Source organism: Advenella faeciporci, from assembly GCF_014652395.1.
Classification (GTDB): Bacteria; Pseudomonadota; Gammaproteobacteria; order Burkholderiales; family Burkholderiaceae_B; genus Advenella; species Advenella faeciporci.
In genome coordinates, this window is sequence record NZ_BMYS01000002.1 from 115,175 (window position 1) to 288,636 (window position 173,462).

Sequence of the window (173,462 nt, forward strand, 5' to 3'; positions counted from 1 at the left end):
CCCACCGTTTTTTCACCTTCAAACAAATGGCAGATCATTAGCAAACGGTCTTCATTAACCATGACTTTAAGCAGTTTTATGGCCTCAGTAGCTCCTTGCCGCATGGCGATGGATAAATCCGTAGTAAGTATCGTGTTCATGATTTCAATCTAAGATGGCTTATATTATATACATAAATATAATATAAATAAATATAATATAAAAGGATGATTTGATTTTTCGCAAATAGTTGAGGTCCCTGCGCATATTCGGTTCAGATTTGCTGCCGCGACATCTAAAATTATTCTGCAGGATTTTCAAGCAGTTTTGAAACTTTGCTTTCCAGAACATTCCCCTCGCGATAATACCTCATTAAGGTATTGATATTTTGATGGCCGGTCATTAACATGGTTTCCGCGATCGGGATATTTTGCTTTGCCGCCTCGGTAACAAAGCCCGAACGTAATGAGTGAGCGGAAAATTGCTCACTGAGTCCGGCCAATTTGCAACGGGATTTAATAATATTATTAACTGAAACCGGACTAAGTTTCCCGCCGATTGCACCGCCTTTATTAATTTGCCTGAAGACATAACCATCATTTAATTGGCTGGCGGAGATCCAATCGGCCAGTGCCTGGGCGGCCATGCCTGAAACCGGTTTGTAGGCATTGGCAGATGCTTGTCCTGTCTGGTTGGTTTTTGAATGTAAAAGCAAATACAGATACTCACCCGTCTCTGGTTTATGGATGAGCCTGTCAAAGTGAGCGTCCGAGACCTCGGAGCGTCGCCTTCCGCCGCTGGACCAGGCGAATAATATCAGAGCCTTGTCCCGCAGGCCTTTCAGGGATTGATCGCAGGTTTCCAGTAATTGGGTAAGCGGTTCTTTGGTAAGCGCAGGACGTTGGAAGGAATGCATGCCTTTTTTTGCATAGGCCTTTTGGGTTTTGCCAATCAGTTCCTGCACGCGAGGGTCTTTGCAAGGGTTGGGGCTGGCAAAGGCAACCTTATGCGCCTTGGATAATACGGCAAGGCGATGCAAAAGGGTGGCCATTGAAAAGTGCCCCCTTTGTGCCTTGAATTTGTTCTCAACCAGAAAATCATCAAGCTCGTCAGGCAGGCCAATGGTTTCACCTGTAGGGGTATTCCGGACGGCATGATCAACAATGAATTGCAGCACTACAGGCACTTGCAAGGGCAGGGTGAACGCCTGGTTATAGCGCATTCTGTACCAGACTGCCCAGTATTTCATAGCGCTTTTATAGCTGTTGCGTGTGTTTTGAGACTCTCCCTCAGACACGATTTCGGCAATCGCTTTTTGGGTGGCCTCGTGCAATGAAGCGGGATCCAGCAGCGGCAATTGATTCAGTAGTTTAAGGGTTTGTGTGGGCATAAACACCATTTTTACTTAAAAACATTAGGTTAATTCAATTTTTGTAATATATAATATGTATTATGTATTGTATATTACAAATAAATTAAATAGCTTATGATAATTTTTACTTATCGAAAGCTATATTCTAAAGTGTATTTAAAATGATGCAATTAAAAAGTTCAGGGCGTGGCATTCAGCAGGAAGATGTCTGGAAAGCGGCAGATGAATTGTTGCTTGAGGGGCAACGGCCAACCATAGAGCGTATCAGGTTAAGGATAGGGCGAGGCTCGCCCAATACCATTAGCCCCATGCTGGAAAACTGGTTTGCCATACTGGGTAAACGCATTAACGGAACGGCATTTACCCAGGAAAACACACCCGCTCCACCAGAGCCGGTTGAGCAGGCCATACGGCACACCTGGACGCTGGCCCTTGAGCAGGCAACAAAAGTTGTCAATCAGACGGTTAAAAGCCAACAGGAAGAAAACGAACATGCCAGAAAGATGTTGGATGACGATAAAAAAGCTTTTGAGCACAGTAAACAGTTGCATGAGGCTGCCTTACAGGAACAGGAAAAGCTCTTGGCCACAGTGACCGCCCAACTGCACGACACAAAGATTATCCTTGCACAAAGAAACCGCGAATATGAAAGCCTGAATAATGAAGCAGGGCGGTTAAAAATCCAGATTGCCGACTTGTTGGCTGAAAACAAAGCTCAGCAAGAGGCGGCAGAACAGGCACTGGAAAATGTAAATCGGCTGCACACCAAAGAAAGGGAAGGGCTTGAAGTCCGATTCAGGTCCTTGGAACTGCGTTCGGTAAGCGAAATTGATCGTGCCCGGCAGGAAACGAAACTGGTTCAACAAAAGCTTGAACAAAGCCTTAAGGCACACACGCAAAGCGAGCAAGCGCTAAAAAACCAGCTGGAAGAGGCTTATGAAAAACAGCGCCAATTAACACAAGTTAATGAAATTGGTCGCCTGAACCTGAAGGCAGCACAAGATGAAAACCACTTGCTTGCCATTCAATTTGAACAGTATAAATCCCAAAACGAGCAACGGTTTCAGCATTTGGAACAGGAAAACGAAACGCTGAAAGGTGCACTCGCTCGACAGCAGCAAAACCTGGCATTACAACAGGAAATGGCACAATTACTTGAAAAAATAAATGCGATTACCTTAACCAGCATAGACAAAACAGATAAAAGCAGCTTGAATAAGTAAACCCTCAAGACTATGATTATTATCGTTGCAGATCAACAAGAGTAGGCAAAATATGAAAATCAAATTTTTGGGTGCAGCCGGAGAAGTAACCGGCTCCTGTTTCCTGGTGCAAACCGGTAATATTCAGTTCTTGGTTGATTGCGGGATGTTGCAAGGGGGCCGTGAAGCTCCCATCCGTAATCGGCAACCCTTTGGTTTTGATCCTTCGGAATTGGATTTTGTGCTGCTTACTCACGCCCACATTGATCACAGTGGGATGCTGCCCAAATTGATCAAAGCCGGTTATTCGGGATATATTTATGCCACTGGCGCAACCGCTGATTTGCTGGACGTTCTGTTACCTGACAGCGCACATATACAAGAAGTAGATGCGGAGCGCGCCAGCCGCAAACCACGTTCACAACAAGGCAGGCATTACGGGCTCACAACACCCATCTACTACATGGCTGATGCACTGCAAACGCTTAATCATATAAAAGAAATTGAATACGAAAACATCATAGATCTTGCGCCTGGCATTAAATGCCGTTTTCAGGATGCAGGCCATATCCTTGGGTCTGCCATTATTGAAATCTGGATTACCGAAGGTGACAACACTCGTAAAATCGTGTTTAGTGGGGACCTTGGCCAGCCAGGCAGGCCAATTTTGCGTGACCCGGTATTCATCGAAGAGGCTGATATTCTGGTGATGGAGTCCACCTACGGTGACCGGCCGCACCGTACCACAAATTCGACTGAAGAAGAAATTGTTGATATTTTCAATCGCACTTTACCCAAAGGAAACATCATTATTCCCGCCTTTGCAGTGGGGCGCACCCAGGAAGTTATTTATCAGTTATTGCAATTGGCCCGTCATGACAAAGTAAATAATCTTAAGGTTTTTGTTGATTCTCCGATGGCAAGCAAGGCAACCGCCATTACCATGAAGCATATGGAGCTTTTCGACGAAGAGGCGAAAAAAATGATGACCTGGAAGAAAATCGGCACCGAATTGCCCAATCTTTATTTCACTGAAAGCGTTGAGGAATCGCAAATGCTGAATAAAATCCGTTCAGGCGCCATTATTATTTCCGCCAGCGGTATGTGTGATGCAGGCCGCATTAAACATCATCTGCGCCATAATCTTGGAAGACCTGAGTGTGCCATCATGATAACCGGGTTTCAGGCCATGGGATCCTTAGGCCGCCGTTTGGTTGATGGCGTTAAAAGAGTGCGTATTTTTGGTGAAGAAATCAATGTCAGGGCATCCATTCATACTATTGGTGGCTTGTCTGCGCACGCTGACCAACCCGCCCTGATTAACTGGGCCAAAGGTTTTAAAAAAGCCCCCATACATACTTACCTGGTCCATGGTGAGGCCAATCCTGCCGAGGTTCTTGCCGGCAGGCTTAAAGATGAGTTGAATTGGAATGTGCATATCCCCAAAAGGGAGGAAACCATTTCATTCAATTAAGACTATAATTCTGGATTAACCAAACTGTAATTACACATGATAGATTATGAACAGCGCAAGGCGCTCCAAAAAAGCATAAAAGAAGGAGCCACTTACCGACTTGCCCAGGAAGATATTGATTTTCTGGCAAGCGACGAATTGCGTGGCCAACGCCTGGAGCTTGAATACCTCAAAACAGATAAAATTCTGGAAGAAAGCTGTATACGTTCAACAGTTGTGGTATTTGGAAGTGCTCGTATAAGCTCACCTGAAGAAGCCAAAAGCAAAATGGAGCAAATCGAGAAAATGCTTAATGGCTCTCCGCAAGACGAGGTCATGCTTAAGGCTTACAAAAGGGCAGAGCGCAACCTGAAAAACTCTCATTATTATGAACAGGCCATCAGTTTTGCGAAGATGATTTCAGAACACTTCCAAAAACAGGGACGATGTGATTATGTCATCATGACCGGCGGAGGGCCCGGCATTATGGAAGCGGCCAATCGTGGCGCCTATGAAAGCGACGCACGTTCAATAGGCCTGAATATTACCTTGCCCTATGAACAAACACCCAACCCATTCATTAGTCCTGAACTGGCTTTCCGTTTTCATTATTTTGCAATCAGGAAAATGCATTTTCTTGTCAGGGCGAAGGCATTGGTTATTTTCCCTGGTGGCTACGGAACCATGGATGAGCTGTTTGAGGTATTGACTTTGGTGCAGACCAAAAAAATGGATCCCATCCCCATCATACTGTTTGGCTCTGAATTCTGGAAACGCGCCATTGATTTTGAATTTCTGGTTGAAGAAGGCATGATCAACGAACATGATCTGGAACTATTCAAGATGGTTGATTCTATTGAAGAAGCGTTCACTATGCTGCAGCGGTTTCACGCTGAGCATATGTAAGGTCTGTTCAGACTTATGCGGACCAATAAGTCAAAGATTAAAATTCAGGAACTTAAAACATGGGCATGTCATATGTAATAATAGACGCATGACATGTCCATGAGATTTGAAGAGGTAATGGTACATAAACCACCATATTATTTACTTTACATAATATACATTATGCGAATAATATAACTGGAGCCAGGAATACTTAATTACCCCTGTTTGATACAACCAGCATTGGCATGAATGCTGGTTGTATCAAACAGGCTTTGCAGAAATAAATGCCCTGGTGTAAAGCGCTTATGCGTCAATCTCTTGAGAATGGCTGACCGTTAAAATCAACGGTGATCAGGTTACCATCCATGGGCCCCATGCCCGGAGAATTTGCAGGCATACCGGGCGCAGCAACACCTTTAACTGATGCCTTGGCCAGCATTTTATGTACTGCCGCAGAAGGTACATGTCCTTCAATGATCTGGCCAGTACTTTCAACAACCGCAGTATGACAGGAAGCCAGATTCAAGGGAACGCCCAGTTTCTCTTTTATGGCAGTCATATTGCCGGTTTTAATGGATTTAACCTTAAAACCGGCGTCACGCATATGCTGGCTCCAGCCATCGCAGCATCCACAATTGGGGTCCTGGAAAACGGTGATCTCGTTATTGCCTGCATAAGCAAAAGAGGACATAGTCAGAACAGCAGCCGCGGATAATAACCATTTTTTCATCATTAAAACCTTATTGTATTGTTTGAATAAGTTCAAATTCTTATTCTAGCATTTACTACTACAGCAACAAGTTAAATTCCTTCTTTATTTCAAGACCTTGGCTAAAAATGTAACGAATAGCCGCTATCTCTGTCATGGTATTTACCCATTTGACTGCCAGGCTTTTTTATCTACACTATGGCCTGATTTAGGAGGATTTAATGAAATTAAAACAAGCATTCGTATTGGCTACAGCCTTTGGTACCTTGACATTAAGCGGACTTGCTTACGCAAGCACCAATTATCCCAGCCAGCCCATCAGGGTAATCGTACCTTTTGCGCCAGGCGGATCTACCGATATTGTCGCCCGTATTGTGGTGCAGGAAATGTCCAGGATATTGGGACAATCAATGGTAATTGAAAATAAAGGTGGTGCCGGCGGTGCCATTGGCGCCGCAGAAGCGGCACGGGCAAAACCCGATGGTTACACCCTTTCCATTGCTACTGTATCCACCATGGCCGTTAACCCTGCCTGCCGCCCCAATGATTTACCATACGATGCACAAAAAGATTTCGCTCCTGTCAGTAACTTTGTGAATACACCAAACGTTATTGTCGTTAACCCAGGTGTGCCAGCCAACAACTTCAAAGAATTCGTACAGATACTCAAAGACAATCCCGGCAAATACACCTATGCGTCACCAGGCATTTGCAGTATTGGAAACCTTAATGGTGAGGCCTTCAAGCAGGCAATTGGTGTGGATTTGGTACACGTGCCTTATAAGGGTTCTGGTCCAGCCGTGGCCGATACCCTGGGCGGTCAGGTAAATAGCCTGTTCGATAACCTGCCTTCTTCCATGCCTCATATCCAGACTGGCAAGCTTAAAGCCATGGCGGTCGCCTGGCCCGAACGCATGAAAGACATCCCGGATGTTCCAACCTATGCCGAAATGGGTTATCCACAATTGAATAATGGCGTGTTCTATGGTTTGCTGGCTCCTGCAGGAACCCCGACAGATATTATTGAAAAACTGAATAAGGCTACACGGGAAGCACTGAGAGAGCCTAAAATTATTGCTGCCCTTGAAAAACAAGGTGCCTTCCCGGCTGGTAATACACCCGAAGAATTTGCCCAACAAATCAAAGACAATTACGACCTTGCAAAATCGGTGGTTGAAAAAAGTCAGCTTGAAATGAAATAGAACTACATTTTTTATATTCATATCAATCTCACAAATACCTTCCAGTGCCTTTGCAGTCATGCTGTAAAGGCACTGTTTTATGGAGAAAAGCAACAGTTAAGCTGCAAGAGCCGGCAATAGCCTATAACCGTCAACAATTAAATATTCAATCCGATAGAATGGATCATTTACCTTCTGATACTCGTAATAACACATCTCCATGTCAACACCCTCTTCTCCCACCTATTCCCATACAATAGGAATTGTTGCATTAATCGGTTCCATGGCTTCATTGTGTATTGGAACTTCATTTGCCAAATCACTGTTTTCGGAAGTGGGTGCGCAAGGAACAACGACTTATCGATTGGTGTTTTCGGCCTTGCTCTTGTGTTGCATATGGCGCCCCTGGCGTTTTAAACTCAATCGTAAAGATGCCTTAAGCATTGTTTTATATGGCTTGTCCCTGGCATCTATCAATTTTCTGTTTTACATGTCACTTCGTACCATCCCCTTGGGCATTGCGATAGCGATAGAGTTCATAGGCCCGCTAAGTCTGGCCATTTACTCTTCACGCAAAAAAATTGATTTCCTTTGGATTGTCATGGTTGCGACCGGTTTATACATGCTTATCCCACAACAAGATTCAATGGCAGCACTAGACCCTGTAGGCGTCGCTTATGCCGGGATTGCCGGCGTAGGTTGGGCTTTGTATATCATTTTTGGTCAAAGAACACGTAATATCCATCCGGGACAGGCCTCCTCTTTGGGCATTGCGGTTTCAGCCTTGGTGGTTTTACCATTTGGCATTGGACACGCAGGGACCGAGCTGTTGAATCCCTCCCTCATGCTATTTGGCTTGGGTGTCGCCATTATGTCCAGTGCAATCCCCTATTCCCTTGAAATGATTTCCCTGCGTTCCCTACCCCGTAAAACAATGAGCGTTTTACTTAGCCTTGAACCGGCCATGGGTGCAATAGCTGGCGTTATTCTTTTGCATGAGCTGCTTACCCTTGCTCAATGGTTGGCCATTACTTTTATTGTAAGTGCATCCATAGGGTGTGCAGTCACTTCCCGCAATCCGATTCGAGTCGATATGGAGAAAAATACAACATGAAAACCCTGTTTTCTTTTTCCGCTGACAAGGCAGATGGAAGCATTCTTGATTTCTCTTGCCTGAAAGACAAAGTGGTTCTTATTGTAAATGTGGCCTCTAACTGTGGATTTACACCCCAATACAATGGCCTTGAAAAACTTTATCGGACTTATAAAAGCCAGGGGTTTGAAATTATCGCCTTTCCCTGTAACCAGTTTGGCCAGCAAGAACCGGGTACTAACGAAGAAATTGTATCTTTTTGCCAATTGAATCATGGCGTAAGCTTTTCCATCATGAGCAAGATAGATGTAAATGGCAGTCAAGAGCACGAATTGTACACATGGTTGAAACAAGAAAAGCCTGGCATTTTAGGGAGCCAAAATATTAAATGGAACTTTACCAAGTTTTTGATTAACCGCCAGGGCGAAGTTATCGGGCGCTATGCACCCGTTACTAAACCCGAACAACTGGAAACCGATATAAAGGAAGCCTTATCATGATTGATTTATATTACTGGACAACACCAAACGGTCATAAAATTACGATGTTCCTGGAGGAGACAGGCCTTGAATATAAAATTATTCCTGTCAATATCTCTAAAGGAGAACAATTTTCTCCTGATTTTCTGAAAATTGCGCCTAACAACCGTATTCCTGCAATTGTTGATCATGATCCGATTGATAAAGGTGAACCTATTTCCATTTTTGAATCTGGCGCAATATTACATTACCTGGCTAATAAAACCGGGCAATTCCTGTCTTCCGATTTAAGAATAAGAACAGAAACACTGCAATGGCTATATTGGCAAATGGCGGGTCTGGGGCCTATGGCAGGCCAAAACCATCATTTTTCCCAGTATGCTACTGAAAAAATACCTTATGCCATTGAGCGCTACCGCAATGAAACCAATCGCTTGTATGGGGTACTTAACAAGCACCTGGAAGACCGGGTTTATATTGCCGGGCATTATTCCATTGCCGACATGGCTTGTTATCCATGGATTGTTTCGCATGAAAAACAGGGACAAAACCTAGAGGACTTTCCTAACCTGTATCGCTGGTATGAATTGATAAAAGCACGACCTGCAACGATACGTGCTTATGAAATTGCCCGTGAAATTAATCCTTCACCAACCGTTCATGATGAAGAAGCAAGGAAAATACTGTTTGGTCAAACAGCAAAATCCTTGAATAAACACTAACGTTTGCAGCAAAAAAAGAAACCCCGGTTTTAACGGATTCTTCTGGCGGATCTGTTAAAACCAGGGTTTAACACCGCAAACCTTTACAAAAATCAATTAAGGGTAAAGGCCCCGTACTTCACGTGCTTCCAGGATGCGCGTGCAAGCCACAATAAACGCTGCCGTACGTAAGCTGACCCCATGATGTTTGGCAACATCAGAGACAGAACGATAAGCATCACGCATCAAACGTTCCAGGCGCTGGTTGATTTCCTCTTCACTCCAGAAAAAACTGGAGAAATCCTGTACCCATTCAAAATAGCTTACGGTTACCCCACCCGCGTTTGAAATTACATCGGGCACAATATGCACCCCTTTTTGGGTAAGAATGTCATCGGCCTCGGGGGTGGTTGGGCCGTTGGCTCCCTCTACCAGGATTTTTGTCTTGATCTGATCAGCATTTTTTATGGTGATTTGATTCTCAAGTGCAGCCGGAATCAGGAACTCGGTTGCGACCGCCCAGAAATCTTCATTTGAAATGGCGGTTGCCTCTGGGAATCCCATGATACCGGGATGATCTTCAACGTAATTCAATAAATCATGGATATTAATTCCATTTTCATTGAAAATAGTGCCGGTATGATCTTGAATCACAACAACTTTGGCACCGGTTTCATGGAATAATCGGGCTGCCGTACCACCCACATTACCAAAACCCTGTACGGCCACCCTTGATCCGGAAACGCCAAGACCCAAATCTTTGGCTGCTTCGCACGCTGCAACAAAAACACCACGACCAGTTGCCTCTATGCGGCCAAGGCTGCCACCAAGTGCAATAGGCTTGCCGGTAACCACGCCTGTTGATGTGGCACCCTCGTTCATCGAGTAGGTATCCATCATCCAGGCCATGGTTTGAGAGTTGGTGTTAACGTCGGGTGCCGGAATATCTTTGGTTGGGCCAATAATAAGGCCAATCTCACTGGTGTATCGACGCGTGACCCGTTCAAGTTCTTTTTTTGAGTACTTGCGTGCATCAATGCGAATACCACCTTTGGCACCGCCAAAAGGCAAATTGACAGCTGCATTTTTAATTGACATCCAGGCCGCCAATGCCATGACTTCTGACAGGCATACATCCTGGTGAAAACGTACGCCACCCTTACCGGGACCGCGTGAGGTGTTGTGTTGCACGCGGTAGCCCTCAAAGTGGGCAATAGTACCGTTATCCAGCTCAACAGGGACATCTACAATCAATGAGCGTTTTGGTCGCTTCAGCGTTTCTACCCAACGGCCCAGGGAGCCCAAATATGGTGTTACCCGATCAATTTGCTGAAGATAAATACCCCATGCGCCCAAGTCATTTGGATTCAGATATGAAGGAAGCGAGTGCGAAGTGGTAATTTCTGAAGTCATTTAAGCTCTCCGGTGAAATGAGCTGTCTTGCTAACTTCTTGAATTGTACTTGTTCTGTTTTGAATTATTAATCTGTCCCCATTTAATTAATATTAAATTTTAATGGGGACAGATGAAATGTTGTTTAATTGACATGTGTCACAGCAACGGTATATACCGAATTTCCGCTTTTAATATCCATTTTCATGGTCAGACCTTTTTCAGGGCAATACCATTCGGTTACGGTTATAGGCTTACTGCGGGGAGACTTGCCAGACGAAATAAGCGTGGATTGAATCTGGCCACTGGAAATAGTGCCCGTGTAGGTAACCGGCTTGCAGCTCATTGAACCCATTTGGGTATGAATCTGCTGTTCTTTTCCGATTTTTCTTTGCGCTGACTGCAAAAACGCATTTTCCACGTTGACTTGGCTAATGGGGAGCGCAGAAGGCAAGGACATGGACGCCTGGGCGTCAGCCCTGTAGGTCTGGGCGGGCAAGGAGCCGGACTGCTCAGTCATCACATTGGCTGGCTTAAGAAAATACCCATTAACGCGGCTGGTTACGACAGAGCGCATGACGGTCCCCAATAAGCCTGCAGAATCAAAGGAGCCACTCAGGGTTGATCCTCCACTATTGACCATAAGACGAAAATTGCCTGAACCGTTAATTTGCTGTCCGGCTATGGGGGCATTTGCCTGGATATGCAAGTCGGCATGACAATCATTGCCAGCCGCTTTCGTTACCTGCTTGATCCTGATCGTGAAATGCCCTTTCCCACCATTGATGTTCCCCTCAATTTTCCCGTTGGGTTTTAGCCAGGGGCTTTGACAGTAAACCTGCTCTGCATGTGCATTTGTCCAGCTTCCCAACAATGCCAAAGAAAAAAAGAGATGAAGAGGAGCGATACGGGAGTGAGCTTTCATGGTGAAATCCAGTTATCTGAGCATAATTTCAACAAGTCCGGGCTGTTTCAATTCCCGGGCCAGATCTATGGCACTTTTACCCAACTGGTTAACAGCCTTGGGATCTGCGCCAGCTGCCATCAATACTTTTACCGCTTCGGGATTTTTAGAGGTTACCGCCATATAAACAGGTGAACTGCCCTCGGCAGCCGGCGCATTGGGAAATGCACCGTTGGCCAACAACATTTTGATCATGTCAACATGTCCGATTGAGGCCGCATAATGCAAAGGCGCCCAGCCCAACCGGTTAACATCGGCACCACGAAAGATAAGTCCTTCTGCGCGACGTACATCACCAATAATGGCCAAATACATTAATGGTGTTTCATGATTAATATTTTCAATATTAAGGTTGATATTGGGATCCCTGACCAGAACATCAAAAACAGCCATCGACTTGTCTCGAATAGCCTGCATGATGGGTGGTTGGCCAGCCTGGTTCAGCGCATTGACATCCTGGCCTTTATTAATGGCTTCTTTAACAGAAGACGCACGATTATTCTTGATGTCATTCCACCAGGCACCCGATGTATTGGCAAACGCCGTAAGGGTTACAAGCATTGCACCAAGCAGCAAGGAAGATTTCAATTTACTATTGAGCATTGTCTACCTTTTTAATTAATTGGATCATATCAAACATAACAAATAAGCAGTATACAAAACGTAAGTATGTTCAAGGAAACCCAAACGGGTAAATTTACCTTGATTTACGGTTGTGCTTTCCGGAACAGCCTGAAAAAATTATCTGTGCTGGCCTCTTCAATGTCTTTCAATGTCAGTCCCCTGAGATCGGCAATTTTTTCGGCCACATGAATCACCTTCGACGGGTCATTCAGTTTGCCCCTGAAAGGCACCGGTGCCAAATAAGGCGAATCGGTTTCAATCAGCAAACGTTCCAATGGTACTTTTTGTGCTACTTCATGCAATTGATGGGCATTCTTGAAGGTGACAATACCCGAGAGCGAAATGTAAAAATTCTGCTCAATGGCTGCCTGGGCCACTTCCCAGGTTTCAGTAAAGCAGTGCATAACACCGCCACACTGATGCGCACCCTCTTCTTTCATGATACGGATCGTGTCTGCGGCGGACGAGCGGGTATGAATGATTAACGGCAAACCAGACTGAACGCCAGCCTTGATATGTACCCGGAAACGATCTCTTTGCCAATCCAGCGGCTCGCTGAGCCGGTAATAGTCAAGGCCGGTTTCGCCAATTGCTACAATTTTCGGATGTCGTGCATGTTCACACAGCATGTCAACCGTTGGTTCCGGTGTGTCTTCATAGTCAGGGTGAACACCAACCGAACCGACCAGATGCGGATATTTTTCTATCAGTGCAATGATTCTTGGCCAGTCAGGTAAATTTACGCTGACGCACAAAGCGCGTCCAACATTATTCAGTTTCATTTTATCCAGAATATTATCCAGATCCTGGCTTAATTCAGGAAAATCCAAATGACAGTGAGAATCGACAAACATGATTGATGACTTATGAAAAATTAATTACGACTTTGAAATGCAGCTTAACGCAACCCGCTGCAGGGTAGACATAATAAACAAGCGGGCATTAAGCGGATGATCGGCTATACGCTGCTGTTCTGTCAGCCATTTAAGTAGCTGCGTAATTTTATCTGCAGCCATATTGCCTGCAATGATAGAGGCATTTTTACCTAAAGTGGGAAAATAACGGGATACCTGCCCATAGCGGTTAAGATTGATATCAAAAACAAATCGCTGAAGACTGTCCAGCCATTGTTTGGCTTGCAGTTTTTCAAGCAGTTCGGCCAGTTTATCAAGATTGGGCATTTCCCTGTGTGCCAGTTTGTCTGCAAACGCCGATAGCCAGTACTTGACCGGCTCATAATCAGACTGACTGAAAGCCAGGGCACTTAACGGTGCGCCACCTGTAGCGGCCAACCAAACCTGACCATCCGCCACCCCATTTTTCTGGAGCCAGTCCAGAGCAACCTGACTTTCCGGTACCGGTAAGGCCAGACGGCGGCAACGTGACAGCAAAGTTGGCAGCAATCGCTGGATGGCATGCGTGACCAAAAGGAAAATGGTATTTTCTGGCGGCTCTTCAAGGACTTTAAGCAAGGCATTGGAAGACGCCGCATTCAGGCTTTCGGCCGGATACAGCACAATAACACGGTAACCGCCCCGATGCGTGGAAACATTAAACAGTTTTTCAAGTTGGCGAACCTGCTCTATCCTGATGTCCTGGGACAGGGTTTTCTTTGCACCACTAGCTTCATCATTTTCCGGGGTGGTAACAAAGCCTTCCTTAACGGCTGTGGCGTCGGGCAATACTATTCGTAAATCGGGATGATTGCCTGACTTGACCCAACCACAGGACTCACAGTGCCCGCATGCCATGCCGTTAAGGGAAGATTCGCACAATAAGCCGGTTGCTGCCGCATGAGCAAATTTCAGCTTGCCAATACCCGGAATGCCATAAATAATCCAGGCATGTGAAAACCGTTCCTTATTGCCCAACCATTGGCTGGCAATATCCTTCTGCCACGGTAGAAACTCAGGTAGATGCATTGTTTTTCAGCCCGATAAACTGCAGCAAGCGAGTTTCAACAAATTTCCTGACCTCTTCAAAAGGCCTCGTGGAATCAATAAGCAAAAAACGCTGCGGCTCATTGGCCGCACGCTGCAAGTAGGCACTGCGCACTGCCTCGAAAAAAACATCATTCTCCTGTTCAAACCGGTCAAGGCTGGCACCGTGCCTGCCCAATCGTTCGCGCGACACTTCCAGTGGCACATCAAAAAGCAGCGTCAAGTCCGGGTTAAGTCCTTCCTGTACCCAGTTTTCCAGCGCAGCTATCTTGTTGAGATCAAAATGACGTCCACCACCCTGATAGGCATATGTACTGTCAGTAAATCGATCGCAAAGCAGCAACTTGCCTGCCGCCAAAGCGGGCTTGATGAGCTGGTTAATGTTTTCCTGGCGCGAAGCAAACATCAGCAAGGCCTCTGTTTCCTGGCTCATGGCATCATGCAGCAAAATTTCACGCAACTTTTCACCCACAGGTGTGCCACCCGGCTCACGTGTCATAACGACCTCAAGCCCCTGATTTGCAAAAAAGTCGGGCAGCCACTTCATATGGGTACTTTTGCCAGCGCCATCAACGCCTTCCAGTGTAATAAAAAGCCCTGTCATTACTGACCCCTTTTCAATATATATTTTTGTACGTTTTGATTGTGTTTTCTTAAGTTTTCGGCAAATTCACTGGTTCCGTCACCACGGGCCACAAAATAATAATAACCGTGTTTTTCGGGATGCAATGCCGCCTGTATGGATAAGGCTCCGGGTACCGCGATAGGTGTAGGAGGCAAGCCCTGGCGGGTATAGGTATTCCATGGTGTATCGGTTTGCAGGTCTTTTTTGCTAATGTTGCCTTTGTAATTATCGCCCATTCCATAAATAACAGTAGGATCGGTTTGTAAAAGCATATTTGCCTTAAGGCGGTTAATAAAAACGCCGGCCACCCGATCACGATCCTGACTGTGACCGGTTTCCTTTTCTACGATCGAGGCCAGAATAAGGGCTTCATAGGGTGTTTTAAGCGGAGTATCAGGATCACGGTTCTCCCAGGCTTGCATCAGTCGCTTCTGCCCTTCGTCATAAGCGCGTTTTAAAATCTGGAAATCGGTATCGCCTGGCACAAACACGTAGGTTTCAGGGAAAAACAAACCTTCGGGGTGCGTCTGGTCAGAACCCAGTTTCTTCAACAGCTCTTCATCAGTGATATCAGCCAACGTTTGCTGTATATCCTTATTGGACTTCAAGGCCTGACGAATTTGCTTATAAGTCCAGCCTTCGATCAGGGCAATCTGGCGCCTGATCATGTCACCTTTGGCCAGTTTATCAAGAATGTCCAATGGCGTCATTCCTTGGGTTACCTCATAGGCACCGGCCTTTAATAGAACATCCTGTCCGGTATAACGGGCATATAAAATAAACAGCTGCGGCTCAATGTCCAACCCTGCTTTGGTCAGGGTTTCGGCAACCGTGCGTATGGTGCTGCCCTTGGGAACCGTGAATTCCACTGCCTGGGTTGACATGGGAATGGGGCTGGTGGACCAGTGCCAGACTTTACCGCCCAAGCCAATTACCAGCAACAGGGCGCAAATAACAAAAGCCAGGACAAGGGACTTGAATAATTTCATGCGTACAAAGCGTATGGGAGTAATTTAACAAGGCTCAATTGTATCAGGCAACAAGACAATAGCCATCTATTCAAAGACGTGAGCCAAAAGGCTTTATGCAACAGGGCCGGATATGGCATGCCGTCACTCATTAACCTTTATCAGAATCAGGAAATACACCTGTCCTGGGCAATATGGCATACTATTTATACATTCAAGTTTGTATCAGTAATGCAGGATAATAGCCATGATTTCAGAACCTCAAGAACATATTGACGATACTTTATTTCAAAGCGATCTCACCCATTTTACTGTTTTCTCTGTCAGCGGTGCCGATGCGGCCGATTTTCTGCAGGGGCAGCTCACCCAGGATATGACCCTGGCCACTGAAAACCATGCCGTACTGTCGGCTTACTGCTCTCCAAAAGGACGTGTGCTGGCCAGCTTTCTGATCTGGAAAGACAGGCTGGATGATCATGAACCGGTATTCAGGTTTCTGGTTCGCAGCGATATTGCCGAGCCCTTGCTTAAGCGCCTGCGCATGTATGTCATGCGCTCAAAAGTGGTTTTCACCCCGGAAACACTAGCCATCAAGGGTATTTGGTCCTATTCAATCGAAGAATTGGGCAAGCGACTTGAATTGGACTTGCAACAAATGCCAGCGTGGCAAGTCACCTCAAAAGACGGATGCACCTGGATCGCCTTGCCTGATGTGGCCGGCAATAAACGTTTCATCTGCATTTATGATCCTCAGGCACGCAGCCAGGAATGTTTCTGTTCGCTGTTAAGCCATAAAGACACGGCACAATGGGATGCACTGGAAATCTTAAGCGGCACTCCATGGATTGAAAAAAACAACCAGGAACTGTTCATTGCGCAAAGCATTAATTTTGATGTGATTAATGGCATTAGTTTCACTAAAGGGTGCTATCCTGGCCAGGAAGTGGTTGCGCGTAGCCACTACCGCGGCACTTTAAAACGCCGGATGGCAATTGGTATTGTTGCCAATACCACAGACCCCGAAATCTGGCAGCCAGGCAAAGACGTTTTTGATGCACAGGACACTAATGAGCCATGCGGACAAATCGTGAATGGCACCGTTTATGATGGGAAAGTATACCTGTTGTTTGAAACCAAACTGTCTGCCCTTGAGCACAATCAGATAAGCATCGGCAGTCTTGAAGGCCCTAAAGTGGAACTGGTTGACATTCCATACTCACTTGAAAAGCCTGAAATCCGGAAGTAACTCAAGATAAAGACTTCCGGATGATCTTTAAACCAAGTCAGACAAAGGATGCCTGTCTGACTTGGGCCAGGGACTGTCAAGATATGATGCCAGAATGGCTTCAGTAACATCATTAATATCAGAAGGCGTCCATTTGGGTTTTTTGTCTTTGTCCACCAACAGGGCACGAATGCCTTCCTGCAGCTGGCCGTCGGCACAGCAATGCAATGCCACAATATATTCCATGCGAAAAACATCGGCCAAAGACAGGTGCAAGGTTTTTTGTTGCAAGACAATACCCAGCGCCATGGATAGCGGCGCGCCTTTTAGCATGGTACTGGCAGCACGGGATAACCAAGGGTCATCACTGTCTTTCAACAAGGCGATATTTTGGTAAATGGTCTGGATATTGACTGGCGCACAAATTTCATTGATTAAGGCATAATGCTGTTGCAACGGTCCAACCCCGGCAGCTTTACCTTTATGGGCAGCCAAGACTGCATGAACAAGATCATCATTAAACCGTCGATACTTGGGTTCCAGCCAGGCTGCTTCCAGCAAACCATTCACTACCGCTTCCCAGTTGGCATGATCAACCTGATAGTTGGCAAGACCCGAAAAAAGCGCATCAGACGTATTCAGGATGGCTCCGGTGCTCGCCAGGAACACGCCGGTTTTACCTGGCAAATGATTTAAGACCCAACTTCCGCCCACATCGGGAAAAAGGCCAATACTGACTTCCGGCATGGCAAGCCGGGAGCTTTCACTAACCACCCGATGGCTGGCACCAATCATCAGGCCTATACCACCACCCATTACAATTCCGTGCCCCCAGCAAATAACGGGTTTATTATAGGTATGGATTTGATAATCCAGTTTATACTCAATTTCAAAGAATTCGCGTGAATACGTATTCGCCCATGCTCCCTGCCCTTGCCAGGTTTGCATGCTTTGGTACAAACCATGCAAATCACCACCTGCACAAAATGCCTTGTCACCGGCTCCTTGCATGATAACCAGCACCACATCCGGGTCTGCCTCCCATTGGGCAAGCTGCTTGCCCAGCAAGCGGCACATTTCAAGCGAAAGTCCATTCAGGATCTTGGGCTGGTTAAGGGTGGCAACACCAATTTTGTATCCATTATTGGTGTTGAGTTCAGTGAATAAAACAGGTGACGACATTGTTCCTCCTTGAGTCGTGTGATTTTACGTATTGTCCCGATGTTCGGTATAGTTGTTGATACGTGATTTTTTTTGTCTGAGATGTTTTTTGGTCAGTATTCCTGCCTTGCGGTGTTCTGCCCTGCGTCTTCGGGACTCTTTGGGATCAAACACCAGCTTGCGATAAAGCTCAACCCGGTCGCCCTCTTCCACAAGTTGCCGTGGCGAACATTTGACCCCATAAACGCCCTTTCCAAGGCTGCCAAGATCCAGATCGGGAAATGCATGGGCAATACCACTTAAGGCAATGGCGTCAGCAACGGTACTTCCGGCAGGTACGTAAAAACTTTTTCGCCAGATATGGCTTGTGGTAACCGGAAAGCTAAGGGAAACCTGAAGATCAGCGATCGCCATAAATAACCTGGGCTCGTTTGGTAAAGGAATCAATAAAGCTGTTGGCAATACGGTTGAATACTGGCCCCACCAGCATCTCAAGCGTTTTGCTGTTAAAGGCATAATCAAGGGTAAAGATCACTTTGCAGGCATCTTCATCCAGCTCGATGAACTCCCAAGTACCATTAAGTGCTGAAAACGGGCCATCAACCAGTTCCAATTCCATTTTTCCGGGGTAGGCATGTTTATTACGGGTGGTAAATGTTTGCTTTATTTTTGCAAGACTGATGGTAACCGATGCAATCACACCATCTTCGAGCCTCTCTTTAATGGCAGAACCGCCACACCAGGGCATGAATTCGGGATATTTTTCGACATCGGAAACCAGGTCAAACATCTGGCTAGCCTTGTAAGGAAGAAGGACGGATCTTTGGACAGTATGCATTAAGAAATTTTACAGATTAAATCAATGGGCCAATGGCGAATATAAACGAATATGGACGTTTAAGGGCAATATTGCCATAAATTTCATTTTCATGTGATGTATTCATTTACAATATGGCCTTAAGCCGAAAACCAATAAATACACATTCATAAAAAAGTCCTATTTTAACGGCTGTAGCATTTTTATAATATAAATCATGAGCATTGTAGAAAATAGAAAAGCCCGCCACGATTATTTCATTGAAGAAAACTTTGAAGCAGGTATCGTTCTTGAAGGCTGGGAAGTTAAAGCCATACGCGCAGGCAGAGTGCAATTGGGAGAAAGTTACGTGATTGTACGTGATGGTGAACTCTGGCTGCTTAATATGCATATCAGTCCACTGGCCACCGCTTCAACCCATATTCATCCCAATGCAACGCGCACACGCAAATTGCTAATGCATAAAAAAGAAATCAGCAAATTAATTGGTAAGGTTGAAATCAGAGGCTACACCCTGGTGCCACTTAATCTGCACTTCAAGAATGGACGCATCAAACTTGAATTTGGCTTGGGCAAAGGCAAGAAGCTTCATGATAAACGTGACAGTGCCCGTGATAAAGACTGGCAACGTGAAAAAGAAAGAATCATGAAGCATGATACCCGTCGGCAGTAAAGGCACAGAAAGGGGTTTGCAAGACACTTAAGAACCTGGTCCAGGCTTAAACCGGGCCAGGTCCTTTTTTATCAGGGGATTTTAACCCTGTCAGCTTATGACTTTTCGTTGGTATTTTTAATGATTGCCATGGCTGAAGCGATCATGCTTCCCATATCAGACAAATTACCCGGCAGGATAAGTGTGTTGCCTTCTTTTGCAAGTTTGCCAAACGCTTCAACGTAATTTTCCGCCACCTGCAAGTTTACCGCCGCAAGACCACCAGGCTGTTCTATGGCATTGGCCACTTTGGTAATCGCTTCAGCGGTTGCGGTTGCAATTGTGGTAACTGCCTTGGCTTCACCTTCAGCGTTATTGATTTGTGCCTGCTTTTCACCTTCAGATCGTGCAATGGCTGCCTCTCGCTCACCAGTTGCGATATTAATCTGCTCCTGTCGACGGCCTTCAGAAGCAGCGATCAGGGCCCTTTTTTCACGCTCGGCTGTAATTTGTGCCTGCATGGCGCGTAGAATTTCGCTAGGGGGTGTGAGGTCCTTGATTTCATAACGCAATACTTTCACTCCCCAGTTTGTAGCCGCCTCATCAAGTGAAGAAACAATCGTGCTATTGATGGCATCCCGCTCTTCAAAAGTACGGTCAAGCTCCATGCGGCCAATGACCGAACGCAAGGTGGTTTGTGCCAGCTGCGTAATGGCTACAATGTAATTAGATGAGCCGTATGAAGCCCGCATGGGATCAGTAACCTGGAAGAAAATAACACCATCTACCTGCAGTTGCGTGTTGTCCCGTGTAATACAAACCTGGCTGGGAACATCAAGAGGGATTTCTTTTAATGAATGCTTGTAAGCGATTTTTTCAATGAAGGGGATAACAAACTTTGCCCCCGGAGACAGGGTCCTGTCGAATTTACCAAGCCGTTCCACCACCCATGCATGTTGCTGGGGAACAATGGCAATGGTTTTAATAAAGATAATCAGGGCAAGTATAAAGACAATTAGCCAGAAAACAATTGATGTATCAAATTCCACGTTAATGCTCCTATGGTTTGGCGGGGTCTCAGGACGACTTATGCACCGGTTTTAAAACAAGGGTAACGCTTTGAATATCGACAATCACATATAGTCCGGGTAAAGGCGTTTCAGTGATGGAGGGGTCGAGTTTTACCTGCCACTGTGCGCCCCTGTAATAAACAGTAGCCGTACGGTTATCTGTCCATGATTTCACTTCTACGTGCTGGCCTATGTCAAGGTTGACATTACTGTCACTGGTAGCCTTGAGGTGCCCTTTTTTTAACAGAACACCTGTTTTTTTAAGTATAACCAGCCCGGCAATGCCGATAATACTGCAGGTAGCCAATTGGGCGGCCAGGCTGAAACCCAAATAGGCAACAATACCCGAAGCGGCCAGTCCCAATGCAACAAGCAACATGTAGAATGTACCTGAAAGCAGTTCGGCAATCAGCGCCATAACCGCAAGACCAAACCAGACCCAGATCATATTATCACCTTTTGGAAAGATCAGAATTTACCAAACTTATGCCAAGTCCAGTAATTCAACCTCAAACACAAGGGTTGCATTGGGTGGAATAACGCCACCGGCACCTCGGGCACCATAACCTAACGATGCAGGAATAGCTAATTTGCGTTTGCCGCCAATTTTCATACCTGCCACACCCTGGTCCCATCCTTTAATGACATGGCCTGCGCCCAGTGGGAAAGAAAATGGTTGATTACGATCTTTGCTTGAGTCAAATTTGGCACCATTATCAAGTAACCAGCCGGTGTAGTGTACCGTTACGTGTTGGCCGCTTTGGGCTTCCTCGCCTGTACCCACTTCAATATCTTCAATAATTAATTCACTCATTTCAATATCCTTAAAATCAACAGTTAGTCTAGCAAGTGTAACTTAATTCAAACCCCATTTTATTAAAAAATGAAATATTCTTTGTGATGAAAGAATAAGTGTGTGTAAACCATATTTTTCGTTTCTTATGGCAAAAAAAACAGGCCCTTGAAAGAGCCTGTTTTTTTTCACTGGGTTAGCAATTATTTAGCCGCAGCCAGTTTTTGCCAGGTATCAACCACCGTGTCGGGGTTAAGAGACATTGACAAAATACCCTGCTCTTTCAGCCATACTGCCAGGTCTGGATGGTCGCTAGGGCCCTGACCGCAAATGCCAACATATTTTCCGGCCTTCAGACACGCCTGAATGGCCCGAGACAACATGAATTGAACTGCTTCATCACGCTCATCGAAATCAGCAGCCAACAATTCCATGCCGGAATCACGGTCAAGACCAAGCGTTAGCTGGGTCATGTCGTTTGAACCGATAGAGAAGCCATCAAAGTGCTCAAGGAACTTATCGGCAAGAATCGCATTGGAAGGCACTTCACACATCATGACAACACGCAGGCCATTCTCGCCACGCTTCAGGCCGTTCTCTGCCAGCAGGCCAATCACGCGCTCGGCCTGATTAAGGGTACGCACAAATGGGATCATGATTTCAACGTTAGTCAGACCCATTTCCTCGCGGACAAAGCGCAGAGCTTCACATTCCATGCGGAAGCATTCAGCGAAGTCGTCGGAAATATAGCGTGCCGCACCGCGGAAGCCCAGCATTGGGTTTTCTTCCTCTGGCTCGTAGCGGGAACCGCCAACCAGCTTACGATATTCGTTGGATTTGAAATCGGACATACGAACAATAACCGGTTTGGGATAAAAGGCAGCTGCAATGGTTGCAACACCTTCGGCCAGCTTTTCAACAAAGAAAGCACGCGGACTTGCATAACCACGGGCAGCCGATTCCACCGCTTTTTTCAGGTCGCCATCAACATTGGGGTAATCAAGGACCGCTTTGGGGTGAATATTGATATTGTTGTTGATAATGAACTCGAGTCGAGCAAGGCCAACACCTGAGTTGGGGATTTGAGAGAAATCAAATGCCAACTGGGGGTTACCGACGTTCATCATGATTTTCACATCGACTTCAGGCATTTCACCACGGCGGATTTCTTCAACCTCGGTTTCCAGCAGGCCTTCATAAATACGGCCTTCATCGCCTTCAGCACAAGAAACGGTTACTTCAGAACCATTGCCAAGCACTTCTGTGGCTTCACCACAGCCAACAACAGCGGGAATGCCCAGTTCACGCGCAATAATCGCAGCGTGGCAGGTACGGCCACCACGGTTGGTCACAATGGCTGAAGCGCGCTTCATGACGGGCTCCCAGTTAGGGTCAGTCATGTCGGTAACCAATACATCTCCGGCTTCAACCTGGTCCATTTGGGCAATATCGTTAATAATACGGACTTTACCAGAACCGATTTTTTGACCGATGGCACGACCGGTAATAAGCACCTGGCCAGTAGCCTTCAGTTTGTAGCGTTGCTGTACGTCATGGGCGCCTTGCTGAGACTTGACGGTTTCAGGGCGTGCCTGAAGGATATACAATTTGCCATCAATGCCGTCACGACCCCATTCAATATCCATGGGACGCTGGTAATGTTTTTCGATAATGACCGCATAGCGGGCCAATTCAATCACTTCATCATCAGTCAGGGAATAACGGTTTCTTTCTGAAACAGGCACATCCATGGTCAATACGGCATTTTCACCAGGACGACGCTCGGCGTTGAATTCCATTTTGATCAATTTGGAACCAATACGACGGCTAACGATAGGATATTTGCCTGATTCCAGGGTAGGTTTGAATACGTAGAATTCATCAGGGTTAACAGCACCCTGCACAACGGTTTCACCCAGGCCATAAGAGGAAGTAATGAACACGACATCATCAAAACCGGACTCGGTATCCAGGGTGAACATCACACCGGCACTACCCTTGTCGGAACGAACCATGCGCTGGATACCGGCGGACAGGGCCACTTCAGCGTGAGCATAACCTTTGTGAACGCGGTAGGAAATCGCGCGGTCATTATAAAGTGAAGCAAAAACATGACGGATTTTGTCCAGAACATCTTCAATGCCTGCAACGTTCAGGAAAGTTTCCTGCTGACCTGCGAACGAAGCATCAGGCAAGTCTTCTGCTGTAGCAGAAGAGCGGACTGCAAAAGAGCCATTACCGTCTGCATCCAGTTGAGCATAGGCTTCGCGGATTTGGTTTTCAAATTCAGCGGAAAATGGCTCGTCAATAATCCACTGACGAATTTCGGCACCGGCCTCTGCCAATGCCCGAACATCTTCCGGATTTAATGTACTAAGGCGATTGGCAATACGTGTGTCCAGCCCGGAAAACTTAAGGAAATCCCTAAAAGCTTCTGCTGTAGTGGCAAAACCACCAGGAACACGAACACCCGCTGACGACAGTTGACTAATCATTTCACCCAGTGAGGCATTTTTACCACCTACCGAGTCCACATCCGTCATGCGGAGATTTTCAAATGGAACAACATACGACATTAAAGTCACCCTTAAGATAAAAAAAATGAAAGCTTATTTGTTTGAAAAACAACTAAATTCTTCAAACAAATAGGCCTTTACACGACAAGTTAATGATGTGGATTACAATCATGGACTGAATTGTACCGTTTTACGGTTTTTTTTGGGCGTTTTTTAGGCAATCACAATGCAACTTAATCAAAGAACTGTATTTATTGTATCGGACAGCACCGGTATTACAGCAGAAACCTTCAGTCATTCTGTACTTTCTCAGTTCAGTAAGTCTTTTGAGTTCAGGCAAATACGTGAACCTTTCATCACGACTGATGAAAAGGCCAAGGATGTGGCAAAAAAAATCAATGAAATTGCCGAACGTGAACAAAACCCACCCATCGTCTTCAGTACATTGGTTAAACAGGATATTCTTGCTTATGTCAAAGAATCCAATTGCGTTTTTCTGGATATTTTTGGCACTTGCGTCAGCCAGCTTGAGTCTGCCCTGGGCACCAAGTCTGAACCAACCATTGGCATGTCACATTTAAGCGCCAGTTCAGAAGCCTATCGCAATCGCATAGAGGCCATCAACTTTAGCCTTGCCCATGATGATGGTCAGTTTATTCATGGACTTAAGGAAGCAGATGTGATTCTGGTGGGTGTTTCCCGTTGTGGTAAAACACCAACGAGCCTTTACCTTGCCATGCAATACGCCATCAAGGCAGCCAATTTTCCGTTAATTCCCGAAGACTTTGAGCGCGGAAGCCTACCTAAAACATTGCAGCCTTTCCGCAACAAGCTGTTCGGTTTGTCCATCCAGCCCGATCGCCTGAGTGAAGTCCGCAATGAACGTCGCCCAAACAGCCGTTATGCTACGCTGGAGCAATGTTTGTATGAAGTGGCTGAAGCAGAAAGATTAATGCGCCGCGAAGGCATTGAATGGCTGTCAACCACGACCAAGTCGATTGAAGAAATTTCCACGACTGTTTTGCAAATACTTGGGCTGAATAAATCCAGCTACTAAAAAAACAACCCTATCATCTATAAATACCTGTCCGTGTGTACATTTCACTGACAGGTATTTTTTTGACAGGCGGCCACTACACAGCTTCAAACGCAATAAAGACGCTGGCGCCGATGCTCAAACAAAACGATACCGGCTGCAACACCGACATTCAGTGATTCAACCAGATCTGTTTGAGGAATAAATACCTGGTGTGTTGCCTTGCTTAACAAGGCAGGGTGGACACCCTGCCCTTCATGACCCATCAGCCACACACATTGCTCAGGCAAACGTGTTTCGTACAGGCTCTGTGCCTTGTCCGACAAAGCGGTTGCCATGACTGGAATAGAAGTCCGGTTGATTAGCCCGGAGAGGTCTTGCTGTTCGTAAATATTCAGGGAGAAATGCGCACCTTGGGCACTGCGCAAAACCTTGGATGACCAGGCAGAAACACAGCCTTTTGACAGATATACATGACGGACACCTGCAGCGGCGGCTGAACGCAGGATGGTTCCTGCATTACCCGGGTCTTGCAACCGGTCCAGAAAAACCGCGTTCTCATGAATCATTGCAGGCACCTTGCAAGATGGCGTATTCACAAGAAAAAGCACCCCTTGCGGTGAATCCACATGCGTCAAGTTTCTGAACAGTTTATCGGGAACAACAATGCATTGATCCGTATCCAACAAGTTGAACAATTGCCAAACTTCATCACCGGATGACTGCATTGCCAATGCGCTTTCTGTTGTCTTTTCTTTTGCCTGTTTATATTCAGAATGCTCAGCCGTACCTGAGCACACACCCGACTTGGCATGCTCAAGTACAGCCGCATTGAAAATAGCGAGCAAGGGATCCGCATGGTGCTCTAGCCATGAATGGCAAAGATGGACGCCTTCAATAAGGACCTGACCCTTGATTTTGCCAAGATGAGCCTTCAGCAATTGCTTGTACAAGGAATTTTCTTTGGAGGAAATGGATTTCATACAAAAAATTATCCCGCATAAGCGGGATAATATCAAAGCCTAATATTTATTTTTCCAGATAGATTACAGAACCTGGGGCGTTGGCTTGCCATTGAAGTCAAGCCATTGCTTGTTTTCGTAATCATATAGCTTTGTAGCCTTGGCTGTTTTGAAATACCATCTCCAGCTGAATTTCTGTACCACAATTCGCTCTGGCAGCATTTCTTCAAGACGGGACTGGGCAGCCTTCAACTTGTAAAGGGGTATGCTCATATCAACATGATGGGCAGTGTGCTCCAGGATATGATGCATAAGGGCGCCAAAATGGAAGTTGAAAGTAAGATGCACGGTTGTGGAAACAAATGGTTGTGCCTTGGCCCATTCAACCTTGTTGTCATGCCAAACCACCTTGGTATGCGTATGCTGTACATACACTACCCATCCAATCATGTAAAACCAGAACATCAATGGTACAAACCAGGCAAAAAACAGCAATGAAAGTATTGATTGATTTGTTTGAATGGCTGCAATGATGACAATAATTGCCCAGGAAATGCCAAATACACTGGATAGCAAACCGTCCCAAAAGAAGACCTTACGTTGTGTTCCCATGTACGCCTTGGTGGGAAACATCATGCGGTTCCACCAGATTTCAACCAGATAATAGATACCGGCGCCCCAGCCGCTGCGATAGAATCGCTCCATCAACTGGCGCCCTTTGGACATGGCGGCAAACTCTTCCTGAGTATGGGGGCACCAGACAAAATCCATCCCTTTCAGATTGGTATATCCATGGTGCACAACATTATGGCCAACATCCCAAAGGCTGTAGGGTGAAACTGATGGCAAAAAGGCAATACGACCCAACCATTTATTCAATTTCCGGTGTGGCGTCAGGCTTTGGTGGCAGGCGTCATGACCAATAATAAACAGGCGGCCAATGACAAAACCGCAAACCAGGGCGCAAATTAACTTTGCCCACCATGGTTCAAAAATAATTGCCCCTGCAATGAGTGCAAAAAACAAGGCAATATCAATAGTCATCAGAACAAGAGCACGAAGCGTGTTTTTTTCTGATAAGGGTGTTAACCAGCTCCGAATAATTTTACGATGAGGCAGTTCATTACTCGGTGGAATTGGCGTTAAAGGTGTGGTCATAAATAATATCTATCTAATAACAAAAGGCTGTAATTCTTTACAATGAAAGCAAATAATTGTACTTCCTTTTTAATGCAAATCAATTTCAAAACTTAAAATTAGCTTAATTAATAGAAAAAAGTAATAAAAACATGCACTTTTAAGCCAACAGTTTTTTTACAGGGGCAAAACTCCGCCTATGTTCGGGGCATGCCCCATGCAAAAGCAAGCGTTCCATATGGAGGGCTGTACCGTACCCTTTGTGTTGATCAAAACCATATTCAGGATACTGTTCATGCAGCCCTTTCAATGAGGCATCACGCGCTGTTTTTGCCAGGATGGAAGCCGCTGAAATACAAGCCTCAAGTGCATCCCCTTTGATAATGGCCCTGCTGGCAACAGGCATCTCAGCAGGCACACGGTTACCATCAATAAGCACCAGGCCAGGCGCAATGGATAGACCCAAAAGAGCCCTTTTCATCGCTAGCATGGTTGCCTGCAATATATTAATCTTATCAATTTCTTCTACGGTGGCACAGGCAATAGACCAGGACAGCGCGTTTTCCCTGATATCCAGCGCCAGTTGCTCACGCTTTTTTTCAGAGAGTTTTTTTGAATCCATCAAACCATTAATGGGTTTTAATGGATCCAGGATGACCGCAGCCGCATAAACAGAACCCGCCAATGGCCCCCTTCCTGCTTCATCTATCCCTGCAACCAATAAACCGCCTTCATCATTGGCAAATAAATCAAGATTCTGAGTCATGGAGTTACGCCGGTGAATTTGCTGCGCGTAAAATGGCTTGTGCCGCAAGACGGGCAGTATCCTGACGCAACGTTTCATGAAGCAACAGGAATTTTTGTTTTACTTCCTGAATATAAACGGTGTTTTCCATTGCATTAATGCAGGCTGCAGCCAGATTTTCAGGGATCGCATCATCCTGAAGGATTTCAGGAACGGCAAATTCTTTTAAGAGTATATTGGGTAATCCCACCCAAGGCACATAAGGCTTGAGTTGCCCTGACTTCCATTCCATCAGCTTTTTCATCAAGGGAGAAATCACATAGGAAATAACCATGGGTTTTTTGAATAATGCCGTTTCAAGAGAAGCAGTACCACTCGCTACCAATGCCGCGTCGCAAGCCTCCATCACATCCCATGCAATAGGACGCCCTGTATCGGTGGCAGAAAAGGTTTTCAGGTTTTTAACCGGAATGCTGGAATAAATCCCATCAAAATCCTGCTGCCTTTTTTCATTGACGACAGGAACAATAAACTGCAACATTGGGTCGTGCTTTAATAGTAGCTGGGCGGTTTGCAAAAACCGCGGGGCCAGCAGTTTAATTTCCGAAGCCCGGCTTCCAGGCAAAATCGCCAGTATTCGAGAGTCTGGGCTTAGCCCCAAGCGAAGCCTTGCTGCCTGCATATCGGGCTTAACCGGTATCTGACTGGCCAAAGGATGGCCCACAAAGGTAACCGGTATACCTTCCTTGCGATAGATATCCACTTCAAAAGGAAACAGGACCAGCATGTGGGAGACTGCCTTTTTGATGGCATGAATACGTTCATACCGCCATGCCCAAATAGATGGCCCTACAAAATGAACGGTAGGCACCCCCTTTTCGCGCAATTTTTGCTCCAGGCGCAAATTGAAGTCAGGCGCATCCACTCCCACAAACACATCAGGTTTATGGGCGATTAAATTGTTTTTAAGACTGGTATAGGTTCTGATTAAAGAAGGCAGTTGCTTGAGTGCATCAGCGTAGCCAAAAACACTTAATTTATCCATAGGGTGCTGGATTTGCATCCCGCGTGAGCGCATGTTAGGCCCGCCAATACCCGTAAAATGAACCTCTGGCTGGATTTTCTGGATACCATCAATAATACGAGAGGCTAAAAGGTCGCCGGAAGGTTCACCGGCAACCATTGCAACTTTCAGACCCATTAACGGCCTATTCCACGAGAATGAGTTTGGAAAAAATCCAAAAATGGCTGAAGTACCGTACGGGTATCGGGATGTTGTTCCTGATACTGTTTGATTTCATCAAGCGCTTGCTCGGTAGACAACTTACGCATATAAATTATTTTGTAAGCTTCTTTAATGGCTGAAATCTGTTCAGCTGAAAAACCACGGCGTTTAAGGCCTTCAGAGTTGATGCCAGCGGGGCGATAAGGCTGACCTGCACCCAGCACATAAGGAGGAATGTCCTGACGAATCGCGCTCATGCCACCCGTCATGGAATGCTCACCAATCCTTATAAACTGATGCGCGGCAGTACCGCCACCCACAATAGCCCAGTCACCAATATGAATATGCCCGGCCAGTTGTACAGAGTTGGCAATAATGGTGTGGCTGCCAATTTGGCAATCGTGCGCAATATGCACATAAGCCATAATCCAATTGTCATTGCCTATGCGGGTAGTGCCTACATCCTGAACAGTGCCCGTATTGATGGTGACATATTCACGGATGGTATTGTTATCGCCAATTTCAAGCCTGGTAGGTTCTCCGCCATATTTTTTGTCCTGGGGCATACCACCAATGGAAGAGAATCGGTAGAAATTATTGTTTTTACCAATCGTGGTACATCCATCAATAATACAATGAGCACCAACCGTGGTTCCTTCATCGATGCAAACATCTTTATGAATCACTGCATAAGGACCAACAATAACGCTGGGATGGAGCCGTGCCCCATCATAAATAATTGCTGTTGGATGAACGTTGTTTGACATTATCAGCCTAAATCCCTTATTGCACACATGATTTTTGCTTCAGCAACCACTTCGCCATCAACAGTGGCCTTGGCCTTGTATTTGCATATGACTTTGCTGATGCGTTCGGCTTCTGCATGCAACATTAACTGGTCACCAGGGACAACCGGTTTACGAAAACGGGCACCATCAACCCCTACCAGGTAATAAGCCGTTTTTGAGCTGTCCAGCATAGTCCCGTCTTCATTTGAGAATGAAAAAATGGCCGCAGCCTGGGCTAGCGCTTCAATAATAAGCACCCCGGGCATAACTGGCAAGTGTGGGAAATGACCTTGAAAAAAGGGTTCATTGATAGTTACGTTTTTGACAGCAACAATACTTTTTCCTGGAACCATTTCAAGGACACGATCCACCAGCAGCATAGGATAACGATGAGGGATGCGATCCATAATGCCTTGAATATCGATTACCATAAATTTTCCTGTTATTAATATTTAAAAACTTACAAACCAAGCTGTACTGGTGAAGAGCCAGCCAGCCTGATTCGATTGAATTATTTTTTTTCCAATTGCTGAATTCGTCTTCTGAGCTGAGCCAACTGCTGCAGAACGGCAGCATTTTTTTGCCAGACTCCATGTGGGGCAATAGGGAAAACTCCCGTGTAGCGACCCGGCTCAAGAATGTCCGATGTGACGGCAGAACCGCCAGAAACATGTACGTCATCACCGATAGTAATATGACCGGAAACCATGCCTGCACCAGCGACAGTGCAACGGGCACCTATTTGGGTAGAGCCTGCAATGCCAACACAGGCGGCCATGGCAGTATGGTCACCAATCCTGACGTTATGACCGATCATGATCTGGTTATCCAGTTTGACACCATTACCAATAACCGTATCCTCAAGCGCCCCTCTGTCCACTGTGGTGCAAGCACCAATTTCAACATCATTGCCAAGAATAACCCGTCCAAGCTGGGATATTTTGCACCAGGCGCCTTTTTCATGAGTGTTGTCGGGTGCGAAACCGAAGCCGTCTGCGCCAATTACCGAGCCACTGTGCAATATACAGCGTTGACCAATAATCACATCATGATAAAGGGTGACATGGGCATATAAGATACTATTATTGCCAATAACCGAGTTCTTGCCAATAACACAGGAGGCGCCAATGATACTGCCTGCTGCAATTTTAACGCCAGACTCAATAACCGCAAGGGGGCCAATAGACACACCCTCTTCAATAATGGCATCAGGAGCTACAATTGCAGAGGAGTGTATCTGTTTGGGTATGGAATTTAGCCTGAAGTTGTCAAACCATTGTGCTATCCGGGCATACATCAAATAGGGATTTTCACATACCACCATCGCGAATGAAACGGTATCGGGCAAATGGTCAACCGCTTTTTGGGGAAGAATAACAGCTGCCGCTTCAGTTTTTAGCAAATGTGGAAAAAATTTTGCATTTGAAAGAAAACTGATTTCAGTCTTTCCTGCATTACTCAGGGAGCCCAAGCCATAAATTGATGGCAAGGGTTGATTTGAACTGTTTTTGATTTTCCAATCCAAACCTTGCGTATCAATCTGTTCAAGCAGTTTATCCAGCGTAACTGCCTGACTCGGATTTAATACGATTGCCATGCTTATTTTTTATCCAATGCTTTAATAACAATATCGGTAATATCGATACGTGCGCTAACGGTTACCGCATCCTGAACAATAAGATCGTAATTTTCTTTTTCAGCAATATCACGAATAGCCGCATTGGCTTTATCTACAATACCTGAAAAAGCTTCGTTGCGACGACGATTGAAATCTTCCTGAAATTCACGGCGCTTACGCTGAAGATCGGTATCAATGTCCGCCAGTTCGCGCTGAGCCTTGGTGCGATCAGCATCAGTCATGACGGGCGCATTTTTATCAAATTCCTCGGCTTTGCTACGCAAAGTGTTAGCCAGTTTTTGCAGCTCTTCATCCCTTTTTTTGAATTCAGTTTCAATTTTTTCCTGTGCTTCTTTTGCAGGTGCTGAATCGCGAAGGATCTTTTCAGTATTAACAAACCCGATTTTCAATGGACTATTGCTTGAAGTTTCTGCTGCAGCTTCAGTCTTCTTTTCTGTCCCTTCGGTTGTTTTTTTTGCTTGTGCGAATACAGTCGGTGCAGTTAATGAGAGACCGATTACTGATGTTGCAAGCAACATACTAACTTTACGTTTACCGAAAGTATTTTTTGCCAAACTTGAACTCATGAAAATAACCTTATAATAAAAAAGGAATTATATAAAAATCTGTTCGTCAGGACAGTTTTAAAACAGGCCCGACGATTAAATACCTGTTAAAGTTTGTATACATCCTTAGAATGCAGTACCAATCTGGAACTGGAAGGATTCTTTATTATCCCCCGGTTTTGCACTGATTGGGCGAGCATATGAAATTTGCAATGGACCCAAGGGGGACTGCCAAGACAGGCCCACACCGGCAGAATAACGCCAGCCACACGGTTTATCAACCAGGCCACCATTGTTTATATTACCGTTGGTACAAACGCTTTTACCGGAAACACTGACTTTGCCGGCATCGGCAAACAGGAACCATCGCAACGTGCGGTCATTTTGTGTGCCCGGGAAAGGCAGGTAAAGCTGCAAATTGGCAATCACACGGGTAGAACCACCTAGATAGTCGCCCGATTCCAAATCACGAGGACCTAAGGAAGCGCCTTCATAACCGCGAACGGAGCCAATACCACCGGCATACAGATTTTTAATAACCGGGAAAGGCTTTTTGCTATCAAAGCTTCTGCCATAATCGGCACCAAGATTGAAGGCTAGCGTGTAGTCTTTACCCAAAGGCAAATAGTATTGTTGCTGGGCACTTAGCATATAGTACTTCAGATCACCCACCCCGGCAGTTGCCGTTAACGAGGTATAGTAACCCTTGGTTGGCGCAAGCGCGCTGTCACGGGTATCTTTGGCCCAGCCAAGATTGAACATGAATACATTAGTGGATTCACCATAAATGTCCACAAAATCACGATAGGCCTTGGGAACAATATATCCTGAATCCGTATCTGGCAATTCAATCTTGTTGTTTTCAAAGGTCAGGCCCATGAAAATACGGTCATTTTCAGAAATGGGCACCCCAAAGTTCATTCCAAAACCAATTGAACGTGTTCGGTAGTTATCTTCGTCCTGGTCTACGTTTGAGTTATAGGGGCGATCAATACGGTAATACAAAGAAGTGCTACGGCTAATGCCGCTTGAGGTCCAGTATGGGTCTGTGTGCGTGATAACAGCTGCACGGTTTCGTTTACTGGTATTAACCTGTAAGCCCAAGTCGGTACCACTGCCAAAAATATTTTCCTGGCTGATACCACCGGTAAATGAAAGTTTATCAGTAGAACCATAACCTACACCAAGGTTAATCATACCGGTTGGCTTTTCCTTGACATCAACAACGATATCCACCTGGTCATCGGTTCCCTCAACAGGAGCCTGGCTAACCTGCACCTCGTTGAAATAGCCAAGGCGATCTATGCGTTCTTCTGATGTGGCCAATTGACCGGCATCATACCAGGCTGCCTCTTGCTGGCGCATTTCACGACGAATAACCTGGTCACGTGTGCGCACGTTACCGCCAATATCGATGCGGCGCACGTAAACACGTTTGCCCGGATCAACAAAAAATGTAAGGTCGGCTTCGTTCGTACCGGGAACCGTTACCGGGTTTGGCGTTACAGTGGCAAAGGCATACCCCAGCTCACCCAGCCGGGTTTTGATGGCAGCGACGGTATCGCGTGCTTTTGATGCATTAAACACCTCACCGGGTTTAGATACCACCAAAGACTCGAGTTCTGTATTCAAATCAAGCAAATCACCGGCAAGTTGAACTTTACGTAATGTATAAGGCTCACCTTCACTGACCGTCATGTTAATGGAGATATCTTCCCGATTGGGAGAGATGGTGACCTGAGGGGGCTCCATGGTGAAGTCCAGATAGCCGCGATCAAGATAGAAACCCTTGATGGTTTCTGTATCCTGTTCAAGTTTTTCACGGGAATATTTATGTGTGCCTGTATACCAAGTCATGAAACCGGGAGTGGTAAGGCTTAATTCATCAAGCAGTTCGCCCTCTGAGAAGGCCTTGTTACCGACGATATTGATATCTTTGATACGGGAAGAAACGCCTTCATCAACCGTAAAACTGATGCCTACCCTATTATTTGGCAAAGGGGTAAGTGTTGAGCTGACGTCGACACCATAATGGCCCTTGACGACATACTGCTGGCGAATCTCTGTAGTGGCGCGATCCAGAAGCGCGGGATCGAGCGCCCGTCCAGTGCCAAAACCAACTTGTGACAATGCGGTGGTAATGGCTTTATTGTCGAAAGCACGCATTCCTTCAAAGGTAATGGAAGTAATAAGCGGCCGCTCTACGACATTGATTTGGACAATATTGTTTGCCGTATTGATTTTGACATCATTGAAAAGACCGGTTGCATAAAGGCGACGGATGACGTCTGAGGCCTGCTCTTCAGTAAATGTATTACCAACCTGCACGGGCATGTAACTGAATACCATTGAAGGCTCTGTACTTTCCAGGCCTGTAACCTGAATATCCTTGATGACAAAGGGAGAGAAAGCAAATACTGCCTGCGGTATCAATAGTGTAGCGATAAGTGATGGAATCGCTTTTTTTCTTATATATGTCATCGGACGAAAAGACATTAGGACTATCCTTGATTAATATTCAGTTAGAACATAACATGCGATTGTAAGGCAGAAATTCCTTATTTGCCAGTAAAAACCCGCTCTTTATCACATCAAAATCTCATAAAACACGGGCAATGTCATTTACAAATGCAAATATCATTAAAAACAGCAATAATGAATATCCAACCATCAGGCTTTTTTCCTGAACCTGTTCCGACAGGGCTTTTTTTCTAACCATTTCTATCAGGCAGAAAACCATTTGACCACCATCCAGCCCGGGAATTGGAATAAGATTCAAGACGCCAATACTGACAGTGATAAGCGCAATAAACTCAATGAATTTATCGAGACCAACCTGAGCGGACTGACCGGCATAATCGGCTATTGCGATGGGGCCACTGATATTCTTCCATGAAAGCTGTCCCATTACCATTTTGCCCAGCATTTTCAAAGAGAACCAGGCGGTATCAAAGGTTTGCACCGTTGCCAGGTATACACTTTCAAAAATACCGTAGCGCACGGTTAGCGTCGGGTATTGACCTGAAAAAGCGACCCCGATTTTGCCTATGGCCTGACCATTTTCATTAAATTCTGCGCGCGGGGTAATATTAAGCGACAACTCGGTGCTATCCCTTGAAATTAGCAAGGTCAGGGTTTTATCAGGACTTTCCTGTATTAGCTTAATCAAACCGGTAATACTTATATCTTCATGGGAACCTGCACGTAAAACCAGGTCCCCATCCTTAAGTCCGGCCTGCTGCCCTGCCCCGTCATCAAGGACATTGGCCACACGGGGCTTTGGCGCCATTAAGGCAAGGCCCGCCTGCCCCATCAAATCAACACCTTCCAGCGTACCTGTTACCTTGGGAAATTGTATGGACACATCACGTACAGCACCATTTTGGGCCTGAAGTGCAAGCGTGGTTTCAGCACCCGAGGCAAGCGGCTCAAGTAGGGCCAAACGGGCCTCAGCCCACCCCTGCACGTCAACCCCATTTACTGCCAACACCCTGTCTCCGCCATCAATTCCAGCCATATAGGCAGCGGTTTCAGGCGCTGGCTGTGCAAGATACGGAACGGGTTCTGTTGTCCCGCTTATTTTCATACCGGAATAAATAATAATGGCCAGCAAAAAACTGAAGAAAGGGCCCGCAGCAAATATGACAAACCGTTGCCAAGGTGTTTTTTGACTAATCGCCCGTGCGGCTTCCCGTGGACTGGCGCCCACAGGCGGCTCTGCAAGCGGTTTTACATAACCCCCCAGAGGCAAGGCCGAAACTGCCCATTCGGTACCATGTTTATCGGTTTTTTTGAAGAGGATTTTCCCAAAACCAAGAGAAAAACGCTCTACTCTCACGTTGTAATACCGAGCGGCAAGATAATGCCCCAGCTCGTGGAACACAACCACAACGCTGATAGTAATAATAAAAAAAAGCAGATTAAAAAGCATCAAGATCCCCAGGCTGGTCAATGAGTAGTGTTTAACAATTCACTGGTATGGCTTCTAGCCAAGGCATCAAGCTCGAAGACATCATCTATGTGACACAAAGAGCCTTTGACAGTTCCGGCAAATCCATCAAGCATTTTTTCAATAGTAACTGCGATATCGGTAAATTTTATTTTGTTTTTCAGGAAATAATCAACCGCCACCTCGTTGGAAGCATTAAGCACCACACAGTCTGACTGGCTTGATTTTAATGCATCAAAGGCAAGTCGAAGACAGGGAAACCTCTGGTAATCGGGCAACTCAAAATTAAGCTGCAGCAAACGTGAAAAATCAAAGCTTTCGGTATTGCTTTCAATCCTGTCCGGGTAACCTAAAGCATAAGAAATGGGAATGCGCATATCAGGATTACCCAATTGGGCCAACAATGATCCGTCGATATATTCAACCATGGAATGAATCGTACTTTCCGGATGGACCAGAACATCTATTCTGGAAGCATCAACATCAAACATCCATTTGGCTTCTATCACCTCAAGACCTTTATTTAGCATGGTTGCCGAGTCAATGGATATTTTTCGCCCCATTGACCAATTAGGATGCTTGCATGCCTGCTCGGGGGTTACCGCAGAAAGGCCGGCAGGATCAATATTGCGAAACGGTCCGCCTGAAGCGGTCAGAATAAGGCGCTTGACCTGTGAATTGTATTTGCCATTGGGAAGACATTGAAAAATGGCATTGTGTTCACTATCAAGCGGTAACAAAGTGGCATTGTTTTTTTTCACTGTTTCCATGAACAGGGAACCCGCAGCAACCAGTGCTTCTTTGTTGGCTAACAAGATCCGCTTGCCAGCCTGTGCTGCTGCAAAAGCAGAGGGTAAACCGGCCGTTCCCACAATAGCGGCAACCACCGTATCCGCTTCAGGATCACGGGCCGTCTCGCACAGTCCTTCTGAGCCAATACGGATTTCAGGCATGCTTACACCTGAAGGCCAAAGCTGCCTGAATGTTTTATCAGCGACATCATCAGGAACGATGACAACCTTCGGATGATGAACCAGAGAAAGTTCAAGCAATTTGCGAATACGACTATGAGCGCTGAGTGCATATACGGAAAAACGGTCTGCATGTTTTCGAATAACATCCAGCGTACTATCGCCAATGGAGCCGGTGGCACCAAATATCGCTATGTTTTGCATAATAAATCAATGAATAAGTAAATACCAGATCAACATTGCAATCGGACTGACTGACAATACTGAGTCCAGTCGATCCCAGACACCGCCATGACCAGGCAACAAATTACTGGAATCCTTGAAACCCGCCCGTCGCTTCAGGAGCGACTCATACAGGTCTCCAAAAATGGAATAAACTGCCAGCAGCAAACCCACTGCGGGTATTAGCAAAATGGAAGACTGCTGTAGCATAAAATAAGAAAAACTGTTCTCGATGAAAGCACTGGCCAGCATCCAGATCATGGATGCCAAAATTCCGCACACAGCGCCCGAACGGGTTTTTCCCGGACTGATTTTGGGCGCAAGTTTTGCACCGCCAAAATATTTACCACCAAAGTAAGCAAAAATATCGGCACACCAAATTAGAATCAGGTAAGAGAAAACAAACCAGGCCCCATGAATAAGATACATGGTAATAATGGCATACCAGGTTGCCACAATGGTGACAAAACCAAATAAGGCATGTAAGAAATTTTTTCCCGGGGGATCAAGTCGGGCCCGATAAAGCACAATGGGAATGAGCAACAGCCATACAAATGCACTAAGCACAACGAAAAACAGGCCAGCTTCGTTGAATAGGGATAAATAAGGCGTGTCATCAGCTATTATTTCAGGCGGGAAAATGGAACCGCCCAAAAACAGCATGAAAAGAATTATGCCCCCGGCATACTCAATTCCTTTACCTTTACATGCTTTAGGCAAAGTAAGCCGCAACCATTCCCAAAAAGCCGCCGAAGCGGCCAGGCTGACAAAACAGTTAAAATATACCGGATTTGGTATTGAAACAACAGCGACCAGAACCGCCAAAAGAATAATGGCCGTTATGACTCTTTGGCCGAGCATGAATGCCCCCTTGTTATTTTATTTTAAGCTGGGCGCTGGTGCGCCCAAACCGGCGCTCACGTCCCCGGTACCACTCAAAAGCCAACTCCAGATCTTTTTCTTTGAAGTCTGGCCAATAAGTATTGGTAAAGTAAAGCTCGGTGTAAGCCAGCTGCCAAATCATAAAATTTGAAATGCGGCTTTCACCGCCCGTTCTGATAAACAGGTCGGGTTCTGGTGCCCAGGACATGGCAAGATAGCTGTTAAGCAGCTGCTCATTGATTAATTCTGGCACCTGAACCGCCTGCGGATTTTCCACAATAAGACGCTTTATTGCCTGCAGGATATCCCAGCGACCACCGTAATTGGCCGCAATCGTCAGGGTCATTTTAGTGTTGCCACTGGTTTTTTCCTGCGACTGAAGAATCAGTTGCTGCAATTTTGGCTCAAACTGGGACAAATCACCCACGATCTTCAGGCAGATGCCATTTTCATTCAGGCGCTTGACTTCCCGCTCTAGCGTGCGAATAAAAAGGCGCATGAGCAACGAGACTTCATCTTTGGGACGGCGCCAGTTTTCTGAACTGAATGCAAACAAGGTCAGGTAACTGACGCCGCTTTTAGCGCAGTGCTCGACAACTTTGCGTACTGCCTGCACGCCACGGACATGCCCTGCCGTACGAGGCATTTTTCGGTCGGTTGCCCAACGGCCATTACCATCCATGATAATGGCGATGTGCTTTGGCACATCATGGGTATCCGGAATATCAAGTGTCGAACTTTGAATCATTGGCAAATTTCAATTAATGTAAAAATATAAGCCAACGCTTAAACTTTCATGATTTCGGCTTCTTTTTGAGAAACCAGGGTATCAATTTCAGCAACGAATTTATCTGTCATTTTCTGGATATCATCCTGACCACGACGTTCATCGTCCTCTGAGATTTCTTTATCTTTCACCATTTTCTTGAAGGTGTCGTTAGCATCACGACGCAGGTTACGTATTGCAATTTTAGCATCCTCACCTTCGTTTTTGACCACTTTAGTCAGATCACGGCGACGTTCTTCTGTTAAGGCGGGCATTGGTACACGCAAAAGCTCACCCAACGCAACAGGATTCAGGCCAAGATCAGATTCACGAATCGCCTTTTCCAAAGGTGCCGCCATGTGCTTTTCCCATGGTTGAACACTAAGAGTGCGCGCATCAATCACGTTAACGGCAGCAACCTGGCTGACGGGAACCATTGAACCATAGTAGTCAACCTGAACGTGATCGAGCAGCGCGGCAGTAGCGCGACCGGTACGAATTTTTGACAAATTGTTTTTCAGCGTTTCAATGGATTTATTCATCCTGGTTTCAGCTGATTTTTTAACTTCTGAAATACTCATTGCATATCCTTTATACGTGAACTAACGTGCCTTCATCTTCACCGCAAACAGCTCTTTTCAGGGCACCTGGCTTATTAATTGAAAAAACCATGATAGGAAGTTTCTGGTCACGACACAAAGCAAATGCCGTTGCATCCATCACTTCAAGTCGACGTGTAATTACCTCATCAAAACTGATGCGTGAATATTTTGTGGCAGTAGGGTCTTTATTTGGGTCAGCAGAATAAATGCCATCAACTTTTGTAGCTTTCATGACAATTTCAACACCCATTTCAGCACCGCGTAATGCGGCGGCGGTATCAGTGGTGAAAAAAGGATTTCCTGTGCCTGCAGCAAAAATAACCACTTTTTTCTCTTCCAGATAGCGCAATGCCTTGGGTCGAATGTAAGGCTCTACTACCTGATCAATATTCAGGGCGGATTGCACCCGTGCAACAACACCGTGGTTTTTAAGTGCATCTTGCAGTGCCAGGGCGTTCATGACCGTTGCCATCATGCCCATATAGTCTGCAGTTGCCCTGTCCATGCCTTGGGCTCCGGGCGCCACACCACGAAAAATATTACCTCCGCCAATGACAATGGAAAGCTCTATTCCCAATTTTGCAACTTCAGCAATTTCTTCCGTCATGCGAATAATCGTTGCGCGATTAATGCCATACGCATCTTCACCCATCAAGGCTTCGCCAGAAAGCTTTAAAAGAACGCGTTTAAATTTATTGCCACTCATGCCAAGGCATCCTTAAAAAAATTAACATGCTATTGTAACAAGTCCGGAACAGGACTTTTGCAGTTTTCAAAAATAATCCCCTTAAAAGGGGATTATTTTTATCAGGCGAAAATGCTTGATTTAGTTACCGGTAGCGGCAGCAACCTCGGCAGCAAAATCGGTAACCTGCTTCTCGATACCTTCACCAACCACAAACATGGCAAAGCTGGAGATGGAAGCTTTTTTCTCTTTCAGCATTTGCTCAACCGTTTGCTTGTCGTTTTTAACGAATGGCTGGGTCAGCAAGGTAACTTCCTTAAGGAACTTGGCAATAGAACCTTCAACCATTTTGGTGACGATATCAGCAGGTTTGCCAGACTCTGAGGCTTTTTGCTCTGCCACAGAGCGCTCTTTTTCGATTTCCTCGGCAGGCACGCCGCTGGCATCGATAGCTTTAGGCTTGGTGGCGGCAATATGCATGGCCAAGTCTTTACCCACTTCCTGGTCACCGGAGAACTCAACCAACACACCAATACGACCACCGTGAACGTAGCTGGCCAACAGGTTTTCGGTTTCAATCCGCTGGAAACGGCGAATAGACATATTTTCACCGATTTTGCCGATCAGGGCTGAACGTGTGGATTCTACGGTACCCTCAGCAAATGGCAAGGCAGACAGCGCATCAACATCAGCGGGATTTTGTTTGGCAATCAGCTCAGCCATTTGGTTGACGAAGTTAATGAAGTCGTCATTTTTTGCCACAAAATCGGTTTCGCAGTTAATTTCAACAACAGCACCCGTCTTGCCATCTTCAGCAATAAAAAGACCAACCAGACCTTCAGCGGTAACACGTGAAGCAGCCTTGCTGGCTTTGCTACCCAATTTGATCCGCAGGATTTCCTCGGCACGTGCCAGATCTCCATCAGCTTCTGTCAGTGCTTTTTTGCACTCCATCATGGGCGCATCTGTTTTCTCGCGCAGTTCCTTTACCATCGCAGCAGTAATCGCAGCCATTTTTACTCCAGTATTTTTAAAGTCGCCCCGACTGGGCGGGGCGAATTGAATTTACAAATATAATTGATCAGCCTCGCGGGATCAATTGACAACATACCCGATTTTCATGACAAATGAATATTAGGCAAGATGCTGTCATATTAGTTGTTGTCGTCTTCCTGAACTTCTTCAACAAACTCTTCCTCGGCCTCAACAATGGTCTCAACAAGACCATTCAGGCTTTGCTCACGACCTTCAAGGGCAGCGTCAGCCACGCCTTTTGCATAAAGGGCGATTGCTTTGGCAGAGTCATCGTTACCGGGAATAACGTAATCGATGCCATCCGGTGAGTGATTGGTATCAACAATGGCAACAACCGGAATACCCAGCGTACGGGCTTCCTGGATGGCAATTTTGTGGTAGCCAACGTCAATAACGAACAAAACATCAGGAAGGGTATTCATGTCTTTGATACCACCGATGGATTTGTTCAGTTTTTCCAGTTCGCGTTCGAACATCAGGGCTTCTTTCTTGCTCATGCGCTCGGTGCTGCCATCAGCAACGGCAGCTTCCATTTCTTTCAGGCGCTTGATAGAGCTTTTGACAGTTTTAAAGTTGGTCATCATGCCGCCCAACCAGCGACTGTCAACATAAGGCATGCCTGCGCGTGCGGCTTCTGCTGCAATTGTTTCACGTGCAGCACGTTTTGTACCAACAAACAGGACTTTACCGCCGCGAGCGGTTGTCTGGCGAACAAATTTCATTGCTTCCAGGTAGTTGCCTACGGTTTTTTCCAGGTTGATAATGTGAATTTTGTTACGGCTACCAAAAATGTACTGAGACATTTTAGGATTCCAGTAACGGGTTTGGTGACCAAAGTGCACACCTGCTTCCAGCATTTCACGCATTAATGACATGATATAAAAACTCCAAAGGGTTAGTTCCTGTGTATTTTCAGCATTGACTTATCTTTTAAAATCAACACCCTAGGAAAAAATACACGCGATTTACTGCTTAATTGAAAATAAAAATAAGTGGTACAATCTATGTTTTTCACCACACACTTACCCGGCAATTTCAGGTAAGCCCACCATTCTACTATCTTTTTTATTATTTACTCAAGCGGTTATGCCAATTTTAACAAATCAAACTGATATCGACCAAATGCGGGACGCCTGCCAAACAGCCGCCTCTGTTTTGGATTATATTGCTCCTTTCGTCAAGGCAGGTGTAACAACCGGTGAAATCGACCGACTGTGTCTGGCTTACATGACCGATGTCCTGAAGGTTAAATCGGCCACTATTGGCTACGCACCGCCAGGGCACCCCCCCTACCCCGGCAGTGTCTGCATTTCTGTGAATCATGTGATTTGCCATGGCATCCCGGGAGAAAAAAAGCTCAAAAACGGAGACATACTTAATATTGATGTCACGGTGATCAAAAACGGTTGGTATGGCGACACGAGCCGCATGTTTTATGTCGGCCCTCCTTCAATTTTGGCAAAACGCCTTATTGAAAACACCTATGAGTGCATGTGGCTTGGCATCCAGCAAGTCAAACCCGGTGCCACCATTGGCGATATTGGCCATGCCATTCAAAAACACGCTGAAGCCAACGGATTTTCAGTGGTGCGTGAATATTGCGGGCATGGTGTAGGACGCAATTTCCATGAAGAACCACAGATATTGCACTTTGGCAAACCCGGTGAAGGACAAAAACTTGAAAAAGGCATGGTTTTTACCATAGAACCCATGATTAACGCAGGCCGCAAAGAATCACGAATTCTGGCAGACCAATGGACTGTCGTAACACGTGATCATAGCCTTTCAGCGCAATGGGAACATACGCTCATTGTTACTGAAACCGGCTACGAAGTGCTTACCACCTCTCCTGGCATGCCAGCGCCACCCTCTTTTATCAAGCAATAAAAAATGAATATCCCCAGCAAAGCACTCCTTGTTAAACAACAGCTTAACGAACAGCAAGGGCATCTGTTTGACTTATACAGGCAACAAAAGATAAGACCGGATACTTTGCTGGTATCGCTGCGTAAAATCGTAGACCAGGCATTTAAAAACCTGGTCATACTCCATCCGCTTCCCCAAAATGCCGTCCTTTGCGCTGTAGGTGGATATGGGCGCGGAGAACTCTACCCGTTTTCCGATATTGATATTCTTATCTTGCTTAGACAAGAGCCTGAACCAAAAGAAAAAATCGAGCTTGAATCTTTTATCGCAATGTTGTGGGATCTTGGCCTGGAAATTGGGCATAGCGTGCGAACCATAGAACAATGTCTTGAAATATCGAAAACCGACATAACAATAGAGACCTCATTGCTTGAATTGCGCTTTGTCCTGGGCAACCGTAAACTGGCTCTTGAACTGGATAGAAAATTTCATGCCCAACTTAACCCGCGTGAATTTTATCTGGCAAAAAGGCTTGAATTACAACAGCGCCATGCCCGCTTCAATGACACACCCTATTCTCTTGAGCCCAACTGCAAGGAATCACCGGGCGGCCACAGGGATCTGCAGCAAATACATTGGCTTGCCAAAGCTGCCGGAATGGGCCCAAGCTGGCGAAATCTGGTCACTGCCGGACTCATGACCGATGATGAATCCAGTAAATTGAAAAAAGCGGAGCAGGAATTCAAGCGGCTTCGGATTGAACTTCATTTACTGGCCAACAAGCGCGATGATCGACTGCTGTTTCATACCCAACCGGTACTGGCTGAAATTTATAAAATAAAATCCCAAGGCAGCAAACGCCCCAGCGAAGTACTCATGCAGCGATATTACAATTCTGCGCGTATTGTTTACCAGCTCACCCAATTCATGATGCAAAACTTTCAGGACTATTTTTTTCCTGTTACCAATGCCATGCGCGTGGATATTGATGAGGATTTTTGCAGCATCCAGCAAAGGCTAGACATCAAGGCGGATGATGCCTTCGAGCGCAAACCCCAATTATTGTTAAAATCATTTCTGGTCATGCAGCAACACCCTGAACTGACCGACATGACCGTGCGTACACAACGGGCCATCTGGAGCTCACGCTTCAGGATAGATGCCCAGTTCAGGCGCAACCCGGTAAACCGGCGTTTTTTTTTACAAATCCTGCAATCTCCCACAGGCATTGTACATAACCTGCGACGCATGACAATGCTGAATGTACTGCCCATGTACATCCCTGCCTTCAAAAACGTAGTGGGCCAGATGCAACATGATTTATTTCACGTATACACCGTAGACCAGCACACTTTGATGGTCATTCGCAATCTGCGACGCTTCACCATGCCTGAGCATGCCCGTGAATATCCGCTGGCCAGCCACCTGATTGCTTATTTTGAAAAACACTGGCTACTGTATGTGGCCGCACTTTTTCACGATATCGCCAAAGGACGAGGTGGTGATCATTCCGAACTGGGTGCGGTTGAAGTCCGAAAATTTGCAAAAGATCACAAACTTGAGCCGGAAGACGCCCGCCTGGTTGAGTTTCTGGTCGAGAACCATCTTGTCATGTCCCGGGTCGCCCAAAAGCAGGACTTATCTGACCCGCAGGTTATACGGGATTTTGTTGATTTGGTAAAAACAGAACGCTACCTGAGCGCGCTTTATCTGCTTACCGTGGCTGATATCCGTGGGACCAGCCCGAAAGTCTGGAGCGCCTGGAAAGGCAAGCTGCTTGAGGATCTGTATAACCATGCATTGGCAGCGCTGGGTGGTGCGCAACTGGACCGTAGCAGCATTTTGGCACAACGTAAAAATGAAGCCATGGCATTAATCAGTCTTGCAGGGCTGGATGATGAAGACAGGGATGCATTTTGGTTAAAAATGGATGTCGCTTACTTCCTGCGTCACGAACCCCTGGAAATTGCCTGGCATACGCGGCAGTTATATAAGTCGGTATCTACCGAACAGACCGTTGTGAAAGCCCGACCCACCGACAAAAACGAAGGAATTCAGCTGCTTGTTTATACCAAAGACAAGGAAAACCTGTTTGAATTGATCTGTTCCTATTTCTACGAAAACCAGATTAATATTCTTGATGCCCGCATCCACACCAGCAATGAAGGCTATGCACTTGACAGTTTTATCATTGAAAGCCTTGCATTTGGAGAGGATACCCGTTCTTATGTGCCGATTATTGAACATGGTCTTGCTGATAAAATCACAAAAAAACAGCTTGAAGACTTTCAGTGCGTGCTTAAGCGAAGAACCCGGTTCAGCATGACGGCAGGCGTTCGTCGATCACGAACCTTTCCTATTGTACCCAGCATAGAGTTACAGCCAGACGAACACAGCAAGTCCTGGCGACTTTCAATTACAGCCACGGATACTCCGGGTATACTATACAGCCTTGCCTCCACTTTCAGCAGGCACAACATCAATCTTCAAATGGCCAAAGTCATGACCTTGGGCGAGCGAGTGGAAGACGTTTTCATCCTTGATGGCGTTACACTTGAAAACCCCCGCACACAACTGCTGTTTGAACGCGACCTGCTTGAAACCCTGAAAACCCTTACCTATCCGGATGCCCGCATCAAATGATGATTAACGAGTATGTTTATTTTATAGGCCGCAGTTTCCTGTTTGTTGTGGGTACCTTGCTGCCACTCGTAAACCCTCCCGCAGTCACACCCATCTTCTGGACAATGACCAGTGGCGCCAGTAGTGCAACACGTGCCATCCTGGCGAAAAGAATTGCCATTAACGTACTTATCATGCTTGTTTGCGCAACTGTGGGTGGAAATATTGTCCTGAGCTTCTTTGGCATTTCCTTGCCTATTGTAAGGGTGGCCGGTGGGATTCTGGTGGTAGCCAGTGCATGGCAGTTACTTAATGCCAAAGACAACGACACGGTTCATGCAGAAAAACTGGCCGAGCAATTCACCATGGAAAAAGTCAAGGCACATGCTTTTTTTCCGTTAACCTTTCCCATCACCTGCGGACCGGGAAGCATTTCCGCCGCCATCACAATTGGCGCCACCATTCAAAGTTCCAGTCCAGCCTATAGCCTGCTTAACTTAACAGGAACCCTCACAGGCATTTTGTTTGTTGCAATTATTGTGTATCTTTGCTTGCGCTATGCCGCACAATTTCTCTATAAACTCGGTTCTACCGGAACGGCGGTTTTCATGCGGCTGTCCGCCTTTATACTGCTTTGCATTGGCGTTCAAATTGTCTGGAATGGCGCATACGAGCTTATAATGTCTCTTTCAGGCGATATTGCCAAACTTCATTCCTGAAAAAGGTTTACCCGTGACACAAAAAATACTAAATACAGTTGCATTAGCCTGCCTGGCTGCTGTTGGCATTGCCTTGTTCTGTCAGCATTTTCTTGATATGCCTCCGTGTGCCTGGTGTGTTTTGCAACGTCTGATATTTCTGACGATTGCCGCCGTTTGTCTGCTGGCCAATTTTTTCAGTTCAACCATTGCCAAAAAGATGCTTGCCTTTACTGTATGGGGGCTGGGCGTTTGCGGCGTTCTTGCTGCGTGGTACCAATATAGCGTAGCCTCTGAGATGTTTTCCTGCGACATGACGTTTGCCGACCGGTTTATGGCCAAAACAACCGGCCTGGATGCTGCCATACCATGGCTGTTTGGCATTTACGCCACCTGCATGGACGCCCGGGCAGAGTTATTGGGCGTTGAATACGCCATCTGGAGCCTGCTGTTATTTGCTGTCATTGTTATTGCCTCATTGGCAGTGTTATTCAGAAAAAACAACACTGCCCAATGAAGCAATATGGCCTAATAGTTTGAGCCGTTATTGGCTGCGTAACCCATATTGAACTGCAAACCACCCTGCGGCTCTGTATTGCTGTTCTCTTGGTGACGGGTGTCGTGAAGACGCTTTAAGTAAGCCTCATCGATATCGCCTGTCACATATTTTCCATCAAAGCAAGAAGCCTCATACTGGTTAATATTAGGGTTTAAATCATGAATAGCCTGTTTAAGATCTGCAAGATCCTGATATACCAGGCCGTCAGCTCCAATTTCCTTGGCCACTTCCTCGGGTGTTCTTCCAGTTGCGATCAGGTCATCCTGTGAAGGCATATCAATACCATACACATTTGGATAGCGCACAGCTGGCGCGGCCGATGCAAAATACACTTTATTGGCACCCGCTGCCCTGGCCATATCCACAATCTCACGACTTGTGGTACCACGCACAATAGAATCATCAACAAGCAAAATATTTTTACCCTTGAACTCCATGCTCATGGCGTTCAATTTTTGGCGCACGGATTTTTTACGCACTGCCTGACCGGGCATAATAAACGTCCGCCCCACATAACGGTTCTTGATGAACCCTTCGCGGTATTCCAGCTTAAGATGAGATGCCAGCTCCATGGCGGCAGGCCGTGAGGAATCAGGGATAGGCATAACCACGTCAATATCACTTAAACGCAATTGTTTGGCAACTTTGATCGCCAGATATTCCCCCATTTTTAGTCGGGCGTTATAAACGTTTATCCCATCAATGGTTGAATCAGGCCTGGCAAAGTATACATACTCGAACAGGCAGGGTGTCAAGACAGGGTTTTCAGCACACTGCTGAGAGGTAACGTTCCCGTCAAGATCGATAAAGACCGCCTCACCAGGCTGCACATCACGAACGAAATCAAACCCGATTCCTTCAATGGCAACAGACTCTGAGGCAACGATCCACTCGGTTCCCTGTTCGGACTCTGAACGGCCCAGACATAATGGACGAATGCCAAACGGATCACGAAAAGCCAGCATACCGTAACCGGCAATATGGGCGATAACGGTATAGGCGCCTTTCACACGTTTATGGAGCGCGGACACCGCCTTGAAAATCGTATCAGTATCCAGGGAAATGCCATGCGATGCATTTTGCAATTCATTGGCAAGTACGTTCAGCAGTACTTCGGAATCGGAATTGGTATTGATGTGACGGCGATCCACCTTGAACAGGGATTCGCGCAACTCACGCCAGTTGGTCAGATTGCCGTTATGGGCAAAAGTGATGCCAAACGGTGCATTCACATAGAAAGGCTGCGCCTCTTCAAGGCTGTCACTTGATCCTGCCGTGGGGTAACGCACCTGCCCAATGCCCGAATTGCCGGGCAATGACCGCATGTTACGTGTTCTGAACACGTCCCTGACCAGACCATGCGCTTTGAACATATTAAAGTTATTGCCGTTTGCCGTTGCAATACCTGCAGCATCCTGGCCACGATGCTGCAATAAAAGCAGGCTGTCATATATCAATTGATTAACAGGAGAACGACCGACGATCCCGACTATTCCACACATATTGTGTATACCTATTTTTAACGATGAAAACTACTGATAAGGCAGGTAAGACCCCACATTCTCGGGCAATAACTGCGCAATCTGTTTGATCAGATTGACTGCCGCCCCTGAAAAACGTGCATGTACCCACCATTGCTCCTGGGGAAATGGAGTGTATCCCGCAATAACGACAAGCACAAGGACAATAAGAATGCCCCGCGCCAATCCAAATATAATACCAAGCCCCTGATCTGCCGGACCAAGACCGGTTTTTTCTATTAGTGTTCCAAGAGTCAGGTTAAGCAAACCCACCACCAGCAAAACACCAATGAAGGTCAGACCATAACCAATACCCATGCTTAAAAGGGAATTATCAATAAATGCCTGAAACCAAGGGTACACATGAGGCCCCCACCATGCAGCACCAATAAATGCAACAACATAGGCAATCAATGAGAAAAACTCCTTCAGGAACCCTCTCATTAACCCCAACAGGCCGGACACGGCAACAATGCCCAGCGCGACATAATCAAATTCGGTCACAATGGTTTAATTGGCTGAAATAAACCCGTTATCGTAACCCAGCGTACGCAAACGGGTTTGTGCCGCCTGAGCCGCTTCCCGTGAGTTGAATGGGCCTACGCGAAGACGATATTGCTGTTTGCCATTAACCATGGCACTTTGCACATAAGCATTGGAAACGCCAGAGGCCATTAACTTTTCACGTCTATCCTGTGCATCCTTGGATGAAGAGTAAGAGGCGATTTGAAGGGAGTAATTCCCACTGGTCACCTTGGGAGAGCTTTTGGGCTTGACTGAAGGACTGCGCCCCTCCAGCAAAGCCAGCGCACGGGATCCGTCATCGGTGCGTTCAGCCTCTTTAATGGTAATGCGATTATCGGGTCTTTTTACCTCAGCCGGCCTGGTTCGCTCTGGCTCTTGTTTTTTAACGACTTCTTTAGACTCTGGGGTACGTGCCGGCGTTTGGGTTTCTTGCCCTGTCAGGTTTTGGGTTTCTGTACCGGCTACAATGGCGGTACCCGAAGCAACTGACTCAACAGGCGTGCCTGGTGTTTGTTCGGGAATAATAGCTGTATCAGAGGCAACCGAACCGGTTACCTGAAGATCGCCTGAGACTGTCCCGTCTGTATTGACAAGCTGGGAAGTTGAGGTGCTGCCATTGGACTCGACACCCGGAGCGGTTGTTACCGAAAGGGTTCCAGCTACATTAGCGTCATTGTTACCGCCCGCCACCAAGGGAGCCATAGGCGGCAATTGCTGGATATTAGGAGTATCATTCGTATTAAGAACGGCAGGAACCACGATAATTGCCAAAATAATCAATACAATGGCACCAATCAGCCGGTTGCGAGCCTTGGCTTTAAGCGCCTGCTGCTCTGACTCGCTCATGCGCGTACGAGACCGATGGTGTTGATTCTGGTTATTTTGTGAATTGAACAATCCCATATAAATCCTTGTTGAGCGTTAACTTTACAGCCAACTTACCCTTTATTTAGCTTCTGCATAACGGCAGCCACCGTTACAAATGAACCAAAAACCACAATTCTATCATCGTTGGCCATTTTTTCCCTTGCCGCTTCATACGCGCTTACAGGTGTATCATGGACCGTAACGGTTGGCAAACCGTCTTTATCGGGAGGGAAAAGTGCGGTTACTTTAGTGGCAATATCCTGGCCTGAACGTGCCCGATCGCCAGGCAGACTTGCGCAATACCAATGATCAATGCGCCGCCCCATTTTTTTAATGACCTCCTCACAATCCTTGTCATTCAGCATTCCAATTACACCATGGGTGTATGGAAAATAAGCCATGCCATCAAGATTGTGTGCCAATACTGCAGCGGCGTGCGGATTATGGGCAACATCAAGAATGACGGTAGGCTGGCCTGGCAGGATCTGGAAACGGCCTGGCAAAGATGCCTGCAGCAGACCCTCACGGATAGCCTGAATAGGCACGGCAAGACGGCTACGAAGTGATTCGATCGCCGCCAGCGCTGCAGATGCATTTAACAGCTGGTTTGCCCCCCGCAAAGCAGGATAGGCCAAGGCATTACGGCGTTGGGTACGCCCGGCAAAAGCCCATTGCTGCTTGTCACCTGAATAATTGAAATCTTTGCCGAACAGCCATAAATCCGCGCCTATGCGATTGGCATAATCAAGAAGGGATTGAGGGGGCTCGGGGTCACTGCAAATAGCAGGTTTGCCTGCCCTGAAAATATGCGCCTTTTCGAATCCGATTTCTTCCCGGGTATTACCCAGCCACTGGGTGTGATCAATATTTACGCTGGTAACAATAGAGCAATCGGCATCCACAATATTGACTGCATCAAGCCGACCACCCAGACCCACCTCAAGCACGGCAATATCTACATTATGCTGCTTGAACAACAGCAGTGCCGCCAGCGTTGTGTATTCAAAATAAGTCAGCGTAATCTCTGCGCGCACTTTCTCTATATGGGCCAGTTGTGCAATGATAGACGCATCATCTGCAATGATGCCATTCAAACGGATACGCTCATTGAAATGAAGCAAATGTGGCGATGTGTACATACCCACAGAATAGCCAGCCGCAAGGTAGATGGACTCTAGCATGGCACAGGTTGAGCCCTTGCCGTTAGTGCCACCCACGATAATTTTCACGCCCGACCAATCGATATCCAGGCGTTTGGCCACCTCATTGACACGATCCAGGCCCATATCGATGGAGGTTGAATGAATGGATTCAAGATAAGCCAGCCATTCATCAAGAGAATGCTGTTCAGTAGGTACGGCAGTCATTTCAATATACATAAAAACATAACGGTCAATCCGCCATTTTAAGCGACACCAAGAAAAAACTCTCTTGATTTTCCGTAAAACCGGAAAATAAGAGAGTTTTAATCCTGAAACAAAAAAGAATTATTTGCGTCTGGATGGTGGTAAGTCGGTGCAACTGCCATGAGCCGCTTCCGCTGCCATGCCAATAGACTCACCTAAAGTCGGGTGTGGGTGAATGGTCTTGCCAATATCCACCATATCAGCCCCCATTTCAATCGCCAGTGCCACTTCGCTTATCAGGTCACCCGCATGAGTCCCCACAATGCCACCACCAAGGATACGATGGGTTTGCGCATCAAATATAAGCTTGGTAAACCCTTCATCACGGCCATTGGCAATGGCCCTGCCTGAAGCTGCCCAGGGGAAAAGACCTTTTTCAATCTTGATCCCCTCTTTTTTAGCCTGTTCTTCAGTCAGTCCAACCCAGGCCACTTCAGGGTCTGTGTAGGCAACAGAAGGAATCACCCTGGCATCAAAGAAGCTTTTCTGCCCGGCAATCACTTCGGCAGCCACATGGGCTTCATGAACAGCCTTGTGAGCCAGCATGGGTTGTCCCACCAAATCCCCAATCGCATAAATATGAGGCACATTGGTGCGCATTTGCTGGTCTACCGCAATAAAACCACGGTCGCTAACCTGCACGCCCGCCTTTTCAGCCCCGATTTTGTTACCGTTTGGAGAACGTCCCACTGCCTGCAACACCAAATCGTAGCGTTGCGGCTCTTTGGGCGCGCTTTCACCCTCAAACGTTACCCAAATACCATCCTCTTTTGCTTCGGCGGCCACCGTTTTCGTTTTCAACATAATGTTGTCAAAACGAGGGGCATTCATTTTTTGCCAGACCTTTACCAGATCACGGTCTGCGCCCTGCATTAGGCCATCCTGCATTTCAACCACATCAAGACGGGCACCCAGTGCCGAATACACCGTTCCCATTTCAAGCCCGATGATACCCCCCCCAACAATAAGCATTTTCTTGGGAATAGACTTGAGCTCAAGGGCTCCGGTTGAATCAACAATACGGTGATCATTGGGCAGGAAAGGCAGCTTTACCGACTGGCTTCCGGCAGCAATAATGGCATTTTTAAAAGCCAGCACCTGGGTTGTGCCATCCGGTTTGGTTACGGAAAGGTGGTGACTGTCTGCAAACTCGCCAACACCCGTTATCACAGTCACCTTACGGGCCTTTGCCATACCCGCCAAACCACCGGTCAGCTTGCCGATGACGCTGTCTTTATAACCACGCAGTTTGTCCAGGTCAATAACCGGCTCACCAAAAACAATACCATTGGCGGCCAGGTTCCTGGCTTCTTCCAGCACGGCCACATTATGCAGCAAGGCCTTGGACGGAATGCATCCCACATTCAGGCATACACCACCCAAGGTGGCGTAACGTTCTACAAGCACGACTTTCAGGCCAAGATCTGCGGCACGGAAAGCGGCTGAATAGCCGCCAGGGCCAGCACCCAGCACCAGAACATCGCAGGCATCTTCTGTCATGCCTGCAGAAACGGCTGCCACATTAACGGCAGGTGCCGCTGCGGCAGGTGTTGCCACAGCAAGCGGCGCACTGACCGCAGCCGGCTCGGCTTTTGGCTCAGCAGCGCTGCTTTCAAGGGTTAAAATCACGCTGCCTTGCGCAATCTTGTCACCCAGCTTGATATTAAGCGCCACCACCTTTCCGGCGGCCGGAGAAGGGATTTCCATGGAGGCCTTGTCTGATTCCACGGTGATCAGGCCTTGTTCTTCGGTAATCACATCACCGGGCGCCACCAGGATCTCAATGACTTCCACGCTCTCAAAATCACCAATATCGGGTACTTTGACTTCAATTTGACTCATTTCAAACCCCCTGCCCTTAAATTAATACCCGACGGAAATCCGCCAGCAATGAGGCCAGATAGGCATTGAAACGAGCAGCCAGGGCGCCATCGATAACCCTGTGATCGTAGGATAATGACAGGGGAATCGTCAGACGCGGCTCAAAGGCCTGGCCATTCCAGACAGGTTTGTACGAAGAACGGCATACACCCAGAATGGCCACTTCAGGCGCATTAATGATAGGCGTAAATGAAGTTCCCCCAATGCCACCCAATGAAGAAATGGTAAAACACCCGCCCTGCATCTGTGAGGGAGACAATTTGCCGTCACGGGCCAGTTTGGCCAGTTCTGCCGTTTCCCTGGCGATTTCGGAAATGCTTTTCTTGTCTGCATCTTTAAGAACGGGCACAACCAATCCATTTGGCGTATCAGCAGCAAAACCGATGTGGTAATACTTCTTCATCACCAGCTGGTCGCCATCAAGCGAAGCATTGAATTCCGGGAATTTTTTCAGGGAGGCAACGACCGCCTTGATAATGAATGCCAGCATGGTGAACTTGATACCGGCTTTTTCATTCTCTTTGTTCAGCTTCACCCGAAGCGCTTCCAGTTCGGTAATATCCGCCTCTTCATTATTAGTCACATGAGGAATCATGACCCAGTTGCGATGCAGGTTTGCACCTGATATCTTCTTGATCCGAGACAAGGGTTTGGATTCAACCGGACCAAATTTGGCAAAGTCAATTTTCGGCCAATCCAGAACAGACAAGCCACCGCCAACACTTGAGCTGGTCGTGGTGGAGTGCGTGCTCATGGCAGCCGTCAAGGTTGCCTTCACATACTTGCGAACATCATCCTGTGTAATCCTGCTCTTCTCACCCGTTCCCTTCACCTGCGCAAGATCCACGCCAAGTTCACGTGCAAACTTGCGCACGGAAGGAGAAGCATGGGGCAAGTTGCGGCTTGGCATGGCGGTTGGCGCAAAGGAAGCCGTGGGTGAAACCCTGAATTCGGAAGGAACTGCCGCGGTCTCGTCAATGCGGTCTGAACTGGGCAATTTTGTCATGGTTTCTACGGCTTGGGTCACCTGCACCGGCTGTGCCGGCACAGGTGCGGCAGCGGCTTGTGTCCCGCTGGTGCCAAGCGACAGAATGAGTGAACCCTTGGCAACCTTATCACCCACTTTCACCGCAACAGAAGTTACCGTTCCTGCATGCGAAGACGGGATTTCCATGGAAGCCTTGTCAGATTCCACGGTGATCAGGCTTGACTCAACCTCTACCTTATCACCCACAGACACCAGAACCTCAATGACCTCTACCTCGCTGAAGTCACCGATATCGGGCACGACAACATTTACCATGGACCCTTCCATTGCAGGTGCTGACGGTACCGTTGCCGTGGTTTGGACCGGATCCTGACTGACAGCGACCGAGGGTCCGGGAGCGGCTGCCGGTGCAGCCTGTACAGCGGCATCATCTGCAGCTTCAAGCTCCAGAATGACACTGCCTTCTTTGACTTTATCACCAATTTTGACTTTGAGGCTTTTAACAATACCTGAATCAGAGGACGGAATTTCCATTGAAGCCTTGTCTGATTCAACTGTTACAAGGCTTTGTTCAGCCTCTACCCGATCTCCAACGGCAACCAGCAATTCAATGACTTCAACTTCACTGAAATCTCCGATATCCGGCACTTTAATTTCTAACAATTTACTCATGTCGAAAAACCTTATGCGTGATGTGGGTTGGATTTAGCGGGATTGACATCATACTTTTTAATGGCTTCGGCAAGTTTTGAAGCAGGAATCTTACCTTCGTCAGCAAGTGCTTTCAATGCCGCCAAAACCACGAAATGGCGATCAACCTCAAAGTGCTCTCTTAGCTTGAAGCGGAAGTCTGAGCGACCAAAACCGTCGGTACCCAGCACTTTATAATCACGACCAGCAGGAATAAACTCACGGATCTGATCAGCAAACAGCTTCATGTAATCAGTAGAAGCGATAATCGGACCTACTGATTCTTGCAGTTTGGCAGTAACATAAGGAACTTTTTGTTTTTTGGCGGTTGGATTAAGCAAGTTATAACGATTGCAATCCAGGCCGTCACGACGCAGTTCTGTAAAGCTGGTAACGCTCCATACGTCAGAGCCAATGTCCCAATCCTGCGCAAGCAGTTTCTGCGCTTCAAGCACTTCAAGCAAGATTGTCCCTGAACCCAGCAACTGTACGCGAAGCTCACCCTTATCAGCAGAACGGAACTTGTAAATACCCTTGATAATGCCTTCTTCATCACCAACATGCAGACCTGGTTGGGCATAATTCTCGTTCATTACCGTCAGGTAATAGAAAACGTTTTCCTGATTCTCAACCATGCGTTTCAGGCCGTCTTGCATTATGACAACCAGCTCATGTGCAAAAGCAGGATCATAAGAAACACAATTGGGGATCGTGGAAGACAGGATATGACTATGTCCGTCTTCGTGCTGCAAACCTTCACCATTCAATGTGGTGCGGCCAGCCGTTCCGCCTAACAGGAAACCACGAGCCTGCATGTCGCCGGCAGCCCAGGCAAGATCGCCAATCCGCTGGAATCCAAACATCGAGTAATAAATGAAGAATGGAATCATGATGCGGTTATTGGTGGAATATGAAGTTGCCGCTGCAATCCATGATGCAAAAGCACCCGCTTCGTTAATCCCTTCCTGCAATAACTGACCGTTGGCAGTTTCCTTGTAATACATCACCTGGTTTTTGTCGACAGGAGTATATTTTTGTCCTTCAGGCGCATAAATACCAATCTGGCGGAATAAGCCTTCCATACCAAAAGTGCGTGACTCATCAGCCAGGATAGGCACAATACGGTCACTAATATTCTTGTCCCGGAGTAGCTGGTTTAAGAAACGTACAAATGCCTGTGTGGTTGAAATTTCACGTCCCTCTGCCGTTGGCTCAAGGATTGTGTTGAATTTATCCAGATCGGGCACTTTCAGTTTTTCTTCTGCCACCGCTCTTCGGGCTGGTAAATAACCACCCAGTTTCTGGCGCTGCTCCCTAAGATATTTCATTTCTGCCGAATCTTCAGAAGGTTTGAAATATGGCAAATCGGCCAATTTTTCATCTGGGATGGGAATATTGAAACGATCACGGAATTCGCGAATGGAATCGAGATCCAGTTTTTTCTGCTGGTGAGCAGGGTTTTTACCTTGCGCAACGTGACCCAGGCCGTATCCTTTAATGGTTTTGGCCAGAATAACGGTTGGTTGACCTTTGGTTTTAACCGCAGCATCAAAGGCGGCATACACCTTGTTGGGATCATGGCCACCACGATTAAGGCGCCAGATCTCCTGATCGCTCATACGGCTGACCATATCCAGCAATTTGGGATGCTTGCCAAAGAAATGTTCACGCACATAGGCACCGTCATTGGCTTTATACGCCTGGTATTCTCCATCAACGGTTTCTTCCATGACACGACGCAAAATACCTTCTTTATCACGGGCCAGCAACGGGTCCCAATAACCGCCCCAAATCAGCTTGATGACATTCCAGCCACTGCCGCGGAAATCTCCTTCCAGTTCCTGGATGATTTTGCCATTACCGCGCACAGGGCCGTCAAGACGCTGCAGGTTGCAGTTGATCACAAAAATAAGGTTATCCAGTTTTTCACGGGCAGCCAGACTGATGGCACCCAGGGATTCCGGTTCATCCATTTCGCCATCACCACAAAACACCCATACCTTGCGATTGCTGGTATCTGCAATACCGCGCGCATGTAAATATTTAAGGAAACGTGCCTGATAGATGGCCATTAACGGACCAAGACCCATTGATACCGTTGGGAACTGCCAGAAATTGGGCATTAATTTGGGGTGGGGATATGAAGACAAACCCTTGCCACCCACTTCCTGACGAAAATTATCCAGTTGCTCTTCAGTGAGGCGACCTTCAAGATAAGCCCTACCGTAAACGCCCGGTGAGGAATGTCCCTGGAAGTACACCAGGTCACCACCACGATCGGCAGTTTCACCATGCCAGAAATGGTTCTGGCCACACCCAATCATCGTGGCAAGGGAAGCAAACGAGGCAATGTGGCCACCCAGATCACCACCATCAACGGGCTCATGGCTGTTGGCCTTTACCACCATGGCCATCGCGTTCCAGCGTACGTACGAACGGATTCGTTCTTCAAGGGCCAGGTTGCCCGGATTTGGCGGTTCCAGTCCGGGAGGAATGGTATTTACATAAGCGGTATGTGGGGAAAACGGGATGTTCGATCCTGAACGACGGGCCAAATCAATCAGTTTTTCCAGTATAAAGTGCGCTCTTTCCGGACCTTCGCGGTCCAGAACGGCTTCAAGCGCCTCAAGCCATTCTTGCGTTTCAACTGCATCAACATCAGCGATTTGTGCAATTTGTTGTTTGAGATCAGGCGATGACATCGTTTTCTCCTGTTAAGATTTGCTGTCTGCAAATCACTTATTTTCTAATGTTGTTCTGCTCCAATTAAAGCACACTGTACCTTAAAAGCAGAATACGGCAATGCATACCACCAACATATTCTGTGGCCAAATATTAATAATGCGATCTCTATTCTATGAGACAGCCAGCATTCACACAAGCTAAATTTTATATAATGATATATGTTTTCACATTATGAAAAATAAAAAGGTTTTTTACGACAACATTAAAATTTTACCTGGTGAAGCAAAACCAGTATCATAGGTAAATGTCTCAATTACAATACCCATTTACCTTAAAGAGTTTTTTGTAACACCAATGTCTGACTTGCCCAATAAATCCCTACTTGCTTCGTCGTTTTACGACAATGCGAAAATAACTAAAAAAGGCCTTTATTGGATTACACCCGTATTTGTGCTTGTCTTGTATTTGCTAGTCATGACCGGCTTTTTCTGGCTACAGCAAATACACAAAGAAAGTGTCATGTTTGTCACCGTAGATGAAGAAACCAAGCAGGAACGCCTGATGTTCTTTGTCATGGCGCTTTCTTTCATTATCATCATCAGCTTGTTGGCTTTATGGCGTTACACACGGTTTCGTTCCAATGCAGAAGCCGCCCTGCTGGCAGAAACCAGCTTTCGGCGGGCCATGGAAAACTCCATGTCAACGGGTATGCGTGTTCTGGATATGCAAGGTCGGATTGCCTATGTGAATCCCGCTTTCTGCCGAATGATGGGATGGAATGAAGCCGATCTGTTGGGAAAAAGCATTCCTTATCCCTATTGGGTGCCCGGAAAGTATGACGAACACCAGCGAATTCTGGATATTCTCATGTCAGGCAAAACCCCCAGCACCGGACTGGAAGTTGAAGCACAGCGACGCGATGGTTCACGGTTTACCTCGCGCATGTATGTATCTCCCTTGCGGGACCCCAACGGAGAGCAAATCGGCTGGATGACCTCAATGACTGACATTACAGAGCCAAAGCGGGTTAGGGAAGCCCTGACTGCCGCCCATGAACGCTTCATGACCGTACTTGAAGGGCTTGATGACGCCATTTCGGTTGTGGCAGATACACCAGCTGGGCTTGAGCTTTTATTTGCAAACCGTACCTACCGCCGTCTTTTTGGTTCCCAACCCAACGGTCACAGCGAACTTATGGGCGGACGTCGCGGTCGATTCAGCGGCGTAACCATAGAGCAGTATGCTCCCTCGGCAGACTGCTGGTTTGAAGTGCATCACCGCATGCTCATCTGGACTGATGGCAGAAAAGTACGCATGCAGGTTGCCCGGGATATTACCGAAAGGCGCAAGCACGAAGAAGACTCACGTATCCAGCAGGAAAAAATCCAGCTTACCAGCCGGTTAACCACCATGGGCGAAATGGCCTCTTCCCTTGCGCATGAGCTCAATCAGCCCCTGACTGCCATAGCCAACTACAACATGGCTATTGTAGCCATGATTAAATCGGGCAACATCTCGCAGGAAAAACTCCTGTCCGCCCTTGAAAAGTCAGCCAGTCAGGCTGAACGCGCCGGAAAAATCATCAGTCGCATCCGTGAGTTTGTCAAACGAAGCGAACCACGCCGTCAAAGCACGCCTGTTGCCAAAATCATCGATAACACGCTGGACCTTGCCGACATTGATGCCCGCAAGCGCAGAATCAAAATCGAGGCCAATGTCCCTGAAGACCTGCCGAATGTTCTGGCGGATCCGATTCTTATTGAGCAAGTATTGCTTAATCTGGTGAAAAACGGCCTCGAGGCCATGGCTAATAGCGAAGCCGACACCCTTTACGTAAACGCCTACCTGCATGACAAACAAATTGAGGTCCGGGTGGTTGACCGTGGTCACGGCCTGAAAGAACCCGAGCGTTTATTTGAACCATTCTTCAGCACAAAATCAGAGGGGCTAGGTATGGGACTTAATATTTGCAGAACAATTATTGAATCTCACCATGGAAGGCTCTGGGCTGAAGCAAACCCCGAAGGCGGAACCATATTCCGCTTTTTACTACCCTGTGCTCCAAAAGAGCAACACCAAGAACAATGATTAAAGGACAAAACTATGACAACAGATAATTGCACAATTTTTATCGTCGATGATGACGAGGCAGTCAGAGATTCGTTACGCTGGTTACTCGAGGCCAATGGCTATCAGGTTCAGGCTTTTGAAAGCGGGGAACAATTCCTTGAAAGCTATGACTCATCGATAGTAAGCGTTCTGATTGCAGACGTGCGCATGCCTGGCATGACGGGACTGGAGCTGCAGGAAGAACTGATCAAGCGCAATGCCCCACTTCCAATTGTCTTCATCACCGGCCACGGTGATGTTCCAATGGCTGTTTCAACCATGAAGAAAGGTGCTGTCGATTTTCTTGAAAAACCGTTCAATGAAGCCGATTTGCGTGAAGTCATTGCCCACATGGTGTTGCAGGCACAAGACAAGGCTTCCATTGCGGAACAGCAAAAAAATCATCAGGCACTGCTTGCCCGTCTTACCTCACGGGAACAGCAAGTACTGGGTCGTATTGTCGCCGGCAGGCTTAACAAACAAATTGCCGATGACCTGAATATCAGCATTAAAACCGTAGAAGCCCACCGGGCAAATATTATGGAAAAACTCGAAGTAACCACTGTCGCTGACTTAATGAAAGTGGCATTGGCAAAGTAATTAAATCGCAAGGACATTTGAATGACTGCTCGCATTATTGACGGAAAAAAACTCGCCGAAACAATCAAACTGAATCTGGCTGATCGCATCAACGCACTTAAGGAAAAGGATATTATTCCAGGCCTTACCGTGATTCTGGTTGGTGATGACCCGGCTTCCCAGGTTTATGTCAGGAACAAGGCCAATACATTCACCAAGCTTGGCCTTAACTCTTCGGTAGAGCAATACCCGGCAAGCCTAAGCGAAGAAGCGCTCTGCAACCGGATTCGCGAACTTAATAACGATCCATCCGTTCACGGCATTCTGGTTCAACTGCCCTTGCCTGCCAACCTTGATGCCAACAAGGTGATTGAAACCATAAGCCCTGAAAAAGACGTTGATGGATTCCACATCAGCAATGCCGGTGCCCTAATGACTGGGCGTCCCCTGTTCATTCCGTGCACTCCTTATGGTGTCATGAAAATGCTTGAATCGGAAAAGGTTGAACTTCGTGGCGCTGAAGCAGTCGTAATAGGTGCCAGTAACATTGTTGGCAAACCCATGGCGCTGTTATTGCAAAAAGCAGGCGCCACCGTAACTATCTGCAACTCAAAAACCAAAGACCTGGCAGCACATACCCGACGAGCCGATGTCCTGGTGGTGGCAACCGGTCGCGCAGAAATGATTACCGGTGACATGATCAAACCGGGTGCCATTGTCATTGATGTCGGCATTAACCGTGGTTCAGATGGTAAACTCAAGGGCGATGTAGAATTTTCTTCTGCCAAAGAGGTTGCCGGTGCAATTACCCCTGTACCCGGCGGCGTTGGCCCCATGACCATTGTCATGCTGCTGGTGAACACCATCGAAGCAGCAGAACGTAAACTTTAATTTAGAAGAGTCCATGAATAGCAATCCCTTATTAGCCCCCTTATCCGAACTCATTGATTACAGCGCCATTCAGCCCTCACACCTGGCGCCGGCATTGAACAGCCTGCTGGACGACACCCGTCTTGCCATTAATGAAATTGTTGAAAGGGTAAAAGAGCCAACCTGGGATTCATTCATAGAGCCTTTGGAATCTGACACTGCCCGCTTGTGGCGGGCATGGTCGGTGGCCGGTCATTTGAATTCGGTTGTTAACACACCTGAATTACGTGATGCATATAATGAAATGCTACCCAAAATGACCGAGTTTTCAACCTGGATCGGCCTTAACAAAGACCTGTACCAGCAATACCTGAAAATTTCAAAAAGCGACGCATTCAATAGCTTCACCCCTACCCGCAAACGCATCATTGAACTGGCGCTGCGCAATTTCCGGCTTAGTGGCGTAGAGCTTGAGGGTGAAAACAAAGAACGATATGCCCAAATCAGTGAACAAATCGCATTAACCTCACAAAAATTCTCAGAAAACTCCCTGGATGCCGTTGATTCATGGGAATTTATCGTAACCGATGAAAAAGAACTGGATGGTTTGCCACAAGACGCCATTAATGCGGCCAGACAAACCGCTCAGGCAGAAAACAAAGACGGCTGGAAATTCACGCTTAAAATGCCGTCATACCTGCCTGTCATGCAATATGCCAAAAGCCAGGGCTTGCGTGAAAAACTCTATCGTGGTTACGCCACTATTGCCTCAGAGCAAGGTGCCCCCCAATACGACAACTCTTCAAATATAGAAAAACTGCTGGCACTTAGAACTGAAGAAGCCCACTTGCTGGGCTATGGGGATTTTGCCCAAATGCGACTTGAAACCCGCATGGCTGACAATTCCGCCCAGGTTGTGGACTTCCTGCGTAATCTGGCCTCAAAAGCCAAACCCTTCGCGGAAAAAGACGTGGAAGCACTTAAGCAATTTGCCAGCCAGTCATTGGGCCTGAATGAACTGCAACCCTGGGATTATGCCTATGTCTCAGAACAACTGCGCAAGTCCCGTTATGCTTACTCTGATGAAGAAGTTAAACAGTATCTGCCAGAGCCCAGAGTGTTGGATGGACTATTTTATGTTATTGGCACCCTGTTCAATGTTGAGCTTGTTCCATTCAAGGCGCCTGTCTGGCACGAAAGCGTAGCCACCTATGCCGTCAAGGAAAACAACGAACTTATTGGTTATTTGTATACCGATCTTTATGCCCGTGCAGGCAAACAAAGTGGAGCATGGGTAGATAGCGAGCGAACCCGCCACTTGCATGGCGAGAATCTGCAGACCCCGGTGGTTTATTTGACCTGCAATTTCCCTCCACCACAAGACAATAAACCCGCCTTGCTTACTCATGATGACGTCATCACCCTGTTTCATGAGTCGGGTCATGCCCTGCATGCGCTGCTTTCCAAAGTTGATGAGCCAGCAGCCTCTCCATTCGCAAGCGTTGAATGGGATGCCATAGAATTGCCATCCCAATTCATGGAAAACTTCTGCTGGGAATGGTCTGTCCTGCAAAAGCTGTCAGGTCACTGGGAAACCCAGGAACCTTTGCCCGAATCTTTATACCAGAAAATGCTGGCAGCAAAAAACTATCAAAGTGGCATGCAAACCGTACGCCAGATAGAATTTGCCCTGTTTGACATGCTTTTGCATCAACGTACCCGTCAAACCTCTATTGCCGATGTGCTTTCGCTGCTTAATGAAGTGCGTAAAGAAGTGGCCGTTATCATACCTCCCGCATGGCACCGTTTCCCGCATAATTTTTCCCACTTGTTTGCAGGCGGCTATGGGGCCGGTTATTACAGCTATAAATGGGCAGAGGTGCTTTCATCTGACGCCTATGGACTGTTTGAAGAAAACGCCCTTGACAATAATGGTACGCTTAATCCCGTCATCGGCAATAAATTCAGGCAGGAAATCCTGGCTGTTGGCGGTTCCCGTCCTGCGGCAGAATCCTTCAAAGCGTTCCGTGGTCGCGAGCCTAGCCCCGAAGCGCTGTTACGGCATTGCGGCATGACTGAAGCAGCCTGATATAATTTTGGTATCCAGCATAATGATCAAGAAAACCCTGCTTTCATCAGTCTTGGCGCTTGCCTTGCTGCATTCTGTTCCTGCCTTGGCGCAGGAACAGTCACAAGCCAAGCCAAGCGTGATTTATAAAATCACAGGCCGCCTGCCTGATTTGAAATTCAGTTTAAACGGTGCACAAGACAAGACTATTACAGAGAATGACGTCAAGGGTAAAGTTGTGCTTTTGTTTTTTGGGTATGCCAGCTGCCCAGACATCTGCCCCACCACTATGGCGCAGTTATCGGCAGTCAAAAGCATGCTTGGCGAACATGCCAACAATATCCAGATTATCTTTCTTAGCGTAGACCCGCATCGGGATACGCCTGAAGTTTTACAGGCTTACGTTGACGCCTTTGATAATGGCGCCATTGGCCTGACCGGCACCGAAAAACAAATTGCTGATATTGCACGTCGCTATCGTGTCGCTTACCAAATAGAAAAACCCCAACCAGGCAGCGATCCCAATAATTACGAAGTCATGCATGCACGCGGAATATACATCTTTGATGCCAATGGAAAAGTCCAGTTTCTGGCTTCAGACAGTGAAGAGCCAGAAATGATAATTGATAAAATCCGCGATATCCTGCCATCGTCCTCTTAACTTTCTAAACCGGAGTCTATTATGATCACTATTCATCTCCTGGAGTCTTCAAGATCTTTTCGTATCGTCTGGCTTTTGGAAGAGTTGGGGCTTTCATACCAAATAAAGCATCACCGCAGAAACACGGAAACATCAGAAGCGGAAACGTCACTGCAGGACATCCATCAACTGGGCGTTGCGCCCGTACTTGATGATAATGGCTTAACCCTGATTGAATCTGGCGCAATTATCGAATACCTGCTTAACCACTATGATCGCAGTGGGTTACGCCCACCCGTCGCCTCTGCCGATTACAACCAATACTCCCTGTGGATGCATTTTGCCGAAGGCTCACTCATGCCTGCATTGTCCAAGCATCAGGCCTTGCTGAAATTGGGTACTACACGCGTGCCATTTTTTGCCCGTTCCATTCTCAAGAAGGCCGTTAATGGCAGCATCCATGCAAATGTCCTTCCGGAAATTGAAAAAAAACTTAATTTCATTGATAGTGAATTAGGCCAACATGGCTGGTTCTGTGGCAGCCAGTTTACTGCCGCAGACATTCAGATGTGCTACCCATTAGAGCTGGCCGAAGCCCGTGGCTGCATTACCGCAGAGATGCAAAACATTCAATCCTTTCTGAGTGCGGTGCAAGAAAGACCTGCCTATAGAATTGCCAAAGAAAAATCAGGCAATGTCACCTTGTCTCTGGGTCATTCCCTGGATGGACATGAGGAAAGCGATGAAAATATCGAAAACAGCAGAATGTCTACCGATAGCAACCGGACAAACTACAATGGTGATCAGGCTAACGATGATGAGGGACTTGTCTTGAACAAACCCCAACCCAAAGAATAGTGTAGCCAGTTGATTTTCCTGATAAAAACCTGCTTACCTTATCGGGCAAGCAGGTTTTTTTTCAGTCGTGCATTTAAATTAATGCCCCAAATAAGCCTTACGTACATCATCGTTAACCAACAGGTTGGCACCTGTATCGGAAAGGACCACCTTGCCAGTTTCCAGTACATACCCCCGGTCAGCAAGCTGCAAAGCCTTGTTGGCATTTTGCTCCACCAGGAAAACGGTCACACCTTCATCACGGATAGTTCTGATAATTTCAAAAATCTGGGCAATAATCAAGGGTGCCAAACCCAGCGTAGGCTCATCAAGGAGCAATAATCGTGGTTTACTCATTAATGCCCGACCAATAGCGAGCATTTGCTGCTCTCCTCCCGACATAGTCCCGGAACGCTGATTGGCACGCTCCTTAAGCCGGGGAAACAACTTAAAGACATGATCCAACCCCTCTTCAATTTCCTGGGGTTTAAGATAAAAACCACCCATTTTCAGGTTCTCAACAACTGTCATGTCAGGAAAAACACGCCTGCCTTCAGGTGAGATGGCAATGCCCTTTTGCATGATTTTATGTGTGGATTCGTTGGTAATATCCTCATCAAGAAAGGTAATAGAACCACTTCTGGCTCGTGGATTACCGCAGACCGTCATAAGCAAAGTTGTTTTACCGGCGCCATTTGCCCCAATCAAGGTGACGATTTCGCCCTGATTGACCTCAACACTTACTTCATCCAAGGCCTGGATTGCACCGTAAAAAGTACTCACCCTTTCCAGTTTTAACACTTATTCTTCTCCCAGATAGGCTTTAATAACACGCGGATCGGCTCTAACGATCTCGGGTTTATCGGTCACAATAGGTTTACCATGCTCCATGACCAGAATGCGGTCGGAAATACCCATGATCAAACTCATATCATGTTCAATTAAAAGAACAGACATATCAAAATCATTGCGTAACTGATTAATTAAATCTGCCAGATCTTTTTTCTCTTGCGGATTCAATCCAGCGGCAGGTTCATCAAGTAAAAGCAAACGAGGGTTGGTAATCATGCAGCGCGCAATTTCAAGGCGACGCTGGTGCCCATAGGCTAAATTACCGGCCTCACGGTTGGCAAATTGACGCAAACCCATGAAATCCAGCCACTTGACCGCATTATTTAATGCTTGCCTTTCGGAACGGCGATAAGAAGGCAAATTGAGCAAACCCGGTAACAGGCTGGATTTGATTTGTGTATGTTGTGCCACCAGCAGGTTTTCCAGAACCGTAAGATGCTTGAACAGACGCACATTCTGGAAAGTGCGGACCAGACCATGCCGGGCAACCTTATGGCTTGGATAACCGGCAATTGCCTTGCCATTAAGCGTGATGCTACCAGCCGTAGGTTTATAAAAACCGCTGACACAATTAAAAACGGTGGTTTTACCGGCTCCGTTAGGGCCAATAATGGCAAAAATCTCATTTTTGCTTACATCAAAACTTACTGAATCAACTGCCAGCAACCCGCCAAACTGCATCATCAAGCCATTAACGCTTAATATTTTTTCACTCATTGGGAATCTCCACTTGCGGACGTTTTACCGGCAGCAAGCCTTGCGGGCGCCATACCATCATTAACACCATGACCAAACCAAAAATCAACATCCTGTACTCGGCAAATTGACGCGCCAATTCTGGCAATACGGTTAATATAATGGCCGCCAGAATGACACCTATTTGCGAACCCATTCCGCCCAACACCACAATTGCCAAAATAAGCGCAGACTCAATAAAGGTGAATGACTCGGGGTTGACAAGACCCTGACGGGCCGCAAAAAACGCACCACCCAGACCGGCAAAAGTCGCACCCAGGGTAAAAGCTGACAGCTTGATTCGGGTAGGATTCAAGCCCAATGAGCGACAGGCAATTTCATCTTCCCGCAAGGCTTCCCAGGCCCGACCTATTGGCATGCGAACCAGCCTATTGGACACAATAAGCGTAACAAAGGCCAATACCAGTGCCATCAGGTACAGGTAAATAATCACATCCATCGTACTGAACTTCCAGCCCATTAACTGATGAAAGGTTTGCGCGCCTTCCACAGAGGCCTTGCGTGTCATTTCATACCCAAATACGGTTGGCTTTGGTATACCCGAAATACCATCGGGACCACCGGTAAATCCGTACAGATTAATTAATAACAGGCGGATAATTTCACCAAACCCCAGCGTAACAATTGCCAGGTAATCACCCCGCAGACGCAAGACCGGAAAGCCCAGCAGGAAACCGAAAAAAGCCGACATGATCCCGGCGACAGGTAAAGCCTCCCAGAAGCCCCAGCCTGCCCAATGATACAGCAAGGCATAAGTGTAAGCGCCAACAGCATAAAACCCTACGAAACCCAAATCCAGCAAGCCGGCAAAACCAACAACAATGTTAAGGCCAAGCGCAAGCATGACGTAAATAAGCACCAGCGTGGCAATATCCACTTGACTGCGGCCACTGAAAAATGGCCATATAACGGCCACAACAAAAACCAGACCCATCAACAGGGTACTGGATTTTGGGTTAAGTGAGGGGACTCTGGGCAGGTTAAAACGAACGCCTGGTCTTTTTTTGAATATGTAAGGTTTTAATAATTGAACCACGAACACCATGACCACCCCCCACAGCACAATGCTCCAGTGCGGAATGATCTCGGTGTTGATGCCCTTTCGTTCAAGCTGAAGCCCGAAAATGGGGACAATCATGATACCTGTTAAAAGGGCTGCAAAAAATGCACTTTTTATATTTTTCATTACACTTTTTCCACTTCGGGTTTACCCAACAAACCACTGGGCCTGAACAGCAAAATGAAAATCAGCAGGCCAAAGGCAACAATATCTTTGTATTGGGAAGACAAATAAGCCGCGGCCATGGTTTCGGCCACACCTAATAAAAATCCACCCAGGATGGCGCCGGGTATGCTGCCAATTCCACCCAGCACAGCTGCCGTAAATGCTTTGATGCCAGCAATAAATCCGATAAAAGGATTAAGCTTGCCAATGGTAAGGGCAATAAGAACCCCCCCAACAGCTGCCAGCATGGCCCCCAGAATAAAAGTAAAGGAAATGACTTTGTTGGTATCAATACCCAACAGATTCGCCATGTGCATATCCTGGGAACAGGCACGCGAAGCCCTACCCATTTTTGAGTTCTTGATGTAAAAAGTCAGGCCAACCATGAGAAAGAAAACCACGGTGATAATAAGCAATCTGGCGTAAGTGACCGTTACCGTAAAGTCCGAGGCGCCAACGGTAAACTGCAAGGCACCCGGAATGAGACTGGGAACGGCCATATCACGAGAACCCTGACCAATGGCCACCCAGTTCTGCAAAAATATGGACATGCCAATTGCCGTAATAAGCGCGACCAGCCTTGGCCCACCCCGTACTGGCCGATAGGCGATTCTTTCTACCGAGTAACCATAAACCGCCGTTACCGCCACCGCAATCAGGACCATGCAAAGAATGGTAATGGGAACAGGAACACCACTATTGACGCCAATGGCAGATAACGTCACCAGGCCAACATACCCACCAATCATGTAAATTTCACCATGGGCAAAGTTGATCATGCCTATGATGCCGTACACCATGGTGTAGCCAATTGCAATTAATGCATAAATGGCACCCAGCGACAAGCCGTTAAACAGCTGCTGGATAAACTGAGGTAAGAACTCTTGCATTTTTTTCTCGTTATACCAATAAAAGGGATTCCCAGAAGGATAGACAAAATCCGTTTCCGGGTAAAGTCCTGAAAACCATTAGAAAAACATTAAATCGTACAGTTTTTAGGCTTGCCAATATTCCACATGAGCATTCTGAATGGCAGCAGTAAACATATGCTAACCAGCAGTTTCACCACCATATCACCCAGTGCCAGTGAAACCCAGGGTACAGCAGTACCGGCAAACGCAAGGCCGAAGAAGAGAAAAGTGTCAATGACCGATGCCAAGGCACCCGCTATGAAGGGAGCCTTCCACCAGCTTAACAAACGCATTTTGTCAAAAATGAAAATGTCTCCAAGCTGCGCAAACAAAAAGGCAGTGCCAGAAGCAATCGCAATGCGGGCATCAGCCAGTAGATATGAAGCAATAATGGCAGCCACAAAACCCACCAGCACTATTTTTCTGGCCACCTGCGGACCAAAACGCCGGTTAAGCAAATCAGTAACCAGAAAAGAAACCGGATACGTTAATGCTCCCCAGGTAAGCCATTCATTAATATGAAATTGTGGTTGGACCAGTACATTGGAAGCAACCACGATAAGACACATGAGCGCAATGGAAAGCAAAGCCTGCAAAGACGATATTTGATCAAAATAACCGTTTTTATTCATTAGGATTTACCCAATTCCCTGGACATTTCAACAGCCCTGTCAGAGGCGGCTTGCATGGCCTGTTTAACCGTCTCCCTGAATTTGTGCTGTTCAAACACCGCCAGTGCCGCAGCAGTGGTGCCTCCTTTTGAGGTCACGTTTTCACGCAAGGTAGCGGGTTCCTGGTCTGAAACTGCGGCAAGCGCGGCAGAACCCAGGATAGTTTCAATCGCCAGCTTCTTGGCCTGATTGTTATCAAGCCCCAAAGCCCTGGCGCCATCCACCAGGGCCTCTATTAACAGGAACACATAGGCCGGACCACTTCCTGAAAGAGCCGTGACGCCATCCAACAGGTTTTCCTCCTGAACCCGGACAACCGAACCAATTGAGGACATAATTTGTTCTGCAAGCAACACGTCTTTTTCATCCAGTGATGGCATTGCATACATACCCGTAACCCCTTTGCCAATTAAAGCAGGTGTATTGGGCATAACCCGAACAAGGCCGGGCCAGGGCTTGGCCGGAGAACCCAGCCACCCACAAAGGGATTGCGTATTCAGTCCCGCGGCAATGCTGATAACCAGGGTACCTTGACGCAAATGGATTTTGCTGCTTTCAATGGCTTCATGCATGTTTTGTGGCTTAACCGCGTAAATCCATATGTTGCACTGCGCAAGTTCCTTGGTTACCTGACTGCTTGCCTTAACACCTTTACCAAGCCAGCGCTCATGGCCTGCCGTGTTGATATCAATTACCAGAATGTCTTTCGCCTGGCAAACAGTGCCAATCATGCCACTGGCCATGGCCATGGCCATATTGCCTCCGCCTATAAAGGCGATTTTGGTATTTTGTTTCATGGAGAAAATTTACTTTATGAGAAAAGACCGGTTTAAAAAGGTATCAAATCTGAACCAAACGCTAACCGGACATAAGAAAGATGCTGTGATTTTATTACCAATTCAGGAAGGATTTAACAATCCTGCCATTTTAGTGTGATTTTATAAGGCTTGCAAAACTTCTGTATTGGTTATAAATTCACCATATTGTAATAAACGAGTCATATTATCTTTGCTTTACTTCTGAAGTAACTATTCCAAAAGAATGCAGTTATTAAATAACCGGAGAAAGTAACATGCAAATCAAGAAATCTGCAATGATCCTGGGCAGTATTTTTGCCCTGACCAGCTTCAGCACCCACGCCGCGACAGAAATCACTTTCTGGCACTCTATGGAAGGTCCTCTTGGCGAACGGGTTAATGAAATCGTCGATAATTTCAATCAAAAGCAATCCGACTACAAAATCAAGCCCACCTACAAAGGTGCCTACGGCGAATCCATGAATGCAGGCATTGCGGCATACCGTGCCGGCCAGGCACCGGACATTATACAAGTCTTCGAGGTAGGTACGGCCACCATGATGTTTTCCAAAGGCGCTATCAAACCCATCCAGGAAATGTCTGAAGAGGTGGGCAACCCGATTGACCCGAAAAACTTCGTGCCCGGCATTGCAGGTTATTACTCCGAACCAAACGGCAAATTGGCTTCCATGCCTTTTAACAGCTCCACACCGGTATTCTATTACAACAAGGACATGTTTGAAAAAGCAGGTCTTGATCCCAACTCTCCCCCAAAAACTTATGCCCAAATAAATGAAGCGGCCAAAAAACTCAAGGAAGCGGGTATTGAATGTGGTTATACAACCGCCTGGCCGTCATGGGTATTAATTGAAAATTTCTCTGCCCTGCATAACTTGCCCTATGCAAGCAAAAACAACGGTTTCGATGGCCTTGATGCCCGTATAGAACTCACTAAAAACGGCTTTGTCAAACATTTCACTTTCCTGAACCAAATGGCCAAAGACGGTACATTTACTTATGGTGGACGTGGTGATGCCGCCAACGCCCTGTTTTCTTCAGGTAAATGCGCCATGTTTACAGGTTCAAGTGGTTCACGCGCCAACTTCAGTAAAAATGCGCCATTCAAATTTGGCATTTCCACCTTGCCTTACTATGATGACGTTCCTGGTGCGCCACAAAACAGCGTCATTGGTGGTGCTTCATTGTGGGTTTTCAACAATAAATCTCCCGAAGTCAATAAAGGCATTACCGAATTCTTCCAATATATCGCATCTCCTGAAGTGGCTGCCAAGTGGCACCAGGACACCGGATATGTTCCTGTGGTCAAAGCCGCCTATGAGCTTACCAAGGCTTCGGGTTTCTATGACAAGAATCCGGGTACCGATGTTCCTTTCATTCAGTTGAACGTAGAAACCACCAATGAATCCCGCGGTGTTCGCCTGGGCTTCCTGCCGCAAATCCGCGATATCCAGGACGCCGAGATGGAAAACATCTTTGCCCAGAAAGTCTCTGTTGAAGAAGGCCTGGAAAACATGCAGAAACGCGCCAATGAACTGTTGCAGCGTTTCGAAAACAGCAATAAGTAATCTGCGCTTACCTGCGTAAACAGCGAGCAAGTAAAATATGTATGCTCGCTGTTTTTCACTCCTTTAAATACCAAGATCAAGAGGCATAATGGAAAAACGTGTCGTTTTCAATCATAAGTTATTGCCCTATCTCCTGCTTGCGCCCCAACTTCTGATTACGGTGATATTCTTTTTCCTGCCTGCCGGACAGGCGATTTGGCAATCATTTTTCATAGAATCCGCTTTTGGCGGAGACCAGCAATTTGTAGGTCTCGACAACTACACGGCTCTTTTCAACAACCCTTATTACTTTGACTCATTTAAAGTCACCTTTGTTTTTTCAATAGCGGTTGCCGTTACCGGTTTATCTGTTTCACTGCTGCTGGCCGTTATGGCCGATCGGGTTATTAAAGGGGCCATGCTGTACAAAACCATGCTGATCTGGCCCTATGCCGTAGCACCTGCAGTAGTGGGTGTACTTTGGGCATTCCTGTTTTCGCCTGCCGTAGGCACATTGGCTGTTTACCTGACTCATATGGGCCTGGACTGGAACCCACGACTGGACTCTACTGATGCAATGGCCCTGGTCGTCATGGCTGCTGTTTGGAAGCAGATTTCCTACAATTTCCTGTTCTTCCTGGCTGGCCTGCAATCCATTCCCAGATCCCTCATTGAGGCAGCCGCCATTGATGGCGCCTCACCTGCCCGCCGCTTCTGGACAATTGTTTTCCCACTATTATCACCAACGACCTTTTTTCTACTGGTCATTAACATGGTTTACGCTTTTTTTGAAACCTTCGCCATTATTGACACTACCACACAAGGCGGCCCTGGCAGCTCAACCAACATTTTAGTCTACAACGTCTATAAAACGGCTTTCAAATCATTTGATTATGGCTCTTCCGGCGCACAATCCGTCATTCTTATGTTTATTGTCATTTTGCTGACGATCGTTCAATTTCGATACGTTGACCGCAAGGTGCAATACTAATCAAGCCCAATAAAGGAATTCATCATGATTGAACGTCGCCCCTGGCTTGATCTTCTGGCTCACCTGATCCTGGTTTTGGGTTTGCTCATTGTTGCCTTCCCGCTTTACGTCGCATTTGTTGCTTCTACCCAAACAGCCCGTGAAGTGGCCAATGCGCCTATTTCCCTGCTTCCTGGCACACACTTTATCGAGAACTACACCCAGGTACTCTTTACGGGCAGCTCTGTGCAAACCACCCCGGTTGGCAATATGCTCTGGGTGTCTTTTGCTATTGCCATGATCATCTCTATTGGCAAAATCAGCATTTCCATGTTATCGGCGTTTGCCGTGGTGTATTTTCGTTTCCCTTTTAGAATGCTTTGTTTCTGGATGATTTTCATCACCCTGATGCTCCCAGTAGAAGTGCGTATTTCCCCCACCTTCGAAGTAGTTGCCGGCTTAGGACTGACCAACTCATACGCAGGACTTACCTTGCCACTTATTGCCTCCGCAACCGCCACATTTCTATTCAGGCAATTTTTTCTTACAGTCCCTGATGAGCTGGTAGAGGCCGCCCGTATTGATGGAGCAGGCCCCATCCGCTTTTTCAAGGACATTCTGTTTCCCTTATCCAAAACCAGTATTGCCGCCCTTTTCGTGATTCAGTTCACCTATGGCTGGAACCAATACTTATGGCCACTGGTGATGAAAACATCTGAAGATATGACACCAATTGTGGTGGGTATTAAAACCATGATTGGGGGTGGTGACAGCGTAACCGAATGGAACCTGGTCATGGCAACCGCCCTGCTCGCCATGGTCCCTCCGGGACTGGTGGTTGTACTCATGCAAAAATGGTTTGTCAAAGGCTTGGTAGACTCGGAAAAATAAATAAGGATTATTCACCATGGCAACACTTAGCTTTAAAAATGTCAAAAAAACCTATCCGGGCAATGTCGCAGTTATTCACGGTATCAGCATGGATATCAAAGATGGAGAGTTTATTGTTATCGTAGGCCCTTCAGGCTGCGGAAAATCAACCCTGATGCGCATGGTGGCAGGCCTGGAGACCGTTACCGAAGGCGATATCCAGATAGATGCACAAAGCATCAACCATCTTGAACCTGCACAGCGGGATATTGCCATGGTGTTCCAGAACTATGCGCTTTACCCGCATATGTCGGTATTTGACAATATGGCCTATGGCCTGAAAATACGTAAAATGACGAAAGAACAAATCAGGGAACGGGTCCGGCAAACAGCAGAAACGCTTGAACTTTCCCATTTGCTTGACCGTCGTCCGAAGCAGTTATCAGGAGGCCAGCGTCAGCGGGTTGCCATGGGCAGGGCTATTGTGCGCGAGCCAAAGGTTTTCCTGTTTGATGAACCGCTTTCCAACCTGGATGCCAAGTTACGTGTACAGATGCGGCTTGAAATACAAAAGCTGCACCGCCGCCTTGAAACCACCAGCTTATATGTCACTCACGACCAGGTGGAAGCCATGACCTTGGCGCAGCGCATGATTGTCATGAACAAAGGCATTGCAGAACAAATCGGTACCCCCATGGAAGTATTCGAACGTCCTGCCTCGACCTTTGTTGCCAGTTTCATTGGCTCTCCCCCCATGAATCTGCTTAACGTCACGATGAGTCATGACGGAAAAATAACAACGGCAGATGGTGTTGTCTTACCCATCAATCGCAACCAGATCCCGGACTCACTAGAAGAAAAAACACAGGCCATCATGGGCTTCAGACCTGAAAATTGCCAACTTCAGGATACCGGCATACCGGTTAGCATTGAAATGGTTGAAATACTGGGATCCGAACAACTGATTCATGGCTTGATAGGACAGACAAATATTGTTATCCGGCAAAACATTCATGGAAATGCGCAAGAACAGGCACATTTAAAGCCAGGCCAAGTTATTCATATAGCCCCTGATGGAAATCATGCGCTCCATTGGTTTGACACTGAAACCACACGTCGCCTGAATTGAACAAACCGGCAGCTTTATAAAAACCAACGCAGAAATAGTATTAATTTCAAAAAACGCTTTAAATCCATAGCCTGTCATTAAAAAACGCTACCTTTTCGGGTAGCGTTTTTTATGATTAAAGTGAAAAATCCGGATTATTGAACCGCGGTTTTGCTGCCGTCTTTATGCCAGGTATAAATATCAAATTTAAAATCTTTAAGGTCACCCTGCTCATTCCAGCTCAGGTCACCAATAACGGTTGGCACCGAATTGGCATGCAAATATTCAGCCACTTTTTCAGGATCGGTACTTTTGGTTTCAAGCATGGCTTTGATAATAGCCTGCGTAGCCGCATAAGAGGTTAACTGGAACGCACCGGCAGCATTGCGACCTTTTTCTGTAAAGGCTTTCACGATTTCCTGGTTTTCAGGCAGGCTTGAGTAATCGGCGGGCAATGTTAACAGCATGCCTTCAACGGCATCACCGGCAATCGCGTTAATTTCGGGGTTACCAGAACCTTCCGGGCCCATGAATTTAACCTTCAGCCCCTGTTCTGCTGCCTGCCGCATTAAAAGGCCCATCTCGGGATGGTAGCCACCATAATAAACAAAATCAACCCCTTGGGATTTCATTTTGGTAATAATTGAAGAGTAATCGGACTCACCCGCGTTAATGCCCTCAAACAGGACAACGTCTATATTCGCCTTTTTCAGGTTATCCTGAACCGCGCTGGCAATACCCTGGCCATATGATTGCTTGTCATGCAAAACAGCCACTTTTTTGGGTTTGACCGAGTCAATAATGTATTTGGCTGCTGCAGGACCTTGCTGATCGTCGCGTCCGATAGTACGGAAAACAAATGTGAAATTTTTACCGTCAGTCACGTTGGGGGCAGTGGCTGAAGGCGTAACCATCACCACGCCCTGTTCATCATAAACTGCAGCTCCGCCTACTGTTGCACCCGAGCAAACCGGACCAACCACAAAACCGATTTTCTGGTTAACAACACTGTTTGCAGCAATAGGGCCCTGCTTGGGCTCGCAGGCATCATCAACCTCAACCAGTTCAATTTGTTTGCCATCAACACCACCTGCGGCATTGGTCATTTCAACTGCAGTTCTGACACCCTCACGCACCATATCACCGTATTGTGTAACAGGACCGGTTAGTGGCCCCACCACGGCAATCTTGATGTTTTCTGCCTGAGCAACACCCATACCCATTGCAATACCCATGGCGCTTGCCAACAAAGTAAAACGGAATGATTTATTCATTTCTTTAATCTCCAATTAACAGAATAATCGCCTGTAAAGCATACACTGAACCAGGTGGTTTTGTATATGGCATAAACCCGCAAAATCCAGACCAAAAAACGGCAGATAAAAAATCACCCCCTTAACAAACAGGGGGTGATTCCAAAGCGGCTGTCAGAAACGGAAACTTGAAACGTCAAGCACCTACAACGCCACCATCTTCACGCCAGATCACAACAGTTGCGGCACGAGGACGGCCACCGCCACCTTCTTTGTCCTCATTGTCATCCATAGGCCACTTGGAAAATGCCAGTGGATCCTCCTGAGGCGTCACCTTTGGTGCCCGTGGATGTTTGCCGTACTCACCAGGGTGCTGTATGTTAACAAAAACAGTTTTGTAATCAGGTGTCCAGGTAATACCGGTCACTTCGCTGCCTGAAGGTCCCACCAGGAAACGACGGATTTCACCTTTACCCGTTTCTGTTTCAGGGATGGCAACCAGCATCTGGTTGTTTCCATTACCGGCAAAGTTGCCCGCATCGGAAAAGTTGCCGTCTGTCTGGATCCACAAACGGCCATCCTTGTCAAAAGCCAGTCCATCGGGGCTATTAAACAGGTTCTTGGCTGACACGTTTTGCGTACCGGCCATTAAGTTACCCGGCTCTTTGTGCACCTCGGGGTTGCCAGCCAATACAAACACGTCCCAGTCAAATTCACTGGCAGCTGCATCCTTGCCTGACTCATTCCAGCGAACAATCTGGCCATACGGATTTTTTGCACGCGGATTGGCATCGTCAATACCTGGATGTTTCAGGCCATTGGTTCCTTTGCGCTCTTTGTCACTGCCGCGATCCGAGTTATTGGTTAAGGTAACGTACACTGCCTGGGTATGAGGATTAACGGCAATCCATTCGGGGCGATCCATTGGGGTTGCCCCAACGGCATCTGCGGCAAGGCGGGTTTTAACCAGCAACTCGCCCTGATCCTTGAACAGCTCTCCCAATTTTTTGCCATCCAGGCCTACCGTATCAAGGGTTAAGGGAATCCATTTGCCTTTTCCTTTCAGGTTACCCACCTGTTCGCCATCAGTAAACCGGGCAACATACAAAGTGCCATTATCCAGCAAAGAACGGTTGGCGGCTTTGTTGGCCGGGTCAAACTTGCCGTCAGAGACAAATTTATAAATATATTCACTGCGCTGGTCATCGCCCATATAAACTACAACACGCTTGTCGGCAGCCAAGGTCATGGCGGCGTTTTCATGTTTGAAGTGACCCAGGGCAGTCAGTTTGCGCGGCTTTGATTGCGGATCAAAAGGATCAATTTCAACGATCCAGCCGTGACGCATCCATTCGTTGGGCTCTTCAGCCACATCAAAGCGTTTGTCATGAGTCTCCCAGCGATAGCTCTCGTCTGACGCTTTGGTTGTAACGCCATAACGCTGCATCAGGGTATTGCTTTCAACACCTTCCTTCAGGCTGCCAAAGTAATCGGTGACGTTTTCCTCACAGGTAAGATAGGTATCCCACAAGGTATAACCGTTACCACAGTTGCCAAAAGTACCAAACACCACTGTACCGCTTGGGTCCGCGTTGGTTTTCAACAAATCATGGCCGGCAGCGGGCCCTGTAAGAACCATTTCCGTATCAAGGGCATTAATGCTGCGGTTAAAGTTGGAGTCAAGGACTGTTTTCCAGTTCTGCCCATCATAACGGATATGTTTTACGCTAACACCTTGTGCCCGCTGTGATTTTTTAACCCAGTCCTCATTCCAGTTTTCACCGGCAACGCGAACATTGGCAGGAAAAAAATAGTCTGGGTTGATGTATTCGTGATTGGTAACTAAAAGACCTTCGGTGTTGCTGCCATCAATGGGAAAATAATGCATGCCATCATGATTGTCACCCGTTTGCATGGCTTGTGCAGCAGAATCATCAGTGGCATCGCCCTTCCATTTTGGGGAATTGGCAAATAAAGGGTCACCCCAGCGGTTAATAACCGCATAACGGTAACCTTCCGGAACCACGATTTTATCACCTGTGCTTGCAGCAACGGCCTTGAAACTCATGGAGGGAACTGCAGCGGCTGAACCCGGGACCGAAGGCTGCGCGCTGGCAGCAGTCGTCTTAAGGGAAAGTCCAAAAAACGCCATGGTACTGGCACCCGCACTGGCTTTTAAAAAACCACGGCGGCCCTGCTGCTTTCCTAATATCTCATTAAATGATTCAACTTTGCTGTTGTTACTTGGAATATCGTCACGATCCAGATCGCTCATCGGGTAAATCCTTTATTGACAAGTTACATAAAAATATGTCACTAGCGTAATAAAGAACTATGTCAGGCATTTGACAAACCCGGCAATCGTTGAAAAACTGTATTAATTATGCTGAAAATGCAGATAACATTTGGTGTTTTTCATCGGGTAACATTGTTACACCTGGCAAATCACAAGAAAAAACAGCCTGCGCCAAGGCGTCAATAGCTGCGGTTCTGGTAAAACTGCGACGCCATGCCAACACAATACGGCGATTTGGAACCGGTTTTTTAATGGGGATGTACTTGACCAGATCTGTTTGCTGGGCCCGTTGATCCATGACGGCGCTAATAGGCAATAAGGTAATGCCAAGGCCAGCGGCTACCATATGCCTGATGGTTTCAAGTGATGAGCCTTCAAAAGAACGCTGTATGCCATCGTCTGCCGCTGAAAAACGGGACATTTCCGGACAGACCTCCAGGACCTGGTCACGGAAACAATGGCCAGAACCCAGTAAAAGCATGGTTTCCTGCTTAAGCTCATCGGTACTGAGCAGTTTTTCGTGGGCCCATCTATGATTGGCAGGAACGGCAACCACGAAATCCTCATCATACAGGGGTTTCATTTCAAGCCCGGCATCTGGTAAAGGTAACGCCATGATGGCACAATCCAACTCTCCCTGACGTAACAGCTCTAGCAGGCGAACCGTGAAATTTTCCTGCAGTATGAGCGGCATTTGCGGTGTTTGCTGGATTTGCACCGGGATAAGTTTGGGCAAAAGATAAGGGCCAATGGTATGTATAATGCCCACTTTAAGCGGACCAGCCAAAGGATCATGACCCTGTCTGGCAATTTCCTTTAAGTTGGCACTTTCCTCGAGCACTTTTTGTGCCTGTGAAATAATACGCATACCAATAGGCGTAACGCCCACCTCACTGCCACCACGCTCGAAAATGGTTACACCCAACTCCTCTTCCAGCTTTTTAATGGCCACCGAAAGCGTAGGCTGACTCACAAAGCATGCTTCTGCGGCCCTGCCAAAGTGCCGCTCTCGTGCAACCGCAATGATGTATTTAAGTTCAGTAAGTGTCACGCGCAAATTCCTGATTATTCCGAATAATAGATTTTATCTATCATTTTATCAAAAAAAAACTATCAAAAGATACATAAAACTGAAACCTTGCCAAACCAAATGCCAAATTGCACCAATTCAATACAATAAGTGCTTATCTATCAGGTTCTAATATAATCTTCTTTTCCACGCATCCAGCGGTGCAAATGCCTGGTCACCGCTTCAGGGTAATTTTCACGCAATTCCTTTGCCGCCTCTCTGGCTTTTTCCACAATCAGGTAATCGGTCTCTATGTTAGCAAATCGCATCAGTGCCAGGCCCGATTGCCGCACCCCCAGAAACTCTCCCGGACCTCTTTGTTCAAGATCCCGCCGGGCAATTTCAAACCCGTCGGTCGTTTCATACATGGCCTTAAGACGTTGCGAGGCAACCTTGGATAGTGGCTGTTGATATAACAAGACACAAACGGAATTGGCCTGCCCCCTTCCCACCCTGCCCCGCAGCTGATGCAACTGGGCAAGACCAAAACGCTCTGCATGTTCAATAATCATTAAGGATGCATTCGGTACGTCTACTCCAACTTCAATAACCGTGGTAGCCACCAACAGATCAAGTTCGTGCCGGACAAAATCCCCCATGACCTGGGCTTTTTCCTGAGTATTAAGCCTTCCATGCAGCAGGCCACTTCGCACATCATCCAGCTCTTCCTGCAAGCGCGCATGCGTGTCTACCGCTGTTTGCAGCTGCAACGCCTCGCTCTCTTCAACCAAGGGACAAACCCAATATACCTGGCGACCTTTTTTAACTTCATGCCTGACATGCTCAAGCAATTCATCCCGTCGATTGTCGGAAAACAGCTTGGTAATAACCGGAGTACGACCAGGGGGAAGTTCGTCAATAACCGACACCTCAAGGTCAGCCAGAAAAGTCATTGCCAGTGAGCGTGGAATGGGTGTTGCACTCATATTAAGTTGATGGGGCACCATATATTGGTTTTGCAGCAAGTGCTCGCCTTTGCGGCTTAAACTTAAGCGCTGGCCAACCCCAAATCGGTGTTGCTCATCTACAATCATTAAGCCCAAAAGATGAAAATCAACGTTTTTCTGGATTAAGGCCTGGGTACCAATAATGAGTTGCGCTTTGCCACTGGCAATGCTGTCTGCAGCTTCCTGCTTGGCTTTGGCTCGCAAGCTGCCACTTAACCAGGCCACCTCAATACCAAGCGGGCCGAACCATTTTTTCATCTTGATAAAATGCTGCTCAGCCAGGATCTCGGTAGGTGCCATAATTGCCACCTGAAAGCCGTTTTCCAGTACGGTGGCCGCCGCCATGGCCGCCACGATCGTTTTTCCACTACCCACATCCCCCTGTAGCAAGCGGTGCATGGGATATTCCTGCTGCAAATCATGATTAATTTCATCAATGACTTTTTTTTGAGCTGTCGTTAATGAAAACTCAAGCCCTGCCAGCAGGCTGGCCGCCAGTTTTCCCGGTTTAAGCGTCATGGGAAAGGATTTTTTCTGTTGCCTGGCCGCCCTTGCCGCTGCCAGGGCAAGTTGTTGGGCCAGCAGTTCATCAAACTTGATTCTTAGCCAGGCCGGATGCAATTTTTGTGTTAATGCATCAGGGTCGGTTCCGATAGCCGGATGATGCAGCTCATGAATGGATTGTGCAAAATCAGGAAGTTGATATTTTTGCTGGATAACTCTGGGCAAGGTATCATCAAGAACGGTGCGTGACAACGCTGACAAAACCGCCTTCCTGATGCTGGGTTGTGCCAACCCTTCGGTAGTGGGATAAACCGGGGTAAGGGTTTTGGGCAAGGCTTCGCCGGCCTTGCTTATTTTAGGGTGAATTAATTCAAACCCCCACATGCTGCTGCCGCGTACTTCGCCACGAATACGAACGAACCCGCCTTTCTCCAGCATTTTTTGCTGGCTCGGATAAAAATGAATCCAGCGCAGTGAAATTTGCCCGGTATCATCCTTAAACGTGGCCAGCAGCTGCTTCCTGGGCTTGAACACCACTTCAGAATGTGTAACCACCCCTTCAAGCTGTGCACTCATGCCTGGATAAATCTGGTTTATTTTATGGATAGCGGTTTCATCTTCATAGCGCAATGGCAAATGAAGGACAAAATCAAAATCGTACTCCAGGCCCAATGACTTGAATTTCTTGTCCAAGAGTCCTGGCCTGGAGGATTGGGGAACTACGTTTGCAGGCACCTTGACCACTTACCCAATAAGAAAGGCTGTATTACACAACAATAATGGCTTCAACTTCAAATTGGGCATTTTTAGGCAAAGCACTGACCTCTACCGTTGAGCGGGCAGGAAAAGGTTGTGGAATAAGCTCAGACATGACTGAATTGACAATACCGAAATTACGGATATCAGTCACAAAAAGGGTTAGCTTGACAATACTGTTCAAAGATCCGCCTGCCGCATGAATTATCGCAGTCATGTTGGCAAATGCCTGCCTGACCTGTTCTTCGCAATTTTCAGAAACCAAATCACCCGTTGCCGGATCAAGGCCAATTTGGCCTGATAAATAAACCGTGCTGCCAACTGGAACAACAACTGCCTGGGAATATGGGCCAATCGCGGCAGGCGCTTTATCTGTTTGAATAATTTGCTTACTCATATAAACCCCTTTTTATTAAACCAATGATTTATTTGTTACTGAACAGGTACCAATAAATAATACTGTAAATGTATCAGCAAGGATAGAAATTATTTACTTTTAAAAAAATTGATTGTATGCTTTAATTCCTAGCTAATCTATTTAATAATCATTCTCATTAATATTCAGGTATTATCACTTATGATTTCCAGAAAAAACCTATTGAAAAAAAGTTTATTCACAATGAGCGCACTGACAATCAGCCTGTCAGCGTTTGCCTCTGGTGAAGTTAATCTCTATACCACCCGTGAACCCCGGCTGATTCAACCTATTCTGGAAGCCTTTGAAAAAGAGACGGGCATTAAAACCAACACGGTTTTCATCAAGGATGGATTACCCGAACGCATCAAGTCCGAAGGCGAGCGATCACCTGCTGACGTTTTAATGACCGTAGACATTGGAAAGCTGCTGGATGTTGTAGACCAGGATCTGGTGCAACCTGTTGACTCCAAGGTATTAAAAGAAATCATCCCGGAAAACCTGCGTGCTGCTGATGACAAATGGTTTGCCTTTTCATTGCGTGACCGGGTTCTGTATGCTGCCAAAGAACTGGACCTGAAAACCTTCACCTATGAAGATTTGGCGGACCCCAAATGGAAAAACAGGGTTTGCATTCGCTCTGGGCAGCACCCTTACAACACCAGCCTGATTGCCGCCATGATTGCCCATAACGGCCCTGAAAAAACGGAAGAATGGCTTAAAGGTGTCAAAAACAACCTAGCCCGCAAGGCAGCGGGTGGCGACCGTGAAGTCGCCCGTGACATCCTGGGTGGAATTTGTGACATTGGTATTGGTAACGCCTACTATGTCGGACGCATGAAAAACGCCGAACCCGGCAGTGAACAATACCAATGGGGTGAAGCCATCAAAGTTATTCGCCCTACCTTTGCCAATCCTGAAGGCAGCGGCACCCACGTCAACATTACCGGTGCGGCCATTGCCAAACACTCACCCAACCATGAAAACGCGGTCAAATTGCTGGAATACCTGGTTTCCGACCAGGCCCAGCAGCTTTACTCAAAAACCAATTACGAATACCCCATTCGCAAAGGGGTAGAAATGGATCCGGTCATGACTGCGATTGGCGAACTCAGGGTAGACAGCCTTCCTGTTACTGAAATTGCAAAATTCCGTAAACAGGCCAGTGAATTGGTCGATAAAGTAGGTTTTGACAACTAAGGCCATAACTGTTTTACAATAAGGGCGATACGTTACATACGTATCGCCTTTTACTATTATTTAAAGCATGTCAGAAAACACACTGCAACAACCACCCTTAAAAAAAACACAATCGTTCAATGCTTCGACCTATCTTGTTCTTGGTGTTGCCTTCTGTGTGCTTGCTCCCGTACTAACCCTGTTATGGCATGCCTTTTCCGGTGACTTCCAGCACTGGAGCGGACTGCTGAAAAACGTTATTCCCAATTCACTGGGCAATACTTTAGTGCTGCTGGCTGGCGTTGCCTTCGTGGTAGCGTGCCTGGGCACCGGCAGTGCCTGGCTGACCACCGCATACCAGTTCCCAACCCGCAACATACTTATGTGGGCCCTGCTGCTGCCTTTGGCGGTTCCAACCTACATCATGGCCTTTGCCTACCTGGATGTCATGCACCCGCTTGGGCCCATACAGTCTGTTATTCGCGACTTGCTTGGCTATACCTCGCCACGCCAGTTCCGCCTGCCAGACATCCGCTCTATGAGCGGGGCCATTGTTTTGCTAGGTTTTGTCCTGTATCCCTATGTCTATTTAAGTACGCGTGTCATGTTTATGACCCAGGCGGCCAACCTGATAGAAGCCGCCAGAACGCTGGGTTGCACCCGTCGCGAGGCATTTTTCCGCGTGGTTATTCCAATGGCTCGCCCTGCCATTGCCGTGGGCATTAGCCTGGCGCTGCTTGAAACCCTGAATGATATTGGCGCTTCCGAGTTCCTGGGAATACAAACCCTGACCGTTTCCGTTTACACAACGTGGATATCGCGCTCCAATCTTGCCGGAGCAGCGCAAATTGCCATTTTCATGCTGATTGTAGTGACCACATTAATCTGGCTGGAGCGTCATGGACGACGCCACCAGCGCTACGCAAACACACAACGCATGCACCCAATCCAGCCACAAAAACTGCGTGGCATACAGGCCCTCATCGCTATGGCTTTAGGCTGGTTTCCGGTAATTTGCGGCTTCATTATTCCAGCCGTTTATCTGGTTGCTGAAAGCATAAAACGCCTGGAAGCGGTGGGGACAGTTTCCGATGACCTGGTCAGGGGCACATTCAACACTATTACAGTTGCAGCCGTAGCTACCCTTATTACCGTTATTTGCGGCCTGTTAATTGCCTGGGTAGTGCGAAATCCCCGCTTTACCCTGGGTAAATTCATTGTGCGCACCAGCAGCCTGGGTTATGCCATCCCCGGCACGGTACTGGCGATTGGCCTGCTTACCCCCTACGCATTAATAGATACCTTCATTTCAGACAGCCTGTCATTTTTGTTTCAGCTGCCGCCCCAGCTCTATATCATGGGCAGCATGAGTGGCATTATCATTGCCTATGTCATCCGCTTTCTGGCTATTTCCGTTGGCGGCATAGAAGCAGGCCTGTCACGCATTCCCCCTTCCCTTGAAAATGCCTCCCGCATTTTGGGGAAAACCTCACGGCAAACCTTTTTCAACATTCACCTTCCCCTGCTCAAGCCAGCCATTGGTGCCGCATCCCTGCTTATCTTTGTAGATGCCATGAAAGAGCTTTCTGCCACTTTATTGCTGCGCCCCCTGAATTTTGAAACCCTGTCTACATGGCTTTATGCCGAGGCTGCCCGAGGCACTTATGAAGAAGGCGCCATTGCCGCGCTCATCATCGTTCTGGCAGGGCTGTTACCGGTTATCATACTGGCCAAATCACAAACAAAATCCAACTATTAAACCTATGAATCAGCTTCTCGTACTGGATAAGATCAAACTGGCCTACCCACATCAAAAACAGCTAAAGGTCGTTGTTGAAAATTTTTCCCTTTCCCTGCAAGAGGGTGAGATTGGTTGTTTGCTAGGACCCTCAGGTTGTGGAAAAACAACAGTTTTAAGGTCTATTGCCGGCTTTGAGCCGGTTTATGCGGGCGAAATAAAACTGGCCAATATAGTGCTATCCGCCCCTGACAAAATGGTAGAGCCGGAAAACCGTCATATTGGCATGATGTTTCAGGACTATGCTTTATTTCCGCATCTAACCATTGAACAAAACATTGCTTTTGGCCTGAAGAACAAAGACAAGGCTTACATTAAAAGCCGCACCGCAGAAATGCTTAGCCTGATTAATCTGGCAGATACCCGCAAACGTTACCCACACGAGCTCTCTGGCGGGCAGCAGCAGCGGGTTGCGCTGGCCCGTGCAATTGCCCCCTCCCCCAAAATCCTCTTGCTTGATGAACCATTCTCAAACCTGGACACCGACAGCCGTGAAAGACTGGCCTTTGAAGTACGGGAAATTCTTAAAGAAAACAAGCTGAGTGCCATACTGGTTACCCATAACCAGGCCGAAGCCTTTGCGATTGCCGATAAAATCGGCATCATGAGCCATGGAAAACTGCTTCAATGGTCTACTCCCAATGAGATCATGCATAACCCGAACAGCAAAGAAGTCAGTGACTTCATTCGCCGTGACAGCCTTTCCACCTTGCGTGAACAGGCTTTCATGCGTTAAGGCATCAAGCAATACGTTTATTCGTCATCAAAACCCAATAATTTCAATTTTCGGGTAACCGTATTACGGCCTATTCCCAAGCGATTGGCTGCTTCGGTACGATGCCCTTTACAGTAGCCAAGTGTGGTGGTCAAAACAGCCTTTTCAAACTCGGCAGTCAAGTTGTCCATAATGCCCGATGTACCTAACGCCAGTTGTCTCAGCACTTCTTTTTCCAAAAGTGGCAACCAGCCTTCACTGGTCGGCTTGGACATTGATGAAACCATTGAGCTGGTATTATCGGCCAACCGCATAGATTCAGCGTTACCATCATTACTGAATGTCTTATTCAACGGCTGTGCCGTTTCTCCAGAAGAAAGGAAATTTGCAGGACTTTTGCTATCCACGAGCAGCAAGTGTCCAGGTAAATGATCAGATTTCAGGCTGCCTAACAACTCAGGGGGCAAATCCGGTTTTCCAATAACATTGGCAGGCGACATGACAGTCAGCCAATGACAGAAATTTTCCAGTTGCCTGACATTGCCTGGAAAATCAAAATCCTGCAACACCTGCATGGCTTCCGGGCTCAGACGTTTGGCTGGAACCCCCAACCCATCGGCAGAAAGCTGAAGAAAATGCCTGACCAGTCGGGGAATATCTTCTTTTCGTTCCCGTAAAGGCGGCACCCGCAATCGAATAACATTAAGACGATGAAACAGGTCTTCGCGGAAACTGCCTTGCGCCACCCTGGTTTCCAATGGTTGATGGGTCGCGGCAATGATACGTACATCCACATTAACAGGCTGGGTACCACCAATCCGGTAAAAACTGCCCTCGGCCAATACCCGTAGCAAACGGGTTTGCAAATCCAAAGGCATATCTCCAATTTCATCTAAAAACAGGGTGCCCCCATTGGCCTCTTCAAAACGCCCCCTGCGCAAATGACTGGCACCGGTAAAAGCGCCCCGCTCATGACCAAACAACTCCGCTTCCAGCAAATCCTTGGGTATTGCGGCGGCATTCAGCGCCACAAAAGGTTTGTGTGCACGAACCCCATGTTTATGCAGGGCCCGCGCAATCAGCTCTTTGCCGGTCCCGGATTCACCGGTAATCAGTACCGTCACTTTGGATGGTGCCAGCCTGCCAATGGCACGAAAAATATCCTGCATCGCACGTGAAGACGACTTGCTCATCATCTTCTCGACAGAGTCATTATCAACCATTGAAGCAGACGCATCGGTACTGGCCGTGTTCTGGCCTGCCTGTTCAACAGCCCTTGCAATAAGTGCCAAGGCCTCATTAATATCAAAAGGCTTAACCAAATAATCAAAAGCCCCTTCCTGAAAAGCACTTACTGTGCTGTCAAGATCGGTATACGCGGTCATGACAATCACGTTAAGATCAGGGTATTGCTGCTTGACCTGCCGCAGCAACTCAAGGCCCGAGATATCAGGCATCCGGATATCAGTCACCAGCACATCGGGCCGTTCGGCTTGCAAAGCCTGCCACAAATCGCCAACCCGCTCAAAACAACGGGGCTGCATGCCCGCTTTTTGCAAAGCCTTGTCCAACACCCAACGAATGGCCTGGTCATCATCAATGACCCAAATTTTTTTCATGTGGCGTCCAATGGTAGCAATATCCTGAATTCTGTCCTGCCCGGCACCGAATCAAACTCAATGAGTCCGCCATGCTGACGAACGTACTCTTGTGCCAGGCTAAGTCCCAGTCCTGTTCCATCTGGCCGGCCGGTTACCAGGGGATGAAAAACGCGATCATGCAATGCTTCTGGCACGCCAGGTCCATTGTCTATCACAGACACCACCACAACCAGACGATGCATCCTGTTCAGCAACAAATGCCTGTTAAGAACGCGGGTTCTTAGCGTAATGCAGGGCTTGTTTTTAAGGTTTCCTGACAACAGTGATTGTGCGGCATTTCTGCCAATATTAAGATAGGCCTGAAGCAACTTGGCCATATCCGCCTTCATATCGGGTACTGACGCATCGTAATCACGCACAATGGTTATCTGCTCGCGATACTCTGCTTTAAGCAAGGCGTGCACACGTTCACAAACCTCATGAATATTAATAAGGGATAAGCTAAGGTTGCTTTGCCCCGGCCTGATGAGCCTGTCAACCAGTTCCTGCAAACGATCCGCCTCGGCAATAATGACCCGCGTGTATTCCTGTAAGGCAGGGTCAGACAACTCCATCTCAAGCAATTGTGCGGCCCCTCTTAATCCACCCAGCGGGTTTTTAACTTCGTGGCCCAAATTGCGAAAGGTTTCCTGATGAATTTCAAGCTCTTTAATCAAGCGCTCATTGCGCTCGGCCAGCGTGTGCTGTTCAATTTCCCGCACTTCAAGAATCACGCTCCAGGCCTGCTGCTCAAGTCGCTGCAAAGTAGCACTCACCAGCAACTTTTCCTGCCCCTGGTTTTGGATAAGACTTCCCATCAACCCGAATGAACTGAATTCCCCATGCAAAATAGCCTCAAAGGCATGTTCAAACGCCTGATCATCCTCAAACAGGTTTTTGGCAGCCATGCCTTCCAAAGACCGGCTGGAGCGCTTGAGCAGACTTTGACCTGCATTATTCACCCACCGAATCATGCCATCCTGGTCTAGCATGCAAACAGTTGTGGCCAGCAGGTCAAGTGCCTTGCAATCCTGAAGTGTGACAGGAAAAGAGCCGTTTACGCGCATTGGTTTCTCCTGTCATGGTATGTTCGCTATCGTTGACTTACAGTGAATAATACAAATCATACTCAACCGGGTGCGTGGTCATACGCAAACGGGTCACTTCCTGCATTTTCAATTCCAGATAGGCATCCAGCATTTCATTGCTGAACACACCACCCCGTGTCAGGAACTCACGATCTGCATCCAGGGCTGCCAGGGCCTCTTCCAGTGAAGCAGCCACGGTCGGGATTTTTTTATCCTCTTCAGGGGGCAAATCGTACAGGTTTTTATCGGCCGGATCGCCAGGGTGGATCTTGTTCTGCACACCGTCCAGACCTGCCATCATCAAGGCAGAAAACGCCAGGTACGGGTTAGCCAGCGGATCGGGGAAACGGGCCTCTACACGGCGTGCCTTGGGATTGCCCACATAAGGAATACGTATGGACGCAGAACGGTTACGTGCGGAATAAGCCAGTTTTACCGGTGCCTCGTAATGGGGAACCAGGCGTTTGTACGAGTTGGTGCCTGGGTTGGTAATCGCATTCAGGGCACGTGCATGCTTGATGATGCCGCCAATATAGTACAGGGCAAACTCAGACAGGCCTGCGTAACCGTTACCGGCAAACAGGTTTTGACCATCTTTCCAGATAGACTGGTGAACATGCATGCCGGAACCGTTATCGCCCACCACCGGTTTGGGCATGAACGTTGCCGTTTTACCGTAGACATGAGCCACGTTATGAATGGTGTATTTCATGATCTGGTTCCAGTCGGCACGCTCTACCAGCGTGCTGAATCGGGTACCAATTTCAAGCTGTCCGGCACCGGCTACTTCATGGTGATGAATTTCCACCGGTACGCCTTGCTGTTCCAGCAAAACACACATTTCAGAACGCATGTCGGCAAAAGAATCCACCGGTGAAACAGGCACATAACCGCCTTTGACGCGAGGACGATGGCCATGGTTACCCTGCTCGGACTCTTCACTGCGAGACCAGTAGGCCTCATCAGACTTGATCTTGTATGAGCAACCGGACATATCATCCGACCAGGTAACACCGTCAAACACGAAGAACTCGGGCTCTGGGCCAAAATAAGCGGTATCCCCAAGACCACTGGCTTTCAGGTAAGCCTCGGCACGTTTGGCCAAAGAGCGAGGATCGCGGTCATATCCCTTAAGATCGGAAGGCTCAACCACATCACAAGTCAGAATCAGGGTGGGCTCTTCACGGAACGGATCAAGACGGGCCGTATTGGCATCGGGAATCAGCAGCATATCCGATGCTTCAATTCCTTTCCAGCCGGCAATGGAAGAACCATCAAAAGCCTGACCAGACTCAAACTTGTCTTCATCAACCATTTTGGAAGGAACAGTCATGTGATGTTCTTTACCAAGCGTATCGGTAAAACGGAAATCAACAAAAGTGACTTCACGTTCACTCATCAACTTCAGGATATCTTGTGGGGTTGTCATGTTTTCTCCAGGGAAAGCGTAATAGCAAGCCATTCAGGCCATTCAATATAAATTTAGCAATTATCGTGCCAATTATTTTTGCACGATCATCGGTCATTGTCGTCATTATCGCAGCATATTGATGCAGCAAAACAGAATTATTTTGCACCTTTTTGGCGCAAATAAAACAAAATGCACTATAAAGGTGCATTAAAGAAACAGGCCCTGCAAATCATTCAGGAACCGCCAACCAAGCGGCGAAGCCTTGATGCGCATGGGATCGGCATCTAACAGGCCCTTTTTAAGCGCCGCCTCCAGTTGCCGGCTAATGCCTGCCAAAGACAGGCTGGTGCGCTCTTCAAAACAGGATACGGGTACACCCTCTTTCAGGCGAAGCGCATTAAGCATGAACTCAAATGGCAATTCACTGCTCTCCAGTTCGCGTTCTTCGGCCAGATGAGAGCCATTCCGTAACACGGCCTTTTCCATCCAGGACTCGGGGTTACGTACTTTTGCGGTTCGTACGATACGATCATGAAAACTGAGCTTGCCATGCGCACCGGGGCCAATGCCAATGTAATCACCAAATTCCCAGTAATTCACATTATGCCTTGCCCTTGCGCCGGGCCGCGCATAAGCCGACACCTCGTACTGCTCCAACCCTCGCGAAGCAGTAAGCTCTATAAGCATGTCCTGCAAGGCGGCACTGGTATCGTCATCAGGCAAGCCTGAAGGCGGATACTTGGCAAAAACGGTATTGGGCTCCATGGTCAGGTGATATAAAGACAGGTGCTCGGTATCAAAAGACAAGGCGGTTTCAATGTCATTTTTGCAGGATTCCAGCGTTTGGCCCGGCAAGGCATACATCAAGTCAAGATTGATGCGGCCAACCGCCTTTTGGGCCATTTCAATCGCTTCAATGGCCTGTCGGCTGTCATGAATACGCCCCAATATGCCCAAGGCCCTGTCATCAAAACTTTGGATACCCAGTGAAATACGGTTAATACCGGATTCGGCATATTGCTTGAAACGCAAAGCCTCTGCCGTGCCCGGATTGGCTTCCAGGGTGACTTCGGTATCGGGCCAGATATTTAAATAATTGCGCAACATGGCCATCATGCGCTCTACCGCCTGAGCGGAAAGCAGGCTGGGCGTGCCCCCACCAATAAATACCGTATGAATTTGCCGACCCCAGATAAGGGGCAGGGTCTGTTCAAGATCGGCCGCCAGGGCATTTAGATAGTGCTCTTCGGGTAACTCGCCCTTTTGCGCATGGGAATTGAAATCACAATACGGACACTTCTTCACACACCAGGGGACATGAATGTACAAAGACAGTGGCGGCAACCCCTGGGTAAATGAAATAGCCCGATTGACCATCCCACCCACCTGTTTTTTGCTACGGGAAAGCTCTGGAAAAACAGGAATAATTTCTTTCATGATGGTTTAATTGGCCTGCAACTCGGCAAGCAGTTTTTTCAGGGCAATTGCCCGGTGGCTTTGACGGTTCTTTACCTCGGGTGCAAGCTCGGCGGCAGTACACCCCAATTCTGGCAGATAAAAATACGGATCATAGCCAAAACCATGATTGCCGGCTGCCTGCGTGGCAATTTGGCCTTTCCAGACCCCTTGGGCAATAATGGGGCAAGGATCACTCTCTGAACGCACAAAAACCAGCAAGGCAATATAAGCGGCAGAACGATCGTTTTTATTGGCCAGCTCTTTCAACAAACGCAGATTATTGTTTTGATCTGATTTTTCCTCACCAAACAAGGTGGCATAGCGGGCGGACAACACACCCGGTGCACCCCCCAAAGCCTTTACCGTTAAACCGGAATCATCGGCAATGGCAGGCAAACCGGTATACTTGCTGGCATGCCGTGCCTTGGCCAGGGCATTTTCAACAAACGTGTCAAAAGGCTCTTCGGCCTCGGGTACACCCAGCTCTCCTTGGGGAACCAGCTCTATTCCCAATGGCGCAAACAAGGCCTTGAACTCTTTCAGCTTGCCCTGATTATTGGAGGCCAGCACCACTTTTCCCTTGAAACTCACCACATTACGTCCTGATTGTTGTTAACTTGATAATGATTAAACCGGCCATGCATCTTGCTGAACACGCAACAAACCGGCAATTCCCTTCTCGGCCAGCATCAGCAGGCTATCCAGCTCCTGGCGGCTGAAAGCATGCCCTTCTGCTGTACCCTGAACCTCGACAAACTGGCCGCTGCCCGTCATGACCACATTCATGTCAGCATCACAGCTGGAGTCTTCTTCGTAATCAAGATCCAGGACCGGATAGCCCTTGTACATACCTACGGAAATAGCCGCTACCCTGTCTTTAAGTGGGTTCTCGGGGATTTGTCCGGTTTTAAGCAGGTGTGAAACCGCATCTGCCAGGGCAATCCAGGCACCGGTAATACTGGCACAACGAGTGCCGCCATCTGCCTGAATCACATCACAATCAAGGTGAATGGTGCGCTCACCCAGTTTTTCAAGATCAATAATGGCACGCAGGCTGCGGCCTATAAGACGCTGGATTTCCTGGGTGCGGCCACTTTGCTTGCCACGTGCGGCCTCGCGGTCAGTGCGGGTATGGGTAGACCTGGGCAACATGCCGTATTCGGCCGTTACCCAACCTTTTCCCTGCCCTTTCAAAAAAGGTGGAACCTTGTCCAGAACGCTGGCATTACACAATACATGCGTATTACCCATTTTGATTAATACAGATCCTTCTGCATAGGGCGTATAAGAACGCTCAACCTGCACGTTTCGCAAGCCATTGGGTTCCCTGTCTGAAGGTCGTTTGAAGTCTATTGTCAGATCATTGCCTGGCATGCTTTCACCTATGTAATTTACGTTGGTAACATTGTAGTATGAGGACATTGAAAAATGGGCGTTTCCTTATTGTCCGATGTGGATTAACATACCACAGCAACAGCATTTACCAACATATACTTTGGAAATATTTATGATTCAAAGCATGACTGCTTTTGGCAGCGCCCAAACCGAATCGGAACTGGGTACCATTACCGTAGAACTTAAAAGTGTTAACAGCCGTTATCTGGATTTGAATTTTCGCATTCCCGATGAGTTGCGGCAGACCGAAAACGGCCTGCGTGAACTGCTAACCGGCAACATCAACCGTGGAAAACTGGAAGCCCGGGTTTCGTTCATAAAAAACCAGGATGCAGCTACGCTTTCAGTAGACCCCGCCCTGCTTCAGGCTATTGCCACCCTGCTGGCAGACGTGCGTGCCGTTATTCCCGACACCGAGGCCCCCAAACTATCTGATCTGGTAAGCTGGCCCAGCCAGAAAGCCAAACCCGATTCCAACACCGAATGGCACAAACAGTGCCTGGAAACCGCCCGGCTGGCCATTGAAGAATTTATTACTGCACGTAATCGCGAAGGCGAACGCCTTGCCAGCGCCATGCGATCCTACGCCACAGCCATGACCGGGATTGTTGACAAGGTTGAAACCCTTCTGCCCGAGGTACATGCCGAGTACCGCACAAAACTGGCCACAAAACTGCAGGAAACCCTGGAGGCGGCCTGCCCCAATGGCTTGCAGCACCTGAGTGGAGAAGAACTGTCTGCCCGCATTGCCAGCGAATCAGCCCTGTTTTCATTACGTATTGATGTGGAAGAAGAAATCACCCGCCTGCGTTCCCATATCAAAGAACTGCAATTGTTGCTGGATGGCAAAACCAACAGTAAACAAAGCACCGGCAAGCGGCTGGATTTTTTGTTCCAGGAAATGAACCGTGAAGTGAATACCCTGGGCTCCAAGTCCAGCTCTTTGGAAATTACCCAGGCCGTGATTAACCTGAAACTGTATATAGAGCAGCTTCGCGAGCAATCGCAGAATATTGAATAGATCATTAAGGGCCGCTACCTGCCGGCGACTGGCTTGTTTGATTGGGCCAGTCGCCGGATTGAGGCAAACAAACCTGCAAATACTGGCAAAGCAATTCTTTTCAGCCATATACTTTTTGTTATGGCAGACAATTAAATTTCATTTCAAATTGTATCGCCATTCATCCATAATAGTGTTTTATAAAAATCCGCTTAAAACAGCAGGCAGACATATTCCCTATCAAGATAACCGCCCAAGCAATCCCATATTGTTATAAAGCGGCCCATAAAAAAAGAAACATGTCGCCACATTACAAAAATCCACTTTAATGACAAGTATTTATAAATTTTGGCCTCAGGAGACCCCATGTTATTTTTCAAGAAAACCACGCTAATTGCCGCTGCTTTATCTTTTGCCTGCTTTGGCAATGCCGCCCAGGCCAACACCAACTTTCCACAAAAAACAGTTACCTTGTACAGCGCATTTTCAGTAGGGAGTGGACCGGATGTCGTCTTGCGCATACTAAGCCAGGAGCTGGGCAAAATCTGGGGCCAACCGGTAATTGTAGAAAACCGTCCCGGTGGTGGTGGCTTCATTGCGCTGGAAGCCGTTAGCAAGCGCCCTGCCGATGGTTATTCTTTACTGCAACTGGACAGTGAACACGTTTCTGCCCTGCCACACCTGTACAAATCGCGCAACTACTACCCGCGCGAAAAGTTTGAACTCGTTGCCCCTTTGTTTTATACGCCTTTCATGATTGCCGTTAGCGATAAATCCCCCTGGAAGAACATGACAGATCTTATTGACGCTGCCAAAACCAAACCTGATAGCGTCACCTATGGGTCATGGTTTGTAGGCAGCCCCGGCCATCTGGGTGGCGAGTGGATAGATTCACTTACCGGCACAAAAATGCTGCATATTCCCTACAAGGAAGTCAGCCAGCTGTATACGGCCGTTGCCAACAGCGAAGTAGACTGGGCCTATGGCACCATCCCTTCCACCCGTCCGGTCTATGACAGCGGCAAACTGCGTTACCTTGCCATTGCCGCCCCCAAGCGACACCCACTGTTCCCTGATGTACCAACCGTTGCTGAAGCCGGAGGCCCCGCCGAACTGGATGTCAATTCAATCGTTTCGCTGCTGGCACCCAAAGGCATCCCGGAAGCCGTACGTGACAAAATCCAGGCCGATGTGGCCAAAGTACTGTCTGACCCTGAAGTAGTCAAACGCTTCGACTCTTTCGCTTTTGACCCGCTGACCTGGCCATTAAGCGAATTGGGACAACGCCTGGATCAGAAAGAAGAGACTTATAAGGGATTGATTCAGAAAGCGAATATCAGTCTGGATTGATGAAAAAACCACTTCCTCACGAAAGGAAAGGTTTGCTTTAAAAAAGGCTGTTTGCTTACCTTTCCTGATAAACGTTCATTGCCCACATGCCACCTAACCCACTGCCAGCTTAGCAGCCTGGTGCCACATAAATGGTGGCATTGGTGTTTTTAAACGCCAGGTGATATTCATGGGTTGTGAACCTGTGTGTGAAATATACTCAACCTCACCAAAATTCACAAACCCCATCGTTCGATTGTATTCGTCTTTGGTTTGTTCTCGAACGAATAAAAACAACCGTTTATTTAATTGCCTGTGCTGAATATAGGAAGCGCCTTTCCCACGATCTGGGCGCGCGCTATTTTGTGATTGCCAATGGAAAAGATGCTCATTGATTGCATAATCATGATACATCGTTGTTGGTGAAAATTGCTTTTCATTTTTATTCAGCGTCACGAATAATAGTTCTATATTCTGATCTTTTAACTCAAGCACCCCTTCTCTTGCTGGCGCCCGTCGCTCGAAGGTAGACGCACCAAAAGCGACTAGAATTTGCTCACGCGCGTATCGTGCGTGGAGCTTTAAAGGAATGCCTGGTAAATTTAGCTGCTCATTTTGCTCATGTTGAATTCGATCCAGCAATAAACTCAAAAGATCTGACAACTCAGATTTTAAAGCAGGAATATCAAAAGTACTTAAACCATCTTGCAAGTTTGAAAGCCCAATTTCTGCGCCTGATTTTTGCCAAAAATCATAATGGCACATCAATGCCATACGTAGGTTCATTTTCTCTTTCAGCTTAAAATCATGTCGACATAAATCCCTAACAAAATACAAATAGTCATGAGCATCAGTAGATAAAAACCGTGTTTTAATTGCCCTTTCAAAATTACTTAGCACGGAGTGATTGATATTTTCATTGAAATCAACTTGCTTAGCTTTAATAAGCAAACCTGTAAAACTGCCCGATTTATATAAATCGTTCAAGTCAATAAATGGGTAAATCTTTAAAAAATTGCCTAGGCTAAGTGGTAAGCTTGTTTGATGAGGATATTGCCGTATCAACCCCATTAACCTATTTGCATTTAAACTGGCTTGCCGAATATTTTTTAATACAATTTCCTGAGCACGCTTAGTCAGTTCAATGCGACACCCCAAAGGCACATGTGGAAAGCCTTGTTTAATTTCCTCAACAATCGCCTTATTGGTTTTACCCACCAAAGCACGAAACTTATTCGAAAAATCATACTCAGGTCTTGAATTCCCAATAAAATCCAATACAGTACAACACTCTTTGCCATCAGCTAATCGCAGCCCTCGACCCAGCTGCTGTAGAAAAATAGTCAAGCTTTCAGTCGGTCGTAAAAACAGCAAGGTATCAATTTCAGGTATATCTACCCCTTCATTAAAAATATCTACTACACAAAGCACATTGATTTTCCCAGATCGAATGGCTTGTTGTTTCTGCTGACGCTCATGGCGATTATCACTTGTAAGCACATCACTGGGAATGCCTTTTAGCAAGAATTGTTGACACATATAATTAGCATGCTCTTTACTAACACAAAAAGCCAAGGCTTTCATTTTGCTCGTATCGGTAACAATTTCCCGCAGATTCCTGATAATCATATTCACGCGTTGTTGATTATGAGTATAAACATTGCTTAATTGTGCAATATCATACCGACCGCGGCTCCAACTGATATTTCTTAAATCAGTATCATCATCAACCGCAAAATATTGAAAGGGACTAAGATGACGTTGATTAATTGCTTCGGGCAATCGAATTTCCGCGGCAATCACGCCACAAAAATCAGATAATATATCTACGCCATCATGTCGTTCTGGGGTCGCCGTTAACCCTAGAAAAATTTCCGGCTTGAAGTAGTCAATTATCGAACGATAACTACTAGCGGCAATATGATGGACTTCATCAATCACTATATAGTCATAGTAATCAGGACTTAAGTTTAAAGTAGTTAATTGATTGTTTAATGTCTGAATAGAGGCAAACAGCTGGTGATAATGATCAGGCTGATAAACACCCACCCATATTTCTCCAAAATGACTGTTTTTAAGCACCCCTCTGTAAGCCTCTCTGGCTTGCTTCAAAATTTCCTCACGATGCGCAATAAACAAAAATTTCGCCTGAGGTTTTTGTTTTACAAATCGCGCAAAATCAAAGGCCGAAATAAGTGTTTTTCCGGTACCTGTTGCCGCTACAACCAAGTTTCTGAATCGTTGATGCAGCTTACGTTCCACCGACAATTGTTCTAAGATTTCTTGCTGGTGCGCAAAAGGTTTTATATCAAAAAAATGACGCTCATCATCACTCTGCCTTCCTCGAGCTTGTGTTAAAGCCTGCCTTAATTTGCCAACACTTTCTACTTTTCCATCAAACACTTCAAAGTCATTAGACGCCCAATACGTTTCAAACGTGCTGATTGACTTATTAATAATATGCGGAATTTCCTGAGAGGTAATCTTTAAATTCCATTCAAGGCCACTGGTTAACGCTGAGTGTGATAAATTTGAAGAGCCAATATATCCAGTATTAAATCCCGTATTCCTTAAAAATAGATAACTTTTAGCATGCAAACGCTCACGCTGTGTGTTGTAACTAAGCCTAACCTCGGTATTGGGTAAACTGGCCAAAAATTCAACGGCTTTGGCATCGGTAGCACCCATATAAGAAGTCGTGATTACTTTCAATTCTCGACCACTTCTCGTGAACGCCTCCAACTCCTTACTAAAAATACGAATACCCGTCCATTTTATAAATGAAACAAGCCAATAAATCTTATCTGAAGATAGGATTTCTCTTTTGATTTCAGACTCTAACGACAAGCCTGCATTACTACCACTAAACAATTCACTTTGACTTAAACCCGTCAAAGGGAATATATCATCGACATATTTTTTATAATCTGCGGCAATCGGGTTCTCTTTCTCAAATAGAGCAGTAAGAATTTTTCCCTGGCAATCGAGCAAATTATCCTCAATGAAGTCATTATCATTAAGCTTTTTTTTCAACCAAAACAATAATTCATTAGACAACAAAACCTGCCGCTGCACTTGATTTTCACCAGTAGGGATTGACGAAATAGCATATTCAAAAACATGACATAAAAACCGAGAAAGCCACATTGACGCTTCAGAAGGCTCAAGCTCTCGCTCTCCAACATAAAATCTGTCTCGATTTAAACGTTTTGTAATGAGTTGAGTAATAAGCTGCTCATAAATCCCGATCTGTTGCATGTTGTGTTTTACTCTTTTCTAATTTTCTAAAATACATCCATTGCAATAAATCAAACAGTTTTTTCACGGCAAACAATAATGTTTCTCTGCTTCATTGGCTTACCCATGTCAAAAACTCTTTGATTCATCAAGGGGTAAAAGTCACCCCCGCCCAACAAACGGCATCTTCGTTGCCATGATCGTCACAAACTGCACATTGGTTTCCAGCGGGAAATCAGCCATGGTACGAACAGTTTGAGCCACATGGGCCACATCCATAATCGGCTCGGCCATGATTTCACCATTGGCCTGCAAAATGCCTTTCTTCATTCTTTCCGTCATATCGGTGCCGGCATTGCCAATATCTATCTGGCCGCAGGCAATATTATAGGCACGGCCGTCCAGCGAAATGCTTTTGGTCAGGCCGGTAACGGCATGTTTGGTGGCTGTATAAGCAATAGACATGGGGCGTGGTGCCGTGGCCGAGATAGAACCGTTATTAATAATCCGCCCTCCCTGGGGACTTTGGTGGCGCATCACATGAAAAGCGGCTTGGGCACACAGGAACATGCCTGTCAGGTTCACATCCACAATATCACGCCATTCCCTGGTGGAAAACTCGTCAATGGGCACCGCCGTACCGCTTTTGCCAGCGTTATTGAACAGCACATCCACCCGGCCATATTCGCGCTGGGTTTGTTCAAACAAGGCTTTTACTTCGTTTTCTTTGGTCACATCGGTGGGTATCACCAGAGCCCTTACCGCATCCAGTCCGGCTGCGGTACGTGTTTGCTCCAGAACCTCCTGCCGTCTTCCTGCCAGCACCACCCGGTAACCCGCGCTTAACAATTCCAGCGCTACCGCCCTGCCAATACCCGAGCCCGCACCTGTTACCACCGCCACTTTATGGTTTGAAATGTTCATTGTTATATTCTCCATTACGTTTTACTTAGCAATGCTACCAAGAATGGAGATGGCTGGCACCACTTGCCGGTGTTTTGAATGGACTTTTTTGCTGTTTATTGTAAATTGTGCTTAATTTTTTGTTATCCTTGCTACTTGTAAAAAAATGGACGCATCACCATGAAGAAATATCCCGGTAATGTATTTATGATTATCGCTCCCAGCGGTGCCGGAAAATCCAGTCTGGTCAATGCCCTGCTGAAAAATGACACGGATATTGAGTTATCTGTTTCCTGCACCACCCGTCCACCCCGGCCGGGCGAGGAAAACGGGCGTGAATACCATTTCATAAGCGTAGAAGAATTCCAGGCCCTGAAAGACAACAATGATTTGCTGGAATGGGCCGAAGTACATGGCAATTATTATGGCACACCTAAAACATTCATTAAGCAGGCTATTGCCGCTGGCAAGGATGTTTTACTGGAAATTGACTGGCAGGGTGCCCGCCAGGTAAGACAGCAGTTTTCCGATGTGACTGATATCTTTATTTTGCCACCATCAATTGAAGAGCTGGAAGTCAGGCTTACCCGTCGCGGGCAAGATGAGCCCAGTGTGATTGCCCGTCGCTTATTAGCGGCCGGAGGCGAAATTGCACACGCCCCTGAGTGCGAATATGTTATCATTAACAATGATTTCGACGTCGCACTACATGAGCTGCAGCAAATTATTGCTACAGCTCGTTTACGCTATACAGCACAGGCTGCACGACACGAAAAGCTATTCGCCGAGTTGGGCATTTTAGATGCCGCTTCCAACTAAGCCTCCTATTATTTCTCCCCTATTTTTCAGGTTATCAAATGGCACGAATTACCGTTGAAGACTGTTTAAAACAAATTCCAAACCGCTTTAGCCTGACGCTGGCGGCCACTTACCGTGCACGCGAACTGGCCCAGGGTCATGAACCTCGCCTTGAAAGCAACAAAGACAAACCCACCGTGCTTGCTTTGCGTGAAATCGCAAGCGGTGTAACCGGCCTTGAAATGTTGCGTAAAGTACCTACCTGAATCAATAATCGGCAAGGATTAACACATTATGACTTTTAAAGGGATCAAAGGCGCATCATCCACGATTTTGCATGCGTTGCGTGCCGGGTCTCCCTTTAAAAGAAAACAGAAAGATTCCTCTAAGCCGGTTGAATCAGCGCAGGCCGCCACAGGCAAGGCCATACCGGCCAATGATCCCACAATTGCTTCATTGGCCACGCTTACCGACATGCTGTCCAGCTACATGGACAGCAAAGATATTGAAAAAGTCCGCGAAGCTTACCGTTTTGCTGACCAGGCCCATTTGGGTCAATTTCGCTCCAGTGGTGCCCCCTACATTACCCACCCCATTGCGGTTACCGAAATATGTGCCGGATGGAAGCTTGACGTCAACGCCCTGATGGCTGCCCTGTTGCACGATGTCATCGAAGACCAGGGTGTTCTCAAGTCCGAGCTGGCTGAAAAATTCAACCCCGATGTGGCCAATCTGGTTGATGGCCTTACCAAGCTTGAAAAGCTTAATTTTGCCACCAAGGCAGAGCAGCAGGCGGAAAGCTTCCGTAAAATGCTGTTGGCCATGGCAAAAGACGTGCGCGTTATTTTAATCAAGCTGGCCGATCGCCTGCACAATATGCGCACACTGGACGCGGTAGACCCAGCCAAGCGCCGGCGGGTCGCCAACGAAACCCTGGAAATTTATACCCCTATCGCGCATCGGCTGGGTCTTAATTCTTTAGTCCGGGAACTGCAAGACCTGTGTTTTGAAGCCAGTTCACCCAACCGTTATTCCGTCCTGCACAAGGCGGTCATGGCAGCCCGTGGCAATCGTCGCGAAGTGCTTACCAAAATTACCGACAACATCATCACCGCCATGCCGGCTCAAGGTATTGAAGCCGAAATTTCCGGTCGTGAGAAATCACTGTTCAGCATTTATAATAAAATGCGTGAACAAAAAAAATCCTTTTCCGATGTACTGGATATCTACGGTTTCCGGATTATTGTTCACACCCTGCCCGAATGTTATTTGGCCCTGGGTGTGATTCATCAGCTGTATCGGCCTGTCCCCGGCAAATTCAAAGACTATATTGCCATTCCAAAGCTTAACGGCTATCAGTCTTTGCACACTACCCTGGTGGGCCCTTACGGCACCCCCATCGAGTTCCAGATTCGCACCCGTGACATGGACCACATTGCTGAAAAAGGCGTGGCCTCTCACTGGATGTACAAAAATGATGATATCTCTCTAAACGACTTGCAAAAACAAACCCATCGCTGGCTGCAATCTTTACTGGATATCCAAAGCCAAACCGGTGATTCGGGCGAGTTCCTTGAGCACGTCAAGGTAGACTTGTTCCCTGATGCGGTGTATGTGCTTACCCCCAAAGGTAAAATCATTTCTTTGCCACGTGGTGCAACGCCCATTGATTTTGCCTACCTTATTCATACCGATATCGGCAACCATGCCGTTTCCGCCAAAATCAATGGTGAGTTTGTGCCGCTCAAAACAGAATTAAGCAGCGGCGACAGAATCGAAATCATCACATCCCCGGCCTCCGTACCCAGTGCCCAGTGGCTTAACTATGTACGTACCGGTAAAGCCCGTTCTGAAATCCGTCATTTCCTTAAAACGGTTAAATACAGCGAATCCATTCAGTTTGGTGAAAAGCAGCTTTTGCACGCCTTGCAAGAGCTGAATATCCCAATGCCGCCTAAAGATGATCCGCAATGGGAAAAGCTGGCCAAAAGCACCGGGGCCAACTCGGTTGATGAAATTCTGGCCGATATCGGCCTGGGTCGTCGCCTGGCCGCCGTTGTTGCACGCCGGTTCATCATAGACAATGAGATTTTGGCAACCAGTGCCGCGGTTATTGATGAAATGTCCGTAGCCAAAACAGGCACTATTTTCATTCAGGGCAACGAAGGACAGGCTGCGCAGCTTTCCAATTGCTGCTACCCGATTCCTGGTGACTCTTTAATTGCCTGCATCCGCCCAGGCCATGGCCTGGTGGTTCACACAGAAGACTGTCCAGCCGCCCTTCGCCAGCGCACCCGCGAACCTGAGCGCTGGGTCTCTTCGGTTAGCTGGGATCAGGAAACCGCCAAGCACTTGCCAACGCGCCTTGAAATTACCATCAAGAGTGAAAAAGGGGTCTTGGGCCGCATCGCCGCCCAAATTGCCACCGCCGACTCCAATATTATTCAAATGTCCATGAACGAAGAGGCGCTTGAAACCGCCACGATACAACTCACCATCCAGGTAGATGACCGTAAACATTTGGCCAAAGTGATCAGGTTAATGCGGCATGTACCCCAGGTAACCAGGATTGTAAGGGTTAAGGGCTAAGGGTTAAGTTCTGAACCTTGCCCGCCTGCAACACCAGCTGCTGCTGGCAGCGGCTGGCAAGAAGCGTGTCGTGGGTAACCAGAACCAGGGTGGTTCTTTTTTCATGATGCAGTGCAAACATCAAGTCCATAATATTCGTCCCCGTTGTTGCATCAAGGCTTCCGGTGGGTTCATCGGCAAACAAGATGGCCGGCTCAACCACAAATGCCCGCGCCAGGGCCACACGCTGACGCTCTCCGCCAGACAATGTTTTTGGGTAATGATGAGAGCGCCCGGCAAGACCCACACGCTCCAGCATGGCCCATGCGGCCTCTTTGGCACGTTTGCCCTGCAACTCCAAAGGCAGCATCACGTTTTCAAGCGCTGTTAAGTTAGGCAACAGCTGAAACGACTGGAAAACGAATCCCACATGATACGCCCGCAACTGGGCCCGCTGGTCTTCATTAAGTGAAAACAGGTCCTGACCCATTAAGTGCACACTACCCTGGCTGGGCACATCAAGGCCAGCCAAAATACCCAGCAGGGTTGATTTTCCAGAACCAGAACTTCCGGTAATGGCCAATGTCTTACCTTTTTCAAGTGAAAAGGAAATATCCTCTAAAATACGAAGCTGGCCATTGGCATCTTCCACTACTTTATTCAGACCATTAACTTCCAGGGCAAATATGTTTTTCATAAATCAACTACTCAAATTATGTCTGGCACTATTCATGTGCACCGCTGCTTTTCAAATGGCAAATGCACAAAACAGCAGTAACAAGACGATACTGGTTATAGGAGACAGTTTATCAGCAGAATATGGCATTGAAAGGGGCAAAGGTTGGGTGGAAATAATTAAATCCGATTTTCTGGGTGATGATGACAATTATGAAGTCATCAATGCCAGTATAAGCGGCGATACGACCAGTGGCGGTCTTGGCCGCCTTCCTGCCTTGCTGGCACAGCACACGCCGTCTGTAGTGATTGTGGAACTGGGCTCCAATGACGCATTGCGCGGCCTGTCACTGGAAGTTTCCAAAAAAAACCTGGAAAACATGAGCGAATTAAGCAAGCAGGCGCAGGCAAAAGTGATCATTGTTGGCATGCAAATTCCGCCCAACTTTGGGCCTGTTTATACACAACAGTTCAAGGAAATGTTTGCCCAGGTGGCACAGGAACAGGACGCCCTGCTGGTGCCTTTCCTGTTTGAGCATTTTGCGCTGGATAAAAACATGTTTCAGGACGATGGTATCCATCCGAATGAAGCCGCACAAAAAACCATGGCGGAAAATGTCTGGACTGTCTTGCAGCAAGCCATTAACTGAACCTGACTGCTTAAGCTGTCATCCAGCATTCAGATATACAACATACTCTTTGCAGGCTTGATTGCCACCATAAAAAACCCCATAAAACCGGAACTGCATCCGGCTTTATGGGGTTTGTTTATTACAGTCCAGGTATAAGGTTTACGCTTTTATAAAAGCGCCTCCCGGTTTATTCGCCCAAAATCACCTTTTCGGCTTCGGGAAATACCTGAACCTTATGGTTTGCACGCAGGATATTGGTTACACCCTGGGCGATCTCAATGGCAACACCCGATTCCAGACCTGGTTGCAAGAACTGGGTAAAAAGCATTTTCATTTCAGGATTACCTTCCGAAACCTTGTCAACCTGGGCAATCACATAGCCATTTGGCGTAGCGGTGCCCACAAAGGAAGGCAATTTATCAGTCGGTGCACTCATAATGGTATTAAGCATTGCTTCAGGCAATTGATTGGTCATTAAACGACTGATCATTGTTTCAGGACCAAAACCGGCAGACGTGGACTGGCCATTTTCCTGCAACATTTTCAGCTCTTGCGCACCCGCCAGTTTAGCCTGTTCAAGGGCTTTTTCATTCCTCACCCTGGCTTCAACCTCGGTTTTGACCGACTCTAGTGCAGGGATTGTCGCAGGCACTTCCTGTACCACACGAACCACCAGCAGCTCAGAGGGAGAAATCTCTATCACGCCAGAATTGAGTTTCTGTTTTAACACCTCATCCGAAAACAGGACTTCACGCACTCTTGGCGCCTCGAAGTATTTGGCATCAGGACTGGCAGAAGCGGCATTCTCACCCACTTGCCCGGCAGTCAGAAGCAGGTCTCGCGCAATACCATTCACTGTTTTCAGTTCAAGCTGAAGATTGTCGGCAACACCTTGCAACGATGAGCGATCATCATTAACCTGCTGGGTCAGGCCAGTAGCCAGATCAGCAAATTTTTCCGAGGCCAGCTGCAAACGGATTTCTTCCAATACCTGACTCTTGATGGCAGACAGCGGTTGAACAGAGCCTTCATCGATACTGGCAACCTGAATAATATGATAGGAGTTGCCTACTTTAACAGGATCGGTCACACCGGACTCAGTTAAAGAGAAAATGGCCTCATCAAGCACAGGGATATCACCCCTGGCCAGCAGACCCAGGCTGCCGTCCAGGTTTTTAGTACCTGCATCATCTGAATACTGTTTTGCCAAAGCAGAAAATTTCGCAGGGTCTGCCTTGGCCTGTGCAGCCACATCCCGGGCTTTTTTCAGGACTTCTTCCTGGGCTGCAGCATCGGCACCGGCGGGCACCATGATTTGAATATGATTAACAACACGGCGTTCTTGTTTGGTGTACTTGCCAATGTTGGATTTGTAATAGGATTCGATATCGGCGTCTGAAACTTCGGGCACTGATTTTAACGCCGCATCCTGGTTAAGAATAATGTACTGGGCATCCACATAACGGGGAACCTCAAGTGTTTTGCTGTTTTTATCGTACCACTGCCTGATATCGTCATCTGAAACCGTGACATCTTGCAAGTACGTGGAAACCTCAAATTCCTTCAGGCGAACGGCACGCTCCTGAACCATGGCCGATTGCAATAATTCAAGCGTTTTTGCAGGCAGCGAAACAGATTGCGCAATAGGCTCAAGTACATGGGAATACGCCAGATTCTGACGGACATAAGCTTCATAATCAATGTCCCTGATGCCATTATTACCAAGGAACTCGCTGTATTTCAGGGGAGAATACACCCCGTTTTCATGAAACTGGGGGTTGGAGCCAATGGCACTGCGAACCATGTTGTCGGTGGCATTGAAGTGACCGTCAATCACTTCCTGCTGCAGCACCTGAGTATTGATAAGCTGGTTCAGCCAGGCTTGCCGGTTGGCCGGGGTATCTACCTTGGAAACATCAAAATTCGCGCCGGCGTCCATTCTCATTTGGTCCAAACGGGCGCGCCAGGACTGGTTAAACTGCTCTTGGGTAATATTGGTTTCTTTGACAGCCGCCAATTTTACATCGTTGGAAACGAAGCTTTGGTAATCGGCCACGCCAAAAAAAACAAATGACGGAACCACCAAAATAATTAACGCTGCCAATACAATACGTTGGTGTGTACGGATAAATTCAAACATTAAGCTCTCAACTCAGACTGCGAAAATCAGAATATACATTATAAATGTCGCGGTTGGAAAAAGGGGTTTCCCATTTTAGTCTTTTTCACTTTTAAAATAGACAATTCAGCCCCATTTTATAAAAAGTCACTTTCAAAGCGGCCTATATCTTCCTACAATACAACAATAAACTTACTCTTGAAACCCACCCATACATTCCAATGTCAGCAAAAAACACCTTTGAATGGCGCTATCCGCGCCTGATTGCCCATCGCGGCGGCGGCTACCTGGCCCCTGAAAACACCCTTGCAGCCATGCGTTGCGGTCATGAATACGGCTTTTCCATGGTTGAGTTCGATGTCAAGCTGAGCCAGGACAATATGCTTGTCTTAATGCATGATGATACGGTAGACCGCACCTCAAACGGAATCGGACTGGCCGCCAGTAAAACGTTCAGGGAACTGTCCGAACTGGACTTCGGCGGATGGCATTCAGCCTTTTATACCGGCGAGCCAATCCCCACGTTTGTTTCAGTTGCACGTTTTACCCAGGAAAACAATATTTTCTGTAATATAGAAATCAAACCCTGTCCAAACCGTGAAACCGAAACCGGGACTCTGGTGGCCAAAGCGGCAAAACAATGGTGGCTTCATTCCCATCTGCCTCCCCTGCTCTCTTCTTTCTCCCTTGAGGCGCTGGCCGCTGCGAAACAGGCCGCCCCCGAATTGCCACGTGCCTTTTTAACCGAAGATCTGCCCGATAATTTCACCGTGATTCTGGAAGAGATGGATTGTGTCGCCATTAACCTGAAACAAAGCCTGCTGGACCAGGAAAAAATAGAACGCATTCACCAGGCCGGCTACAAGGTTTGCGCCTGGACCGTGAATGACTATCAACGCGCCAAACAACTATTGCATTGGGGTTGCGATGCCCTGTTTACCGACGAACTGCTTCGGGTAACCCCCGACTTGGCTTAATAGCCAGTACTCACCACAAGGATATATTTTGTTCAGTTACCGCCACGCCTTTCATGCAGGCAATCATGCTGATGTTTTAAAGCATTCCGTTTTATTGCATATTTTGCATTACTTTAACAAAAAAGAAACGCCTTACTGGATCATCGACACCCACGCCGGTGCTGGCATTTACGATCTGGAAGATGCCTGGGCAGAGAAAACCGCGGAATTCAAAGAAGGCATTGCCCGGCTGTGGGACAACACCGACTTGCCCCAAGACCTGCAGGTATATATTGACCATATCCGTAACCTGAACGATGGCCAGGATCTGGTTTACTACCCCGGATCCCCCTGGATCTCGCTGGAATTAATGCGGCACAAAGATCGTCTGCATTTATTTGAGTTGCATCCCACCGAAATTGAAGTGCTCAGCGACAACATCGAACAGCAAGGCAGGGAAATCGCACGCCAGGTAACGATTTTTGAAAAGGACGGTTTTTCAGGCCTGAAATCACAACTGCCTCCCGTACCCAGACGGGGCGTTATCCTGATTGACCCTTCCTATGAAGACAAAGCCGATTACCGCCACACCTTAATGGCCATTAAAGATGGTCTTAAACGCTTTGCCACCGGCTGTTATGCAGTTTGGTACCCGTTGGTCAATCGCAAGGAAGTGCATGACATGATCAGGCAGCTTGAGAAACTGCCCGACACCCAATGGCTGAATGCATCACTGGCCGTCAGAAAACCGGCTGCGGATGGTTATGGCTTGCACGGAAGTGGCATGTTTATTATCAACCCGCCGTATACCCTGCATGCCGCCCTGGAAAAAAGTCTGCCCTATCTGGCCAAACATCTGGCCCAGGACAGCTCTGCAACCTTCAGCCTTACTCGTCAGGGTAATTAACTTCAAGAATTTCCAGCTCGTCCATACCCGAAGGCGTACGCAAGCTAACCGTGTCGCCTTCCCTGGCCTTGATCAGGGCCCTTGCAACCGGGGAAATCCAGCTGATTTTCCCCTGCAATGGCTCTGCCTCATCAACCCCAACAATGGTTACCGTGTGTTCTTCACCGGCCTTGTCGGCATACACAACGGTAGCGCCTAAAAACACCTGGTCTTTGTTGGGCTGGGTGGAAGGATCCACGACCTCGGCAATTTCCAGCCTTTTGGTCAAAAAACGAATTCGGCGATCTATCTCGCGCAGTCTTTTTTTACCGTACAGGTAATCACCATTTTCAGAACGGTCACCATTAGCCGCCGCCCACGAAACGATTTGTACAACATCAGGTCTTTCGGTATTAACCAAGTGAGCCAATTCTTCACGTAAAGCGGCATAACCATATTTGGTTATATAGTTTTTGGTACCCGCTGGCAAGGCAACTGCCTGGCCATCAACGCCATCTTCGTCATCTTCCTGATCGGATTCTTTAACAAAAGCCTTGTTCATGATTTAATTAATTCCTCCCAGACAGGTGTAAGACCACTTGGCAAAGGGGGAAGTTTACCAAGATCCATACTGCTTTCCGAGGGACTGTGAAAGTCGGAACCACAAGAGGCCAGAAAACCGTACTGACGGGCAATATGTGCGTACTGGTGAAACTGGTCAACGGTGTGGGAACCGGTCACCACTTCAATCCCCCTGCCCCCCATTAACTTGAAGGTTTTATATAGGGTGGCAAATTCGCTGCGGGAGTATTTATACCGCCCGGGATGGGCAATCACGGCAATGCCACCTGCATGATTGATCCAGTTGATGGCCTCTTCAAGACTTGCCCAATCACCCGCTATATATGCTGGTTTGCCATCGGCCAGGTATTTGTCGAAAACCTCTTGCATGTTCTTGCAATGCCCGGTCTCCACGATATAACGGGCAAAGTGCGTCCGGCTTAGCAAGTTGGGGTTATCGGCATATTTCAGGGCTCCCTCATAGGCATTCATAATACCAAATTCCGCCAGCTTGTCTGACATGACCCGCGCCCGCTGCTCACGGTCGTCACGGATACGTTTCAACCCGGCATTCATGGCTGCGTTTTCAGGGTCGATGCCCAGGCCAACAATATGCAGGGTGTGTTCTGCCCAGGTCACGGATATTTCAATACCCGGGATATAAGTCATACCCAGTTCACGGGCGACCCGCGCAGCCTCTTGTTGCCCGCCCACCTCATCGTGATCGGTAAGGCTCCAGACTTGCACGCCATTGCCGGCCGCACGTGTGGCCACCTCGGTGGGGCTTAACACACCATCCGAAACGGTTGAATGACAATGCAGGTCTACGTTCAATCTGACCAAGCTATCCATGGTACTTTCCTACTGGCAAAAAATGTTTCAAGAGAGCAAAAAATTGCGGACTGTCTGGATTTGTTCGTTCGGCATGAGGGTAGGTGCATGCCCCACTTCGGGTATTTCCGCCATCTGGCTGTTTTTATTCTGTTCCAGCATTTGGGCAACCGATTCACGACTTAACAAATCGGAGTTCTCACCCCGCAATATTAAAATGGGGCAATCAATGGCTTTGTATGAGCGCCACAGGTAAGCTTCTGCCGCGGCAAGCGCTTCTTCACTTTCCTGCTCTTTAAATGTTTGGGCTATACGTACATCGTAATGACTTTTCCAGGCATTGTCCTTAAATTTAATCACACTTTTTGTAAATTCAAGCCATTGGCTATCATTAAGCGGACCAAAAGAGGCCGCGTTTATCTTCATATACGCCACCGCGCTTTCAAGACTTTCAAATTCCAGTCCATTACCCACATAGGCACCAATGCGGCGAATGGCCGCGAGCTCTATTTTTGGCCCTACATCGTTCAGCACCAGCCGGTTCAGGGCCAGCCCGGTTTTACCCGGCATACTTTCATCACGAGGCTCCTGATTGGCGATATACAGATCCGCCTTGCGCACCAGCCCGGCAAACACCATACCAATCAGCCCGCCCATTGAAGTCCCGATCCAATCCAGGGTTTTGGCATTGACGCGTGCCAACAGGGTGAAAATATCTGACACATACTGCGGTACGGCATAAAGGGATGGGTTAAGCAAAAAGTCAGAGGCTCCCCTGCCCACAATATCAGGACAAATCACACGATATTCAGCCGACATGGCCAGTGCCATATCATCAAAATCTCGTCCAGTCCGGGTTAGGCCATGCACACATACCAACACCCTGTCATTGTCCGGGTCACCCCATTCCCAATAAGCCATGCGATGCACGCCTGCCGTACTGACGCAATTGACATAATTCAAACGTGGTGATTGCATGACTTTCCTCCAGGAGACACAGATAATGATTATCACTAGTATATGCCGAGGCTAGCGGGCATGCCAATAGCGTTTTGTTGTGCTGCGCGCGGCAAGCAGGCCAAGCCCCTGTATTGAAGATCGTACGGTTATGGCACCATCCCTGTCAGTACGCCAGAAAACACTGCCTGCGTCTTCCCAGTGCCGTTGCACCTGCCTGTGTGGATGACCGTAACGATTCAGATAACCGTTCTGGACAATGGCATGATCGGCTTTCAGGGCTTGAACAAACGGCAGCGAAGAGGAAGTGTTGGCCCCATGATGCGGCACCACCACGACATTGACCTTTTCCAGCCCCAGTTGAACCAGACCGGCCTCCTGTTCAACATGAATATCACCGGTTAACAAGGCACTATGCTGACTGCCCTGTACCTTCAATACACAACTTTGCGCATTGCCACTTTCATTTGGCAAGGGCAGTTGCCCGCTATTCAGGAAAGTAAAACTGACCCCGTCAAAGCTAAAAGCCTGCCCCTGCCCGCAAGGCAGGTAGGCCAGATCCCGATTTGGCAAGACATAATCTTGGTCAAGTCGTTTTTCCTCCTCTGCCAGGAACCGCTCAAGCCCAAAAGACGCATACGCCATGCCTGTATGGACACCAGCAATCACGCTGGCAAAACCACCCGCATGATCCACATCGGAATGGGAGACCACCACGGCATCAAGCCGCTTGACGCCCGCCGATCTTAAGTACGGCAGGATTGTCCGGCTACCCGCCTCATTGGCATGGCTGGTTCTGGGCCCGGCATCAAACAGCACGGCATGCCTTTGCGTTAACACCACAACCGCTGTTCCCTGCCCCACATCCAAGGCAATCAGGTTCCAGTAACCGGGCAAGGGCCGGTCTGCTTTACCCAGAAAAACCGGCACCATGAAACACCAGGCCAGGTTCTTATAAGGCAAGCCCTTGGCCTGACACACGATAAAAACACCTGCCATGGCAAGCAGCAGTCCCCATAAAGCGGGGGTTGCAATATAGATGCTGGCCCACGGTAACTGGGCAAACCATTGGGTAAGATCAAGCACCCCCTGCAAAATATCATGCGCAAGATTGCCCAGCCACTGAGTGGCGGGTGTGTGCAGGTTTAACAAGGCCAGCAAGGCAAACAACAATGAAAGCGGGGTAATAACCCAGCCAATCAAGGGAATGGCATAGGCATTTACCAACGGTGAGACCAGCGAAAACTGGCTGAAAAGCAGAATTAAAAACGGTGCCAGCGCCAGCGTAATCATTAATTGAAACCTGGCCGCCAGCGCAAAGGCAGACAACATTTTTTTGCCCCTGTTTTGCCTATTTACACTGCCCTGCTGCGCATGATGGCGTCCCAGCCAGATTAAAACGGCCACGGCAGAAAAAGACAGCCAAAACCCGCTGGACAGCATGGCCCACGGATCCAGCAACAAAACACCCAGACAAGTTAACAAAAGGATAAAGAAAATGGACATGCGCCAACGAAACAAGATCAAGCCATAGCCAATAGCCAGCATCAGCAACGTTCTTTGCGCGGGCACCCCCCAGCCCGCCAGCAAACAATAAGCCCATGCAACCAGTAAGCCAACGAAAGCGGCCAAGACATGAATCGAGCGATAGTCTGACAACAACTTGCCTTTAAGCTTGATTCTTTTACAGCCCCATAAAACCAGAAAATGGCCTAACACAGCCAGCATCGTGATATGAGACCCGCTGATGGAAACCAGATGCGTCACCCCCGACAGGTTGAACAGCTTCCAGTCATCCTGGGCAATACCATTCTGGTCTCCCATAACCAGCGCCACCATTACGGAACCATAACGTTTATCTTTCAGGTAAGGCAGCATGGCCGAACGCACCTGGTCACGCAATCTTTCAACCGCAATGGCAAAACTGCTGAACGGCTCATCGGCCAACAGTTTGGGCTGGCCTTTTACCGCCCCCATGGCCCTGATGTTATTGGCAAAGGCATGGGTTTCATAATCAAATCCATTGGGATTCATGGCACCATGCACACGTTTAAGTTTCAAGGACATTTCCCAAACCTGGCCAGGCCTGATAAGCGGAAGTTTATCGTTGATATCCTTGGGCTTGCCGTAAATGCCCGGCCAGGTGCCTGCCTGCCAGCGAACCTGTATATGTACTGGAATTCCCTGTATGGAAAAGCGGTCCAGCACCTTGGCCTTGAACTGTACATAGTCTGGCCCATATAAGGCAATTTCAGCTACACGCAAGACAACCCGGCTTGTTTTGTTTTCATGAATGGAAGCAAGGCTGTCAGCCAGCCGCAGCTGGCCTTTATGGGTGGCATAAGCCATGCCCAGCAAGAAGCACAACACGCCAAGAAGAAGGGCTTTCAGGCCCGGAAATGGACTTGGCCACACACATAGCCAGGCAAGCAGGGATAAGCCTGCCAGCAAGCTGATGATGGCTAGAGAAGGCAAGTCTGGCAATAATTGAACACCTGCTATGCCCAGGCAAGCTCCCGCCAGGCAAATCCAGTAAACCCGCATGACATTCTTTGTGCGCTGAAAAGCAGATTCTACTCAAGGGGCTCAACAAAAAACCGCTATCAGGACAATATCATCCGTGGCAAAACCCGTCGGGCATTATTGGCCGTGGTTTGGCTGATGTGCGCAAGGCTTTCCTGCCTTAAAGTGGCCAACTCCCCGGCAATACGGGCAATTTGACCGGGCGTGTTGCGCCGGTTGGGCTCATGCAGCCAGGCCGGAGGGATATCCGGCGAGTCGGTTTCCAGCACCAGACTGGAAAGATCCAGTTCACTGGCCAGGCGACGTATTTGCAAAGAACGGGTATAGGTCATGGCGCCCCCTAGCCCCAGGGCAAAGCCCAACTCAATAAAGGCCCGGGCCTGCTGGCAACTGCCATTAAAGGCGTGGGCAATACCGCCAGATAAGGAAAACCGGCGTAAATACTTCAGCAGTGTGTCCTGTGATTTGCGTACATGCAAAATAACCGGCAAATTGAATTGTTTGGCCAGACTTAACTGGGCCGAGTAAAAATATTCCTGCCGCTCCCGCTGTACGCCACTGGCAATGTCGGTCACAAAAAAATCCAGACCGATTTCGCCCACCCCGACAAAGCGGGGGTCATCCATGGAACGGGCAATTTCCTGTTCCAGCAAGTCCAGGTCTTTATCTTGCGCTTTATGCACATACATGGGATGAATACCCAAGGCATAAAAGCCCCCATCAATGCGGTGCGCCAGGTTTCTTACCGTGGCAAAATTGCTTTGCTCCACGGCTGGAATCACCATGATCTTGACTCCTTGCGCATGGGCATCCGCAATAACTTCATCGCGGTCATGATCAAATTCGGCCGCATCCAAGTGGCAATGTGTATCAATAAGCATGGCTGCACCTGTTTACACAGCGGTAACAATGAATCCCTGTCTGCACGCCCCGCATCAGGCGTTAAACAAATGAATGTTTAAACGGGCACATCGGTTTTGCTATCCAGCAGGCCTTTTTCCATGACCAGTTGGCGGTCTGCGAGCTCGGCCAGCTTGGGATCGTGAGTCACAATCACAAAAGCCGTATTGAATTCCTTATTGACCGATTTTAACAGGGCAAACATATTCTGGGCTGTTTCCCTGTCAAGGTTGCCGGTGGGTTCATCGGCCAGCACACAGACCGGGTTGGCCACAAGGGCACGGGCCAGGGCCACCCGCTGACGCTCGCCCCCGGAAAGCTGGCTGGGTTTATGAGTTACCCGTTCAGCCAGCCCCACTTTAGCCAACACCTGTTCGGCCATTTTGCGTGCCATGCCACGATCCATCCTTCTTACAATCAAGGGCATGGCCACGTTATCAAGCGCGCTGAATTCGGGCAGCAAATGGTGAAACTGGTACACAAAACCCAGGCTCTGGTTGCGAATCTGGCTGCGTTGTTTCTCAGACAACCCGGCTGTGCGGGTTCCGTTCACCAGCACTTCACCGGAAGTGGGCTCATCGAGCAGGCCCAGGGTATGCAACAAGGTGCTTTTACCAGAACCCGAAGCTCCAATAATGGCCACCATTTCACCCTGTGCCACATCCAGGTCTATGCCTTTGAGGATATCCAGCCGTGTATTGCCGTCTTCGTAATATTTGACAATAGACTTTGCCTGCAAGGCATATTTTTTTTCATCAATCATGGCGCAATACCTCGGCAGGTTGCAAACGGGAAGCTCTCCAGCTCGGGTAAAGGGTGGCCAGTATGGAAAGCACCAAGGATGTCAGGCCCACTGCGGTAATATCGCTGATTTCAGGATGGGATGGCAACTGGCTGACAAAATAAATGCTGGGATCAAGAAAATGAATGCCGAACAGGTTTTCAATAAATGGAATGATGACATCAATATTGTAAGCCACGAGGCAACCCAGGAAAACGCCCATAAAAGTGCCCACAATACCAATCAAAGAACCCTGAACCAGAAATATCCGGGCTACTTCTGCCGGACTGGCTCCCAGTGTTCTTAAAATCGCGATATCCGATTGCTTGTCCTTGACTGCCATCACCAGCGAAGACAGCAGGTTAAAGGCAGCCACGGCAATAATCAGAGCCAGAATCAGGAACATCATTCTTTTTTCTGTCTTGACGGCGGCAAACCAGGTTCGGTTATCTTGCGTCCAGTCACGGGCCACAATACCCTGGGGCAGGCTGAACATTAATTGATTGGCCACTTCCGGGGCTTCCAGCATGTCCTTGACTTTAAGCCTTACCCCTGCCAGCCCCATGTTGCGAAACAGCACGGCACCATCGCGGGCGGCAATAAAAGCCAGGCTGGAATCGTATTCATAATGGCCTGAAGAAAAAATGCCGGAAATGGTGAATTGACGCATGCGCGGTGTAAAGCCTGCCGGGTTGATGGAGCCCTGGGGAGACATCACCAGCAGGGTATCGCCAACATTAACCCCCATCTGATTGGCCAGCGTTTGACCAATCACCATATTAAATGTGCCTGGCTGCAGCGAATCCAGGGAACCACGAATGATTTGATCGGGCAATTCAGACACCTTGCCTTCATTGGCCGGGTCCAATCCGCGAATTTCAACCCCTTTCAGGACATTGCCACGTGCCAGCATGCCTGAAGAGGCGACAAAAGCGGAAGCGCCCACGACTTCAGGGTTTTTTTCGGCTTCGCTGGCCAGGTTTTGCCAGTCTTCCAGGGCACTTACCGCATCAACTTGCGGGTTAAACAGTTGAATGTGTGGCAACACCGACAACATGCGATCGCGCACATCCACCTGGAATCCGTTCATCACGGACATGACAATAATAAGTGCGGCCACACCCAGCGCAATGCCTGCCATTGAGCTGCCAGCAATGAAAGAAACAAAGCGGTCGCGCTTTTTTCCGCGCCCTTTTGCCCTTGTCAATCCCGCATATCGGGAACCAATCCATAATTCGTAAGGTATTTTCACAAGCGTAAATGATTCACAAAGATTACAATTCCAACATGGATATTGTTATTTCAGGGATACTTCCCCACTCATCGATTGCTTCTGAACTGGCCAGGCAGGCGGCCAAAGCCGCGCCGACCCTGTTTCAAAAACTGGAAAACAGCAAGGGAACCGTGCATTTGCTCGACCCCAACGAAACCGGCTGTACGCCTTTTGAATACTGGCAACTGGAGCACCACCAATTCACGCCTGCCGGGCAGCAAAATCATGCTGCCGGACTTGGACCGCTTTATTCCCCCCATTCACACAACCGGGATCAACCCGTTTGGCTTCTGGAACTGGCACACATTGCGCTGGGCGCATCCAATGCCACTTTACTTACTGCCGATGATCTGGTCATATCGGAATCAGAAAGCTTAGCATTATTTGAAAGTGCGCAGGTTGTTTTTTCCGAGAGCCCTTTCAAATTACTGCAACATGGTACGTGCCGCTGGCACATTGAAGTACCACCGGACATGGTTTTACCCTCTTTAAGCCCTAATGTTATTGCCAGCGGTTATCTTAATAACTGGTGGCCACAAGATGCGCAAAGCCGCCTGTTACGCAAACTGCTCAATGCGCTCCAGGTAGAATGGCATGAACATCCCGTCAACCAGGAACGGCAACAAAAAAACCGGCCACTTATTAACGGTGCCTGGGTCTTTGGCGGTGCCACGCCTTCACAACTGCAGGCGGCCACCGCCGTAACCCCGCCACGCCTCCTGCAGCAACTTGAAACTTCACACCGCAAGCAGGATTGGGGCCAATGGCTGGCCATCCTGGCTAAACTGGAGCAAGATGTTTTCAGCCCTTTGCTTGCCAATAAGGACGACAGACTCGTTCTGACCGGCTATGATCGGCTGGTTGTCGTCACTCCAGGCCGCATGCCTGTCTGGCTGGGTAAACTTTTAAATCGCAATCAACAATGGAAGGACTGGTGGTGTCAGTAAAAATAAGTGACCGGGCGCAAAATCCCGGCTATCAGCAACAATTGGAAAACGCGGGCATTCATACCCTGCTGGCCCGGCTTTGGGCCGCCCGTGGCGTTAATGATCCCGCCCAAACGCAACCGCATTGGCAAAACATGCTGGCGCCTTCCCTGCTTTCCGAAGTAAACCGGGCAGCCAGCCTGCTGGCCGATGCCATCGAGCAAAGAAAAAAACTCCTGATTATTGCCGACTATGACTGTGACGGCGCGACAGCCTGCGCAACAGGCGTACGTGCCCTGCGCCAGATGGGCGCCGATATTGATTTTCTGGTACCCAACCGCTTTGAAACCGGCTATGGTTTATCGCCGGCCGTGGTTAGCCTGGCCTGCCAGCATCCCAATGGCAAACCCGACATCCTGATTACGGTTGATAACGGCATTGCCAGTGTTGAAGGCGTGCAGGCGGCGCGCGAAGAAAGCATGGAAGTAATTGTAACCGACCATCACTTGCCCGGTGACACCCTGCCCGATGCCCTGTGTATCGTCAATCCAAACAAGCCCGGCTGCACTTTTCCGTCCAAGAGCCTGGCGGGCGTGGGGGTTATTTTCTATGTCATGCTGGCCCTGCGTGCGGAAATGCGTCAACGCGGGCACTTTGACCCCAAAGGCGGGCCCAGGCTGGATAACCTTGCCGATCTGTTGGCCTTGGGCACCGTCGCTGATGTTGTCCGCTTAGACAGCAATAACCGCCTGCTGGTTACCCAGGGGCTTAACAAAATCCGCAAGGGCCACCTGCAGCCAGGCATCAAAGCCCTGTTCATGGTTGCCGGCGGCAACTTCCAAGAAGCCAGTGCAACCGACCTGGGCTTTAAAATTGGTCCTCGCATCAATGCCGCTGGCCGTCTGGCTGACATGAGCCTGGGCATTCGCTGCTTAATCACCGATGACGAAACCGAGGCCCTGCATTTGGCCCGGCAACTGGATGAAATCAATCATCAACGCCGCTCTATTGAACATGAAATGAGCGAACAGGCCCTGGCCACGCTGGCTTCCCCTGAAAGCGCCCAATCGGCCAGCATTTGCGTCTTTAATGAAAGCTGGCACCAGGGAGTGGTTGGTATTGTGGCTTCCCGCCTGAAAGAAAAATTCTGGAAACCCACCCTGGCCTTTGCCCCGGCCGACAATGATGAATTGCGCGGATCAGGACGCTCGATACCCGAACTGCACCTGCGTGATGCACTTGATTTGGTATCCAAACGTCATCCTGGCATGATCCTGAAATTTGGCGGACACGCCATGGCGGCCGGGCTCTCGCTTAAAACCGCGTACTTCAAGGCGTTTGCAAGCGCCTTTAACGAAGCGGTACAGGAAATGACGGGCACCAGCAGCTTTGAACCCCTGCTTGAAACAGACGGCTCACTGGATCCCGTTTATGCCAATGCTGAAACCGCTTTACTGTTGCAAAACCAGGTTTGGGGAGCCGGCTTTCCCGCCCCGCTTTTCAGGGATGTATACCGCATCCGCAACCAAAGGCTGCTCAAAGACAAACACCTTAAATTAAAAGTTGAACGTAACCAGGTTCTGTATGATGCCATCTGGTTCAACCAGCAGGAATCTTTGCCCGAATACGCCGAACTGGTTTATGAACTGGTACCTAATCAATGGAATGGCGTGGTATCGGCACAACTGCTTGTAAAACATGCCCGGGATGCCTGAAATGATGAAGAAACTTTCCTGCCTGACAGGCTTGCTTGCATTTGCCTTTTTGACGGCAGGCTGTACAAATATGCAAAGCCCCAGCGCCCCCATTGACAATGTCATCAATACCGTTGGTGATGCCTTTGGCAATGTATCCGGTCATAAATCAACCAGACCATAAAATCTTTTCAATACCCAAAGCCCTTTTCAGGGCTTTTTTGTTGTCATGCGTTAAAATGTAGGGTTAGCAAAAATAAAATTTGATCTTAGGAAATATAATGGAAGCCGAGCGCCAGAATCAAATCTTAGCAAACCTGGAAGATTACGCCGAACGCGAATCCGACCTTCGGGGGTATCTTTGACTACGAGGCAAAATCAGAACGCCTGCAAGTCGTCAATCTGGAACTTGAAAATCCAGACATCTGGAACAATCCCGAACACGCCCAGGAATTGGGCAAAGAAAAGAAAAGTCTTGAAAAAATCGTACTGGTGTTAAGCGAGTTACAGCAAAACATCAAGGATTCCATGGATCTGTACGAACTTGCCGCCATGGACGATGATGATGCCACCCTGATGGCCATTGAAGAAGACGCCAAAAAATACGCCGAAGTACTGCAAGGCCTGGAGTTCCGCCGCATGTTCTCCAACCCGGCCGACCCCATGAACTGCTTCCTGGACATTCAGGCCGGTGCGGGTGGTACCGAAGCCCAGGATTGGGCATCCATGCTGCTGCGCCAATACCTGCGTTATTGTGAGAACAAAGACTTCAAAACCGAAGTACTTGAAATCTCCGATGGCGATGTCGCTGGCATCAAGTCCGCCACCATCAAAATCGAAGGCGATTACGCTTTTGGCTTTTTGCGCACCGAAAGCGGCGTCCACCGCCTGGTCCGCAAAAGCCCGTTCGACTCCTCCAATGGCCGTCACACGTCTTTTGCCAGTGTCTACGTTTACCCTGAAATCGACGATTCCATTGAAATTGAGATTAATCCGGCTGATTTGCGCATAGATACTTACCGCGCCAGCGGTGCCGGTGGTCAGCACATCAACAAAACCGACTCGGCCGTGCGTATTACCCACGCCCCCACCGGTATTGTCGTACAGTGCCAGAATGACCGCTCACAGCACCGTAACCGTGCCGAGGCCATGTCCATGCTGCGCTCAAAGCTGTATGAACTTGAAATGCGCAATCGCATGGCAGAACAGCAAAAACTGGAAGACTCCAAAACCGAAGTGGGTTGGGGTCATCAAATCCGCTCTTACGTACTGGACCAAAGCCGCATTAAAGACCTGCGTACCAATGTCGAAATTTCCAATACCCAAAAAGTACTTGATGGCGATCTGGACATGTTTATTGAAGCCAGTCTGAAACAGGGTGTTTAAATGAGCAAAACCATTGCCATCGTTACCGGTTCTTCCAGGGGTCTGGGGGCCGCACTGGCTGGCCAGCTTGCCACGCAGGTCAACCAGCTGGTCACTGTATCACGAACCGATAACCGGCAATTGCATGAACTTGCCCGGCAACATGGATGTCATCATATCCACCATGAGGCCGACCTTGCCGATCCGGCACAAATCGACCAGGCCTCCCTGGATATTTTTTCGCAGCTTGATCTCTCGGCCAACCAATATATCCTGATCAACAATGCTGGCACTCTGGGGCCTGTTGGCCAATACAACAGTCTTGGCCACAACAAGGCCCAGGACATAGCCCATGCCTTCAATTTAAACGTCAATAGTGTTATTGTGCTAACGTCGGCTTTTTTAAGGGCCACCCGACCTACCGGGGCCGATATCCGGATCCTTAATATTTCCTCTGGTGCCGGCCGCTCTCCTACCGCGGGCTGGGGTGTTTATTGCGCCACCAAGGCAGCCCTTGACATGTACACCCGCGTGGCAAAACAGGAAGCACCGCATGCCAAATTGGTATCATTGGCGCCCGGTGTCATAGACACCGCCATGCAAAAACAAATTCGCGAACTGGATCTTAACGATTTTCCCAATCGGTCCCGTTTTACCCAGTTACATGACAAAGGCGAGCTGTCAAATCCCGAACAGCTCGCCCATAAAATCCTGAATTATTTACATCGTGATGATTTCGGCCAGACCGAAATTGATGATATTCGTCACTATTCATAAACCACAACCATGACAGAACAACATAACCCTATCGCTCCCGAACAAGATGAAAACCGCCTGATTGCCGAACGTCGTGTCAAGCTGGATAAAATCCGTGAAGAAGGGATTGCCTTTCCCAACGATTTTGAACCCGAACACAAGGCATTGAAACTGCATGAACAGTTTAATGCCCTGGACAAAGAAACCCTGGATCCGCAAAAAGTACCCGCCAAGGTTGCCGGCCGCATGATGCTTAAGCGTGTCATGGGCAAGGCCAGCTTTGCCACCATTCAGGACAGCAGCGGCCGCATCCAGATTTATCTGGACAAAAACTCGATAGGCGAAGATACCTACAACCAGTTCAAGCAATGGGATATTGGTGACATTATTGCCGTAGAAGGCCGTGTATTCAAAACCAACAAGGGTGAACTGTCCATTCACGCAGAAAGTATTCGCCTGCTTGCCAAATCACTGCGTCCTTTACCCGATAAATTCCACGGCATTGCCGATCAGGAACTGCGTTACCGCCAACGTTATGTAGACCTGATCATGACCGAAGAAACGCGCAACACGTTCAAAACACGCAGCAAGGCCATTAACGCCATTCGCTCCTATATGCTAAACGCCGACTTCCTGGAAGTTGAAACCCCCATGCTGCACCCCATTCCAGGGGGCGCTGCGGCCAAACCATTTGTAACGCATCACAATGCCCTGGACATGGAAATGTACTTGCGTATTGCCCCTGAACTGTACCTGAAACGTTTGGTCGTGGGCGGCTTTGAGCGCGTCTTTGAAATTAACCGCAATTTCCGCAATGAAGGAGTGAGCCCACGCCACAACCCTGAATTCACCATGATGGAGTTCTACGCCGCTTACACCAATTACCAATGGCTGATGAACTTTACCGAAAATCTGCTGCGTGATGTTGCCATTCAGGCAACCGGCAGTGCCGTACTTTCCCACCAGGGCCGCGAACTTGATTTAAGCAAACCCTTTGACCGCCTTACGATTGTTGAAGCCATTACCAAATATGCGCCCGGATACACCGAAGCACAATTGGCCGATGAAGCGTTTTTGCGTAACGAACTGAAGAAATTCGGTGTGGATGCGTATGATGCGGTCATGTCCCGGGCGGGTATTGGGGCCCTGCAACTGGCCCTGTTTGAAGAAACCGCCGAAGCCAAACTGTGGAACCCGACCTTTATCATTGATTATCCGGTTGAGGTCTCACCTTTGGCACGCGCGTCTGACACTGTTCCTGGCATTACCGAACGCTTTGAACTGTTCATTACCGGCCGTGAAATTGCCAATGGCTTCTCTGAATTGAATGACCCTGAAGACCAGGCAGCCCGCTTCCTGGCCCAGGTAGAGGCCAAAGACGCCGGTGATGAGGAAGCCATGTTCTATGATGCCGACTATATCCGTGCGCTGGAATACGGCATGCCACCGGCAGGCGGTTGCGGTATTGGCATAGACCGCCTGGTTATGCTGCTTACAGATAGCCCCAGCATTCGCGACGTATTGCTCTTCCCGCATTTGCGCAAAGAAGGCTGATTAGCATTAAAAAACACCGCTTAAGCGGTGTTGATATTTGAAAACCGGCATCGGCAACCATACAATGCCGGTTTTTTTATGCTAACCATTTATTTTCTTTGTGCCACATGACGGGCCAGCAGTTTATCCAGCTGATTGGCAAAAGCTTTCTGGTCTGCGTGATTAAAGGCCTTAGGACCACCAGTTTCAATGCCGCTGCTACGCAATTCTTCCATCATGTCCCGAATCGCCAGCCTTTCCCGAATATTTTCCGGTGAATACAGCTCACCACGTGGATTCAAGGCGATTGCTTTTTTGTCAATGACCTCGGCGGCCAGCGGAATATCGGCCGTGACCACCAAGTCACCGGCCTGTGCCTGTGCAACAATATAGGCATCTGCCACATCAAACCCTCTGGGTACCTGACGGGACTGAATAAAAACAGAAGGCGGTACCATTAACATTTGATTGGCCACCAGGGTTGTATGAATTTCCCAGCGCTTGGCTGCCCGAAACAGAATCTGTTTGATAACAACGGGACAGGCATCAGCATCCACCCAGATTTTCATCATTTATTTTTTCCTATCATTATTTCAACTAATCTCACAGCTCATGCCGAAATGATACTTATGGCTGGAAAGCACCAATAAAAATGGCCGGATCCACCCGGGTATCGTTAAGACTCACGTTCCAGTGCAAATGTGGACCGGTAGAGCGGCCTGTCGTGCCCACCTTTCCAAGCAGCTCGCCTCTTTTAATGGTTTGCCCTTTTTTAACATCAATAGCGGATAAATGACAGTACATGGTGACCATGCCCTGCCCGTGGTCAATGAAAACCGTTTTACCATTGAAATAATAATCATCCACGATGGTCACCACACCATCAGCCGGGGCTTTGACCGGCGTACCGGTTGGGACGGCAATGTCCAGCCCCGAATGTGGATTACGCTCTTGTCCGTTAAAAAAACGGCGCAGTCCAAACGGACTGGAATAACGACCGCCTTCTACCGGACGGTCCAGAATGACATTGCCGGGACCGGTCGGCCTGAAATTGGCGTAGGCAGTAGTTTGAGCGGCCAATTCACGTTTGATGCGGGCCAGATGTTCCTCGGAAGGCGTGACATATTTATTGGACTTCAGCTTGATATGCTGCTCTTTATATTTTTTTGGCTGGACCTGAAACGACACCTGTTGTGAACGGGTTGACGTTTTAAGCTGAAGCTGGTGCTGGCCCGATTTGCTTTTAAGTGGAATGCCGACAATTGCCAGATACTCGGCCGTATTGCCATTGGCCACCACCATTACCGGTTTGTTACGATACTGAACGCTGGGTGGCTGCCTATGCTCGCCAAGACTGACGACGGCAATTCCTCCCGGAACCGGCTGGTGCAGTTTATCCTTGATATAACTGTTGGCCAAAGAAAGGCCAGACATGAAAAAAAGCATGACCCCTCCAATTATTCCAATCGTTGATTTCATGCTTTTCACACTGCTTCCTTGCTGGTATCTAGTGATTTTCTTTGGCGTGATTGATTGTATACTTTGGAATCTCGATCACAAGATCCTTGTCGGCAATTTTAGCCTGGCAAGACAAACGGGAGGTGGATTTCAATCCCCATGCACGGTCCAGCAAATCTTCTTCATCATCGGTCGCATCTTCAAGAGAAGAAAAACCTTCCTTGATCACAACGTGACAAGTCGTACAGGCACATGACAATTCACAGGCATGTTCAATTTCAACATGGTTGTCCAGCAAGACACGGCAAATGGACTCTCCCACGGGAGCATTTTCAATCACGGCGCCTTCCGGACACAGTGTCTCATGTGGCAATATGGTTATTTTGGGCATTTATATTCCAATTATGCTATTTGATCTAGGGTTTTACCTGACAGCGCCTGGCGGATACTACGATCCATGCGGCGGGCCGCAAAATCATCAGTGGCCTGGGACAAAGCCTGCACGGCATAACGAATATCATCGGTTGAACCGTTCTGCGAGTGCTTTACGGTTTCGGCCAACAAACGCTGGATGTGTGCAAGCTCATCGGCCTGCAGCAAATCTCCATCTTTCTTGATCGCTGCCTCAATGGATTCCACCAATTGGCGGGCTTCAACCTGCTGTTCACGATGCATGCGCATTTTGGCATCTTCATCGGATTTATCGACACTGTCCTGCAGCATTGAGGAGATCTCATCGTCAGACAAACCATACGAAGGCTTAACGGTCACTGCCGCTTCTATGCCTGTACTTTGTTCACGGGCAGTCACGCTAAGCAGGCCATCGGCATCAACCTGGAAGGTTACGCGAATGCGCGCGGCACCGGCCACCATGGATGGAATGCCCCGCAATTCAAAACGTGCCAATGAACGGCAATGGTCAACCAGCTCACGTTCACCCTGAACCACATGCACACTCATGGCGGTTTGACCGTCTTTGAATGTGGTGAACTCCTGGGCGCGGGCAACAGGAATGGTACTGTTTCGTGGAATCACTTTTTCCACCAGACCACCCATGGTTTCAAGTCCCAATGACAAGGGCGTGACATCAAGCAGCAGCCAGTCATCATCGGCGCTGCGATTGCCTGCCAGCAAATTGGCCTGCAAAGCGGCACCCAGGGCCACCACTTCATCAGGGTTCAGGTTAATCAAAGGTTCCTGCTTGAAGAAATCGGCGACCATAGTGCGAATCACTGGCATGCGGGTAGCACCGCCAACCATGACCACCCCCTTGATGTCCTTCACGTCCAGTGAGGCATCTTTCAGGGTTTGACTGACCCGCTCAAGTGAACGGTTTACCAGATCTTTGGCAATATTTTCAAAATGATTACGGGGGAAATTCTGGTCGATGTGCAAGCCATCAGACAGGGCGATCTGAAATACGGCTCGTGAGTGATCGGTTAGTTTTTCACGTACCTGCTTGGCCAGCGTACGCAAGGCCCGCTTATCACCCGGGCTTAACTTGCTTTTGTCATGATGCTTCATGACATCGTTGATGATCAACTCATCAAAGTCATCGCCACCCAGTTGCGTATCACCACTGGTAGCGATAACCTCGAACACGCCCTTGCTAAGCTTAAGGATGGAAATATCAAAGGTGCCGCCACCCAGATCATACACTGCGTAAATACCCTCAGCAGCATTATCCAGGCCATAGGCAATGGCAGCGGCTGTGGGCTCATTGATAAGCCGCAGCACGTTAAGACCGGCCAGGCGCGCGGCATCACGGGTAGCCTGACGCTGGGCGTCATCAAAATAAGCGGGTACGGTAATGACCGCGCCCACCAATTCGTCACCCAACACATCTTCTGCCTGCTGTCGCAATTTGGCCAGAATTTGCGCTGAAACCTCGACAGGACTTACAGGCCCCTGAACAGTACCAAGACGAACCATCCCCGGCTCATCAATAAGCTCATAAGGCAGTGCATAAGCCGAGGCCTCATTAAATGAACGGCCCATCAGACGCTTGACAGAAACAATGGTATTCAGGGGATCTGAATCCTGCTTTCTAACCGCCGGGTATCCAATTTCAACATCACCGTTTTGCAGATAACGCACTACAGAGGGCAATAGTTTTTTGCCGTTTTTATCGGTCAGGATCTCGGCAATACTGTTACGTACCGAGGCGACAAGAGAATGAGTCGTACCCAAGTCTATACCAACTGCCAGACGACGTTGATGGGGGGCTGGAGATGCGCCAGGTTCTGAAATTTGTAAGAGGGCCATATTGTACTTCGTAAATAATAAGTTAAAGTTTACAGTGCCTTAACTTCCTGATGCATTTTATTGACAAACATCCACTCGCGAACCCTTTTGGCCGCGCTGGCATAATCTTGCCGTGCATCAATTAAATTTTTCATTTCATCAAACAGTTCGAGCTGTTTTGCCTGAATCTCCTGCAAGAGATCAGTCAGCCCATTATGCTGCGGATCAGTACGGACGTCATCCAGCTGCTCGCGCCACTGCATCTGGGTCATCAGGAATTCTGCCCCCATTGCGGTATTGCTTTCTGCCTGAATGGGAAAATCTTCAAGCTCGCACATGTAGGCAGCTCGACTTAAAGGATTTTTCAGGGTTTGGTAGGCATCGTTGACACGGGAAGCCCACTGCACAGCAACCCGTTTTTCAGCCGCCGAGGCCGTGGCAAAACGATCCGGGTGAACCCTGGAGGAGGCCTGTTTCCAGGCCTGCTCCAAAGCTTCTGGAGAAAGATCAAACTGCTTGGGCAAATTCAATAAACTGAAATGATTATCCAAAGAAGTTCTACCTATACCGAGAATGATTCACCGCAACCGCAGCTGGCTTTCTCGTTGGGGTTTGAAAACTTGAAGCCTTCATTCAACCCCTCACGCGCGTAGTCCAGTTCAGTGCCGTCAATATAAGCCAGGCTTTTCGGATCGACAAAAATTTTCACACCAAAACTCTCGAACAGAACATCTGCATCATCAGGTGTATCAACATATTCAAGCTTGTATGCCATGCCTGAACAACCCGTCGTTCTTACACCCAGGCGCAGGCCAACGCCCTTGCCTCTTCTATTCAGGTAATCCTGAATGTGATTTGCCGCTTTTTGAGTTAATGTAATTGCCATAATCAGCTCGAATGTTTTTCCTTGTAATCCTGAACTGCTGCCTTAATAGCATCTTCAGCCAGAATTGAACAGTGAATTTTTACCGGTGGCAAGGCAAGCTCTTCGGCAATTTGCGTATTGCGGATGTCCAATGCCTGGTCTAGCGTTTTGCCTTTGACCCATTCGGTCACCAGGGAACTGGAAGCAATGGCAGAGCCACAACCATAGGTTTTAAATTTGGCATCCTCAATAACACCTTCTTTATTAACCCTGATTTGCAGTTTCATTACGTCACCACAGGCAGGCGCACCTACCATACCGGTACCCACCGCTTCATCGTCTTTATCAAAAGAACCGACGTTCCGCGGATTTTCATAGTGGTCTAAAACTTTATTACTGTAAGCCATGATAATACTCCTGCTTTAAATTAGTGAGCGGCCCATTGAACCGTATCAAGATCAATCCCTTCTTTGGCCATTTCCCACAAGGGCGACATGTCACGCAATTTGCCAACACGTGATTTGATCAATTCAACAGCGTAGTCAATTTCTTCTTCGGTGGTAAAACGGCCAATGGTGAAACGGATTGAACTGTGTGCCAGTTCATCGTTCCTGCCCAGAGCGCGTAATACGTAAGAAGGCTCCAGACTGGCAGAGGTACAGGCAGACCCACTGGAAACTGCCAATTCTTTAATGGCCATGATCAGGGACTCACCTTCCACATAGTTGAAGCTGACGTTCAGGTTGTGGGGAACCCGCTGATCCATATCACCATTCAGGTAAACCTCTTCAATCTGGGACAGGCCACTCCATAAACGGTCACGCAATGCACGGATACGTTCATTTTCTGCCTGCATATGCAATTTTGCCAAACGGAAAGCTTCGCCCATACCCACAATCTGGTGTGTAGCCAGGGTACCTGAACGGAAACCGCGTTCATGGCCGCCACCATGCATTTGCGCTTCGATGCGGATACGTGGTTTACGACGGATATACAAGGCACCAATGCCTTTGGGGCCATAGGTCTTGTGGGCCGAGAACGACATCAGGTCAACCTTGAGTGTTTGCAGATCGATATTTACTTTACCGGTTGCCTGTGCAGCGTCAACGTGAAACACAATACCTTTTTCACGGCACAATTCACCGATTGAGGCGATATCCTGCACAACACCGATTTCATTATTAACAAACATGACAGAAACCAGGATAGTATCGGGACGAATGGCCGCCTTCAGTACTTCAAGATCGATCAGGCCATTTTCCTGCACGTCCAGATAGGTCACTTCAAAACCCTGACGCTCAAGTTCACGGGTGGTATCCAGTACTGCCTTATGTTCGGTTTTGATCGTGATGATGTGCTTGCCACGCTCTGCATAGAAATGGGCGGCACCTTTAATGGCGAGGTTGTTTGATTCAGTAGCACCCGATGTCCAGACGATTTCCCTTGAGTCGGCATTAACCAATTCCGCCACCTGTTTACGGGCGTTCTCAACGGCCTCTTCCGCTTCCCAGCCAAAAGCATGACTGCGTGAAGCCGGATTGCCAAAATGCTCATACAACCAGGGCACCATTTTTTCCACAACTTCCGGGTCTACCGGGGTCGTGGCGGAATAATCTAAATATATCGGGCGCTTTGCCATAACATCAAACTCCAAAATTTATACAATGACGGAAGACAGGGAATCGGTTTTTTTTTGCATCATGACACTGCTTGTTTGCGGCACCTGATTCAACTGACGCATGCGTTGCTGATCAACTAAATCCTGAAGTGTTACTGAATCCAGGTAATCCACCATTTTTCGGTTCAGGTTGGTCCAGAGATCGTGTGTCATGCATTTCCCTGATAAATTTCCATCTTTACCAGAGGAACACTCGGATTTGCTCCCACAACTGGTGGCATCCAAGGGTTCATCCACAGCAAAAATAATATCGGCGATTGTAATTTCTCTTGCGAAGCGGGCCAGTATATAGCCACCGCCCGGTCCACGAATACTTTCCACCAACTCGTGACGACGCAACTTCCCGAACAGCTGTTCAAGATAAGAAAGAGAAATATTTTGTCTTTCGCTGACTGTTGATAAAGTTATGGGGCCGCTGTTCTGGCGCAAGGCCAGATCAATCATTGCCGTGACGGCAAATCGACCTTTCGTAGTTAATCGCATAATAAATTCCTTGCCGCAATAGCCGAGTAATTTACTCAAGTATAACAAATAGTCGACTAATTTACTAGGATTTATTATTGATATAATGAAATTTGCACAAATATTGTCATATTTGTGCAATAGTCAGATTTTAAAGGGTTTATGCAGCTTGATATTGTTTAACGCGCTTGCTGACTATCTCAAATACACCCTGACAGGCATCCTCGAGATAATCAAGCATTTTGAAAAAGCCATCCAAACCACCGTAATAAGGGTCGGGTACGGTTGCTTCTTCGTAATCATTGGCAAACCGCATTAACAGCATGAGTTTATGCCGCAAGGGCTTGGGGCAGATTTGCTGCATGTAAGAAAGGTTATCCCAATCCATTGCCAGAATAAGATCATATTCCGTGAAATCCTCAGCCGTTACCTGACGGGCACGGTGCTGTGAGATATCATAGCCACGCTTGCGGGCTGCCAGTTGTGCTCGACCATCGGGCGCATCACCAATATGGTAGTTTTGAGTACCTGCCGAATCAACCTGAATTGAGTTTTGCAGGCCTGCCTCCTGGACGAGACGACGCAATACCCCCTCGGCACTCGGCGAGCGACAGATATTGCCCATACAGACGAAAAGTACTTTAGTAACCATAGCCCTATAGTTTGAGGGAAAACCCCAGTTATGGCAAGCTATTTTTAATTATGCTTCACATACGAGCATTTTTAAAAAAATTTTTTGCCTTAAAAAACAACAAGTTAAAAGAACGCCAATTTTCACAACCAATTCACTTAGATCATACACACTTTAAAATCAAGTGAAAACAGATATTTGACAAAATTAAACAACATTTAACGATAGTAAAAACAATACCGGATCAAAAGGCGGAACTGACCAATTCCACCGACTTGAGTCTTGCCTCAACATCGTAAACACGTGCTGTTATCATCAGCTCATCAACGCCCGTCATTTCCACAAATCTTGAGATCCCATGGGCTACCGTTTTAGGGCTGCCCACCATTGAATAAACAAGCTTATGCTCAATGCTGGCGCGCTCGGCGGGTGAAACATGATCATCCAGATTATCTACCGGGGGCTGGAGTTTTCCGGGCGCATTCCTGAGAAGCTGGACCGATGCCATTTGGTGAGAGGTAAAATGATACTTGGCGAGCTCATCAGTTTGCGCCGCCACAACATTCACACAGGCACTGGCATAAGGCTTGTCCAGATAGACAGAAGGCCTGAAAGAAGAACGGTAAACCGATAGGGCATTCATTAAGTCGGCCGGCGCAAAATGTGAGGCAAAAGAAAAAGGCAGACCAAGATAAGCCGCCAATTGCGCACTGTACAAACTGGACCCCAACAACCAAACCGGAACCTGAACACCCGCGGCAGGTACCGCAACTATTTGCTGCCCCTCTTCGGGCTGGCGAAAATAATACTGCAGCTCCTGGACATCTTGAGGGAAATTTTCAGCACTGGCACGCAAATCCCGCCGTAACGCTCTTGCCGTATTCATGTCTGTGCCAGGCGCCCTGCCCAAGCCCAGATCAATCCGGTTCGGATACAAAGAGGCCAAGGTACCAAACTGCTCGGCAATAATAAGTGGCGAATGATTGGGCAACATAACCCCACCAGACCCGACACGAATGCGGCTTGTTCCTGCGGCTATATACCCAATAGCCACCGAAGTGGCAGAACTGGCGATACCCGGTATATTATGGTGCTCGGCAAGCCAAAACCGCGTAAAACCGCACTCTTCCGCTTTTTTTGCCAGCTGCAAGGAATTTCCAAGCGCATCACCCACCGTTTCATTTTCATTGATCGGTGATAAATCCAGGATAGAAAAGGGAACCAAAGCAATACCTAATTTTCAAAATAAACAAAGCAATAACTTACACTATTTATCTGAAAGCGTCTTTAAAAACTTTTCATCAGCAGGGCTTAATAAGCCTTGACTTCTTGCCTGAAAAATAAGCTCGGGACGACGCTCATGAGTCAACCTGAGGGACATTTGACGACGCCAGGTGGATATGTTTTTATGATGCCCCGATAACAAGACCTCGGGAACCGGTTCATCCTCGAACACCTCGGGGCGAGTATAATGCGGACTGTCAAGCAAGCCAGACAAAGATTCATGAAAAGAATCCTGCAAAGCTGATGCCGCATCATTGAGCACCGACGGCAATAACCGAACAGCCGCATCAATCATGGCCAGTGCCGCAATTTCCCCACCCGACAAAACAAAATCACCCAGCGAAATTTCCTCATCGACATAGTGATCGATAAAACGCTGATCTATACCCTCGTAACGTCCGCAAACCAAGGTAACACCCCCTGAATTTGCCAGCTCTTGCGCCTTTTGCTGATTAAAGGGTTTGCCCGTGGGACTTAGCAGAACAACTTTTGCCGGTAATGCGTTTTCACGTTGACGGTCCTGATGGATATCCCGCACAGCCCTCCTCAAGGGCTCGGCCAGCATGACCATGCCAGGACCGCCGCCGTAGGGACGATCATCAACCGTTTGATGAATATCCGAGGTATAAGCGCGGGGATTCCATGTTTTGAGTTGCCAGATAGACTGGCGGTGCGCCCTTCCTGTCACCCCCAGGTCCCGGACCACGGAGAAAATTTCGGGAAACAGGGTAATAACATCCACTCGCATCAGAGGTCTGCCGGCCAGTCTGTTTCAATTCGCTTTTGTTTGATATCAACAAACGGCACATGCGCCTGAACAAACGGGACCAGAACTTCTTTTACCCTGCCTTTGTCATCTTTCAGGAAAACAAGATTACCCTGCTCATCAACGCCCTGCCTGCCGATATGAAGCACGGCATGCGCTCCGTTATCGGAAACCTCGTGCACCACGCCCAACAAAACCGGCCCAGACGAATCGGCCGCACTGTAAACAGAGCAACCGATCAAATCAATCCAATAAAACTCATCATCTGGCGCACTTGGAAAACAGTCACGCGACACAAAGATGGAAGTTCCCTTAAGGGCTTCTGCCTGATCCCTGTCATCACACCCCTCTAGCTGAGCCACAATAGAACCGGCATGATCCCGGGCACGCAAGACCCTGACCAGACGATGCGGCTCTTGCTGCACACCCGCGCGCGAAAGACGGGCAAGCCACCATTCTTTTACATTAAGCAAAATGCTTTCCTGGGCGGAATGCGGTTGAATCTTAATCATGCCACGCACACCATAGGCCGATACAATACGGCCCAGCTCTACAAGATCATCTGGAATTGCCATTAACCCACCACACCCATTTATGCAAAAACAAAAGCCAGCTCACAAAAAATAAAACGACCGCCAGCCATTGCAAACGGTCGAATCATTTTGTCTGACAGAAAAACTATCAGGCAGCTGCTTTGGCAGAAAACTCTTTTACCAAACGCTGTACAACAGGTGACAGCTGCGCACCATTACCAACCCAGTGGTTCAAACGATCAAGTTCGATACGCAGGGCCTCTGTGCCTTCTTTGGCAACAGGATTATAAAAACCAACGCGCTCGATGAAGCGACCATCACGACGATTGCGTGAATCAGCGGCAACAATGTTGTAAAATGGGCGTTTTTTTGAGCCACCACGGGCTAGACGAATCACCACCATAGGTAGTCCTTTCTTGTAAAATTAAATAAATATGAAACGAGTGATTATATCAAGAGATGCACACAGAATGCAATCTTAATTTGTAAAGCACGTCAAAAGCAAGGCAACAACACCTGCTTTTGACATATAGGCAACATGCACTATCTTCGTTTAAGGTAATGCACGGTACTGGCCCCAAGAACTTCCTGGGCCACCAGCTCATTTTTGGTTTGGGCCGAAAAAGCCTGAAAATCCTTGATGGCATTTTTATCGGTCGTAATGACTTTCAGGACCTGCCCGCTTTCTATGGTGGAAAGCGCCTTTTTAGCCTTAAGGATAGGAAGCGGACAAACCAAACCACTGGCATCCACCTCCAAAACATAAGAATGTTTTTCAGACATGCTTATACCTTAGACTCAACCCAGGCACGAACCCCGGCAATCGCTGCATCCAGCGCCTGAAGATCGGTACCGCCACCCATGGCCATGTCGGGTCGACCACCGCCCTTTCCACCAATTTGCGTGGAAACATGCGACACCAGATCACCTGCCTTGATCTTGCTGGTGGTATCGGCGGTTACACCGGCAGCGACACTGATTTTGCCATCAGCCTCTGCCGCCAGCACAACCACTGCAGTCTTTAACTTGTCTTTAAGCTGATCGATCATGCCACGCAGTGATTTGGGATCCGCCCCTTTAATGACTGCCGCCAACACCTTGATGCCATTGACATCAACCGCCTGTGATGACAGGTCGGCACTGGCAGCGGAAGCGACTTTGGCCTTGAGCTGATCAACCTCTTTTTCAAGAGAACGGATATGCTCTTGTGCCTGACGTGCCTTTTCAACCAACTCGGCCGGATTCGCCTTTAAGGAAGCCGCCGCCTGCTGAACCGACTTGTTAAGGTTACGCACCCAAGCCAGCGCATTGCTGCCGGTAATGGCCTCAATTCGACGGATACCCGCTGCCACACCGCCTTCGGACACAATCTTGAACAAGCCAATATCGCCGGTACGGTGCACATGGGTTCCCCCGCATAACTCACGGGAAAAGCCAATATCCAGTACACGAACTTCATCGTCATACTTCTCGCCAAACAGGGCCACCGCACCACCTGCCACTGCATCATCATAGGACATCAGCTGCGCGGTAACATCAGTATTGTTAAGGATTTCAGCATTGACGATATCTTCAACCCGACTGATTTCCTCGGTCGTAACGGGTGCATCATGCGCAAAGTCAAAACGGGTTTTATCAGGATCCACCAATGAGCCACGCTGCTGCACATGCTCACCCAGCACCTGGCGCAAGGCCTTGTGCATGATATGAGTCACCGAGTGGTTGCGCATGGTGCGCTGGCGACGCTCTACATCGACATGCGCATCAAGCAAATCACCGACCTTGATGGTACCCAAGGTAACCGTTCCGTGATGGCCAAAAACACTGGACTGGATTTTTTGGGTGTCATGAACACTGAAGTTGCTGCCAAAACCAGCCAGGATACCGGTATCACCCACCTGACCACCCGATTCCGCATAGAACGGGGTATTGTCCAGAACAATAACGGCATCCTGCCCTTCGGTGGCAGACTCAACCAACGCGCCATCCACGTACACAGCCAGCACTTTGGCATTGGTTTGCAAATGCTCATACCCCTCAAAACGGGTTTGTTCGCCTGAATAGCTTAAAGCCTGTGCCATTTTGAACTTGCCGCTGGCTCTTGCCATTTCACGCTGACGATTCATTGCCTCTTCATAGCCCGCCTCGTCCACCTCATAGCCACGCTCACGACAAATATCCGCCGTGAGATCAAAAGGAAAACCAAATGTATCGTAAAGCGTAAAGGCTGTTTCACCACTAAGGGCACCGCCTTTGGCAGTGGATTCCAGTTCGGCATCCAGGATTTTCATGCCTTTTTCAAGTGTTTCCTGGAAGCGTTCCTCTTCCTGTTTTAGCACCTGGGTTACACGATCCTGATGCTGCACCAGCTCTGGATAGGCTTCGCCCATTTCCATGACCAGGTCAGCCACCAGCTTATGAAAGAACGGCTTGACTTGACCCAGCTGATAACCATGGCGCAATGCACGGCGGATAATGCGGCGCAGCACATAACCACGACCTTCATTGCCGGGAATGACACCGTCAACAATCATGAAGCTGCAGGCACGAATGTGATCGGCGATAACTTTAAGGGAGTTGTTCTCGAGATCGGCAACGCCGGTTTCGCGGGCCGCTGCCTTGATCAGATTCTGGAACAGATCAATCTGATAATTGGAATGCACATGCTGCAAAACAGCAGAAACGCGCTCCAGGCCCATTCCTGTATCAACACAGGGACGGGGCAGTGGATGCATGACACCAGCGGCATCGCGATCGAACTGCATGAACACCAGATTCCAGATTTCGATATAACGGTCCCCGTCTTCTTCTGGAGAACCCGGCGGGCCACCCCAGACATCGGGACCATGATCATAGAAAATTTCAGAACAAGGCCCGCAAGGACCGGTATCGGCCATTTGCCAGAAGTTGTCGGACGCATAACGCGCGCCCTTATTATCACCAATACGAATGATTCGCTCAACCGGAACCCCTACCTCTTTGTTCCAGATTTCATATGCCTCGTCATCTTCCTGATATACCGTCACCCAAAGCTTTTCAGCCGGCAGATGGTAAACCTGCGTAAGCAGTTCCCATGCGTTCCTGATGGCTTCCTGTTTGAAGTAGTCACCAAAACTGAAATTCCCGAGCATTTCAAAGAAAGTGTGATGGCGAGCCGTATAACCCACGTTTTCAAGGTCATTATGCTTCCCACCGGCACGCAGGCATCGCTGCGAAGAGGTTGCCCGTTTATACGGACGGGTTTCTTTACCGGTAAAGACATCCTTGAATTGAACCATGCCTGAGTTGGTAAACAACAGGGTTGGGTCATTTCCAGGCACCAATGACGAAGATGGAACAATGGTGTGGCCTTTAGACTCAAAGAACTGTAGAAACTTTTGTCTTATTTCTGCTGATTTCATCGTGTAAAAGTGGCTGAATAAATTTATTTAACCGCCAATTATAAGGGGTGTTTAACAAATAAGTGCATTTTTGACACTTTACTACGTTAAATGCACCATTAAAGCCCCCATGAAAACCCAGGCAAACATTCTAAAGACACGATCACCGGATGTTGTTTTCTTGCCAGTGACGTGCCCGTACCAGCCGGTTTCCGGCCCTTAAGAATAATTCGGACCAGTTTCCCTTGATAATGACATAAGGATCATTGCGATAATAGGGCAAGGGTTTCTCACCTTTGGCCTGAACGGCAAAAATTGCCGGTATGGCGGCATCAGGCTCAAACTGCAACCATATTTCACTACCTGTGCTAAAAACCTGCAAAGGCGCAATATCCGGATCACCGCTTAAAGACCAATCAAAAGAATATTGGTTAACACTGCGATTGGATATTTCCCATTGGGGGTAAAGACGCTTGCGCACCAGCCATTCGGGCTGCGTTGCACAGCCCGTGAGCATGCCTGCCACCAGTACACAGGCAAAAGAACGAATTATTCCTGTCATGATTAACCTGATTCAAATTACAAAACCAAGTCATCATGCAACGGGAAAAACCAGCCGACAAGCTGCGAAATTTACGGACGGACAAAAACGCAGCGTGACGGGCAGACTGTTTCAGGCTTAGCATCAAGCCTTGGCAGCATCCAACTTGACCACATCTGCTTCGGAAGTGAAGGAGTCGGCATAAAATTCGTTTTCGGGAAGACTGCAGTTGGCCACAAACTCCTTGCGTGCACTGCTGACCATGATGGGCGCACCGCAGGCATAAACCTGGTGCGATGACAAATCCGGAAAGTCCTCAATAATGGCCTTGTGCACAAACCCTGTCCGACCGGCCCAGTTGTCTTCGGGCAGGGCATCTGAAATAACCGGAACAAAGGTAAAGAATGGCAGCTGCGCTTCCCACTGACTGACCAGATCACTCATATAGAGGTCTTTAGGCCTGCGCCCCCCCCAATACAGGGTCACAGGTCGGGTAATGCCCTTTTCGATAATGACTTCCATCATTGCTTTTACCGGCGCAAAACCGGTTCCACTTACCACAAACACAATGGGTTTATCAGAGTCTTCTCGCAAAAAGAACGAACCCAGGGGGCCTTCCGCACGCAATATTTCACGCACCTTCATTTGTGTTTCACTGCCACCGAAAACATGATCGGTAAACACACCACCCGGCATATGACGAATATGTAACTCTACCGGTTCGTTGCCGTTAGGTGCGGAAGCCATGGAATAACTGCGACGACGGCCATCCTTAAGAATGAACTCCACATATTGGCCGGCATAGTAACGGAACGGTTCTGCCGCTGGCATTTGCAATTTCAGGACCATGACATCATCAGCCACCTTTTCCATATCCACCACCCGAACAGGCATTTTCCTTACCTGGATATCGCTGGCCATGCGAATTTCGCGACTTTCAATCTCAAGGTGACTGGTTGCCGTTGCCTGGCAGAACAAGGTAAGGCCCTGCTCCCTTTCCTCTTCACTAACCACCTGGGAAACGGCAGGAGACTGTTCTATGGTACCTGAAAGAACCTTGCCTTTACATGAACCACAAGAACCGCTTTTGCAACTGTACGGAAGAATAATGCCAGCCTCAAGAGCCGCATCAAGAATGGTTTGCCCTTCTTTGGCAATAAATTGATGGTTACTTGGGTGAACCGTGATATTAAAGCTCATAATATATTCAAAATTCGTTTAAATCTTTTAAATAAAAGTAATCGTGTCATAACTGCCTGTAATTATGACACGATCAGACACTGGCAAAATTGCTTCCCGTTAAATTACCGGAAAAAGAACCGCCTGCTTCATACGCACATCAAGCTGTTTTCCCTTGCGTGCACGTTTGCCTATATATTCCTGCAGATCACCCAGAGCCAGGATTTCATCCACCTGCCTGTTCCGGTAAATGCCTGAAATCGTCAGCCCTTGCTCACTGATGGGAATCAATTGATCAAGCTTGTCATTGTTATCCAGAGACATCAGGATTGTACCCCGTCCACCCCCCGACAAAGACTTGACTTCGCTTAACTCAATAACCAGAAAACGTCCACCCACTGATAGCATGGCCAGGTATTTGGCATCCTCAAAGAGGGGAACCGGTCGCATCAGGACATCACCTTTTTCAAGCGTAATGAACTGTTTGCCCGCTTTTTGCCGGCTGCTCATATCTGAAATCCGGGCACTGAAACCAAGACCACCGATTTGCGCCAACAGCCAGCGGCTGTCAGACGGCCCTGCCATGATATGAATAATATGCGTACCGCTTTCAAGATCCACCATAGAGGTAATCGGCTGACCATCGCCTCGCGCAGAAGGCAAACCACCCACTGCCACCGAGTACACACGACCGTTATCTCCAATTCCAATAAGCGTGTCAGTACTTCGGCATTCATAAGTGGCATACAGCTTGTCGCCCGATTTGAAGTTGAATTGATTGGTATCATGACCATGCCCCTGACGGGAACGCAGCCAGCCCTTTTCAGAAACAATGACCGTTACCGGCTCATCAACCACCTTCGTTTCAATAATGGCCCGTTCAGCCTCTTCAATCACTGTTCGACGGTCGTCACCATATTTCTTGGCATCCGCTTCAATTTCCTTGATAATCAATCGTTTCAGGGCACTGGGATTATCAAGCAAATCCTGCAATTTAAGCTGTTCCTGGCGCTTGTCCTCAAGCTCTTGCTCTATTTTAATGCCCTCAAGCCGTGCCAGCTGGCGCAACCGCATTTCAAGAATATCTTCCGCCTGGCGCTCGGTCAGGTTAAAGCGCGTCATTAAAGCCGCTCTTGGCTCATCGGAATCACGAATGGTTTGAACAACCTCATCAATATTCAGGTACACCAGCATCCGGCCTTCAAGCACATGAATCCGGTCCAGCACCCTGTCAAGACGATGGCGGCTGCGACGCGTGACGGTTTGTGTCCTGAATACCAGCCATTCCTCCAGAATGGTTCGCAAATCACGTTGCCGCGGACGACCATCAATACCAATACAGACCAGGTTAACGGGAACACTGCTCTCCATACTGGTATTGGCCAGCAGCAAATTAACAAATTCATCACGGTCTATGCGAGAGGATTTGGGCTCGAACACCAGTCTTACCGCCGCATCCTTGCCCGATTCATCACGTACGGCATCCAGCATGGCCAGCATGCTGGCCTTATTATTCTGCTGATCGGCTGTTAAAGACTTTTTGCCTGATTTGACTTTTGGATTGGTCAGTTCCTCTATTTCTTCCAGGACTTTTTGCCCGGACGCATTGGGCGGCAATTCTGTCACCACCAATTGCCACTGGCCACGCGCCATTTCCTCAAAAATCCAGCGGGCACGCGCTTTCAGGGAACCCTTGCCACCGGCATATATCGCTGCGATTTCATCACGAGAAGAAATGATCTGCGCCCCGCCCGAAAAGTCTGGTCCGGGAATAATCGCATGCAGTTCTTCATTGCTGATTTTAGGTTGCTTGAGCAACGTAACGCAGGCCTGGGCCACCTCACGCAAATTATGCGATGGAATTTCAGTGGCCATACCCACGGCAATTCCCGAGGCACCGTTAAGCAGCATGACAGGCAAACGTGCAGGCAACATTTGCGGTTCCTGCTGGCTGCCATCATAGTTGGGCGTAAAGTCCACCGTGCCTTCGTCAAGCTCGTCTAGCAACAATGCCGCAATGGGCGTAAGCCTTGCCTCGGTATAACGCATGGCGGCCGCACCATCGCCATCGCGCGAACCAAAGTTACCCTGCCCATCCACCAACGGATAACGCAGGGAAAAACTTTGTGCCATACGCACCAGTGCATCATAGGCTGCCTGGTCTCCATGGGGATGGTATTTGCCCAGCACATCACCCACAACACGGGCCGACTTAACCGGCTTGGCACCGGCACGCAAACCCATCTCGTTCATTGCATACAAAATACGGCGCTGAACGGGCTTTTGCCCATCGCCCACATCGGGCAAAGCCCTGCCTTTTACCACTGAAACCGCATAATCAAGATAGGCCTGTTCAGCATAGTGTCCCAGCGTGATGGTTTCATCATCACCGGGCTCGTTATTCAATATCGTATCCAATTCACTCATTACAAATCCAATTCGGCCAGATTGCCTTTTTCTTCGATCCAGGCACGTCGCTGCGACGACTCACCTTTACCCATTAGCATTTCAAACATTTTGTTGGTATCCTCAGGCGTTAACTCACCATAGCCCACCGGCAGCAAACGACGGGTATCCGGGTTCATGGTGGTTTCCCACAACTGCTCGGGGCTCATTTCACCCAAACCTTTAAAGCGGCTGATTGACAAGGCTGAGGACTTGACGCCTTCGGCATTCACCAGCTTGTCCTGAACCGCATCCAGCTCGGCCTGATCAAGACAGTAAATTTTTCTTGCGGGGCGCTTGCCTTGGGCGGGCACATCCACCCTGAACAGCGGCGGTTTGGCAATAAACACAAAGCCGTTTTCCACCAAACGGGGAAAATGTCTGTAAAACAGTGTCAGCAGTAAAACCTGAATATGAGAACCGTCAACGTCCGCATCGGAAAGAATACAGATACGCCGGTAACGCAAACCGGATAAATCGGGACTATCCTTGGGGCCATGGGGGTCTACACCAATCGCCACCGAAATGTCATGAATTTCATTATTGGCAAACAGGCGGTCACGATCAACTTCCCAGGCATTCAGCACTTTGCCGCGCAATGGCAAGATCGCCTGGAACTCTTTATCCCTGCCCATCTTGGCAGATCCACCAGCCGAGTCACCTTCAACCAGAAATACCTCGGTACGGGTATTGTCGTGCGATTCACAATCAGTCAGTTTGCCTGGCAAAACCGCAACGCCCGAGCTTTTGCGTTTTTCTATCTTCTGGTTTGAACGGGTACGGGCCTGCGCCTGGCGAATAGCCAGTTCAGCCAGTTTCTTTCCATATTCAACATTACTGTTTAACCACAGTTCCAGGGCGCTTTTGGAAAAACCGCCCACCAGCCTGACGGCATCCCGGCTATTGAGCCGCTCTTTGATTTGCCCCTGAAACTGGGGATCGAGAACTTTGGCTGACAACACAAAACTGGCCCGTGAAAAAACGTCTTCAGGCAACAGTTTGACCCCCTTGGGCAACAAGCTGTGTAAATCGGCAAAATTCTTTAACGCGTTGAAAAGCCCCTCACGCAGGCCTGATTCATGGGTGCCGCCTGCAGAAGTGGGAATCAGGTTAACATAAGACTCGCGAATCACCGGGCCTTCGGTTGTCCAGCAAACCACCCATTCGGCCCCTTCCCCCAGCGCAAAGGTTTCATGACTTTTTCCGGCATATTCTTTACCCGCAAACATGGGGATCAATAATTCCGTATCAGCCAGGGCTTCTTTCAAATAACCCTGCAGGCCATCTTCATAATACCATTCACGTGATTCACCCGTTTTCTCAAGGGTTAAAGACACCTTGATGCCGGGCATCAGTACAGCCTTGCTGCGCAGCAAATGCGCCAGTTCAGCCACTGGAATGGCAGGAGAGTCGAAATACTTATTGTCTGGCCAGACACGAACTCGCGTACCGGTTTTTTTACGTGGTACCGAACCGGCTGCCACATGCAAGGGCGTAAGCACATTGCCACCATCGGCAAAAACCAGTTCATTTATTTTGCCATCGCGCCATACTTGCACCTCAAGCCGATGAGACAGCGCATTGGTGACTGACACCCCCACACCGTGCAAACCACCTGAAAACGCATAGGCGCCACCGGCTTTTTTATCAAATTTACCCCCTGCATGAAGGCGGGTAAATACAATTTCAACCACGGGCACTTTTTCTTCGGGATGCAGACCAATTGGAATACCACGCCCGTCGTCCTCTACCGTCACACTATGATCGGCATGTAAAATTACCTGAATATGTTTTCCGTAACCGGCCAGCGCCTCATCGGCCGCATTATCAATGACTTCCTGAATGATATGAAGCGGGTTTTCAGTCCGCGTATACATGCCAGGCCGCTCACGAACAGGTTCCAGACCTTTCAGAACCCGGATGGAAGCCTCGTCATAACTTGTTTTGATCGCCACGTTAGTCTCTATACTGTGCAAAAAAACAGACATTTTAAAGTCTGATTAGTGATTTTGTCGTGCCATTCGGGCATTTTTATACAATCTTTAGATATAAATGTTATTCTTACATCAATGACAGTACACATTGTGTTCCTGAAACAAGCGAACCATCTTCCGAGCCAGTGTACTTGGCTATTCCAATTTCACCAATATAAAATTTAATTCGTATGAGCGATACTATCAAACACGCGACTGAATCCAGCTTTAACGCTGATGTTCTCAAGTCTGACAAACCCGTACTGGTTGATTACTGGGCACCTTGGTGTGGCCCCTGTAAAGCCATTGCCCCTGTACTTGAAGAAATTGCCAAAGAATACGAAGGTCGCCTGCAAGTGGTCAAGGTAGACGTGCAGGATCACCCTGAAGTGGCGGCACAGTTTGGCATTCGTGGCATTCCCACGCTAATGGTTTTCAAGCACGGTGAAGCCGTTGCCACCAAAGTGGGTGCCGTCAACAAGGCACAACTTACCAGCTTTATAGATAGCGCCCTCTAAAATCACCCAACGTATTTTATTCGTCGCGCGGGCTCATCCGTAGTCCGCCAATTTTCTCATTCTCTAATTTATTCTTATTAAAAATAATGCATCTTAACGAACTCAAGGCACTGCATGTGTCGCAGCTGCTTGAAATGGCAGCTACCCTGGAAATAGACAACGCAAACCGTTTTCGCAAGCAGGAACTCATGTTTGCCATCATGAAAAGACGGGCAAAACAAGGCGAGCAAATTTTCGGTGACGGTGTCCTGGAAGTTCTTCCCGACGGTTTTGGCTTCCTGCGTTCCCCAGAAACTTCCTATCTGGCCAGTACCGACGACATTTACATTTCCCCCTCGCAAATTCGCCGCTTCAACCTGCACACTGGTGATTCCATCGAAGGTGAAGTTCGCGTTCCCAAAGACGGAGAGCGTTATTTTGCATTAGTCAAGGTTGAAAAAGTTAACGGTGTGGCGCCTGAGCTGATGAAACACCGCATCATGTTTGAAAACCTCACGCCCCTGCATCCAAACAAACCGATGATTTTCGAGCGTGACATCAAAAGCGAAGAGAACTACACCGGCCGTATTCTGGATATTTTCGCTCCCATGGGCAAAGGCCAGCGCGCTTTAATTGTCGCCAGTCCCAAATCCGGTAAAACCGTGATGATGCAACACATTGCGCACTCCATATCGGCCAACTACCCGGATGCCGTTTTAATTGTTTTACTGGTTGATGAGCGCCCCGAAGAAGTAACCGAAATGCAACGCACCGTTCGCGGTGAAGTGGTTGCCTCTACGTTTGACGAGCCCGCAACCCGCCACGTACAGGTTGCCGAGATGGTTATCGAAAAAGCCAAGCGCCTGGTTGAGTTGAAAAAAGACGTCGTCATTTTACTTGACTCCATTACCCGCCTGGCTCGCGCCTACAACACGGTTGTACCAGCCTCAGGCAAAGTATTAACCGGTGGTGTAGATGCCAACGCACTGCAACGCCCCAAACGCTTCTTTGGCGCTGCGCGCAACCTTGAAGAAGGCGGTTCGCTTACCATTATTGGTACTGCACTCATTGAAACCGGCAGCCGCATGGATGAAGTGATTTACGAAGAATTCAAAGGCACTGGTAACTCCGAGGTTCACCTGGAGCGCCGTCTGGCTGAAAAACGCCTGTACCCTGCCATTAACCTGAACAAAACAGGCACTCGTCGCGAAGAATTGCTCATGAAACCCGAAACTCTGCAAAAAGTATGGGTTCTGCGCAAATTTATTCATGAAATGGATGAAGTTGAATCCATGGAGTTCATTATGGATAAAATCCGCTCAACAAAAAACAATGACCAGTTTTTCGACATGATGAAAAAGTAACCCGTTTCTACAAGCAAATAAAAAAGCCTGTTTTTTAACAGGTTTTTTTATAGCCGATGCCTATCTTGACCCTGTTGCAGCAACAGGCATAAATCAGATATTTGTATTGTGATAAACAATACGTTATGCTTAATGTAAGAATTAGCAATAATAACAATAATTTATCCTGGCTCAGATAACTTTTCGGTAATTTTCGTATCGAACCACTCAAGGAGATAAAGATGGAAAAGGAAAAAGAGCAAAAACTAATGTTGATGGATCCGGATACTGGTGAAGTTCATTCACTTCAACACTGGATTGCAACCAAGCCCATGTGGGAGGGCTCGCTTACCAACCCCATGGAAGGGCTGATTGAAGTCGTGAAAGACGCCAACGGCAAATGGGTTCCCAAACACGAAAAGGGAATTGGCTAGTCGTGATAGCCAATTGGCCTGATTTACCGTCAGGCCAATTCAATTGAATTGAACCGCATAAAACCACACGAATTTTTAAGCGGTCTTCTTTGCACAAACCAGTGGTTTCCAAGCTTTAATGCCTGCCTGGCCTTACAATATCAGATTGTTCACATCCCCCATCAAGACATGTCTGTTCTCGGAATTATTGCCGCCTTGCACCAGGAAATTGCCAGCCTTTTACAGGCCATGGGACCAAATGTAAAAGTCTATCGAATTGGCCAGCGTGACTACCACGAGGGCACACTCATGGGACGCTCCTGTGTAGTTGTACTCTCCCGTATTGGCAAAGTTGCCGCTGCAGCGACCACGGTAACGCTTATACGGGAATTCAAGGTAAGCGCAATACTTTTTACCGGAGTTGCCGGCAGCATCAATAAACAGGTCAAGGTGGGGGATGTAGTGGTGGCCACTCAACTACTGCAATATGACATTAATGCAAGCCCGCTTTTTCCCCGCTTTGAGGTTCCTTTACTGGGCCTCAGCCATTTTGATACGGACACCATCCTTTCAGCACAGCTGCAACAATGTGCACAGGATTACATTTCTCAAGACCTGGCCATAGATGTTAATGCCGCTTCACGGGAAGCGTTCAGACTTCGTCAGCCACAATGCCATACCGGAATTATCATTAGCGGCGATTGTTTTGTTAGTGATGCCACCCATTCCATGCAATTGCAACAGGACTTACCCGCTGCCTTATGCGTGGAAATGGAAGGGGCATCGGTTGCCCAGGTATGTTATGAATATGAAATACCCTTTGCCATCGCACGCATTATATCCGACCAGGCCGATGGCTCAGCACACATTGATTTCAATGCTTTCCTGGAACAGGTTGCCAGGTTTTATTCAGCGGGCATTTTGAAGCGCTTCTTAAACAATACCGCCCCCCTGGGACTCTCGTCTTTGTAGCGTCATTCAAATATTTCCATAGGCTGTACAAAAGTCTACAACTCTGACTTCAGTTGCTTAAGCGCCTCCTGAAACTGCCTGCTTCTGTCTTGTTTCATGGAACGGCAACTATCCTGTTTAGCCGCATTGTTAATCGCATTGAACTGCTCAACCCGATAGGAAATTGCCTGGCCATATTCATCATTATCTGAAACAAACTCATTATAACTGCTAATGAAATCGTCCACGAAAATGTCAGCTTTTTGTTTATTCAGCTGTAAAACCTGCCGGACATCTTCCTGCATTTTTTGTTCAAGACTGTCTGCTGAAAGCATTGGGTCAGAGGTAGCGCAAAATTCATGCAAAAAATAATAATCAAATGCGGCAACAAAAACCATCTCTTTGGTTTTTTCCGACACCTGTTGCGCGCTACCCATACATGGCCATAGCAAGAGTATGGCAAGCCATTTCTTTGCATTCATTTCCAGTATTTCCTTTTTATGTAAAAAAATTCTGTACAGCCTGTTCCGGTCCATATAAAATCACTTCCCGGATTTATCTTTATTCATTTTTCCCCAGTGTTAAATACTGGAAAACAACTGTAATATTACTTAAGCAAAAACACCTTTGGAGATTGCGATTCGAGTCGATCTTATTATTAGTATAGAAGCTTCATCATGAATGCAATAAATGACATTTTATCAGCACTGGAAACCCGGGGCTGGGCTATTTGTGACGGACTAATCCCGGTTACCCTGACACACCGTCTATTTGAAGAGGGGCAGCAACGTTGGGAACAAGGCCAGTTCCATGATGCCCGTATCGGACGCGAACAGCAACTGGCACGGGTAACTTCCATTCGTGGCGATTCTATCCTTTGGCTTGAACCAGAAAGCCAATATCCAGCCAGCCAGGAAATATTTCAATTAACCGGTTTAATGCTACAGGCATTAAACCGGTATTTTTTTCTGGGTCTTAAACAAATGGAATTGCACTATGCCCGCTATGCCTCGGGCACTGGCTATGCCCGCCATCTGGACCAACACAAAAATACCGCATTCCGAAAAATTACATTGGTCAGCTACCTGAACCCGGACTGGAGCGAAGCGGACGGTGGAGAGCTGGTCCTGTATGATCCTGAAAGTCCCCTGCAAGAAATTCAACGTATACTGCCTATTGCCGGCAGAACGGTCATTTTCAGAAGTGATCTGATTGAGCACGAAGTCCTGCCCTGCCAAAAACCCCGCTGGAGCATAACCGGCTGGTTCAGGGATGATGAAAGACTGTATGACATGGCAGCATAACAATGATTACCTATATTTCGCACTATTTATTCATTAAAATTTGAAAATCTTCCTGCAAATTCTTATTCATGCAAAAAATAAAAAATATAATCAGACCCTACAAAAAACACATAAAAACACTTTTAAAAAAACCTTAACATGTATGATTTGATTGGTGACATTCACGGCCATGCACTACCCCTGAAACAGCTGCTTGCAAAGCTGGACTACACTGAAAAAAACGGGTTTTGGCAACATCCCGAACGTAAAGTTATTTTTTTGGGTGATTTTATCGACCGGGGCCCCGAACAAGTGGAAGCTGTCCTGATAGCCAAAGCCATGGTGGAAAACAATGCTGCGCTGGCGGTCATGGGCAACCATGAGTTTAACGCCGTTGCCTGGACAATGCCCAACCACGATAAACCAGGTGAGTTTCTTCGCCCCCATACCGAAAGATATTTACGACAACATCAGATTTTTTTAGAACAGGTTATTGAAGGCTCCACCCTGCACCAGGAAATCACCGACTGGTTTGCGACGCTGCCCCTATTCCTGGAATTTCCGGGCTTCAGGGTTATTCATGCCTGCTGGCACTTACCCTCATTGAAAATACTGGCACCCTTTCTGGATACCCAAAACCGCATACAGCCACAGGCTTGGCCAATCCTTAGTGCAAAGGGAACAGAAACTTTCGAAGCACTGGAAACGGTTCTGAAAGGACTGAACATTGAACTGCCTTCAGGATACGGTTTTGATGACAAAGACGGCAATTTTCGCAATGAAATCCGTGCCCAATGGTGGGAGCTTAATGGATTGACCTATCGTGACCTGGCCATGGTCCCTCCCGGCGCCATCGAGCAAATTCCTCACATTCCCGTCCCTGATGACATTGTGCCGGGTTACCAAAGTGATAAGCCCCTGTTTGTCGGTCATTACTGGATGACCGGAGAACCTGAACCGCTCACGCCTTATATTGCCTGTCTTGACTATAGTATTGCCGCCAGAAACACAAAATCGGTGACCAAGGGAAAACTTTGCGCCTATCAGTGGCAGGGAGAAACCGAATTACTGCGAGACCGATTTGTTTGGGTCAGCTGAGCATTTACCCCAAAACCCAACCCAACAACCCACTGCCAGCCACCACCAGCCAGGGTGGCAGCTTCCAGAATACCAGTGCAATAAAACCAAGCAGGGCCAGACAAAAATCCTGGGGTGCAAGAATGGCACTGGTCCAGATAGGCTGATATAACGCCGCCAGCAATAACCCCACAACGGCGGCATTAATCCCCATCAGGGCGGACTTCATACCCGCATTGCGTCGCAATTGCTCCCAAAATGGCAAAGCACCGGCTAGCAGCAGAAAAGAAGGCAGAAAAATGGCGATTAAACAAAGCATTCCGCCCAGCCAACCAGTAGGCGCCTGATTCATGGCGGCTCCTAAAAAGGCCGCAAAGGTAAACAAGGGACCAGGCACTGCCTGTGTGACCCCATAACCGGCCAGAAAGGCCTCATTACCAACCCAACCGGAAGGCACCACTTCTGTCTGCAACAGTGGCAAGACTACATGCCCGCCACCAAAAACCAACGACCCGGCACGATAAAAGGCATCAAACATCGCCATGGCCTGTCCAGGAAATACATTCACCAAAAATGGTAACACAAGCAACAGACCCGCAAAAAGCGCCAGCCACACTGTGCCAGCCCTTTTAGTTACCGCCATGACAGGAAACGCTTCATGCGCTTCGACCTTTTCAGGCTTGAATAAAAATAACCCAGCCACCCCAGCAGCCGCCATTACGGCCACCTGGATCCACACCGACGGCACCAGCAATACAAAGCAAGCCGCTATCATCATGAGCGTAACGCGCAGGGCGTCAGGGCAAAGATTGCGCGCCATGCCCCAGACAGCCTGGGCCACTACAGCTACCGCAACCACCTTCAACCCTTGTAGCAGTCCATGGTCAATAGCTTCTCCATAACTGGCAATACCCAGCGCAAACAGAATCAGGGCAATCGCCGATGGCAATGTAAAACCGGCCCAGGCCGCGAATGCACCGGCATACCCGGCCCGGGACAAACCCAATGCCATTCCAACCTGGCTACTGGCTGGCCCAGGCAAAAACTGGCACAAAGAAACCAGGTCTGCGTATGTCCGATCACTTAACCAACGACGCTTTACGACAAACTCTTCACGAAAATACCCCAAATGAGCGACCGGACCACCAAATGAAGTGAGGCCCAGTTTCAAAAAAACAAGAAATACCGCCCATGGGCTACGGTCGGGTACAGACACTTGCGACATGTGATCCTTTTTACAATATTTTCTATAGCCCAACATACTAATGGAAATATATGACAAGTGATGCTGATGCTACCAATGTAAACGGGCTTTATGTCCCAAAAATCCACCTGACGGGAAACACCACTGGTGCAAAACGCAAAGAAACCTGTTCTTGCCTGGCCCTCTGGAACAATTAATTCTGCCTTAAATTATTTTCTTCAATCACCGCAGACCAAATAGCAGAATCCCTGGCAATGGTTTCCTGCATGGTTGCCGAATCAGTGTAATAAGGATAAGCTCCCACCGCTTTGAGCCGAGTCTGAGTGTCCGGGTCATTAACAACGCTTGCCAGGGCATCGGACAGGATTTTTACCGTAGTGTCTGGTGTATCTTTGGGAACTACCAAACCAGACCATGACACCGCTTTGCTTGCCTGAATATCCTGCTCTTTCAGTGTTGGTACATCTGGCAATTCTTCAAGTCGCACATCGGTATTGACTGCAATCGGACGTAAATTACCCGCCTTGATCTGGGTAAGCACTGCGACCAAATCAGAGTACATCACAGATACATCGCCTGCCAGTACAGCGGTTACCGCTGGTGCACTACCCCGATAAGGGATGTGCGTCATTTTGATGCCCAAATCTTTTTTAATCAGTTCCATGGCAAGATTGGCGGTGCTGCCAATTGCCGCTGAAGTATAGTTGATGCCATCTTTATTGCTTTTGGCGACCTGCGCCAATGATTTCATATCGGTAATTTCCGGATGTTTCTTGGCGTTGACCACAATGACCAATGGTGTAATATACGCTGTGCCCACCGACTTGATATCTTTTTCCAGATCATAAGGTGCTTGTGACAATATGAAAGGTGCCGTCAGGCTGGGCGCTGCCAAACCGGCCACCGTATAGCCGTCTGGTTTACTTCTGATTAATTGGTTAATACCAATCGAGCCCGATGCCCCTGATTTATTCTCGACGACGACTGTCTGATTCAGTTTTTTCCCCAAGGCATCAGCCAATACACGTCCGGCAACATCAGTGGGTCCACCCGGTGGGAACGGCACAATAAAGTTTATTGATTTATTTGGAAAATCATTTTTTTGCGCACGGGCAGCCTGCAAAACCAGACCCTGACTTAGGATCAATGCAGAAACAACCGTCAATTTACTCAATAACTTCAAGGCAATCTCCTACCATCAAATAATAATGTAATCGCCGAAGCGTACCCTGTAACCCAACTTAAAAATATTGGTGAATGTCCTCGTTCAGCAATTTGGAAAGGAGGGTTCCATAAAATAAAAGTATATTGGAAAAAAGCATTTTATTTCAACGCTTAATCGTTTCTTTTCAGCAAACCTTCAAGTACTAATCGATAGAATTGATCAAACGCATCCCCTATGCGCATGCCGGTTTCCTCAAGAAAAACCGGATTCCTCAGGCGATGGGCGGCGCCCAGAATCGCTTCCGATACCAGTCTTGGATGTTGTGAGGCAAACACCTGTTGTTTGATCCCTTCTTCAATAATGCCTTCCAACCCTCTGACCCGCGCCAATTGGTAGTCATCAAACAATTTTCTGCCCTGCTCCGTTGCCTCCAGATCAATCAGGCACGCTTTGCTGATACCCGAGGTATTCAACGTTGCCGTCAAATATGCCTTGATGATCTTGGTGGGTTCACTTTCTTTATTGGCCTTGGCAAAACCATGCTCAAGCTGTGAATTAAAAACTTCACGACAAATATGAATAAACAATTCTTCTTTAGCAGGGGCTATTTGATAAATTCGCCTTCTTGAGCACTTCAAACGGCCAGCGATATCGGCAATGGTTAATTTGGAAATACCTTCCGTGACGAGCAGCTCTGTCAATTGCTGCATGAATGCTGCTTCAGTCCGTCGTGCCATTGTTTGCCTCCCCTTTAAAGATTCCCATTATAACTGCCTGAATATTTTGGGTACTTTCCCTATTGACTTGGCACCAAAGTATCAATATTATCGTTCAAACGGTACCATAATTAACAATTTAGTACCATGACAATCAGAGACAATTCATGAAACATAAAGACCCAACCCTTTACAGCACCACCACAGTTCCCGCGCTTTTCCTTTCCGCCTTCAAGGCTTTCCCAGACCGTACTGCCCTGGTAGACACCCATCAACAACTCACTTACCGGGAAGTGGCAGCCAAATCCTTTCAAGTTGCCCGTCTGCTAAAGCTTAAAGGCATGAAACGCCAGGATACGGTTGCCTTGCTCTTAAGCAACAACATTGATTCCCTGGTGACACTCATAGCCGTGCAATTACTGGGTTTACGGTATATTTCCCTGCACCCCATGGCATCGGAAAGCGATCATTGTTTTGTTTTACAAGACGCCCAAGCGCGCATGCTGATTGCCGACGGAATTAAATTTCCTGAACGCGTGCAAGCCCTGTATCAACAAAACACGGTTGAACAAGTACTGACCCTGGCACCATCTTCAATAGATGCCGGTTTATTGCAACAGGCTTTAACCATGAGCACCGAACCAATCAGTATTGAATCCCAGCCTGATGACTTCACAAAAATTTCATATTCAGGTGGGACAACCGGTCGTTCAAAAGGCATTTTGCAAACTCACCGCACGGCGATCACCATGGTCACTTACCAGCTCGCTTACTATGAATGGCCACAAAACATACGCTTTTTGGCAACCACGCCCATTTCGCATGCCGCCGGCTCTTTCGTACTGCCTATTTTCCTGCGTGGTGGCACCATGCACTTGCAGGATAAATACGCTGCGGACAGCTTCATTCAGTATGTGGAGCAGCACCAGATCAATACAAGCTTTATGGTACCAACCCAAATTTATACATTACTTGATTCCCCACTACTGGATCAGGCCAAGTTGTCCAGCCTTGAATACATCTTATATGGTGCTTCTCCCATGGCACCCTCCCGTCTGCTTGAGGCTTTACAGAAAATTGGCCCTGTTTTTGGGCAACTTTATGGCCAGGCTGAAGCACCCATGATGATCAGCTACTTGTGCAAAGAAGATCATGACCCAGCACGCCCCCATTTGCTTCGTTCCTGTGGCCGTATTATTCCTGGCAATACGGTCAAATTGCTGGATACGGAATTGAATGAGGTCCCAACAGGTGAAATTGGTGAAATTTGTGTCCGCGGTCCGCTTGTCATGGAAGGCTATCTGAATCGCCCAGAAGAAAATGAAAAGGTCTTTTCCGGTCAATGGTTGCATACCGGAGACATGGCCAGGCAAGACGAACAAGGCTTCCTGTACATCGTTGACCGGGCCAAAGACATGATTATTTCAGGTGGTTTTAATGTTTACCCCAGTGAAATTGAAAATTGCCTTGCTACACACCCTGCCATTGCCATGTCAGCCGTCATTGGCGTGCCACACGAAAAATGGGGAGAGGAAGTCACTGCCATTGTTGTTCTAAAACCAGGCATAAAGCCAAGTAAAAAAGAACTGATTGATTTTGTACTTAAAGAAAAAGGACCGGTAAACACCCCTAAAAAAATTTTCTTTGAAGAAGAGCTTCCCTTAACCTCACTAGGGAAAATCGATAAAAAAACCATTCGCAGCAAATTCTGGCAGCAACAGGACAGACAGGTCAGCTAGGCCTATCAAGAAAAAAACGCAGACAGTCACCCGACCTGCATAACACAAGGAGACATCAATGATATTGAAAAAAATCTTATTAACAGCTTGCCTATCCATGGGCGTATTAAGTACCACAGCATTTGCGGCATCCGAATACCCCAGCAAATCGATCCACTTAACGGTTCCATTTGCAGCGGGTGGTGTTACTGACCTGACCGCCCGCACGTTTGCCAAACAACTGTCTGACGCGCTAAAACAACCTGTTATTGTCGAAAACCGCCCGGGTGCCGGCGCTACCATTGGCGCCAACCATGTTGCCAAATCCACACCCGATGGCTATTCCTTATTGCTTGGCACCAATGTTACCCATGCCATTACACCCCAAATGATGCAAAAGGCACCTTATAATCCGCTTGAGGATTTTCAGCCGATTGCCATGTTTGGCCTGAACGGGAATGTATTGCTTGTGAAGCAGGATTTCCCGGCAAATACCTTTGAGGAGTTTCTTGACTACATCAGAAACAGCAAAAACGAACTTAATTATGCATCGGGCAGCATTGGCAGTTCTGCGCATCTTGCCGCTGAATTACTCAAAATTGAGGTCAAGGACATTCAATACACGCATATCCCGTTCGGTGGTCCTTCTGAAGCCATGTCGGCCTTAATCGGCGGCCACGTTGATTTCATGTTTAGCAATATCGGCGCTGCGGTCAGCCAGACAAAATCGGGCAAGGTAAAAGCCCTGGCCGTGACAACATCCAAACGCACCACTGAATTACCCAATGTTCCCACCATCGCAGAATCTGGTGTGCCCGGATTCGAGGTAGTGGGCTGGATGGCAGCCTTTGCACCTAAAAACACACCCCCTGCCACCACACAAAAACTTAACGCACTTATTAATACTTCCCAGGAAAACCCTGAATTGCGTAAAACAATGGATACCGCATCGGTCATTCCTGTTATTTATACACCGGAAGAAACGGCAACTTTCGTGAAAAATGAATATGAAAAATGGGGAAATGTCATTCACGCAGCCAACATTCCAAAAATGTAAACAACCACTTACCCGGAGTTTGTAATGACTATTAAAAATAAGGCCTATATTGTTGGCGCTTATGAGCACCCTACCCGGTTTGCTCCCGACAAATCGGTTGCCCAGCTTCACGCAGAAAGCGCGCTGGGTGCCTTGCAGGATGCAGGGTTGGAATTAAAGGATGTAGACGGCTACTTTTGTGCCGGTGACGTTCCCGGTGGAAGCCCGATTTCCATGGCAGAATACCTTAACCTTAACCTGAGCTGGCTGGACGGCACGGAAATTGGAGGGTGCTCTTATATTGCCCATGTGGAACGCGCGGCACAGGCCATTGCCGCAGGCAAATGCCGTGTTGCCCTGATTACACTGGCGGGCAAACCCAAAAGCACGGGTGTAGCCACTGGCACCGCTACCCGTATACTAGGACCGGAACGCCCGGAAACACCATGGGATTTACCTTACAAACCCACCATTACCGGCATTTATGGCATGATTACCCAACGGCATATGCATGAGTACGGCACCACCGCTGAACAACTGGCCGCCATCAAGGTCGCTGCCTCACACCATGCCCAATATAATGAAAATGCCCTGCTTAAAAAAGTGGTCACGGTTGAAGATGTCATTAACTCACCCATTATTGCGCCCCCCTTGCACCGGCTTGACTGCTGCGTCATTACAGACGGCGGTGGTGCACTTATTGTTACCACGCCTGAAATTGCCAAATCACTTAAGCGCCCACTGGTAAAAGTCATGGGGGCCAGCCAGACCATTAAAACCAGCCATGGTGGCTATATTGCACCAACAGAAACAGGCGCCCTCAAGACCGGCCCTGAAGCTTTTTCCGAGGCAGGCGTTACCCCCAATGATATTAAATACGCCTCTATTTACGACAACTTTACGATCATGGTTCTTATGCAGCTTGAAGACCTGGGTTTCTGCAAAAAAGGCCAGGCAGGCCAATTTGTAGCCGAAGGAAATTTAATTTCCGGCACTGGCAAACTGCCGTGGAATACCGATGGCGGTGGCTTGTGCAACAATCACCCCTCCAATCGCGGCGGCATTACCAAAGTCATTGAAGCGGTTCGCCAGCTACGCCAAGAAGCCCACCCGGCCGTACAAGTGAAAAACTGTGATATTGCACTGGCTGCCGGCCCAGGCCTTGTGGTTGGCGAAGGCCATGCCCATGCCACCCTGATTTTAGGAAGAGAATAAACATGGATAACCTGGATAATAAAACCACAGACTTTCATTCCGATGCCTATGCCAATGCTTATCCCGAAACCAGACCGTTTTGGGAAGCAGCGGAAAAAGATGAGCTCTTGCTGAAAATATGCCACGATTGCGACAAAACCCATTGGTATCCGCGCATGATTTGTCCCTTGTGCGGCAGTGCCAATACAGGTTGGCTAAATGCAAGCGGTCAGGGCACGCTCTATGCCTTCAGCCATATTGAAAAAGCGGACCCACCTTACACGCTGGCTTATGTTCAGCTGGATGAAGGCCCCATCATCATGAGCAATATTATTGATGCCGAGGTTGACCAGTTAAAAATTGGCGCACCCGTAACGGTGGCCTTCCAACGCATGAAAGAAGGCAGGAAAATGCCTGTTTTCAGGTTGATTGAATAAGGGGCAGTTTTCACAACCCATAAAGACGTCTTTTCTCTAGACATCTTTAAATATTAATGAACCGCGGATTTTCAGGGCCAGCGCTTCTGTAATCCGCCTCAAAGCCCCCACCATTTTGTCATGATTCTGTTCTACGCGAACAGTCAATGTTGATACACTCAAGGCACAAATGCCATTACCATAAGCATCCCTGACCGGCATTGATAATGAGCGAACCGGTAAATCGGGAGCATCCTTGGTGGCATACCCCTGCGTTCTTGCCTGGCCAACAATTTGCATGAATTCATTAATGGGCGGCTCTGCGCGTGCGGTCAGCAAAGCTTTGTTTTTCAAAAGGATTTTTTCCACTTGCTCATCGCTCATGGCGCTGAGCAACGCAATACTGCCGGCACCGCAGCCCAACGGACGGCGCTGTCCTACACCGAGGTTCAAGACACGAATGGGAAAGTGCCCTTCAGCGCGGTCAAGACAAACCACATCATGACCACTCCTAACCGTTAAGAAAGCACTATCACCGGTAATACCCGACAATTCCTGCAGCGCTTCTTTACACAGTTGCTGGGCAGGCACCGATGAACTGGCGGCAAGGCCAAGTTCATACAAAAGCGGGCCAAGATGGTAATTGCGGGTCAATGGATTCTGGACCAGCATGGACTCTGCCGTTAAACGGCGCAATATACGATGAACGGTAGGTCTTTCAATACCAGACCTTTCTGCTATTTCACCCAGTCCAAACCCCATCCCGTCCGAGGCGGCAATGACGCGCAGGATTTCGGTTGCACGGCCAATACTTTGCGTGCCCCCCACCTCTTTTTTATTATCACTATAGTCCATATTGTGGATTCCTTATATTTACTAGTTCATTTTTTAGCATAATAATACATTCAAACAATACAAAACAAGACCTTGCACTTACAAAACCGACACTGAGGAGACCCACATGAATTTTCCCAAACAGATAAAAAACTATTTTGTTATCGCTGGAATGATTTCCCTTACAGGCACGGCAATGGCCGCCTACCCTGAAAAACCGGTCAGCACGATTGTGACCTTCCCGCCCGGCAACTCTGCCGATTTGGTGGGCCGCACCATGGCGCAGCAACTTGAGCAGGCTTTTGGCCAAACATTCATTATTGAAAACAAAGGTGGTGCCGGCGGCACGATTGGGGTTGAACAACTCATCCGAAGCAAACCCGACGGTTACACCATTACCATTACGTCACTGTCTCCCATCAGCATTATTCCAGTCACCAAAAAACTGCCTTATGATCCACTGAAGGATCTGGTGCCAATCTCCCTGCTTGCCCAAGGCCCCATGGTCGTCCTTGTCAACAAGGATGCCCCTTTCAATACCATGCAAGAGCTTATTGATTATGCAAAAGCCAATCCGGGAAAACTGAACTATGGCTCACTGGGTGCCGGTACGATCAGCCAATTGACCACAGAACTTTTCAAGGAAGCCGCAGAGATTGACATCAAGGAAATTCCATATAAAGGCAGCACCCAGGCTATTCAGGATCTGATTGGTGGCCGGATACAAATTCTTTTTGATGGCAACGCTTCGGCTATCCGGCAAATTGAAGCCGGCGCAGCAAAAGGACTGGCCGTTACCATCCCGCAACGCTCACCCTTAATGCCCAATACCCCCTCCATCGCCGAAACCAATGTAGAGGGATTGAAGAACTTTACCTCCCAGGGTTGGATGGGTGCTTTTGCACCGGCAAACACACCACCGGAAGTCATCAAAGCCTTACACGAAAAAATGCAAGTTGCGCTTAAATCCCAACCCGTCATTGAACGTTTCAATGCATCTGGATTACAGGCGATTGGTTCGGAAACACCTGAAAAATTTGAAAAATTTGTAAAAGAGGATCTCAATCGCTGGAAATCAGCCGCAAAAATGCTGGGTATCAGCCCCGATCAATAAGGATCAATCATGAACAAAACCTACGAAACCATAAAAGTCGAAGAACCGTTTCCCGGGACTTTGCTGGTCACCCTGAACCGCCCAGAAGTCTCCAATGCCTTCAACACCCAAGCCGGACATGAGCTATATGATGTATTTCACCCCCTGGAGCTTGAACACCGCAAATATCGCTGCATTGTTATCACTGGTGCCGGTGACAAGGCGTTCTGTGCAGGCGGAGACTTAAAAGAACGTAAAACCCTGACTGAAGAACAATGGGTATTGCAGCACGAGCTTTTTGAGCGTACCTTCCGCTCAATTCTCAACTGTCCACTGCCCATTCTGGCAGCCGTCAATGGTCATGCTTTTGGTGGCGGTTTTGAATTGATGCTGCAGTGTGATTTTGCCTATGCATCGCGCAACGCCCGCTTTGCCCTGACAGAAGTATCACTGGGCATCATGCCCGGCGGAGGCGGTACACAAACCTTGCCAAGGGCCGTTGGCGAACGTCGTGCAAAGGAAATCATTCTAACCGCAAGCCCTTTCAGTGCCGATGAGGCTTACGAATGGGGAGTCGTCAACCGTGTTTTCGAACCGGGCGAGGTCCTTGATAAAACACTTGAAGCCGCACAAAAAATTGCCGCCAATGCCCCGCTTTCAATCAGGCAGGCAAAACACTCCATCCACTACGGCTTACAAATGGATCTGAACTCCGGCATGATGTTTGAACTTGAAGCGTATCAACGCATGGTTCACAGCCAGGATCGCAAGGAAGGCATTCTGGCCTTCAATGAAAAGCGCAAACCCAATTTCAAGGGCTGGTAAGAATGAAAACAAACACCATTAAACCATTACCACTGCAAGGCTATACAATTTTTGAAATTGGGCAGAATGTTGCTGCCCCATTTGCCGCCCAAATCCTGGCTGATTTGGGGGCCACGGTGATTAAGATTGAAAAACCGGCGGGAGACGATGCCCGTCACTGGGGCCCACCAGACTGGGAAGGTGCTTCGGCCATGTTCCAGACCTTAAACCGGAACAAACAATCCCAAGTGTGCAATTTCAGGGATCCACAACAGGTTGAACAACTCAGAAAACAATTCATCGCCCAAGCGGATGTCATTATTCAGAACTTCAGACCGGGGGTTCTGGAAGGCCTGGGCCTTGATGAAAAAACACTGCGTGCCACTAAACCCGAACTGATTTACTGCGATATGGGTGCCTTTGGCAGTGGTGGTCCGTTATCAGACCTGCCTGGTTACGACCCGCTAATGCAAGCCTACGGTGGTTTAATGAGCGTGACCGGTGAACCGGGTCAGCCTCCGGTAAGGACGGGCTATTCAGTCATTGACTGTGGTACTGGCATGTGGGCCGCCATTGGCATTCTGTCTGCCCTGTTACAACGCGAAAAAATGCAGGACGGCGCTCATGTTGAGGTTTCCCTTTTCGAAACCTCCTTAAGCTGGATGCAGGTTGCCAGCGCCCAGCATATGTCCAGCGGACAGGTTCCAGGTCGCCATGGATCAGGGGCGGCAACCATTGTGCCTTACCGCGCCTACCAGACGGCTGACGGACATCTGGTGGTTGCCGCAGGCAATAACGGCCTGTTTGCCAGGCTGTGCAAAGTGCTGGCTCACAGCGAATGGGCTGAAGATGAACGTTTTGCCAATAACCCGCAACGCGTCATCCACCGGAACATCCTTGATGAATTGATTCAAAATGAATTACGCCAGCAAACACGCGAATATTGGACTGCCAAATTGCGTGAAGCCAACGTGCCTTGTACTCCGGTACAGGACACGGCTGAAGCCTTTGGCTGCGAACAGGCGCAAGCCTTGGGTGTTATGCAGGAAGTTCCCGATTCAGCCATGAAATTCATGGGTCTGCCCATTCGCCTTGACGGGCAAAGGCCTGCCATCCGGCTTGCGCCCCCTGCCCTGCAACCCTTGACTGAAGAGAGTTTGTCATGACTGATAACAATCAGGTCTTCGTTCGGGAAGTCGGTTTGCGTGATGGCATTCAGAGCCTGGATACCATTGCCACCCAAGACAAAATTCAATGGCTCAAGGTTGAGTCTGAAGCGGGTGTTCAAGCCTTTGAAATCACCTCGTTTGTTCCCGCACATGTGATTCCACAATTTTTTGATGCACAGACAATGGTCGAGCAGGGACAACTGAACCCCAGGTTGCTGCTTTCAGCACTGGTGCTGAATGAAAAAGGGGCCATGCGCGCCTTGGAGGCCGGAGTTAAAAATATTGTATTTGTCCTTTCAGCCAGTGCCACGCATTCACAAAAAAATGCCCGTACCACGCTTGAAAACGCGCTTGCTGCAGTGGCACGGTTAATTGAAATGGTCAAGCAACAGCCCGAACCACCGCATATAACCGGTGCCATTGCCACTTCTTTTGGCTGCACCTATGAGGGCCATATTGAAAGCAAGACGGTTCTGAACATTGCAGACAGAATGGCGCAGGCCGGTGTTGATCATATCGCCCTGGGAGACACGGTTGGTTTTGCCGGTCCCAGACAGGTCAAAAACCTGTTTACCCAACTGCATCAACTGCTGGGCAAGCTGCCGGTTGGCGCGCATTTTCATGATACGCGCGGCATGGGCATGGCTAACGTGCTGGCAGCACTGGAAGCCGGTGTCAGACACTTTGACGCCTCTTTGGGTGGCTTGGGCGGTTGCCCGTTTGCCCCCGGTGCCACGGGCAATATCGCCACCGAAGATCTTTGCTTTTTGCTGGAAGAGTACGGTCTACAAACCGGCATTGACCTTGAAAAACTGCTTGAGGCCCGCCGCTGGCTGGCCCACCTGCTTCCTGACGAGCCATTACAGGGTGCTTTGTCACGTGCAGGACTGCCCAACATCATTACACATTAATTCTTAAGATCAGGAAAAAGAACCATGGATACATTAAGCACACCAAACACCCCCGTTTCCATTGAGTTGGGTAACGACTATCAAGACATCAGAGAAAGCGTTCGCCGCATCTGCGAAGATTTTCCCGGTTCATACTGGAGAAACCTGGACGAACAGCAAGGCTACCCTTCCGAGTTTGTCAATGCACTGACCGAAGCCGGTTATCTGGGTGCACTGATTCCTGAAGAATATGGTGGCAGTGGTCTGCCCCTGCGTGCAGCATCGGTTATTCTGGAAGAAATTCATGCGGCCGGCTGCAATGCAGGTGCCTGCCACGCACAAATGTATATCATGGGTACGCTTTTGCGTCACGGCAGCGAAGAGCAAAAAAGAAAATACCTGCCCGATATCGCCAGTGGCAAACTGCGCCTGCAGGCCTTTGGCATTACTGAACCCACCACCGGCTCAGACACCACCCAAATCAAGACCCGGGCCGTGCGCGATGGCGACAACTATATTATCAACGGCCAGAAAGTGTGGACCTCACGTGCCCGTTATTCCGACCTTATGCTGTTGCTGGCCCGCACCACGCCTGCCGACCAAGTCAAGAAAAAAACCGATGGCATTTCTGTGTTCCTGGTGGATTTGCGTGAAGCCCGTGGCAATGGCGTTGAAATCCAGCCGATTCGTGCCATGATCAACCATAATACAACCGAGGTGTTTATTGAAAACCTGGTGGTACCCGCCTCCAGTCTGGTGGGTGAAGAAGGAAAAGGATTCCGTTATATTCTTGATGGCATGAACGCAGAGCGTATTCTGTGTGCCTCGGAAGCGATAGGTGATGCAAAATGGTTTACCAGGACAGCCGCCACCTATGGTAATGAGCGTGTTGTATTCGGTCGTCCGATTGGCCAGAACCAGGGCATTCAGTTCCCTATCGCCCGTGCTTATGCCGAGACTGAAGCTGCCGAGATGATGGTACGCAAAGCGACCGCCATTTTTGCGGCGGGCCTCGATTGTGGTGAAGCCGCCAACATTGCCAAACTGCTGGCGTCCGAAGCGGCCTGGCATGCAGCCGAGGCCTGCATGCAAACACACGGTGGATTTGGTTATGCCGCTGAATATGATGTTGAACGCAAGTGGCGTGAATGCCGCGTCATGCAAATTGCCCCCATTTCTTCCAACCTCATTCTTTCCTTCATTGGACAACACGTCCTGGGCATGCCACGTTCATTCTAGGAGACGTAATGAAAACACTGTCACGGCAAATGGCCGACTTCATCACCAGTGATATTGCAGGGCAAATCATCCCCGAGGTTTGCCAAACTGTGCAGCTGGCATTTCTTGACACTGCCGGCTGCATTCTTTCCGGGCGTGATGAGGAAGTAACCCGCCTGTTTGCATCCTGGGTAAACAGGCGCTACCAGAATGAGCAGGAAGCCAGCGTATTTTTTTCACCGCAAAAACATACAGCAATGGTTGCTGCCATGCTAAACGCCGTTTCAGGCCATGCACTGGACTTTGATGATGTTGCCCTGGCCGGACACCCCAGTGTTGTCCTGGTTCCGGTTCTGCTTGCCGAGTCAGACCGTAGCGGTCTGTCCGGGCAGGACCTGATCAGTGCCTACTTGAAAGGTTATGAGATTTGGGCGGATTTGCTTAACCGGATACCCGATCCTTTACATGAAAAAGGATGGCATCCCACCGCAGTACTGGGTACGATAGGTGCCACCGCCGCACTTTGCGCGGCGCGTCAACTTGATATTGAAAAAACCACCCATGCACTGGGTATAGCTGCCAGCCGTGCCTCTGGGCTGGTCGCCAATTTTGGTTCGATGTGCAAACCCCTACATGCAGGCTGGGCGATCGAATATGCTTACGGGGCTGTTGAAATGGCAGCCATGGGCGCAACGGCTTCAGCCGATGCCCTGGAGGGATCAACAGGCTTCCTGACAGCTTTTTCAGACGGGCATGCGCCAGATCGCGAACGACCTTTCAAAAGGATGCAGGCATTAAGCATCAACACGGTTAAACCAAGTATCAAAAAATATCCGGTCTGCTATGCTTCACACCGAGTGATTGACGGTGTACTGCAATTAAGGCAACAGAATGATATTCCCATTGAGCACATACAAACCATTACAGCAACCGTCAGTGAAACCAATGCCAGGGTGCTTAAATACCAGCACCCAACCACTCCTCTTCAAGCCAAATTCAGCATGCCTTTTGCCTGTGCCTCGGCGCTGGTTTATGGTGAAGTAAGCCTGCAGAAAATGACTGAGGATGACATTACAAATCCGGCCATCCGGACACTGATGGAAAAAGTTAAGGTTTCAATCAATCATGAACCCTGCCCACTTGAACCCAGCTTTGCCTTTCACGACTACGTTACCATTACTCTCAAGGATAACACCCACCTTGAAAGCGGCCCGATCCGTTTTGCATTGGGTCATGCCCATTTTCCGCTTGCACCGACACAATTGGAAAACAAAATTCTTTCTTGTACCAAACCGGCAGAACGGGAAAGCACAATGGCATTAATTGCAAAGTTAAACACCCATTTCATTGCAATGGCAATATGATGCAACTAAAACCATGTCATTGACCACCACAACACAGATAAAAGAGACGACAATGAAAACACTGGCTGATTCCATTACACTTGAAGAAAACATCACTGAAACCGAACAGGCCCTGCGGGCCGAGTTGGCTGCCTGCTACCGGATTTTTGCCATGCTGGGCTGGACAGAACTGATCTACAATCATATTACCGTTCGCATTCCAGGCCCGGAAAAGCATTTCCTGATCAACCCGTTTGGCCTGCACTACACGGAAGTGACCGCAAGCAATCTGGTCAAGATAGATCTTGACGGCAATGTTATTGGCGACTCCAAATGGAAAGCCAATCCAGCCGGTTTCATCCTGCACTCTGCTATCCATAGCGGCATTGAGAACGCCCACTGTGTCATGCATACCCACACCACAGCAGGCTGCGCGGTTGCCTGCTCGGCGGCAGGGTTGTCACGAGATAATTTTTATGCGGCCCAATTGCATAATCGCGTTGCCTATCATGATTTTGAAGGCATTACCGTCCATGCTGATGAACAACCACGTGTACAGCGTTCCATTGGCAATCGTCAGGCAGTCATCCTGAAAAACCATGGTTTGCTTTCATGGGGAAGCAGCATTCCCGAGGCCTTTGCCTACTTATGGACCTTGCAACGTGCCTGCGAAATACAGGTGGCTGGCGCGGCACTTGGCCCAACCACCCCCATTCCCGAAGACGTACAAATCAAATCCAGTATCGATGCCTTGCAATTTGATCCTCGCTATGGTGCTGGTCGCGATGTTTTTGAAGCGTTAAGGCGCCAAGTCGATACCATTGACACCAACTATAAAAACTAACGGCCTTAAAGGAATCTATCTATGAAAATCTGTATTTATGGAATCGGCGCAATAGGTGGTTTAATGGCGGCACGGCTAGTACAGGCCGGTTATGACGTCAGTGCTGTAGCACGTGGCGCAACACTTGAATCATTACAAAAAAACGGGCTTCAGTTCTATCCAGCGGGCAGCGATACGGTGCAAAGCTACCCGATTAAGGCAAGCCAGTCTCCAGCGGAGCTGGGTGTACAGGACATTGTCATTATCGCAGTAAAAACCACCGGATTGCAGGACATCGCCACAAATATTGCGCCCCTAATAGGACCTGATACCACCATTCTGTCTGCCATGAACGGGATTCCATGGTGGTTCTTTCATGGGCTTGAACATGAAAACGGCACCCTGAAACTGGATTCGGTTGACCCAGAAGAAGTTATTTCCAAACACATTCCAGCCAGTCAGGTCATCGGTTGTGTCACCCACCTGTCGGCCACCACACCCTCTTCAGGTTCAGTTAAGCATATAGCGGGCAACCACTTAATCATCGGAGAGCCCAACGGCACACAAACTCCAAGACTGAAGCAGCTGTGCAAAATACTGGAAAAAGCCGGATTTGAAGTGGAAAACACGTCATGCATCCAGAAAGATATCTGGTTCAAGCTATGGGGAAACATGACCATGAATCCTGTTTCAGCGATCACGGGTGCAAAAAGCGATCATATCCTGGAAGACCGTTATGTCCGCGATTTCATGTCACGAATCATGCAGGAAGCTGCCACGGTGGGCGCTCGCATTGGCTTGCCAATAGAGGCTGATCCTGAACAAAGGCACCAGGTTACCTATAAGCTTGGATCCTTCAAGACATCCATGCTACAGGATGCGGAAGCGGGCAAACCGCTTGAACTGGATGCACTGGTGACATCAGTAGCCGAAATTGCCCACCAGCTGGAAGTCTCTATTCCCTGGACTGAGTCATTGCTGGGAATCAGCCGATTACAGGCAAAAACACGCGGACTCTATCAGTACTGATCACTCAAGCCAGATTTGATCAACACCAAAATCTCGCTTAAATTACACATACCCATTTGCCTGTGGCATTCATCCAGGCAAATGGGCAATTATTTTATATGTATACCAATCGTTCACAGCGCAACCAAACGGGACATATTCCGCACCAGAATCTTATACATTTCATGGGAAAAATCCTGCTTTTCCCGTGATAGTGTTTGGTTGAGTTCTTCTTTGTCATGGGCCGTACCCAGATACTGCCAATGCCAAAATACATGTTTCAGATTACTTTCAGGCAAAACTGCATAGTCCCTGAACGGCCATTGCTCAAGCTCACCTATTCTTCTGCACTTTGGCGGTTTATTTTTTTCCGGCTTATATTGCTCAATCAGTTTTTCTTCAGTCAGCAAAGCATCCAGTTCACCGGCACACTCAATATAATCCACCCGCATCACGCGATCAGAAAATGATTTTTCGGCCGGCAAGGCCCGGTCTTTGGCAAAAAAAGACAGTACCCGCTGACGAAGCTTGTTGCCTTTGCCAACAAAAAGAAGCCGATCATTATCGCCATAAAGCAAGTACACACCAAGCCGATTGGGGATAGACTCAATCTCTTCCGGATCAATATGCTCCGGAAGATGGGGAATGCTCATCAGTTCTTGAACAGCTTGTTGCAAATGCGCGCCATCAAACTGCCGGTTAAGCAATTGCCAGAATTGCAATAACACATGGGCATCGCCATAGGCCCTGTGCCGATGGGTGATTTGAAGCCGGTGCCGCTGAACCAGGTAATCAAGCCCATGCCTTTCGTAAGCAGGATATAGTCTGCGGGAAAGCTTGACCGTGCACAACTTGGGCGCTTTGAAATCAATGCCGATCCGTTTGAATTCACTTTTAATGAAGCTGTAGTCAAACCGCACATTGTGCGCAACAAAAATATGGCCATCAAGCAAGGTTCGAATTTCTTCAGCCACTTCAGAAAAAAGGGGGGCTTTGGCCACCATTTCATTGCTGATACCCGTCAGGTTTTCAATGAAACCGGAGATATGACAGGTTGGATTGATCAGGGTCTGGTAGGTGGAAACTTCTTTGCCATCATAACGGATAACCGCGATTTCAGTCAGTCGATCTTGCCCGATCACACCCCCCGTTGTTTCAACGTCCACAAAGGCAAAGGGTTTTTCATAAGTAAAAATCATTGGAAATGTTTTTGGTTATTTCAGGCAACAGAATAAGGCACCCTGCCTATAACGGGATGTCCAGGATCATTATACCCGGGTGTAGAGCAATGCCCCGTTACCACCAACTCATCCACCAACGCTTCGTCATCGGTGGTCAGTTGATAGTCAAGGGCTCGCTGATAGGCCTGCCACTGCTCAAAAGTACGGGGTCCCACAATAACGGAACTGACCAATTGATTATTCAGTACCCATGCCAGGGAAAAATCAGCGGCTGAAAGGCCTTTTGATTCGGCATGCTGCCTGATACGCTGCGCAACCAGCAATGATTCGCGGCGCCATTCTGTTTGCATGATACGACGGTCATTGCGACCGGCACGGGAGTCGGCCGGCGGAGCGGTGTCCGGATCATATTTGCCGGTTAAAACACCACGCGCCAAGGGACTGTATGACACGACTCCAATACCGTAATGGGCAGCAGCAGGCAATTGCTCAACTTCGGCGACACGGGAGACCAGATTGTACAAAGGCTGGCTGGCCACTGGTCGATCAATACCTGCCTGATCGGCCAGTCTGACAGTTTCGGCAATACGCCATCCCCTGAAGTTGGACACCCCAAAATACCGGATCTTCCCTTGCCTGATCAGATCAGCAAGAGCACGGATGGCTTCTTCCAATGGCGCATCGGGTATTTCCCGGTGCAAATACAGAATGTCCAGATAATCGGTTCCCAAGCGTTTCAGGCTGGCCTCAACCGCCTGAAAAATCCATTTACGGGAAATGCCGCGCTGGTTAACCCCTTCACCAAACACATTCCCCAGTTTCGTTGCAAGAATCCAGTCATCACGGTTACTGGCAATGGCGCGCCCAACCACCGCCTCAGATTCCCCATTGTTGTAAATATCAGCCGTATCAATGAAGTTAATGCCCCGGTCTTTGGCATCGGCAATAATCCGGTGTGATTCCGCTTCGTTGGTTTGTCCGCCAAACATCATGGTTCCCAATACCAGTGGGGATACTTTTAAACCACTTTTGCCAAGATTCCGGTATTTCATGACTGCTCCACATTGAATTCTTAATTGAGATAAATTTGAATTTATCTACATCAAGCACATACGTCAAGCTGAAATTTTTTTCTTGTATGAAGGTTGTAAATAAGGGTGGACCTGGCAAGGCACACTAAACAAAAAAATCGCAACGCAAGAATCAGTTTTAAATATCTGATCCATCCGTTGCGATTCATTGTTCATTAAAACCTTGTTTTTTTTAATTCAACTTACCAAAGCCTCAATCAGCCCGGTCAGGAACAGGCAGACCCAACCAGTTTTTATAAAACGACTCAATATCCGGCTCAAAGTCATGAATAACCGGATACCATGGTGTGGGCGCTTCCACGTCATGCAACACTCCACATTCCGGACAGTAATACTCCCGATACACCTGCCAGTCTGTATCAGGAGCCATCAACTCAGGGTAAATTTCCTGCATGGCTTCGGGTGTATCCCGCACATAAATGGCCGCATCCATTTTCCAGTTATGGCGGTAATCACCAAACTCATGACCACAGCTGCACTTGTTCACCCATTGTCCGGTAGACTGGGATTGCGCAATATATAGATGAGGCCCCAATGGCAGGATGATCCTGTCTTTCCATGAAACCTTGTCTTGCAGTACGCTCAGGTACAGTTCAAAACGTTCTTTGTCCTTGGGGGTTTGCAGCATACGAAGGGTGGTGTCCCAATCAAGCTTGCCGTCCACCAGATTATTAACCTGCTCTCTTGTAAATACTGACATAACTTATCTCCTTGATCTTTTTTATTTCATGGCCTTACGATTCGCAAGGCCATGATCCTGCTTTATTCGTCAACCAGAACAACGGTACTGACGCCCGGCATTTCTGAAATATCATTGCGATAGGTTGATCCAAATGAAGGAACTCCCAACTCGGATTCAGGCAATGACCACGCTTCGGGCAAATCCCAGAATTGCTTGAATTCATTGGTGAATTTTTCACTTAAGGCAAAACTGGTGGAATACATATGCCTTACCTGAACCGAAGCGCTCTTGGTCAGGATCCGTTCTCGTTCTTCCTTCATCCATTCTCGGACAGGCACCGCACGCTGCAATCGCTCCTTGCGAATTTCAGCACGTCTTACCGTTGTTTTTTGAGAATTAACCACCCAATTGCCTTCATCGTCCTGTTCAATGACCGCACCATAAACTTTTCGGGCGAACTCTGGCAACACAAAGCGATTATTAAGATCGCGGGCAATAGCCGCCGGCTCACGATCCAGCGGATCCCCAAAACCCGGACCGCCACGGATATAGTTCAGGTACAGGTCATGATCCTCAAAAATGGTTTCCGTTGTCATGCATTGCTTATCACGTTTAACCTGGGCAGTCGCACTGATATGACGCTCATAATCCGGTTCACTCGGGTTACTGTCTGCTCCCAGTGGGATAGAAAGTTTCTGTTCAATCCGGGCTTTAAGATCGGTATTATGTGCTTCAAAACGGTAACCGGTGGCTGCCGGATAGCCTCCCATCAGTCCCCAGTCACTGTTCATATAACCGTTACCCGAAAAAAACATGGTCCAGTCCTGGGCATGCCAGACCATACGCAGGGTTTCCAGGCCACATCCACCCCGGTATTTGCCATAACCACCCGAGTTGGCTTTTACGTTACGTCCCATAAACAACAAGGGTTCGGCCATTTCCCAGATTTCAATATCACCCATATCTCCTTCAGGATTCCAGACCGCTGCGGCATGATTCAGGCCATCCTTGACCGCGCAGGCACCGGTACCGGTTGCAGCCGTTTCAAAACTGTTAACCGCATGAATTTCGCCATCCTGGTTGATACCCCCACCCTGTAGCCAGTTACTGGTATTACCATTACCGGCATTTACCTCTTCCAGATAACCGCGGCTGAAGTAAGATTGACTCATTGCACGCCACATGCCTGTCCAGGCGGAAACAAGATAGTGCCAGGCATCCGAGTGGGCCGTCCGGCGATCATCCGGGTTCATCCAGGTGCCTTTGGGAATATTGAACTCTGTCGCGTAATAGGCGCCATCGTTAATCCGTTGGGTGGGTACCAGCGTTTGCGTTAGCATGACCCAGATACCGCTGGTGAAAGCCACCTGATTGGCGTTGAAACTGTGCCAGCACCAACGACTGCCCCCTTCAAAATTCATGCGCCAGGTGGCATCAGGCCGAATGGTCAGCTCGGTGGGCGCATGCATAATGGTATTCATTTTGGCGTAAGAGGCCGTTAGCTGAACATCTTCATGGTTATAAGGCACATCAACAAAAGCCACCTTGCGGTAAACGCCTGGAATCGTCATGTCCTTCAGGCGGGATTGCAAACCGCGACGGCCTTCCTCAATAATTTCATAGGCAAATTTCTCAAATGCCTCCACGCCATCCGACTCAACCACCTCTTCTACCAATTTGCGAATCATGTGACAGCCGGCAATCCGGGTACGTTCATCCAGAATCAGATATTTGGGTGTACGGGTCGAGCGCTGGCTTTCATGCAGCCAGTCACGCAGTGGCTCATCATTCACCCCCGTTTTGCGGCAGGTCGTCATATAGCCATCCCCAAAGCGGGAGGTTTGCCCGGTAGACATGGAACCCGGAGAGATCGCGCCCGTATCAATGACGTGAGTGACTCCACCCACCCAGCCAATCAGTTTGGCTTCCCAGAAAATAGGTACGATCGTTGCAATATCACAAGGGTGCACGTTGCCGATAGAACAGTCATTATTGGTAAACATGTCACCCGGATTAATGCCCGGATTGGTTTCCCAATCGTTCTCGATCATGTACTTAATGGCCGCACCCATGGTGCCCACGTGAATGATAATACCGGTAGAAGTCAGGATACAGTCACCAGCAGCGTTATACAGGGTAAAGCACAATTCACCTTCCTGTTCCACGATGGGTGAAGCGGCAATTTTCTTGGCGGTTTCACGGGCATGCACCAGCCCCCCACGCAACCTTGAAAACATTTTTTCATAACTGATCGGATCGCTTTCCTTGAACTCCAGTGTTTCAAGCGCGTTGTAATAACCGCTCTCTTTGGTTCTGGCCAAAACGGCATCACGGTGTGCTTTCAGCGTCAAGCCATTACCCAATAAGTTACCCAGCCCGACTTGTTTCATTGACATCATATTCATGTTGTGTCTCCTTAACTTTATTTATTTCACTTCTTTCAAATGAAACAGGCGATGTTTATCCAGTGTGGTTTCAAACCCTTTGGGCACCACAAAAGTGGTGGCATCAGATTCAATCACCGCGGGTCCAACAATATGGTTACCTGCCTTCAGGGCCTCCATTGACCAGACATCCGCATCATGCCATTTTTTATGCCGGTAAAACGGACGTTTACCAATCAGAGCCTCTTTCGGCGGTTCTTTACCTGACAACTCCTCTTCGGGCAACTCAGGTTTCTGTGAAATAACACTACCGCGCATGATGACTTTCGTAACACCAAAACCAAGCTCTGGCGAACTGGCGGAAGTGGCATACACCCGACCGTAAGTTTCATCAAAAGCGGCCACCATTTTTTCCCAATCCTCAACAGTTGATGCCGCACTGATCGGAGAGTCAATTTCAAGATCATTCAACTGGCCCAGGAACTGCATGCTATATGCTGGACGAAGCATGACATCCTCAGGCTTGAAGCCATTGATCACAAACTCTTCAATCACTTTTTCAGCCAATTCATTCCAGCCCTTTGTAAGCGTAATACCAGCCTGTTGCTTGACCTCATCTGAAGACCCGGGCGGAACGGCAACGTCAACACTCATGTCATAGCGATACTCGTACTCGGCACAGGCACAGCCAAACGCGGAAAATCCGGCAGCCCACGCAGGTACGACCACATCCTCAAATCCCAGGCCTTCGGTATAGCCATAGGTATGTACAGGACCCGCACCGCCATAAGAGAAGCAGACAAAATCGGCCGGGTTATACCCTTTGGCGCTAATTGTGGAGCGCATGTATTCACGCAACTGCAAATCCAGCAATTCAATCACCCCTGCCGCCGCGTCTTCGACAGACAATCCCAGAGGATCTGCAATTTGCACTTTAAGATAATGCCGTGCCCTTTCCACATCAAGCTTGATCGCCCCACCCAGGAAATTTTCCGTATTCAGATAACCCAGCACAACGTGACAATCGGAAACAGACACGGTATCCAGCCCGCTTTCCGGCCAACACATGCCTACACGATAACCGGCACTGTCCGGCCCAAGCTTGATGGACCCGCTATATGGGTCAATCCGTACAAAACTGCCAGCACCCGCACCCACCGAATCCATGGCGACCAGTGGCAATGACAGAACCAGGCGAGCCATGTCCGGATCTGATTTAATGGCAAAACTGCCTTTGGTAATCATGGCCATATCAAAGCTGGTGCCACCAATATCACTACAGGCAATATTGTCGTAACCCAGCAATTCACCTAAAAACTTGGAGCCGATAACGCCGCCAATAGGACCCGATACGATGGTACGCGCCAGTTCTTTGGCTTTCCAGCCAATCGTGCCACCATGAGTGGCCATCACACGCAAGTCAAATTTACCGCCATGTTGCTTGAATCGGTCACTCACACCCTTAAGCGTTTTGCGGGAAGGTTCGGCCGCATAAGCTTCCAGAACAGTGGTATTGGTACGGTGACTTTCCTTGCGTGAGGGGTAATAATCTACCGTTGCAAAAACAGGAATATCCGAACCCAGCTTTTCAAGCTCTTCCAGACAAATATCCCTGGCCCTGCGTTCATTGTCCCCATTTTTATGCGATTGTAATAAACTGATGACAATTGCCTGGGAACCCTTTGCAAGCAGTTCACGGGTTGCTTTGCGCACATCATCTTCATTAAGTGGAATAACCACCTTGCCTTGCACATCGGTACGTTCGGCAACACCACGGGTACGGGACAGCGGCACCAATGGTTCATCATAGCGGTGTGTATTCAGATGAATACGATCTTCCAGTGCGTAGCCCAGATAACTTTGCAAGGCGCGTCCCATCGAGTGCACGTCCTCAAACCCCTTGTTGCACATCAAGCCAACATCAAGCCCTTTACGCTGCACCACCCGGTTCAGCATGGCCGTACCGGAATAAACGCAGGTTAACAGCTCGGGATAAACATCCTCAACCCTTCGATTCCATGCGGCCAGTGCATCATTGGAAGACTCATAAATTGCCTGGGCCTCATCGGCCGGATTACTTTGCGCCTTGCCAACGACAAACTGACCGTCACTGCTGACAAAGAATGTATCGGTCATCGTACCGCCTGCATCAATACCCATAACCTGTACGGGAGTGGCTTCAGTTCGCATAACACATCTCCTGAATAATTATTCACTTTTATTTTGGAATTCCTTTCATTACTTCCTTAAGAATTCCGCTCCTTTGATAACAGAACCATCTGTCACATTGATAGATATGCAAAACCCATGCCAAACCTTCATCTTAAAACGCAAGCATTTGATTTATATGTTAAAAATATAAAAAACCGCCTAATAAAAAACAATTTATTTCATCAAAATGAAATTCGTACGTTCGATTTCCGGATACTCATACTCATTTCGACTGATATCCGGACAATAGGGTTAATACTGAATATGAGTAATATCATCGTGAATAAATGAATAGCCCCTTTAATAAAACTCCCAGGTTGCGTCTGGAGATGGAAAAAGTTATAGTCGAAAGAGAATTAAAAACGATGCGTAACGTAGATTTTTCAAGTCAAAACAAGCAGCACGACCAAGACAATAAAAACAAAATCGCATCATTGAGCTGTAACTAACTATCAAGCATATAGAATCAAGTTCAGCCGGAGACAATATGACAGGCTCAACCAAAAGTCAGCGTTTATCTAACCCTGACAACGATAATCGTGTGATTTCCGCATGGGAAAGTGTGATGAATGGTCATACTCCTGCACCCAATGCCCTAAGACGCTTAATTAATGACTCCTGGAGACGGTGTCTTGATGCCAGAATTGATCCTGTACACCTGCACCCACCTTCGATGTTAGAAGATGATCAACTGCTAAGACTTCAGCAACGGCATTCAGAACTGGTCGCCGCCAGCCAACCGGTCATGATGATGGCCAGGGATTTTTTAGCTGAAACCGGCAGCGTAATGATTCTGACTGATCCGGAAGGGGTTATTTTATCCATTGAAGGTGATCCTCGTGGTCTTGATGCTGCTGCATCCATCCAGCTAACCACTGGCTACAACTGGAATGAATTACGTACCGGAACCAATGCCATTGGCACGGCCCTTATGACAGGACAAGCCGTACAGGTCCATGCCGCTGAACATTTCTGTTCCGGTGTCCGTGAGTGGACTTGCACAGCCTCTATCATTCGAGATCCCTATGATGGCCAAACGCTGGGGGCCATTGATATTTCAGGCCTGAAAAGTACATTCAGCCCTCATAGTCTGGCCTTGGTGGCTACTACTGCAAGCCGTATCGAAAGCATGCTGGCCAAAAGAGAGCTTAGGTTCCGTTATCAATTACTGGAACAAAGCATTGCCAGATTCACGGGCAGCAATGACGGTATTATCATTTGTGACCGAAGAGGCCGCCCAATTAAGCTGAATGAACAAGTGAACTCAGCCTTGCTGGCACAAAACATCAAACTTGATCTGAATAAATCCGAGTCTCTTTTTGCCCTGGACTTGAATCAAATCAGCAATGGTCATCCAACACATAAACCAGAATGGTTACAAGCAGACTGGATCGAACCCGTTATCAATGAAGGTGAACGGATAGGTACTGTCCTGACCATCCCCAGTCTTGCGCGAAGCAAAAAATCAGGAGTTCCATACAGGCAGCCTTCGCCCCACTATCCTGACAAACGTCCGGAAGTCAGAGGGTTTAACCAGATCATCGGCCAATCGCCTCTGCTAAAAAAAGCCATAGAAAAAGCACACTTATTGGCAAAAACCAATGTACCGGTATTAATTCATGGTGAAACAGGTGTGGGCAAAGAAAACTTCGTGAGGGGGATGCATCAGGTTAGCGATTTGGAAACTGCAGATAACAGGCCATTTATTGCCCTGAATTGTGGTGGTTTAACCCCAGAATTACTGGCCAGCGAGCTATTTGGATACTGTGAAGGTGCTTTTACCGGTGCCCGAAAAGGAGGCATGATTGGTAAAGTCGAAGCGGCCAATGGTGGCACTTTGTTTTTAGATGAAATAGGTGAAATGCCCCTTGATTTACAACCACATTTTTTAAGGGTATTGGAAGAAGGTGAAATTTATAGAATTGGTGAAAACAAACCCAGAAATATCAACTTCAAATTAATCACCGCCACTAATCGGGACTTACAGGAAGAAGTATCGGAAGGACATTTTCGCATGGATCTTTATTACCGGATTTCTGTCACAAGTATTCATATACCGGTTTTACGTGAAATCAAAGAAGACATCCCGCTTTTGGTTGATTATTTCCTGGGAACCTTACAACATAAATATGGACATGGGCAAAAAAAAATAACCCCTGAAGCCTTAAGAATACTAGATCAATATGATTGGCCTGGAAATATCCGGGAGCTCAGGAACACCATTGAAAACATGTACCTGATGAGTCAAACCGATGACTTATTACCAGCAGATATTCCTGAACAGATCATCTCATCCATTAGAAAAACTCCTGCCCCTACTTCTTATGCAAAGCCTTCACCAGACACGGGACTGCTTCAGCACTCAGAACGCATATCAATTGAAAAAGCACTGGCCCTGCATCATGGAAACATGACATCAGCCGCAAAATATCTCGGTATTGCCAAAAGTACTCTATATATGAAAATCAAAAAATATGGTATCGAAACAAAAATTGCACAAATCAGGAATGATGTTATGTGATGGATAACAATCATTCCAAAAAGCGGTCCTTACCCATTTAACTTATACCTTGAAAAGCATCAGCTAAACCGTATCTGATCAAAATCAAGCCTTTCAACCAGCTCTCTGGCCTGCTCGTCAAAGATTTTCTTTTGATTCGAATAACTGACTAGAAACTCTTTGCTGCTTGATCAATCGTTCAGTAATAAAGGCAACGCAATACTGGCTGCTATAAGAGAAATAATAATGGCCGAAGCCGCAGGAAAACGACTAGATCACGCCTTAATCCGTCTTTAGGTATCCGCCAGCCATCAAGAAATAAAAGAGAGATGACAAAAAAGGAAATTTTCTCATATTATCGGGCATAAAAAAACCCCTTCAGAAATATCTGAAGGGATTTTTTGTAATAAAGAGCCTGACGATGACCTACTTTCACGGATGTCCATCCACTATCATCGGCGCGAAGGCGTTTCACTGTCCTGTTCGGGAAGGGAAGGAGTGGGTCCACCTTGCTATGGTCGTCA

159 protein-coding genes and 1 rRNA gene (1 of these 160 cut by a window edge) are annotated in these 173,462 nt (G+C 48.0%); 60 read left to right on the forward strand and 100 right to left on the reverse strand.

Translation table 11 applies throughout. The features are described 5' to 3' along the window. Together IE074_RS02355 and IE074_RS02360 are read right to left on the reverse strand one after the other, a co-directional pair. A protein-coding gene (locus IE074_RS02355; protein ID WP_189383836.1) for an ArsR/SmtB family transcription factor crosses the window boundary here: on the reverse strand, positions 1-140 show its 5' portion. 190 nt of this gene lie to the left of the window's left edge; 140 of the gene's 330 nt are visible here — the first part of the coding sequence; the start codon lies at positions 138-140; its stop codon lies beyond the left edge, outside the window. A gap of 140 nt (positions 141-280) precedes the next feature. Continuing rightward, on the reverse strand, positions 281-1,369 hold the full coding sequence (locus tag IE074_RS02360) for a site-specific integrase (RefSeq protein ID WP_189383837.1): 1,089 nt from the start codon (positions 1,367-1,369) through the stop codon (positions 281-283). Between the two features lie 143 nt (positions 1,370-1,512). Here IE074_RS02360 and IE074_RS02365 point away from each other — a divergent pair, with 143 nt between their 5' ends. Genes IE074_RS02365 through IE074_RS02375 form a run of 3 tightly spaced genes read left to right on the forward strand, consistent with a single transcriptional unit; the run spans position 1,513 to position 4,912 of the window. Next, positions 1,513-2,574 (forward strand): DNA-binding protein, encoded by a 1,062-nt coding sequence (locus IE074_RS02365; protein ID WP_189383838.1) that lies wholly within the window; start codon positions 1,513-1,515, stop codon positions 2,572-2,574. 52 nt (positions 2,575-2,626) lie between these two features. Then, positions 2,627-4,027 carry an MBL fold metallo-hydrolase RNA specificity domain-containing protein gene (locus IE074_RS02370; protein ID WP_189383839.1) on the forward strand — a complete coding sequence of 467 codons (1,401 nt, stop codon included), beginning with the start codon at positions 2,627-2,629 and terminating at the stop codon, positions 4,025-4,027. Between the two features lie 36 nt (positions 4,028-4,063). Beyond that, positions 4,064-4,912 carry an LOG family protein gene (locus tag IE074_RS02375; RefSeq protein ID WP_189383840.1) on the forward strand — a complete coding sequence of 283 codons (849 nt, stop codon included), beginning with the start codon at positions 4,064-4,066 and terminating at the stop codon, positions 4,910-4,912. 292 nt (positions 4,913-5,204) lie between these two features. Here the strand turns inward: IE074_RS02375 and IE074_RS02380 are convergent, their stop codons facing one another. Further along, a complete protein-coding gene (locus IE074_RS02380; protein ID WP_189383841.1) occupies positions 5,205-5,624 on the reverse strand; it encodes a DUF411 domain-containing protein in 420 nt (139 codons plus the stop codon). Positions 5,625-5,824: 200 nt separating this feature from the next. Here IE074_RS02380 and IE074_RS02385 point away from each other — a divergent pair, with 200 nt between their 5' ends. The 4 genes from IE074_RS02385 (at position 5,825) to IE074_RS02400 (ending at position 9,078) form a co-directional block, all read left to right on the forward strand. Next, a complete protein-coding gene (locus IE074_RS02385; RefSeq protein ID WP_189383842.1) occupies positions 5,825-6,805 on the forward strand; it encodes a tripartite tricarboxylate transporter substrate binding protein BugE in 981 nt (326 codons plus the stop codon). 199 nt (positions 6,806-7,004) lie between these two features. Next, positions 7,005-7,898, forward strand: coding sequence for an EamA family transporter (locus IE074_RS02390; RefSeq protein ID WP_189383843.1), 894 nt, complete (start codon positions 7,005-7,007; stop codon positions 7,896-7,898). Then, complete coding sequence (locus IE074_RS02395) at positions 7,895-8,377, forward strand: glutathione peroxidase (protein WP_189383844.1); 483 nt, start codon at positions 7,895-7,897, stop codon at positions 8,375-8,377. Before IE074_RS02390 ends, IE074_RS02395 begins: the two co-directional genes overlap by 4 nt. Then, complete coding sequence (locus IE074_RS02400; protein ID WP_189383845.1) at positions 8,374-9,078, forward strand: glutathione S-transferase N-terminal domain-containing protein; 705 nt, start codon at positions 8,374-8,376, stop codon at positions 9,076-9,078. Before IE074_RS02395 ends, IE074_RS02400 begins: the two co-directional genes overlap by 4 nt. A 96-nt stretch (positions 9,079-9,174) precedes the next feature. Here IE074_RS02400 and IE074_RS02405 read toward each other — a convergent pair whose 3' ends face one another. The 7 genes from IE074_RS02405 to mltG all read right to left on the reverse strand — a co-directional run bounded on the left by IE074_RS02405 (position 9,175) and on the right by mltG (position 15,591). Then, complete coding sequence (locus IE074_RS02405; protein ID WP_189383846.1) at positions 9,175-10,470, reverse strand: Glu/Leu/Phe/Val family dehydrogenase; 1,296 nt, start codon at positions 10,468-10,470, stop codon at positions 9,175-9,177. Positions 10,471-10,594: 124 nt separating this feature from the next. Continuing rightward, the gene (locus IE074_RS02410; protein WP_189383847.1) at positions 10,595-11,374 is read right to left on the reverse strand and encodes a hypothetical protein; all 780 of its coding nucleotides are present in this window, start codon (positions 11,372-11,374) and stop codon (positions 10,595-10,597) included. 12 nt (positions 11,375-11,386) lie between these two features. Further along, entirely contained in the window at positions 11,387-12,016 is a 630-nt protein-coding gene (locus tag IE074_RS02415) for an ankyrin repeat domain-containing protein (protein WP_189383848.1), read from the reverse strand. 104 nt (positions 12,017-12,120) lie between these two features. Beyond that, the gene (locus IE074_RS02420; RefSeq protein ID WP_189383849.1) at positions 12,121-12,891 is read right to left on the reverse strand and encodes a TatD family hydrolase; all 771 of its coding nucleotides are present in this window, start codon (positions 12,889-12,891) and stop codon (positions 12,121-12,123) included. Positions 12,892-12,915: 24 nt separating this feature from the next. Further along, on the reverse strand, positions 12,916-13,959 hold the full coding sequence (gene holB / locus IE074_RS02425) for a DNA polymerase III subunit delta' (protein ID WP_189383850.1): 1,044 nt from the start codon (positions 13,957-13,959) through the stop codon (positions 12,916-12,918). After that, positions 13,946-14,581 carry a dTMP kinase gene (gene tmk, locus IE074_RS02430; RefSeq protein WP_189383851.1) on the reverse strand — a complete coding sequence of 212 codons (636 nt, stop codon included), beginning with the start codon at positions 14,579-14,581 and terminating at the stop codon, positions 13,946-13,948. The genes holB and tmk overlap by 14 nt, the downstream gene beginning before the upstream one ends. Continuing rightward, positions 14,581-15,591, reverse strand: coding sequence for an endolytic transglycosylase MltG (gene mltG / locus IE074_RS02435; protein WP_189383852.1), 1,011 nt, complete (start codon positions 15,589-15,591; stop codon positions 14,581-14,583). Before mltG ends, tmk begins: the two co-directional genes overlap by 1 nt. Before the next feature lie 226 nt (positions 15,592-15,817). On the opposite strand from mltG, the gene ygfZ reads away from it, so the two are divergent. Then, on the forward strand, positions 15,818-16,816 hold the full coding sequence (gene ygfZ / locus IE074_RS02440) for a CAF17-like 4Fe-4S cluster assembly/insertion protein YgfZ (protein ID WP_189383853.1): 999 nt from the start codon (positions 15,818-15,820) through the stop codon (positions 16,814-16,816). 27 nt (positions 16,817-16,843) lie between these two features. On the opposite strand, the gene IE074_RS02445 is transcribed toward ygfZ, so the two are convergent. From IE074_RS02445 to IE074_RS02455, 3 genes are read right to left on the reverse strand one after another with little or no spacing between them, the layout of a single operon-like run. After that, a complete protein-coding gene (locus IE074_RS02445; protein ID WP_189383854.1) occupies positions 16,844-17,977 on the reverse strand; it encodes an enoyl-CoA hydratase/isomerase family protein in 1,134 nt (377 codons plus the stop codon). Positions 17,978-18,001: 24 nt separating this feature from the next. Beyond that, positions 18,002-18,370, reverse strand: a complete 369-nt coding sequence (locus IE074_RS02450) for an RnfH family protein (protein WP_189383855.1) — start codon at positions 18,368-18,370, stop codon at positions 18,002-18,004. Continuing rightward, positions 18,357-18,794, reverse strand: coding sequence for a type II toxin-antitoxin system RatA family toxin (locus tag IE074_RS02455; protein WP_189383856.1), 438 nt, complete (start codon positions 18,792-18,794; stop codon positions 18,357-18,359). Before IE074_RS02455 ends, IE074_RS02450 begins: the two co-directional genes overlap by 14 nt. A 196-nt stretch (positions 18,795-18,990) precedes the next feature. Here IE074_RS02455 and smpB point away from each other — a divergent pair, with 196 nt between their 5' ends. Continuing rightward, the gene (gene smpB / locus IE074_RS02460) at positions 18,991-19,446 is read left to right on the forward strand and encodes an SsrA-binding protein SmpB (RefSeq protein ID WP_189383857.1); all 456 of its coding nucleotides are present in this window, start codon (positions 18,991-18,993) and stop codon (positions 19,444-19,446) included. A gap of 95 nt (positions 19,447-19,541) precedes the next feature. On the opposite strand, the gene IE074_RS02465 is transcribed toward smpB, so the two are convergent. The 4 genes from IE074_RS02465 to ppsA form a co-directional block, all read right to left on the reverse strand. Beyond that, complete coding sequence (locus IE074_RS02465; RefSeq protein WP_189383858.1) at positions 19,542-20,474, reverse strand: SPFH domain-containing protein; 933 nt, start codon at positions 20,472-20,474, stop codon at positions 19,542-19,544. A gap of 28 nt (positions 20,475-20,502) precedes the next feature. Continuing rightward, the gene (locus IE074_RS02470; RefSeq protein WP_189383998.1) at positions 20,503-20,940 is read right to left on the reverse strand and encodes an NfeD family protein; all 438 of its coding nucleotides are present in this window, start codon (positions 20,938-20,940) and stop codon (positions 20,503-20,505) included. A gap of 39 nt (positions 20,941-20,979) precedes the next feature. After that, positions 20,980-21,309, reverse strand: coding sequence for an FKBP-type peptidyl-prolyl cis-trans isomerase (locus tag IE074_RS02475; RefSeq protein ID WP_189383859.1), 330 nt, complete (start codon positions 21,307-21,309; stop codon positions 20,980-20,982). Positions 21,310-21,491: 182 nt separating this feature from the next. After that, a complete protein-coding gene (gene ppsA / locus IE074_RS02480; RefSeq protein ID WP_189383860.1) occupies positions 21,492-23,864 on the reverse strand; it encodes a phosphoenolpyruvate synthase in 2,373 nt (790 codons plus the stop codon). Positions 23,865-24,030: 166 nt separating this feature from the next. Between ppsA and ppsR the strand changes: the two genes are divergently transcribed. After that, positions 24,031-24,861 carry a posphoenolpyruvate synthetase regulatory kinase/phosphorylase PpsR gene (ppsR, locus tag IE074_RS02485; protein ID WP_189383861.1) on the forward strand — a complete coding sequence of 277 codons (831 nt, stop codon included), beginning with the start codon at positions 24,031-24,033 and terminating at the stop codon, positions 24,859-24,861. Between the two features lie 86 nt (positions 24,862-24,947). On the opposite strand, the gene IE074_RS02490 is transcribed toward ppsR, so the two are convergent. The 17 genes from IE074_RS02490 to rpsB form a co-directional block, all read right to left on the reverse strand. Next, the gene (locus tag IE074_RS02490; RefSeq protein ID WP_189383862.1) at positions 24,948-25,823 is read right to left on the reverse strand and encodes a TrmH family RNA methyltransferase; all 876 of its coding nucleotides are present in this window, start codon (positions 25,821-25,823) and stop codon (positions 24,948-24,950) included. A gap of 63 nt (positions 25,824-25,886) precedes the next feature. After that, entirely contained in the window at positions 25,887-26,960 is a 1,074-nt protein-coding gene (locus IE074_RS02495) for a fatty acid desaturase (protein ID WP_189383863.1), read from the reverse strand. A 139-nt stretch (positions 26,961-27,099) separates the two neighbouring features. Next, positions 27,100-27,705 (reverse strand): ribonuclease HII, encoded by a 606-nt coding sequence (rnhB, locus tag IE074_RS02500; RefSeq protein WP_189383864.1) that lies wholly within the window; start codon positions 27,703-27,705, stop codon positions 27,100-27,102. Between the two features lie 4 nt (positions 27,706-27,709). Continuing rightward, positions 27,710-28,885, reverse strand: coding sequence for a lipid-A-disaccharide synthase (gene lpxB, locus IE074_RS02505; protein WP_189383865.1), 1,176 nt, complete (start codon positions 28,883-28,885; stop codon positions 27,710-27,712). Beyond that, entirely contained in the window at positions 28,885-29,676 is a 792-nt protein-coding gene (gene lpxA / locus IE074_RS02510) for an acyl-ACP--UDP-N-acetylglucosamine O-acyltransferase (RefSeq protein WP_189383866.1), read from the reverse strand. Before lpxA ends, lpxB begins: the two co-directional genes overlap by 1 nt. Before the next feature lie 2 nt (positions 29,677-29,678). Next, positions 29,679-30,128 carry a 3-hydroxyacyl-ACP dehydratase FabZ gene (gene fabZ / locus IE074_RS02515; protein WP_189383867.1) on the reverse strand — a complete coding sequence of 150 codons (450 nt, stop codon included), beginning with the start codon at positions 30,126-30,128 and terminating at the stop codon, positions 29,679-29,681. 80 nt (positions 30,129-30,208) lie between these two features. Continuing rightward, the gene (gene lpxD / locus IE074_RS02520) at positions 30,209-31,294 is read right to left on the reverse strand and encodes a UDP-3-O-(3-hydroxymyristoyl)glucosamine N-acyltransferase (RefSeq protein ID WP_189383868.1); all 1,086 of its coding nucleotides are present in this window, start codon (positions 31,292-31,294) and stop codon (positions 30,209-30,211) included. 2 nt (positions 31,295-31,296) lie between these two features. After that, entirely contained in the window at positions 31,297-31,902 is a 606-nt protein-coding gene (locus tag IE074_RS02525) for an OmpH/Skp family outer membrane protein (protein ID WP_189383869.1), read from the reverse strand. A gap of 105 nt (positions 31,903-32,007) precedes the next feature. Further along, positions 32,008-34,377 carry an outer membrane protein assembly factor BamA gene (gene bamA / locus IE074_RS02530; protein WP_189383870.1) on the reverse strand — a complete coding sequence of 790 codons (2,370 nt, stop codon included), beginning with the start codon at positions 34,375-34,377 and terminating at the stop codon, positions 32,008-32,010. Between the two features lie 103 nt (positions 34,378-34,480). Next, entirely contained in the window at positions 34,481-35,812 is a 1,332-nt protein-coding gene (gene rseP / locus IE074_RS02535) for an RIP metalloprotease RseP (RefSeq protein WP_189383871.1), read from the reverse strand. 17 nt (positions 35,813-35,829) lie between these two features. Further along, positions 35,830-37,005: a 1-deoxy-D-xylulose-5-phosphate reductoisomerase gene (locus tag IE074_RS02540; RefSeq protein ID WP_189383872.1), complete on the reverse strand. Its 1,176-nt coding sequence runs from the start codon at positions 37,003-37,005 to the stop codon at positions 35,830-35,832. Positions 37,006-37,011: 6 nt separating this feature from the next. Beyond that, positions 37,012-37,884: a phosphatidate cytidylyltransferase gene (locus IE074_RS02545; protein WP_189383873.1), complete on the reverse strand. Its 873-nt coding sequence runs from the start codon at positions 37,882-37,884 to the stop codon at positions 37,012-37,014. Positions 37,885-37,897: 13 nt separating this feature from the next. After that, positions 37,898-38,653 carry a polyprenyl diphosphate synthase gene (gene uppS, locus IE074_RS02550; RefSeq protein WP_189383874.1) on the reverse strand — a complete coding sequence of 252 codons (756 nt, stop codon included), beginning with the start codon at positions 38,651-38,653 and terminating at the stop codon, positions 37,898-37,900. A 38-nt stretch (positions 38,654-38,691) separates the two neighbouring features. After that, on the reverse strand, positions 38,692-39,252 hold the full coding sequence (gene frr / locus IE074_RS02555) for a ribosome recycling factor (RefSeq protein ID WP_189383875.1): 561 nt from the start codon (positions 39,250-39,252) through the stop codon (positions 38,692-38,694). 10 nt (positions 39,253-39,262) lie between these two features. After that, entirely contained in the window at positions 39,263-39,979 is a 717-nt protein-coding gene (gene pyrH / locus IE074_RS02560) for a UMP kinase (protein WP_189383876.1), read from the reverse strand. A gap of 120 nt (positions 39,980-40,099) precedes the next feature. Beyond that, positions 40,100-40,972 carry a translation elongation factor Ts gene (gene tsf, locus IE074_RS02565; protein WP_189383877.1) on the reverse strand — a complete coding sequence of 291 codons (873 nt, stop codon included), beginning with the start codon at positions 40,970-40,972 and terminating at the stop codon, positions 40,100-40,102. A gap of 140 nt (positions 40,973-41,112) precedes the next feature. Then, positions 41,113-41,868, reverse strand: coding sequence for a 30S ribosomal protein S2 (gene rpsB / locus IE074_RS02570; RefSeq protein ID WP_189383878.1), 756 nt, complete (start codon positions 41,866-41,868; stop codon positions 41,113-41,115). A 211-nt stretch (positions 41,869-42,079) separates the two neighbouring features. Here rpsB and map point away from each other — a divergent pair, with 211 nt between their 5' ends. Genes map through IE074_RS02590 form a run of 4 tightly spaced genes read left to right on the forward strand, consistent with a single transcriptional unit; the run spans position 42,080 to position 46,696 of the window. After that, a complete protein-coding gene (gene map / locus IE074_RS02575; RefSeq protein ID WP_189383879.1) occupies positions 42,080-42,880 on the forward strand; it encodes a type I methionyl aminopeptidase in 801 nt (266 codons plus the stop codon). 3 nt (positions 42,881-42,883) lie between these two features. After that, the gene (locus tag IE074_RS02580) at positions 42,884-45,502 is read left to right on the forward strand and encodes a [protein-PII] uridylyltransferase (protein ID WP_189383880.1); all 2,619 of its coding nucleotides are present in this window, start codon (positions 42,884-42,886) and stop codon (positions 45,500-45,502) included. Beyond that, entirely contained in the window at positions 45,499-46,200 is a 702-nt protein-coding gene (locus tag IE074_RS02585; protein ID WP_189383881.1) for a MarC family protein, read from the forward strand. Before IE074_RS02580 ends, IE074_RS02585 begins: the two co-directional genes overlap by 4 nt. 13 nt (positions 46,201-46,213) lie before the next feature. Next, the gene (locus tag IE074_RS02590; protein WP_189383882.1) at positions 46,214-46,696 is read left to right on the forward strand and encodes a disulfide bond formation protein B; all 483 of its coding nucleotides are present in this window, start codon (positions 46,214-46,216) and stop codon (positions 46,694-46,696) included. Positions 46,697-46,707: 11 nt separating this feature from the next. Here IE074_RS02590 and purF read toward each other — a convergent pair whose 3' ends face one another. The 7 genes from purF to aceE form a co-directional block, all read right to left on the reverse strand. Beyond that, a complete protein-coding gene (purF, locus tag IE074_RS02595; RefSeq protein ID WP_189383883.1) occupies positions 46,708-48,240 on the reverse strand; it encodes an amidophosphoribosyltransferase in 1,533 nt (510 codons plus the stop codon). A 30-nt stretch (positions 48,241-48,270) separates the two neighbouring features. Beyond that, positions 48,271-48,762 carry a CvpA family protein gene (locus IE074_RS02600; protein ID WP_189383884.1) on the reverse strand — a complete coding sequence of 164 codons (492 nt, stop codon included), beginning with the start codon at positions 48,760-48,762 and terminating at the stop codon, positions 48,271-48,273. A gap of 6 nt (positions 48,763-48,768) precedes the next feature. Beyond that, positions 48,769-49,686 carry an SPOR domain-containing protein gene (locus IE074_RS02605; protein WP_229793860.1) on the reverse strand — a complete coding sequence of 306 codons (918 nt, stop codon included), beginning with the start codon at positions 49,684-49,686 and terminating at the stop codon, positions 48,769-48,771. 35 nt (positions 49,687-49,721) lie between these two features. After that, positions 49,722-51,017, reverse strand: a complete 1,296-nt coding sequence (folC, locus tag IE074_RS02610) for a bifunctional tetrahydrofolate synthase/dihydrofolate synthase (RefSeq protein ID WP_189383885.1) — start codon at positions 51,015-51,017, stop codon at positions 49,722-49,724. A gap of 120 nt (positions 51,018-51,137) precedes the next feature. Then, positions 51,138-52,898: a dihydrolipoyl dehydrogenase gene (gene lpdA, locus IE074_RS02615; protein ID WP_189383886.1), complete on the reverse strand. Its 1,761-nt coding sequence runs from the start codon at positions 52,896-52,898 to the stop codon at positions 51,138-51,140. Between the two features lie 16 nt (positions 52,899-52,914). Further along, on the reverse strand, positions 52,915-54,597 hold the full coding sequence (gene aceF, locus IE074_RS02620) for a dihydrolipoyllysine-residue acetyltransferase (RefSeq protein WP_189383887.1): 1,683 nt from the start codon (positions 54,595-54,597) through the stop codon (positions 52,915-52,917). An 11-nt stretch (positions 54,598-54,608) separates the two neighbouring features. Beyond that, positions 54,609-57,317 (reverse strand): pyruvate dehydrogenase (acetyl-transferring), homodimeric type, encoded by a 2,709-nt coding sequence (gene aceE / locus IE074_RS02625; protein WP_189383888.1) that lies wholly within the window; start codon positions 57,315-57,317, stop codon positions 54,609-54,611. Between the two features lie 337 nt (positions 57,318-57,654). On the opposite strand from aceE, the gene IE074_RS02630 reads away from it, so the two are divergent. The 6 genes from IE074_RS02630 to IE074_RS02655 are packed head-to-tail and all read left to right on the forward strand — an operon-like array spanning position 57,655 to position 64,424. After that, entirely contained in the window at positions 57,655-59,388 is a 1,734-nt protein-coding gene (locus tag IE074_RS02630; RefSeq protein WP_189383889.1) for a PAS domain-containing sensor histidine kinase, read from the forward strand. A gap of 15 nt (positions 59,389-59,403) precedes the next feature. Further along, on the forward strand, positions 59,404-60,009 hold the full coding sequence (locus tag IE074_RS02635) for a response regulator transcription factor (protein WP_189383890.1): 606 nt from the start codon (positions 59,404-59,406) through the stop codon (positions 60,007-60,009). Between the two features lie 21 nt (positions 60,010-60,030). Further along, complete coding sequence (folD, locus tag IE074_RS02640) at positions 60,031-60,879, forward strand: bifunctional methylenetetrahydrofolate dehydrogenase/methenyltetrahydrofolate cyclohydrolase FolD (protein WP_189383891.1); 849 nt, start codon at positions 60,031-60,033, stop codon at positions 60,877-60,879. Positions 60,880-60,892: 13 nt separating this feature from the next. Beyond that, positions 60,893-62,947: a M3 family metallopeptidase gene (locus tag IE074_RS02645; protein ID WP_189383892.1), complete on the forward strand. Its 2,055-nt coding sequence runs from the start codon at positions 60,893-60,895 to the stop codon at positions 62,945-62,947. A gap of 22 nt (positions 62,948-62,969) precedes the next feature. Beyond that, on the forward strand, positions 62,970-63,587 hold the full coding sequence (locus tag IE074_RS02650; RefSeq protein WP_189383893.1) for an SCO family protein: 618 nt from the start codon (positions 62,970-62,972) through the stop codon (positions 63,585-63,587). Positions 63,588-63,608: 21 nt separating this feature from the next. Then, positions 63,609-64,424 (forward strand): glutathione S-transferase family protein, encoded by an 816-nt coding sequence (locus IE074_RS02655; protein ID WP_189383894.1) that lies wholly within the window; start codon positions 63,609-63,611, stop codon positions 64,422-64,424. A 78-nt stretch (positions 64,425-64,502) separates the two neighbouring features. On the opposite strand, the gene IE074_RS02660 is transcribed toward IE074_RS02655, so the two are convergent. The 6 genes from IE074_RS02660 to proC all read right to left on the reverse strand — a co-directional run bounded on the left by IE074_RS02660 (position 64,503) and on the right by proC (position 69,615). Then, entirely contained in the window at positions 64,503-65,204 is a 702-nt protein-coding gene (locus tag IE074_RS02660) for an ABC transporter ATP-binding protein (protein ID WP_189383895.1), read from the reverse strand. Next, positions 65,205-65,972 (reverse strand): high-affinity branched-chain amino acid ABC transporter ATP-binding protein LivG, encoded by a 768-nt coding sequence (gene livG / locus IE074_RS02665; protein ID WP_189383896.1) that lies wholly within the window; start codon positions 65,970-65,972, stop codon positions 65,205-65,207. Continuing rightward, entirely contained in the window at positions 65,965-67,197 is a 1,233-nt protein-coding gene (locus tag IE074_RS02670; protein ID WP_189383897.1) for a high-affinity branched-chain amino acid ABC transporter permease LivM, read from the reverse strand. Before IE074_RS02670 ends, livG begins: the two co-directional genes overlap by 8 nt. After that, a complete protein-coding gene (gene livH, locus IE074_RS02675) occupies positions 67,197-68,126 on the reverse strand; it encodes a high-affinity branched-chain amino acid ABC transporter permease LivH (RefSeq protein WP_189383898.1) in 930 nt (309 codons plus the stop codon). The genes IE074_RS02670 and livH overlap by 1 nt, the downstream gene beginning before the upstream one ends. A gap of 89 nt (positions 68,127-68,215) precedes the next feature. Next, positions 68,216-68,779, reverse strand: a complete 564-nt coding sequence (locus tag IE074_RS02680) for a queuosine precursor transporter (RefSeq protein WP_189383899.1) — start codon at positions 68,777-68,779, stop codon at positions 68,216-68,218. Beyond that, entirely contained in the window at positions 68,779-69,615 is an 837-nt protein-coding gene (gene proC, locus IE074_RS02685) for a pyrroline-5-carboxylate reductase (RefSeq protein ID WP_189383900.1), read from the reverse strand. The genes IE074_RS02680 and proC overlap by 1 nt, the downstream gene beginning before the upstream one ends. A gap of 275 nt (positions 69,616-69,890) precedes the next feature. Between proC and ugpB the strand changes: the two genes are divergently transcribed. The 4 genes from ugpB (at position 69,891) to IE074_RS02705 (ending at position 74,149) form a co-directional block, all read left to right on the forward strand. Next, positions 69,891-71,201, forward strand: a complete 1,311-nt coding sequence (gene ugpB / locus IE074_RS02690) for a sn-glycerol-3-phosphate ABC transporter substrate-binding protein UgpB (RefSeq protein WP_189383901.1) — start codon at positions 69,891-69,893, stop codon at positions 71,199-71,201. Between the two features lie 88 nt (positions 71,202-71,289). After that, the gene (ugpA, locus tag IE074_RS02695) at positions 71,290-72,171 is read left to right on the forward strand and encodes a sn-glycerol-3-phosphate ABC transporter permease UgpA (protein ID WP_189383902.1); all 882 of its coding nucleotides are present in this window, start codon (positions 71,290-71,292) and stop codon (positions 72,169-72,171) included. 24 nt (positions 72,172-72,195) lie between these two features. Continuing rightward, positions 72,196-73,041 carry a sn-glycerol-3-phosphate ABC transporter permease UgpE gene (ugpE, locus tag IE074_RS02700; RefSeq protein WP_189383903.1) on the forward strand — a complete coding sequence of 282 codons (846 nt, stop codon included), beginning with the start codon at positions 72,196-72,198 and terminating at the stop codon, positions 73,039-73,041. Positions 73,042-73,057: 16 nt separating this feature from the next. Continuing rightward, complete coding sequence (locus IE074_RS02705) at positions 73,058-74,149, forward strand: sn-glycerol-3-phosphate import ATP-binding protein UgpC (RefSeq protein WP_189383904.1); 1,092 nt, start codon at positions 73,058-73,060, stop codon at positions 74,147-74,149. Positions 74,150-74,283: 134 nt separating this feature from the next. Here the strand turns inward: IE074_RS02705 and IE074_RS02710 are convergent, their stop codons facing one another. From IE074_RS02710 to IE074_RS02730, 5 genes are all read right to left on the reverse strand, one after another. Then, positions 74,284-75,402 carry a branched-chain amino acid ABC transporter substrate-binding protein gene (locus IE074_RS02710; RefSeq protein WP_189383905.1) on the reverse strand — a complete coding sequence of 373 codons (1,119 nt, stop codon included), beginning with the start codon at positions 75,400-75,402 and terminating at the stop codon, positions 74,284-74,286. Positions 75,403-75,577: 175 nt separating this feature from the next. Continuing rightward, complete coding sequence (locus IE074_RS02715; RefSeq protein WP_189383906.1) at positions 75,578-77,656, reverse strand: PhoX family protein; 2,079 nt, start codon at positions 77,654-77,656, stop codon at positions 75,578-75,580. A 106-nt stretch (positions 77,657-77,762) separates the two neighbouring features. Further along, positions 77,763-78,728: a LysR substrate-binding domain-containing protein gene (locus IE074_RS02720; protein WP_189383907.1), complete on the reverse strand. Its 966-nt coding sequence runs from the start codon at positions 78,726-78,728 to the stop codon at positions 77,763-77,765. A 140-nt stretch (positions 78,729-78,868) separates the two neighbouring features. Next, positions 78,869-80,890, reverse strand: a complete 2,022-nt coding sequence (gene recG / locus IE074_RS02725) for an ATP-dependent DNA helicase RecG (protein WP_189383908.1) — start codon at positions 80,888-80,890, stop codon at positions 78,869-78,871. 73 nt (positions 80,891-80,963) lie between these two features. Beyond that, on the reverse strand, positions 80,964-81,350 hold the full coding sequence (locus IE074_RS02730; protein WP_189383909.1) for a Rid family detoxifying hydrolase: 387 nt from the start codon (positions 81,348-81,350) through the stop codon (positions 80,964-80,966). Positions 81,351-81,572: 222 nt separating this feature from the next. Here IE074_RS02730 and IE074_RS02735 point away from each other — a divergent pair, with 222 nt between their 5' ends. The 3 genes from IE074_RS02735 to IE074_RS02745 all read left to right on the forward strand — a co-directional run bounded on the left by IE074_RS02735 (position 81,573) and on the right by IE074_RS02745 (position 85,081). Continuing rightward, positions 81,573-82,568: a Fe(3+) ABC transporter substrate-binding protein gene (locus IE074_RS02735; protein WP_229793861.1), complete on the forward strand. Its 996-nt coding sequence runs from the start codon at positions 81,573-81,575 to the stop codon at positions 82,566-82,568. A 67-nt stretch (positions 82,569-82,635) separates the two neighbouring features. After that, positions 82,636-84,306 (forward strand): ABC transporter permease, encoded by a 1,671-nt coding sequence (locus IE074_RS02740; RefSeq protein ID WP_189383911.1) that lies wholly within the window; start codon positions 82,636-82,638, stop codon positions 84,304-84,306. 4 nt (positions 84,307-84,310) lie between these two features. Then, on the forward strand, positions 84,311-85,081 hold the full coding sequence (locus IE074_RS02745) for an ABC transporter ATP-binding protein (protein ID WP_189383912.1): 771 nt from the start codon (positions 84,311-84,313) through the stop codon (positions 85,079-85,081). A gap of 17 nt (positions 85,082-85,098) precedes the next feature. Here IE074_RS02745 and ntrC read toward each other — a convergent pair whose 3' ends face one another. The 6 genes from ntrC to rph form a co-directional block, all read right to left on the reverse strand. After that, positions 85,099-86,679, reverse strand: coding sequence for a nitrogen regulation protein NR(I) (gene ntrC, locus IE074_RS02750; protein ID WP_189383913.1), 1,581 nt, complete (start codon positions 86,677-86,679; stop codon positions 85,099-85,101). Continuing rightward, entirely contained in the window at positions 86,676-87,767 is a 1,092-nt protein-coding gene (gene glnL / locus IE074_RS02755) for a nitrogen regulation protein NR(II) (RefSeq protein WP_189383914.1), read from the reverse strand. The genes ntrC and glnL overlap by 4 nt, the downstream gene beginning before the upstream one ends. Positions 87,768-87,804: 37 nt before the next feature. After that, positions 87,805-89,217, reverse strand: a complete 1,413-nt coding sequence (glnA, locus tag IE074_RS02760) for a type I glutamate--ammonia ligase (protein ID WP_189383915.1) — start codon at positions 89,215-89,217, stop codon at positions 87,805-87,807. A 189-nt stretch (positions 89,218-89,406) separates the two neighbouring features. After that, positions 89,407-90,576 (reverse strand): radical SAM family heme chaperone HemW, encoded by a 1,170-nt coding sequence (gene hemW / locus IE074_RS02765; RefSeq protein ID WP_229793865.1) that lies wholly within the window; start codon positions 90,574-90,576, stop codon positions 89,407-89,409. Positions 90,577-90,642: 66 nt separating this feature from the next. After that, entirely contained in the window at positions 90,643-91,248 is a 606-nt protein-coding gene (gene rdgB, locus IE074_RS02770) for an RdgB/HAM1 family non-canonical purine NTP pyrophosphatase (protein ID WP_229793862.1), read from the reverse strand. A gap of 36 nt (positions 91,249-91,284) precedes the next feature. Continuing rightward, positions 91,285-92,031 carry a ribonuclease PH gene (gene rph, locus IE074_RS02775; RefSeq protein WP_189383918.1) on the reverse strand — a complete coding sequence of 249 codons (747 nt, stop codon included), beginning with the start codon at positions 92,029-92,031 and terminating at the stop codon, positions 91,285-91,287. Between the two features lie 133 nt (positions 92,032-92,164). Between rph and IE074_RS02780 the strand changes: the two genes are divergently transcribed. Beyond that, entirely contained in the window at positions 92,165-93,073 is a 909-nt protein-coding gene (locus tag IE074_RS02780) for a YicC/YloC family endoribonuclease (RefSeq protein WP_189383919.1), read from the forward strand. A 345-nt stretch (positions 93,074-93,418) separates the two neighbouring features. Further along, complete coding sequence (locus tag IE074_RS02785; RefSeq protein WP_189383920.1) at positions 93,419-94,402, forward strand: Bug family tripartite tricarboxylate transporter substrate binding protein; 984 nt, start codon at positions 93,419-93,421, stop codon at positions 94,400-94,402. A gap of 93 nt (positions 94,403-94,495) precedes the next feature. On the opposite strand, the gene IE074_RS02790 is transcribed toward IE074_RS02785, so the two are convergent. Both IE074_RS02790 and IE074_RS02795 read right to left on the reverse strand, forming a co-directional pair. Continuing rightward, entirely contained in the window at positions 94,496-97,639 is a 3,144-nt protein-coding gene (locus IE074_RS02790; RefSeq protein WP_189383921.1) for a DUF3427 domain-containing protein, read from the reverse strand. 141 nt (positions 97,640-97,780) lie between these two features. Then, the gene (locus IE074_RS02795; protein WP_189383922.1) at positions 97,781-98,542 is read right to left on the reverse strand and encodes an SDR family oxidoreductase; all 762 of its coding nucleotides are present in this window, start codon (positions 98,540-98,542) and stop codon (positions 97,781-97,783) included. 159 nt (positions 98,543-98,701) lie between these two features. On the opposite strand from IE074_RS02795, the gene gmk reads away from it, so the two are divergent. The 3 genes from gmk (at position 98,702) to IE074_RS02810 (ending at position 101,908) form a co-directional block, all read left to right on the forward strand. Then, on the forward strand, positions 98,702-99,340 hold the full coding sequence (gmk, locus tag IE074_RS02800; RefSeq protein WP_189383923.1) for a guanylate kinase: 639 nt from the start codon (positions 98,702-98,704) through the stop codon (positions 99,338-99,340). A gap of 38 nt (positions 99,341-99,378) precedes the next feature. Continuing rightward, on the forward strand, positions 99,379-99,585 hold the full coding sequence (gene rpoZ / locus IE074_RS02805) for a DNA-directed RNA polymerase subunit omega (RefSeq protein WP_169294365.1): 207 nt from the start codon (positions 99,379-99,381) through the stop codon (positions 99,583-99,585). Between the two features lie 208 nt (positions 99,586-99,793). Further along, positions 99,794-101,908, forward strand: a complete 2,115-nt coding sequence (locus IE074_RS02810) for a RelA/SpoT family protein (RefSeq protein ID WP_373297753.1) — start codon at positions 99,794-99,796, stop codon at positions 101,906-101,908. Here IE074_RS02810 and IE074_RS02815 read toward each other — a convergent pair. After that, positions 101,898-102,584 carry an ABC transporter ATP-binding protein gene (locus tag IE074_RS02815; RefSeq protein ID WP_189383925.1) on the reverse strand — a complete coding sequence of 229 codons (687 nt, stop codon included), beginning with the start codon at positions 102,582-102,584 and terminating at the stop codon, positions 101,898-101,900. The genes IE074_RS02810 and IE074_RS02815 overlap by 11 nt on opposite strands. Between IE074_RS02815 and IE074_RS02820 the strand changes: the two genes are divergently transcribed. Continuing rightward, positions 102,574-103,212, forward strand: a complete 639-nt coding sequence (locus tag IE074_RS02820) for an arylesterase (RefSeq protein WP_189383926.1) — start codon at positions 102,574-102,576, stop codon at positions 103,210-103,212. The two genes, IE074_RS02815 and IE074_RS02820, sit on opposite strands and share 11 nt — an antisense overlap. Before the next feature lie 169 nt (positions 103,213-103,381). Here IE074_RS02820 and IE074_RS02825 read toward each other — a convergent pair whose 3' ends face one another. Then, positions 103,382-105,334 carry a SurA N-terminal domain-containing protein gene (locus tag IE074_RS02825; protein WP_189383927.1) on the reverse strand — a complete coding sequence of 651 codons (1,953 nt, stop codon included), beginning with the start codon at positions 105,332-105,334 and terminating at the stop codon, positions 103,382-103,384. Between the two features lie 200 nt (positions 105,335-105,534). On the opposite strand from IE074_RS02825, the gene ugpQ reads away from it, so the two are divergent. Both ugpQ and IE074_RS02835 read left to right on the forward strand, forming a co-directional pair. Next, on the forward strand, positions 105,535-106,290 hold the full coding sequence (ugpQ, locus tag IE074_RS02830; RefSeq protein ID WP_189383928.1) for a glycerophosphodiester phosphodiesterase: 756 nt from the start codon (positions 105,535-105,537) through the stop codon (positions 106,288-106,290). A 28-nt stretch (positions 106,291-106,318) separates the two neighbouring features. Then, positions 106,319-107,176: a 23S rRNA (adenine(2030)-N(6))-methyltransferase RlmJ gene (locus IE074_RS02835; RefSeq protein WP_189383929.1), complete on the forward strand. Its 858-nt coding sequence runs from the start codon at positions 106,319-106,321 to the stop codon at positions 107,174-107,176. On the opposite strand, the gene greB is transcribed toward IE074_RS02835, so the two are convergent. The 7 genes from greB to IE074_RS02870 all read right to left on the reverse strand — a co-directional run bounded on the left by greB (position 107,157) and on the right by IE074_RS02870 (position 114,915). After that, a complete protein-coding gene (gene greB / locus IE074_RS02840; protein WP_189383930.1) occupies positions 107,157-107,717 on the reverse strand; it encodes a transcription elongation factor GreB in 561 nt (186 codons plus the stop codon). The genes IE074_RS02835 and greB overlap by 20 nt on opposite strands. After that, a complete protein-coding gene (locus IE074_RS02845; protein WP_189383931.1) occupies positions 107,714-108,568 on the reverse strand; it encodes a 3',5'-nucleoside bisphosphate phosphatase in 855 nt (284 codons plus the stop codon). The genes greB and IE074_RS02845 overlap by 4 nt, the downstream gene beginning before the upstream one ends. Before the next feature lie 27 nt (positions 108,569-108,595). Beyond that, entirely contained in the window at positions 108,596-109,525 is a 930-nt protein-coding gene (locus IE074_RS02850; RefSeq protein ID WP_189383932.1) for an alpha/beta fold hydrolase, read from the reverse strand. A 51-nt stretch (positions 109,526-109,576) separates the two neighbouring features. Continuing rightward, positions 109,577-112,048 (reverse strand): DNA internalization-related competence protein ComEC/Rec2, encoded by a 2,472-nt coding sequence (locus IE074_RS02855; protein WP_189383933.1) that lies wholly within the window; start codon positions 112,046-112,048, stop codon positions 109,577-109,579. Positions 112,049-112,107: 59 nt separating this feature from the next. After that, positions 112,108-112,908: a TatD family hydrolase gene (locus IE074_RS02860; RefSeq protein ID WP_189383934.1), complete on the reverse strand. Its 801-nt coding sequence runs from the start codon at positions 112,906-112,908 to the stop codon at positions 112,108-112,110. Positions 112,909-112,985: 77 nt separating this feature from the next. Next, a complete protein-coding gene (gene lolD / locus IE074_RS02865) occupies positions 112,986-113,690 on the reverse strand; it encodes a lipoprotein-releasing ABC transporter ATP-binding protein LolD (RefSeq protein ID WP_189383935.1) in 705 nt (234 codons plus the stop codon). Beyond that, complete coding sequence (locus IE074_RS02870) at positions 113,683-114,915, reverse strand: lipoprotein-releasing ABC transporter permease subunit (protein WP_229793866.1); 1,233 nt, start codon at positions 114,913-114,915, stop codon at positions 113,683-113,685. The genes lolD and IE074_RS02870 overlap by 8 nt, the downstream gene beginning before the upstream one ends. 80 nt (positions 114,916-114,995) lie before the next feature. Here IE074_RS02870 and IE074_RS02875 point away from each other — a divergent pair, with 80 nt between their 5' ends. From IE074_RS02875 to lysS, 6 genes are all read left to right on the forward strand, one after another. Then, positions 114,996-115,928 carry a hypothetical protein gene (locus IE074_RS02875; protein WP_189383936.1) on the forward strand — a complete coding sequence of 311 codons (933 nt, stop codon included), beginning with the start codon at positions 114,996-114,998 and terminating at the stop codon, positions 115,926-115,928. Beyond that, positions 115,916-117,622 (forward strand): single-stranded-DNA-specific exonuclease RecJ, encoded by a 1,707-nt coding sequence (gene recJ, locus IE074_RS02880; RefSeq protein WP_373297754.1) that lies wholly within the window; start codon positions 115,916-115,918, stop codon positions 117,620-117,622. The genes IE074_RS02875 and recJ overlap by 13 nt, the downstream gene beginning before the upstream one ends. Position 117,623: 1 nt before the next feature. Continuing rightward, positions 117,624-117,785, forward strand: a complete 162-nt coding sequence (locus IE074_RS02885; protein ID WP_189383938.1) for a hypothetical protein — start codon at positions 117,624-117,626, stop codon at positions 117,783-117,785. 97 nt (positions 117,786-117,882) lie between these two features. After that, a protein-coding gene (gene prfB, locus IE074_RS02890) for a peptide chain release factor 2 (protein ID WP_189383939.1) occupies positions 117,883-118,987 on the forward strand; the annotation gives its coding sequence in 2 pieces (ribosomal slippage) (positions 117,883-117,963 and positions 117,965-118,987; 1,104 coding nt in all). Further along, the gene (locus tag IE074_RS02895; RefSeq protein ID WP_189383940.1) at positions 118,988-119,743 is read left to right on the forward strand and encodes an SDR family NAD(P)-dependent oxidoreductase; all 756 of its coding nucleotides are present in this window, start codon (positions 118,988-118,990) and stop codon (positions 119,741-119,743) included. A 9-nt stretch (positions 119,744-119,752) separates the two neighbouring features. Then, on the forward strand, positions 119,753-121,276 hold the full coding sequence (gene lysS, locus IE074_RS02900; RefSeq protein ID WP_189383941.1) for a lysine--tRNA ligase: 1,524 nt from the start codon (positions 119,753-119,755) through the stop codon (positions 121,274-121,276). Positions 121,277-121,365: 89 nt separating this feature from the next. Here lysS and IE074_RS02905 read toward each other — a convergent pair whose 3' ends face one another. From IE074_RS02905 to parE, 20 genes are all read right to left on the reverse strand, one after another. Continuing rightward, entirely contained in the window at positions 121,366-121,824 is a 459-nt protein-coding gene (locus IE074_RS02905) for a YaiI/YqxD family protein (RefSeq protein ID WP_189384001.1), read from the reverse strand. Between the two features lie 58 nt (positions 121,825-121,882). After that, entirely contained in the window at positions 121,883-122,701 is an 819-nt protein-coding gene (locus IE074_RS02910; RefSeq protein WP_189383942.1) for a peptidoglycan DD-metalloendopeptidase family protein, read from the reverse strand. Between the two features lie 61 nt (positions 122,702-122,762). Further along, positions 122,763-123,104 carry an ISC system 2Fe-2S type ferredoxin gene (gene fdx / locus IE074_RS02915; protein WP_189383943.1) on the reverse strand — a complete coding sequence of 114 codons (342 nt, stop codon included), beginning with the start codon at positions 123,102-123,104 and terminating at the stop codon, positions 122,763-122,765. Between the two features lie 11 nt (positions 123,105-123,115). After that, positions 123,116-124,978, reverse strand: a complete 1,863-nt coding sequence (gene hscA / locus IE074_RS02920) for a Fe-S protein assembly chaperone HscA (RefSeq protein WP_189383944.1) — start codon at positions 124,976-124,978, stop codon at positions 123,116-123,118. A gap of 29 nt (positions 124,979-125,007) precedes the next feature. Continuing rightward, positions 125,008-125,508: a Fe-S protein assembly co-chaperone HscB gene (hscB, locus tag IE074_RS02925; RefSeq protein ID WP_229793864.1), complete on the reverse strand. Its 501-nt coding sequence runs from the start codon at positions 125,506-125,508 to the stop codon at positions 125,008-125,010. Between the two features lie 11 nt (positions 125,509-125,519). Further along, the gene (gene iscA, locus IE074_RS02930; RefSeq protein WP_189383945.1) at positions 125,520-125,843 is read right to left on the reverse strand and encodes an iron-sulfur cluster assembly protein IscA; all 324 of its coding nucleotides are present in this window, start codon (positions 125,841-125,843) and stop codon (positions 125,520-125,522) included. 2 nt (positions 125,844-125,845) lie between these two features. Then, on the reverse strand, positions 125,846-126,229 hold the full coding sequence (gene iscU, locus IE074_RS02935) for a Fe-S cluster assembly scaffold IscU (RefSeq protein WP_189383946.1): 384 nt from the start codon (positions 126,227-126,229) through the stop codon (positions 125,846-125,848). 20 nt (positions 126,230-126,249) lie between these two features. After that, a complete protein-coding gene (locus tag IE074_RS02940; RefSeq protein WP_189383947.1) occupies positions 126,250-127,461 on the reverse strand; it encodes an IscS subfamily cysteine desulfurase in 1,212 nt (403 codons plus the stop codon). A gap of 18 nt (positions 127,462-127,479) precedes the next feature. Beyond that, the gene (locus IE074_RS02945; RefSeq protein WP_189383948.1) at positions 127,480-127,983 is read right to left on the reverse strand and encodes a Fe-S cluster assembly transcription factor; all 504 of its coding nucleotides are present in this window, start codon (positions 127,981-127,983) and stop codon (positions 127,480-127,482) included. A gap of 139 nt (positions 127,984-128,122) precedes the next feature. After that, a complete protein-coding gene (locus IE074_RS02950) occupies positions 128,123-128,614 on the reverse strand; it encodes a low molecular weight protein-tyrosine-phosphatase (RefSeq protein ID WP_189383949.1) in 492 nt (163 codons plus the stop codon). Positions 128,615-128,837: 223 nt separating this feature from the next. Continuing rightward, on the reverse strand, positions 128,838-129,818 hold the full coding sequence (locus IE074_RS02955; RefSeq protein WP_189383950.1) for an LLM class flavin-dependent oxidoreductase: 981 nt from the start codon (positions 129,816-129,818) through the stop codon (positions 128,838-128,840). 42 nt (positions 129,819-129,860) lie between these two features. Continuing rightward, the gene (trmD, locus tag IE074_RS02960; RefSeq protein WP_189383951.1) at positions 129,861-130,625 is read right to left on the reverse strand and encodes a tRNA (guanosine(37)-N1)-methyltransferase TrmD; all 765 of its coding nucleotides are present in this window, start codon (positions 130,623-130,625) and stop codon (positions 129,861-129,863) included. Beyond that, positions 130,625-131,218: a ribosome maturation factor RimM gene (gene rimM / locus IE074_RS02965; RefSeq protein ID WP_189383952.1), complete on the reverse strand. Its 594-nt coding sequence runs from the start codon at positions 131,216-131,218 to the stop codon at positions 130,625-130,627. The genes trmD and rimM overlap by 1 nt, the downstream gene beginning before the upstream one ends. A gap of 106 nt (positions 131,219-131,324) precedes the next feature. Further along, the gene (gene rpsP / locus IE074_RS02970) at positions 131,325-131,579 is read right to left on the reverse strand and encodes a 30S ribosomal protein S16 (RefSeq protein WP_189383953.1); all 255 of its coding nucleotides are present in this window, start codon (positions 131,577-131,579) and stop codon (positions 131,325-131,327) included. A gap of 140 nt (positions 131,580-131,719) precedes the next feature. Beyond that, positions 131,720-131,959, reverse strand: a complete 240-nt coding sequence (locus IE074_RS02975) for a sulfurtransferase TusA family protein (protein WP_189383954.1) — start codon at positions 131,957-131,959, stop codon at positions 131,720-131,722. A gap of 2 nt (positions 131,960-131,961) precedes the next feature. Further along, positions 131,962-134,577 (reverse strand): alanine--tRNA ligase, encoded by a 2,616-nt coding sequence (gene alaS / locus IE074_RS02980; protein WP_189383955.1) that lies wholly within the window; start codon positions 134,575-134,577, stop codon positions 131,962-131,964. 142 nt (positions 134,578-134,719) lie between these two features. After that, positions 134,720-135,118 (reverse strand): TrbG/VirB9 family P-type conjugative transfer protein, encoded by a 399-nt coding sequence (locus IE074_RS02985; RefSeq protein ID WP_189383956.1) that lies wholly within the window; start codon positions 135,116-135,118, stop codon positions 134,720-134,722. 123 nt (positions 135,119-135,241) lie between these two features. After that, entirely contained in the window at positions 135,242-136,297 is a 1,056-nt protein-coding gene (locus IE074_RS02990; RefSeq protein ID WP_189383957.1) for a CDP-6-deoxy-delta-3,4-glucoseen reductase, read from the reverse strand. 99 nt (positions 136,298-136,396) lie between these two features. Then, positions 136,397-138,703 carry a DNA topoisomerase IV subunit A gene (gene parC, locus IE074_RS02995; protein WP_189383958.1) on the reverse strand — a complete coding sequence of 769 codons (2,307 nt, stop codon included), beginning with the start codon at positions 138,701-138,703 and terminating at the stop codon, positions 136,397-136,399. After that, positions 138,703-140,676 (reverse strand): DNA topoisomerase IV subunit B, encoded by a 1,974-nt coding sequence (gene parE / locus IE074_RS03000; protein WP_308429744.1) that lies wholly within the window; start codon positions 140,674-140,676, stop codon positions 138,703-138,705. Before parE ends, parC begins: the two co-directional genes overlap by 1 nt. A gap of 209 nt (positions 140,677-140,885) precedes the next feature. Between parE and trxA the strand changes: the two genes are divergently transcribed. The 4 genes from trxA (at position 140,886) to IE074_RS03020 (ending at position 143,919) form a co-directional block, all read left to right on the forward strand. After that, positions 140,886-141,212 carry a thioredoxin TrxA gene (trxA, locus tag IE074_RS03005; protein ID WP_189383960.1) on the forward strand — a complete coding sequence of 109 codons (327 nt, stop codon included), beginning with the start codon at positions 140,886-140,888 and terminating at the stop codon, positions 141,210-141,212. An 86-nt stretch (positions 141,213-141,298) separates the two neighbouring features. Next, entirely contained in the window at positions 141,299-142,555 is a 1,257-nt protein-coding gene (gene rho, locus IE074_RS03010; protein WP_189383961.1) for a transcription termination factor Rho, read from the forward strand. 221 nt (positions 142,556-142,776) lie between these two features. Then, positions 142,777-142,968, forward strand: coding sequence for a hypothetical protein (locus IE074_RS03015; RefSeq protein ID WP_189383962.1), 192 nt, complete (start codon positions 142,777-142,779; stop codon positions 142,966-142,968). Positions 142,969-143,136: 168 nt separating this feature from the next. After that, positions 143,137-143,919 (forward strand): 5'-methylthioadenosine/adenosylhomocysteine nucleosidase, encoded by a 783-nt coding sequence (locus IE074_RS03020; protein ID WP_189383963.1) that lies wholly within the window; start codon positions 143,137-143,139, stop codon positions 143,917-143,919. A gap of 35 nt (positions 143,920-143,954) precedes the next feature. Here IE074_RS03020 and IE074_RS03025 read toward each other — a convergent pair whose 3' ends face one another. After that, positions 143,955-144,380: a hypothetical protein gene (locus tag IE074_RS03025; protein WP_189383964.1), complete on the reverse strand. Its 426-nt coding sequence runs from the start codon at positions 144,378-144,380 to the stop codon at positions 143,955-143,957. A gap of 195 nt (positions 144,381-144,575) precedes the next feature. Between IE074_RS03025 and IE074_RS03030 the strand changes: the two genes are divergently transcribed. Together IE074_RS03030 and IE074_RS03035 are read left to right on the forward strand one after the other, a co-directional pair. After that, positions 144,576-145,202, forward strand: coding sequence for a 2OG-Fe(II) oxygenase (locus IE074_RS03030; protein WP_189383965.1), 627 nt, complete (start codon positions 144,576-144,578; stop codon positions 145,200-145,202). A 138-nt stretch (positions 145,203-145,340) separates the two neighbouring features. Continuing rightward, positions 145,341-146,279 (forward strand): metallophosphoesterase, encoded by a 939-nt coding sequence (locus IE074_RS03035; RefSeq protein ID WP_189383966.1) that lies wholly within the window; start codon positions 145,341-145,343, stop codon positions 146,277-146,279. 4 nt (positions 146,280-146,283) lie between these two features. On the opposite strand, the gene chrA is transcribed toward IE074_RS03035, so the two are convergent. From chrA to IE074_RS03050, 3 genes are all read right to left on the reverse strand, one after another. Continuing rightward, positions 146,284-147,483 (reverse strand): chromate efflux transporter, encoded by a 1,200-nt coding sequence (gene chrA / locus IE074_RS03040; protein WP_189383967.1) that lies wholly within the window; start codon positions 147,481-147,483, stop codon positions 146,284-146,286. A 172-nt stretch (positions 147,484-147,655) separates the two neighbouring features. Further along, positions 147,656-148,645, reverse strand: coding sequence for a Bug family tripartite tricarboxylate transporter substrate binding protein (locus tag IE074_RS03045; protein ID WP_189383968.1), 990 nt, complete (start codon positions 148,643-148,645; stop codon positions 147,656-147,658). A 152-nt stretch (positions 148,646-148,797) separates the two neighbouring features. Next, positions 148,798-149,364, reverse strand: a complete 567-nt coding sequence (locus IE074_RS03050) for a TetR/AcrR family transcriptional regulator (protein WP_189383969.1) — start codon at positions 149,362-149,364, stop codon at positions 148,798-148,800. Between the two features lie 146 nt (positions 149,365-149,510). On the opposite strand from IE074_RS03050, the gene IE074_RS03055 reads away from it, so the two are divergent. The 4 genes from IE074_RS03055 to IE074_RS03070 are packed head-to-tail and all read left to right on the forward strand — an operon-like array spanning position 149,511 to position 153,728. After that, on the forward strand, positions 149,511-151,082 hold the full coding sequence (locus tag IE074_RS03055) for an AMP-binding protein (RefSeq protein ID WP_189383970.1): 1,572 nt from the start codon (positions 149,511-149,513) through the stop codon (positions 151,080-151,082). 58 nt (positions 151,083-151,140) lie between these two features. Next, entirely contained in the window at positions 151,141-152,118 is a 978-nt protein-coding gene (locus IE074_RS03060; RefSeq protein WP_189383971.1) for a Bug family tripartite tricarboxylate transporter substrate binding protein, read from the forward strand. 24 nt (positions 152,119-152,142) lie between these two features. Then, positions 152,143-153,312, forward strand: coding sequence for a thiolase family protein (locus IE074_RS03065; protein ID WP_189383972.1), 1,170 nt, complete (start codon positions 152,143-152,145; stop codon positions 153,310-153,312). A gap of 2 nt (positions 153,313-153,314) precedes the next feature. Next, a complete protein-coding gene (locus IE074_RS03070; protein WP_189383973.1) occupies positions 153,315-153,728 on the forward strand; it encodes a Zn-ribbon domain-containing OB-fold protein in 414 nt (137 codons plus the stop codon). Between the two features lie 36 nt (positions 153,729-153,764). Here the strand turns inward: IE074_RS03070 and IE074_RS03075 are convergent, their stop codons facing one another. After that, complete coding sequence (locus IE074_RS03075) at positions 153,765-154,562, reverse strand: IclR family transcriptional regulator (protein WP_189383974.1); 798 nt, start codon at positions 154,560-154,562, stop codon at positions 153,765-153,767. Between the two features lie 106 nt (positions 154,563-154,668). On the opposite strand from IE074_RS03075, the gene IE074_RS03080 reads away from it, so the two are divergent. Genes IE074_RS03080 through IE074_RS03115 form a run of 8 tightly spaced genes read left to right on the forward strand, consistent with a single transcriptional unit; the run spans position 154,669 to position 162,910 of the window. Then, positions 154,669-155,655 carry a Bug family tripartite tricarboxylate transporter substrate binding protein gene (locus tag IE074_RS03080; RefSeq protein WP_189383975.1) on the forward strand — a complete coding sequence of 329 codons (987 nt, stop codon included), beginning with the start codon at positions 154,669-154,671 and terminating at the stop codon, positions 155,653-155,655. Positions 155,656-155,664: 9 nt separating this feature from the next. Further along, on the forward strand, positions 155,665-156,459 hold the full coding sequence (locus IE074_RS03085) for an enoyl-CoA hydratase/isomerase family protein (RefSeq protein WP_189383976.1): 795 nt from the start codon (positions 155,665-155,667) through the stop codon (positions 156,457-156,459). A gap of 2 nt (positions 156,460-156,461) precedes the next feature. Then, on the forward strand, positions 156,462-157,604 hold the full coding sequence (locus IE074_RS03090) for a CaiB/BaiF CoA transferase family protein (RefSeq protein WP_189383977.1): 1,143 nt from the start codon (positions 156,462-156,464) through the stop codon (positions 157,602-157,604). After that, a complete protein-coding gene (locus IE074_RS03095) occupies positions 157,601-158,518 on the forward strand; it encodes a hydroxymethylglutaryl-CoA lyase (RefSeq protein WP_189383978.1) in 918 nt (305 codons plus the stop codon). Before IE074_RS03090 ends, IE074_RS03095 begins: the two co-directional genes overlap by 4 nt. Positions 158,519-158,542: 24 nt before the next feature. After that, positions 158,543-159,736 (forward strand): acyl-CoA dehydrogenase family protein, encoded by a 1,194-nt coding sequence (locus tag IE074_RS03100; protein WP_189383979.1) that lies wholly within the window; start codon positions 158,543-158,545, stop codon positions 159,734-159,736. 8 nt (positions 159,737-159,744) lie between these two features. Next, on the forward strand, positions 159,745-161,079 hold the full coding sequence (locus IE074_RS03105) for an MmgE/PrpD family protein (protein ID WP_189383980.1): 1,335 nt from the start codon (positions 159,745-159,747) through the stop codon (positions 161,077-161,079). 52 nt (positions 161,080-161,131) lie between these two features. Beyond that, positions 161,132-161,902: a class II aldolase/adducin family protein gene (locus tag IE074_RS03110; RefSeq protein ID WP_189383981.1), complete on the forward strand. Its 771-nt coding sequence runs from the start codon at positions 161,132-161,134 to the stop codon at positions 161,900-161,902. 21 nt (positions 161,903-161,923) lie between these two features. Next, positions 161,924-162,910 (forward strand): 2-dehydropantoate 2-reductase, encoded by a 987-nt coding sequence (locus IE074_RS03115; protein ID WP_189383982.1) that lies wholly within the window; start codon positions 161,924-161,926, stop codon positions 162,908-162,910. A gap of 113 nt (positions 162,911-163,023) precedes the next feature. Here the strand turns inward: IE074_RS03115 and IE074_RS03120 are convergent, their stop codons facing one another. The 5 genes from IE074_RS03120 to IE074_RS03140 form a co-directional block, all read right to left on the reverse strand. After that, on the reverse strand, positions 163,024-164,088 hold the full coding sequence (locus IE074_RS03120) for an exonuclease domain-containing protein (RefSeq protein ID WP_189383983.1): 1,065 nt from the start codon (positions 164,086-164,088) through the stop codon (positions 163,024-163,026). Positions 164,089-164,108: 20 nt separating this feature from the next. Further along, on the reverse strand, positions 164,109-165,122 hold the full coding sequence (locus IE074_RS03125; protein ID WP_189383984.1) for an aldo/keto reductase: 1,014 nt from the start codon (positions 165,120-165,122) through the stop codon (positions 164,109-164,111). Between the two features lie 232 nt (positions 165,123-165,354). Continuing rightward, positions 165,355-165,861: an acetone carboxylase subunit gamma gene (locus tag IE074_RS03130; RefSeq protein ID WP_189383985.1), complete on the reverse strand. Its 507-nt coding sequence runs from the start codon at positions 165,859-165,861 to the stop codon at positions 165,355-165,357. Between the two features lie 62 nt (positions 165,862-165,923). Continuing rightward, a complete protein-coding gene (locus tag IE074_RS03135; protein WP_189383986.1) occupies positions 165,924-168,248 on the reverse strand; it encodes a hydantoinase B/oxoprolinase family protein in 2,325 nt (774 codons plus the stop codon). A 21-nt stretch (positions 168,249-168,269) separates the two neighbouring features. After that, on the reverse strand, positions 168,270-170,417 hold the full coding sequence (locus tag IE074_RS03140) for a hydantoinase/oxoprolinase family protein (protein WP_189383987.1): 2,148 nt from the start codon (positions 170,415-170,417) through the stop codon (positions 168,270-168,272). Between the two features lie 586 nt (positions 170,418-171,003). Here IE074_RS03140 and IE074_RS03145 point away from each other — a divergent pair. Next, on the forward strand, positions 171,004-172,959 hold the full coding sequence (locus IE074_RS03145) for a sigma-54-dependent Fis family transcriptional regulator (RefSeq protein ID WP_505600416.1): 1,956 nt from the start codon (positions 171,004-171,006) through the stop codon (positions 172,957-172,959). 392 nt (positions 172,960-173,351) lie between these two features. On the opposite strand, the gene rrf is transcribed toward IE074_RS03145, so the two are convergent. After that, positions 173,352-173,462 (reverse strand): 5S ribosomal RNA (rrf, locus tag IE074_RS03150); the annotation flags it as partial.

Bases quoted from the DNA above. Each gene is read 5' to 3' on its own strand.
- IE074_RS02360 (WP_189383837.1), bottom strand. From the start codon at position 1,369: ATGCCCACACAAACCCTTAAACTACTGAATCAATTGCCGCTGCTGGAT.
- IE074_RS02365 (WP_189383838.1), top strand. From the start codon at position 1,513: ATGATGCAATTAAAAAGTTCAGGGCGTGGCATTCAGCAGGAAGATGTC.
- IE074_RS02370 (WP_189383839.1), top strand. From the start codon at position 2,627: ATGAAAATCAAATTTTTGGGTGCAGCCGGAGAAGTAACCGGCTCCTGT.
- IE074_RS02375 (WP_189383840.1), top strand. From the start codon at position 4,064: ATGATAGATTATGAACAGCGCAAGGCGCTCCAAAAAAGCATAAAAGAA.
- IE074_RS02380 (WP_189383841.1), bottom strand. From the start codon at position 5,624: ATGAAAAAATGGTTATTATCCGCGGCTGCTGTTCTGACTATGTCCTCT.
- IE074_RS02385 (WP_189383842.1), top strand. From the start codon at position 5,825: ATGAAATTAAAACAAGCATTCGTATTGGCTACAGCCTTTGGTACCTTG.
- IE074_RS02390 (WP_189383843.1), top strand. From the start codon at position 7,005: ATGTCAACACCCTCTTCTCCCACCTATTCCCATACAATAGGAATTGTT.
- IE074_RS02395 (WP_189383844.1), top strand. From the start codon at position 7,895: ATGAAAACCCTGTTTTCTTTTTCCGCTGACAAGGCAGATGGAAGCATT.
- IE074_RS02400 (WP_189383845.1), top strand. From the start codon at position 8,374: ATGATTGATTTATATTACTGGACAACACCAAACGGTCATAAAATTACG.
- IE074_RS02405 (WP_189383846.1), bottom strand. From the start codon at position 10,470: ATGACTTCAGAAATTACCACTTCGCACTCGCTTCCTTCATATCTGAAT.
- IE074_RS02410 (WP_189383847.1), bottom strand. From the start codon at position 11,374: ATGAAAGCTCACTCCCGTATCGCTCCTCTTCATCTCTTTTTTTCTTTG.
- IE074_RS02415 (WP_189383848.1), bottom strand. From the start codon at position 12,016: ATGCTCAATAGTAAATTGAAATCTTCCTTGCTGCTTGGTGCAATGCTT.
- IE074_RS02420 (WP_189383849.1), bottom strand. From the start codon at position 12,891: ATGTTTGTCGATTCTCACTGTCATTTGGATTTTCCTGAATTAAGCCAG.
- holB (WP_189383850.1), bottom strand. From the start codon at position 13,959: ATGCATCTACCTGAGTTTCTACCGTGGCAGAAGGATATTGCCAGCCAA.
- tmk (WP_189383851.1), bottom strand. From the start codon at position 14,581: ATGACAGGGCTTTTTATTACACTGGAAGGCGTTGATGGCGCTGGCAAA.
- mltG (WP_189383852.1), bottom strand. From the start codon at position 15,591: ATGAAATTATTCAAGTCCCTTGTCCTGGCTTTTGTTATTTGCGCCCTG.
- ygfZ (WP_189383853.1), top strand. From the start codon at position 15,818: ATGATTTCAGAACCTCAAGAACATATTGACGATACTTTATTTCAAAGC.
- IE074_RS02445 (WP_189383854.1), bottom strand. From the start codon at position 17,977: ATGTCGTCACCTGTTTTATTCACTGAACTCAACACCAATAATGGATAC.
- IE074_RS02450 (WP_189383855.1), bottom strand. From the start codon at position 18,370: ATGGCGATCGCTGATCTTCAGGTTTCCCTTAGCTTTCCGGTTACCACA.
- IE074_RS02455 (WP_189383856.1), bottom strand. From the start codon at position 18,794: ATGCATACTGTCCAAAGATCCGTCCTTCTTCCTTACAAGGCTAGCCAG.
- smpB (WP_189383857.1), top strand. From the start codon at position 18,991: ATGAGCATTGTAGAAAATAGAAAAGCCCGCCACGATTATTTCATTGAA.
- IE074_RS02475 (WP_189383859.1), bottom strand. From the start codon at position 21,309: ATGAGTGAATTAATTATTGAAGATATTGAAGTGGGTACAGGCGAGGAA.
- ppsA (WP_189383860.1), bottom strand. From the start codon at position 23,864: ATGTCGTATGTTGTTCCATTTGAAAATCTCCGCATGACGGATGTGGAC.
- ppsR (WP_189383861.1), top strand. From the start codon at position 24,031: ATGCAACTTAATCAAAGAACTGTATTTATTGTATCGGACAGCACCGGT.
- IE074_RS02490 (WP_189383862.1), bottom strand. From the start codon at position 25,823: ATGAAATCCATTTCCTCCAAAGAAAATTCCTTGTACAAGCAATTGCTG.
- IE074_RS02495 (WP_189383863.1), bottom strand. From the start codon at position 26,960: ATGACCACACCTTTAACGCCAATTCCACCGAGTAATGAACTGCCTCAT.
- rnhB (WP_189383864.1), bottom strand. From the start codon at position 27,705: ATGACTCAGAATCTTGATTTATTTGCCAATGATGAAGGCGGTTTATTG.
- lpxB (WP_189383865.1), bottom strand. From the start codon at position 28,885: ATGGGTCTGAAAGTTGCAATGGTTGCCGGTGAACCTTCCGGCGACCTT.
- lpxA (WP_189383866.1), bottom strand. From the start codon at position 29,676: ATGTCAAACAACGTTCATCCAACAGCAATTATTTATGATGGGGCACGG.
- fabZ (WP_189383867.1), bottom strand. From the start codon at position 30,128: ATGGTAATCGATATTCAAGGCATTATGGATCGCATCCCTCATCGTTAT.
- lpxD (WP_189383868.1), bottom strand. From the start codon at position 31,294: ATGGCAATCGTATTAAATCCGAGTCAGGCAGTTACGCTGGATAAACTG.
- IE074_RS02525 (WP_189383869.1), bottom strand. From the start codon at position 31,902: ATGAGTTCAAGTTTGGCAAAAAATACTTTCGGTAAACGTAAAGTTAGT.
- bamA (WP_189383870.1), bottom strand. From the start codon at position 34,377: ATGTCTTTTCGTCCGATGACATATATAAGAAAAAAAGCGATTCCATCA.
- rseP (WP_189383871.1), bottom strand. From the start codon at position 35,812: ATGCTTTTTAATCTGCTTTTTTTTATTATTACTATCAGCGTTGTGGTT.
- IE074_RS02540 (WP_189383872.1), bottom strand. From the start codon at position 37,005: ATGCAAAACATAGCGATATTTGGTGCCACCGGCTCCATTGGCGATAGT.
- IE074_RS02545 (WP_189383873.1), bottom strand. From the start codon at position 37,884: ATGCTCGGCCAAAGAGTCATAACGGCCATTATTCTTTTGGCGGTTCTG.
- uppS (WP_189383874.1), bottom strand. From the start codon at position 38,653: ATGATTCAAAGTTCGACACTTGATATTCCGGATACCCATGATGTGCCA.
- frr (WP_189383875.1), bottom strand. From the start codon at position 39,252: ATGAGTATTTCAGAAGTTAAAAAATCAGCTGAAACCAGGATGAATAAA.
- pyrH (WP_189383876.1), bottom strand. From the start codon at position 39,979: ATGAGTGGCAATAAATTTAAACGCGTTCTTTTAAAGCTTTCTGGCGAA.
- tsf (WP_189383877.1), bottom strand. From the start codon at position 40,972: ATGGCTGCGATTACTGCTGCGATGGTAAAGGAACTGCGCGAGAAAACA.
- rpsB (WP_189383878.1), bottom strand. From the start codon at position 41,868: ATGTCATTAATGCGTGAAATGCTGGAAGCAGGTGTGCACTTTGGTCAC.
- map (WP_189383879.1), top strand. From the start codon at position 42,080: ATGCCAATTTTAACAAATCAAACTGATATCGACCAAATGCGGGACGCC.
- IE074_RS02580 (WP_189383880.1), top strand. From the start codon at position 42,884: ATGAATATCCCCAGCAAAGCACTCCTTGTTAAACAACAGCTTAACGAA.
- IE074_RS02585 (WP_189383881.1), top strand. From the start codon at position 45,499: ATGATGATTAACGAGTATGTTTATTTTATAGGCCGCAGTTTCCTGTTT.
- purF (WP_189383883.1), bottom strand. From the start codon at position 48,240: ATGTGTGGAATAGTCGGGATCGTCGGTCGTTCTCCTGTTAATCAATTG.
- IE074_RS02605 (WP_229793860.1), bottom strand. From the start codon at position 49,686: ATGGGATTGTTCAATTCACAAAATAACCAGAATCAACACCATCGGTCT.
- folC (WP_189383885.1), bottom strand. From the start codon at position 51,017: ATGACTGCCGTACCTACTGAACAGCATTCTCTTGATGAATGGCTGGCT.
- lpdA (WP_189383886.1), bottom strand. From the start codon at position 52,898: ATGAGTCAAATTGAAGTCAAAGTACCCGATATTGGTGATTTTGAGAGC.
- aceF (WP_189383887.1), bottom strand. From the start codon at position 54,597: ATGAGTAAATTGTTAGAAATTAAAGTGCCGGATATCGGAGATTTCAGT.
- aceE (WP_189383888.1), bottom strand. From the start codon at position 57,317: ATGTCATCGCCTGATCTCAAACAACAAATTGCACAAATCGCTGATGTT.
- IE074_RS02630 (WP_189383889.1), top strand. From the start codon at position 57,655: ATGTCTGACTTGCCCAATAAATCCCTACTTGCTTCGTCGTTTTACGAC.
- IE074_RS02635 (WP_189383890.1), top strand. From the start codon at position 59,404: ATGACAACAGATAATTGCACAATTTTTATCGTCGATGATGACGAGGCA.
- folD (WP_189383891.1), top strand. From the start codon at position 60,031: ATGACTGCTCGCATTATTGACGGAAAAAAACTCGCCGAAACAATCAAA.
- IE074_RS02645 (WP_189383892.1), top strand. From the start codon at position 60,893: ATGAATAGCAATCCCTTATTAGCCCCCTTATCCGAACTCATTGATTAC.
- IE074_RS02650 (WP_189383893.1), top strand. From the start codon at position 62,970: ATGATCAAGAAAACCCTGCTTTCATCAGTCTTGGCGCTTGCCTTGCTG.
- IE074_RS02655 (WP_189383894.1), top strand. From the start codon at position 63,609: ATGATCACTATTCATCTCCTGGAGTCTTCAAGATCTTTTCGTATCGTC.
- livG (WP_189383896.1), bottom strand. From the start codon at position 65,972: ATGAGTGAAAAAATATTAAGCGTTAATGGCTTGATGATGCAGTTTGGC.
- IE074_RS02670 (WP_189383897.1), bottom strand. From the start codon at position 67,197: ATGAAAAATATAAAAAGTGCATTTTTTGCAGCCCTTTTAACAGGTATC.
- livH (WP_189383898.1), bottom strand. From the start codon at position 68,126: ATGCAAGAGTTCTTACCTCAGTTTATCCAGCAGCTGTTTAACGGCTTG.
- IE074_RS02680 (WP_189383899.1), bottom strand. From the start codon at position 68,779: ATGAATAAAAACGGTTATTTTGATCAAATATCGTCTTTGCAGGCTTTG.
- proC (WP_189383900.1), bottom strand. From the start codon at position 69,615: ATGAAACAAAATACCAAAATCGCCTTTATAGGCGGAGGCAATATGGCC.
- ugpB (WP_189383901.1), top strand. From the start codon at position 69,891: ATGCAAATCAAGAAATCTGCAATGATCCTGGGCAGTATTTTTGCCCTG.
- ugpA (WP_189383902.1), top strand. From the start codon at position 71,290: ATGGAAAAACGTGTCGTTTTCAATCATAAGTTATTGCCCTATCTCCTG.
- ugpE (WP_189383903.1), top strand. From the start codon at position 72,196: ATGATTGAACGTCGCCCCTGGCTTGATCTTCTGGCTCACCTGATCCTG.
- IE074_RS02705 (WP_189383904.1), top strand. From the start codon at position 73,058: ATGGCAACACTTAGCTTTAAAAATGTCAAAAAAACCTATCCGGGCAAT.
- IE074_RS02710 (WP_189383905.1), bottom strand. From the start codon at position 75,402: ATGAATAAATCATTCCGTTTTACTTTGTTGGCAAGCGCCATGGGTATT.
- IE074_RS02715 (WP_189383906.1), bottom strand. From the start codon at position 77,656: ATGAGCGATCTGGATCGTGACGATATTCCAAGTAACAACAGCAAAGTT.
- IE074_RS02730 (WP_189383909.1), bottom strand. From the start codon at position 81,350: ATGAGTAAGCAAATTATTCAAACAGATAAAGCGCCTGCCGCGATTGGC.
- IE074_RS02735 (WP_229793861.1), top strand. From the start codon at position 81,573: ATGAGCGCACTGACAATCAGCCTGTCAGCGTTTGCCTCTGGTGAAGTT.
- IE074_RS02740 (WP_189383911.1), top strand. From the start codon at position 82,636: ATGTCAGAAAACACACTGCAACAACCACCCTTAAAAAAAACACAATCG.
- IE074_RS02745 (WP_189383912.1), top strand. From the start codon at position 84,311: ATGAATCAGCTTCTCGTACTGGATAAGATCAAACTGGCCTACCCACAT.
- ntrC (WP_189383913.1), bottom strand. From the start codon at position 86,679: ATGAAAAAAATTTGGGTCATTGATGATGACCAGGCCATTCGTTGGGTG.
- glnL (WP_189383914.1), bottom strand. From the start codon at position 87,767: ATGCGCGTAAACGGCTCTTTTCCTGTCACACTTCAGGATTGCAAGGCA.
- glnA (WP_189383915.1), bottom strand. From the start codon at position 89,217: ATGACAACCCCACAAGATATCCTGAAGTTGATGAGTGAACGTGAAGTC.
- hemW (WP_229793865.1), bottom strand. From the start codon at position 90,576: ATGGTCAATCGGGCTATTTCATTTACCCAGGGGTTGCCGCCACTGTCT.
- rph (WP_189383918.1), bottom strand. From the start codon at position 92,031: ATGCCAGGCAATGATCTGACAATAGACTTCAAACGACCTTCAGACAGG.
- IE074_RS02780 (WP_189383919.1), top strand. From the start codon at position 92,165: ATGATTCAAAGCATGACTGCTTTTGGCAGCGCCCAAACCGAATCGGAA.
- IE074_RS02785 (WP_189383920.1), top strand. From the start codon at position 93,419: ATGTTATTTTTCAAGAAAACCACGCTAATTGCCGCTGCTTTATCTTTT.
- IE074_RS02790 (WP_189383921.1), bottom strand. From the start codon at position 97,639: ATGCAACAGATCGGGATTTATGAGCAGCTTATTACTCAACTCATTACA.
- IE074_RS02795 (WP_189383922.1), bottom strand. From the start codon at position 98,542: ATGAACATTTCAAACCATAAAGTGGCGGTGGTAACAGGTGCGGGCTCG.
- gmk (WP_189383923.1), top strand. From the start codon at position 98,702: ATGAAGAAATATCCCGGTAATGTATTTATGATTATCGCTCCCAGCGGT.
- rpoZ (WP_169294365.1), top strand. From the start codon at position 99,379: ATGGCACGAATTACCGTTGAAGACTGTTTAAAACAAATTCCAAACCGC.
- IE074_RS02810 (WP_373297753.1), top strand. From the start codon at position 99,794: ATGCTGTCCAGCTACATGGACAGCAAAGATATTGAAAAAGTCCGCGAA.
- IE074_RS02820 (WP_189383926.1), top strand. From the start codon at position 102,574: ATGTTTTTCATAAATCAACTACTCAAATTATGTCTGGCACTATTCATG.
- IE074_RS02815 (WP_189383925.1), bottom strand. From the start codon at position 102,584: ATGAAAAACATATTTGCCCTGGAAGTTAATGGTCTGAATAAAGTAGTG.
- IE074_RS02825 (WP_189383927.1), bottom strand. From the start codon at position 105,334: ATGTTTGAATTTATCCGTACACACCAACGTATTGTATTGGCAGCGTTA.
- ugpQ (WP_189383928.1), top strand. From the start codon at position 105,535: ATGTCAGCAAAAAACACCTTTGAATGGCGCTATCCGCGCCTGATTGCC.
- greB (WP_189383930.1), bottom strand. From the start codon at position 107,717: ATGAACAAGGCTTTTGTTAAAGAATCCGATCAGGAAGATGACGAAGAT.
- IE074_RS02845 (WP_189383931.1), bottom strand. From the start codon at position 108,568: ATGGATAGCTTGGTCAGATTGAACGTAGACCTGCATTGTCATTCAACC.
- IE074_RS02850 (WP_189383932.1), bottom strand. From the start codon at position 109,525: ATGCAATCACCACGTTTGAATTATGTCAATTGCGTCAGTACGGCAGGC.
- IE074_RS02855 (WP_189383933.1), bottom strand. From the start codon at position 112,048: ATGCGGGTTTACTGGATTTGCCTGGCGGGAGCTTGCCTGGGCATAGCA.
- IE074_RS02860 (WP_189383934.1), bottom strand. From the start codon at position 112,908: ATGCTTATTGATACACATTGCCACTTGGATGCGGCCGAATTTGATCAT.
- lolD (WP_189383935.1), bottom strand. From the start codon at position 113,690: ATGATTGATGAAAAAAAATATGCCTTGCAGGCAAAGTCTATTGTCAAA.
- IE074_RS02875 (WP_189383936.1), top strand. From the start codon at position 114,996: ATGGATATTGTTATTTCAGGGATACTTCCCCACTCATCGATTGCTTCT.
- IE074_RS02885 (WP_189383938.1), top strand. From the start codon at position 117,624: ATGATGAAGAAACTTTCCTGCCTGACAGGCTTGCTTGCATTTGCCTTT.
- IE074_RS02895 (WP_189383940.1), top strand. From the start codon at position 118,988: ATGAGCAAAACCATTGCCATCGTTACCGGTTCTTCCAGGGGTCTGGGG.
- lysS (WP_189383941.1), top strand. From the start codon at position 119,753: ATGACAGAACAACATAACCCTATCGCTCCCGAACAAGATGAAAACCGC.
- IE074_RS02905 (WP_189384001.1), bottom strand. From the start codon at position 121,824: ATGAAAATCTGGGTGGATGCTGATGCCTGTCCCGTTGTTATCAAACAG.
- IE074_RS02910 (WP_189383942.1), bottom strand. From the start codon at position 122,701: ATGCTTTTTTTCATGTCTGGCCTTTCTTTGGCCAACAGTTATATCAAG.
- fdx (WP_189383943.1), bottom strand. From the start codon at position 123,104: ATGCCCAAAATAACCATATTGCCACATGAGACACTGTGTCCGGAAGGC.
- hscA (WP_189383944.1), bottom strand. From the start codon at position 124,978: ATGGCCCTCTTACAAATTTCAGAACCTGGCGCATCTCCAGCCCCCCAT.
- iscA (WP_189383945.1), bottom strand. From the start codon at position 125,843: ATGGCAATTACATTAACTCAAAAAGCGGCAAATCACATTCAGGATTAC.
- iscU (WP_189383946.1), bottom strand. From the start codon at position 126,229: ATGGCTTACAGTAATAAAGTTTTAGACCACTATGAAAATCCGCGGAAC.
- IE074_RS02940 (WP_189383947.1), bottom strand. From the start codon at position 127,461: ATGGCAAAGCGCCCGATATATTTAGATTATTCCGCCACGACCCCGGTA.
- IE074_RS02945 (WP_189383948.1), bottom strand. From the start codon at position 127,983: ATGCGATTAACTACGAAAGGTCGATTTGCCGTCACGGCAATGATTGAT.
- IE074_RS02950 (WP_189383949.1), bottom strand. From the start codon at position 128,614: ATGGTTACTAAAGTACTTTTCGTCTGTATGGGCAATATCTGTCGCTCG.
- trmD (WP_189383951.1), bottom strand. From the start codon at position 130,625: ATGCGAGTGGATGTTATTACCCTGTTTCCCGAAATTTTCTCCGTGGTC.
- rimM (WP_189383952.1), bottom strand. From the start codon at position 131,218: ATGGCAATTCCAGATGATCTTGTAGAGCTGGGCCGTATTGTATCGGCC.
- rpsP (WP_189383953.1), bottom strand. From the start codon at position 131,579: ATGGTGGTGATTCGTCTAGCCCGTGGTGGCTCAAAAAAACGCCCATTT.
- IE074_RS02975 (WP_189383954.1), bottom strand. From the start codon at position 131,959: ATGTCTGAAAAACATTCTTATGTTTTGGAGGTGGATGCCAGTGGTTTG.
- alaS (WP_189383955.1), bottom strand. From the start codon at position 134,577: ATGAAATCAGCAGAAATAAGACAAAAGTTTCTACAGTTCTTTGAGTCT.
- IE074_RS02985 (WP_189383956.1), bottom strand. From the start codon at position 135,118: ATGACAGGAATAATTCGTTCTTTTGCCTGTGTACTGGTGGCAGGCATG.
- IE074_RS02990 (WP_189383957.1), bottom strand. From the start codon at position 136,297: ATGAGCTTTAATATCACGGTTCACCCAAGTAACCATCAATTTATTGCC.
- parC (WP_189383958.1), bottom strand. From the start codon at position 138,703: ATGAGTGAATTGGATACGATATTGAATAACGAGCCCGGTGATGATGAA.
- trxA (WP_189383960.1), top strand. From the start codon at position 140,886: ATGAGCGATACTATCAAACACGCGACTGAATCCAGCTTTAACGCTGAT.
- rho (WP_189383961.1), top strand. From the start codon at position 141,299: ATGCATCTTAACGAACTCAAGGCACTGCATGTGTCGCAGCTGCTTGAA.
- IE074_RS03015 (WP_189383962.1), top strand. From the start codon at position 142,777: ATGGAAAAGGAAAAAGAGCAAAAACTAATGTTGATGGATCCGGATACT.
- IE074_RS03020 (WP_189383963.1), top strand. From the start codon at position 143,137: ATGTCTGTTCTCGGAATTATTGCCGCCTTGCACCAGGAAATTGCCAGC.
- IE074_RS03025 (WP_189383964.1), bottom strand. From the start codon at position 144,380: ATGAATGCAAAGAAATGGCTTGCCATACTCTTGCTATGGCCATGTATG.
- IE074_RS03030 (WP_189383965.1), top strand. From the start codon at position 144,576: ATGAATGCAATAAATGACATTTTATCAGCACTGGAAACCCGGGGCTGG.
- IE074_RS03035 (WP_189383966.1), top strand. From the start codon at position 145,341: ATGTATGATTTGATTGGTGACATTCACGGCCATGCACTACCCCTGAAA.
- chrA (WP_189383967.1), bottom strand. From the start codon at position 147,483: ATGTCGCAAGTGTCTGTACCCGACCGTAGCCCATGGGCGGTATTTCTT.
- IE074_RS03050 (WP_189383969.1), bottom strand. From the start codon at position 149,364: ATGGCACGACGGACTGAAGCAGCATTCATGCAGCAATTGACAGAGCTG.
- IE074_RS03055 (WP_189383970.1), top strand. From the start codon at position 149,511: ATGAAACATAAAGACCCAACCCTTTACAGCACCACCACAGTTCCCGCG.
- IE074_RS03060 (WP_189383971.1), top strand. From the start codon at position 151,141: ATGATATTGAAAAAAATCTTATTAACAGCTTGCCTATCCATGGGCGTA.
- IE074_RS03065 (WP_189383972.1), top strand. From the start codon at position 152,143: ATGACTATTAAAAATAAGGCCTATATTGTTGGCGCTTATGAGCACCCT.
- IE074_RS03070 (WP_189383973.1), top strand. From the start codon at position 153,315: ATGGATAACCTGGATAATAAAACCACAGACTTTCATTCCGATGCCTAT.
- IE074_RS03075 (WP_189383974.1), bottom strand. From the start codon at position 154,562: ATGGACTATAGTGATAATAAAAAAGAGGTGGGGGGCACGCAAAGTATT.
- IE074_RS03080 (WP_189383975.1), top strand. From the start codon at position 154,669: ATGAATTTTCCCAAACAGATAAAAAACTATTTTGTTATCGCTGGAATG.
- IE074_RS03085 (WP_189383976.1), top strand. From the start codon at position 155,665: ATGAACAAAACCTACGAAACCATAAAAGTCGAAGAACCGTTTCCCGGG.
- IE074_RS03090 (WP_189383977.1), top strand. From the start codon at position 156,462: ATGAAAACAAACACCATTAAACCATTACCACTGCAAGGCTATACAATT.
- IE074_RS03095 (WP_189383978.1), top strand. From the start codon at position 157,601: ATGACTGATAACAATCAGGTCTTCGTTCGGGAAGTCGGTTTGCGTGAT.
- IE074_RS03100 (WP_189383979.1), top strand. From the start codon at position 158,543: ATGGATACATTAAGCACACCAAACACCCCCGTTTCCATTGAGTTGGGT.
- IE074_RS03105 (WP_189383980.1), top strand. From the start codon at position 159,745: ATGAAAACACTGTCACGGCAAATGGCCGACTTCATCACCAGTGATATT.
- IE074_RS03110 (WP_189383981.1), top strand. From the start codon at position 161,132: ATGAAAACACTGGCTGATTCCATTACACTTGAAGAAAACATCACTGAA.
- IE074_RS03115 (WP_189383982.1), top strand. From the start codon at position 161,924: ATGAAAATCTGTATTTATGGAATCGGCGCAATAGGTGGTTTAATGGCG.
- IE074_RS03120 (WP_189383983.1), bottom strand. From the start codon at position 164,088: ATGATTTTTACTTATGAAAAACCCTTTGCCTTTGTGGACGTTGAAACA.
- IE074_RS03125 (WP_189383984.1), bottom strand. From the start codon at position 165,122: ATGAAATACCGGAATCTTGGCAAAAGTGGTTTAAAAGTATCCCCACTG.
- IE074_RS03130 (WP_189383985.1), bottom strand. From the start codon at position 165,861: ATGTCAGTATTTACAAGAGAGCAGGTTAATAATCTGGTGGACGGCAAG.
- IE074_RS03135 (WP_189383986.1), bottom strand. From the start codon at position 168,248: ATGAATATGATGTCAATGAAACAAGTCGGGCTGGGTAACTTATTGGGT.
- IE074_RS03140 (WP_189383987.1), bottom strand. From the start codon at position 170,417: ATGCGAACTGAAGCCACTCCCGTACAGGTTATGGGTATTGATGCAGGC.
- IE074_RS03145 (WP_505600416.1), top strand. From the start codon at position 171,004: ATGAATGGTCATACTCCTGCACCCAATGCCCTAAGACGCTTAATTAAT.